This is a genomic window from Paenibacillus sp. J22P15 (assembly GCF_056269345.1).
The window spans coordinates 403,079-633,764 of record NZ_JBWDNT010000001.1; the positions used below are offsets into that span (position 1 = coordinate 403,079).

The window sequence follows — 230,686 nt, forward strand, 5'->3', positions numbered from 1 at the left end:
CAAGGAAACCGAAACTTTTATTTGCCGGTAGCAACTGCTTCTCATTCGAACGACTCGGATTGGTCTAGATTAGAGAAGCTTCCTGAAGGTACCGTAGCGGAGATGTATGTTTCTTTGGATCAGTATTATAAACCGGAACAAGTAGATGAGCTATTCAGCGGAACAAACCTGAAAATAGTGTGGCATACGGTAGATACGGGTCAACAGCGAGCGGGAGTTGACGAATCGGCTGTAAGAGAGCCAATCGGTTATCCTGCATACTCCTTATACCATCACCAAGGTGGACAATTAACTACAGATAACTTCATAGAAACACTTGAGCTGCTACTGAAGTATAAATCGATAACGAGATCGATCGTGTCTACTAAAAAGATAAGTGAATCTCTCGCCTACGTGCAAGAAAATGGAATACGTATTTATGGTGTAGTTATTACGGGACCATCTAAGGAACTTCTGAAATTGCGTGAAGCCTCCTTCGTGAAGCAGATTAGTCTCGGTGAGGTTCGTTTGTGGAACTGATATATTAATTAAGCGTGATGCATTGAGAAGTAAATAAAAACCGTTATACCCGATTTAGTTTGCATAATCGGATATAACGGTTTTTTGAAATTTAATAAAATTAGTTGTTAAATGAAGCTTTTTCCTCGCTGCGGCTGCTAGTTGACGAGCGAATGTGGACGATGTAAGGTGTTAAGGAGACAGCAAGAATGGTGCCAGCGAGTGATTTGAGCGCATCACCAATGATAAATGGGTAAAATCCAGCCACCAGCGCTTTCTGAAACGAAAAGTCCAAAATATACATCATCCAAGGAATGCCTGTAACATAGGCGCTGAGCGAGCTAAATAGCTCAAATATAATGAAAAAGACGATAAAAGCCGCGGCTTTGTTGCTTTTGGAACTAGAGCTGCGCAGGTAAGCTCCTACGGCTAGGCTGACTAAAAGTGCACAGAACGGGAAGGCGAATATAAAGCCGCCAGTATGTCCTGTTAGATGAGCAATACCGCCTTGTCCGCTGAATAACGGTAAACCAATGGCTGCAAGTACGATAACGATGAATATGCTTAGGAAGGCATTGCGCGGCGTCAGAAACAACCCTGATAATATAACAGCTAGAGTCTGAAGCGTTATGGGGACGAACGAGCCCCCTAACTTAATCGTCAAAGTGCTCATAACGATAAATAAAGCTGCGAATAAGGCAATGAAAACGAGCGATCGAATGTTATTGGTTTGCATAGTGTAGCATGTCTCCTTTATGTACTTGCGATTTTAATGTTAACCATATATATTTTAACAAGGTTAACAAACCGAATTGTAGCATAGCGAATCGTTTTGGGGAAGAGGTTAGGTGAAATTTTTTGAATCATATCTATCAGGTAGAATTGAAGCATGTAACGGTTACACCGCCAGCTTTGAGAGAAGGACAAAAACGGGAGCCAATCATTAAAGATGTTTCTATTGCCATACATAAAGGGGAATGGATCTCGCTGCTAGGCTGCAACGGAAGCGGGAAAAGCACAGTTGCAAAAGTTGCCGCAGGATTTCGAGTAGCTGGATGCACCGGACAAGTCATACGGAACATGCAGACAGCCGCAAATGGCAAGCCTATTCCGATTGTTATGCAGCAGCCGGATGCAGCGATGATTGGAGCAACGCCATTGGAAGATCTTATTATTATGCTTGAGCAAAATGAGCAGGAAGCTGCAACTATTCAATTTGAAGCTGAATATGCGCTTAGTAGTGTAGGTTTGAGTGAGCATCTACATCAGCCGATAGAATCTTTGTCCGGCGGACAGAAGCAGCTGGTTGCTATAGCCGGGTGTTTGGCATTGAAAGCGCCGCTGCTCGTTCTTGACGAGGTGACAGCTATGCTGGACCCCGAGGCAGCGAGCTCTGTTCTGGAGCAAGCTAGAATTGTTCAGCAATCGGGAATCACGGTTCTCTGGATTACGCAGAAGCTGGAAGAGCTGCGAGCGGACGATCGGATCATAGCGATGAATTCTGGCTCAATTGTGTATGACGGAGGTACTGATGCATGGTTCGCAAGGTCTTCCGCAGGAGCGCAGGACAGTTTTTGTGAGCAGCTTGGTTTGGAAGCTCCTTATTCCGCGCAGGTTGCATGGGAGTTGGAGGAACAAGGTGTTAAGCTTGTTCCTTTTCCATTTACAGCTAGTATGCTGGCAGAGGCGGTGAACCGATATGCACGCTGATTGGCAGCTAAGCGGCGTTAGTGTTATCGCTGAGGGCACAAATAAGAAACAACTGCTGAGAGATGTTCATATGACCTTCAAGGCAGGAGAAATCACGCTATTGATCGGACGGAACGGAGCTGGAAAGTCGACGCTGCTCGAGACGATGGCAGGCATTCGTTCGATCGCAGGAGGAAGTATTTCGCTTGGAAGTGATTCGCTCTGGGTAGAAAAAAACAGTAAAAGCAGGCTAAACAAAGAGGTGCTGCTAAAGCTTGGCATAGCGATGCAAAGTGCTGAGTCGCAGTGGTTTGCCTCTAGTGTCAGGGAGGAACTAGAGTATTCTCTTAAGCCTTATCAATTGGATTCTATAAGTATGAAGATGAGAATTGAGCAGGCGCTTGCGAAGGCAGGATTACCTGAGCAGATGCTGGAGCGTGACCCTTGGACGCTCAGCGGCGGTCAGCAGCGACGGCTGTCGCTCGCCTGCTTGCTGGCGTGTGAGCCGGATTGGCTGCTGCTGGATGAGCCGACAGCGGGGCTCGACACTGGCGGTATTCGCCGCTTGTGCGCGGTGCTTGAAGCGCACAGGGCGGCGGGGCGCGGAGTGGTCGTGGCAACGCACGACCTCGACGCGCTGCTGCCGCTGGCGGACGCGGTCGCCGTGGTCAGCGGCGGCACAGTTCGCGCAGCGGCAAAAGCGGCGGCGACCGAGCATGCCGCCGCTGCGCCGCAGGCGCTGCGCGTGCTGGATGCGCTGCGCATTGAAGCGGCTATGCCGCTGGAGCAGTTGTCGGCGCGAGAAGACGGGGCGCCGTGGCCAGCGCCGCATGAGGTTGCAGCGGCGATCACATTGGAGCTGAAGAACCGAGCTAGTGTTAGGGAAGCTGAAGCTGATGGCATGCATAACGGAGCTGAAAGCAGTAACGTACCATTTCACAGCCTGCAACGCATTCCGAGAGAAGATGAACAAGCATCGGACATCAAAAAGAAAATTAGCTCTACAGCAACAGCAGCAGTTAGAGAACCGAAGCTGCTCCGTTCAGATTTCTTTGATCCGCGTGCACTTGTGCTCGTTTATTTATTTCTAGCAGCAAGCATTTTTTCACAAAAAACAGCATTAGAGCTGTCAATCGCCGCAATAGCAACACTTTTGCTGTTAATGCCTTTTCGTACAATTATATGGCCTTGGAGAAGAGTTATTCGCGCGTATGGAATTATGATTATCATTTTTTGCATGATAGGAGGAATAGGCTTTTCGCCGCTCTCCTTCGAATTGGAGAAGGTTTGGCCAATTGCGATAAGGCTCGGAAAACTGATGCTAATTATGCTCTTAGGTATGCCGATGCTCAAGCTAATGACACCTATAAGGCTGCAGCGATCCATTGAGCAGACGTTTGGCTTTCTCGAGCGGGCAAAAGTGCCGATTCATTCATTTGCAATTATCGTAACGCTTATTTTTCGGTTTATTCCATTGTTAACAGGGGAGTGGGAGCGGTTTGCGAAGCTGTCACATGCGAGAGGGAAGGCTGTTTCGCCTCTAAAAACAGTGCCGTTCAACAGACTGCTTCCTATTATGATTCCTTATGTGCGTTCGATTCTTCGTTTAGCGGAGCAAATGGCGGATGCACTGGAAGCACGCGGATTTGGATATACGAAGCGAAAGCCAACATACAGCTTTCGCCTTCGTTTCACCCGAGCGGATGCTTGTCTATTCAGTATTGCTGGAACGACAGGTGTACTCCTGTTTCTCGCTTCTTTCTTGCTGTAAAAGCGGGAGCACCTGTGAAATCCATAATCCATCTTCATCAGCAAGCAGCGTTTGCCATCCAAGCATCGCTGCTTGTTTTAAGTTTTTTGACTGATCGTCAACGAATAATACAAGGGAGTCTGGCGTTAGATGTTCAGTTACTTTGTTGTAAATAGCCGGATGAGGTTTTTTTGACGCTGCTTCACTTGAGATCGTAATGCTCTTCAAATAAGGTTGGATCGGTTTAACAATGGGGGCAACCCAAGCCGGCAGATGGTTGCTTAACAGATGAATATGAGCGATTTCACTCCAATTAGCGATCTCCGCCAACGCAGGAAGCGGCTGCAAACTGCTCGCAATATAGGTTTTGGCTCGATCTTGACTGAGCGAGGGCGTGTATGCCAGCACCCAATTCCAGAATTGCTCTTCCGTTAAATGACCCGTCCAGAGATGATTACTAATATGCTGCTTATATTCAGAATAAAGTTTTTCTTCAGAGATGGTCGCTTCAGCAGCAAGCAGCTGCCACAGAAGGGGCGATAGGTTCGTCGCAAGAACGCCACCGATATCGAGTACAAGCTGAGGTTTTATCACCCGCTCACCTCTTCAGTACGATTCTTGTGAGATACGACCGTAGATTCACGCTTAGCCCAAACGATTACAAGCGCGAATGCCAAAGCACCAAGCATCGATCCAAACACGAACCCGCCGTTCAAGCCCCAGCTTTCATTCAACCAGCCAGCTAAGAACGGTCCTGAGAACATGCCAATGGCATATAAGGCTTGATACAAGCCCATGGCTGTAGCGCGGCCAGGAAGTTCAACATCACGGATAGCAAGGCCGAGCAGAAGCGGCAAATGCAATCCTTGCGCAAAACCATTAACCGCTTGAGTGACAACAAGAAAGCCGAACGAATTCGCAAACACCATTGCCGCCGTACAAATCGTGCTCAAAATAAAGCCAGCTCCAATCGTTCCCCAATAACCGAATTTAGGAGTAAACCATCTTGCTGTGACGAGTGAGGCAAAAGCATGAGGGAGCATAAAAGCGAGAACGAGCAAAGTCAGCTTAAGTCCGTCCGCTCCCATTTCTTCTGCTTTAAGCGGTGTAAATCCGAACATGGTTATAAAGAGGATGCCATGAGCAAGTACGGAGAGCAGAGAAACCTGCAGCAATGTTTTTGTACGCATAACATTTTTGATCATCGCAAAGGACATACCCGGCTGATCCTTCTGCACCGCGTTAGGCTCTTTCAGCATGAATGCAAGCAGCAGCCCAAGGAGGGCAATGCCAGCACCTACAATAAAAGGAGCATTAGCACTTAATCCGTCAGTAAGCCAGCCGCTGAATAGCATGCCAATCATTTGTCCAGATACTGTCATTACACTGATATTTCCCATTGCTTTGCTTGTCTGTCCAGCTCCAAAAAAACTAGCGTACATCACAGTGAACGCAACCCATGTAGAAGCGCAAACGCCCGCCATAAGTCTGCCAGCAAGCGGCCAAACCCATGAATCTGGAATAAGAAACAGCAGGCAGCTTAAACAAGCGGTCAGCATGCCTAGCAGGATAAACGGCTTGCGTTTCCCGAAGCGATCCGACAATATGCCAAGCGGAAATCTTACGAACATTTGAACGAAACCATAGCTGCCAAGTACGATTCCGATAAAAGGCAAGGATAATCCTCGATCACTAAGGAAAGGAGATAAGGTAGGAACGTATACGTACATAGAAGTCCAATATAAAATGGTAATAGTCGTAAAAAGTAAGCGTTGTGCCCCGGAAATCTGATTCATTGATGTTGAAGCCTCCTCTTGGTCTCACTTTATCGCATGATTAGTTCTGTTGTCACTGACTATTTTCAGCGTTATTTTGAAAACTTTATTCAAATAAAAGCGTATTAAGCATGGAATATAATTTTTTACCAGTATCAACCAAATAAATAAAGAGGTGTATGCTGATGCAAACCGAACAACATCAAGCAAAACGATGGATCAAAGAAGTAAGAGAATGGGTAGTCTCATTTGGCATTGCGATAGTTGTTGCACTATTGTTCCAGAACTATGTCTATGCACAATCAGAGGTACATAATGTTTCCATGCAAAATACACTTGTTGCAGGTCAGCGGTTAATCGAGGACAAATGGTCATATCGGCTTCATGAACCGCGTCACGGCGATATTGTTATTATTAAAGGACCAGAGAGCGAATTGCGTTTAATTAAACGTGTTATTGGTTTGCCAGGCGATGTCATTGATATCAAGGATGGGGAAGTGTATTTAAACGGTCAAAAAATCGATGAGCAGTATGTTAAAGGACAAACCGTCGCTGGCATTGTGACCAACCCGTTTAAAGTGGAAGAAGGGCAGCTGTTCGTTATGGGTGACAATCGCGAGCATAGCATGGATAGCCGCGAGATTGGTCCGATCGCTAGATCCAGTATTGAAGGGAAAGCTGTATTTCGGATATGGCCGTTGACTGAGTTTGGTACGCTAAGCACTGAATAGTTAATGTTATTAATTAGAAATGGCATTAAATAAATGTCGCATACTTTCATCAAACGTAATACTTTTGTAAGAATTGGTTATAAATTCGTTTAGAAATTGCCTTTATGATAAAATATAGAGTCAACAATATAGCAGCAGCGAGGCGTGAACGAAATTGTCTATTCGAGTGAAGCTGTATATGTCGTACTTGGCGATGATTTTTGTACCGATCATATTAATGAGTGCTTTTATGATCTTTATTTTTCATGCGCTAGGAGTCGAAGACGTTCGTCAGTATTACGAAAATGAGAACAGAGAGCCTTATCTTCAAGCACTCGTATATGGCGAATTGTCATATGTTCTGCATAATGATTCTGGCGAGCTCGAGAAGAAGGAGTATGTGGCCGAAATTCAGGATAAGCTGGGGGAGCTATGGGCGGGGCTGCTAATATCAAGGAATGGTGAAATAACTTCGATCTCGCCTTTCTTAAAGCAATCTGCAGAACATGCCAATTGGCAGCAATTATTAGATGAGCCGCCAGCGAAAGTCGCGTTTAACTCATTTCGCTTCGAAACGAGCACTGTTGATTTTAGTTATCCAGATGGAGCCGCTGGCCGGGCGGTACTGTTTAGACGTAATGACACGGTTCCTATTTATTGGAGACCCGTCGGTACGACATTTAGCTTAGCCTTTATTGGATTAACGAGCTTATTGCTTACTTACTTTGTTTCACGAAGCATTATTCGTCCCATTAAGAAGCTGGAAGCAGCAGCGCTTCAAATTAAAGATGGGGATTTGACGCATAAGGTAGAAGCGACGACAAAGGGTGAAATTGGACAGCTTAGCATCGCTTTTGAGGAAATGAGGGTGAGACTAAAGCAGTCGATCGATCAAAGCTTGCAACTTGAAGAAAATCGTAAGATGCTGCTTTCTCATATCTCGCACGATTTGAAAACACCAATATCAGCAATTAAAGGCTATATTGAAGGGATCATGGATGGAATTGCTAACACGGATGAGAAGCGGAAGCGTTATATGGAGACAATCTATCGCAAAGCAACAGATATGGACCAATTAATTGACGAACTCTTCTTGTTTTCTAAGCTTGATCTCCAGACGGTAGCATTTGATTTTAAAGTCATGGATATCAATCGTTATTTGGAGTATTTTTTGGATGAGCAGCGATTTGATCTGGAGAAATCAAGGGTAGCATTGCTGTATATCGAGCAAGGAGCAGAAACGCTCATGATTGCAGCTGACCCTGACAAACTCAGCCGGGTACTCACCAACATATTAAATAATTGCGTCAAATATATGGGACAGCAATCCAGCCTAGACAAACATCAAATCGTTGTCAAATTGAAGGAACAGGAGCAATACGCTCTAATCGAAATTGAAGACACGGGTCCTGGTATTGAAGAGGTTGATTTGCCATTTATTTTCGATCGTTTCTATCGTGCGGAACAATCACGCAACCTAGAAACCGGCGGGAGCGGGCTCGGACTTGCGATCGTCAAACAAATTATTGAAGGGCATGGCGGTACAGTGTGGGCTGAGAATGCAGAACATGGCGGTGCTCGGTTCTGTCTAAAGCTTCCTAAGGCTGTATCCGCCAAAACGGTGAGTGGTCATGAAGAGCATACTAATCATTGAAGATGAGAAAGCCATTGCCGAGCTAGAACGTGATTATTTGGAAAGTTACGGCTTTACGGTGCACATTGAAGGGAGGGGGGATATTGGGCTGGCGAAGGCTCTTGAAGGGAAGTATGATCTGATTATTTTGGATGTAATGCTGCCTAAAGTTGACGGCTTTGAGATTTGTCGGCAGATCAGACAGAAGATCAATATTCCTGTACTTATGGTGACAGCCAAGAAGGAAGATATCGATAAAATAAGAGGTCTGGGCCTAGGTGCTGACGACTATATGACCAAGCCCTTCAGTCCAAGCGAGCTAGTTGCACGGGTAAAAGCGCATTTGGCTCGTTATGAGCGATTGACAGCTGATAAAGGGGAGCGAAGTGATCAAATACGCATTCGTGGTTTGTTTATCGATAAGCCGTCCCGAAGAGTCATGATACACGAGCAAGAAGCTTTGCTGACCTCAAAGGAATATGAGTTGTTGCTGCTGCTTGCAGCACATCCCAATCGTGTTTTTGAGAAAGAAGAGCTGTTCGAGAGGATATGGGGACTTGATTCAAACGGTGACGCAGCTACGGTGACGGTTCATATTCGGAGGCTGCGCGAGAAAATTGAGCATGATCCATCAAAACCTCAATATATAGAGACTATTTGGGGAGTTGGCTATCGTTTTAAAGTATAGAAAGAAGATGAGGAGTGGAAGAGATTGAAGAGCATTATCCGTTTTTCACTGAATAACAAATTTGCACTATGGATTTTGACTTTGCTTGTTTTGTTTGCCGGTCTTTATTCTGGAATGAATATGAAAATGGAAACATTGCCTGATATTACGGTGCCAATCGTTAGTGTAACTACCGTATTACCTGGCGCTGCGCCTGAAGAGATTATGGAGAAAATTACGAAGCCGATCGAGCAGAGAACTCGTAATTTGAAGGGCGTTAATGTCGTTAGCTCGACATCCTATGAGAATGCCTCCTCCGTCGTTATTGAGTATACATATGAGACGGATATGGATAAAGCCGAAGCAGAAGTGAAAAATATTCTTTCTGAGCTTAAGCTTCCAGATGGAGCACAGGACCCATCTGTTTCCCGTATTAGCATGAATGCTTTCCCTGTTCTATCGCTTAGTATTGCTAATGATGCGATGAACTTGGAACAGCTTACTAAAGAAGTAGAAAATAATGTTTTACCCCGCTTTCAAGGTATCGAAGGCGTAGCGAGTATTCAAATATCCGGTCAAAACGTAAAAGAAGGCGAATTAGCCTTCAAGACGGATAAGCTGAAACAAATCGGATTGACCGAGGATATGGTTAAAGGCATTATCCAGGCTTCTGCCTTATCCGTACCGCTAGGTATTTATGAATTTGGCAACACAGAGAAGGCGCTTGTCGTCGACGGAAATATTACAACTGAGGATGATTTGAAAAATTTAATAATCGTCCCGGGCGTAAAGCTTAGCGATGTTGCGGATATAAGCATTGTTGGTAAAGCTGAGTCGATCTCGCGCACAAACGGCAAAGATGCGATTGGTTTTAACATTATAAAATCAGCCGATTCCAATACGGTTGATGTTGTTAACAATGTGAAAGCAGAAATTAAAGAGCTTGAAAGCAAAAACGAAGGTTTATCTTTTGTGACAACACTAGATCAAGGTAAGCCGATCGAGGATTCTGTTCACACGATGCTTAGCAAAGCGGTAATCGGCGCTTTATTCGCTGTTATTATCATTATGATTTTCTTGCGTGATATTCGTTCTACGATTATTGCTGTCGTATCAATTCCATTGTCCATACTAATTGCACTTCTTATTTTGAGCATGATGGACATTACACTGAATATTATGACGCTTGGTGCGATGACCGTAGCAATTGGACGGGTAATCGATGACTCCATTGTCGTTATCGAGAATGTATATCGAAGAATGGCTCTTCCTACAGAGAAGATGAAGGGCAAGGAACTGATTTTTGACGCTACGAGGGAAATGTTCGTGCCAATTTTGGCATCTACCATCGTAACGATTGCCGTGTTCCTGCCACTAGGTCTTGTGTCCGGCATGATCGGTGAAATCTTCTTGCCATTTGCATTGACGATCGTATTTGCTCTATTAGCATCACTTCTTGTTGCGATTACAGTTGTTCCTATGCTGGCACATATGATGTTCCGTAAAGGTCTGAAGGCTGGAAAAGCAAATCATGACAAGCCGGGTCGTTTGGCTGAATGGTATAAAGGGGTTCTGCGTTGGACGCTTGACCATAAGTTTGTTACTTTTGGACTCGCGGTTCTTCTGTTAATTGGAAGCTTATTCCTCCTCCCAGTGATTGGTACCAGCTTCATAGCTGGCGAAGAGGAGAAAATGATGGTTGTTTCCTATAATCCTGCACCTGGTGAAACACGTCAAGACGTAGAGAAGATGGCTCTTGAAGCGGAGAAGCAATTACTGGAACGTGAAGGTATTTCGGTCGTGCAATATGCTGTTGGCGGCCAAAATCCATTTAGTCCAGGAGCATCAAAGCAAGCGTTGTTTAACTTAAGCTATAATGATGATTTTGCAGATTTCACTGCCGAGAAAGAAAAAGTTGTCCCGCTTCTGCATGAGTTAGGCGGCAAAGGCGAATGGAAGCAGATGGACTTCACCGGTGGCGGATTAGGCGGATCGGGCGTATCCATGCTTGTATTTGGTCCAGATATGAAGTCGCTTCAGCCTATTGTAGATGATCTTATGACGAAGCTTGCCGATCATAAAGATTTGAAAAATATCGATTCAAGCTTGTCCGAAACATATGAGGAGTACCGCCTTGTAGCTAATCAAGAGAAGCTTAGCCAAAACGGCTTAACAGCGGGACAAATTGCGATGGCACTTAGTCCAGTGCGTGAGCGCCCAGTTCTAACGACAATCGAAGTAGATGGCGAGCAATTTAATGTTTATGTGAAGGTTGAGTCAAAAACCTATACAAATAAATCAGACCTCGAAAATGTTAAGCTGACTTCACAGCTAGGTACAGAAGTGGCGTTGAAAGATGTTGTCACGATCGAAGAGGGTGAATCACCTAATACGATTACGAGACGCGATGACCGTATTTATGCTGAAGTATCAGCAGATGTGACAGCAGCTGACATAGGTAAGGTATCCGCTGATCTACAGAAGATGATCGATGAGACTGATCTTCCTGCTGGTATCGATATCGATATGGGCGGTGTATCAGAGCAAATCAACGAATCGTTCACGCAGCTTGGGCTGGCAATGCTAGCAGCTATTGCTGTTGTCTATCTGGTGCTTGTCATTACATTTGGAGGAGCACTTACGCCTTTCGCTATTCTATTCTCATTGCCTTTCACCGTTATCGGTGCATTAGTAGCTCTGCTTATTGCAGGGGAAACGCTTAGCGTAACTGCAATGATTGGTGCACTAATGTTGATTGGAATAGTGGTAACGAACGCGATTGTACTCGTTGACCGTGTCATTCAGAAGGAGAAGGAAGGTCTTACTGTTAGGGAATCATTAATCGAAGCAGCAGGTACACGTCTTCGCCCAATCTTGATGACGGCGATTGCAACGGTTGGAGCGCTTCTCCCGCTAGCATTTGGATTTGAATCTGGCGGTATGATCTCCAAAGGTATGGCGGTTACAGTAATTGGCGGATTAACGAGTTCTACACTGCTTACGCTTATTATTGTTCCGATCGTATACGAGTTTTTACACCGTAAGCGCAAAACTAATATTGTCAAAGAAGCTTAACTAGAACATGCTTAATTGATCGAATAAGGAGGCTGTCAACAGGTCGATGACCTGGAGACAGCTTCTTTTTTTATTCGCTTTAGACTCTTTAAAATTGTCAACTAGGTGAATGGATTAGTAACACTAGCGGAGCTTTCTTCATACGTATATGTCATGAACGATTATCGGCATGGAACTCGTTTGGGTTGTTCGAATTTGAAATTCCTAATTTTGGGATTGCCGATAATAATCACATGAACATACAACGGAGGCTACTAAAATGAATGAATTTAAAAACGATCTTCAAAATCTAAATATGGATGCATTTAAAGCGAGCGGTATAACGCCAAATGCAGGTCAAGGCCAGGTTGACCCTAATAATTCACGGTTATGCATTGGTTTCTGCATCGGCTTTTGTATCGGTTTTTGTGCATGCGGGGGCTGTGGCGGCTGTGGCGGATGCGGAGGTTGTGGTAGATGCGGGGGCTGTGCGAGGTGTGGAGGTTGCGCTAGATGTGCTGGCTGTGCCCGTTGCCATTAGTTCACCAATGATGAGCATATAAATAGAAGGTTCAAGACGCTCCTGTAGGCCATTCAGCTCACAGGGGCGTTCTTTCTATGCAAGTGCTGGTATGACGGACAAATAGCCATACATACCTTTATAGAGAAATCAAGTTATGACCAGTCAGACTTCATAATAAGGAGGTATGAAATTTGGATCCTTCTATGCGCCTTAAAGTGAGAGGAGATACTTTTTTTCTCCCAAGCTCGGACGGAAGTGTCTATTTTCGAAACAATATTGGTTCGTTTCGGATGGAAGGCAGTACGATTGATCAATGGATTGAGAAATTAATACCGGTATTTAATGGAGAACACACCATGCATGATTTAACGGATGGATTAACGGATCAATACCGTGCACATGTGTATGAGATCGCGGAAGTGTTGTATAAGAACGGCTATGTTCAGGATGTGAGCAGGGATCAGCCACACCAGCTGCATGATGGAATTGTTAAAAAGTATGCCTCTCAAATTGAATTTTTGGACAGTTTTGATGGCTCAGGCGCTTACCGCTTTCAGAAATATCGTCAGTCCAGCGTGCTCGTTGTTGGGTCTGGCTCTTTTTTGATTTCACTGGTGAAGTCATTATTAGAGTCTGGATTGCCTCAATTCCACATGTTGATTAAAAATCCTGAAACGACGAATCGCAAGAGAATTTTGGAGCTATCTGAACATTATCGCAAGTTCGATCAGGAAGTCAGGGTGGACGAGATCAGCCTGCAGAATAAGGTCGGAGTGGATTGGAATAAGGTGGTACAGCCATTTGACGCAATACTTTTCGTGTCTGATCAGGATGCATTATCCGAAATAAGATTGCTTGATGAAATTTGTCGAAAAGAAAACAAGGCGCTGCTGCCAGCCGTTATGCTGGAACAAGCAGGTATAGCGGTTCCACTCTCATATCCAAGTTTGGAGGGGGATTGGGAATCGGCATGGCGCAGAATCCATCATTCTGCTCTGTATATAGATCCACAAGTGAGTACAGCTTCCTCGACTACAGAATCGCTGCTGGCAAACATTATCGTCTTCGAATGGCTAAAATCCGCTGCTGAAGTATCGAAATCGGAGAAGAACAATAAATTGTTTCTGTTGAATCTGGAGACGCTGGAAGGGAAGTGGCATTCCTTTCTTCCACATCCTTTAGCAGGTGCTCAAGTCATCTCAGAGAGGACAGTTGATTTAGAACTTCTGTTCCAGGAGGATTCGGTGAATAAGGATTCGAGTGGCTTGCTTCCTTACTTTAGCCGTTTAACATCGAATGAAACAGGTATTTTCCATACTTGGGAGGAAGGGGAGCTGCGGCAGCTGCCGTTGTCTCAGTGCCGTGTGCAGTCAGTAGATCCACGATCAGAAGGTCCGGCGATACTGCTTGGAGAAATCGTATGTAACGGTATTAGACACGAAGAGGCAAGGCGGGAGGCCGGGCTAGTTGGGATCGAGGCTTATGTATCACGCATGGCGGAACTGCTCTGTGTAGGGGCAGGTGAGACGATTGAGGAAGGCATTTGCCGCGGACTGCAAAAGTGTTTGTCAGAAGAGAGGATAAGAAGGTATGAAGCTAATGCACCTTCTATAACGGAGCTGCATCTTAGTCATGTGGAGGATGATCGCTGCCGCTATTTCATAAATGCGTTGACAACGCTGCGAGGAGCTCCGTCATTTGGCATGAGTGAGGATGTATTAGGTTTCCCTGTTATGTGGGTAAAGACAAACGATTGCTGGTATGACGCTGTTGATCTTAATCGAACAAGGGCGCTGCGAAGAGCATTACAGCATGCTTTACTGGATGTTCAAAATAAAGAAGCTAATTTTACGACGAACACCTATCGATGCTCTTTTGTAAAACAAAGTCATGCGAAGTCAGAGGATGTCATGATTCCGACAAACGATCCATTTCAGCATAGAGAGGTTTTGCAGATAGCGCTACAGCAATTAAAAAGCAACCGAAAGAGTATTTTTGTATATGACTTGACCTCTGAACCTTTTTTGAAAGAGGAGCTGGCGGGAGCATACGGCATTTCGCTTCGAGAGGAGGATGAGGAGTGAGTGCAATAGTTGCGGTTATTGGTGAGGGTGAGCTCGCAGACTTTGTATGTGATTTATTATCAGAAAAATATTTGCTTATAAGAGTGAAGGATTTGGCAGCTGGTGTTCCAGAAGCGTCTGAACTTGCACTTGTGTTGAATGATGGTTATGACCCCGCCTCTCATCTCATGGCGGAGGAAATGTTCTCTCACACTGGTACTCCGTGGCTTCGCGGGTTTGTATCATTCGGTGAAGGGGTAATCGGGCCGTTAGTTATGCCAGGAAAGGCAGGATGCTCGCAATGCGCTGATCTGAGGCGCTTAATGGCTGGGAATGACCGCAAGGAATCGTGGGAGCTGCAGCATTTGCTGATGCATGGCGAGATCTATCCGGATATTTGGACTTCGAGCAGCGGACTATTGCATATGGCTCATCTTGTTGCAGCAGAGGCCAAAAAGGTTCTTACAGGTTCCAGTGCTCAAACTGTTAATCACATCATGCTGATCCATTTGCAAACACTCAATAGCTCAGTTCATTTTTATTTGCCGGATCCTCTTTGTCCGGTATGCGGTCAAATACCTGATGATTCTGCTATAGCTTCGCGAATAGAGCTCCAGCCAAGCCCGAAAATCAGCGAAAACAGTTATCGCACTCGTTCAATGGTAGAGCTGAAAGCGATATTGGCTGATGATTATATGGACATTCGGACGGGCTTTTTGAACGGGAAAATGATCGACCTGATGTCGCCATTTGCGGACTCAAGCATAAATTTACCGATGTTCTCGGGGGATGAAGGCTGTGCAGGGAGAACACATTGTTATGCTGACAGTGAAATGACTGCTATTTTGGAAGGTCTGGAGCGTTATTGCGGTATGTCGCCGCGTGGAAAAAGGTCGGTGGTTCATGACAGCTATGATCATTTGAAGGAGATAGCTCTTGATCCCGAACGGGTTGGTGTACATGAGAGGCAGCTTTATGAGCGGCCTGACTTTCCGTTCCGTCCATTTGATGCCAGCAGGCCAATCGATTGGGTATGGGGTTATTCCTTCCTCCAGGAGCGGCCTATTCTCGTACCGGAGCTGCTCGCTTATTACAGCTCGGGCTGCGGACATGGCTTTGTCTATGAAACCTCAAATGGCTGTGCATTAGGCGGAAGCTTGGAGGAGGCTATTTTTTACGGAATTTTGGAAGTAATTGAACGAGATTCTTTTCTAATGACATGGTATGCGCAGCTGCCGTTAGTTCCTATTGACCCGTATTCCTCTGGCGATCTTGAATTGAATTTAATGGTGGAGCGATTACGGGATGTCGTCAATTATGATGTGTATATATTCAATTCGACTATGGAGCACGGCATTCCGAGTGTCTGGGTACTTGCTAAGAACAGAGGGGATTCCGGCGTAAATATGATTTGTGCGGGTGGAGCTCATCCTGATCCGGTACGTGCGGCGAAAGGTGCGATCCACGAGGTAGCAGGGATGCTGCTGGCATTAGATGAAAAATTAGAGGAGAACCGGGCGCACTATGAACAAATGCTGCATGATCCTTTTCTAGTTAAGCAAATGGATGATCATTCGATGTTGTACAGTTTGAAGGAAGCGGAGGAACGACTGCACTTTTTACTTCAAAATGATCGTCCACTTCGTACGTTTGAAGAGGAATTCAAACCAAAAACAAAGTTTGTGGATTTGACGGATGAGCTAAAGGTTTTTCTTCAAAAATTCCGCGAGCTCAAATTAGAAGTGATCGTTGTAAATCAGACGACGCCTGAAACGCTGAGAAACGGGCTTCATTGTGTAAAGGTGCTCATTCCCGGCATGCTTCCGATGACGTTTGGACATCATCTTGTCCGCTTGACAGGGCTGGAGAGAGTCAACCGAATTCCAGCAGAACTTGGATATACGAAGGAGCCGCTTCAACCCGAACAAATTAATTCTAATCCACATCCGTTTCCATAAGTTTTTCCTGTCGTTATTTAATGCGGCTTCCATAGAGGAAGGACTTAGGAGGAGGAGAGATGACTCTAAAAGCATTTTTGCACCAATTGCAATACGACCCAGACAAAACCAAACCTAAAGATGTGGAAATCGATTGGGAGGATGCCCCGCTTCCTTATAAACTTTATCGGAATTTACCTATGTTTTCACTCCCTGCTGACGTTCCGCTTACATTAGAGCGGAAGCGGGATCGCTCGAAGCCAAATCTTCGAGCGATAGGTCATTTTCTCTGGTATACGTTTGGGCTCGCACAACTTAGCCAATCAGTCTTGGAACAAAATACAGGGGAAGATTGGGATAGCGCCATGCAGCTGTGCAGACGTTTTGTACCCTCAGGAGGAGGTTTATATCCGAGCGAGCTTTATCTTTATTTGAAGCTGGAGGATATGCCTTGCGGGATCTATCATTATGATGTGGCCCATCATCGTTTGATTTTGCTGCGTGAAGGTCAGTTTGATCTTTATTTGAGCAAGGCTCTTGGCAATCGCTGCGACTTAGCAGGCTGCTTCGGAGCCGCATTCGTATCAACGATGTTTTGGAAAAACTATTATAAATACAACAATTTTTCATATCGATTACAGGGGCTGGACGCAGGTCTGCTTATAGGTCAGCTGCTTGAGGTTGCGAAGCGTTATGACTTTGAGACGGGGGTGTACTTTCAGTTTCTCGACCGTGCTATTAATCATTTGCTTGGGCTTTCGGAGAGTGAAGAGAGTGCATATGCCGTGATTCCCCTTGCGACAGATTCTAATTTAGAGTGGTTTCATCATGATGTGGAAGCTGATAAGCTCACGTCGGCAGCTGAATTATGCAAAAGTATCGCTGCAGTTAGGCATGAGCATTACATGCGTTCTAGAAAGGTTACGGAATATCCACTGCTCATCGAGCTGAATGAAGCATCTATTATCGATTCGGCGCAAGCGTTTAAGCAGCTAAGACCAGATGTTAATAAAGCTTTGCTTTCAAGAGATAATTATATACTGCCTCAAGTGAATAGGCTCTCCTATGATTTGGCTTCGGTTTGCAGACAGCGTTATTCACCGGAAAATGAATTTGTTTTGCAAACGGTAAGTGAAACAAAACTATCGATGCTTTTACAAGAGATTATGGAATCCTTTAAGTATCGAAATGATTTGGATGGTTCATGCACGAGCAAGGCGTCTCGCTTAACGTTGTATGGCTGCTTTTATGGTGTTGAAGGCATTCGTGATGGAGCATATCGCTATGATGACACAGCACATGCTTTGCAGCTTGCTCGTGCCGGAGATCAAAGGTCATGGCTTCAACAAGGAATGTCATTGGATAATGTGAATTTATTTCAGGTACCGCTTTGCTTTCATGTGACGGGTGATTTCGGCCATCTCCAAACTGAGTTTGGCTATCGTGGATATCGAATTCAACAAATGGAGGCAGGGATGCTCGTGCAGCGTCTTCTGCTCGCCGCAGGCGCATCTGAGATGGGGGGACGACCGCTGCTAGGATTCGATGCTGCTTTCATTAATGAGCTTTACGGAAGCGTTTCGGCTGGACTTACGAGTCTGATTCAAATTCCGGTCGGACCGTGTCGATCACGCTCTCGGCTCGAGGGAGGTTTGGGGCAATAATGTTTTATAAGATGGGGCTTCCCTTGCCCACAATCTGCTGAAGAAATTAGCGATCGATAAAAAACCAAATACGGCCATGCGGGCTTAGACCTGCAGGGCCGTTTTCGTGATAGTTCAAGCCAATTCAATCGTAATTAACTTAAAAAATTTAACCCTTTTTGAGACGGCCTCATGTATTGACGTTTTAACCGTAAGTCTGTTCGGCTGCCGGCTTCTGCTGCTGTTGCTGTTGCTGCACATCGGCAGGTTGGCACGTAACAGGAAAACAGACATGATGAGGGTGATGATGCATCGGGTGCATCATCATTGGATGCATCATTGGATGGAACCAAGCATGATGATAGTCTAGCGTACTCATCTCCCATCCATCATGTGGGTGATGATGATCATGGAACATATGGTCATCCCACATGTCATGCATCATTGGATGGAGGTCATCCATCATGTGATGAAAGTGATGCATACTATGGAAGTCATGCATTTCATGATAGTCATGCATAGGATAGAAATCGTGCATCATCGGAAAGTGATGCATTTGACTCAAATCAACGCAGCAATGATATGGAGCTTTTGCAGGTTGAGTATTCTCAGTTTGAGTACCCAATACGGGTTGGTTAGGGCTCATTTGCATCTGTTGGTAATACTCGGGCATAACAGCCGCTTGTTGCATATAAGATTGATTACGTATCATGGTGTGCCTCCTTTTAATCATACTTTACAATATGCTTCGAACAAAAAAGGGGCACTTATCCCTATAAATTGGGCGAAAACCTAAACAAATAAGAATAGGACGAAACGAAGCGGGTGACGCTAGTTGTATCACAATCTACGAACTAGGTGGTCGCCAACATGATCAGAAATATTGTAATCAAAGCTGTGTTCCTCCTGCTGAGCTTTACACATTCGGAAATGACCGCAACGGAAGAAGCTTTCCAGTATGCGGAGCCATCCTACGCGAAGTGGGGAAAGCAAGCTATGCAAGAAACGTCAAAGACTTATGGGGATGCTTCTATCGTTGATTACAAATATGAAGGTAGGAAAACCCTTTCGAATGGAGAATCCGAGGAGAGCTTTGTACTTCTGTTAAATAAAGATGCAAAAAAATTTAGCGTTCGAGTTACCTTTAGGGTCAGTACGGAAACGGATAAGCTTATCGCTGTTAAGATGAAAGAGCTGGAGAATTGAAAATTTTTGAATCATGCTGGACGTTCAACCGTAGGTAATATAAGAAAATGTACTGATTAAACGCTTCTGAATGAAGCGAAAGGAGCATAACCATGTTAATTTCAACAACACCAACAATTGAAGGACGCCCTATTCAAGATTATGTAGGAATCGTTACAGGCGAGGCTATTATGGGAGCAAATGTTGTTCGTGATTTTTTTGCATCCATCACAGATATCGTCGGCGGCCGCTCGGGTGCTTATGAGAGCAAACTAAAGGAAGCTCGTGACATTGCAATTGAGGAGATGAAAAATCAGGCAGCAAGGCTTGGAGCAAATGCTGTCGTTGCAATTGACATTGATTATGAGGTAATCCGTGAAGGAATGCTGATGGTTGCAGTTAGCGGAACGGCCGTTCGTTTGTAAGTAAATATTATTTTTCAGAAAACGATGAATTGTAGATTCTCATAAGCGATGCTTATGGAGTCGAATTTCGTCGTTTTTTTTAATTTGTCCAATTAGCTAAGCGCTTTCAGCGCTTTTATTTGCTCGATATGTCGTTGCTCGTGTAAATAGAGCAGTTCAACCCATTGACTCCTTGAAGTATTCTATTTTCCAAAATTGCAATATTAAAAATTTTTGGATATATATGCAACAATTTCATTGTTAAATTCGTTAAAATAAGGATATCCACAAATTGGAATAACAAGTAGAGAGAGGGGTCAAATGGTGAACCGATTTATAATTAATAGAACTCGGACAACAGCGTTAGCAATTATTTTCTGTTTGGTCGCTGCTGCTTTCTTTGGAGTGGCTGGAAAGGTACAAGCAGCTCCATCGGATAGTGGAATTGAGCTCGAAACGAGTGTCGGTATTCAAGGCTTCATGAAACAAAACGAATGGTATCCCGTTAGACTTACACTTAAAAACAATACGGCGGCAGATTTAAAAGGTGAGGTTGTCATTTCGATCTTTGGCCCAAGCACGCGCTCAAGTAGTGACATCGTCATAGCTGCTGAGCTGCCTAAGGGAACCTCTATACAATTATCAGCATCCATTTCAGGTGAAGTGCTTAATAAAAATAATAATAAAATTCGATTTTATAAGGATTCCTATCAATCGGGCAAGATCATACCGATAATTGGCAAAGATTATGTAGATGTAAAACAGATATCGAGCTATACGATAGGCGTTATTTCTCGTGATCCAGATACTTTAAATTTCATGCCGACGTTAAATCAACGAGGCTATGATATAACGGTCATACCCATAGATGTGAACGAGCTGCCGAATGATCCTGCTTTGCTTAGAGTACTCAATACGCTTGTTATAAATGATGTCGCTACCTCAGATTGGAGCGAACCCCAAATCAAGGCTATCAGTGATTGGGTGCAGCAGGGCGGAACGCTTATGTTGTCCGGAGGAGCTGGCTATAGCAAAACAGCAGAAGCTTTTAAAAAAATAGCTCCGTTTGAAGCGACTGGCACATCCGATATAACCAGTGCGAAAGCGCTTGCCAGCTACAGCGGTACGCCACTAGATATTAAGACGCCAATTGTTGTCTCCACCGGTCGTATTAAAGAAAGCAGGTCAGAGCTAGTCGAGGCTGATATGACTCTAGTCGCATCGCGTCAGCATGGTTTCGGAAATGTGATGTATGTCGCCTTCGATCCTTCACTAGAGCCTTTGTCCACATGGGCTGGAAGTGCGATGCTATGGGCAAAGCTGCTGCAAAATACGTTGACACCTTTGCAGCCTGGTATGGTGCAGATGGCGGATAATATGTTTTGGAATATTCAAAATATAATCGACGAGTTTCCTTCGATTAAGCCACCTAATTTTCAGCTTTTGATGATTATGTTTATCGGTTACATGATTATTGTTGCCCCTGTGCTTTATATTATTTTAGCTAAAACGGATCGCAGAGAATGGTCATGGTGGCTTATACCCGTCTTTTCTGTCATTACAGGATTTGCAATCTTTTTCTTTGGGGCTGAAGATAAACGCAATCTATCTGCCCATACGATTGAGATCATCGAGCTGACAGGACAAGGGAATGCGGTGCGATTTGGTGCTACTGCAGTGTTCGTACCGAATGGAGGTACGTTGACAGCTGCATTTGATGAAAAAATAAATCTCATTCCTTATATGAACAATAATCAAAACAACACTCTTTCATCGGATGGCAATACTCAAATCATTTCAGGAAATCAATCTACTAAAGCGGTGTGGCGTTCTGTTCCTTATTGGTCAACACGCAAGGTATGGATGGATAAACGGATGATGAGCAGTGAAACCGGGCAGTTAACCATTGCTTACAAGCAAAGCAAGCTTGGTATTGAAGCTACAGCCTCGAATCATACGAAGACGGATCTAACGAATGTAACCTTATTGATCAATGGACAAGCACAGCTTATTGGTGATTTGAAGCAAGGAGATAGCGGGCAGACGACGATAACGAATAATTCTATGTATTTTTCTGGTTATTACCCATATGGACAGATGATGTTTCCATATCCTACAAATAGTAGGGTAGACAACTTTCGTCGCGAGCGACAACTTGTTGATGACTATGTGAATTCGGGTAAAGGCGGTATTAATGCTATTGATCCTATGTTGGTTGGTTTTAGCATGGATGATGAGCAGAATTACAAGGTAAACGGCGAGTCGATAAAAACAGATAATTTAAAGCTATGGGTTCAAAAAGTGGATACTTCCTTTGTGGATGGAAACCGTGTAATTGTGCCGATTGGTCTCGTTAATCCGATCACCACTAAGAATGCGCTAAAGGAACTCATAGATCATGGAAATGGAAACTATACGCTTAATGAAGGTGAGCTTATATTTGAATATGTTCTGCCAAATAGTGTAGAGGTCATTTACGACAAGCTCGATATTATTACTGATGGTTCGGCTGCGTCCTCAAATTTGAAATTGACCGTATGGAATGAGAAAACAAGCACATGGACTGATATGAGTGAAGCACTCGCAGCGCCGAACGATTATATGATCAACAAACAAATTTTGCGGATGAAGTATACGATTAGTGGTTCTACAGATACGCGCTTACCGCAGATTGCTTTGGAAGGAGAGCTGCAGAAATGAGGAGTAAAAGCAGTGAAGTAGAAGTGATCAATGTTGAAGTGGTTAAGAAGGCTCCGTTAGAAACAGAAATGAATGAGCAGCTCGAAGTGCCGATGATCGAAATCAAGCAGCTTACCAAAACGTTTGGCACCTTTCAAGCGCTTAAATCCATTGATTTAACGATTTCGAAAGGAACGGTATTTGGATTTGTTGGACCGAATGGAGCAGGTAAATCAACGACGATGTCCATTCTGGCAACGTTAATGATACCGACTTCAGGCATAGCTAAAGTTGATGGCTTTGATGTGACCTTACATCCGCATGAGGTTCGTAAGCGTATTGGCTACATGCCGGATTTTTTTGGTGTATACGACCAGTTTAAAACGGTAGAATATTTACATTTTTATGGAGCCAGCTATGGTATTCCGAAGGCGGAGCGGGAACTGCTGATATCACAGCTGCTGGAGCTGGTCAATTTAACTGACAAGAAAGATGCATACGTGGATACACTGTCTCGCGGGATGAAGCAGCGGCTTTGCCTGGCTCGCTGCCTCGTTCATGATCCTGAGCTGCTAATTCTTGATGAGCCGGCTTCTGGCCTTGATCCGCGTGCACGAATTGAAATGCGGGAAATATTACGGGAATTAAAGGCTATGGGCAAGACGATCATTATTTCATCTCATATTTTACCTGAGCTAGCAGAAATGGTGGATGAAATTGGTGTAATTGAACATGGAGAAATGATTGCGATCGGAAATGTCGCAGAAATTCAGAATAGATTGCGAGTAAAACGGTTTTTGCATGTAAGGCTGCAAGATCGAGAAGCAGAGGCGGAGGAGTTCTTGCGTGAGCGCCCTTATGTAAACCGGCTCTTGCGAGATGAGCATGGGATTCAGATCCATTTCAGCGGTCAAGACGCAGAGCAGTCAGAGCTGCTTCATGAGCTGGTAGCTGAGGGATTTCGACTTATCTCATTTAGCGAAGCGCAAACGAATCTTGAGGATGTCTTTTTGGAAATTACGAAAGGAGGCGACGGTCTCGAATGAAGGAGCAAGCTGTAGCTAGACCGGATAGAATAACCTGGCGTAATAAGCTTATTAATCCTGTATTGAACAAAGAATTCAAGCTGAGAATGAGAACTCCTCGTACGATGTGGACGTTGTTCTCCTACTTATTTGCAATCGGGTTAATGGCGTTATGCGCGATTTATTTAATGCAAGTGTCATCTCGCGGCGGTCATTCATTTAATCCGGAGGAGAGCAAAATATTATTTTATTTTCTGAGTATGGCACAGCTAGGATTAATTGCTTTCATGGCTCCAGGTCTTACTTCAGGTGTCATAAGCGGAGAACGCGAGAAGCAGACGCTCAATTTGTTGTTAACGACGCAGCAAAGCTCTGCAACCATCGTGCTTAGCAAGCTAGTATCATCTTTGAGTTTTATGGTGTTGATTGTTATCAGTACGATTCCTGTGTATAGCATGGTTTTTTTGTATGGCGGTATTTCGCCTAAACAACTCATTCTAGTATTTTTGTTTTATTTGTTCATCATGTTCGTACTAGGCTCCTTCGGAATATTATTCTCATCGCTGTTCAAACGAACGATGATCGCTGTCATTGTGACGTATGGTGTAACATTATTTATTTTTGCCGGAACAGCATTAATATTTTTTGTGCTTGTAGGGGTAACCGATCAAATGAATCACTCTAATTCGACTTCGTTTAGCTGGATTGGTCATGTTATTGCATGGAATCCAGCTGCTGCTTTGTACAGTATTCTTGACCCATCCATTTCGGAGCAAGCGTTTACGGTAAATATGGGCAACCCGCCGGGCAAGCATGCGCCGCTCCAATTGTGGCAGGAGTTTGTCATAATTTATACGCTGCTCTCCGTTCTTGCTTTATGGCTCGGAATCCGTGGACTCCGTCCTCGTTTGAAATGAAAATGATGCTTGTGAAGAAAGGTTTTGCTGCGCAAATAATGCTTACGAAGTTAGGTTTTGCTACGCAAAACCTTTAGGAGGACAGTAATGCAAAAGAAATCATTGATTGAGCTGCTTCGGCCCGTTAGACGCAGGTTGACGATGTTTAAGGTGAGCAGATATGTGCTGCTTGGTTTGCTTGGTGGCAGTGCTGCTGGCCTTTTGCTGCTTGGTGCAAGCAGGCTCTGGCCTATTCTGCATGTTAGGTTATTATTGCTCATCGTTGTTGTTGCAGGATTAGTGATTGGTGCGGCAGTTGGTGTGTGGAAGCGTGCTTCATTAAGAGAAGCAGCTCGAACGATGGATCGATTGGCTACTGAGGACGCGATTTCAACCGCTCTCGATGGGTTGCAGCGTGAAGGTGCCGAGTTCCATCCTATTATCATGATACAACGAGAAGAAGCAACAGAAGCCGCCGAGAAATATGTGAGCGGACTTCGTTCTTCACTGCCGTGGCCAGCATGGCGCAGCTGGCGGTTGCTCGTTTACACCGCATTTGCAATCTGGCTTGTGCTCGGAGTATTGCTTGTCATGCCCAATCGGCTTGATGAGCGGGCGGAAGCACTTTCAGAGGCGAAGGAACGACTTGAAGAACTGGAGAAAGAAGCGGAGAAGCTCGCCGAGCTTGTCGAAGCCGCGGAGCTGCCGAAGGATGCACAGGAGGAGCTGCTTAAGCCGCTGGAGGAGCTCCGCAGCAAGCTGGATGCGGAGAGCGGTGACGCGGCAGAAGCGTTAGAGCAGCTGGAGGCTGTAATTAACGAGCTTGAGATAGCTGCCGAGGCAGCGAAAGAAGCCGCGAAGCGAATGGAAGCTGCGGCGAATGCGATGAGCAAAGAGCCTAACTTGCGGCAGCTCGGTCAAGCCTTGCAAGACCGAGACGCCGCAGGCATGCAGCAAGCGATCGACGATATGCGATCGCAACTGCAGCGCTTGTCGCCAGCGGAGCGCGAAGCGCTGGCGAGTGCACTTGAGCGGCTGGCTGCAGAGCAGCCGCAGGAAGAGAGCGCCGCTGAGCTTGCGGCGGCGCTTGAACAGGCGGCGCAGCAAGCGCGCGCCGCAGGTGATACCGGGGCGGACGGCGAAGCCGCCCCGGATGGCGACGGCGCCGGCGATGGTCTCGCCGCGCTGGAGAAAGCGCTCGCCCGCGAATTATCGCAGGGCGAGCTGGAGCAATTGGCCCGGTCTATGGCGGGCCAGCTCGGGCAAAGCGGGCAGCAGCTGGCACAGCAGCTTGCCGCGCAAGGCGCAGCGGTGCCGCCGGGATGGGCAGGTGCCGCCGCAGGTATGGGCGGATCAGCAGGCTCCGCCTCCGGCACCTCGGGATCGGCAGCTGGAGCTAGCGCCAGCTCGGGGGCAAGCTCGGGGGCAAGCTCAGGTTCAGGTTCTGAACCTGGCAATTCCTCTAGCTCTGGCTCTGGTTCCGGCACTGGCTCCGGATCTGGCTCCGGCTCTGGTTCTGGCACTGGCTCTGGCACTGGCACTGGCTCTGGCTCCGGTTCTAGCACTGGCACTGGCTCTGGATCTGGATCTGGATCTGGCTCTGGTTCCGGCTCTGGTTCTGGCACTGGCTCTGGCTCTGGATCTGGCTCTGGCTCCGGATCTGGCTCTGGCTCTGGATCTGGTCCCGGAGCAGGAGTGGGTATTGGAAGCAGGAACTTAATTACAACGCCTAGGAGTATGGAAGGCTCCGGTAATGTGCAGCAGGATGGCGGTCCATCTACGGGAGGCCAGACAGAAACGGGAGGTCAATCTCCGATGGTAGATGGAATGACACGCCCCTATGAGGATGTATATAACGAGTATGCCACAGAGGCTAAGCAGTCTCTTGGACGATCACAGCTGCCAGACAGTATGCAGGAGAAGGTAAAGCAATATTTTGATCAAATACAACCGAACCGATAATGGAGTTGATCCGATATGATAGAAACCAAAGCACAGCTAGAAGAAGCTGCAGCGAGGATCGCTGCATTGAAAGAGGAAATTGGCCGGGTCATCGTTGGTCAGCAATCGGTTATAGAGCAGCTGCTATGGTGTTTACTCGCTGGCGGTCACGCGCTGCTTGAAGGAATTCCCGGCCTTGGCAAAACGATGCTAGTCCGCACTGTTGCGGATAGCATAGCTTTGCAGTTTTCACGTATACAATTTACGCCCGATTTAATGCCTTCGGACATTACAGGCACTACCTTAATCGATTTCGGCGCGCAAGGCAGCGCAGCACATCGATTTCAACCGGGGCCGATCTTTGGAAACTTAGTGCTTGCTGATGAAATCAATCGCGCAACGCCAAAGACACAAAGCGCATTGCTCGAAGCTATGCAGGAAGGAACGGTAACGGCAGGCGGGGAGACGCATCGTTTGCCGAAACCTTTTTTTGTATTGGCAACACAAAATCCAATCGAGCAAGAAGGTACCTATCCGCTGCCTGAAGCGCAGCTTGATCGTTTTTTGTTGAAAATCGGAGTGGATTATCCAACTCGTGAGGAGTTAAAGCAAATTGTATTGCGCACGACATCAACCTCTCAGCCGCAAGTTTCCGTCGTGATGTCTGCTGATGAGCTAACTGACTTGCAAATGGCAGCGAAACAGATTCTTGTTTCAGACGATGTGCTGGATTTGGCGGTGAAGGTCATTATGATGTCGCATCCTAACGAAGCGGATGCACCAGAAGATATTAAACGATATGTTCGATTCGGAGCAGGCCCGCGTGCGCTTCAAGCAATCATTTCTGTTAGTAAGGTAAGAGCATTAACTGCCGGAAGATTACATATCTCGTGGAATGACATTAGGCAAACTGCCCTGCCAGTACTTCGTCATCGCATCGTACTCAGCTATGAAGCGCAAGCTATGGGGTTATCTAGTGATCGGATGTCAGAAGCTATATTGCTGGCAGTAGAGTCCGAACGATGAAAGAGAGCAACGTCTTTGAAAGTTCAGCTCAAACTGCAAGTTTTCAATCTGATGCGCTAACGGCAGAGCAAGCATTAAAGCTGTTATTTCCGAATGTTTCTTTACTCTCCGAGCTTGATCGAATGAGCATTCGCGCTGGCAATCGAATCAAAGGGATGCTGGCAGGCAAAAGGCGCTCCAGCTCACTCGGCGGCTCACAAGAGTTCGCAGATTACCGTCCTTATTCACCTGGCGATGACATCCGCCGGATAGATTGGAATGTATATGGTCGAACGGGTAAAGCATATATGCGGCAGTATTGGGATGAGCAGGAGCTGCAAGTAAGCCTATATGTGGATGTATCTCGTTCAATGGCATTTGGAAATATGGATTCTAACAAGCTTCAATACGCATTAAGACTTGCTGCATGTTTAGGATATATCGCGCTTTGCGGTGATGATCGCATATCAGTACGATTATTTCAAGATCGAATGATTAACGAACTCCAGCCGCTGCATGGCCGAATATCATCACCTAAGCTGTTTCAGTTTCTAGCTAGTGCAGTGCAACAACTAACACCAGATAAGATAGTTAGGCAAATTGAGGAGTCTGATATTGTAAGTATGGCTGCTCCCTTCAAGTCTGCCGCAGCTTTGCCGAGGCGTTCAGGTTCCACTTGGGTGCTCACTGATGCGATGTTTGAGCAGGGAGTGGAAGAGGCGATTGTTTCATTCATTGCTGCCGGCCAACAGGTCGTGTTGGTACATCTGTTATCGCCAGAAGAACTGGAACCAAATTTGAGCGGAGAGCTTAAATTGATTGATAGCGAACTTGGGACAGGCAAGGAGGTAGCAATAGGCTACAAGCTGCTGAAGGAATATAAAGGCGCCGTCGCCAGCTTCCAAAATGATCTTAAGCGGATATGTGCGGAACGCGGAGCTTCTTATGTTTTTGTTAATACAGGTGTACCGTTAGAAGAAACCGTTAGACATACTTTATTGTTCTCACAAGTACTGAATAGCTGATCTATCGTTTGGGCTGCTCCTCGAGTATGAATAGACCAGATAGGAGGAGAATGGATGTCGTTTTTGTCCATTGCATCTGCTTGGTTTGCAGCTGCGTTGCCGGTTATCGCTGCCATGTATATTTTGAAGCGAACCTATGAGAACAAAGAAATATCCAGTCATATGTTATGGCGACGAGTGCTGCAGGAGCAAGAAGCGAATCGACCATGGCAAAAGCTCCGAAGCCGCTGGCTTTTGCTCTTGCAGCTGCTAGCGGCGTTAATACTTATACTTGCGTTAATGGAGCCTATTATGACAAAGCAAGCTGAGCCAACCGGTCATGTCGTTGTGCTCATCGACCGTTCAGCAAGTATGAGTGCAAACGTACAAGGCAGTGATGCTGCTTCGAAAACGCGTCTAGAATCCGCCATTCAAGAAGCAGAGGGTTGGCTGCAGAAACAAGCAAGAGATAGACTCATTACACTCGTAGCAACGGGCGCACAACCAGAAGTGCTAATTAATCGTCAAAGCAACAAGGAACAGATTAAGCGGCAACTCGAAGCGATAACGCCATTTTATGGAATATCTGATCAAACAGCGGCACTATCATTAGCAGACTCTTTGCTGCAAGGTGATCCAACTGGAGAGATTGTTGTTTTTACAGATGGTCTTTGGTCTGACAACACCGAATCTAATAAGCTGAAGCTGCAAGCTCCAATGAAGCGTTTTGTTATTGATCAGGATTCAGCGGATAGCAGCAATTTATCTATTCTATATTTCGGTATTAAAGCAAACTCGAATGATAGCGGTAAGAATACGGCCATCATTACAATTCGAAATGACAGCAAACAAGATCAACAGGCGAAGCTGAATGTTTACGCTAGTTCTGGTGACGAAGGTGAGGAAAGTCAGGTTCTGGCGGCAGAAACAAGCGTAAGCGTGCCCGCTGGAGAGTGGGAAAGCGTGGAGGTAACTGATCTTTCAGCAGCCCTTTATTATAAAGCCCAAATCGTGCAGCGAGCAGACACTGCTCTAATCGATAATACAGCTTATCAATTTCCGACGATAACCCATGTAAGACTAGCTCTTCTCGTATCCGAAGGAAATTTATTTTTAGAGAAAGCGCTGCAGCTTGCAGGTGTAAAGGTGGTCAAAATAAGTCCAGACAGTGCTGTTCTAACAGGGGAGCAGGCTGAAAAAATAGATTGGATCATTATAGACGGTTTGAACGAGCGATTGCTCGCAGATTCAGAGTGGAACAAGCTGCTGGAAACAAAACCGCTATGGTTAATCGATCATCCTGACCAATCGGATAATTCAGCAATCGTCCCGACTACAACAAAAGTAGAGAAGAAGGAGCATTCACTTACAGCCTATCTTACGTTTGCAGATACCCATATTGGAAGACTTGCAAGTCCAAGTCCAGATGAGCTGAGCTGGGGAGACGCTGTGCTTAGCTATGGTGGGATTCCAGCAATCTATGCAGGGATGGAAGATGGCAAGCCGAAGCTTCGCTTTACGTTTAATTTTCAAGATACGGACCTGCCGCTTCGTCCTGAATTTCCAATCCTAATCGTTCAGGCATCGCAGTGGATGAGCGGAGGCTCGCAGATTGAGCTAGGTTCTATCGTTGCAGAGCAGCCTCTGGAAATTGCATTGCATTCGGACACTGTTAAGGCTGTTTGGGAGTCGGTTGAGCTTGCAGCTGGAGTATCAACGGCTGAGCAAACGCTGCTGCAGCAGTCTACTGAGCTGGATATGGAAGCAGTTGGATTATACAATGCACCTCCAATCCCAGGATTATATCGGCTCGTAGAAAGCAATAAGGATCAAACCGTCGTTAGCAGTCGATTATTAGCTGTAACCGTGGATAATGAGGAGCTCTTAAGGGAGGTCTCGGGATCAGTAACGGAAGGTTTGCTCACTCCGGATGCTTCCAATCAAGAAGCGCTAAGCTCTGACACTGCAGCTGAACGTGAGAAGCAGGTTTCGCTGCAGCTGTACGCAGCCATATTGCTACTACTAATTATGGCAGCGGAATGGGAGGTGTATCGTCGTGGGCTTTCAAGCTAACTTCCCTTGGGCACTTATATTGTTGCTTCCTTGGATATTGTATATATTTTGGATGTCCAAAATGACTCTTCGTCTTCGCGGTCGACGCAAGGTGATAGCGATCGCTACGAGATCGTTGATTGTTTTAATCTTGATTACGATTGTGGCGCAAGTGCAGCCTTTTATCGTGCGAGAGCAGCGTAATGTTGTATTTGTCGCTGACAGATCAGACAGCATGAGGGCTGATATACCCATTGGTGAATGGATAAGTGAAGCATGGTCTTCCAAGGAGTCAGAGGATCGCGGCGGAATCATCTCCTCTGGCTTAAACGCAGCAGTAGAACGTACGGTTTCACAGCATGATTTGGAAAATGATCATGCGTTTTCATTCCGAGCAAACGTGAATTCAAACTTTACCGATTTATCGCAAGGGCTGCAGCTGGCTGCAGCGATGCTGCAAAAGGAGGGTGGCGGGCGGATCGTTCTACTCTCTGATGGAGCAGAAAATACAGGCAATGTGCGAAAGCAAGCTAGTATACTCAAAAACGCCGGTATTCCCGTTGATGTCGTTCAAATCAAATCTTCGGTCGTAACGGATACTTCTATTGACGAATTGAACGTTCCAACATCACTTAAACAAGGTGAGACGTTTACCTTTGAAATTGCAATTAATAGCACAATAGCTGCTCCTGCACAGCTCCGATTATATGCTGATGATGCAGAACTGTCCTTGTCTGATATTCAGCTCGAAAGAGGAGAAAATCGATTCGCTCTGCAAAGTGTTGCACTTGAACCTGGTTTTCATCGCTTTAGAGCTGAAATATATGCCGCAGGTGATGAACAGCAGGCGAATAATACGGCTCACGCTTTCAGTCGCGTAAGTGGTCCTCCTGCTATCTTGATTGTGGAAGGTGTACCGGGATCCTCGTCGAACATTGAAGCTGCACTTCAAGCTTCTCTGATTCGTTATGAGACGATTATCCCTGAGCAATTGTCAGTGGAGCTTACCGAATATGCAGCATATGACAGCATTATTTTGAACAATGTTTCAGCAACTCGAATAGCCGAGAAGCCCATAGAATGGATAGCCAAAGCCGTGAGTGATTACGGGATTGGTCTAATGATGCTGGGCGGAGATGATAGCTTTGGGCTCGGAGGTTATTTCAAAACTCCAGTTGAGCGTGCTCTGCCTGTGTATATGGATTTGCAAGGAAAAAAACAAATCCCATCATTAGGGCTTGTACTTGTCATTGACCGTTCAGGAAGTATGTCCGATGGAAAGCTCGAGCTTGCGAAAGAAGCTGCTATGCGAACCATTGAGCTTCTGCGCGATGAAGATACGGTTGGCGTCGTAGCATTTGATTCTGCGCCATGGTGGGTTGTAGAACCGACGGAGCTTTCCGATCGTGAGGCGGTGCTTGCAAAAATTCAAGGCATTCAGCCGGAGGGCGGCACTGAAATATTTTCCGCGCTGAATTCAGGTTATGAGGGCTTGAAAAATCTAGATGCGCAGCGGAAGCATATGATCTTGCTGACAGATGGTCAATCATCAATGAATGCCAATTACAATAGAATTACCGATGCGATGAACGAGCAAAAGATGACATTATCGACTGTTGCTGTAGGAGACGGAGCAGATCAGCAGTTACTCAAGCAGCTTGCGGAGAATGCCAAAGGTAGATTTTACTTTACGAAAGACGAAAGCACACTGCCTGCGATTTTCAGTCGGGAGACGGTGATGATGTCAAGAACCTACATAGTGGAGCAAACGTTTACGCCGAATATTGGACAAGCAGGGGATTGGTCCTCCCTTTGGCGTAAAGGGCTGCCAGCAATAAACGCCTACATTGCTACTACCCCTAAAGAAACGGCTGAAATTGCACTAAGGACAGCTGATGGAGATCCGCTGCTTGCTCGCTGGTCCTATGGCTCTGGAAGAACGGTGGCATGGACAAGTGATTTAACTGGGAAGTGGTCGAGTAATTGGGTACAATGGTCAGACCTTCCTAAAGTGTTCGTGGAATGGGTGAAATGGACATTTCCACAATTTGAGAGTGCTCCTTATTCGATTTCGACACAAATGGATGGCAATGAAGCAAAGCTAACGGTTCGTTCGCAAGCTCAAGGAGAAGGTGCTGATAGCAAACTTTCAGTTGGAATCCAGAACGAAGCGGGCAATAACGAGCTGAAACGTTTGATGCCTGTAGCTCCTGGTGAATTTGAAACGAAGCTATTGGTTTCGGAACCGGGGGTTTATTTGGCACAGATTGGTTCTGCGTATGATGGATCTTCGGTTCAAAATGGAAGTACGACGGGATTTGTTATCCCATACTCTCCCGAATATCGAATAGCCAACGAGGATGGTCTAGCACTGTTGGAACAGGTTGCTGCGGCAACGAACGGCAGGGTACTAGATCCCTCTGATCCAAAGCAAGCCTTTCAATTTGTTCCTGCCAAAGCACGACAACTTTATGATTGGACTCGCGAGCTGCTAATTCTAGCCTTATTATTATGGCTGCTCGATATTGCCATTCGCAGGCTGTCCATCTCATGGGAGCATACGTTTAAGCTGATCATCCAACCAATTCGTACGAGAACGATGTCGGCATTGCACAAAAATCAAAATCTATCAGAGAGCGCAGCATCCAGCTCCTTGTCCCGTTTAAAGAAGCGAAGCTCAGAAGCCAATCGTTTCTATGGTCAGGGAGATCGTGAATCGAGTAATCAACAAGATGTGGAGCAGCCAGTAAAAGCATCTGATTATCGAACCCAATCTAGAGAGAACGGGCAAGCACCGAAGGATAATCTCAGTGTTCCAAGAAAATTGGAAAAAGAGGCAGTAGAGCAGCAGAGTGAACGTGCGAATGGAGCAACGATCAACCGTTTGCTTGCAGCAAAAAACAAAAATAAGCGGTAACAAAGTTAATAACATAAAGGAGCTGCCCCATTGAAAAACGTTAAAAAAGACAAGCGAATAGATAGCATTCGTCTTCTTGTTCAAGAAATGATCTCGTCTATGGATAACTCGGCCAAGAAGCAGGAGGCAGCTATTCACTTAAACGGTGTTTCTAACTTTTCCTCCATGCTGGCGATAAGGAGGGGACAAGATCAGGATCTCGCCGCAATTGCTGGAGTACTTCACCGATTTTATTACTACAAAACCGGCATTAGTGAATTTGGCGGTCCTAACAGCGCTGAGTCAGTGAGACCACTAATTAGGGATTTGAACATTTTTTCTAAAGAAGAGCAGCGTACCATTTTAAGAGCGATCTTCTATCATGAAGACATGTGCAGTATACACGGTCCTTATGATGAAATTATAAAGGACGCTTATGTGCTCCAATGTTTTTTTCAGAAACCGGGTATTGAGTTTGATCAACAAACAACCAGCAGGCTGGAGAATGTACTTCGTGAGCTGATGATCCCATTACAACTTACGGCTAAACTGGATTGCAGCGATGATGTTCCGAAACAAGAGCGTTCAGATACGAGAAATCGTTTAGCTGATATAGCGGAGTTACTTGCACTTGAGGACATCATTGGAGTTCCTAGTGATAAACGCTATCTTGAAATCTGTCAATTTTGGCCGGACACTGCAATTTATAAAGAATTACAAAACAGCTGGTGCGCTGCATTTGTATATTATTGCTGCTGGAAAGCTGGTATTAAGCTGCCTATTCGTTACCCGAACGGTATTTGTCGTTTTGCTGGTGTAACTGCTTGGCTTGAATGGGCACAGCTTCCTGAAATCAGCTTTTTCTATAAGGATGGACAGGATGGGTTTTCACCGCAGCGGGGTGATATCGTTATTTACGATAAGCTGCTGTCTGATGTGCCTCATGATCATATCGGCTTTGTTTTAAGTGTTGAGGAGAAAAGAATACTGGTAGCCGAAGGAAACCGAGATAATCAAAATTACTCCGATGTATTTTACAGGGAGAGGCAGCACTTTATCTTAGGGTATATACGAATTGACAACGACTATCGGTATGATTGGAACGGCGATTATAATCCGATTCTTTAACAATGTAATGATGAGGGTCCGGTACGGGCCAGATAGACATGGACAACCCTTAGCGTTACAATGCTTGTAAAAGAATTTTTAATTTACATAGCTTGAAGGGATGGATAACATGTATTCTGAAATGACAACAGCCGAGCTAGAGGTCCAGTTGAAAGAAGGAAAAGCCTTAAATCTTGTAGACGTACGTGAGTCGGATGAATGGCAAGAAGGCCATATTAAAGAAGCGCGCAGCATTCCGCTGTCTGAGCTGCAAGAGCGTATGGACGAGCTTCAGCAAGGTGATGACGAAATCATCATCATCTGCCGCAGCGGTGGACGCAGCGGTAAAGCTTGTGATTTTCTGCAGGCTCAAGGCTATAAAGTGGTTAACGTAGCTGGCGGTATGCTCCAATGGCCAGGCGAAGTTGCAACTGGCGAATAATATAATTTTAATGAGAATAATTCTATTTTCTAAAAAAAGCCCTCTGAGGGCTTTTTTTTATAGCAGCTGGTGTGATGAGAAACGAGGTAATAGCAGCTTACGCGAAAATGGGCTGGGATCATGCTTTACACGAATGGGGTCGTTCTAACATATACTGCGATGACGTATTTCATGGAATGCTTATGGTATTTGCGTCCTTTGGGATATATTTTTGGAGCGATTTGAGGTATCCTTATAATCACATTGGATTTAAGACAAAATACTTCAGGCATCATCGTCAATGAAGTGAAGGATTGGGTGATTTGAATGATCGTAATTAAGACTAGTGAAGAAATAGCGAAAATGAAAAAAGCAGGTGAAGTTCTAGCTGCTTGTCATCGGGAGCTGCGGACGTTCATTCGTGCTGGCATAACTACTTTGGAAATCGACCAATTTGTCGAGACCTTTTTGAAAAATAATGGTGCTACCCCGGAACAAAAAGGGTATCACGGCTATCCATTTGCAACCTGCGCATCGGTTAACGATGTGATTTGTCATGGTTTTCCAAGTGAAAATAAATTAGTCGACGGAGACATCGTAACCATTGATATGGTGGTCAACCTAGATGGATGGTTAGCGGATTCCGCATGGTCATATGCTGTTGGTAATGTATCAGAAACATCGCAAAAGCTGCTTGATGTTACAAAAGAATCGATGTATAAAGGGATTGAACAAGCGGTAGTAGGCAACCGAATCGGCGACATCTCTCACGCTATTCAAGCTTACGCAGAAGCTCAAGGCTTCTCGGTCGTAAGAGATTTTATTGGTCACGGTATTGGGCAGAAAATGCATGAAGAGCCACAGGTTCCTCATTATGGACCGCCGAATAGAGGGACGCGCTTAAAGGCTGGTATGGTGCTAACAATTGAGCCAATGCTGAACACAGGAAAGTACCACAGTAAAATTGATCAAGATGGTTGGACGGCAAGAACGGTTGATGGCGGCTTGTCTGCTCAATACGAGCATACGCTTGCGATTACAGATGATGGACCGATCATTTTGACGGCGCAATAGACTTCTTTTGTTGAATAGACTGCCGTCATTGACGGCAGTCATTTTTATAAACAGTAATTCAAGGAGTATAACTTTTTGGGGATATTAAGTGTCTTAATACATATCAGAGCGGAGTGAGCACGAAGTGGAAATCAGAACAGAAGGAATTAATGATAACGCAGAAGTTTTCCAACTAAATTACTTGGCATTTGACAACAGAGAAGATGAATCAAAATTGGTGGAAAAAATTAGATTGTCTGATTCTTTTGTGCCAGAGCTGTCTGTTGTAGCTGAAGAAAATGATCAAATCGTTGGACATGCTTTATTCAGTAAAGCTGTGGTTGTGGATGCAGAAACCAAGCATGATGTTATTGTTCTTGCTCCTATTGCAGTACTGCCAAGTCAACAGAAGAAAGGAATAGGCGGTCTATTGATCCGAGAGGGACTAAAAAGAAGCGCGGAGCTGGGTTACGACTATGTTTTTTTAATCGGGCATCCCACGTATTATCCTAAATACGGATTTAAACCAGCAAGAGCTTTAGGATTTGATCTCAAACAATTTGATGTACCTGACAATGTCTTCATGGTCTATGAACTAACGCAAGGAAACCGATACAATGTGAAAGGTGAACTGAAGTATCCAGATCTGTTTTTGGAATAAGCTCAAAGTAATTTAGGACGGATAGTTGCAGCGAGCGGGGTCAGTGGTAGCCGGTACGGATGTCTTAGATGAAGCGGGCCCAAGAAATGGTTTGCCGAACCGAAGAACGAACCGAAGTAAGCAAATCCGATCATAGACCGTTACAATATGAGGGTTCAAGCCATATTTAGGTTTGGCACTTAGAGTGGTACCACGGGATCTTCACAGCTCTCGTCTCTTAATTTAGAGATGGGGGCTTTTTTGTGTTTTTAATTAAGGCGGAATTAGAATGATTTATGAACTAGACAGCAAGGGATATGAGAACACAACGTCGAATAAGAAAAATATATTGGTCGCTTCGTGCCTGTTTACTGTAAATGAGACAAACAATAATCTTCGACGAAAAAATAAATATGCGTATATACAATAACCAATTATGTTTGGGGAGGAAATGATGAAAAATAAAAAATTGATGACTCTGATAGGTCTTTTCTTTATTGTGATATATCTAGCATTCAATATTTGGATGTTAACCAATGTCAAAGCAACATTGAGAACAATATATCTTCATCCAGAGAAGGACAATCAAATAGTGCATAACCAAGTGACTGAATCAGCATTAAATAAGTTTCATAGAAAAGAAATATACCCATCAAGTTTATCAAGGCAGGATGATATAATAGTTTACTCAACGAATATGGGATTTGGATTACACTTTTTCTACTCAGCTACCATTTGGATTAAATATACATACAAAGGATTAGACAAAAACACTATGGAAGTCAAATATGGTTCATCAAGAGTTCCAATGCAATTAAAGGTAAAACTGAAAAATGGAAGCTGGAGAATAACTGACAAATATGAAAAACCATAAAATATAAACAGGTAACGAGAGCAGAATAATCAACATAGAGCAGGTCGCCAATTTGGAGTTGGTTGTCATTAAGTTCATAGTATACATGGTCGCTTTTATATTGTAATGAAATAGTAGTTTTAACCACCACGAAATGACATCTGATAAACAGTATGTAAAACGGAGATTTTAATGTGAGTAATCGTCTGAGGTGAGATAGATGAAACCATTTAGAAAACGTCTAAAAGAGTAACAGTGAATGGTTTTCAATTTCATTGTGTAATTAACGAGTTCTTTAAAAATGAGGATGTTTCCTTTCGAGTGTATCCATATAACACCAAAACATCCTTTTTTGAAGTATACTTCTCATGGGAAAGAATCTAAAACAGGGCGATTTTCTTAGAAAATTAATAGAAATACCAGATTGAAAATAATAAACGATAAAGATGGTTGAATAAGAGGTGATGTATCTAAGTGGGATTTATAGAAACAGGAATAAAACTATTTGTGTTTATTATATTTATTTCACTATTCTTTAGTTTGGTACGATTCCTAGTCCAAAAGTATCTTGGTGATTTCTTTCAAGAATTTGTTAAAACAATAATAAAAATATTCAGTATACTTAAAGGAATTATTCGGAAAACGAGATGACTCTTGATATGATGATCAAGAAAAAAGGGAGCAATTGCAGCTTGACAGCGCTATCCACATCCTGTATAAATATTTTAAACAATATGAGATGAAAATAACAACATTAGTGATTGGGACAGTAATCTAGGACGGATAGTTGCAGAGAGCCGGGGCAGTGGAAGCCGGTACGGATGTCTTAGACGAAGCGGGCCCAAGAAATGGTTTGCCGAACCGAAGAACGAACTGTAGTAGGCAAATCCGGTCATAGACCGTTACAAAAACGAGGGGTCAAGCCATATTTAGGCTTGGCACTTAGAGTGGTACCACGGGATCTTCACGGCTCTCGTCTCTTATTTTAGAGACGGGGGCCTTTTTGTATTTTTAACTAAAGGAGGAATTAGAATGATTCATGAGCTTATCATTGAAGCTATTGAGGAAGTTACGCAGGGAATGTTGGAAGAGGGACATACATTACGACCGGTAAATCTTAAAATAGCGGTGGAGCATCCCGTTAACCTAGCGCATGGTGATTACAGCAGCAATATTGCGATGCAGCTCGCCAAGGTGTTAAAACGAGCACCCTCTCTTATTGCTGGCGAGTTCAAAGAAAAGCTGCTAGAGCATCCAACGCTTGCCTCATCCATTAACAACATTGAAATTGCATCTCCCGGCTTTCTAAACTTTTATGTGAATTGGCCTTGTTGGGCAGAAATGACGGTTAAGCCTGCCGCACAGAAGTTGACGGTAAACAAAAAAGTGCTCGTTGAGCATACATCCATCAATCCAAACAAATCGGCACATATCGGCCACTTGCGTAATTCCTGTGTTGGCGATACGATTGCGCGCATGCTGAGAAAAACGGGACATCAGGTTGAGGTTCATAACTACATCGATGATCTAGGCAACCAATTAGCCGATACCGTAGTAGGTATTCTTCAGACGAAGACGGTGCAGCCATATGATCGTTTTGGGGATTTTTGCTGGGATACGTATTCTAGCATTAATAAAGCTTACAAAGAGCAGCCTGAATTGCTTGAGCAGCGTACGAAGGTACTTGGCGAGCTGGAGGAAGGACATTCCAATGTGGCGTGGATAGGCTTGCTCGTTGCCGAACGCATCGTTCGCGAGCATGTGGAGGAAATGAAGCAATTTGGCATTATGTATGATGTACTTGTTTGGGAGAGCAGTATTGTGCGAGAAGGCTTCTGGGCTCGTGCGTTTGAGCTTCTGCAGTCTACGGGAATATTCCGCATGGAGACGGAAGGTAAGCTGAAGGGCTGCTATGTGCTGAAGAATCCTGATGATAAGGGTGAAGCAGAGGAGCAATCGGAGTTCCAAGCAGATAAAGTACTCGTTCGCTCGAATGGTATTTTGACGTATACAGCCAAGGACATCGCTTATCATCTGTGGAAGTTCGGATTGCTCGATAACGATTTCCGTTACCAGAAATTTGCGGATCGTTTGTGGTCCACTCATTCGAGCGGTGTGAAGAGAAAAATCGGTCATGCTGACATGGTCATTAACGTTATCGATCAGAGGCAGGAATACCCGCAAGCGATGGTTAAGCAAGCTTTGCTCGCTTTAGGCTTTCAAGAGCAGGCTGAGCAGCTTAAGCATGTCAGTTATGGCGTTGTAGCGTTAAGCCCAAATACAGCTAAAGGTTTGGGTATAGATATATCAGATGGCAAGCATGCTTACGCAATGTCAGGCAGACAAGGAATTGGCATCAAAATTGCAGATTTTCTAGTGAGGATGGAGCAAATCATTGACGCGAAGCGTTCACGTAAAGGCGGCTTAGCAAGTCGTACGATTGCAGCTGCAGCGATTCGTTATTACCTGCTTCGTTTTCATCTGCAGACGGAGGTTGTATTCGATCTTGATCAAGCGACAGAGATATCCGGCAACACAGGTGTTTATTTGATGTATACGTATGCCCGCTCCAGCAGTATTTTGAAGAGAGCAGGTTTATCTGAATTCGACCCTCTTGCTTTATCGGATATTACCGAGCTGGAGCTGCAGGAGCATTCTCTGTTAAGGCAGCTGGCCTATTGGCCGGAAACGCTGCAAACGGCGGTTAAAGAACTGGCTCCTAATCAGATTTGCACGTATGTTTATGAGCTATCTGCGTTATTTAATCATTTCTATGCGACCTGCCCGATTTTAAAAGCGGAAGGATCAGTGAGAAGTTTACGTATATGGCTCACAGAGCGTTATAAGCAAACCATGCAGGAGTCGCTCGATATACTGGGAATACCTGCACCGAATAAAATGTAGCTGTAGGTTCCATTCATGCAATTCGATTGCCCGTCATATAGTTTAACGCAGAGGTACAGGCATCTAAAGGCGATGAACGAGGGGCGGGTGCAGCGATTGGGGCATGAAGAGCATAATGAGGAATTCGATAGCAACCTAACGATAGATTTTGCGGTGCAAGGAATGAGCTGCTCAGCTTGTGCGGCAAGGATCGAGAAGGCAGTCGGCAAAATGGCTGGTGTTCAGATGGCTGCCGTCAGCTTTCCGCTTCGAACCGCATGGGTACAGTTTAAGCCTGAGCAGCTCGGAGCGAAGCAAATTGCTGAGCGCGTCAAGCAATTAGGCTTTGAAGCTCTTCTAAATGAGACGGCCAAGGAAGGCTTGCATAAAGAGCATCGAACGCTAAAGCTCCGACTTACAGCATCAGTTATTCTTACTGTGCCATTATTGACGGGTATGGTGCAGCATCTTCCTCTGTTGAAGCCGCTGCTTGATTTCTTGCCAGCTTGGCTGATGCTTCCTTGGCTGCAGCTCTTGCTCGCTACCATTGTTCAATTTGTAATTGGCTTGCCGTTTTATTTCGGCGCTTATCATGCCGTGCGTGAGCGAAGCGCTAATATGGATGTACTCGTTGTAATAGGAACGACAGCAGCCTATTTATACAGCCATTATGTCGTTTTTCAAAACGGTTTGTTTCGTCCTCTTATCGAGGTATCGGCACATGCGCCGCCCTTATATTTTGAAACCTCTGCCGTCGTCATTACTGCAGTGCTGCTGGGGAAATTTATTGAGGTTTCGGCTTCACTGCGAGCTCAGCGCGGCTCGGACGGTTATGGCAAGCTGCAAAGCCAGACGGCTGCAGTTGAACGGGCAGGTAAAGTCATACAGATACAGACGGAATTTGTACGAGCGGGTGATATTGTCATCGTACAGGCAGAAGAGATTATTCCAGTAGATGGCATCGTAATCGAGGGACAATCAGCGACAAATGAAGCGATGCTCTCGGGTGAAAGCCTGCCGATATCGAAGCGAGAAGGAGATCAGGTGTGGGCAGGAACGTTGAACGAAAGTGCACCGCTTCGTATTCGAACGAAAGCAGCCGGTCACGATACGATGCTGAACAGAATTCAAGAGCTTGTTCGACAAGCCCAGCGGTCGAAGTCGGCTATACAACGCAATGTTGATGCGGCTGCAAGCTGGTTTGTTCCGGTCATGCTGCTCATCGCGCTAGCAACGGTTGTCATGTGGGGTTTAATTCTGGAACCTGGAAACTGGAGTCAAGCATTTATGTGCGGCATTGCTGTTTTACTAGCTGCATGTCCCTGTGCGCTTGGTTTAGCTGCACCGATCTCCCTTGTTATTGCTGCAAGCCGATTGGCCAAACAAGGGATTATTACGAAGGAAGCAGGCGCTCTGGAGCGCTTAGCGAGTATTCAAACGATTATTTTCGATAAAACGGGTACGTTAACCGAAGGAAAACCGCATATTAGTGCATGGCACACTGTGAAGGAGAACCGTTCCTCACTGCTGCGACTAGCTGCTGCTGCAGAAGCAGAAGCTGCACATCCTCTCTCTAAAGCAATCTTAAATGAAGCAAGCAAGCTGGGATTAATCATTCCATCCTCTAGCAACCATGTGTTTACGCCGGGCGGAGGCGTAGAAGCGGTTGTAGAAGATAAACGCTTCGCTATTGGGAATGCCCGATTTGCCACTGAGCGCAATTGGCCAATGAACACTGAGGTTGTTGCTTTTGCGAAGCGACGTGAGGAATTAGGAGAAACAGTGCTATATCTAGCACTGGAGGGGGAAAATGCGGGAGCCATAGCATTTAGCGATCAGGTGAAGGAAAATGCCAAAGAAACGGTAAAAGAGCTGCGGAAGCTTGGCGTTTCGGCTGTTCTTGCAACCGGCGATCACAAGGCGCCAGCGCTAGCTGCGGCCAAAGCAGCAGGTATTACAACCGTTCATGCGGCTATGCTGCCTGAGAGCAAGCTTGCGCTTGTCGAGAAATTACAGCAGCAAGGCAAACGAGTCGCAATGGCAGGGGATGGCTGGAATGATGCGCCGGCATTAGCCGCAGCGGATGTAGGCTTGGCGATGGGTGAGGGCACAGACGCTGCACTGAGCGCAGGTCATATGACCTTGCTTTTCTCACGCTTGCATGCAATACCCGAGGCAATTAGAATAAGCCGCTTAACGATACGAAATGTTAGACAAAATCTGTCATTCGCTTTCATTTATAACGTGATCGTCATTCCGTTTGCGGCATTTGGATTGCTTGAGCCTTGGATGGCAGGCACAGCTATGGCGCTTAGTTCAGTATCTGTCGTCGGCAATGCGCTGCGGCTTAATGGCCAGCTTCAGAGCCTGAGCCGAGCCGGTACTCATCCATGACACTGACCTCACAAATGATTGGCTTTATCATTCTAACCGGATTGTTAAGCGCACCTCATTGCATTGGAATGTGCGGCGGCATTGTGTCAACCGTTTCGTTGAATTCCTCGGCCACGATCCGCAAATCGATGCTTCTATATAATACAGGACGTATCCTATCCTATTCATTACTAGGAGCTGTGATGGGGACGGTTGGTTCTTTTGTAGATGTGGCAGGCAAGTTTGCAGGTGTTCAAGGACTGGCTTCTATCATCGGCGGCTGTTTCTTGCTGCTCTGGCTTTGGCGCAGGTTCCAGCTGCCGTTTATGAATCGTTTGTCGAGCTTCCTTCATAAAAGACTGACTGACGGGGCGAAGCGCTCTGCGAATCAGGAAACGATGCACTTGCTCGCTACAGGAATTGCTTTCGGATTTTTGCCTTGCGGCTTGACCTATGCAATGCAAATGACAGCAGCCTCCACAGGATCAGGGATTGAAGGAGCAGCTGTCATGGCTATATTTGGATTATCGACGTTTCCGGCATTAGCAGCGGCCGCATCAATCGCTGCCTTCGCCAATAGAAAATGGCGGCGATTCATGCGCAAAGCAAGCGTAGTTACAGCAATTGCCGTTGGCGTTTTAGCGATTTTGCGAGGGCTAGCCGCAAATGGAGTTATCCCTACGATTAATCCATGGCTTTGGTAAGCTTGCTAGTGAATCGCCCGCAGCAGCCTAACGAGTGTATACGTATGATCGGTCGTCTTTAATGTTACAGTCGCTTTCCAGGTGCCTGCCATCAGAGGCACACCTTCACCTGCATATATCCCCGGTGATGCTTCTGTCATTTTAAAGTCATAATCGCCGCATACCATATCGATCATTTCAAGCTTGACTGCTAACTCCGCTCCTTGCATAGGAGCACCCGCGAGATCAGTTAGCTCGATTTTAAAATGGTTGTTGTGAAGCACTTTGGCTGGATAAGCATCAATGGACCAAACGGCATTTCCTCTCTCGAAAGAATGCTCTGTTATAGGGGGCGACATATCCTCGCCTTTACGGAGCAACGTAAGGGCTAACCCTATCACAAATGCAATCACCAAAAAAATGAGGATGAATTTCAGAAGAGATGAGTTCGGTTTAGGCTGTATCTTCATAGTGGAATAAACCTCCTTTACGAGTAGCGACCTCTTTTTGCCAAACTAGTGAAAGCAAGAAGTCTCATTACGTTACCTATGCAGCCAAATGGCGGAGCAGAACGCCAATGGATGACAGGGGAATGGCGGGGAGTGATTGGACAAATGTAGACGGAGGGTGTATATTTACAACTGAATATTTTATCATCAAACGTTTAGGTAAAGACATTTAGTAAACTTGTTTGCCGGATGAGATGATGTTGGAGAAGCCATTCGCTTAACCTATTTTGAATGAGCGTATAATAGCATTTCTGGCATAAAGGTCAGGGTGCTATTTTTTTTATACGATTAATGATACAGGGGGAATATGGACAAATGATTAGGTTGAACCGAAGTGTGATGAAAATGCTTTTTGGCTTGCTTTTGACGATGATGCTCGTATTTACGGGAGCATGCAGCGCGAGTAATAATGCGGATAACAAGCCAAACCAAACGACGAATAATTCAGGTCAGACTGCAACGAATGAGCCGTCATCAACGGAGAAATCCACGATCTATCCGATCACCTTGAAAGATGATACAGGAATGGAGATGACAATCGAGAAGCAACCAACGAAGATCGTTTCACTAGCGCCAAGTGAAACGGAAGCCATATATGCAATAGGCGCTGGAGATCAAGTGGTTGGCGTTGACGAGGCGAGCAATTTCCCAGCGGAAGCCGCTTCCAAAGCAAAGGTTGGAGATATGACGACAAATATTGAAGCTGTTGTTGCTCTTGCTCCCGATCTTGTAATCGCCTCAACAAGCATGAATGGAGAAGCGATCACAAGACTTCGAGAGTTGAAAATTACAGTTTATGCTACGGACCCGCTTACCTATGATGCAGTTATTGCCAAAATTATAAATTTAGGTCATATCATGAATAAACCATCCGAAGCGGCTAAGGTTGCTGACCATATGCTTACCGTAAAGCAGCAAGTAACGGATGCAGTTAAAGGTGCCGAATTGAAAAAGGTATACTTAGAATTTTCACCGGACTGGACCGTCGGCTCGGGTACCTTCCTTGATGAGCTGCTCACACTTGCCGGAGGCAAGAACGTTGCAGGAGCATCACCAGGATGGTATGAGGTGAGCGCGGAGGAAATTGTTACTCAAAATCCTGAGATTATTATATACCCTGAGTTGAAGGAGGAGCCGAATCCAATCGTTACTAGCATAGCAAGCCGTCCCGGCTGGAATGTCATTGATGCGGTGAAAAACAAGCAAATGTATGCCGTAACAGGGGACCCTCTTGTACGTGTGGGACCAAGACTCGCAGATGGTTTGCTAGAGATTGCGAAAATCATTCACCCGGATCTCGTAAAATAATGATGAATTATAAATTAGTGTGGTATGGAGGAGCAGCTATGCTCCTTCTTGCTGTTTCTATTGTTGTAAGTTTATCTATTGGTTCAGCTGGTATTTCTATTCGAGATGTGTGGGGTATTCTGACTCATCAGCTGCCATGGCTTTCTGAGAAGCCGGTTCCCTATACAGCTGCCGAGATTGCGATTGTCACACAGGTACGTCTATCGCGTATTTTGCTCGCTGTCCTAGTGGGTGCATGCCTTGCACTTGCAGGTACCGGCTTTCAAGGGGTTCTTCGAAACCCGCTAGCTGATCCTTATACACTTGGGGTAGCTTCAGGAAGTTCTGTGGGCGCAGCTTTTATTATTTTATTCGGATTGCAGACGGCGCTTGGCATGTGGACGATACCGCTAGTTGCTTTCGGTACAGGTACCGTAACGCTGCTTGGTGTTTTTTGGTTGTCACGCAATAATGGTGTCATACATATTGAAACGCTTATTTTGTCAGGTGTTATTATTCAATCTTTTTTTGGTGCTTTCGTATCCTTTATGGTTTCCATGTCGGAGGGAGTCGTTAATCAGATCTTGTTCTGGTTAATGGGCTCGCTAGCGTTGCGGAGCTGGGACCATGTACTTATGCTAATTCCTTTTCTAGCGCTTGGAATGCCGCTGATGCTCGCATACGGGCAATCACTTAATTTATTTGTACTGGGAGAGCGGCAAGCAGCTCATCTTGGTGTTCGCGTCGAACGAACGAAGCTGATCGTCTTAATCAGTGCAACACTTCTTACAGCTGCGGCTGTATCCGTTTCTGGTGTCATTGGATTCGTAGGTCTTGTCGTTCCTCATCTTATCCGTTTGCTCGTTGGTCCGGACTACCGATTGATCACCCCTTTATCTGCTATCGGGGGAGGAATCTTTGTTCTATGGGCTGATACGTTTGCGAGAATAGCATTGACACCTAAGGAAATACCACTTGGCGTCGTCACAGCGCTGCTAGGTGCGCCTTTCTTCGCTTACTTGCTGCACAGACGGAAGCTGAAGCAAGGAGGATCATTATGATCGAAGTGCGTAGCATTGTGCAAAAAGTACAAGGGAGAACTGTGCTTAATAAGCTGTCCTGCTCCTTTCAAAGAGGGCGTATGTACGGTGTTATTGGGCCTAATGGAGTCGGAAAATCAACACTGCTGAATGTACTATCAGGAGTTGATAAGCCTAAGCACGGTGATGTATGGTTAGACGGACGCAGCATAGCTGCCTATCCGCGAAAAAAAATCGCGCAAAAAATGGCGGTTTTACAGCAAAGCGGGTTGCCTCAAGTAGGTTTCTCTGTAAGAGAGGTCGTCAGTATGGGAAGATACCCTTTCCAAAACTGGCTAGGCAGTGATGAGCACGATTTCGAAACGATAATCGATGAAGCGTTAACGGCGATGGGACTTCAAGAGCTGGCGCATCGCAAAATGGATCAGCTAAGCGGCGGGGAACGCCAACGAGTGGCGCTTGCAAAGGTGATGGCGCAGGAGCCTTCGATTATATTGCTGGATGAGCCAACTACTTATTTGGACATTGGTTTTCAAATTCAGCTGTTGGATACGGTTAGAGCTTGGCAGCGCAGCCGTGAATTGACGGTTATTGCCGTTCTGCATGATCTTAACTTAGCTTCGCTTTATTGTGATGAGCTTGTTGTTCTTCATGAAGGGAAGGTTGCGGCAGCTGGAACACCGCGGGATGTATTGACTCCCTCGCTGATTGAGCAGGTGTATCAAGCCGCAACCACAATCATCGCACATCCAGTTACGGGTGTACCACAAATTTTACTACAGCCGAATGATTCACTATAAACGGTAAATATAAGTTTGAAGGAGTTTTTGAATTGGAAAAAAATTTATACGTTCAACTAACAGCTGCGATTGAAAAAATCAAACCATTTAATGAAGAGGCTGCAGCATTAGCCATGCTGCATTCCGATTCCTTAACGAAGCCGCCAGGAAGCCTTGGCAAGCTAGAAGCTATGGCAGTACAGCTAGCAGGCATCTCTGGTGAGCTGTGGCCAGATTTATCGCGCAAATCCGTTATCGTTATGGCAGGAGATCATGGTGTATGTGATGAGGGTGTAAGCGCATTTCCACAGGCAGTGACGCCTCAGATGGTGCTAAACTTCCTGAGTGGCGGCGCAGCTGTCAACGTGCTTGCAAATCAAGCGGGTGCAGATGTTATTTGTGTAGATATTGGCGTAAATGCGGATTTGGAGCATGAGCGGCTTGTCAGCCGTAAAGTTGTACGCGGTACGGCTAATATGGCCAAGCAGCCTGCTATGACTCGCGAAGAAGCACTTCAAGCTATTCTAGTCGGCATCGAGGTTGTGAATGAGCAGGTACAGCTCGGCTGCCGCTTATTTGCAACAGGTGAAATGGGCATTGGCAATACGACGGCAAGCGCAGCATTAACGACGGTACTTACAGGATTATCCCCTGAACAATCGGTTGGCAGAGGAACTGGTATCAATGATGCAAGCTGGATAAATAAAGTGGATGTTGTGAAGCGCGCGATAGCGGTTAACGAGCTTGATGGACCAGATGCTGATCCAATCGATGTGCTTGCTAAGGTAGGCGGAGCAGAGATCGCTGGACTTGTCGGCGTCATCATTGGAGCTGCGGCGAATGGTTGTCCGGTTGTTATCGATGGTTATATTTCATCAGCAGCAGCTCTAGTTGCTTCACGAATAGCAGAGCAGACGCTTCCATTTATGATTGCATCTCATCTCTCGCAAGAGCAGGGGCACTTAAAGCTGTTGGAATCGATTGGTTTGCTGCCGATGATGCAGCTTGAGATGCGTCTAGGGGAAGGTACTGGAGCGGTATTATGCTTTCATTTTATTGACGCTGCGCTCCATCTCATGAAAGAGATGGCGACGTTTGAGAGTGCAGGCGTATCCAAAGGTTAGGTGAGCGAAGATGGCAGTTTTGGTGACGGGCGGAGCAAGAAGCGGGAAGAGCAGCTTCGCTGAGCAATATGCGATGAGGGTTGCAGCACGGGGGTTATATATTGCAACCTGCCAACCGTATGATACAGAAATGCAAGCGCGAATTGGGAAGCATCGCATGGATCGTGAGGATTCAGGCTTTCGCTGGGAAACCATTGAGGACCCGTATGAAGCAGCGAATCAGCTTAGCCGTTTGAAAGAGCAATTGACTCGTGAAGCACAGGCTGGACAACAGCCAGCTGTCGTGCTGCTTGATTGTTTAACTTTATGGCTGACGAACTGGCTGATGCGTATGGAGCAAGAAGCGTTGGATGCTACACATTTGGAACTTGAAAAAAATAGATTGCTTGATGCGATAAGTAGTTATCCTTATCCCTTAATCATCGTAACAAACGAGGTGGGCGATGGGATTGTTCCCGCGTATCCACTAGGTCGATTGTTCCGTGACGAAGCAGGAAGACTTAATCAACAGGTCGCTGCAATATGCGAGCGTGTTTTTCTAGTAACAGCAGGTATTCCTGTTGATTTGAAATCGATAGCGTTTAGCTGGGATCAATTATGATTATATATTCCTTCAAGGAGCTGCTGCTCCTTGCAGCGGCAGCGATTGTTATTGATTGGATCGTAGGCGATCCGAAATGGCCTACCCATCCGGTCATTTGGATTGGCAGGCTCATTCGATGGCTTGAGCGATTACTTGCCCCGGAGCGTTGGAAGGAGCGGCCAGCTGCTGTTCGGGCTTTAGGTGTTATATTGACCGCGGTGACACTGCTCATCAGCTGCTGCTCGATGTGGCTGCTTGTTTGGGCAGCAGATGCCGTACATCCATGGCTGGGGTATGCGGTTAGCGCATGGTTTATTTCGACGACGTTGGCTGTGAAGGGATTAAAAGAAGCGGCAATGCTCGTATATGTACCATTAGTGGCAGGCAGGCTCGATGAAGCAAGGAAATTTGTAGGTTATATTGTTGGTCGCGATACTGCACAGCTTGATGAGCGCGAAGCTTCGAGGGCTGCTATTGAGACGGTTGCTGAGAATACGGTAGATGCACTTGTTTCGCCGTTATTGTTCGCTCTAATCGGAGGCGCTCCGCTTGCCATGCTGTATCGCGCAGCAAATACGCTCGATTCAATGGTTGGTTACCGAAATGAAAAATATAAATATTTTGGTTGGTGCTCGGCTCGGACCGATGACGTATTGAACTATATTCCAGCAAGACTTACAGGCGCAATGCTTACGTTTTCTTCGTTGTTTGACCGGCGGATGAAGGCGAAGCGGGCTTGGCGGGCTATTTTTGTATTCGCCCACCTTCATCCTAGTCCAAACAGCGGCATACCGGAATCTGCGGTTGCAGGCGCACTTGGTATAGAACTTGGTGGAATAAATTCGTATTTTGGTGTAAAGAGCGAGCGGGCAAGAATGGGATGGCCTACTCGTCCATTGCAATCGGATGATATTTTACTCAGCGTTCGTTTGTTGTACGGGGTTAGCTTCATATTATTTGCGGGGGTGATTGCCGTATGGTTCGTCGTGAAGTAAAACTTCATATTCAAGCGCTTATCGCTGCCTTTCAATTTCTGACGAGATTTCCGATTCCGATCTCCGTGCCATTTCAAGGCGCTGTCCTATCAAGAAGTGTAATCTACTTTCCAGCAGCAGGTGCTCTCATAGGAGTTTGTTTATTTGGTTTCACATGGTTATTAGCCTTATTCGTCCCACCTTGGCCGAGCGCTGTGTTGGTGCTCACCCTTTGGACGGCACTTAGCGGCGGACTTCATTTAGACGGTTGGATGGATACAGCAGACGGGGTGCTTAGTCACCGCTCTCGAGAGCGTATGCTCGAGATTATGAAGGATAGCAGAGTCGGGGCGATGGGCGTACTTGCAGCTGTATTGCTGCTGCTCTTCAAAGCTTCTTTGTTAGCTTATATGCTGGAAGACGGTCAAGCGGAGCTTTACGGAGCGCTGCTTGTTATTGCGCCGATTTGGAGCCGAGCGTGGATGGGAGCGGCCATTGCAGGCTGGCCCAATGCCCGCCTTGGGGAAGGTATTGCCGTATTATTTAATGAGGTTAAATGGTTGCAGGCAATAATTGGGTTTATTATGGCAGCAATCATTTCAAGCATTGTTTTTTGGATCGTTGGCATAGGTACAAACGTAGCACTAATAGTGCTGCTTACTATAGGAATGATAACTCTTTGCTGCGGCGGGATTCTAGCAGTATGGTTAAATCGGAAGCTTGGCGGATTAACAGGAGATACTTACGGAGCGATGAACGAAGCGGTCGAGGCAGCGCTGCTGTTTGGTGCTGTCATTTGGATTTACGCGCAATAGAAAAGGAGTTGGCGTTTTAAATGTTAGAAAGATATGGACATGGCGGCGATTTACGGACAGCGGAGGAAGCCTTCGGTATACCTGCACATCAATTTGTTGATTTCAGCTCGAATATGAATCCGTTAGGACCGCCGTTAAGTGTAAAGCAAGCGCTCCTATCTTATGCAGAGCACATAGATCAATACCCTGATCCTGCAGTACGCGGGCTAAGAAGGAAGCTAGCCGAGCTTCATCAAATCGATGAACAATCGATAGTCGTTGGCAATGGCGCGGCGGAACTGATCGATCTGATCGCTCGTATGCTTCAGCCCAAATTGACGACGCTGGCGATCCCGTGCTTTGATGAATATGGTGACGCTATTCGGAAAACTGGTGGAGCCATCTATGAAATCAAGCTCTCACCAGAAAATCAATTTAGCTTATGCTTGGATTCTGATCATTTATGCGAAGCAGCAGCTAGGGGGTCTTTAGTTATGCTCGGTTCACCAAATAATCCGACGGGTCAGCTCGTAGATCCAGATCTTATTCGCTCGCTTCTTGGAAAAGGTGCCTACGTTGTTGTCGATGAAGCGTTTATGGATTTTGTGCCGGAGGAGTCGCGTTACAGCCTCATTCAAGAGGCGACCGAGCATGAACAGCTGTTCGTTATCCGCTCGATGACCAAGTTTTATTCCATACCGGGTATTAGGCTCGGGTATATTGTCGGTATGCCTAGAACGATAAGCGGCTTGAGAAGGCTGCAAGTTCCTTGGAGCGTGAATTCTTTAGCACAGCTGATCGGGGAAGCAGTACTGGATGAAACAGATTTTGTCGACCGGACATTGGCATGGCTGGAGCAGGAAAAACCGTGGTTGATCGCGGAGCTTCAAGCCATCGGCTTTGAGGTAAACCCGAGTGCAGCCAACTATTTGCTCATTCGCATTCCAAGAGATGCAGGCTTAAGCGCCAGCATGCTTCAGCTTGAGATGGGGAAGCAAGGTATACTTATACGTGATGCATCGAGATTTCCCGGTCTGGATCATACATATATCCGGGTTGCCATTAAGCTTCGTCAGCAAAATGAACAGCTGCTCTCAGCCTTCAAAAACGTTTTGAATAGGAAAGAAAATCGTGCCAACTTATGAGCTTGAGCCAAAGGAGGGAACGAAATGCCACAGCCCTTTCGCACAGGCAAGCATTATGAATCACAGCTATGGAGCGGCGTTCGACTAGAATTACTTGAGGATCGAATCGAAGTAATCAGTCAGGAACAATTACATGCACTGAGCAGCGCCATTCATCCTGGAGGTTTTTCCTACACCAATCGCATCGTGAATTGGAAAGTTCCGCTCACCTATCAGTGCGAAGATCCCGTAAGTGACATTATTAAACAGTGCGGCGCATGGGGCAGCGACCTGAATACGACGATCGGCTTGATCACAGCAGCGAAGCTGACTCATGCATCGATAACCGAGTTTGAGGGTGATCGCTTTAAGCTGCTTTGTTGTACGACCGTCGGGACACGAAATGCGGCAAGAGCAGGCATGCCGCGCAGCACTTTTTCTGCTTATTCAGCCGGAACGATTAATATTGTTATTCTAATTGATGGGCAAATGACCGAATCAGCTATCGTTAATGCGGTCATTACCGCAACGGAAGCCAAAGCGGCCGCCCTTCAGCAGTTAGGTATTGTTGAGTTCGAAACAGGAAATTGTGCTACAGGAACGACAACAGACGCGATTGTTATTGCGGTTAGTCAAGAGGCGAGTTGGAATGCAGTACATGCCTATGCTGGAGCGGCGACGACAATAGGTTGTGCAATCGGAGAGGCAGTCTATGAGACGGTTATGGAAGCGACTCGAACGCAGCATGAGGACTGAGAATAATAATTTTGTATCCATTACAGCAGTTGCGAAATCGTGTAAAATGATGAAGTTGAACAATCGGTCGTATTTCCGATTACGCGCCGTTTAGAATGGAGGTTTCCCTTTGATTCGGATTGTTGGTTATACAAAAGAAAAACAATGGTTGACGGATTTAACGATGGAAGATCTGGGCAAGCCAGAGCTGGATTGGTATTGGGTTGACTTTCATAATCCGAAGGAAGAGGAATGCAGACTGCTCGATACTTTTTTTCACTTTCATCCACTGGCTATCGAGGATTGCTACCATCTGCTTCAGCGGCCCAAAATAGATCATTATGATGATATTCATTTTTTTGTGCTGCATGAGATTGAGCGTAAGACATTGACCGTAAATGAAATCAATATGTTCATAGGTCCTCGTTTTATTGTAACGTTTCACTACGAGCGATCACCAGAGATTGAAGAAGCGCGGACAAAGCTATTATCTAGTACGAAGATCGGTGAGAAAGGCCAGCTATTTGCAGCATATCTTGTAATAGACAAGTTGGTCGATCAATATTTCCCTGCCGTCCATGAACTGGAGGACCAGCTTCTGGATATAGAAATCGGGAGCGGAGACGAGCAAAGCCAGACAGCTATGAGTGATATTTTCAATATACGGTCTCGTTTGCTTCGATTACGTAAGACGATCGTACCAATGCGTGATTTATTGTATCGCTTGACGAATTCGGATCGTATTGATGGGCTGAAGCCCTATTTGGCCTTTTATCATGATATTTACGATCATCTGCTCAAGCTGACCGAAATGATGGATTCAAGCAGAGAGATGACAGCTGATTTACGAGACAGCTACATTTCATTCAATTCCAATCGAATGAATTCGATTATGAAGACACTTACCGTCATTACGACGATTTTTATGCCGCTAACGTTTCTAGCAGGAATTTATGGTATGAACTTTCAGAATATGCCTGAGCTAGAATGGAGCTGGGGTTATTTCGCTGTCATTACGGTTATGCTCGTCATTGGACTTGGAATGTATGCCTGGTTCCGGAGCAAGGGCTGGTTTAAATGAAATGAATAAGGTGGTTTTTAAGCAATGGAAATGAAAGAGCCTGCTCGGATGAGCAAAAAGCGGATGTTTACGATAGCGGGTATTATGGCAGGAATTATGCTTGTACTCGTTCTTATGCTTTATTTGATGATTATTGCACTCGAAAATCGTAATGCTGTTAATATTACAAAATCTGGTCAAGCTCTTCATTATACTTATCATTCACAGACATCGGCAAACGGAGTGAAGCTGCACGTACTCCAGACGAAGCCAGCCTATGTAACACTGGAGACGATAAATACAAATGTGACTCTTTCAGGTAAGGTAGGCATTAACGGTGGTTTTTTCTACGGCAATCAGCTGCTAAGCATAGGAGTCGTGAATAGCTTTCCGGTTAACAAGGAAATTGGCAATTTTGGAACAGGAAGCGAGAATGTAAAGTATGCGAGAGGTACACTCGTTTGGGATGGAACTTCCGATGCTCTAAGCGTACAGGTTGCAAGCAAAGCTTCTGAGATTAAAGTGAAGGATCATACGCATTTCTGGGCACAAGGCGGTATTAGCATGAGTTTAGGCGATGATGCTCGTTGGATTGAGCAGTCGGTTAAGGAGAATGCACCGTTCCCAGAGGATGATCGTTTGCGTTCAGCAGCAGTATACGATAAAGCGGGCTCATTATATTTAGTCGTAAGCGAAACGAAAAGTTCGCTTGCTGTGTTTAGGGAAGCGATTGTTTCGAGCATTGGCAATGGGAATCTGGTAGACGGCATCTTTCTTGATGGCGACGGCTCGTCACAGTTATTTAGCAGCGAGGCTGCCTTGCCTGGGGACAACCGCCCCGTTGTACAAATGCTTCGGATCGTTAAATGAGCAGTTTTAGGATGAAGGAGCAATCAGCATGATTCAACAGCAATTGCCGATTGATAATGTATTGCCTCAGCTGCTGGCTGCCTTGCGCAGCGATGTGAATGCAGTTTTGGTAGCAGAGCCGGGGGCAGGGAAAACGACGCGAGTACCGCTTGCTCTGCTTGACCAACCCTGGTTGGCAGGCCGAAAAATAATTATGCTGGAGCCGCGCAGACTGGCAGCACGGTCCGCCGCTCAGTTTATGGCCAAGTCGCTCGGTGAGCTGGTGGGTGAAACGGTTGGTTACCGGGTCAGAATGGATTCGCGGGTAAGCGCACGAACCCGCATCGAGGTCGTAACGGAAGGCGTACTAACTCGCATGCTGCAGGAGGACCCTGGACTTGAGCAGATCGGGGCGATATTGTTCGATGAGTTTCATGAACGTCACTTGCATGGGGATCTTGGTCTGACGCTTTGCTTGCAGTCGCAGCAATTGCTGCGCGAGGAATTACGTCTCGTCATCATGTCAGCTACGCTTGCTGCAGACCCTATTGCTGAGCTGCTTGGCGGCGCATCGATCATTCGCAGTGAAGGTCGCGTATTTCCTGTGGAGACACATTACATGCCAGCAAAACTTACCGGACCGATTGAGCCTCACATGGCGCGAGTTATTTTGGAAGCTCTTCGCAAGCATGATGGAGATGTGTTAGCCTTCTTGCCGGGCGTTGCAGAGATACGGCGCACAGCAAGGCGGCTTATGGAGAACGGAATCTCTTCACATGTTCGCATTGAGGAGCTGCATGGCAGCTTGCCGCTGGAGAAGCAGGATGCTGCAGTTGCACCATGCGTCTCTGGGGAACGCAAGGTTGTACTAGCGACTTCCATTGCAGAATCGAGCTTGACGGTTGAGGGAATTAAGGTGGTTGTCGACAGCGGTCTTATGCGTGTCCCTCGGTTCTCACCAAGAACGGGAATGTCTCGGCTTGAGACGATGCCTGTCTCGGCCGCATCTGCTGATCAGCGTCGTGGAAGAGCAGGACGTTTGGCACCAGGAACCTGTTATCGGCTGTGGACGGAACAAGAGCATGTTTATTTCCCACAACAAAACACACCGGAGCTGCTTGAAGCGGATTTGGCTTCACTTGCTTTAGAACTTATCCTTTGGGGAATTAAAGATCCGCTTGAGCTTGAATGGTTGACACCGCCGCCCGCTGCAGCATATGAACAAGCCATATTGCTGCTAAGACAGCTGAACGCAATAGATGTGGACGGAAAACCAACAGCAGCGGGTGTGAGAATGGCGCAGTTTGGTTTGCATCCGCGGCTGGGAGCAATGATCTTGCAGGCTTCCGAGCTCGGATCGACAAGACTTGCATGTGATGCCGCAGCGTTGTTAAGCGACCGTGATTTGCTGCCGCAGGAGCGTAATGTAGATATTCAGCTTCGTCATGATCTGCTCTATAGACTGGCAGGTCGAAATCGCAACAATGTAATAGACGGAAGTTCCGACCATCCTAGCAGCGGGGCAGCACGCCGGATTATCGCACAAGCAGATCAGTGGGAGCGGCTCATAACCAAGCACAATGGAGCTGAAGAAAAAAGGCAACCTATTCCGATTGGCGTCTTGCTTGCACTTGCTTATCCTGATCGTATTGCTCAAAGACGCAGCGATGGTCGATACTTATTAGCAAACGGTAGAGGAGCGCTGCTGCCTGAGCTTCAACCGTTGTCAGCTTTACCTTATATTGTTGCTTGCGAGCTGGATGATGCTGGCTCAGAAAGTAGAATCCGTCTAGCAGCTGAGCTTCGTCCAAATGATATTGAACATTACTTAAGCAGTTATATGACAACGGAGGAAGCTGTAGAGTGGGATGCTCAAGCACAAGCCGTGCGTGCTAGGAAGCGGATGCGGATTGGGTCTATCGTAATGAAGGAATCCATTTTGCAGCAACCTGATGAACAACAAGTCGCTGCTAGTTTGATAGCAGCCATTCAGGAAGCAGGCTTTGTGATGCTGCCAATGAATAAGCAGGCGCAGCAGCTAAAGGCCAGAATGAAGCTAATGGCGCTCGCGGGTAATGATTGGCCGGATGCTTCTGATGAGGCGCTGCTGGGTACACTTGATGACTGGCTGAAGCCGCATATTTTCGGAATGAAGAGCCGCACTGATTTGCAGAAGCTGTCCATGCTGCAATTGCTTGAAGGCATGCTTAGCTGGAAGCAGAGGCAAGAGCTGGACGAGCAGGTTCCAACCCATATCGTCGTGCCCAGCGGCTCACGCATTCCGGTAGATTATAGTGATCCGGAGTCACCTGTGCTCGCCGTTCGATTACAGGAATTGTTCGGTATGAAGGATACTCCGCGATTAGCGAGGGGAAGGCTGCCGGTTACACTGCATCTTTTGTCTCCTTCACAGCGGCCTGTTCAAGTCACGCGAGATCTAAGCAGCTTCTGGGAGAATGCTTATTTCGAAGTGAAGAAGGATTTGAAAGGACGATACCCAAAGCATTATTGGCCGGATGACCCCTATACAGCTATGCCGACGAATCGAGCGAAGCCGAGACATACGTAATCGTCTCGGCGGTTTCTGTTCTAGGTACAATCATTGCCTTAGTTTGAGTTTGAGAGGAAGTGAGCAAAGGTTATGCTCTTATATATTTTGATTATTTATTTGCTATTCATTAACAGCTATTCGTTTGTATTAATGGGCATAGATAAGAAAAGCGCCAAAAAGCAGCGCAGACGAGTACCTGAAAAACGTTTGTTTATGTTAAGCGCGATTGGCGGAGCAGGCGGAACTTGGCTGGCAATGAAAAAGTGGCGCCATAAGACGAAGCATCGCTCTTTTACATTAGGTGTTCCCGCTCTGTTTGTACTAAATATATTGCTTATTCTGGGGGCTGTCTGGCTTATCGGAATTACCGCAAACTCTTGATTGCTTTGAGAAGCGTTCCTATGGTATATTGGGGCTTCTCTTTTTTTTCGCACACCACAAACTTAGGAGGTAACTGACATGACCGTTCAAAGTGCCTATCAAGAAGAGCAGGATCGATTAACGGAGTCATTAAAGGATATTATGACTCAGCTTCAAGCTATCGGTCCACGCTACAAAGGCGATGATTTCACGGAGCAAATGCTCGATTTGCAGCAAGAAGAAAACAGACTTAGACTTGAAATATCAAAGCGTGAGCCGTATTTCGGACGAATTGATTTTCAAGAATTGCCAGCGGGTGAGCAGAAACCGCTATACATTGGCAAAGCCGGCGTGGCAAAGCAGGGCAGCAATGAGCTGCTTGTCATCGATTGGCGTGCGCCAGCAGCAAGCGTATTTTATTCTTTTACAGGCGGCGAAGCACCAGCTTCCTATGACTCGCCTGATGGGGTAATCGAAGGTTATGTTCATTTGAAAAGAAACTTCATGATCCGTCAGGGAGAATTGATTCGACTGGTTGATAGTTATGTGCGCGGCCAGGAAGAAGGCTCTGTGACAGATGAGTTTCTATTATATCGCCTAGGCGAGAACAAGGATAATAAGCTGCGCGACATCGTTTCTACGATTCAAGGTGAGCAGGACCGTATTATTCGTGCCGACCGTAATAAGGCATTATTTATTCAAGGAGTTGCAGGGAGCGGTAAAACAACCGTTGCATTGCATCGACTTGCCTTTTTGCTTTATCAATACGCCGACCGTATGCGAGCTGAACGCATGATTATTTTTGCGCCAAACCGAATGTTCCTTGATTACATATCCGGTGTTTTGCCAGAACTTGGCGTAGGCGATATTCAGCAAACGACTTTTAGCGACTGGTCTTTAGAGCTGCTTGAAAACACGATTACCGTCAGCGAACCATCTGATACAATGTCCTATTGGTTCGAGGAACGTAGAACCGCTTCCGAAATTGAACATTCTTCCGGCAGATTTAAAGGCAATCTTGCTTTTCGAGCAATCATAGACGATCGCATCGCAGATTTTGAACAGAAAATTGTACCAACAACGTCGTTTGTGCCGATTGATGGCTTTGAGCTATCTCCAGAGCAAATGCGTGAATGGTATGATACAGACTATGGCGAAGAGACGCTCATGAAGAAGCGCGATCGATTGGTTAGCCGTATTCGCCGCTGGATGGAATCAGAGATGAAGATGAAGCGGGTCGTGGACAAAAAGGTAAGAGCGAAAGCGCTCACGAAGTTTAATAGCTATACGAAAAAAATTCCTTCCTATACCTCGTTGCAGCTATATGCTTCCTTATTCAGCGGCAAGCAGCTTGTAAGCAGTATTCCTAAGCCGATTTCAAAAGCAACTGCCGAACGGTTGAAAAAAGGGATAGCAGCCGCAGAGGATTTGGCACCGCTAGCCTATATCCAGCTTCAGCTATATGGATTGCCGAAACAGTTCTTCGATCACATTGTCATTGATGAAGCGCAGGATTACTCACCATTCCAGTTGGAAGTTCTCCGTTTATGTCAAAGAACGGCCTCGATGACGGTGCTTGGCGATTTGCAGCAAGGGATTCATGCCTACGCAGGCGTTCAAAGCTGGACGGAGCTAACGGCTTTGTTCGATGAAGAGCTGATTGGCTTTTATGAGCTCAATCGAAGCTACCGTTCAACGATGGAAATTATTGAATTCGCCAACAAAATTTTAGGAAGCATGGTTGGTGAAGTTAAGCCTGCTGTGCCAGTATTCCGAAGCGGCGATGCTGTGCTTGCGTTATCGGTTGAAAATGAGCAATGGCTTGAATCGATTGCAGCAACTATTCGTGAATGGCAGTCGAAGGCTGAATACGAAACGATTTCCGTCATTGGGCGTACGGCGCTTGAATGCGAAGAAATTCACAGTTATTTAGTACAGCAAGGTATGGATGCCTCGCTAGTGCAGAGCAAGCAGCCTGCCTATGGCGGAGGTTTATCCGTGGTACCTGTCTATTTATCAAAAGGTTTGGAATTTGATGCGGTTCTAGTGGCAGATGCGAGTGAGGAAGCTTATTCAACGCTCGACGCCAAGCTGCTGTACGTCGGATGTACTCGTGCGCTGCATAAGCTCAAGCTGTTTTATCGCGGGAATCTCACATCGCTGCTGGGCGACGAAGCCTGATTTCGATATAATAGGCAGCAACATAACTTCTAACCGGAGGCTTTGAAATGAACTGGGATGAATGGCTGCCGCCAGTATGGCTATCTTTAAAAGTTTCGATTGTTGCAAGTATTATCGTTGCCATTATAGGAATGCTGGTTGCGCGTTTCATGACTCGGCATTCTTTTAAAGGCAAAAGCATAGTGGAAACTCTATTTATGCTGCCTCTGGTCCTTCCGCCAACTGTTGTTGGATTCATTCTGCTTATTATGCTGGGACGAGGGAGCTGGATAGGAAAAGCATATGAATGGTTGTTTGAACAGCCTATCGTTTTCTCTTGGATCGCCGCGGTTATCGCGGCGGTCATTGTTGCGTTTCCGCTCGTTTACCAGACGATAAAGGTTGGCTTTCTTTCCGTTGATCGTCATTTGGAGGATTCTGCTCGCTCAGCAGGTGGAAGCGAATTTCAGGTGCTGCGTTACATAACATTGCCTTTGGCTAAGCGATCACTGACAACAGCATACCTGCTCGGATTTGCTAGAAGTTTAGGTGAATTTGGCGCTACTTTGATGATAGCAGGCAATATTCCCGGTCGCACACAAACCGTTCCTACTGCTATATACATCGCTGTAGAGACAGGGGAGCTGGGTATGGCATGGGCCTGGACAATCGCTATTATTGCTTTTTCTTTCACTATGCTGCTGTTTACGGGACGTAAATTAGAACAATAATGTGAAAGACGAATCCGAATCCGGCTTGCCAGCGTATTACATGCGGAGAGGGAGAGTGCGCTACGATGTCAACAGTAATGGATACGCATCAATCATTAAACGATGCTTTACTTGAGATAGAGAAATGGGAGAAAGACCAGAAGGATATATTTTTTTGGGAGAAGCTAGGCCGTCTGCCGTTTATGCTGCTCGACAAAATAACGCCAAAGTTTATTCAAGAGAAAATCGGGGTAGCTGTGGATGAAATAGGCAGCTATATTCAACATGGCGGCAAATATCTTATTTCGGAACGTTCAGTTACTGAGCGCTTGCAGCGAAATGCTGTCCAAGGAGAGGTGTTTCTTGTAGATGATCCGGAAGTAACAATGGATCAAGTGGCAGCGATGCCGCTTTCCATTATGAAGATTACTGCTGAGCAATTAGCATCTAGCCGTTCTACGATGGCAACTCTGCAAGGGGCAACGACGGGAATAGGCGGTATTTTCACCTTAGCGATCGATATACCGGCAATTCTTGGTTTGTCTCTAAAGATCATTCAGGAAATCGCGGTTTGTTATGGTTTCGATCCGAAGAGCAAGGAAGAGCGTGTATTTGCCGTCAAGGTGATGCAATTTGCTTCATCGGATATCGTTGGAAAAAGAGCGATACTGGAGGAACTAAGCGCGTATGACCAAGCGGGTCGCAGCAAACAAATGCTTTCGCAATTGCAGGGATGGCGTGAGGTTGTAGCTGTCTATCGTGATAATTTTGGCTGGAAGAAGCTGTTTCAAATGATTCCAATAGCAGGAATGCTATTTGGTGCTTTTATAAACCGGGGTATGATGAACGATGTTGCAGATGCTGCAGCAATGCTCTATAGAAAACGCAGAGTAATGATAAAGCTGGAGGAAAAAGAGGCGAAAGCATAATGACGACTAGCAGCATAAGAAATATTATCGCCGAGCAAGCAATTGCTTTCCTAGGAGAAGCCTATTATGAACTGGGAAAGAGTGAAGAGGAAGCCAAGCGCAGAATCATTGAAGTTCAGAAACAAATAGATGAGACGGGCTATTACACGCATACCTATGAGGAACTGAGGCATGGTGCGAAGATGGCGTGGCGTAATAATAACCGTTGTATCGGTCGTTTATTTTGGCAGACGCTTGAAGTATTTGACGCGCGCGATGCAGAGGATGAGCATGATGCGGCTAATCGGATATTCCAGCATATGAGCTATGCAACAAATGGGGGGCGGATTAGGCCTGCGATTACAATCTTTCCGGCTGAACATGAATCAAACCACATTAGAATTTGGAATCATCAGCTCGTGCGTTATGCTGGCTATCGCTATGGTGAAGAAATTATGGGTGATTCAGCCTCAACTGCCTTTACGGATGAATGTCAAAAGCTAGGCTGGAGGGGTGAAGGAACGAAATTCGATATTTTGCCTCTGGTCATTCAGAAGGGCGAGCAATCGCCTAAGTGGTTTGCGCTGCCTAAGGAGAATGTGCTCGAGGTAATATTATCGCATCCTGAGAATGAGGAATTCGAACAGCTCGGTCTTAGGTGGTATGCGGTCCCGTTTATTTCGGACATGGAGCTCGAAATCGGCGGAATCTCCTACAAGGCTGCACCATTTAACGGCTGGTATATGGGAACAGAAATTGGAGCGAGAAACCTATCGGACACGAGTCGCTATAATCAGCTGCCTAATGTAGCGAAGCTTTTTCAATTTGACATGTCGACGAATACTTCCTTATGGAAGGACCGTGCTTTAACGGAGCTTAATATAGCTGTGCTCCATTCGTTCAAGAAGCAGGGTGTCAGTATCGTTGATCATCATACGGCATCTGAGCAATTTCTACGTTTTGAGAAGCAGGAGCAGGAACAGGGTAGAGCAGTGACCGGGCGCTGGTCTTGGCTTATTCCTCCTATGTCCCCGGCCTCAACGGGCATTTGGCATCGCAGCTTTGATGATACGGAACTAACGCCTGCTTACCGTGCACAGGCTGCACCATACTAAAATTTAGTTGCAAAAATAGAGGATGGTAAGTTCATGAGATGGGCTAACCATTCTTTTTTTATATGAACATTATGTCATCGAGAACAAAAATCCAAAGCTCCTGTCATTCAAGGTAGGTTCTCTCAGCTGATGTCGCGAAGGGGCGAGATATGCTATTCTAAAGAGATGACAACAGCTTGCTTGGAGGAATTATAAACGTGGATTTTAATATGAAATATTTATCCTTTTTCGTTATTCATACCGATGGTGAAGAAAGTGCGACTTCATCAGGTAAACGTTTTAAGCATTATCAAACATTAGAAGAAGACACCTACGAGGATAGTGAAATCCAGAGGTTTTTGGATGATGAGTTCAAACGAATTGTCAAAAGAAAAGTAGAGCGCAATCCAAACTCCGCAGGAGCGCCTACCAAAGTTGGTCGGTTTATGGTCGAGCCTGGTTATGAGCTCGGCAGCAATCAGAACTATAATTTATTTCAGCGACTGCGCGACGCGGATTCAAAGGAGCGCTTTGTCGGCATCGCTGATGAGCTCGTTCGGATCTATATGGATACGAGCGCAGTAAGGGGCGGTGCGTTTATCATTGCGCTCTCTACGCTAAATACTTTTTTTGATGAACCTTTTTTATTTTTGCTAAAATGTGATTTTGAACCGAAGATTGCTCGGATTTCTGATGAGAAAAACCTGATCTCGCAAGTAGAGATGGCAATCTCCTCCCGAAGCATCAAATCGATTCAATATCCGCATATGCCAGAGGAAGGTATGCTTGAGCACTGGGAGCTGAAAATACATCAGGCTTCACATGCCCGTTACTATGAGGATTTCTTGAAATACGTATCGTATGAGAAACCTTTGCCTGAGGTAATGGGTGAGCAGGTAGTAGAAATGGTCCATCAATATATAGCGGATAAGTGGCAGGAGGATGAAAGCTCTGAACGCCGAGAGGAAGAGAATGCAGTTGAGTTATGGGCGGCAAGCGAAAAGCGTGAACTTCAGGAGTGGTGGACGCCTGAGCAGGTAGAAGTTGCGGCAGCAGCTTTAGTTGAGCAAAAGCCTGATTTGCCGTTTACGTTTAAACTTGGCGGTGTTACAGTGAAGGGGCTGCTCGCAGACTTTGGCGACAGCATTCATTTTGCCAAGCATAATGGCCGTTACGTAGTCGTTATTGAAGGGGATTCCTTTCAATTCGATAAAGGCATGTCCCCGGTGGAGCTTGTACAGCCGCTTGATCTGGTAGACGTTATGCCTCGTATCGGAAGCAAACAGCCTGCTGAAGATGCAGATTCTGGGTACAGCTATACGCCGCAAGGCGAGGGGACAGGATCTAATGATGATGTTCCATGGTAAGAGAGCGAACAGGTATGAAATCTAACTTTGAAGGAGAGGATATTTAAGTGGACAACTTATTTTTTATAGAAATAGGCATGGGATGCGATCTTCACGGTCAAAATATTACAAAGGCATCGGTGCGTGCGGTACAAAATGCGATTCACCATAACTCGATGCCGGGACTGCGGTCAGTACTGCCAGGCGGAACGCTCGATAACATGAAGGTGCGGGTTAGACTTGCGCTTCCTTGTGATCATGAGCTTCTTGATGTTGAGCAGGTGAAAGCAGTGCTGCCTTATGGCCAAGTGACTGTTGAACTGATGGATGGCGGTATGTTGACGACCAGCGGTGTAGTGCTGCCTGATAAAGATGATAAGAACGATTTGATATATATCGTGAATGCATCGGTTGAAGTAGGCTACTAGAAGCATCCCACTTGCATAAAGGGAGAAGACGATGGTTTTAAAGCTAGCAATATTCGTGTTATTACTTGTATTTACCGCTTTCTTTGTCGCGACGGAGTTTGCTATTATTCGTATGCGTTCAAGCAGGGTTAATCAAATGGTCGCGGAAGGCATGAAAAACGCTAAAGCTGTAGAACAGGTTACGAATAAGCTGGACGGTTATTTATCGGCTTGCCAGCTGGGCATTACGATAACTGCGCTAGGACTCGGATGGATAGGTGAGCCAACGGTTGAACTCATTTTGCACCCGTTATTCGATCGTTTCCATATTGAAGGCGAGCTAAGCTCTGTTCTGTCGTTTGTCATTTCATTTATCATCGTGACCTACATGCATGTCGTACTTGGGGAGCTTGCTCCAAAAACATTAGCGATCATTAAATCGGAAGAAGTCAGCCAATTGACAGCTCCGATTATCATTGTTTTCTATAAGGTCATGTACCCGTTCATTTGGCTGCTTAATGGTTCTGCGAATTTTTTGGTAAGGATGCTGGGTTTGAAGCCTGCAAGTGAGCATGAAGCTCATTCCGAGGAAGAAATCCGCATTATTTTGTCAGAGAGCTATGAGAGCGGTAAGATCAATAAAAGCGAGTATGGCTATGTGAACCGGATATTTGCCTTTGATGAACGGCTTGCTAGGGAGATTATGGTGCCTCGGACGGATATGATCTGTTTGTATGTCGATCAGTCTCGCGAAGAGAATCTGGAAATTATAAAGAAGGAACAATACACAAGATTTCCAGTTGCCAAAGGAAGCAAGGATAACATCATTGGTATCCTCAATACAAAACAATTTTTTCTGCGTTATGATACAGATCGGGACATTTCATTCAATTCACTGCTGCAGCCCGTCATGTCGGTTCCAGAAGTGATGCCGATCAATAAGCTGCTTCGAAAAATGCAGCAGGAACGCGTCCATATTACAATTTTGTTAGATGAATATGGAGGAACAGCAGGGCTAATTACGATTGAAGACATTATAGAAGAAATCGTCGGGGAAATTCGTGATGAGTTTGATGAGGATGAAGTGAAAGAAATTGAAATGATTGAGCAGCAGCGCTACTTGGTGAACGGAAAAGCACTAATTAGCGATTGGAACGAAATAGCTGGAACGGATCTAGTTAGTGAAGAGGTTGATTCAATAGGAGGCTGGCTGTTTAATCAGAAGCCGGAGCTGCCCGTTGGAGAGCCATGGATCTATGATAATATGACGTTCATTATTCGGGAGCGTGACGATAATCGTATCCGAAAAATTGAAATTATTACGGATTTGATCGAAAATGAGATGGGCACGTACGGACATGCATAGAATTGTATAAAGCAAATAAGAAATCAGTCTAATTCAAGGAGGAGATTGGACGTTGGGCGATTTGATTAATGCGATTATTATGGGTATCGTAGAAGGGCTTACCGAGTTTTTACCTGTATCATCTACAGGTCACTTGATCTTAACAGCAGAGCTGCTAAATTTCACGGGGGATCGGGCAAAAACCTTTGAGGTAGTCATACAGTTTGGTGCGGTGCTGGCTGTCCTTGTGTTGTACCGACAGCGATTTGCAAGTTTACTTAATTTTAAAATAGGCAAAAACTCAGGCTTAAATGCATTACATATTTTTCTAGCGATGCTTCCTGCCGGTGTATTCGCGGTTTTGCTGCATTCGTTGATTAAACAATATTTGTTTAGACCAGAGACGGTGCTAATTGGATTAATTGCAGGCGGGATCTTGATGATTATCGCTGATCGGGTGAAAAAGAAGCCTATTGCAGAGGAGCTTGACGATATCTCGTATAAGCAGGCTTTTGCCATCGGATGTTTTCAGGTTCTTGCATTATGGCCAGGCTTCTCACGTTCGGGGTCAACGATCTCAGGCGGTATGTTATTCGGTACGAGCCAGAAGGCGGCAGCAGAGTTTACTTTCCTAGTTTCCGTGCCGATCATGGCAGGAGCAAGCGGAATCGACTTGATCAAAAGCCGTGAGTTTCTGTCGATGGCGGATTTGCCTTTATTTTTGATTGGCTTTATCGCTGCATTTATCGTAGCGATGATTGCGGTTGTAACGTTTATCAATATGATGAAAAAAATTAAGCTTTCATGGTTTGCTTACTATCGTTTTGCGTTAGCAGCACTTTTTTATTTTATTATTTTATAAAATGATAGGTGTTACCGTGGATGTGCCATTAACCTGTTTTTGGAAAAAGAACAATGGTTTTCGACATGAACGTCGAGAATGATTTTCAACTGCATACATAGATAGGAAAAGATAGGGAAATTAGGCTTGGATGAACTATCATTAATTTATATCCAAACGATCACTTTTTCTAATATAGCTGAGGAAATCAGGGCAAATTGCCCTGATTTCTTTGTTTTGTGGGTTAAAAACGATCTTTTGCTTGAAAATGTAAATTTAAGTATTAGAATTGATCGTTGAAGGATTTGTCTAATTATGTTAGGTTAATTATTATTGAAGTCCTTCTGAAGCACTATTATTTTAACTGACTATTAAAAATAAAAAATTGATTTTATGTTTATGAGAGGTGGATATTGTTGCAACTTCAGGTAACGAACAGTCCTTTTAATCAAGAGCAAGTTGAACTTCTGAATCGCCTTTTGCCGTCGCTAACGGAATCTCAGCAAATTTGGCTTACAGGCTATTTGTTCGCTCGTCAAGCATCAGCGGTACCCGCAGCAGTTGGGTCCAGTGTGCAAGCTATTTCCGAAGGGGCAGCTGTGGCGGAGACCGTCTCCATAAGCAGCCAGCCATCCGTTTCACGAGAGGTTACTGTACTGTTTGGATCCCAGACCGGCAATTGCCAACGGGTTGCAACAGGCTTATCTCGTAAGCTGGAAGAACAGGGGCTGCAAGTAACACTAGCTCCAATGAATAAATTCAAAACTAACAATTTGAAAAAAGTTGAAAACTTGATTTTGGTTGTAAGTACTCATGGTGAAGGGGAACCGCCGGATAATGCGCGGAGCTTCCATGAATTCCTTTATAGCAAGAGAGCGCCACAGTTAGAAAGTCTTCGTTTTTCCGTTTTGGCATTAGGAGACACTTCGTATGAATTCTTCTGTCAAACAGGCAAGGATTTTGACCAACGTCTCGAAGAGCTAGGCGCACAGCGTCTTAGTCCGCGTGTGGATTGTGATCTTGATTATGATGAGTCAGTTGCCGGCTGGTCGGCACAAGTTATCAGTTCATTGAATGAACGATTGAATGCTGGATCGACAGTATCCGCTGTTGTAACAGAATCAAGCAACGATACAGTAGCTGAACAATCTGTCTATTCGCGTAACAATCCGTTTAAGGCGGAAGTGCTTGCGAATATTAATTTGAACGGCCGCGGTTCTGATCGGGAAACAAGACATTTGGAACTGTCTCTTGAAGGCTCTAATTTACAATATGAACCGGGTGATAGTCTCGGTATTTATCCGGAAAATCATCCAGATCTAGTAAAAGCAATCATTACGCATATGGGCTGGAAAGCTGATGAAATCGTTCCGATCAATAAGAACGGCGAGCAGGGCTCATTGCAAGATGCGCTTCTAAAGCATTATGAGATTACATCATTAACGAAACCTTTGTTGACGCAAGCAGCAGAGTTATCTTCTAGCACAGGCTTGCGTGAGCTATTAGCGCCAGGACAAGAGCAAGAGCTTCGAAACTATATCAACGGACGTGATCTGCTTGATTTAGTACATGATTTTGGACCTTGGAGAGGAACAGCTGCCGAGTTCGTAGCTATTTTGCGGAAGCTGCCAGCGCGACTTTATTCGATTGCCAGCAGTTTCAAAGCGAATGAGGATGAGGTTCATCTTACAGTGAGAGCTGTACGTTATGAAGCGCATGGTCGTGATCGTTATGGTGTATGCTCCGTTCATTGTGCTGAGCGTGTACAACCGGGAGACACCCTTCCGATCTACATTCAACAAAATCCGAATTTCAAACTGCCTGCTGATTCCGATACTCCAGTTATTATGATTGGTCCGGGTACAGGCGTGGCTCCATTCCGTGCATTCCTTGAGGAACGCGATGAGCTTGGTGCAGAAGGTAAAGCGTGGCTATTTTATGGCGATCGTCATTTTGTTACAGATTTCTTGTACCAAACCGATTGGCAGAGAATGCTTAAGGATGGTGTCCTAACTAAGCTCGATGTAGCATTCTCCCGTGATACGGATGAGAAGGTTTATGTACAGCATCGTTTGCTTCAGAAGGGCCGTGAATTATTCGAATGGCTTCAAGCTGGCGCATATGTTTATATTTGCGGCGACGAGAAGCATATGGCTCATGATGTGCACAACGCCTTGTTGACCATCATTGAACAAGAAGGCGGACTCAGTGCAGAGCAAGCAGCAGCTTATTTGAATGATATGCAGGATCAGCAGCGTTATCAACGCGACGTGTATTAATAGATCGTAATAAAACAACATGAGTACGTGAATGATTGCGAGAGGAGATAGCAACAATGGCGAAAGAGCAATTGGTTAAACCGATCGGTGGTCCGCCAAGCGAGGTTGAGCATATTAAGATTAATAGCAACTACCTGCGCGGCGCACTAGTTGAAACGATGAACAATCCGATTACAGGCGGTTTGCCTGAGGATGACAATCGGTTGTTGAAATTTCATGGGAGTTATATGCAGGATGACAGGGATTTGCGTAACGAGCGTGAAAAGCAGAAGTTAGAGCCTGCGTTCCAATTCATGATCCGGGTAGTTCTGCCAAGCGGTGTAGCAAGCTCTGAACAATGGCTTGCAATGGATGGATTAGCGCATAAGTATGGCAACGGAACATTGCGTTTGACGACACGTCAAACATTTCAAATGCACGGCATTTTGAAATGGAATCTAAAGCCGACACTTCAAAAAATAAATAGTGAGCTGATGACTACACTAGCAGCTTGCGGTGACGTGAATCGTAACGTAATGTGCAGCCCGAATCCTTTTCAATCCGATCTTCATGAGGAAGTAAGCTACTGGGCACGTCAGGTTAACGACCATCTGGCTCCGCGTACTAAAGCTTATCATGAGATCTGGTTGGACGGTGAGAAGGTAGTTGACGGTACACAAGAAGGTACAGAAGTTGAGCCTATTTATGGACCTGTGTACTTGCCACGTAAGTTTAAGATCGGCTTTGCTATCCCACCATATAACGATGTAGATGTTTTTTCCCAAGATATCGGATACATTGCGGTTATTGAAGATGGGAAGCTGAAAGGCTTTAACATTTCAGTGGGCGGCGGTATGGGTATGTCGCACGGTGATACAACAACCTATCCTCAGCTTGGTAAAGTTATCGGCTTCTGCCCGCCAGAGCGTATTGTCGCATTGGCAGAGAAGACCGTAATGATTCAACGGGATTATGGAAACCGCTCAATTCGCAAGAACGCACGGTTTAAATATACGATTGATCGTCATGGTATTGAATGGTTCAAAACTGAGCTTCAAAATCGGCTTGGCTGGCAGCTCGAACCGGTACGCGCTTATCAATTCGAAAATAACGGGGATCGTTATGGCTGGTTGAAGGGCAGCAACGGCAAATGGAATTTGACGTTGTATATCCAGAGCGGACGTATTGAGGACCAAGAAAATTACGAGCTGATGACTGGTTTGCGTGAAATTGCTAAGGTTCATACAGGCGACTTCCGTATTACGCCGAATCAGAATCTTATCATTGGTAATGTAAGCAGTCAGAAAAAACGCAAAATTACTGAAATAGCAGAGCAATACGGACTGACAGACGGTGCGCATCATTCTGCTTTGCGCAGAAGCTCATTATCCTGTGTTTCTTTGCCGACATGCGGACTTGCAATGGCAGAAGCGGAACGTTACCTGCCTTCTCTGATCGACAAGCTTGAGCCAATTATTAATGAAGCTGGTTTACGTGATAAGGAGATTAATATTCGGATGACGGGCTGCCCGAACGGCTGCGCAAGACCGGCACTTGGAGAGATCTCATTTATCGGCAAATCAGTCGGCAAATATAATATGTATATGGGCGCGGGCTTTGCTGGAGAGCGTCTAAACAAAATATACCGTGAAAATATCGACGAAACCGAGATTATTGATACATTAAAACCGATTATTAACCAGTATGCCAAAGAACGGGAAACTGGTGAGCACTTCGGAGATTTTGTTATCCGGGCTGGTTATGTGAAGGCCGTTAATGACGGTCAGGAGTTTCATAACTGATCTCAATATTTTCTATGAATAAGTGAAAGAAGACCAGAATTTGGTCTTCTTTTTTGTTAACTTTTTAATTGATATATTGGAGGTAATGAGGTTGATTTATGAAGTAACGTTAGAGGAATATAATCCAGAATGGGTAGAACAATTTGAGCACGAAAAAGAAAAAATTCAGGCAGCTTTGAGTGATAAAGCTGTTATTATTGAACATATCGGCAGTACCTCTATTAAGGGACTATCCGCTAAACCAATCATTGATATTGCACTTGGGGTCAAAGCACTTAGACAGGCAGATTTGTTCATTGAACCGCTAGAACTTATCGGATATGAATATGTTCCAAAGGATGATTTTCCAACTCGACGTTTCTTTAGGAAAGGTGAATGGAGAAAGGGGACTCATCATCTGCATGTATATGAGGTATGCAGTGATGAATGGATAAGCAACCTGTTATTTCGTAATTTTTTGAGGGAGCATCCGGAAACAACCCGCCAATATTCTGAGTTAAAAGAAGAACTGGCGAGGCTATATACTGATGATAGAACGACATATACTAATTTAAAAGCTCCGTTTATTCAGTCGGTTATTGAAGCTGCGAGAAAAATTCAACTTAAAGAGAGGTAAGATTATGCCAAATACAGTTCGTTTAATTAAACCTTCCATCAAATACCGAACGGAGTATATATCTTTTTATGAGGATTGGATCACAAGTGGGGAGGATATGGTTCCGTGGGTAATTGAAAAAGATCCTGAAGAGTTTAATGAAATCTCGTTGTATGTGATAAAGGGAACATGGGCTCAGAAAAAACAATTTTAAAAAATGGTGGAATTTTTGAATCAGAATTTGTTGAGGAAAACGGGAATACGATTAGAAGATTTTGGATTGATATAACGTGATGTATATATGGTTTTAACATTTACAAATCATCAGCATGTTTCCATCGGGATCTTTAAAATTAAAAAAGTGTCCATGTTCAATGCCGGTAATGATCTCAATTCCTCGTTCATTCATAAATTGAAAAGCGATATTGATATCATCTGTATTGAAATGAAACATCGGTGTTCGCGCATAAGAGTCTTCGGTGAAAATCTTACTGTCTAAAACAATATTTTGACCGTTGTTATCTATTGGGATACAGCATAAATGCCCTGCAATAATATCATATGTAGGCTCAATTTCTAGTAATGAACAGTACCATTCACGTGCTTTTTCAATATCTCTAACGGGTATAAAGATAGCACCAACTTTATTCGAAATAATACTCATGTAAATCACTCTCCTTTTTATGAGTATTTTACCATAATTAGAGATGGTGTAATCATAAATAACGGATTCTGTGTCCGCTCGGTGTCCAAATTGTGTTGTTAGCTTATTGGCAGCTGGTATACAATCTAGAAATAAAGAGGCATTCCGACATTCTCGGAATCGCCTCTCATCGGGTTAATATAACTATTCTTGATCACGCAGCAGCTTCTTATCGAGTACAAAGGTGCCGAACGGGACAAAGGATGCAATAAAAGCAACTGCTGCCTTGAAAAACGACCAGCGGTGTTTGATCCATACATGAAATACAGCAAGAATATAAAGTACAAATAATAATCCATGCAGCCCGCCAATGACGGTTACAGGCTCTGGAATATCGGCCCAATATTTGAGGGGCATAGCTATGAACAACAATAGTATGAAAGATAATCCTTCAATGAAACCAACCACCCGCAGTCGTCCTATTGCGGTTTTAAGCATTTGAAAACCTCCAGTTAATGTGATTTCGAGCGTGGTTCTAAGCCAGCCCATAGTAGTTCTACGATTTCGGACGCAGCTTGTTCCACTGTTTTTTCAGAATTAATGATTTCTTTGCGATTTCGCACCGTCAGCATTGCCGTAAATACATGTGCAAGCAGCAGAGAATCGCCCTTGACGATCTCATCTTCATCCATCGCTTTCTGAAAAACAGTCGCAACTAATTCGTGGATCGCTTGCTCACTTGCCCGTATTTGTGTGACTTGCTCCTCCGATAACCCGCTTGAAGCTTCACGCATCATCGTCTCAAATTCAACATGAGCATTGTTCATGTGACGCACAGCTACCATTTGCAGTCTTTCTTTGAGTGATCCTGTACCATGGATGAATTTTGCGGTTTGATCATAAGCCATTTTTAGTACAAATTGCAGGGATTGCGTAAACAACACACTTTTATTATTAAAATAATAATAAACGCTGGCTTTGGTAATTCCGCAAGCCTGTGCGACACTCTCTAATGACACTTTTTCGAAACCTTGCTCCATAAAAAGAAAAGCAGCCGTACGCAAAATTTGCTGCATCGTCTGATCTGAACCCGTGCCCTTGGGCCGGCCTGGTTTGCGTTTTATTTGCTCATCGCTCATCGACTTGCCCTCCATTCATAAAGTTGTTAAAAATATAAGTTGATTAATTAACCTTCGGGTATATATAATTAATCCATAACTTGAGTTAATTTTAAACTATATACGTGAGTATGTGAAATGGAGGATATGGCAAATGATCGAAAAATTAGCTGGAATGATCGCCGGACCGCGTACAAGATGGATAACTGTCGTAGTATGGGTGCTATTAGCTGCACTTCTTACTGTATTTCTTCCTGCCGTGGGCGACAATGAAGAGAGCAATGCTCCAAACCTTGAAGTGGACAGTCCATCCGTTATTGCAGATCAGTTAATAAAAGAAAAGTTCCCAAGTTCATCTGGAATACCGGCATTAGTCGTCTGGCATCGTGAGGGCGGCTTAACGGAAGAGGATTTTGCTCTAATTCAATTAACAACTCAAAAATTGGTCGATAAGCCTTTAGAAGAGCAAGGAGAGGTAGTACCACTGCATCAAATGCCTCTCCCTGCATTGCAAAAATTTGCATCCGAGGATGGAACGACACTCGTTCAGCCAATTTCATTCGGAGAGCATACTGAAACTGAAGTTTTGAAAGAAAATATTGAGGCGATCAAAGCGATTATCGAAGAGGCTTCTGGAAAAGATCCTTTTACCGTCCCCGTTAACGATGCTGCTGAATTAAGTGTTCGAGTAAGCGGACCGGTCGGAATTTCGGTAGATGCTACTGACTTGTTTAAAGGAGCAGACGTATCGCTGCTGATCGCAACAGTACTTATCGTATTGATTTTATTACTTATCATCTATCGTTCGCCAATACTCGCAATTATACCACTTGTCGGAGTAGGTTTTGCTTATGCCGTAACAAGTCCATTGCTGGGTTGGATGGCTGGTGAAGACTGGATTACAGTGGATGCACAAGCCATATCAATAATGACAGTTCTTCTATTTGGAGCAGGAACGGATTATTGTTTATTCTTTATCTCGCATTTCCGTCAAGAGCTCACTCGTGAAAGCGACAAAATGAAAGCTCTGAAACGTTCATTTAAAGATGCTTCAGGAGCGATTGCAATGAGCGGCTTTACCGTCGTGTTGTCATTGCTGGCGTTGCTTGCAGCTAAGTATGGTGCATATGATCGTTTCGCTGTCCCATTCAGCTTGTCCATTCTTATTATGGGGATTGCGAGCTTAACATTAGTTCCTGCATTACTTTCCATCATCGGAAGAGCTTCCTTCTTTCCCTTTATACCGCGCACAGAATCGATGGAGCAGGCACGGGCAAGTAAGAAAGGTAAAACCTATCACAGACCAAATCCTGAGAAGAAGCTTGGTTCGAAAATTGGCAGTTTAGTCATCGCAAAACCTTGGATGGTTGTCATCTCGTCAGTGCTGATTCTAGGTATCTTAGCCAGCTTCTCAAGCCATATTAAATTCACATATGATTTATTGTCATCTTTCCCTAAAGATATGCCATCAAGAGAAGGTTTTGAAGTCATTTCCAAAACGTTTACACCTGGGGATTTAGCTCCGATTACAGTCGTAGCTCAAACGGATGGCAAAACAACAGACTTAGCTGAGAAGCTGGCTGGCATACCTCTGGTGGATCATGTTAAGGAAGCACAGCAAAGCGCAGTCGATCCGAATTTACTATCCTATTCCGTTATCTTGAATACGAATCCGTACTCACAAGAAGCAATGGATACCATCCCATTACTTCATAAAGCGACTGAAACGGCACTTAATAATGCAAACGTGGAAGATGCAGCTCAGAAGGTTTGGATTGGCGGACAGACAGCAACACAATATGATTCGAAGGTGTTAACGGATCGCGATAATAATGTAATCATCCCATTAGTTATCGGACTTATTATGATTTTGTTGCTAGCTTATCTAAGATCGATTACAGCAACGCTATATCTAGTGGGTACTGTATTGTTGTCATATGCCGCAGCACTGGGACTAGGCTGGATTATCCTGCATTACATTATGGGGGTTGATGCTATCCAAGGTGCGATACCGTTGTATGCATTCGTTTTCCTCATTGCGCTCGGTGAAGATTATAATATATTCATGATTTCGAGCATTTGGCAAAAACGTAAAACGATGCCTTTGAAGAAAGCGATCAAAGAAGGTGTTAGTGAAACAGGCGGTGTCATTACATCTGCGGGACTTATCCTTGCAGCAACGTTCGCGGTGCTTGCATCTCTACCCATTCAAGTGCTTGTCCAGTTTGGACTGATCACTGCAATTGGAGTATTAATGGATACATTTATCGTTCGTCCATTCCTCGTACCTGCGATTACAACCTTGCTTGGGAAGAAAGCTTTCTGGCCAGCTAAAGTTGAGCTCATTGAGGAGCCAAAGCAAACCTCAAAAGGTTAACAAAAAATAAAAGCTGTTTCAATCGTTGCTTTGGCTGGAACTGACCCCATAACGTGAGACAAATCAAAACACCTTTAAGTTGAAATTACGAGTGTTGTAAAATACTTGTACAACTTGGAGGTGTTTTTTAATGGGGACAAGGGTCAATTACCCAGTAGAGGTGAAGGCGCCAGCTGCATCCCTAATAAACCCGAGGACGACGCTACATCGTACCCGTGTCGTTGTTTTAGTTCACTGTTCTTCGCTTCGATTTTATAACGTTCCTTCGCCTTTGCTTTAAAGTAGTCGCTTTCCTGAAACTCAGCCTGTTAATCGAAGCAATTCTACGATTCAAGTTTGTAGCACTCCAAAATTCAAGGTATAGACCGAAATAATCCTAAACACTTAGTTAGCCCACACTCCATAAGTCGATACTTCATATGATTAATTGTCGTTAAAGAATTGCTCTTATAGGGGTCCGGCCAACAAAACGCGGGGTTCGTACGTTAAGCTGGTTAGTCCATTATGATCGAATCATTGTGCAACACAATTGTTAGCGTACGTTTTTCGCGTTCTGCTGGCTATATCTCATAGAAAGGATGTGTTCATTATGGGTGTAAGACCTATTCCTTGTCCAACTATTTGTTCAGCCTTTAGGGCTGTCAACAATACAGCTAATCAACCTGTTACTGCAAATAATCCTGTAGCTCCAGTACTATATCCAGATGAAATATTTGATTTAAACAATGAATATGATAATGATCCTATTTCACCCACCTTTTCTAAATTCATTCCAAAGCAGGACGGAGTCTATTCGGTTATTGCAAGTGTCATATTTTTTTCTGATCTCGTGGAGTCACCCGATATGCCCCAAGATTATAGAGTGCTTATAGCTATCCGGGTAAACGGCTCAATTGAAGTTTTTGATAACGATTTTTGGGGTTCAACACTTGCTAACGTAATTGGTAATACGGTGAGTGTTTCTGCTATCCTTCAGTTAAAAGCTGGAGAAGAGGTGGATGTCCATGTCGAGAGTACCGTCAATGGTAGTATCGTTTTCATTCCGTCTGCAACACACTTTGAAGCAGCTAGATTCCCATCACCAATAAGTAGTACCCCAAGTAGTTTTTCCCAAACTTCTAAAACTTCGAAAACTTCGAATCGAAGTGATAAACGTTAAAATGTAATGACTAGCGATTCGACGGAATCCCAATATTGAAAAGTTAAACGTAGCATACAAAAAAGGCCCTACAAACAAGCCATTTCATTTTCTGGAACTGACCCCATAACGTGAGACAAATCAAAACACCTTTAAGTTGAAATTACGAGTGTTATAAAATACTTGTACACTTGGAGGTGTTTTTTACGTGTTGTACAAGGGTCAGTTACCCAGTAGTGGTGAAAATAAAGGCAATCGAATTGCGATACCCTTAAGTGCGAAACGTTCTATCTCGACCGATTGACCTGCACAACGACGGCAATCGTTGAACAGACGGTCACAGACTACATAGATTATTATAACAACATTCGTATTCAAGGTCAGTTCCGCTGCGGTTGAGACAGTTTTTTAGGTTTCTATTATTGCAACATTTTTCCAGTTAGTTACGTCTTATCTTAAAGGGCAAAAAGCCTAATATAGAGAGACGGTTAGGAGAGAGATCATGTTTATTAAAAAGCAGTGGGTGGGTTTAGGACTAGTTTTCGTTTTATTGGCATTTAACTTACTATCTTTCCCTACAAGTGTAAAGGCGTGCAAATGTGCAAACGCTGGAACTGTTCAAGAAAAAATAAATAAGAGTGATGCGGTGTTTGAAGGTACAGTAACCTCCGTGAAAGCTTCTTCATTAACATTATTTCGTTCTTCCGAGAAAGCAGTGAAAGCAAGCTTCCAAGTAGATCAAGTGTGGAAAGGACATGTTGCTCCAACAATTGAAGTAGAAACGACTGATAGTGAGTCGGGCTGCGGCTATCCATTTAAAGAAGGTGAGCGATACGTAGTTTATGCAGCAGCAACAGGTAAATCACTAATAACAACCTGTAGTGGAGCGGTGCTGCATGACGATGCAAATGAACATATCGAGCTGCTAGGTGCGGGCTCCTTGCCGCCGCAGCCTAGCAGTTCGGATAAGCAAGCTGAGGGCTCGTTTTCGCTAATTTGGTATATTGCATTTGGGGCAATTGCTGCAATTGCGCTTGTATTCTTTATTTACCGAAAACGAAAATTTTCTAGATCAAGAACATTGCAACGATAGTGGTTACAACGAGACCAATGAGTACGGGTTTTAAATTACGACGAGCGAGCTCGAAAGGGTCAACACCGCAAATAGCAGCTGCAGGAATAAGCGCCCATGGTATGATTGTGCCGCCGCCAACCCATATGGCAGCAACCTGACCAAGGGCAGTTAAAGTAGCGATGCCTGAGCCAATCGCATGGCCAAATAGCTGAGCGATGGAACCTGCCAGTGATATGCCGGAGAAGCCGGACCCGTCAAGCCCGGTAACCGCACCTACTACCGATAACGTAATCGAACCGACCACACCATTCACGGGAACAACATGTGCGAGTGCAATACCTAAATCATTAACGATACCGTGAGAAGCTTCAGGCAGCTTCTCACCAAACATAGCTAGAAAACCAGAATCGCCCAGATAGAAAAATGCTGCTATCGGTATAACTGGGCCGAATACTTTAAAGCCGAATAAGAAACCTTCAATAAGATAGCTGGTCGTCTTCTCGAAGCCTTTGCCTCTGTGCGTCAGCATTGTGATCAATAGCATGATGAGAATAGCGGTTCCGCCTATAAGTGCAGTCGCATCGCCGCCTTGAAGATCCAGCATGAACATAGCAGCAACATCCAGAGCGAATAACAAAGGAATAATAGCTGCAAGCCAGCGCTTTGTACCAAGTGAAAGTGCATTACGATCAGAAGCCGCTTCAGCATAAGATGAGGGTACATAATCTTTAGCGGAGAGGACCAGACCATTACGCCAGGTTCCTAATTTCTGATCGCGGCGCATCATCCAGAAAGCAACAACTGTCGTGACTGCACCCATGACGATGACAAGCGGAATGCTTGCTTGCATAACCTCGCTGACAGGAATTCCAGCTGCATCTGCTGTGAGCTTGGGAGCACCTTGAATGATATAATCACCTGACAACGCGATGCCATGCCCAAATAGGTTCATGGCTACGGCTGCTCCGAGCGCTGGCAAGCCGACACGAAGTGCCACTGGCAGCAAGACCGCTCCGATGAGGGCAACCGCTGGTGAAGGCCAGAAAAAGAATGAGGTTACCATCATAATTAAGCCTATTCCCCAAAATGCAAGTGCTGGCGTTCTTAGAAAGCGAGTAAACGGAGATATCATAATTTCGTTTATACCGGTTCGAATCAATACCCGACTCATAGCGACGATGATGGATATAATTAGAATCGTTCCTATCAATTCTTTTATTGCGTAAATAAAGCTGTTGAATATACCGCTTACAGAACCGCTCGCCGATGTAGTTGCAAGTATGCCGATGCCTAAAATTCCCGCAATACAGATCAGCGTAGTATCGCGGCGCATCAGCATAAATCCAATAATGGCAATAACGAATGACAAATAAACCCAGTGAAGCGCCGATAAATGAATATCCATCTCGATCATCTCCTTGTGACATACACGAAACCAGCGGGAGCTAATATCGTATAACAATGTATGCATGATCACGGATAGGCGTTCATCTCGGTGCCATGATGATCATTACAAGGAGGTAGCTTATGATTAAGCGGAGTGTTTCGTTATTATTACTCTCAATAATGCTTCTGACGGCTGGCTGTGGTATTATGGATGAAGTAGGTCAAACGGTAAATTTTGCAACGGAGACTACGGGTTATATTCAAACGTTGACGGATTTCGGACAAGATATGAATACACTCGCAGAGCAAGCGTTGACGGATTTGGATAAAAGGACTGATTTAAAGGAGAGGCTGCTTGCACTTAAGGAGCAGGTCATCCAATATGGAGAGCTTCAGGTTCCAGATTACGCGAAAGAACTTCATCAATCGATTGCGGATTATAATGCAACGTTGCAACAGGGAATTGATCAAGCTCTTACTAATATTGAGCAGGGCAGAGCTGTTTTTGAATCAACGGGTATTCCAGATACGATTAACAAAATTAACGAGCTATTAAATCAAATCAATCAGCTCGCACCGTAATGTACGAATAGAAGGGAAGAACAGAATTGATTAACATCAATGTAATACAAGCGACGATGACTTACTCGAAGGAAGACGGTTATGTAGGCAATATTCATTTCGGAGTAGAAGGTCATAAGAATGAGTATGAAATAGCACTTCACAGCAAGAGAGGCAAAGAGTGGGGCTACGGATTGTTCTTCCTTCATGAATCAGGCAAAGAGGAAGAACTTCTTGCTCTAGAGGATATGTTAGAAGAGGACGACGAGTTATTTGATTTCTTCATTGAAACAGCCAAGGAAAAGCTGGTAAAGGAAGAGAATCAAGAAGTGCAAGAATAACAGTTTATTAGAAAAGCTCATGCAATCACACGTATTAGGTGTGTATGCATGAGCTTTTTTCGTTAATGTCCACTTGATTAAGTTAAGCCTGAATTTCGAATAATTAATGTACTTTCTTCGTTCAAACCGATAAAGGATACCTTCTTATCCAGCTGTTCATATTTGCTTTTCACTTTCGCAATAGAGGTCACGGCTGTTTGATCCCATACATGAGAGCTGCTGAAGTCAAGTGTTACATGTGAAGGATCATTGGTGTAATCAAAAAGTGAGACGAAACGGCTAGTTGTACCGAAGAACAACTGACCGGATACTTTGTAAGTGTGAGTCTGCGAATGGTTGATTTCAGTTGAAACAGTAATTTTCGCCATTTTTGCAACAAACACAAAAGCGCTGAGAACAACGCCGGCAAATACACCTTTAGATAAATCATGAGTAAAAAATACAATGACGACAGTAAAGATCATGATTAGAGCATCGGAGCGCGGAACCTTATGAATGTGAAAAATAGATTTCCAATCGAATGTACTGATGGACACCATAATCATCACACCAACTAATGCAGCCATCGGAATTTTATTTACGACATCACTTAAGGTCATGATGAGCAATAGAAGGACAGAACCTGCTACTAAAGTAGATAGTCTAGTGCGGCCACCTGACTTCACGTTAATAATGGATTGACCGATCAATGCACAGCCTGCCATACCGCCGAAGAAGCCTGTGACGATGTTTGCGATACCTTGACCGCGTACTTCTTTGTTTTTGTTGCTCGTCGTATCAGTCATTTCATCCAAAACTGAGGCAGTTAAGAGTGACTCCAAAATTCCGACAATGGCGAGTGAGAAGGAATATGGCAAAATGATCCACAGCGTTTTGAGCGAGAATAACGTTTCTGGAATGTGAAACATGGGCAGCGTGCTTTCAATTAATCCTCTATCGCCTACCGTCTTGAGATCAGCACCTATCACTACAGCGATAAGGGATACGATGATAATAGCGGCTAGCGGTGAAGGAATGACCTTTGTGAATCTGGGTAGTGTATAGATAATGACTAATGTTAGTGCAACGAGTGCATACATGACCCAAGTAGCTCCAACAAAGTGCACAAGCTGAGCAGTGAAGACGAGAATCCCTAGTGAATTAACAAATCCGAGCATGACGGATTGCGGTACAAATTGAATGAGCTGTCCTAGCTTCAATACACCCATGATGTATTGCAAGACACCTGCCAAAATAGTAGCAGCGAATAAATACTCGACGCCGTGGTCTTTGACTAGAGAGACCAGCAGCAATGCCATCGCGCCAGTTGCAGCTGAGATCATACCGGGTCTTCCGCCAACGATGGAAATAATGACTGCAATGCAGAAGGACGCATACAGTCCGACCATTGGTCCAACACCCACCATTAATGAAAAAGAGATGGATTCCGGAATAAGCGCTAGTGCAACTGTAATGCCAGCCAAGATGTCGGCTCGAACATTCGAGAACCAGGATTTTTTGATGATTGCAAGCAAAGCAAATAAACCTCCTATTAAAAACTAAGTTGACTTTCCACTTTCAGAAAAGTCGGAGCCGATACACACTGAGCGTTATTATACAACAGTTAGCGAGATTACATCTCTTTTTGACCTTACGATAAAGCGGTTACATTTACTTAAATCACGTCATTACTCCTGTTATCTTGTTTTTCGGCAGCATGCTGAAAAATAAAATAACCATCGCATTATGCGATGGTTATTGAGGTGCATTTGGTCACATTGGACGTTCCATTTGTTCTTTTTTGGCTTCCTTATTTTGTTTTGTTTTAACATACCTGTAAGCAAGATAAGCAAAGACTACGACAATAAGCGCATAAATAATCCAATTGCCATATTGATTGATATTTTTGGATAAATCCTGTACCTTATCCCCAACGAATGATCCAATAATAAAGTAGATGAGTGTCCATACAAATGCAGATGGATAGGCGAAGAGGGCAAATCGCTTATAGGGCATGCGATTCATTCCCATTACATAAGGTGTGGCATGTCTTAAGAAGGGAAGGAATATGCTAAAACAGATTGCATATCCGCCATACTGCTCACCGAGCTGCTCGGACTTAGCTACGAACTTGCTAATGTTTTTTTTGCTGCTAAACCAGTGGGATAGCTTGCTGCCCGCAAATCTCCCGATGCTATATCCGAATGTCATGGCTGAGCATATACCAAGACAGGTCATTATAAAAGCAGGTATCGGCAATAGAACACCAGATTCCGCTAAGGCGCCGCCAGTCATGACGACCGCTTCATTAGGGATGGGCAATCCAATTAAACCGAGACATAAGAGAAGAAATAAAGCATAATATCCAATGGAATCTATTATTTCCAATAATAAGTCATACATTTCTCAACATCCTTACTTTCCAAAAAATAGAATTTTAAATAAATCACTTCAAACATGTTAACACATCTGAGTGCGAATGGATACTTGTCATACGCACGACTACCGGAAAGGATTCAAATTTAACCATTTCGTAACTAATTGCTTTTGACAAACAGTTACAATAAGGAGTAGGTTTTATGTGTATGAAGGGGCGGCTAATCTCATGTTTGATTTCCAGCAAAAGGTGGAGGCATTACGACGATACGAACCACTATGTTATACAATATGCGTCACAATGCTTATAGAAGAACAAGCTGCATGCAAAACTGCTGAAAAGGTATTGTGCCAGCTTTTTGGTGAACGTGATTTTTGGATGACAGCTGAATCCGACCGTTCACAATACATATTGCGAGTATGTACGAATCTTTGCTTGCAAAAGAGAGATTTTCGTTTATCGAAAACGTCATAATTTCAAATAAATACGTTGATATTTCATGCTTACAGCGATCATAATAGAAAGATCGTGTGAATGAGTTAGATAGTAAAGACTATTCACGGAAAGGATGAACAATGAACGCTGAACAGACTCGCAAAAAAGTTACCATTGCATTGTTCGTCGCCACATTTCTTGCAGCAATTGAGGGGACGATCGTTAGTACGGCTATGCCGAGCATTACAGGGGAGCTGCAAGGTATTCAACATTACAGTTGGATCATTTCGATTTATTTGCTTGCAACCGTCATCACAACTCCAGTGTATGGCAAATTATCTGATCTCTACGGTCGCAAGAAAATATTCATTATTGGCGCATTGATTTTCCTCGCAGGCTCCATGCTCTCTGGCATTGCTCAAACGATGAACCAGCTAATCGTTTTTCGTGCACTTCAAGGTCTAGGAGCAGGAGCGCTTACGACAATCCCTTATACGATCATTGGTGATCTATATTCGTTCGAGAAGCGAGCTAAGGTACAAGGCTGGATGTCGAGCATATGGGGTATTGCAGGTATATCCGGCCCGTTAGTTGGCGGCTTGCTCGTCGATTATGTTTCGTGGCGGGCTATATTTTATATGAATCTTCCGTTTGGTATTGTAGCTATTTATTTGCTTTCAACATCGCTAAAAGAAACGTTGGAGAAGAAGAAAAGGCATATCGACTACCCTGGCATCATCACCTTTACAATCGCTATGTTCAGCTTACTGTACGCAATGACTCTTCTTCGTGATACGGAGAGTGGAACTAGCTCATCATGGACGATAGGCTTTTTATTCGGAATAGCCGTAATATTTTTCATCATATTTGCTCGAATTGAAAGACGTTCTCCTGAACCGATCATTCCCTTCCAGTTATTTCGGAATCCGATTATAAGTATGGCGAATTTAAGCAGTTTTTTATTATGTGTAATCAATGTCGTCGTTATATTCTATTTACCATTATGGATTCAAGGTGTTTACGGTAAACCTGCTACGTATTCGGGTCTTGCTATGATACCACTCTCGATTGCATGGCCGCTTGGGTCAATATTGGCTGGGAATTGGATAGCAAAAAAAGGATTGCGTTACATCAGCGTTGCTGGTGCATGCTTCTTATTAGTTAGCAGCATAGGCTTCGCGTTCATGACAGCTTTAACCTCAATTGCATTATTTATCATTTATACATTTTTGGCAGGTCTTTCGTTCGGTTTATCACTAACCTCAATAACGGTTGCTGTATCCTCAGCTGTTGGCTGGGAACTTCGTGGTTCAGCGGTCGCCAGCAACAATTTCATTCGTACACTTGGCCAGACCATCGGGATTACTATTTTTGGTTTGCTGCTCCATACAGGGCATGCGGATTTGATTGACTCCACCGTACTAGCGGGAAGCTTACATACAATATTTGTTTGGGTAGCTCTTTTGTCGGTACTTGTTTTGTTTGTTTCCATTGGCATGCCTAAACTAAAGCAAGCTGATCAGCAGCAAAGAAACGCTTCTTAGAAAGGTTGATTAAGCTGATGAACCACATAAATTTGGCTGCTTATAACGAGCAGCTTGCTGAGTGGAAGATGAAGTCGGTCATCGTTCTAAAGGGAGAAACGCTACTAGGTGAATGGTATGAGAGCGGACAAGATTCAATGGGTTCGCTCTATTCCTGTACCAAAAGCGTTTTGTCCGCATTGATCGGTATCGCGATTGAAAACCGATTTTTGGAAAGTGTAGACCAGCCTATCACCGATTACTTGGAGCATCCAGCAGAAATCAACGATGCGCTTAGCCAAATTTCGATTAAGCATCTGCTGACAATGACACCTGGTTTCGATTGGCCTGATTTTGACAAGCCGTATAAAGCGTTAAAGGCTTCGAAGGATCCTATCCAATTTGTATTTAATCAACCGCTGATATCCGAGCCGGGGACGGCATTTGCTTATAATTCAGGTGGATCTCATCTACTGTCGGCGATTTTGACTAATGCAACGGGGATGTCGGCGCTCTCGTTCGCCAGAGATTATATATTCGGACCACTTGGCTTTCATAGTGCACAATGGATGGAACGAGCCGGCGTCAATGAAGGCGGGACCGGGCTGTCTTTGTATGGGAGAGATCTTGCAAGAATAGGCAGTTTGTTCGCTCAAAATGGTTATTATAATAATCAACGATTGTTATCTACAGCCTGGGTAGAAGAATCCACGAAGCTGCATCATCGCGGTCTGATGCAATATGAACCGCCAATTTACGGGGGGTACGGCTATCATTGGTGGCATTCGCCCGAAAGTCATAATGGACAATGTGATTGTTATTTTGCTTTTGGCCATGGGGGTCAATATTTGTTGGTCGTACCGCAGCATGAGCTGGTTATCGTTATTCGAAAAAAAGTTACGAAGCGGAATGATGCAATCTGGTCTAGGAAGCTCATTTTTGAGCATATTATTCCAGCGTGTTTAGAAACCGATAAGCCATTAAATGTTTGAGAGTGAATGAATATACCGAAAGGGGAATTGGCGATGACGTTAAAACATGAACAATCGGCAGCAATGAGGACGTTATTGTCACAGCTGCCCAAGGTCGATTTGCATGTGCATCTAGACGGGAGCATAAAGCCGGCTACGTTAAGAGAACTGGCTAAGGAGCAAGGAAACCGCTTGACACTGGATTCAGAGTCGGAGCTGCTTTCACATATGCAGGTGGGAGAAAACTGTGAGAGCTTGAAGGAGTATTTAGACAAATTCAGCTTTGTGTTGCCGTATTTGCAGACAGGAGCAGCAATTGAGAGAGTAGCATACGAACTTGTTGAGCAAGCGGCTATTGAAAACGTAAGCTATATTGAGGTGCGCTTTGCTCCACAGCTGCATCGCGAGCAAGGTTTATCCAATCATGATGTTATTGTGCATGTGCTTGATGGCTTGAAACGCGGTGAGGAAGCATTCGGAACCGTTGCTAGAGCAATCATTATTTGTATGAGACATCATTCCTATGAATTGAATAAGGACGTTGTCCAGGAGGCAGCGCGTTTTTATAAAAAAGGTGTCGTTGCCGTTGATTTGGCTGGTGACGAGGCGGGTTTTCCCGCTAACTTATTTTTGCAGCTGTTTGCGGAGGCTCAGCAGCTAGGCTTACCGATTACGATCCATGCGGGTGAAGCGGCAGGTGCGGAAAACGTTCGTGTAGCGATCATGGGCTTAGGGGCTGTGCGAATCGGTCATGGTGTAAGGATGCTGGAGGACTCTGATGTCGTTGCACTTGTGAAAGAGCGTCAAATTCCACTGGAGATGTGCCCGCTCAGCAACATTCAGACGAAAGCAGTTTCGGATTGGGAGTCGTATCCATTACGCCGTTATTTGGAGGACGGTATCATGGTTACGGTGAACACCGATAATAGGACGGTCTCCAATACGACGATCGTGAAAGAATACGAGCTATTGGTTGAGCATTGCGGTTTAACATTAAATGATATCGCAAAAATCACAATGAATGGCGCAAAGGCTGCTTTCTTGGAGGAAACTGAGAAAAGTTTACTGATTGCAAAGCTAGAAAGAGAATGGTTAGCAATGGGGCTTCTTATTTAGAAGCTTGTTGATTCAACTTTTAAGTAAGAAGGCTTCACGTCTAAAATAGACGTGAAGCCTTTATTGTTTTAGTTCCTAAATCCTTGAATTTATTGAAAATCTTTCTTCTGATCGGTGACAGATAGCCATTACTCGATATCCCAACCATTTACTACTAAATCCTGTGCACGTTGAACTTTGTAATCCCTTACATCATGAACTAAGATGGAAAAAGTTATAAAAAGTGTGTTCGGGAGGGATTCACATTAGTCCAGTTAAACGATATTTACTATGGGCAAAACCTTATTGGTGGTCGATAGGACTTATCATTTTGTTAGGGATGATTCAATTTGTTGCACCTCTGTCTACTCCGATTTATACACAGATTTTGCTTGACGATGTATTGGCTGGTAAAGGGGATTGGAGTCTTTATCAAATTGTAAGTATTATGGCTCTTATTTTATTATTTGGTGTCATTATCAGCTTTCTAAGAAATTACTTCTCAGCCATTTTAGGCAATCGTATGATGAAGGATTTACGGGAACAGTTGTATCATCATTTGCAAAAGATGCCGGTTAGTTTCTATGATCAGCGGCAGGTGGGCGGGATTTCTTCTAGAGTGATCCATGATATTGGCGGGGCTCAAAACTTAATCGGCGGAGGCATCATCAATCTCGTACTCGATTTGTTCATGGTATTATTTGCAGGTTTTCTATTATTTCGCATGAATGTTTACTTAGCGTCACTATCGCTCATCATATTGCCTTTCTACTATTTGTCCTTTACGAATATGAATGTGCATATCCGCCTTGCATGGCGATCAGTTCATCGACAAATGGAGCGAATTTCGGGAACACTTGTAGAACGTATGGCAGGAATTCGTATCGTTCAGGCTTTCAATGGCGAGAGGCAGGAGCGGGTTCGATTCGGCAAGCAGGCGAAGCAGCATTACAGCCATACGGTGTATGCCCATTTATTCTCGAACATACTTGGCAGGCTTAGTGAGACGTTTGCACACATCGGAGTTATCATTATTTGGCTTGGCGGGGGTGCCTTAGTGCTTGCCGGTAAAATGACAGCAGGTGAAATCATTGCGTTTCAATTGCTGCTCGGTAATCTTTATGGGCCGATACAACGATTCGCTGACGTCAATGTCACGATTCAAAACTCGATTACGAATATCGAGCGAGTATTTGAAATGCTTGACGAGAAACCAGCGATTAAGGAAACGGATGCTGCGCTGCCTATGCCAACTTGCACAGGACATGTGGTGTTTGTCGATGTCTCGTATAACTATAAAACACGCAATGTGACTCCTCAGCAAACGGCTGCAGGTATAGAAGACACAGACATCATCGAACGTGAAAAAGCATCAAAACGCTTCTACTGGAAGCCGACGAATATACATCCGTTTCCTCCTGAAGTAACGATCGAAGAAAGACAAGGAATTAAGGATATTACATTTGAAGCACGTTCTGGCGAAGTAATTGCGCTAGTTGGACCAAGCGGCGCCGGTAAATCGACATTGATCAACTTAATTCCTCGCTTTTATGAACCAGTCGAGGGTGCGGTGTTTATTGACGGCAACGATGTGCGCGATTATAACTTGGATGATCTGCGTAAGCATATCGCTTTGGTATTGCAGGAGAATATTCTCTTCTCCGGTACGATCAGAGATAATCTAGTGTATGGTCGGCCCGATGCGACTGAAGAGGAGGTAATTGCCGCAGCAAAAGCGGCGAATGCCCATGATTTCATTATCGCGTTTAAGGATGGTTATGAAGCTGTGATCGGTGAAAGAGGTATGCGGTTATCAGGCGGACAGAAGCAAAGGCTGGCTATTGCTAGAGCCATTCTAAAGGATCCGAAGATTCTGATTCTAGATGAAGCGACATCTGCTCTGGACTCTGAATCGGAAGCAATGGTAACTGAGGCGTTGGAGCGTCTTATGGTAGGAAGGACGACGTTCGTTATCGCCCACCGACTAGCCACTGTAGTACGTGCAAACCAGATACTGGTCATCGATGATGGGAAAATTGTACAACGAGGGAGCCATCGTGCACTGCTTCGCGAAGGCGGCCTTTATCGTAAATTGTACGAACAGCAATTAAAGGCGATGAAGCCGGAGGAAATGACGGGTTTGGCTCAATAGTGTGACGCAAGAAGGGGCTATTCCAAAAGTCATCAAAGATGACGATGGGATAGCCCCTTTCTATTCAGAACAAAACTAGATCTATTAACTACTTGGAAGCGGATGCAAGGTATACGACTGGGAAGTGCTCACCAGACATAATATCACCCTCATTGACTGTTACATAAGGGACCATAGGATGGTTGTTCGATGGTGCATAAGTCGTATGACCCGGCATATAATGAACGGCGATTGCTCTGCGTTTCAGATCAGAACGATTGTGGGGGCTTCCATGCCAAGTGAGGCTGTGATGGTAACCGACCTGCCCTTTCTTAATTTCGAATGGCTGAGCTTCCACTACCGCACCTTCCGGCAGTAATTCAGGTTTTTTATGATATGGTTTGAAATCAGGTGTGCTTGCCAAATATTTCTGCTGATTTCCCCACCTGTGACTGCCAGGAACCATCCACATGCAGCCATTCTCGATGACAGCATCGTCGAGTGCAACCCAAGCGCTGACAAGATCAGCGGGCTGGATAACGGGCCATAATGGATGATCTTGATGCCATGGCGTAGGGCCGCCTGTTACAGGCGGTTTATATTGAATCTGATCATGCCATACACGAACGGTATCGGTTTTGCATAATTGGGCAATCTCTTCACAAATAACGGGATGTCCGGCATGCTGCAAATAGGCATCGCTTGCCATCCAGATGTTAACGATTTGGATCACCTTTTCACTGACGCTCATTTTCATTCCTTTATATAGATTGTCAGCTTCATCACTTCGCATATTATGGTTCAGGACCGGTTTCTTGACCGCTTTCCCCTCCATAACCAAATCGAGCTCTTCACGTAAACGCTCTACCTCAGCGTCGTTTAAAATGACATCGCCTTTCAAAAAACCATTTTTCTCGAACTCGGCTAACTGTGCAGTATTCAACATGGTCTTGCACCTCTTCTCAAGCTTGATTATGATTTGTTCATAGACTAATCATAATCACATCGTGGATAATTGTATTTTCCTAAATCAATGAATCATTTGTGTTTTTCTTATATTAAGGAGAGTAGGAGCCCATATGTCTATCATCGAGTTGGAGAAATTAGCGCCAACGGTCAACTTTGCAGTCAGGCAAACGGCGGAAGCGGGCGAGAATTGGGGAATAAGAGTTATTCCAGACTATCAAATCATGCACGTGATGACGGGCTGTGCCGAGTTGTACATAAATAACCAATCCTATACGATCCGTGCTGGGGAATGTGTTTACTATGGCCCGGATTGTCAGACCTATTTATCTGTAAGCGAGAAGACGGACTTCTTCAGCATTCATTTTAACTGGCAGCAGTCTTCACCCGAGCCCATTCATCCTGGACTTGGAATACGATATTCAGACAAGTGGCCGCCTATTGGTTTATCTAATAACCCCATTCTCGCCAGTGGAGCTTCAGGGCAGCTTATTATGCCGACATTATTTGATGTTCCTGGGTTGGAAGCGACATGGACAAGGATGGTTAAGGAATATAAGTGGGAGCAGCCCGGTTATGCAATGGCACTTCGTGCCTTGATGATGCAGGCCATCACTCAGATCTATCGGCATCTGCTCGAAGGGAGTGTCCACAACAACGCGAATAGCAAAATAGATGCGGCAATGTTAGCGATGCAGATGAAGTCAGACTATAACTGGTCGGTAGCAGAGCTGGCCTCATTATGCGGCTATCATCCCATTCATTTCTCTAAGCTGTTCAAAGAAGAGGTTGGTCTCACGCCTAAACATTTCATTATTAGAGAGCGGATCAAGAAAGCAAAGCAGGCTCTTCTACTTGGCGAGAAAATGGAATCGCTTTCGATAAGGCTCGGTTTCAAAAGTATCCATTATTTCAGTCATCAATTTAAAGAATTTACCGGTCTAACACCGTCCCAGTATCGTATGCAGGGCGAGCTGAAGAGGAAATCCAAGTTCAATAAGGAAGAATGACGTTTCATAATGATACTTATGTTGCTATACTGATTGGATATCATTTTTACGTTTAGATTAAAGGTGGAGATAAAATGGTTGAGGCGTTCAGTCGTGCGCAAGAATTATTCACTGCCAACTACGGCAATTATTTTCAAATGCATCGCAATGGGACATTAGAGGAGTATAAAACCTACGATATATCCAAGGAAACAGAAGTTGGATGGTACGAGGCGATGATTGCTAATAACGTTAGTGAGCTATCGATTAGAGATTGGGACGCTGTTCTTCGATTACTGATGATTGCTAAAAACTATCCTGTTAGCACGATTTTGGACCAAGTCATTTCCTTTGCTAATCGGCATGTCATGTCCTCAGATAGCATTGTAAAGCTGATGTATGCGGAGAATATCATTGAAATCATTAAGCTGGTAAAAAATAAATCGGATATCGAGCTGCTTCACAAAGCCTATAAATCAGCTGCGCAACTACTTGATGATGTCATGTCGAGTCCTTTAATTATCGATCCAGGTCATGATTTGCAATCATTAAACTTAAAGGATAAAAAATCCTTGAATAATAGAGCAGCTCAAAATATTGAATCCATTAAGCAATTGCTCGCTGAGGATCAAGGAGAGTAGGGTATGAATGAGAGAGTAGCCAGAATAAGAGATGAAGAGAAAAAATATCATGAAGCGTGCTATGACGATTACAAATTGTTTGAGGAAGGCTCATGGCTGCATAAGCCAGTGTTGACTGTTATGAACAACCTTGCTTTATTTCATCAAGCTGCTCCTCTCTCTGTGCTCGATTTGGGCTGCGGTGTCGGAAGAAACAGTATTCCGATCGCGAAGGTTATACAGGAGCAACATAATCAAGGAAAGGTAGTCTGTGTAGATTTATTAAAATCTGCGTTAGATAAGCTTATGCTATATGGTGAGCAATATAGAGTACTTGAGCTGTTACATCCAATTGCTTGCGATATTGGTGAATATGTCATTCCTACTAATGAATTTGATTTTATTGTTGCGGTATCCTCGCTTGAACATGTGAAATCAGAAAAGGTACTGGAAGACGTCTTAAATCAAATGAATGTTGGAACGAAAGAACTAGGCATTAATTGCATCATTATTGGCACCAACATAGAAGAGGTCGATAAGGAAAGTGGGGAAAGCTTAGAGCCTCTTATCGAGATCAATATGGAAACAATAGCGATGGAGCAGTTGCTGCGAAATGCTTATACAGGCTGGGATGTTCTGGACACACATGTCAAAAATCTTGAATTTACGATCGTTAGAAACGAACGGGAAATTTTATTGAAAAGCAATTGTTTGACTTTTGTTGTTCGGAAGAGTTGTTAAAGAGTCAACAGAGACGAAAAGTAACTAATTCGGAAATAGAAGTTGAATATCGTAAAGCGAATCGTTACTATAGAACAATGCTCGATCAAGGCGAACGTGGAGTAAATCGCTTAATTGAAAAGTTTGATTTAACAAATAGGAGGAACATCATGTCTAACTTAATGAATGACAAAGTAATCGTAATTATGGGTGTAGCCAATGAACGCAGCATTGCATGGGGAGTGGCAAAGTCGCTGCACAATCAAGGGGCAAAGCTTATTTTCACCTATCGGAAGGAAAGATCATTAGAAAAACTTAAAAAACTTCTGGAGCAGCATCAAATTGAAGCGTTGCAGGCCGTCACTTGTGACGTGCTCGATGATAACAGTGTAGTCGAGGCTTTCAAAGCGATAGAGCAGCAAACAGGCGTAATTCATGGTGTTGTGCATTCGGTTGCTTTTGCCGAGAAGGACGAGCTGCAAGGGGAGTATGTGGATACGACCAGAGACGGTTATCTCCTAGCACAAAACTCAAGCTCGTACTCCTTGGTAGCAGTGGCCCGCGAAGCGAAGAAGCTTATGACAGAGGGCGGAAGCATTGTCACTCAAACGTATATTGGCGCAGAACGTGTAGTGAAAAACTATAATGTGATGGGCGTAGCGAAAGCAGCGCTTGAAGCTAGCGTGATGTATCTCGCTGAGGATCTGGGCAAATACGGTATTCGCGTGAATGCGGTGTCTGCTGGGCCGATCCGTACGCTTGCCGCTAAAGGCGTATCGGGCTTCAATGACATTATGTCCACGATCGAAGAACGGGCTCCTCTTCGCCGCAATATCGATCAAGACGAGGTTGGCGATGCTACGATGTTTTTACTCAGCCAATTGTCAAGAGGTATTACAGGCGAAGTGCTCCACGTTGATGCAGGTTATCATATTCTTGCTTTGTAATTTTAAAGCTAAAACAAAGGCTCAGATCTTATATAGAGGTCTGAGCCTTAATTTGTTGAATCCACTATTTCGCCTTTAAGGCGGCTTTAATCTGATTATTGACTGCTTTCACATCAATGGATGGAATTGCTTCATCTGAAAGCTTATATTTTTCTTTTAATCGCAAAATACGATGTACGCTGTTATCTATACTTTCCCTTGAAATGACGCCATCGCGAGCGGCATTCTTCAACGATTTGAGGACAGAAACTTGTGTATCATAGCCATGTCCAATAAGGATAATATCGGTTCCGGCTTGTACCGATGTGACTGCGGCTTCTCCAACTTTAAAATGATCTGTAATACCGCCCATCGTCATATCATCTGTAATGACGACACCCTCATAGCCAAGATCCTCACGCAGCAAATCCGAGATTACTGTTTTTGAAAGGGAAGCTGGGTACGATTTATCGATTTTCGGGATCAATAAATGTGCAATCATAATCGCATCCGCCTCTTGTGCAATAGCTTCAACGAAAGGAAGCAGTTCGAATGCTTTAAGCTCATTTAATGATTTATTTACGACAGGCAAATCAAGATGAGAGTCAACTGACGTATCGCCATGGCCTGGAAAATGCTTGACCACCGCAGCAACTTGCTTGGATTGAAGAGCTTTCATCGTTTGAATGCCGTGTTTTGTGACTGCTGCTATGTCTGTGCCGTAGGAGCGATTGCCGATAACCGGATTTTTCGGATTGCTGTTAATATCGAGTACAGGTGCAAAATCCATATTAAAGCCTAGAGAACTCACTACTACCCCAAGCGCTTGTCCAATTTGATAAGTGTAATCGGCATTGCCTGCTTTCCCAACATCGGCTGCAGGTGGAAGCTTGGTGAATTCCGCGGGCATACGATTCACTTTACCGCCTTCTTGATCAAGACTTAGCCAAAGAGGTGTTTGGTTTTCTTGATTTTGTGCCTTCAGCTGATTAAGTAAGGTTAAAATTTGTGAAGCATCTTTCATATTATCTTTATATAAAATAAACCCGCCAACATGGTAAGTTTCAATCAGCTCTTTGGCAGGTTTCTTTAAAGCAGTGCCTTCTATGCCGACGATCACCATTTGGCCTATTTTTTCATCCAGCGTCATGTTAGCTATTCGTGCTCGGAGCGGATCACCTTGTTCAGCGGGTTCGACTGTCGGCTTGTCATCAGGCGTATTCGAGGGCTGCACGCTTGGACTTATCGCTGGGCTAGGAGCAGGAACTGTATTTCTAGATGTGTTATTCGTGCTGCAACTTGAACAAAGGATTAAAAGTGTAACGATTGTAATAGCTTTTCTGATTATCATAATTACCTCCTTCGTTGTGGATCAACTTAATGAAATCCCATATTTAATCGAATACTCATATTTTTTCCATCATAAGCTTTATAGGTTAGGAATGCTACCTGACCTATTCGAAGTTAAGGAGGACGATGATGGAAGAGCAGTCTCGTGATTCAAAAAGCTACAGTTACGTCCCACAGCCCATAAGACAAAGTGATGGAGCGGGCAATGTTGACAAAGGTCCTCGTGATATTATGCGCGATATTGAAAATCCTAATATGCTCGTTCCGCCAATAACGGATTCGGGACTGCTTCCGAATTTGAAGTTTTCTTTCTCCGATACTCATATGCAGTTGAATCAAGGAGGCTGGTCTCGCGAGATTACAGTTCGGGATTTGCCGATCGCAACTACACTTGCTGGCGTCAATATGAGTCTTACAGCTGGCGGTGTGCGCGAAATGCATTGGCATCAACAAGCGGAATGGGCATATATGCTGCTGGGTCATGCGCGAATTACTTCCGTTGACCAAGCGGGACGTAATTTTATTGCTGACGTCGGCGAGGGAGATCTTTGGTATTTTCCAGCAGGTATCCCTCACTCCATTCAGGGGCTGGAGGGAGGTTGTGAATTTCTGCTTGTTTTTGATGATGGAAGCTTCTCCGATCTGAGTACACTGTCGATCTCAGACTGGTTTGCACATACACCTAAGGAAGTGCTGTCTGCTAATTTTGGTGTTCCGGAAAGTGCGTTTCAGCACATTCCTTCCGGTCAGGTTTATATTTATCAAGATAAGGTGCCAGGTTCCATCGAGAGTCAAAAGGTACAATCGCCAAATGGGGAGATTCCTGTCAGCTTTAAACATCGTTTACTTGCTCAACCTCCCCTTATAACGTCAGGCGGTAACGTTCGGATTGTGGACTCCTCGAACTTTCCAATCTCCAAAACGATTGCTGCCGCCTTAGTTGAGATATTACCCGGTGGAATGCGGGAGCTTCATTGGCATCCGAACAATGATGAGTGGCAATATTATATTGCAGGTAAGGGGCGGATGACTGTATTTGCCGGAAACGGGGTTGCTCGTACATTTGACTACCGAGCGGGCGACGTCGGTTATGTACCTTTTGCCTATGGACATTACATTCAAAATACAGGCAGCGATTCACTTTGGTTTTTGGAGATGTTCAAAAGCGATCGCTTTGTGGATGTCTCGTTAAACCAATGGATGGCATTAACTCCGCATGAGCTAGTTCAGACGAATTTGAATGTAGGGCCAGAGCTGCTTGATGCGCTTCGAAAAGAGAAGCAGCCCGTCGTCAAATACCCAGGCTTTTCATATCAACCCAAATAAAATAGCTCACTAAACAAAGAAGATTTCACGAAAAGTCCTTTTGGGCTTTAGGAGAAATCTTCTTTATTTATTTAATCTGTTCTCTTCCAAAACAGCAATGTGTTAAAGTATACCTATGATCATAGGATCAGTTGGAGGAGAACGTCGATGGAGATCGAAAACATGCTCAAATATAATATTTGCTTCATAAAACGCGGGAATGAAATTTTATTACTAAATCGAGAGAAATCCAGTTGGATGGGCTGCTGGAATGGAATAGGCGGCAAGCTTGATCCGCAGGAATCACCGCGAGAATCTATGATTAGAGAAATGGAAGAAGAAACAGGGATTAGCCAATATGATTTGCAATTTAAAGGTTTGATTACGTGGAAAGGTGATGATTTTAATTTTGGCGGTATGTATGCTTATATCGCTGAAGTTCCAAGTAACTTCAATTATGCCACGCCGAAGAAAACAGATGAGGGAATTTTGGATTGGAAAAAAATCGATTGGATTATGGACAAGGACAATGTCGGTATCGTATCGAATATTCCTTTAGTGCTCCCTATGATGCTGAAGGATGACAATTGCTATGACCATAATTGCAGGTATAAACACGGGAATTTAATAGAATTAAATCATAACAAAATAGCATCAAGCATCGAATGGGATGATTTTGAACGAGAGCAATATTTGCAGAAGTGTGTGACAAAACAAGAAGCGTTTAGATAAGGGATTAAATGTAGAGAGGATGAGTCGATTGATTAAAGCGCTGGTCTTTGATTTTGACGGTCTTATTATTGATACAGAAACACCTTCCTATTATGCTTTTCGTCAGGTTTATGAGGAGTATGGGTTAGATCTGCCCGTAGAGCTGTATGCCAAATGTGTAGGGACATCCTTGGATCATTTTAATCCATATACCTATATTGCTGAATGTGTTGCAGAGCCTATTGACTTACAGGTTGTAAAATCTAAATTTAATCTATTATACACTGAGCGTCTTAAGTCAGCAGTGATTCGTCCAGGTGTCATCGACTATTTAGAGGATGCGAAGCAACTAGGTCTCAAAATCGGTCTGGCATCCAGTTCGATGCTTGCATGGATTGAGCCGTATTTGGTTAAGCATCAATTAGCCGATTATTTTGACAGCTTTAGTACGGCGGATGAAGTAGAAAAGGTTAAGCCAGAGCCGGACTTGTATTTGCTATCCATACAAAAGCTTGGCGTTGAAGCAACAGAAGCGATTTCATTCGAGGATTCGCTAAATGGATATTTAGCAGCTAAAGCAGCTGGTTTGCATACAGTCATTGTTCCTAACGAGCTAACGAAGGATTTTGCTTTCATTGATTATGATTTACTTATCTCGTCTATGGCTGATAGAAGCTTAGCGAAGGTTATTGAAACGATAGAACGCAAGCCACAGCTTTTCATTTAAACTAGAATCTACAGAATTGAGGAGTAAAATTGAAATTCAGACCTTGTATTGATTTGCATGATGGTAAAGTGAAACAAATTGTTGGTGAAACACTGAACACCGAGATTATAGAAAACTTTGTATCCAAACAAGATTCTGCTTATTATGCTGAGCTATTTAAGAAGGATGCGTTAACGGGCGGTCACGTCATTATGCTTGGCAGCGGTAATGAAGCAGCAGCCGTTCGTGCTCTGGCGCAATATCCTGGTGGATTGCAAATTGGCGGGGGGATTACTGCAGATAATGCAGCTTATTATTTGGAGAAGGGTGCATCGCATATTATTGTAACATCGTACATTTTCAAAGATGGTCAGCTCAATGAAGATCATCTTGCCAAAATCGTCGCTGAAGTCGGTAAAGACCGATTAGTGATCGATCTTAGCTGCAAGGAGAAGGATGGTCAATGGTTTGTCGTAACGAATCAATGGAAACAATTCAGTGAATTCGCAGTGAACCAACAAAACATCGCTTACCTTGAGCAATATTGCAACGAGTTTCTTGTACATGCAGTCGATGTAGAAGGCAAACAAAGCGGCATTCAGCAAAGTCTCGTTAGCTCATTAGCGGATTGGGTAAGTATACCAACGACTTATGCCGGCGGGGCAAGATCAATTGCCGATATGGATCAATTTAATAAGCTTTCAAACGGTAAGCTGGATATTACGATAGGAAGCGCGCTTGATATTTTTGGCGGACAATTGTCGTATGAAGAAGTGGTTGCTTACAGTAATCGAGCATAGATTGATCTTATTGGAGGAAGGTAGAAAATGAGACCAGATCATTATAAGCTCATGTACGATTTTGTAAAATGGGCTGGTGCGCAATCCTATATAGATGGCATCGCATTGGTGGGGCCATGCGCAGATGATGAGAATGAGGAGGATACGAACTTGAGCTTCCTCATCGTTTCGGATAAGAAGCAGAAAACAATAGAAGCCATTCTCCATCAATTTCAGCATGATGCAATTGAGCAAGCAACGAATGAGGAATGGCGCTTGTTTAGCTCCCTGAAAATCGAGTATGGAAGCGGGCTCGAGGCGGATTTTGGCGTTGCTGATACAGAATGGCTTCAGATGCCTTTGGATCAGGTGCTGGGCAATGAGTTAATGAAAGGCTTTAAAGTGATTTGGGAGCGTGAAGCGTTGTTCGATGGTATTATGAATGCAATTGCTAATCATGCGATGGAAAATTAAATTAATAAGTAGTTTTATAGAACAACAAACAAGCCATTTTTTGCAAATGGCTTGTTTGTTGTTTTTTTTATGATCAAAATGAGAATGAAACGAGGTGACAGGGTATCGTTTTGTGAAAAAACCATCTACCCCACAATCTCTTTAAGTTATATAATCATGGAAATAAAGGAGGCGACTATGGAGCAGATGAAGACAGTACTGTTAGATCAACGGGATTTAGACAGTGAACAGTTGGCATGGTTGTGCGTAAAGCCGATTTTGGAAGGGGTCCGAGGGAGAGCGGCGTCTGTTAAAGCAGAGGCATATATTCAATTAAATGAAGGACAACAGGCGTTATATATCTTTTTTGCATTTCATAATCATACTAATACAATAGCTGAATTTTATTGGTTCGCGTCCTATTTTATAAGTGAGCTAAAGGGCTGGCCAACACTTACTAAAGGACTTCAGTTTTTTGAAGAGGAACAACTATTACTAACGTGCAAAGAGATCGAAAAGCTCATAGAAGCGTATAACAAACAGGCAGATGGATCTTGGCGGCAAGCGCTAGCTTCTGATATTGAACAGGATGAGGAGCTGCTAGTGAAGGTAACTGCTTTATATGAACGTTATCAGCCACTAGCTAAACAAAGTATTCAGCGTATGAATCAGCATATAAGAAATCACAAAGAACATTTTCTTGAACAGAGTAAGTAACAAGCGAGAATAGAAGGAGTTGCTGCCATAATGATTCACTATCAAAATAATAAAGATTTGTCAGCGCTAGACCTATCACAAGTATTTTTAAATTCGGGAATCAAAAGACCGTATCACGATTTAAAGCGTCTACAAAAAATGATTGATCATGCAGATATTATCATTAGTGCTTGGGACGATAATAAATTAATCGGAGTAGCTCGTGCGATAACAGACTATTCGTATTGCTGCTACCTTTCTGATTTAGCTGTCGATCATGATTACCAAAGGTTAGGAATTGGCAAGGAGCTGGTAGAACGATTAAGACAAACGCTTGGTTCGGAGGTTTCACTCGTCTTGCTATCTGCCCCAACAGCAGTACAATATTATCCTCGAATCGGCTTTACACAAACGGATAGAGGTTATGTCATCGCTAGAGAAAAATAAAGGCATCATGAACAGCTGCCACGAAGAGCAATTGTCCTCTCTTTCCGCGGGAGAGGACAAAGCGATACACCGCTTGCGAATGATGATTTAGTGTTCCTCTATCCGATCTATCAGCTGCAAGTTGACTTTTGATAATGATAATTGTTATCATAAATTAAATCGTGAAGTGAGCGTCATATTCGCTTCATGCCAATTTACCATCCTACAGGGGGAACAATAGTGATTAATCGCAACAAGAGATTCATTCTACTACTTATGAGTTTGACCGTAATGACTCTATCGTTAGCAGCATGCGGCGGAAACAATACTGCTAATAATGAACCTGCACCTTCAGAAGCCGGAGCAGAAAGAAAACTAACCGATGGACTAGGCCACGAAGTAACTATACCTGCTAATCCAGAGCGTATCATTGCATCATACCTAGAAGATCACTTGGTAGCCTTAGGTATTAAACCAGTAGCGCAATGGTCCGTTCCAAATGGCATACAAGATTACTTGCATGAAGCACTTGCTGATGTGCCTACAATATCGTATGATCTTCCATTCGAAGCGGTAACAAGCTTTGAACCAGATCTAATTATTATGGCAAATGATTCGAGTATTGAAGGTGATAAGTTCGCGCAATACTCGAAAATTGCTCCAACCTTTACCATTGGAGATACAATGATTGCTGATTGGCGTGTTACTTTGTTGAAAATCGGTGAAGTTGTAGGAAAGAGTGAAGAAGCTCAAAAAGCATTAGATAATTATGATGCTAAAGCGAAAGAAGCTAAAGAAAAATTACAAAATGCAGCAGCTGGTGAATCGGCAGCAGCCCTTTGGTTTGTAGCAGGTTCCTTTTATGTCGTAAGTGAAAAACTTTCAAGCGGTGATCTTCTTTATAATCAACTAGGATTGGCAGTTCCAGCGGTTGTAAAAGAAATTTCTGCATCAGGGACTGGCAACTGGAATCCGATCTCACTTGAAAAATTAGCTGAGCTAGACGCCGATCACTTGTTCCTCGTTAACAGCGGAACAGAAACGGATTCTAAAGCATTAAGCGATCCGATTTGGAAAAATATACCTGCTGTGAAAAACGGCAATATTTATGAATACTCTGGTACATCAAGCTGGTTGTATGCGGGTACGATTGCTTACTCGCAAGTTATTGATGATGTATTGGAAAGCATTGTGAAATAAGATTGACGAAGATAAACAGAGGGCTGTACCAACATGCGATTAAAGCATAAGGTACGGTCCTTTTTCCTATGCCTAGACTTCCGTACCATTCAGAATCCATGTATAATCGTGGAAGATACGATACTGGACAAGGATGTGTTAACTGATGACTTTTCATATGAAGCCAATAATTCCGATTCTTCGAATATTTGATGAAGCAAAGGCACGAGATTTTTATTTTGATTTTTTGGAATTTAAATGTGATTGGGAGCATCGTTTTGAGCCAGACATGCCTCTTTATATGCAAATATCGAATGGCGACTGCGTTATCCATCTATCGGAGCACTATGGCGATTGTTCGCCTGGTTCTGCCATTCGTATCGAAGTAGATAATGCCAAAGCGCTGCAGGAGCATTTATTAAGTAAAACATATAAGTTTGCAAGACCAGGCTTTTGTAAGGAATGGAATGAAGTGAGCATTACCGATCCGTTCGGCAATCGGCTTCATTTCTATACTCAGAAGACGGAAGATAATTAGCATCGTGTGCTGCACGATCGTTAGTAAAGGAGGTCAGTTTTATGGATTACATGATTTTAAATATAGCGAGAGAATTAGCAATTGCTGCAGCTTATGAAGCGGGTCGACTTACTCGGGAAAGGTTCGGGACATTAGATCACTATGAAGAGAAAGGTGATCATGGTGATATCGTAACGGAAGTCGATCATTTGGCAGAGAATATTATTTTGAATAAAATTCGGCAAGTGTTCCCTGACCACAAGATTCGATCAGAGGAGTTCGGGGAAAATGACCAGATAAGCGAGTGGATGTGGTTAGTCGATCCGCTAGATGGGACGAATAATTTTGCTGTTGGGCTGCCATTGTTTGGCATTTCGATTACGCTGGCGTATCATCGCAATCCAGTATTAGCTGTTATTTATGAGCCGATGACGGATCGTATGTACGTCGCAAGCTCAGGAGAAGGCAGTCTGTGTAACACTAAGCTATTGCACATAGAAGAGGCTAAAGCGTTTACTAAAGCGAGAGTTGGCTGGATACAAGGACATGCTGTGCAAAATGAACCGCGTGCCGTTAAACTCAGACATTACATAGACGTTAATACGAAGCGCATGATGCGCTTATGGGCACCAACTCTACAATGGACGATGCTTGCAAGAGGAGATATGGATGCAATCATTGTCTACAACTCTGAAGGTGAGGATTTGTATTCTGGCATTCTGATGGTAAAGGAAGCGGGCGGTGTTATCATTGATTATGAAGGAAATCCATTTACAGGCATGAATGAGCAGCCCTATTTAATTGCTTGCCGCCCTGAACATCAGTCTTATTTTATTAACCTTGTGAAAGAAGGATTGGCTTAGTATTTTGAATGATCACGTTATTCATAACAAGGATGGAATGATCCTTATTTGAACAAATTAAGGAAAAAAGGTTTAAGACATTGATCGGCCTGTTAAGGAGAGACATCATGGTAGAAGCACTCATAGGAAGCTTTATCTCGGCAATGGCTACCGTGCTGGGCGCGGTTCCGCTGCTCTTTGTTAAAAGTCTTTCCGAGAAATGGAAGGACGTACTTATTGCTTTTACCGCTGGCATAATGGTATCTGCATCAACCTTTGGTCTATTACCGCAAGCGCTTAAGGAATCTGGATTAATCCCGTTGACACTTGGACTGCTTATTGGCGTCATCACGCTTGACCTAATAGAAAAGAATCTCCCCCATATTGATATTGAGCAAAAGAGAGGGATATCTTCCTTCGACAACAAGTCGTTGCTCGTTATATTTGCATTAATCCTTCATAATATCCCGGAAGGCTTAAGCACAGGCTTTAGTTATGCAAGTACGAATGCTGGGCTTGGCCCGATGGTGGCCATTGCAATTGGTGCTCAGAACATGCCTGAAGGGCTTGTTCTGGCTATATTCCTCATGCATTCAAAGGTAAGCAAAATTAAGCTTATGCTCATCGTTACACTGACTGGACTCATGGAAGTCGTATCTGCGATTGCAGGCTATTTCGCGGCAAGTTACGTGGAAGGTATTATTGGTTATGGACTTGCGTTTGCCTCAGGCGCGATGTTGTTCATTGTCTACAAGGAGCTTATTCCTGAATCGCATGGACATGGCTTTGAGCGATCAGCTACCTATTCCTTTATTATTGGGTTGTTGGTAATGATTTATATTAGTCACTTCTTTGGATAATCTTTATAAATTTGTTTTTTTATTTCGAATGGATGCATTTTCTTACTCGTTTTAATGGTTTTTTCGGATTTATTCGTTTACAATGGACGTTAGAAAAAAAGGAGGTATCATAATATGTCGAAGATTAACAGGATGCTGCTAGATGTAGATACAGGCATAGATGATGCTTTAGCTATTTTATATGCTTTACTTAGTCCTGAGATTAGAGTAGAGGGCATCACAACTGGATTTGGGAATATCGATGTCGAACAAGCAACAGAAAACACATTGCGTGTCATTCAAGTTGCAAATTGCGGATATGAGGTTCCTGTAGCCGTTGGTGCCGCAGGCCCGCTTAAACGCGTGTTCCCGGGCTCCGTTCCTCATGTACATGGACATAATGGAATAGGGGATGCGACTCTGCCACCGTCTCCACAGAGGCCTGTAGATGAAACCGCTGCAGAGTTCATCGTTAAGAAGGTAAATGAGAGTCCTGGCGAGCTTATTCTTGTCACTGTTGGAAGACTTACGAATTTGGCTCATGCGTTGCAACTTGATCCTTCTATTGTAACGAAGTTCAAGAAGGTCGTTATTATGGGCGGAAACGTATTCGTACCTGGCAACATTACTCCGGTAAGCGAAGCTAATCTGTATGGAGATCCAGAAGCGGCAGCTCTTGTATTTGAATCGGTACTTCCGATTACAATTGTAGGCTTAGATGTGACGCAGCAGACTAGACTCACGAGAGAGCATATGAAGCAATTATCCAGTGAAATTGCAGATGACAAGCGAAACATCTTACAGTTCTTGGATGTCGCTTTAGAGCGTTACTTTGAGTTCTACAAGTTCTCCAATGACTTTGATGGTGAATGCCCGATGCATGATCCGTTAGCTGTACTTGTGGCTGTAAATCCGTCACTCGTCAAAATAGAAACAATGAATGCGATAATTGACTGTGGGGATGGCTTAACAGCTGGGATGATTATTACTGATCGAAGAGTACGCTCGATCGTAGGCCGTCCCGTTGATTTCTGCTTAGAAGTAGAACAGGATCTAGCCATATCACAACTATTATCGGTGTTTAAATAGGAGTAAAGTTTGAAGACCGCTTCAGCAGATGTAACTGCTGTAGTGGTCTTTTTTATGAGATTGAACTTATTGGGGTGAATGATGTATAAAAATGCTCGGATTCACGGGTATAGAACACTTGTTCTGGTCACAAAATAAGAGAAATGATATGTTATTTGTATATTCGAATAATATTTTCTAGATAATAGGTGTGAGCAGCAGCTTTTTCCTTATCATTTGTACGAATTGGTCAAAAAAACAAGGTTTTTAGTCATATTATGCCTGTTTTCAATGATGAGAACGTGTGTTCGTTTATTGGGGTGGCGAGTAATTCCTTGTCGTTTCATTGAAGAAAAAAGAGACAATTGAACAATTGAACCGTATAAAATAGACAAGGCAGCCCGCATAAATGGGACTGCCTTAGCTGGAGATTAGCAGCTTTTGTCCTTTTTCTTCGGAATAGCTTCATCGTTTCGGCTGCGTTTGTCACCAAATTGGTCGAGTCGAGAAGGGCTTGCAGCAGGACCATCGTTATCGGGCTTACTGTTTCTACCTGTCAATATCATCACCTCCAGCAAGCTTAGGGTGAGCAGGATAGGTCCATTTCATACCTGTATGAAGGATGAAGATCAGAATAAACGTCTGTGGATTCAACCATAATATCGTAGATGTAATTTTTTCTAAAAGTGTTCATTTATTCGGAATATGGAGTGTGTAACGCATTGAATTTTACTTTTATTTTTACACGTGCATTTGTGATAAGTTTATTGGCTGCGATTGGGTTTATATGGATTTCTATTTGGATTGGGGATCAGAATATTTCTAGTTTTGATCGGAACATTATTAGTTACATTCAAGGAATGGAATCGGCCGCTCTTACGGCCATTATGAAGTTTTTTTCATGGATTGGATCAGCACTTGTCGTCTCAATTCTTGGTGTCATGATGTTAGTTGTATTAGCTAAATTACAATATCGAAGGGAATTATTGTTGTACATTGGTATTTTGCTTGGATCAACTATTTTGAATACAGTATTGAAGCAGATCTTTCAGAGAATCCGGCCAACAATAAATCAAATCGTTGAAGTACATGGGTATAGCTTTCCGAGTGGGCACTCCATGGCGGCTTTCACTTTTTATGGAATAATGACATTTTTATTATGGAAGCATATACCAAGCGTTTACTTGCGTATTGTTCTGATTGCTTTTGGTGCCATCATGATTCTTTCTATTGGGATTAGTCGAATCTATCTTGGGGTTCATTATCCAAGCGATATCGTTGGCGGATATTTGGCTAGCACCACTTGGTTAGCAGCGTCGATTGGTTTGTATCAGCATATGCTAGAGAGACGAAGTCGTAAGCCGAAACGATAGATTGACTGTTTTTGACATGAACAGCAGTTATCAGATATAGTGGACGTCAATTACGCGGTATGAGGAGATATTATGAATTGGGTAGCTGTTCAGCATTATTATAAAGTGAAGCGTGAAATGACAAGTCTAGAACAAAAAACCGTTGTAGATGAACGTAGTATGTATTTGTATAAGGAGCGAATTGTTACGAAATACCGTGAATTCCCCATAGGAGAAGTACTTGATCTATCCTATAAACCGATAGGTGGAGCTGGTGGGATTTTTTATTTGCATACTCTGCAAGGGGTTTTCTCGTATACGGTATCTACAGATCCTGAGTTGTTCATTAGAGCATACAAAGGGTTAATTGATTCATTGTAAAAAGAGTAATTATTAAATTTATTTGAGATGAACCAACTTCAGAATCAAAGAATATGATCCGAATGCCGATAAGCTATTTGTCAAGTATTCGGCTTATTAACTATAAAGAGTATCATGAGTCATTTTGAATCAATATGTTATTAATAAAAATTAGGTATTGACATGCCAATAGAAAATTGGGATTATTAAATCATACACGATATATGCTTTATCTGTTGTGAAATATGAATGCAGATTTTATATCACACATGCAATATGATTCTATGTTAGCAATTGGAGACAAGGTTATGAGAACTAAATTAAATCGGACAAATTTAACAGAAGAAATCTATCGAATCGTCAAGGAGGATATCCTATCACACAAATTACCAGCTGGGGAAAAGATCAATATCGATCAATTGGCGCGGAACTTGGAAGTAAGTAATATTCCAATTCGTGAAGCACTATCTAGGCTGCAATCTGAAGGTTACTTACATATTGTTCCTTTTAAAGGGATGTTCGTTAATTTACTTAGCCTTCAAGAATTGAAAGAAATTTACGAAATAAGGCTTAACCTTGAGCCGCTTGCAGTGGAAAAGGCGACTATGGCAATACCGGAGCAAAAACTCAAGCAGCTTAATGAACATATGATTGCTTTGCGCGATAACCAACTAAAGAGTTCGAATAGCAGCCTTGAACTAATTAGTGAAATGAATATTTCCATCCATGGAACGATACTAGATTATTGCGATAATAAAAGTTTGCATAATCTTATCAAAGGCTATATCGAACAGATTCAAAGATATTTATCTTATATCCGAATTAATCTGGATGTAGATGACACAGCTTTGGAGTGGAAAGAGCATAGTGAAGTATTATTTCGATTAATAGAGAGAGATGCCCAAGGAGCTTCTATTGCGATGGCTACTCATATTCGAAATTCACAAGAAAGGACCATTTCACACTTTATTAATACAGGAGGGTAATCAATGCAGCTGCAGGGAAAAGTTGCAATTGTTACAGGTGGTGGATCGGGGATTGGAGAAGCGACCGCCAAATTATTTGCTAGTGAGGGTGCTAAAGTAATCATTGCAGACTGGAATGAGGCTGAATCCAGCCGAGTCGTGAATGAAATCCATTCCGTTCATTCCGAAGATCATATTGCCTATGCAGTGAAAACAGATGTTTCTTCAGAGATAGAAGTGAAACAATTAGTGGAACAGACTTTAATTAAGTTTGGCAAGATTGATATTCTTTTCAATAATGCTGCTGTCGTATTGCCCAAATACTTAGAAGATATCACTGAATCAGAATGGATGCGTACTTTAGATATCAACTTGAAAAGTGTATACCTAATGATTAAATTTTGTATTCCTTCAATTAAAGAAAATCGTGGCACCATTGTAAATATGGCTTCGTTAAGCGGATTGTTAGGTCAGAAGCAAAATCCAGTGTACTCTGCATCAAAAGGCGCTATTATTGCGATGACTAAAGCATTGGCATTGGATTATGCAATCGACGGCGTCCGAGTCAACTGCATTTGTCCAGCCGGGGTAATGACTCCATTATTAGAGGAATGGATCGGACAACAGCCAAATCCAGCAACGACAGTACAAGATTTGATCGATATGCATCCTTTGGGAAGATGTGCTTCAACGGAAGAGATTGCAAGAGCTGCATTGTATTTAGCTAGTGATCTATCGGGTTTTGTTACGGGTGTAGCACTTCCTGTTGATGGAGGAGCAGCACTAGGTTATTAATGTTTCAAAGTGGAAGCGATGTCATCAATGCTTATGACATTATTACCTCCACTTCAAAATAATCGTGTATGATATATTAAATATTTTAACTAGGGAGATGGAACTAATGAAAATTACTAAAGTAGAGAGTTTTGTATTACATGTACCGATTACACCGCCGATTACGGATGCGATTAATGTTGCTACGCATTGGGGACTTGCGGGTTTACGAATTTTTACGGATGAGGGATTTGTCGGTTATGGATATACAGGAACCTGTTCGCATGGCGACGATATGATCGTCGACACGATTGATCGCTATTATGCACCTTTATTAATTGGCAAAGATCCGTTTATGGTGAAAGAGATTTGGGATGAGTTGCGTTTCGGTAAAATGCATTGGATTGGCCGTGCGGGTGTTACGCATATGGCATTGGCCGCAGTAGATATTGCATTATGGGATATTATGTCTAAAGCTTCTAATAAACCGTTGTGGCAGTATCTTGGGGGACATAAATCAAAACAAATCAAGGCTTACAATACTAACGGCGGTTGGTTGAACTGGTCGAAAGAACGTTTGATCAAAGATGTTACTGAAATTGTTGAGCAAGGCTTTACAGGAGTTAAAATTAAAGTGGGAAAATCAGATCCAAATGAAGATTATGATCGGTGTAAAGCTGTTCGTAAGGCGATAGGAGATCAAACGATCTTCATGATCGATGTAAACCAACAATGGAATATTAATACAGCTATGACATGGGGTAAGAAATTGGAAGAGTTTGATTTGTTCTGGTTAGAGGAACCGTTAAACCCAGATGATATTATGGGACATAAGAAGCTGGCTGATGCATTGAATGTACCTATTGCGTTAGGTGAACATGTGTATACGAAATACGCTTTCCGCGACTATATCCATCAAGGGGCAATAGAATATTGCCAAGTGGATGTCACGCGCGTTGGTGGGATCACTGAATGGCTACAAGTAGCAGGATTGGCTGCTTCATATGACATTCCGATTTGTCCGCATGTCGGTGATATGGGGCAAATTCATCAGCATTTGGTCGCATCAACACAAGGTGCAATCATGCTAGAGTACATTCCATGGATTCGTCATATTTTTGTTGAACCAGCTACTATAGTTAATGGTCATTATATATTGCCTCAAATGCCAGGTGCTTCGACGGAGATTATACCTAAGTATTTTGAAGAGTATCGCGTGAGATAAGACTAAGTGGTGGTAGTAAGTAATTGACCCTAAGGTTGTCGATATGTAATGCAAATGATTGAATGTGCAATGTAAGAACTTCGTTATCGATATTACAAACAACCCCGTAGCTCGCTGCGGGGTTATCTTTATTGAAAACATTGCAAGCGACTATAAATTGTCCATGTTTAGTATAAAATTTTTACATACTTTTGCGGGATGGGTTTAACTATACTATCTATATAACGTTATTTTAATCGAATTGGCGGACATAGAATCGAGCGTAGATAGCACGGCAACGACTTAGCGACTAATCAAAGAAGATTTTTTTTATGATATAATCGAAGGATAACAAACTCGAATTCAGTATTCGAGTTTGTTATCCTTTCTTATCACATGTTGATGGTAATTATTATGATCAGAGGTGCTACAATATCAGAAAATTATCTATACGCTCACAGCTGTTGTTTCTTGCTGGATGTACTATTGCGGTCGTGTTATTTATTATATTTTTTACTTATTCGATGATGGCTGGAATGGTTTCTCGCAATCATGATGAATATGTGAAGCAAACGGTTATGGAGATTAAACAAACAGTTGAAATAAATAAAGAAAACATTTATAGATTGATGCAAAATATTTCTTTCAATGAAGATGTCCAAAACTATCTGATTGATTCTACATATACTAGTAAATACGAATTATATAAAAGAGTGGATGCTTTTTTAGCTAACGAAAAAGATCTATTGATTGGAATTGTTGATATAGCAATTAAGGGGAACGACGGTTCATGGTTTGATATTCATGGCGCCAGCAAGTACATCTCTTTGCGAGATGATACGATACCAGCCAAAGCAAATGCATATTATGTGGGTATGCAAGATTTTGGCAATGAGTATGCTTCTGAGAAAAATATGATATATGCTACTAAAATTCACTTTCTAGAACAAGGCGAATTGTTTAATCAAGATATTGGGACACTTTATTTCATTCTTGATACGAAAGCGCTTGCAGGAGAGCGGAGATATTCTTCCAATCAGACAAACGCACAAGTCTATCTACTTGAAAAAGATCATAAAGTGATTGCTAGTAACTCTGAAGTGGAGATAGGAGTTCCTATGCCTAACATAATTAATGAGTTCGAACTTTCAAAAAATTCAACGATTACTTGGGAAAATAAACGGTATGATGTTCAAGTAGAACAATTGCCAGCTATAGAAGGCAGTATCTTGAGTATGACTCCTAACGATAAGTTGCTTAGTGAATTAACTGAGATTCGTAAACTTGAAATTATTATACTTATATCTGGACTATTAATATTAGCTATTCCTTTTATGATTATTGTAAATAACATTTTATTTCCCGTAAAAAAACTAATACGGTTTATGGCATTATTAAAACGAGGAGATATATATAAATTAAAGCAAAGAATCTCACTTGAAGGTTATACAGAAATTAGCCTAATGGCAACTCAGTTTAACAGTATGCTAGATGAAATTGAACGATTAACACAAAATTTAATAGATACAAATTCGAGATTATATGGAATTGAATTGGAAAAGGAAAAGGCTGAGCTTGCATTTCTTAGAAGCCAAATTAATCCTCACTTTTTATATAATACATTAGAAGTCATATCAGGAATTGCCGTTGTAGAGGGTCAAACTAAAATAAAAACGATGACTCGTGCGTTATCTAATATGTTTCGTTATAGTATTAAAGGTTCAAATGAAGTACCTCTCAAAAATGAGATAAAAATGATTGAATCGTTTGTTAATATCCAGCAAATCCGTTTTGATAATCGTTTTTTTGTTAACTATGATTTTACAGAAGAGGCTCTATTATATGTCGTTCCGAAAATGTTTCTCCAACCGTTAGTTGAGAATGCCATTTATCACGGGTTTGAACCAAAGTTGAAACTAGGGCAATTAAATATAGCTGGTTTTGTTAATGAACAAGGGAAGCTAATCATTACGGTAGAGGATGATGGTGTTGGCATTGATCCAAACCAGCTACAAGAAATTCAATCCTCTCTTTCTTTATCACCGCTCGTAATATCTGATACAGGGGCAAGGAAAAGTATCGGCATAGCTAATGTAAACAACCGCATTAAATTAATGTATGGAGAAGATTGTGGTATGGAAATCCAGAGTGCTCTGGAGCTCGGCACTAAAATTCAATTAACGATCGATTCGAGTGGGAGTGGAAAGGATGTATAAAGTACTCATTGTCGATGATGAAAGTTGGATTGTGGAAAGTATGAAAGATATTATAGATTGGAATTCTTATGGGTTTGAAGTGGTAGGGCAGGCTTATAATGGTTTGGAAGCTCTGGAAGCTATAGAGAAATATAAACCTGAAATTGTATTTACAGATGTTCGCATGCCAGAAATGGGCGGATTGGAACTCATTCGGAAAGGGAAAGAATTACCATACAATGTACAATTTGTGGTCGTAAGCGGTTATTCGGAGTTTACCTATGCACAGGAGGCAATACTGTTAGGTGCTGTTGCTTATTGCTTAAAGCCATTTGATGAGAATGAACTTATAGAAGCAATGATGAAGGTGAAGAATACATTAGGGCTTACAGAGAACTCTAATCCATTGAGTCTAATTCATTTGCTGGATGATAATAACGCAGAAAATCAGATCAAATTGCATAATGAATTACGCAAATGTGGGTTGTTAGAGCTATGCACAGATGAAATTGTAAGTATAGTTTCTATTGGAGCAGGTGAACTTCCTGCTGTAACAGAACGTGTCATTAAATTGAAAACGGGGACAAATAAAACTGCTTATATTCTAAGTAAGCGAGATGCACATAATCTGATGAATACATACAAAGAACTGCTACCCAGCAATATAAAGGGGGTCGGTGTTAGTACTCCCACCAAAAATAGTGAGGAAATTAAACAGTGCATTGATGGTGCTGATTTACTTGCTTATCAATATTTCATTACAAATAAAAATGGTTTATCTGTAGAACAATCATATAATCAACAACCATTAAATGAACAGCTTCAGCGGTTAGATGATGCTATTCATGATAAAGATCATGCAGCAGTGAATCGGATTTTCGGTCAAATTGCTTCCTTATTTAAAGAAGGGAAGCTATCGATTCAGCATGCTCTTCAAGTTTATAATTTAACAACTTCATTTCTATTTAAGTTAGGACAAACGGAGTATATGTTATATAACTATGAACAATTGACCCAATATTACGATAATGTGTTTATGATGGTAGATGAATTAAAAGCGCTTACGGTGCGGCAGCTTCAAAGCTCAAATGTAATGAATAAAGATACTAAAAATGAAAGTTTGAATGCCATTCTTCAGTTTGTGAATCAGAACTTTTACGAGGAAATTACTCTACAAAGTTTAGGAGAAAAGTATTATTTGAACCCGAGCTATATTAGTCAATTATTTAGAAAAGGAGTAGGGATGACCTTTACCGAATATTTAGCCAAGCTGCGCATAAATTATGCTTGTGAATTGTTAGAAAAGGGCAGCAGCTCCATCAACGATATTGCAGATAAAACTGGCTATCATGATTATTTCTATTTCACTCGAGTGTTCAAAAAAATGATAGGAAAGACGCCGACTCAATATAGAAATCATTAACTAGCTTTGCTAGGGGAGGCAATGCATGTATATTCCGAAAAATTCGGTTGCGATTATAATAACTTTTATGTTGCTCATGTCCATTCTAACAGGTTGTTTGAATGCGGAAGAAAATCGTAATACTGTTGTTTTACCAACGATATCAAATAATAGTGCTGTGGAAGATGCTAGAAAAGAACATTTTGAAATATCTATTTCTTGGTGGGGCATTAGCGACGCATTTGCCAAACAGGATGACATGCTAAAGAAACTGGAACAAGATTTTAATATTACGTTTAAGCCTATGCAAATCAGTTGGAATGATTATATACAAAAGTCTGCTGTGTGGGCTGTTTCTGATCAACTTCCAGATATTATTACACATTCGTTGGTCAATGACTATCCAGTTGTTTTTACAAATTGGATTAATGAGCAATTAATACGACCATTGCCAGATGATCTGAGTAAATACAAACATGTGCAAAAAGTGACCGAAGTGAAAGATGTTCAAAGTGTATACAAAAATGGAAAATTATACGCCTTACCACGACTGACTTATTGGGATAATGATATGTGGGCATTAGATCGAGGGATATGGGTGCGCAAAGACTGGATGGAGAAACTTGGGATTGAAGATCCGAAAAACTTCGAAGAATTTGCAGCAATGATTAAAGCATTTGCGGAAGACGACCCCGACGGTAATCAAAAAGACGATACTATTGGCCTAGTAATGAATAATATGCACTTCTTCATGCAAGTATTTGTACCGACATTCCCTCAGATTGGAAACAATTCGTGGGTCATGGAAGATGGCAGATGGATCCCGCCTTTCGCATCGAAGAAAATGTATGAAGTAGTGACTCAGGCGCGCAAATTATTTGCTGAAGGAGGATTGGATAAAGAATTTGCCGTCCAAAAAGATGGCGATTCATTGCAAAAATTTGTACAGGGTAAGGCCGGTGCTTTTGCGATGGGAATTCGCGGGCAGGTGTGGAATAATATAAATCCTAGTGAAGATTTTTATGATGTTATAAAGCCGCTGCATCTCTGGCCTGCAAAGGATGGTAATATCTACCGTTTTACAACAACGACATTTTGGTCAGAAAGTATGTTTAGCGCGCATGTAGATGACAAGAAAATGGAACGGATATTAGAGCTATATGACTATCTGCTGTCTCCAGAAGGTAGAGTATTATTTGACTATGGCATTGAAGGAAAAGATTATAAAATGGAAAACGATAAGATTATCATTACTCGTCCACTGGCTAAGGATGCAACGGGTTTCGACAGTCTTGCAGATCAATATCCATCTAGAGAGGTGTTCATGCAGCTTGCAGCTTGGGGGCAGGAGCGCGCTTATGAGGAAAATGAAGCTAATCAGATAAACTTTAGAGAGGATATGTTTAAACTGATGATTGATGAATTGGATTGGCAACTCGACTATGCGAAGCCTATCCCTAGTGCTTGGGACATATTCACAATGTCTACTCCCAATAAAGATAAGTTCGATACGCGTTTATTTCATGATGAATTAATAAAAGTAATGATTGGTGAAGATGATCCTATTCGAATGTGGGATCGTGTTATGGATAAGTTAAATCGTATGGGATTACAGGATGCCATAAATGAAGTAAATGAATCGATGGAGAACTTGTAATGGCATAGAACTTAATTGTAAAACGAATACCCTCGCAGCCTACTGCGGGGGTATTCGTGATCTTTGACCGAGGGAACTATGCCGCAGTACATACTAGAAATTGTCCATATTTGATATGAATTCTGTACATACTTTTTTAGTGAAACAGTATTTATACTGACTATTAACCGCTTTATTCAGCATGAATTACGGAACATTTTGAAAGCGTGTTCACTATTTTGTGAGAGGAGCGCATTAAGGAACATAGTGAGTGGAAATATCGGGTATTGGAAAATAAGTATTTATCTAAGGAGGGGGACATAAGTATGAACAAATATGGAATACGTATTTGGAAACGTGGTCTATGTGTAGCTCTGTCAGCGATGATTGTGTTAACCGGAGTACCAATTACTGCAAAAGCAGCAGAAGGAAAAATCTATAGCAAGGGTGACTTGATATACAGCAATAATCTTGATAATCTCGATGGGTTAGTTCAGATTAACCAAAGTTCGGGAAATAAAGGTAGATTTGAAGCGACTCAAATCGATGAAAGAGATGTACTGAAAATTAAAACTGATATTGGGAATAGTGGAGACCTATTCATAGTGGATACTAATTCCACGACTATTCCAAATCATGCGATTGCTGAGTTCGATATGAAAATTGTAGAGGTATCCAATGGAGTTGGCGGGCTTAGCGGAAAAGGCGGATTTGTATTTGGTGCAAACTATAATGAAGAAACTAAAATATCTAGCGAATACGCCTGGGTGGCACGGCAAGATGGCAACTCGATGAGAGTTAGATATAAGCCAGGTGGCGATATTATGCCGTCTTCCAATTTGATCACTCCTGGAAAATGGCAGAAGTGGCGAATAGAATATAATGAGAGCAACCTAAGAGTATATATCGATAATAAACTTCAATATGATGGAAATTCACCTAGCAGCATTGCTGCGAAAGCAGGATTAGTTGGTTTTATGGCTTGGTCTGAAGCGGAAACGTACGTAGATAATCTACAGGTCTATGAGTTGAAAATAGATGCTGGATTTGAAGGTAGTGATGAAGTATCTGCAGATAGTCATGTTTTGGAAAACAATAAATTGAAGGTTACTGTTGACAAGACTTTCCCACAAGCTCTTTCCTACGAATTAAAGGAAACAGCAGGTTTACTATACGGCGGATACCCCAATGCGGAACACAAGATGAATATAAATGGGGAAATCTACAATGTGGGGGAAGTTAACTTTTTGGATAATGGGGATGGAAGTGTTGACTATACATTGTCTATACCAGACTTTAATGGTGGACTTACTGTACAGTATCACTTTGCGTTAGAAGGCAATGAGTTGGTAAAGTCGATTACTGAAATCTCAGGATTAGGAGAACCAAAAGTGCTTTCTATTCTCCTAGATACACCTGTGTTAAGAGCAAAAAGCACACAGGAAAATGCGAATATTGCATTTGAAAAAGAAGCAGGCCCCGATCGTTTTAATAACTATGTCGGCGATGTATTGGATGACGTCATAGGAACAGTTGCATCGCAATCTGATTACATTGAGTATACATCGTGGGCATTTCTATCTACACCGAAAATTGTAGGATCTGTCTACAATAATCTAATCGATATTCCGTTGCAAGCGAAGGTGACAACGATTAACGGGGTCAAGCAAGCAGCGCTTTATGAAAGAGATTATAACTATCGTTTAAGCTATAAAGCTAACAGTACAGCTGGTTTGTTGCCCGAAGCTAGTATATCTACTGATCGCATGTTTGAAAGTAGAATATACATTGGTGCCGACACTAACGGAAATAATACAGTGGACTGGCAAGACGGTGCATTGTGGGTAAGAGACCAATTGCCTAAGCGACCTAAAAATCTTGAAGATTTCTATGCATCAGGGGGAGCGTGGCAGCAGACACATGGTACATTTCCTGATAATCGAACAACTGCGACCGTTTCCACGCATTATTCTATATTCGCACCGCAAATGAGGCAAGTATTCTATCAAACAGAAGGATCACCGCAATCATTTGAGGTAGCAGGATGGCAGCAGCATGGACATGACTGGCGTTGGGGAGATTGGAAACAACCAGCTAACCCAGGCGCTGGCGGCATGGAAGCTATGCTGAGTGCACGCAATGAAATGTTAAAGTATGGCGGGGATTTATCTTTCCATGTCAATCATGAGATTACTGTTCCTGAAGCTGATTCATATGATGAGAATGTGATTGCGAGAAAGTCGAATGGATCATTACAGTCTGTCGGCGGTGTTTTTGGTCAAAGTGGTTTCCGCCAAAAATCATACTTTATGGATTTTATGGCTGGTCATACAGAAGATCGTATAAATAATTTTGTTCAAGAAGATTTCTGGGCGCCTACGGTCATCTATAATGATCAGATGTGGGATAATATTAGTCCATATAATGGTGTTTACGGAGTACATGAATCTTTTGCGAAAAGCAAAATCGTGGAAACTTTTGGCGAGAATGGAACGAATATAGCAACAGAGGGATACCAACCTACGAACATAAGAAATGGTTTATCAATGGTTAAATATCGAAGTAATAATAATTCTAGAATCGATGACTTTGTTACAGCAGGTCTATTGACTTTCCAATTCTCCGCTCCTAAAGTAGCCGATTTATTTGGCGGACATATAACGGGTGACTACAGATCGGGTAATTTGAATGCAAAAGATAATACTTTTGCCAATGCAATGATAGAAGATAACTATATTTACGCATATCTATCCGCTTATATGAGACAAAAACCTGCAATGGAGTACATCGATAACTCCGATATGACAGCAGTAAGATGGGGCGATAACCTCATCGCAAAGTTGGATAAGAAAAATGGTAACAAATTCATGGTTACGGAAGGAAATGTAACGATAGCAGACGGCACGGACAGATTTATACCTGATCTAGCAGGTGAGAAAAAGATTTATGTATATAGCAAAAATGGCATAAATCGTGATTGGGTGCTACCAGCATCATGGGCAGGCGTAACGAAGGTTGATCGATATGAGCTTACTGAATCGGGTAAAGCCTATATTGATCGAATTGATGTCGTAGATAGCAAGGTTAATCTGTATACACCAGCAACGATTCCATACATTATTGTACCAGCAGCAGACCAGGAGATTGCTGTAGGTTCTGTGAACAATGCAATCGGAAAAATCGCAACAGCGAGCAGTCAATCAGGCACGGATATTGCAAGCAACGCAATAGATAACAATAAGGATTCAGTTTGGACGGCAAATGGTGGGGACGGTTCTTCATTAGAAATCGATTTAGGTCGTGAATCCGAAGTGAATCGGATAGAAATCATGGAACAAGGTAAAAAAATTAGTGCCTATAAGCTTCAATATAAGGACGGGGACAACTGGATTGATATCAAGGCAGGAACAACGATAGGCAATGATATGCGAACTATATTCCCAAATATCCGTACGGAGAAAATTAGATTATTGATAACCGGTACAGATAATAATCCACAAATCGCTGAATTCAAGCTATTTGCAGATGCGAATCTATCGATGACAGCTAAAGCATCGTCGAGTTCAGGGAATTGGGAAAATATTGTAGCCAAAGACGATAAAGGTGTTGATGTTACCTACAGACTTGATGCTAGAGATTTAAGAGCTAAAGATGGATCAATGGAAACGTACTGGAGACCATCAGAGACTGCGAATACATGGTTAGAAATGTCGTTTTCAAGAAAGTCACCTGTTAATCGTGCAGTGATTCATGAGATTGGTGATCAAGTAACAGGTTTCAAATTACAAGTGTTTGACGGTTCTGGGTGGAGTGATGCCTATACGGGAACAACAATTGGAGAAACTTTGGAAGTTAATTTCCCAACAGAGACGACAGATAAAGTGAGATTATTCATTACTTCTTCGACTGGAACACCAAAGATCAGTGAGTTCCAACTATTTGGGGTTGACAGTATTGTTAAGAATGAAGTACCCCAGTTGAATTTGGCGTTAAATAAAACTGCAACGCAAAGCAGCGTATACACGGCTTCATTAAGTCCTGCAGTTGCGTCTCGGGCAGTAGACGGGAATACGAGTGGGAACTGGAATGTTCAATCTATTGCGGCAACTAATGGGACTGAAGATAACCCTTGGTGGCAAGTTGATCTAGGCAATGAATATGATATTGGTGAAATCAGGTTATTCGGTAGAGACGGAAATTGGACCAGACTTGCCTATTCTGATGTTAGCATATTGGATAAGGACGGAAATGTAGTGTGGAGTTACTATCAAGAAACTCAACCCAAGCCAAGCGTATCGATTAAGGTTAAAGGTGAAGAAGAAATAACTGTAAAGGGACAATTTGTAAAAATTCAGCAAAGAAAGATTGCAGGACGTAATAATGAGCAGTTAGAAATTGCTGAAGTTGAGGTGTATGCACCGAAAGAAGATATAGGTGAGGATAAATCTGAGCTACAAAAGCTATATGATGATAGTCTTGCAAAGGAAAATGATAATTATACAGATGAATCTTGGGAAGCGTTTGTAGCAGCAATCCATGCAGCAAAGATTGTGCTTGATAATCCGAACGCAACATATGACGATGTGAGACTTGCTAGCCGAACATTATTCTATGCGAGAGAGCAATTAAAAGAAAAAGAGGAACAACCATCGGACAACTATACCATAACGGCTACGGGGGCAGCTAGCGTCATTGCGGGCCAATCCTTTGATGTGACCTACGCATTGAGTAATGTAACGGAAAGTGTGTATGCGTTGGATCAGACTATCCATTATGACCCGACCCAAGTAGAATTCCTGTCTGTGGATGCTCTGAAAAGTGGATTTTCGGTCTTCGGACAAAAAGAGGGACTAGGTCAAGTCCGAGTCCTAATGGCAAGTGCCGGAGCAGGAAGTGCGATAACGGATACGACTAATTTGTTGAAGGTGCACTTCAAGGCCAAAGAGGCGGGCCAAAACGTAACGAGCTCCATCTTCTTAACCGACGTAGCGGTTGCCGGTGCAAACGGAATTGATACGACTGTGAACAATGGTAAAGCGTACATGATTCAAATTATTGTCGTGGATAAAGCTGCGTTACAAGCGCTAATTACCCACGCGCAAGCATTGCATGATGCAGCAGTAGAAGGAGCTGAAATCGGCAAGTATCCTGCGGGTTCGAAAGCGATCTTGCAAGCGGCAATTGATAGCGCAAAGGCAGTAGCGGATCAAAGTAGTACTACCCAGGAGCAAGTGGATCAAGCGATCGATCAATTACAAGCAGCGTTGCAAGCATTTACTGCTTCAATAAATGTACCGGCTGCTGGTGACCTGAATGGTGACGGTAAATTCAGCATTGGTGATCTCGGTCTCATCGCAGCTAGTTATGGCAAAACATCTGCTGATCCGGACTGGGATATATATAAACAAGCGGATATGAACATTGACGGTAAAATAGACATTGTTGATCTTGCAGCTATTGCTAGATTGATACTAGGTTAATTGCGAATTGGGGGAGGGCACAAAGCCATCCCCTTATTTTTTTGTTTATTTTAGAACGAGCTTACACCAAATAAAACTGAAATAGCTAAAAATAGTCCATGTTTTGTATAAATGTATTGCATACCCGCTGTGTAATACATTTATTATACTTAGTTCAGAGTCAAGCGATGATCGAACAAAAAGAAAGATATGATTTGTTTGATTACTTGATTACTAAGTTACAGGGGGAATATATCCATGAAGAAAACAAAAAACAAAATTGGAAAGTTATTATTACCAATGTTGGTTGCGCTTACATTAATGGCGGGATGTGGTACATCTAACAATAACGGGGCACCAAATGCAACTGCCACACCTGCACCAGAAGCTACTACAAATGAAGGGGATTCAGGAAGTGAACTTTCTGGGAAAGTCGTTTTTTGGTCCATGTGGAGTGAAACAGAGCCTCAAGCGAAAGTTATTGAAACAGCAGTTGCAGATTTCAAGGCTGCTAATCCCAAGGTTGAAGTTGATTTGAAATTTACTGGCCGTGATATTAATAAGCTAATTAAACCTGCTCTAGAGAGCGGTGAGAACATTGATATCTTCGAACAGGATCCAGGTTCTGCGCTTGCAAATCTAAAGGATCATGTACTTAAACTAGATGACTTACTTACTCAACCAGCGGTTGGAATGGAAGGAAAGTCAGTTAAGGATTCCTTGCAGCCTTCTTTAATGGAATGGTCTAAATCCCTATCGAAAAAAGTGGATTTAGAAGAAGGTTACTATGCAATTCCGCAACAACCTTTCGCAGTATTATTCTTCTACAATAAAGAATTGTTTGAAAAAGCAGGAATAACAGCGGTTCCTCAGACATGGGAACAATTTCTAGCAGCTTCTGAACTACTTAAACAATCTGGTGTTGAACCGATTACATTTGATGATGCATACCGTGACCAATTTATTGGTGGTTACCTAAGCAGCGCGATGGGCAGTGATTGGGTAGATGCACTTGTTAAGGACGAAACAGGTGAAATGTGGAAAGACCCTATCGTTGTTCAATTTGCGAAAGATATCGAGAATTTGAAAGATAAAGGTTATTTCTCTAGTAAGATTGCAGGTAATAAATATCCAGCAGGTCAACAAGATGTTGCTTTAGGCAAAGTTGCAATGTACTTAAATGGTACATGGTTGCCAAATGAAGTATTAGGCACTTCTGGACCAGACTTCAAATGGGGTTCCTTCCAGTTCCCGATCATTCCAAATGGTAATGATAAAGGTGGACATCAAGGACTCTCATTCGGTGCACAAGGGTTGCTTATTAATAAAGAAAGTGATAATGTTCCAGCAGCTTTTGAGCTTGTGAAATATTTAGTTAGTAAAAAAGCACAAGAAGGAATGGCTGCTGAAGCATTAGCAATTCCAGCTACTATTGATACAACATGGCCAGCAGCTTTAGCTGAAGCTGAAGTGGCATTTGATAACGCGAAGGTGAATATGCCTTGGGGCTTCGGTATCGGTAATGGCGGCGATTTCTCAAACGCTACAGTCTATCCTGTATTTATGGAATTGGTGACAGGTAAAATTACTGCCGATCAATATGTCGTTAAGATGGCAGAAGAAGCAAAAAAATTCTACGGCACGAAATAAAACATTAACAACAAATAATCTGGGTGTGGCAGAGATTTCGAATGTTGCACCCAGATTTATTTTCAAAACAAGACGATTAGACTATGCATTCGAAGAAGCATTTCGAAACATAGAAGCTACACTGTTAGTACGAAAAGTTGTGGGAGGTAAATTATGAAGCTTAATAAATCTATAATCGCCCTGTTTCTATTGCCAGCAGTTATTATATATCTTGCAATTTTTCTATATCCAACACTGCGGGCTGTTCTTATGAGTTTTTATGATGTTCCTAATATTTCAAGTAAATTTTCCGAATGGAGTTTTCTCGGAATTGAAAATTATATTAATCTATTTCGTAGCCCTTACTTTATAAGTTCAATTTGGAATGTGATCGGTATTTGGATTATTGGCGGAGTCATAATATTCGCTTTTGCCTTTATTTATGCCGTAATTTTATCATCAGGAGTTCGCGGGAAAGCCTTCTGGAGATCGCTAATATTTTTGCCAAATACAGTTTCAGCCGTCGTTTTATCAGTCGTATGGTTGCAATACATTTATAGTTCTTCTGATTTTGGTTTTTTAACGTCAATATTTCGGTCATTGGGCTTGAACTCATTAGCCGCTATTCAATGGACAGATAGTGAGCATTTATACATGTCTATGATATTAGCTTTTAGTTTCGGTTCGATCGGTTATTTCATGTTAATTCTTAGTGCTGGAATAGATAGAATACCGAATGACTACTATGAAGCTGCTTTGCTCGATGGGGCAAATAGTTTAGTGAAATTTTTCAAGATTACATTACCACTGTTACAAGATGTATTTAGAATAACAATTGTTTTGTGGACGATAACGGCTTGTAATTTCTTTGTATGGTCGGCGACATTTGGTCTTGATAGTCCAAGTACAGTTACACCTGCTTATTATATGTACCAAAAGGTGTTCGGAAGCCAGACTACTGTATATGTAGAAGAATCATTTAATGTTGGTTCAGGTGCATCTGTTGGTATATTAATCACGATAACGATTCTTATTGCTTCGGTAATTATTAACCGCTTTTTCAAAAATGATAGTTTAGAATATTAAATTAGGATGTGAGGATATGCTTAATAAAGCTCTGAAAAAAGAGGTTCGTTTTATCCCTTCATATATCATGCTAATTGTTTGGCTATTATTCACCATCGTTTTGTTCGGATGGGCTATATTAGCGTCACTAAGTACAACGCGAGAAATATTTACCAATGATTTGCTTGCAAGCGGATTTAATTTTTCTAACTATATTGATTTGTTCACGAAACATAATATGGGTCGATATTTTTTCAATAGCGTTTTTTATACAGTTGTATCCTGTATAGGTATTTTAGTCATAGCAGCACCTGCCGCATATATTGTAGGCCGAGTGAAATTTAGAGGACGCCAGATCGTCAATTTGATGTTCTTGTCTGCACTTGCAATACCAGGTGTTTTGACTGCAATTCCTTTATTTTCACTCTTTGTTCAATTGAAGCTTACTGGTTCTATTTTTTCACTTATTCTTATTTATATTTGTACAAATGTACCATTTGGTGTGTTTTTGCTTTCAGGGTTTTTCTCATCGATTCCTAAGGAATTTGAAGAATCAGCTGCAATGGATGGATGTGGCCCTATCAAAACATTCGTCTCTATTATAATACCGGTTGCTATGCCAGGGATGATTACACTTACTATTTTGAATGTATTAGCAATTTGGAATGAGTATTTTTATGCATTGATTTTTTCTAACGATCCGAACACTCGTACCATTGCCCTTGCACTTCAATCGATCGTTCAAGGATTTACCAATACAGGAAACTATGCAGGTATTTTTGCTGCTTGTATGATAGTATTCATTCCAACTTTCATTTTATTTATCTTTGTATCTAATAAAATTGTAGCAGGGATAACGGTAGGATCAGTGAAAGGTTAGTAATACGGAGAGGTAGTGCAAACAATGAAGATTTGTACGTCAATATTAAATATTGAAGGTACACATTTGGCAGGGGAGAACCCTTTGCCGATGTTTCGAAATAAAAACCATCAATAAATGCTTAAAAGCTGTCTTCTTGCCAGAGTACGGCGGACGACTGTACTCACTTATTGATAAGAAATCAGGTAAAGATATACTTTACAAAACCCCATTATTTCGGCCTGCTAATTTAGCTATCTTAAATGCATGGTTTTCAGGCGGAGTAGAGTGGAATATAGGACAGGTTGGTCATACATTTTCGACATGTTAATGGAATGGATATGCCTGCCCATACAACATGGGATTTCACGCAAGTTATGGGAGTTACCATCGTGGATGGTACAGGATGAATGGATGGAATTGTTAAATAAAAGTTTATTAAAAAAGGAAAATCAAACCTGGACGGCGTATTTACATTATGGAGTTATGCTTTACGAAAAAGGGTTGGAAGCTGAAGCTTTGGAGGCATGGGATTTATATGAGTCATTACCAGAACAATTCGCTCAAAGTGATCGAATACAAATCATTTTAGGTGTAGCAGCGATTGAGTTAGATAAGGAGCTATTTATGGAAAACATGACATATGAGGTGTACATTGATGAACAATAATCGAAAAATGCCAACTGAACAGCATAATCTATTATTTCACGAACCGATTGATCGTTGGGATGAGGCTCTCCCATTGGGGAATGGCTTAATGGGTTGCCTAGTTTGGGGAAATGGTGACCCTATCCGTCTTAGTTTGGATCGCGGAGATTTATGGGATACGAGATTGGCTCCTGAGGTCTTGGACACCGATTTTACGTATCGCAGACTGAACGAGCTAATTAGAGAAAAAAATCAACCTGAAATTTTGAGAAAATTTAGCGATTTTTTTAGCATCTATCCAAACCCTACGAAATTGCCCGCGGGACGTATTGAATTATACTGCGGCTCTCCTGCTGAACATATGACAAGTAGCTTAAATATAAAGGATGCGACAGCTAATATCGAGTGGGTGGTAGATGGAGAAACATATCAATTAGAAACATTTCTCCATGCAGAAAGTGAGCTAGGATATATTCGCTTAATAGGAAATAAATCAAGTCAAGTTCATCTGCAGCTTGTTCCTCCAGATTACTCTGGTGAGTTCCAAGGAAGAGCAGACCAAAGCTCTACCCTAGATTTACAGCTTGCTTCGCTCGGTTATCCGAAAGCGAAATTTGACAGTTCCGGAGAGGCGACTTGGTTTCATCAGAAAACGAATCACGGGTTGGAGTATGCTATCGTAGTAGAAAAAAAGCAGATAAGTACAAGTGAAATGGAATGGGTATACACGATATCAGCTAATGTGGAAGGTGAGAATTGGCTTGAACAGGCTATACGTAAAGTAAGGGAAGCAACTGAAAATGGCTTTACTGAAGCCTATTCATCGCATGCGACATGGTGGGAGAACTATTGGCAGAAAAGCGCCATGACATTATCTGAACTGGAGTTTGAAAAACAGTGGTATATGTCGAACTACTTATTGGGGGCTTGCTCGCGTAAAGGTGCTCCTCCGATGCCGCTTCAGGGCGTATGGACAGCCGATGAAGGATTACTGCCTCCTTGGAAGGGCGACTACCATCATGATCTAAATACAGAATTAAGCTATTGGCATTATTTGAAAGCGAATCACTTAGAAGAGGGTGAAAGTTTTCTTGATTTTCTATGGGAGTTAAGACCAGCAGCTCGCGACTTTGCTATGTCTTATTTCGAATCTCCAGGCATTAACTTGCCGTCCGTCATGACGATTGATGGAAAGCCATTAGGTGGCTGGCCGATGTACTCGCTTAGCCCAACGAATCAAATCTGGTTATGTCAAGCATTTGATCATTATTGGCTGTATACAGGCAATCGAGACTTTCTTGAAAACAAAGCCTATATTTATTTCCAAGAGACAGCAGATTGCATAATATCACTTCTTCATCCGGGTGAGGACGGCAAGCTGCGTTTATCTATTTCTAGTTCGCCGGAGATTCATGATGATGACTTAAGTGCATGGCTGACGCCGAATAGTAATTATGATTTGTCATTACTCAGATATTTATTTGCCCGTTTGGAACAAATGGCGGGACTACTAGATAAGGCAGATGAGCAGACGAAGTGGGCTAATATATTGAACAATTTGGACGAGCTAGCTGTTAATGAAACTGGGTTAATGATTAGCCCCGACGAAAACTTAACGGAAAGTCATCGACATCACTCGCATGCGATGTCGATCTATCCTCTGAAGACGATTATATATGAAAGATCAAATATGGAAAAGAAAATCATTGACGATACAATTTTTCATCTAGAAACGTTGGGGAAAGCATATTGGGTCGGCTACTCTTTTGCATGGATGGCGGCATTATATACTAGACAAGGAAACGGAGTAGCTGCTCGCTATCATCTGCAACAATTTTGGGAGCATACTTGTTCACCGAACGGCTTCCATCTGAATGGCGATTACAAAAAAACAGGATTAACCCAATTTCACTATCGTCCGTTTACGTTGGAAGGAAATATGGCTGCTGCTGATGCGCTGCAAGAAATGCTACTGCAAACCAACGTGGGTATTATTCGAGTCTTTCCAGCAATACCGAGCGCTTGGCAGAAGAATGGAGCAGAATTTCAAAGATTCCGCGGGGAAATGGGCGTCCTTGTCTCCGCTAAAATTATTGCAGGGAACCTTGAATACGTTGAGCTTTATGCGGAATTATCAGGCGTTGTTAAACTAGAAAATCAATTTGGATCTGATAGATTAACATTAGAAACAGATGGGGTAGGTACGGAAATGAATTGTCCAGTGGGATCCGTTATTACGATTGAACTCCAGAAAGATGAGACCTGTCGAATAGTGAGCAGGAGGAAATAAGATGATACATCATGATGCCTCGAGAAATATTTGGGTATTAGAAGGAGATCATATTGCTTATGTAATAGGGTTAAGTGAGCTAGGCACCATCAATCATATTTATTGTGGAGAAAAGCTACCTTATCTATCAGATTATGCTAGTGCTAATAGTATAGCGGCATTTCCCTATACTGTTGGAAGTGAGATAAGTGAAGAAGAGTATATGGGCTGGGGGAAAGCAAAATTTACGGAACCCAGCTTGAAAGTCACATTTCATGATCATGTTAGAGATGTCCAATTGGCTTTTGTTGATTTTGAAATATCGGAGAATATGCTCTTATTGATATTGAAGGATACATGCTATTCTTTAGAGGTGAGGCTATATTATAAGGTGATCGCCGATTGTGATCTCATTGAACGGTATAGCGAGATTTTCAATTACGGTGAGACGAATATCACTTTAGAGCAAGCATTGACTGGCTCCTTCTATGTGCCGAGGGAACGAGATTATCGTTTAACTTATCTAACAGGACGATGGCCTGCTGATACACAATTAGATAGGGTGATGTTGCCAGACACGAAGCTTGTTCTTGAAAGCCGAAGGGGTACGACGAGTCACTTTGCAAATCCCTTTTTTATGCTAGATCGAGGTGGTAAAGCGGATGAAAATGATGGAGAAGTATATTTTGGCGCGTTAGCATTTAGTGGAAACTGGAAAATCGTGATTGAAAAAGATAAATTTAATATGGTGAAAATTAGCGCTGGTGTAAATGATTTTGATTTTGCTTGGAATTTGAAGCCAGGTGATTGTTTTAGTGCACCTAAGTATATTGTCGGATATGTCAACAAAGGGTTTGGAGCAGCTAGCCGCAATCTTCACAATTATCAGCGAAACTACGTGCTGCCAGTAGAGAACAGATATAATCTGCGTAAAGTGCTTTACAATTCATGGGATGCTACTTGGTTTGATGTCAATGAAGAACAACAGATTAAGCTGGCGGAAATTGCCTCGGGGCTAGGTGTAGAATTGTTTGTTGTCGATGATGGCTGGTTTGGATCTCGCAATTCGGATAAAGCAGGATTAGGGGATTGGTTCGTTAATTCAGCAAAATTTCCCAATGGGTTACAGCGCATGATTAGTAAAGTGAATGATTTGGGGATGGATTTCGGATTATGGATCGAACCAGAAGGGGTAAATCCCGATAGTGACCTTTACCGTGCCCATCCGGATTGGGTCTATCATTTTCCTACGAGAGAACGAACTGAAATAAGAAATCAACTCATCTTAAATCTAGCTAGAGCAGATGTGAGGCAATATCTCTATGATTGTATTGATCGTCTTCTTTCGGAATATCCGATTGCTTTCATTAAGTGGGATATGAATCGAAATTTCAGTGAACCAGGTTTTCCTTCCGCACTGCCAGAAGAACAAAGGGAAATATGGGTACGACACGCTTTAGGTGTTTACGAAATCGTAGAAAAGCTTAAGCTTAAGCATCCAATGGTCATCTTCCAATCTTGCTCTGGTGGTGGTGGTCGCGTTGATATGGGAATTTTGCAATATTTTGATCAAGTGTGGCCGAGCGATAATACGGATGCGTTTGACAGATTACGAATTCAAGAAGGCTTTTCCTATGCTTATTGTGCCAAAATTATGGAAGCATGGGTTTCAGATGAAGTGAACTGGGTAAATAACAGAAAGCTTTCATTGGCGTATCGATTTCATAGTGCAATGATGGGCAATTTGGGTATTGGAGCTAACTTGTTGGAGTGGAGCGACGCTGAAAGTGAAGAAGCGAAACAATGGATCCAACTATATAAAGAAATTAGACCAATTGTTCAGCATGGTAACCAGTACAGACTTCTTTCTGTTAGAGAAAGTAATTTGGCATCCGTGATGTATGTAGATGCCAGCCAAGTAGAAGCGGTTATGTTTGCCTTTTTACATTCGAATAACTTTGCTAATGAGCTTCCTCGAATTCGTTTGCAGGGGCTCGATGACAAGACACTTTATCAAGTAGAAGGTATAGAACAAGCTCTAAGTGGAATGGTGTTAATGAAAATCGGTATTAAGATCGAACTCAAAGGGGATTTTCAAAGTACGGTTATCCGCATTCACAAGGCGGTTCAGTGAGAGGGAAAGTTACTGTCAAGGATAAGGATGGTGGGATTGTGCAAACTCCAGAAGTGAAAATAGACTCGGAGCAATATATCATATGTATGACGGAATTCGGGGCGAAGCCTGATTCAGGGGAAGATACGGTAAAAGCAATGCAGCGTGCAGTTGAGGCGATAGCGCAAATAGAGGGCCCAGTATTGCTTAACTTCCCGAGTGGACGATATGATTTTTATCCAGAACATGCAGCTAAAGTGCCTTTTTATATATCTAATACAACGAGTGAAGAAGAAAATGCCGATGTTGTGAAAACAATCGGTATTTTCTTGCAAGACATGAACAATGTCATTGTAGAAGGCAACGGATCATTATTCGTATTTCATGGCAAACAAACGATGATCGTATTGGATCGTTGTGAGAATGTCGAAATTTGTAATATAAATACCGATTATGAGCAGCCTACTATGGCGGAAATGACTGTAGAGGTTGTTGGAAGCAACTATATGGATATTAAAGTTCACCCTACTTCACGCTATGAGATTGATAACGGAAAATTGAATTGGATTGGTGAAGGATGGCGCTTCCATAAAGGGCCTATGCAACAATATGATCCGCTTACAAATACAACTTGCCGTATCGAAAATGTGGTGGAAATGGCTACTCATGTTGTAGAATTGGACCCTTTTTTGTTGCGGTTTTATTACAAATCTGCACCAGCAATAGTCCCTGGAAGAATACTGCAAATGCGTGACGGTATCCGTGATCAAGTTGGGGTGTTCATTCACAAAAGTCTAAACACGAAATGGAATAATGTAGGCATGCATTATATGCATGGATTAGGGATCGTATGCCAATATAGCAGCAACCTGACTTTTGACAATATAAATATGTCACCACGCCCAGAAACTGGGCGAACAGCTGCAGCTTTTGCTGATTTCATGCATTTTTCAGGCTGTAGCGGAAAAGTAGCAATCTTCAATAGTCATTTTGAAGGGGCACATGATGATGCGATCAATGTCCATGGCACTCATTTGCGTATTATTGAACAACCAGCTCCGAATCAAGTGCTAGTAAGGTTTATGCATGGACAAAGCTATGGGTTCGATGCCTTTTTCCCAGGTGATGCGATTGATTTCGTTCGTGCGAGCACGTTAATTCCATATGCTGGTAATACGGTGAAGGCAGTAGAATTAATAAATCTAAGAGATATACTACTAACTTTAGAGCAGCCTATACAAGATTTAATCGCAATAAATGATGTGATCGAGAACGTGACTTGGACACCGGAAGTTGAGATTAGGAATAATTATTTTGCTCGCATTCCGACACGCGGAGTACTTGTATCTACTAGACGAAGAATTATGATCGAGGACAATGTTTTTGAACGAATGCAGATGAGTGCAATTTTAATTGCGGATGATGCAGAAAGCTGGTATGAGTCCGGCATGGTGAAGGATGTAACCATTCGCGGCAACCAATTTATTGAATGCGGCGATTGTCAAAATCCTGTCATTTACATCGCACCTGAGAATAACGAGGTAAGTGTGGAATTTCCTGTTCACAGCAACATTCATATCGAAAGTAATATCATTCAATTAAAAGATTCTTCGATCCTTTCTGCTAAAAGTACACATCATTTAAGCTTTAACAATAATGAAATCTCTGCAGCAAAAAATCACAATATAAATGAAACTCCTATTATTAAACTAATGGCATGCAGTGAAGTGACTATTGTCGGTAATAGATTTATAGGGGAAGGGATCAACAAGAACTTATTAGTTGAGTCGATGCCATTGGAGAATGTAAAGGAATTGACAGATATGAGATTAAATGGAGTATAAAAAACGCCGGTAACCTTAAACAGGTGACCGGCGTTTTCATATTAGCGTTTCGGCATTTTGCTCTCATCCATGTACAGCAGGTTCCAGCGGTGACCGTCCAGGTCGGCAAATCCTGCACCGTACATCCAGCCGTCAATTTCACTCGGCTTGCCAAAGATGCTTCCACCGGCAAACTCTACTTTTTGAATAAAGGCATCTACTTCTTCTCTGCTATCAGCGCCAATGGAAAATATTACTTCTGCGCTATGGGAAGTATCTGCGGTTTTTGAACCTGTAAATTTCTCAAACGCCGCATCCGGGAACAGCATAATCGTTGTTTGGCCTATGGCAAGCTTGGCTCTCTCGTTACCAACGCTCACCGCATGGAATCCAATCTCATTGAAAAAAGCAGTTGACCTCTCAACATCTTTGACCGGCAAGTTAATCCAAATCTCCTGTGACATGGCTGTACCCTCCTAGAATATATTCTCAACTACTCCTACTATACTCTACTTCTGGCAGCAGAAGCGAATCTTATAAAGTCTGCAGCCGAAATTGGTCAAGATTGAGCCCCTAAAAGTAAAACGAGAGGGATTTAATAAAGCAAGGCCACCTCTTATTATAGTGGTAGTGATGAAAGCGCTATCAAATAGCGGTTTCGTTTAGAAAATGATCAAGGGGGCTGTAGTTTCGCAAATATAAGGAATGGGGTTGAAAAAGAACTCAGTTAAAAAGGAGATGTTGTCAGATTGAGAAAAGTAACTTCTATATTGCTTGTGGTTGCCCTGCTCGTGCTCATGTTCCCGGCGGGCCACACCGCAGCTCAGCCGATTGTGGAGGGATTGGATCCCAGCCTAGTGCTTAGAGTGGACAATCAACAAATATCGGCGAACAACTATACGAATCTGAACGACAAAATCAATGCGCTTAAAGTGTTGGAAGAAGGCACGATCATCGTCAGATTCCGCCACACTGGTTCTTCGGTCATGTCTCTGTTCTCGCTAAGCAACAGCACATTGCCGGACGGACATTTCCACCTTTATATAACACCGTCTGCCATCGGCATCGAGAACCGTTACGCGGAGCCCGGAAAGACGAAGGTGAATACGCATGTCAAAACGGATTCCATTGTCCTGAAGGATAATGAAGTTCATACCGTGGCCATGGTTATGGACAAAGCGGCTGGGTATAAATTTTTCCTTGATGGCAAATTGGTCAAGCAGGACACTGCTAGCGAGCGGAAGTTTTTGAGCCAAATATACGCGCCGAACAGCGCGCAACTGGGACGCACGGAAAGAACGGCCGGTTCGAACCAGTATCCGTTTTCCGGTGACATCGACTTTGCCGAGGTTTACGGTAAGCCGCTGACCGATCAAGCTTTGATTGACGCCACGGCGATCACCAAGACAGAGCCTATCGTCAATCCGATGCCGGATGGGGCTGAAATTACGGAGCCTTCGCACATTTTTACGCCAGGTTTCATGGGATCGAACAATTACCGAATTCCTGCGATGCTTTATACGAAAGACGGGACATTGATCGCCGGAATTGACCGCAGGGTTCCTCATGGCGGCGATTCCCCCAACAATATCGATGCCGTCATCAGAAGAAGCTTCGACAATGGCAATACGTGGGAAACAAACGGCATCGTCGTTAACGATTATCCCGATCAAGCTTCAAACATTGACCAGGAGCTGCTGCAGGACCGCGAAACGGGCCGCATTTTCTCATTGGTAGACGGTTTCCCGCATGGCGGCGGGCTGATCGGCGGCTTCGGCAACAACGCCTTCAAAGGCACTGGGTTCAGAACGATCGACGGTAAAAAATATTTGTATTTGACTGACACTTCGGGCAGCGAGTATACGATCAGAGAAGAAGGTAAGGTGTACAACGCTGCAGGGACGCTCACCGACTATACGGTCGATATTAAAAGAAACCTGTATAAAAGCGGCGTCAAGGTTGGGAACGTTTTCGGCCAAAACTCACCCTTAAAAGCGCATAAAACCTCTTATCTGGAGCTGTATTACAGCGATGACGAAGGGGCGACGTGGACAGGTCCGATCGACTTGAACGATGATGCCAAAGAGGAGTGGATGATTTTTCTCGGTACGGGACCGGGTACAGGCATTCAGCTGACACAAGGCGCTAATAAAGGCAGACTCGTGTTTCCCGTCTATTTTTTGAACGATAACAATAAGCAGGCGAGCGCCATCATTTACAGTGACGACCACGGCCAGACGTGGCATCGCGGCGAATCCCCGAATGAGGGACGGGATGTCGGCGGCGGCGTAACGATTCAAGAAAAAAACTTCACAAGTTCATCCCATGAAATTACCGAATCGCAAGTTATCGAAATGCCGGATGGACAGCTCAAGCTATTCATGAGAAACTATTCCGGCTATGCGCAAATTGCCACCAGCTTTGACGGAGGCCAAACTTGGGATGCCCAGGTCGTTACCGAGCGGGGGCTTGTCGCTGCGTATTGCCAAATGACGGCCATTCGCTACAATGGACTGATTGACGGCAAAGAGGCGGTCATATTCGCCAGCCCGGGCAATTCGTCAAGCCGGATTAACGGAACGGTCAAGGTCGGACTCATTCAAGAGAACGGTACGCATCCGAACGGCCGAACGAACTATACATTCGACTGGAAATACTCGCAGGTCGTTAAAGAAGGCCATTATGCTTATTCCAGCCTCGCCAACTTGGCGAACGGCGATATCGGGCTATTTTATGAAGGGACCGACAATACGAACATGAGCTTTATTAAATTTAATGTCGAATATCTCAAATGGCAGCGCGAAGGATCGAAGCCTATGCCGAAGCAGCTGTCCATCGCAGTCGACACGTCTAAACCGGACGGCTATACAGCAGGCGAGAAGCTGCGGATCAAAACCGTATTCGACAAATATGTGATGCTGAGCGGCGACAGAAGCCTCAGGGGCACAATCGGCGGCAAAGACATTACGTTCCAATTGGCAAGCCAAAACAAAGAAGGAACGGAGTTTGTGTTCGAAGGATCGTTCCCGGAGCTGGCCGTAGGCTCTTATCCACTCGCTGCCGCATTTGCGCAAAACTTGAACATCTATAACGTTTATGGACAAACGCTGCTTTCGCAGGCAGACGAAAACAAGCTGAAGGGTACGGTAACGGCTGCTGAAAATGCGGAAGCATTAACACGAGTGTTGAGCTACCCGATTAGCCAAACGTATCCGAATGATAACGGCATGAACGGCTCACTCGTTCATACTGATATTAGCGCGGATGTCGATCCGATTAAAGGGTTGTCTTCGGGAGCAATCATCGCCAAGTTCAAAACGACAGACGCTTCTGGTATCAATACGATATTTGCGCTGTCCGACAGCACCAAAGTGAAATATAATACCCATTCCACGCTGGCGGTCAAAAACGGCAAGCTGTTCTTTTCGGTAACGAGCAGCAACGTAAGCCCAATTGCCAGCGATCAGCAAGTACCGCTGACAGAGCCAATCAATGACGGGCTATGGCACATTGTCGCGGTTGTGACCAATGACAGCGGCACGGCCATCTACCTCGATGGAAAAAAACAGCTAAAACATGCGAACAAAATCTTTTTCAATCATTTAACCGGAGCGAATCGTGCAAACATCGGCAGATCGATCGCTTCTAACTCGACAGCAGGTCACGATTATTACCAAGCAGGCGATATCGACTATGTAGATTTTTATAGCGGTACGATGACCGAAGTACAGGCATTGGCGGCGACAGCGGTCATGAAGCCTGTCATTGCTCAAACTGTAAATAGCACGTTTAACGGCACGAGCGATGTCGTCGATCTAACCAGCGAAATAACGAAAGTGAAGGACTTGCGGCAGGGTACGCTGTTTGCCAAATTCAAGCTCACAGACGGCGGCAACGCGAGAAGCATAATGAGCCTATCCAATTCCGCTGCAGACGCCTCCAACATGACCGTAGCGATAAATAGCGGCAAGCTGTATTTCGAAGCGAGAGAGACGGCTGCCTTTGCGGCAAACGGCACTTATATCGCACGCTTTACGAGCACGAACAGCGTCAATTATAACGACGGTGTCTGGCATAAGGTTGCGGTAAGCATCGACGGCACATCAACGGAGTTCTATGTGGACGGCCAAAAGATTGGAACGGCCGCAGGGTTCAACTTCTCCAGCGCGATTCCGAGCCTGAATTCGCTGCTAGTCGGTGCCAACCGGGATAACAAGAGCACTCCTGAGTGGTATTACAAAGGGGATATCGAGCGAATTGAAGTGTATGACGTCAAGCTCGGCGATAATGACTTATCCGCACTTACCGCCAACGCGGACATTCCGCCGGAGAATCCGGACCTGAACAAGATTAAGGCGTATATTCAAACGACGAGTGAGCCTGCCACTTTCGTATTTACGGGCGACGACGTTACGTATGCTGCCGGACAGGCCGGTGGGTACAGAACTTACACGCAGCATTTCGAGGAAAGAATACGCTGGGAAATTACCAGCGGCGCAGGGACAGCCGGTGCGATCAGACGGAACAACTTTGTGTTTAACACAGGGATGTCAGGCAGCACTGCAGCTGAACTTATGACTGACTTTAACCAGCGCGTGCGAGATTTACAGCCGAAGACTGTGTTTGTCATGCTCGGCATGGGGGACGCTGCTAAAGAGACTCCGATTGCCGAGTTCAAAACAAGAGTTAGCACGTTAGTCGATCAAATTAAACAATATGGCACAGTGCCTGTGCTGCAAACCGCTATTTATCCGACGGATTCGACTTTTGCTGCGAAGATTACACCGTATGTCGAGGCGGTTAAAGCTGTTGCTCTAGAAAAGAATATCGTGCTTGCCAACCATTTCGATACATGGAAAGCATACACCGACTTGTCTAGCTTGACTGCACCGGGCGGAAAGCTCCCGAACGAGCTCGGTCACCTGCGGCTGGCCAAAGAGCTGATGACGCTTGTGGGTGTAGGCGGCAGCGGATATACATGGGGAATTACGGGCTTCACGGATGTGAAGGAGCCTGCCCAGCAGTATGTGGATAAGAATATCGTCTTCACGGAGACTGACGGGCATTTGCGAGTTAATGTTGCCGAGACGCTGCAAGGAGTGGCCAAAGTGACGAAAGCGGTCGTCACTTTAGAGACCGGAGACGGGCAGAGCCGGTATAGCAGAGAAACTGCCGATTTAACAGGTGTCGTCGATATGGGCAGCATCGAGCCAGGTAAGCCTTATGTATTGACAGTTAAAGCGCAAGTTTCCGCTGAAAACAAAGTTGTGCATGTCAATCCGACGTATATTCACGTGGTAAAGCCTGCCGAGTCCGGCATGCCGGCTGAAATCGCAGCGCTTGTAAACGGCAGCAAGCCGTTAACGTGGCTCTTTAGCGGGGACAGCATTACACACGGCGCTTTGCATACGAAAGGGTATAAGTCTTTTGTTGAACTTTTCGGCGAGCGGATCAGAGGGGAGCTGGCAGCGGGCAATCCGGTAAGAGCGAGTGATTTCGTCTTGAACACCGGGGTTTCGAGCATGACTTCCCGCGATCTCCTTGCCAACTTTGACCGTTGGATTACTGGAAACAAGCCCGATGTCGTGTTTTTAGCTTTTGGCATGAATGATACCAGCCTCGTGCCGCTCGCCGAGTATGAAGAGAATCTTCGGATAGCCGTCAGCAGAGTCAAAACCATTGGGGCGATTCCCGTTCTTCAAACGATTAACACGGTGAAGCCTGCCGATGGGGTTCGATATGCCAATCTTCCGGCTTATATGGATGTGATTCGAAAATTGGCCCGAGAGGAGCAGGTATTGCTTGTCGACCATTACCAATATTGGACGGAAGCGGAAGCTAAAGAAAGTCACCTTAAATCTATCTGGTTAAATGACAATATTCATCCGAATTATATCGGTTCGACGCATATGGCGTACGCCATATTCAAGATGCTTGGCATGAACGATCCAAACAGTGCCATTTCCAATCTGCGTTATACAGCAGCTCCGGCTGTTGAAGCATTAAATGCAGCGCCTGAGGCGACTGTTACCGATGCGAATACGATTGCGATTTCGGTGCCGTCCATCGTTGCCGCCGCCGGCGGCGCTAATGCGGTGGAGAAAGTTTCAGCCTCAATTGCACTTGGAGCGCAGGGCATTGCTGTAACGGAGACGCGCAATTTGCAAGGTTCACTTCTCTTTAGCGGTCTTCCGCAAGCATCCGGGTATACGATTCAAGTCAAAGTGAAGGTGAAAGGGCAAAATAAACTGTTTACGCTGAATGATGCCTATGTAGCCATTAACGCTCCGGTCACAGGCGTGCTGCTGGATAAGTTGGAGCTTGCGCTGCAGGAAGGTGCGACAGCCGAGCTTACCGCTACGGTCCAACCGGCTAATGCTGCGAACAAAAACGTTAGCTGGTCAAGCAGCGACATCACAGTAGCCAAAGTGGACGTTGCAGCAGGTAAAGCCATTATTACGGCGCTGAAGGCGGGCACTGCCGAAATTACTGTAACAACTGCCGAGGGGAACCTGACGGCTAAAGCGATCGTAACGGTAACAAACAGGCCCGCAGTGAATGCCACTGTATGGACAGGACCGGAATCCGTACTCGCCGGCCAGACGTTTGCATTGAAGCTCGGCTTGTCAGGCGTCACGCAAGCTGTGTACGGCCAGGATTTGAAGGTCGAGTTTGATCCGGCGGTGATGGAATTCGTATCCGCTCAAGCAGCGCGAGACGGCATCAGTCTAGTGAAGACAGTTGCGGACCCATCCGGCAAGCTGCGGTTCATTGTGGCAAGCCAAGGCGCGGACCATGCCATTACTGGCAGCGCCGACGTGCTTGAGCTGATCTTCAAGGCGAAAGCGGCGGCACAGCAAACAACGGTCCGTATTGCAGTTACTGCAGCTGTGCTTGGCGATGCGGAAGGTCATGAGACGCAAGCGGCCGTTTCCGTCATAGACGTTGTGGTGAAGACGTTGCCAGCAGGCATTCCGGGTGACGTGAACGAAGACGGCAAAGTGTCGATCGGCGACTTGGCGATGATTGCGGCGCACTACGGCAAAGATGAGGGAAGCCCGGATTGGGAAGCTGTGAAGCAGGCAGACGTCACCGGTGACAACCACATTAATCTCGACGACCTGGTCATGGTAGCCAAAATGCTGATTGAATAAGTCAAGATTGGACCCCAAAACGAGAGGGATTCTATAAACGGAAGGGAGCAACAAGTTACTATATGGCAATATCCTTGTGAGGATTAAAGTAATCTGAACTTCAAAAACATCATCCGTAAGTTTTTGGTTTAAAACCCTAGCTTTAAGGGATTTCTCCAAAACTTACGGATAACAAAAAATTGAGGAAAATTAAGTTTATTCAAAATTACGGAGCTTGGTTCTTTTACGCTCTTATTAGGAGGGATACAATCTGGATTAGAATGTGAAAACAAGGTCGTTCTCAATTGTGAAATAAAATAGATAAAACGGATATTAATAGCATCGAAAAAACGAAGGGAGTAGAGGAATATCTGGAATAATGAAATAGCCGTAGCTTCAGACTCGTCAGAAAATTCTAACAAAATATGTTAGAGGGAAGAGTGAGTTCATCCGCACGAATCTATACTGTGAATAAATGAAACTGTAAATAATTGAAAAAAATTAAAATGGCTAACCAAATTGAAGTGTAGATATAATTCGATAATTTGGGATTGATGCTTTGCGTAATCAAAAGACAATAACACATGCTTCTAAATATAAGAATTAATGGACTATACAACATTAAAAATTAAGAAGCAAAGAGAGTTTGTAAAAAAAGTATGTAATTCATTATTTTTTGACGAACGAAAACCTCTTGATCATTTTAGTAAATACTTAAAATATTGCGATGAGTGCTTGAAATATCATTTTCATAGTATTTTTCAACAATTGTGAGTTATTGATCAATTGAATAATATGATCGATAGATTAAATTGGGTTAATGAATTCGAAATAAAAAAGACATTTTTATTTGGAAAGATATTAATCGATGAGAATGGGGATTTATATTAGCGATATGGGCACAAAGGAAGTACTTGTGAAAGTGCAAATGTTTTTGTATCATCGAACATGAGTTTAAAGAACTTGAGGTTAATGGTATTTCCTTTACGGCTATACTTCTTCACAAAACTCGTATTTTGTACATATGTCAATAAAGCGGAAACATCTCTTTAATAACCTAATATTCTGTACCACTAACCGAATCCTACCTTCATTTATCATATAACAAACGCTGATCATCAACAATCTGAAGATCAATCTCTTTTCGTTTTAAATTCTTTTTGATTTTTTCTTGCATAAATCAGTGACATCTCAGATGTTACATTGGCTATGAGTTGATGAATCTGTTCAAGAACATAAAAATTATTACTTATAGGTTTCATTTTCCAAAATAATAACTTTTTGCTCATTTGTGGACTTCCCTATTTGTTTCGTATTTTCAACCAACCGAAAAATATTATCACAACATTGTTTTGCACCTATAACTAATAACGGTACACCTATAAAATCAATTTTTAATCCTCTTGAGAAAAAACCCCCAATTGACATGACGAACGGAACTGTTGGTGACGTATTAGAGAATATTATTTTTTCATGAAAATGATGTTTGCTTTGTAGTAATACGCTTAAGTTTTTTAATGCGGGAACAACAAATTTGGAGGATCTCCGTCCTATTGTATATACCGAATCTCCATTTTCATCTATCCCGTGAAAAATGATTTTTCCCGAATCTTCTTTAGTTAATTTATTGAAATAGTTAACATTTAATATTTCTTCTTTAGTTAGTTTTCGTTCTGATTGCGTAATTTCTTTTAAATGATAGGCAGCTGCCAGAGCAGTTGTATGAGTCCCACCATAGTCATTATAGATATAAATCATGATATCATCCCTTATATTTTTATCTATAGCTATTATGGTCATTCATTCCAGCTTCTAATCGGTTGATTATCTTTAGCTCATAATTTACGAAACTTTGATTTCGAAAGGTGTTGATTCGATTTCAAAGTCAAACTCTTTGCCCTCATGTTTAATTCTGAATTTTGCTTTTGATACGATTTCATAGCTTCCTGCTTGTAACGTGAGCTCATTATATTTTGGGAAAACATGCTCCTCTCCATCGTAACTATAAGAGTCATTCGGCTTCAATGTAACCACGAATCCGATGGCATTAACAGATCGCTCCTTTACATCTTGCAGGACAAGTTCACCTTTCTTATCATAAACGTCATAAGTGAACATATCCGCACCATGCTCTACTTTCCAAGAACTGTTGGAATTATTGACCAACGAACCATTAACGATAAAAAGTTTATCGGCTTGTACATCTTTAAGCGTATCTACTTTAATACTGAACATCTTAGCTTTTGGCATCGTCTCAGTGTTATTTTGACATCCAACAATTGTAATTATTATGACTAATAAACTAACTAAAACAGAATGTTTCATAAAAGCAACCTCCTTCGTATGTTTTAGAACGAAATCAATGTTTAATAAGTTGCTTAGCTTAATAACATGAGTAGGCAAAAAATGAAAAAAAACCTCCCCGCAGTCAGCCTGCAGAGAGGTCTCCCTCCGAAAGTTTCCCGTTAGTTAAACGGAATATTTTGCGATGATGTTACATTTCGTTTGCTTCGTGACCATATAACGACTGGAATAAGTAAAAGTGCAAGTCCACCGCCAGCAAGCGAAAGGGTTGCATAACTTGAATGTGATACAACCATACCGGACAGTGCTCCACCCGAGGCCCCAGCTAGTGCAATTAACACATCAATGGTTCCCTGAGTTTTTGCACGCGTTGTTGGATCAGTTGCATCTACAATGATTGCGGTACCGCTGATTAAGCCGAAATTCCAGCCGAGCCCCAACAATGAAAGAGCAACGATGAGTACCAGCATCGAATCTGGAGGAGCTATCGCCGCCACAATACCTGCTAGCAGTAGAACCGCCCCTGAAGCAATTGACATGGCATAACGACCAATCTTATCAACTAAAAAGCCTGTTATAAGTGAGGGGAAATACATCGAACCTATATGGATACCTATAACTAATCCTACGTCTCCTAGGCTATGACCATGATGTTTCATGTGTATCGGCGTCATTGTCATAATCGCAACCATGACTATTTGCGTCAAAACCATTACCGCTGCCCCTACAACCAAACCTCTGTTGTAATTAAGGCCTGATTCCTTATTTTCGACTGCCAGTGGACGCTGTGCGGTTTTCGTGGCTAGCCCTCTAGCGACAAGCAAAGGATCAGGACGGAGAAAGATCAACAAGACTAAACCCGCCAAGATGAATGCCGTGGCAGCTAAAAGAAACGGACCCGTAAGGGCTGGAAGACCGATTGCAGTGGCAAACCAGCCCGTAATTTCAACCGAATTTGGACCAGCAACAGCGCCGAATGTAGTCGAAACCATCGCAATACTAATAGCTTTGGCCCGCTGGTTCGGCGTTGCCAAATCTGTTCCTGCATATCGCGCTTGCAAGTTCGCTGCCGTTCCTGCTCCATAGATAAGCAGCGATACGAACAACAGCGCCACACTATTCACTTGCGCGGCCGCTATGACACCGATCGCTCCAAGTCCTCCGGTTATAAATCCTCCGGAAAGTCCCAACCGGCGCCCATACCGTTGTGACAGTCGTCCCACCAATAAAGAAGCAATAGCAGAGCCAAGCGTAAGCAATGCGGTGGGAATGCCTGCATAGCTTTCTGAGCCTAACATATCCTGCGCAAGCAGTGCGCCTACCGTAACCCCGGCAGCAAGTCCTGCACCTCCAAAAATTTGCGAAAGAACAACTACAAATAAGGATCTTTTATATAGCTTCCGTTGCATGTCTGCAGAATCGACATAAGCACGATTACTTCTGTCGGTTGTACTCTGGGGTTCCTGCGTCATCGCTTAGAACCACCTTTCTAGTTGTTAATAATTCCAATTTTCATACTAGATGATTTCCTTTTTCAATGACACTTTAGAATCCTCCATATATAGCTTCCAATCATGTACGCCTTCTTCTAAACGAGTAGCTTTTATCCCTTTGCTTTTCAATATTTCAACCGCTTGAGCAGACATTAGACAATAGGGTCCGCGGCAATATGCCACTATTTCCTTATCTGCGGGAAATGACGTTAGGTGCTTCTCTAGTTCTTCGATAGGTATAGAGATTGCCCCTGGGATATGACCTATTGCGTATTCGCCTTCTGGTCGTACATCCAGTAATAAAACTTCTCCTCTATCCATTCGCAATCGGAGCTCTTCCATAGCCATTGGTTCCATACTTACATGATGATGCAAAATTTCAGATTTCAGTCTCTGAATCTCTACTAACTGATTTTCACTTAGACGGTGCAAGGACACCATGAATTCAGCGACAGATAGTTCAGCAATATCGTAAATCACAAAGTTTCCTCTTTTATGGGAACGAACCAATCTTGATTCATGCAAGGTTTGCAAATGCTGCGATACATTTGCTACACTCATTCCGGTTATTTTAGCGAGTTGTTCTACAGCTTTGGGGCCTTGAGCAAGTAAATCGATCAGTTCTAATCGTTTCGGACTTGAGAGGCACTTACCAATGCGAGCAAACTCCTGATAAAGTTGATCTTTCCATTTGCGCTCTAAAATCATAATAAACCCACCTTAACTATTCAATTGTTTTATTGAATAGTTATATGTTAAAGCCCCCATAATTTAGTGTCAAGAACTATCATTCATGTTCAGTTGATACCACGCTAACCTGTCTTGACATTGCTCCTTGCCAAGAATATGTACCGATAAGTGTTATTGAACTGCTGTTGTCCTCTCTTATAATAAATATTAAAAAGAGATTGATCTTCAACAATGAAGATCAATCTCTTCCCCCCTTAAGCAGTCGGTTTAGTTATTAAACCTGTCTACTTAAAGGGGAGCATTTCATGGATTTGTCAGCCTTAACCTTTGCCTTACCTATTCCAAAATTTTTTAAAAACAGCTAATTGATGATCCTTCGTTAACTGAATATCTAATTCCACTACGTTAGCACCATTATCAAATACTGCCTTCATAGAAGGAATTGTATTTTCTAAATAAGGGTGCTCAGGTAGATAAATGATTTCAGCTGTATTCGTATCATACTCTACCTTTGAATATCAAAGGTTTGAGCCAACCCTCTATGAGCTTATATTTTCTTATGAAGAAATGGGTCCCTCAAATTGTAATTAGTCTCTTTTAGTTCATTTAGAAAATTTCGGAGCCTTTCAATATTCTCCAATCCAACAATTTGAATACTGCCTGTTTCATTAACAATGGAGATATTTTTTCTTCCATTTTTATTAAAAAACTCAATTTTCTCATTAGTAATTTCCTTTATCGTCATAAGACATCTCCTTTATGAATTAGTCTTTCCCCTGGCTCTGTTTGGTTTTAATATTTTTATAGTGTTGTATTCACTGCTTTTTTTCTTCTACGAACATGAACCCTCGTCATTAGGATCCCACAAAGGGTACAAATAATAAGTAAAATAGAAGCCGCCCAAGTTGTTGATTTATCTCCTAAAAAAGAGATTAACGAAAAACCAAATAATGGACCTGCTGCAGCGCCTAAATCACTGGCCATTGAATAACCGGAAATCACCCTGTGACGATTATTACCAGTTGAATATTGGAATATTTTAGCGTCGTTTATCGTCATAAGTACAGTAGATAACAGTAGCAATAGGATAGTTATACTCAGCCAAATCACAATATTCATCTTTAAAGGAAACAAGATTAACAAACTACTTGCTGCAATAGTTGAAATAATGATAATTCTATTTCCAGATGTACTTCGATCATTTAACTTTCCGATCCATGGCGCAAGGAGTGGATCTAAACTTAGTTTTACTGTTATTAATATACCTGTAATAGTGGCAGCTCCAATTACTTGCAAGAAAGGGATCCAAGTATAGTTTTGCTTACCAACCCAATAACTCATTGTTGATTTTAGGAAACCCTGAAAAATTAGTGAAAGTATTAGTCCCATCACCATAAGTGAAATCAATTCCAAATTGAAAACACTTCGTTTTTCATCCGACTGCCTAGCAGTTACGGGCGATCCATCTAACCTTCCTACTATTAATAAGGTTAGAAATGCTAAAACACCAAAAATAATAAGAATAATATCTGACCCGTAGAAGGTTGAAACAAAGCCTCCCACTAGCATCCCCACTAAAGCACCTATTCCAGAAATACTATTATAAATACCGGACAGCCTACCACCGTTTTCAGATTTTTCTTCGATAGCTGCAACTACTTGTAACTGTCCACCTTGTTTAAGTAAAGCCCAAGCAATTCCCCATATGCATCTAGCGATGAGAAGCAACCAGAATCCATTTAACATTCCATAAGAAAATGTAGAAATTACCGTGAGAAGAATGGCAATAATAAGACCTGTTTTAATTTGATACTTGGAATAAAACCAGCCAATATAAGGGTGAATAGGAATTCGAACAAACCGATTAATCGAAAGTAATATACCTACTTGCCATAAAGAATGAATGCCAAACTGCTCCCCAAAAATAGGAAGTACGACATAAAGCATCGTATCTCCGAGCAAACATACAGCTGTGATAGCAGCAACGAGTTTTACTTTTGTCTCAGGGTTTAACTTAATTGGATTTATCATCGAACGAACCACAGCACGATGAATGAGATACATCTAAAGATGCTTTCCTTCCTGCTTCAGTAAGACGCTCTGAGGCTGCAACATACATATTAATTCCTCCTCGTATATTTAACGGTTTGAACTTCCTCTTGTTGTCCGTTTTAGTTGTTTCACTACATATTTAGCATCAGAACCTACACCACGAATTGTAGCTGATGCAAAGGATCGTTGACCGGATAAACCTAGATAAAATAATCCAGATACGGTGCTGCTTACACCTCCCTTTTGAATGGCATAACCACGATCATCCAGTGCGCCTTCAACTCTATTTAGATACGGAACGATTGGTTTAAAACCGGTCGCGAAGATGATGCTGTCTATTTTCTCTTTCGTCCCGTCCGACCAAATAACCCCATTAGAATACATTCGTTTGAACATGTGCTTCTGTTCAAGCTCGCGGTTCTGTAATTTTTTTTTGAATCCCCCTACATCAATAGCCCCATCAGGACTACCAACAGTCACTCCAAAGCGCCAAAAAGGAAAACTATCATACCCAATGCCCCTCATCCAAAAATGAATATCTCTCCCTAGAAATTTTTGAGGTATTAATTGAACAGGTTGTAGAACCGCAAGAGTAGTGACAGTAGCCAAATCATTGATCTCATCTCCTATTTGTACAGCTGAATTTCCTCTACCTACTACGATAACTCGTTGATTACGGAAGGAATCGGGATTCCGGTACTCTGATGAATGAATGATTCTTCCATTAAAATCTTTACTTCCTTCCAGCTCTGGAATGAAAGGCTGATTAAATGAACCTGTAGCGCAAATAATGTTTTGGGATCTGTATACCTCACCGTCTGTTGAGTGCACGTAGAAAAGCTCGTTTTTTTCCACTCGATCCACTCGAACATTAAACTGAATCGGAAAGTTATTGTGCTTGGCATACATTTTTAAATAGGAGATCACTTCATCCCTTGTCGGGTATGCATCACCTTGCAATGGAAACGGCATCTCTGGCAAGGAGGAATAGTTCGCTGGCGAAAATAACCTCAGGTTATCATAGTATTGTGGCCAAGATCCAGTTGGTTCGGCATTCGCTTCTAAAATGATATAATGTAGTCCATTTTTCTTCAAATGATATCCTGCTGCAAGACCTGCTTGCCCTGCGCCAATGACAATTACATCGTATACTTCGCTCATAATATCTCCTTAGTTAATAAATTTATTTGCATTTTGCAAGTATAAGTTTAAAAGTTATGGCGTAATCACATTACTCCATAGGTGTGCAGCACATTTTTGATTTTAGCATGCTTGTGTTTAGTAATTGCAGAGATCGGATGACGGTATCCTTCTCAAACTCATTCATGAATGAAAAGACCTCGTCTAAATAATCGTTCATCATTTTTTCAATAGAGCCCGCCACAAACTTCCCTTCTGTTGTCAGCGATAGTAGGTACACTCTGCCATCTTCAGGAGAAGCAGTTTTCTTTACTAAGTTAATCTTTATCAATGATTGAATCTGTCGACTAAAGGTCGTAATATCCACACCAAGAGTCTCTGCTACCTTTTGCATAGAAGACAGGTTCTGTCGACCAATTTCATAAAGGATATGACTTTGTATGAGTGAAATATCAAGTCCACTTATCTGGCAACAGTTTTTGTTCAAAAGGCCAAATTGTCTTGCTAGCATTTGAAGTAGTTCATGCGTGTTGTTCATTGTTCATTCCCCCTGTAATATTTATAAATCGTTTACTTGCATTTTGCAAGTTAATATTTCGTTTCTTAATATATTCGTAAATACTTATATAAGTATTTACTTATATTATTAGTTGAGTATAATAAACATTGAAAGGTATGATCCTATTTGATGCCCTCACTTCAGCTTACTTGTTCTATCTCCATAACATAAACAAAGGAGGGATTTCATGATTCAAACTATTGACAGTCTTAACGAGACACTGAAGCTATTGTCAGACAAGACTCGTCTTACTATTCTTGCTCTACTTAAAGAGCAAGAAATGTGTGTTTGTGATATCGTAACGATTCTTGAAACAACACAACCTAATGTAAGCCAGCACTTGAGAAAATTAAAGGTTGGCGGTTTGCTTAACGAAACAAGGCGTGCACAATGGATTTATTATTCATTGAATATGAATGATAAACCTTATCTGCAAGGGATATTAGATGTGCTCCCATCTATGAAAGAAGAACTCAAGAAGCTGAGCCCCGATTGCTGCAAATAATGACCATATTTCCAGTGTAGATGTTAGGAAAAAAGTTTTTAGGAGGAATCATGTTAGTTATCGCATCTCTTATTTTTCTTATTACCTTGATCTTTGTGATTTGGCAACCTAAAGGATTAAATATCGGCTATTCGGCTGTTGGTGGCGCATTACTCGCCCTACTCGTTGGTGTTGTTGATTTTAATGACGTGTGGGACGTAACCGGCATAGTCTGGAACGCGACATTAGCTTTTGTCGCTGTTATCCTAATCTCTCTTATCCTAGATGAGATAGGGTTCTTCGAATGGTCAGCACTCCATATGGCTCGCTTCGCAAAAGGCAACGGATACCTCATGTTTTTCTTCGTCGTATTGCTTGGTGCTGCTGTAGCTGCATTTTTTGCAAATGACGGGGCTGCACTTATTCTTACGCCGATTGTTCTCGCCATGGTCAGAGCATTGAAATTTGATGATCGTATGATCCTACCATTTATTATGGCAAGCGGATTTATATCAGATACAGCTTCTTTACCTCTTGTTGTAAGCAATTTGGTCAATATTGTATCATCTGATTTCTTTGGCATCGGATTTGCCGAGTATGCGAGTCGGATGATTATCCCGAATTTCTTTGCGGTAGGGGCTAGTATACTTGTTCTATTCCTACTTTTTAGAAAAAGCATTCCTAAGCATTATGATCTGAGTCAACTCAAAGAACCACGTGCGGCGATAAAAGATATGCGTTTGTTTAAGTTATCATGGGTGGTACTAGCTGTTTTATTAGTGGCTTATCTCGCAAGTGAATTCGTTAACATTCCTGTTTCAATCGTCGCTGGTATGGCAGCAATTGTCTTTATTATCGCGGCTCGTAAAAGCCCAGCTATCCATACTGGCGCTGTTATCAAAGGCGCACCATGGTCAGTTGTCGTTTTCTCTATCGGCATGTATGTCGTCGTTTATGGGCTTCGTAATGTCGGTCTTACGGATGAACTAGGGAAAGTGTTTCAATGGACAGCCGATCAAGGCTTATTTATGGCAACGATTGGTACGGGATTCATCGCTGCCATCCTCTCTTCCATTATGAACAACATGCCTACGGTCATGATCGATGCCTTGGCTATCCAAGGAACGAACACGAATGGTGTATTAAGAGAGGCATTGATATATGCCAATGTGATTGGTTCTGATTTAGGTCCTAAAATTACACCAATTGGTTCTCTAGCAACCTTACTTTGGCTGCATGTGCTGTCCAAAAAAGGTGTAAAAATTACATGGGGCTATTACTTTAAAATTGGAATTGTACTAACCCTTCCCGTTCTGTTTATAACGTTAGTTGGCCTTTACTTATGGCTTAGCATCATCCACTAAATGAATTTTAAAGGAGATAATAAAAATGGAAAAGAAACTGGTTTATTTCTTGTGTACGGGTAACTCTTGCCGGAGTCAAATGGCGGATGGCTTTCTTAATGCCCTCGGCAGTGAACAATACGAAGTGAAAAGCGCAGGTCTCGAAGCACACGGACTTAACCCTAGAGCCGTTCAAGTGATGAAAGAAGCAGGCTTAGATATTAGTCAAAATTCTTCTAATGTCATCGATTCTGAAATATTAAATCGTGCTACCTATGTTATTACCCTTTGTGGCCATGCCGATGAACACTGTCCTGTCATTTCCAATCCTAATGTGGTGAAATGGCATTGGGGCTTTGATGACCCTGCCAAAGCTACAGGCACGGAAGAAGAAATCATGGAGCAATTCCGTAACGTTCGCGATGCAATCAAGGCTCGTATCGAGAAGTTTGTGAAAGAAGGACAATAAGATGTCCACCATCAAAAGAATGCATGTTGCGGTCAACTGTACTGATTTGGAAAAGTCACTTGCTTTCTATCGTCCATTTTTCGGAACAGAGCCAACGAAGGTAAAAGAAAATTATGCGAAATTCGAATTAGATAACCCAGCACTTCACTTCTCATTAAACGTGCGCACCTTTGAAAAGAACGGCGTGCTAAATCACCTTGGATTCCAAGTAGATAATACCGAAGACGTATTGGCAATAGGTGAACGTTTAAGACAGGCAGATCTTCTGCTAATAGATGAAATGAATACTACGTGCTGCTATGCTGTACAAGACAAAGTATGGGTGTACGATCCAGATGGTAACGCATGGGAGATATTTTATACCAAAGAAGATTCGGAATTCGAATCTGCGGGTGATCAACGAGATCTCTCGTTGTGCTGCGCACCTCCTTCAGCTCCTGTTCAAGTGGAGTTTACATCTTTTAAGAAACAATTATTTTAAAGTCTGAGGAGATTACAAATATGAATAAAACTTATCATGAATTAATACCTGGTCGTATATATATGGGCAGTGCCAATGACGTACAGAATATGGTGGATAATGAAGGCGTTGAAGTCGTCGTTGATTTAAGAGCAGAATCCGAAAAATGTGCGGCTGTTGGTGAAGGACTGAATTGGATTAAGGTACCATTAGGTGATGAAGCGAATGAACCGCAAGAAAAATTGCTTTACACAGCTATTAAAGCAGTTGTAGAGAGCTATAATGAAGGCAAAAAGGTCGCGTTTCATTGCGGAGGCGGCAAAGGCCGTACAGGAACCGTTGCTTACGGGACTCTCCTTGATCTAGGATTAGCCAGTTCTATTGAAGATGCTGAGCAGCAAGCCCAAAGTATTCGCTCAATATTAAATATTAAGCCAGCGCAGCGAGAATCTTTAGAAGCCATTTATTCATAACAATAAGGAACGTTTGCTTGGCATGTTGCCGGTTAACGTTCCTTTTTTTTATTTGCTTTTTTTGAACTATTTTAGGGTTTTAACAAGTAACTCTACGAGCTAAATAAACTTGTTTCTTTGATGTTACCGATACCCTTATTTCTCTCCCATATACTAAAAATTAATTAAGTAACTTTGCTTATATAAAAAAACACAACACAAAACTGTCTTTCAAACAGTTTTGTGTCGTGTTTTTTCGTAGCAACCTATTATGGGTTATCGAGCAATAATTACCCGTTAATTCAAAAAATCACGAATTCGCGTGTCCTAATGTTCTCCTACTATATGCCTTGCCAAGAATCCGTCCAGGATCTCTGCCATTGACTCGTTTTTCAACGGTCCTTTCAGCTCGTTCCTAACCAGCAGCAAAGCAGCAGCAGGAGGCATATGAATCGTCCGTAGCGCTTCGATCAAAGTATTCTCTTCGTCACTTAGTCGTTTTATGTAATGCAACTCGATCGGTTCAGGTGTTATCACCAATTTCACTCTCTTTCAGGGGGGGGTGTGTCTCTCCAAGCAAACGGCGTCATCAAATAAAATTCCCCCGTTATCCAAAAGAAGGCAGCTAGTATTTTTATTATTGGCAAATTTGATCACGATTAACCAACGCGCGTCGCGTATGCAAAAGGTGCTCCACTTTTTATATTGAGGGAAAATTCCTGTAAAACGAATGTCAGCTTTCATATAGCAGTACTTGCTTTTTCAGCATCCGACAATGATCTTGATAGATAATCTGAAATTTTCAAATGAAAAAATGAATATTCCATCTTAGTTTGAGTCAATCTATTCAGGTCAGAAAAATCCAAGATATTCAACAGGAGGAATTAAATTGAACCAGTTTCAGTCAAACAATCAGATTTCGCAACAACTTGCTCATGCTGAACAACTTATCCAACAGTTGGTGAATCAAACCCAGCAAGCATCAGGTCAATATCAACAATTGCTAAATCAGGAACTCAATAATGCAAAAGCACTTGAACAAATTGCACAACGTGAACAGCAAGCTGCTCAAATCATACAAACTGCTCTACAAGGCCATCAAACAGCTCTTCAGCAATTACAACAAATTTCAAACATTTGCAATCAAGTGTCTCAGTCCTCACATTCACAAATTCCTGCGTTTTCAAATATGAACCATCAACAACCACAGGGCTTTAACAACTATTCGCATTAATAATGAAATGAGGAAATAAATTGTATTTCTACCATGATGCAATATTTCTTCCAGAGCAGCAATTTTCGCGGAAAAGCATCACAGTAACGTGATTTAATCCGCGGTGTGTTTCTTGAAGAAATTAGTCACGTTGAACTCGTACAACATACGATTAACCAATTATTGAATGGCTCAAGTGAGGAGCAGCCTGGTAATGCGGGTGTGAACTCTGCTCCTCTCGATCAAGCTGTAATGCGTGCAAATCCAGTCCAGGACTTTACGATATGAACGCTTAGTCTGTAGAATGCAAGCTGCTTCCAGATAGGAAAAACCCTGTTAAATAGCAGGGTTTTTCCTTTTCCTAATGGCAATTTACCAATGACTGTGGAGGTTTGTTGATAATGAATGATTAAACGTGGGGTATCCGAATATCGATTTCTATCAGGACTTGAAAATGTCTTTTTCCAAAACCATTCATTTTTCATTTCTGCTTTTATTACCAGTTCAAATGCTTGGTTGAATGGAGCTGAATCCCAACCTTAACAATGAATACGACTTGTACTGTAAGCATCCTTGATTTTAACTGTTCTCTTGTTTTCCGATTAGTCGTTTTGCATAACAATGTCTGATTTTCCCTCCATACATCGGGCGTGTAAACTGAAGAGTGAAACCAGCACCTACTAAATTGTTAATGCTTGCGTGATTTTCGGGATGTACCGTTGAATACAAGTAATGACATCCTTTTTCTTTAGCACGATGCTCCCTCAGCTCATGGAAGGTTCTTTGTAAACCTTTCCCCCGAACGGTTTCATGTACAACAGTTGAATCCAATACCGCAACAAAGGGCAAATCTCGATCTGACACTCCAAATTCAGGACCAAGGTTACCTTCACTTACTCCTGGAAATGCCAACACTGAATAGGCGGCTAATTTTCCTTCTTTAAATGTGCCGTAAACCTCTCCCTTTCCATTAAAGAGTCCCATGAAGTAATCCTCGTCATCCATCGCAAAAAGTTCCTGGTCAGGTAGACGTGAGATGACGTCCTTCATAAGTGCTAGGACTTCAGAAAGTTCTTGAATGTACAAACGTCGTATTTCAAATGGGAAATCCTCTTTGACGTGCATATTTAACATCCCCTCCCAAATTTGTCATATCGGATTTTGAATCCATATTAGATAATCTCAAAAGAGTCTATCCCGTAGCATTATGCTGACCTTGGATAGACTCTTCTTCTCACTTATTTAAAGCGAACCTTTCGTTAATAACGAATGCTTCATAAAGACACATTTTACCTTTTGTTTCTGATGAATATGAAGTGCGTCAAAAAACTCATCATCTTTTAAAAGGTCAATTAGAGCATTAGTAGCGGCTTGCATAGCTAGAGCTTCATTTTCGAGCAAATAATAAGCAACTTGATAACCGTAAGCTTCGTATTGCTTCAATACGTCTGCCTTCCGTCTCACCTCTTGTTGTTTAGTCACTTTCATATCGACCGCCACGCTAGATGCTCTCCTGCTTTAAAGCATCTATAATATTTTCTTTTTTCACTTTGGAGCTGGAGTATAGCATGGCTGAAGTCACAATAACAAAGACAGCAACAATAACATAAATAATACTTGTCCATGGAAGTACGAACTGATAGCTAAAGCTGTTCATCAATGATTTGTGAATGAGGTACATCACGGCTACACTGATGGGCAGTCCGTATAGCAATGACTTTATACCATAAAAAATACTTTCGTAGTTTATCATTTTATTAAAGCCTTTTGGTGTCATACCTACAGATTTCAGCATGGCAAATTCCCGTTTTCGCAGTGATATACTCGTCGAGATCGTATTAAATATATTCGCAACCGATATCGCCGTGATGAGCAGGATAAAACCATAAGTGAACACTGACATTAATATAATCATCTGTTCTTCCCGCTGTCTACCTTGAAACACATTGTAAACATTCATATGGTTCTCTTTCATCTCTTCTATTTCCTGCTGCGTAGCCATTGGATCTGCACTTTTCAGGTATAGAGTTGAATAGCTATGAGGATTATTCATATCCTCAATAAGTTGATCCATGACTTGCTCAGATCCGATGATAGTTATATCTCCTAATCCCCCTGAATTAACCCCCATTGGAAACTGGTCAGTTAATTGAGCGATTTTCACTTTTTTAAGCTTCGTCTCTACTCCTGCTTCGCCTTCTTTAACGAACAAATCTAAGCGATCACCAATCTTTTTATGAACAACCTTCGTTTCAACATACTTCCCGGCCACTTCATCCTCATATGGGATTGTATCAATTACAATGACTGACAAGTTTTTCGGATCAGGATCAATAAGCTGATTGTAATCTGCACCTACCTGCTCGGCATAAGCTTGAAGGTTTTTGTGATCTAATGCATGGAAAGAAATATAGTACTGATATTTCCCGTTCTTTAAGAGAGTGGGATCTACTTTTACCTGTTCTTGCAACTCCTTAGCGATCTCTGCCTCAGGAATCCATGCGTTCATTGATATTTGTTTCAAGACACTATATTCCGTTATATCATCCAGAGAAGTTATTGCGTTTAATACTCGATCACTTATTTCCCCACTCCCAGTTGATACTTGAATATCAAAATTCACACCACTCTGTGACAGCTCAAGCGATTTCTTTAAATTATCAGTGAAATAAGAAACGGCTAAAAAGAGAACGATGCTAATGACGAGTGAAAATACAGTTGCTTGATACCTTCGTTTGTTTCTTTTTAAATTTTTCAAGCCAATTTCCGCTTCGATCCCGAATAGCTTACGAATGAACTTCGATGTCTTCACTGCCTTACCCGTAAGCTTAATATCTATGGACTGCCTAATGGCATCAATAGCAGAGATCTTAGATGCTCGCATTGCCGGGATATAAGTGGATATGAAAATCGTCAATATGGAAACCGCACAGGCAATCAGAATGGAATAGGGGGTAACGACTAAGGTTAGCTTTTCAGTTACTCCCATCGCTCCTTGGATTGTTGAGTTAATGAACGAGAACGTTATACCAATCCCGATAAGACCACAAGCGATTCCAATTGGGATACTAATCGCACCAATAATAGCTCCCTCAAAAAAAACAGAGTTTCTCTTCTGTCTTTTCGTAGCCCCGACACTCGATAGCATGCCTAAATGGCGAGACCTCTCTGAGACCGAGATAGCAAAAGCATTATAAATTAATGAGACTGACCCAACAATAATAACTCCTATAATAATGGCGCATAATGAAAATAGAGTTGCTTGCAATCCATCATTGTTCGTTATACCGTAGTAACGTAGCAAGTTATTATTATAATAAATGGACTCTACATCTATATTATTTTCCTTCGCTAATCTTTCCGCATGCGAGTACAAGGATTGTTTTACTTTCTTTAGTATTACAGATGCATCTACGGTTTCGTTAGTTCCAATCAGGCTTTCATCCACATAGGTTAAGACCGTATAGCCGGGCGCCCATGTTGACTCCCATGTTGGACGCTTTATGAATCCTACAACCGTATAACTTGCAGTTATTTTGTTTTCTAATGTTTCATCAATTGATTCATTGTCCGTACGTAATCCAGTATACTGATCAAGTAGTTGCTCTTCTCCCAAACTATTTTTGTAAATCCGTTGACCGACATCAAGTGTCAATCGATCACCTATCTTGTATTCTACTTTAGCATTTGAGGCAATTTCCTCTGACAAAACGACCTCATCATCGGCTTGAGGAAAACGTCCCTCACTAAGTTCAATCGGAAAATGTTTAAAGCCTTGATCATTAAACTCTTTGATGAATAGATAAGGCTTGTTTGCATTTTGAGCCCCTGCTAATGGAGCGTACCCGCGATCTCTTGTGATAACAACACTTTTTGTTTCTTCATCGTTCTGGATCGCTACAAGCTGATCTTTATTTACAGCTGTATAAAGAACGTGCCATTCTCCATCGTCGGCAATCGACTGCTTTTTCATTAAGTCCAAAAAAGATACGCCAAGCGTTGCTACAGCTGTTACCATTGCGACTGAAATGATGACGCCAATCATGGTAACGAGTGTACGTCTCTTATTTTGCTTCAAATGTCTGATCGTTAGTTTATTTACAATGTTCATGGACGAACCACCTCATCCTTGGCGATCCTCCCATCTTCAATCACAATCACTCGGTCTGCTTGCAGAGCAATTCGCTCGTCATGGGTAATGACAATTAGCGTCTGATTGAAGGTTTTATTGAACATTTTTAGTAAATCGATAATTTCACCGCTATTTTTACTGTCTAAATTACCAGTTGGCTCATCCGCCAGCATAATAGCAGGATTGCTAATAAGCGCTCTACCGATTGATACTCTTTGCTGTTGGCCGCCGGAAAGCTGATTGGGAAGATGGCCTAAGCGGCTTTGTAGATTTAACGTCTTCACGATATCATCAAATTGCTTTTTATCTACCTTATGTTCATCAAGCAGCATCGGCAGCGTAATATTTTCTTCGACGGTTAGAACCGGAATAAGGTTATAAAATTGATAGATAAGACCGATTTGTCTACGTCTAAAGATCGCCAGCTGTGTTTCATTCAATTTATAAATATCCGTATTTTCAATGAGCACCTTGCCGCTTGTTGGTCTGTCCACACCGCCTAGCATATGAAGGAGCGTTGATTTCCCCGAGCCTGACGGACCAATAATGGCTACAAACTCACCTTTTTTCACTGAAAATGAAACATCATCAAGCGCCTTTACTGCCGTTTCACCTTTGCCGTATATTTTAGACAGATGATCAATTTTTAATATTTCCACTTTAAAACCTCCATTAATTAGCTGTTGGTTTTAGTATATCTGTCTAAAATGACTATCAAGTGACTCAAAAATGACAGTTTAGTCACTTAACCTTATACGATTTGTTTATAAAACTTAATTCGGAACTGTGTTCCGCTTGCTGGAAAGCTTTGAACCTCGATATGTCCGTTTTGGCTAGTTATAATACTGTGAGCCATCGCAAGACCAATCCCGATACTGCCTTCACTGGCATTTTTCCCTTTATAGAAACGCTTGAATATATAAGGAAGATCTGCTTTCGGAATTCCCTTGCCATTATCAGCAATGATCATTTCCGTATACAGTGCATTTTCTGAAAAAGAAATGGCGATCATTCCGCCTTCTTGCGTGTGCTCTACACCATTTTTAAAAATATTGATCAAGGCTTCAGCTGTCCAATTTAAATCACCTACAAAAGAAACAGATTCTTCACCCGATATCGTCACCGTTAGATGCTTAACTTCTATGGGGATTTGAACAGACTCTAATGCTTTATGGATAAGCATTTCTACCGAAATTTGATCTTTTTTGAAAGGTACTGTACCAGCATCAATTTTTGAAAGCTTTAATAAAGAAGATACAAGCCATTCAATCCGTTCAAGCTGAATCCGAATATTCCGTGTGAATTCTGTTCTTTTAACTATCGGCAAATCAGCGTCGCTTAATAAATCTGCCATCATCATCATGGAGGTAAGCGGGGTTTTGAGCTGATGAGAAATATCCGAAATAGCATCGGTAAGCTTGAGTTTATCTTGTTGAAGGATAGAGCTATGTTCGGACAATCTGAGAGTCACCTTATAAATATCGTTTTTCAAAATACTAAGCTCACCCTCTTGATTATCACGAACATCGAGCGCAAAATCTCCTCCGCTAATTTGTCGTAAGTATCCTGAAAGCCTTTCGATCTCACGATATCTCCAGCTCGTATGTAATAAGCTGCATCCAATTAAGAGTATAGAAGTAATGAAAACGAGTGCCGCAGCAGCAAGTGAAATAAAAGCAGCAGCAGCTAATGCCGCTAGACTAATTAAGCACATCACAATGCATTGGATTCTGATCTCTCTATTACGCAGCATGCTAATCACCAACCTTATATCCTAAGCCGCGTACTGTTTTGATAATCTTCGGATTTTGCGGATTATCCTCTAGCTTCTCCCGCAGCCTTTTGATGTAAACCGTTAATGTATTATCATTCACAAAGTCGCCAGCAACATCCCAAATCCTCTCCAGCAGCTGATTTCTTGAGAGAACCTGTCCGATATGGTTAGCGAAAATAAGTAGTAAGCGATACTCTAAAGCAGTCACTGGAATTTCATCGTTTTGTTTGTAAACCTTACCTTCGAGCGTATTAATTCGGACATTTTCGATTTCAATTATCGCTTTCGTTTGTGCTTGCTTATGGTATCTGCGCAGCACTGATTTGATCCGCGAGAGAAGCTCGCGAATACGAAAGGGCTTCGTAATGTAATCATCTGCGCCCATATCTAGACCCATTACAACATTGACCTCATCATCAATTGCCGTTAAGAAAATAACCGGTATATCGCTGTGCTCCTTCACTATCTTGCATAATTCATAACCACTCCCATCAGGAAGTGATAAATCAAATAAGCATAGAGCGAATTGATCAAGCTCGTCTGCTAACACCTTTTTTGCTGATGCAGAATCATAACAAATTACAGTAGTGAATTGATCCTGCTGCAATGAATATTCAAGTCCTGATGCGATCGTTTTATCATCTTCCACGAGCAATATTTTCATATGATGATCATCCTGCCTTTATTTTACTTTGAGAAAACGAATGAAGACATTTATTGTATCATATTTGATACACTGCCCTGTTGATAGATTATTTTGCAAACAGAAAAAAGATCGTGCTCCTGCCTAATGCAGAAACGCGACCCGTTTGATTGTATTTTTTAGATTTATCAAGAGCTTTCTTTTGTTTCTCATCAAAAATTGGCTACCCGATAGCCTTTCACTCCATTATGAGAAAACTCTTTTAGACTGCTTTTACATTCAATGAAATATGGAAGAACCGACTCTATCTCACTTTCAAGAAAGACGTACATCATAAAATGCTTAAGCAGAAAATGATCGAGCAATAAGAAAAAAGCCTCAACTTCAGCTTCAGTCGTTTCTTTCCCCCGCTTGAATCCAATCCCCAATAGCTCTACGACTCCAAACGGTGGAATAGTATCCCAAAAATCAAAATCCTTATCTTCTATATCGTCTACGACGCTTTGCTCCATGGATGCAAGCATTGACGATTTTTCCTGCTTCAAATCGCGCAGGCTAAACTTCACCGTCAGTTCAATACTTTCGCAATTAACTTCAATATCAGCGTGGTTGGAATTACGTCCAGGATGAACCGTTATTCGATGGTTATCTACGCAACGCTTTATTTCCAGATTTGCATCCTCCCATGCCTCCAGTACAAATTCTTTCTCCTCCAAAAACAAATAAACCCTTGTTGCCATTTTTACCTCCACTTAAATGGGTATAATGAGACTTCCAAACCATCCATCACATTATCATTCATAAGTATGTACGTACAATTACAAACGAAAAAAATTAGGGATTGTTGCAATATACGGAAATCGGTACATATTCTTGTCATCCGCTAAACTTCATGACCTATAAAAAGTGGGAAAGGTTGCTGTATAATGTCTAATAAAGAAAAAACTGCAAAACGATTAAAAAACTCCACCCAATACTGGGCGGAGTTCTAAGTATAATTTTATTCTATTATCTATCCACTACAAAACTCTACGCGCACTGACGTAATGGCTTGACCACCAACCGGAGCTTAAGCTGTTAATGGCAATCCCATCTACAGACGGCGTATTATGAATAAACTTCCCAGCGCCCATATAAATGCCAACATGATTAATAGCTTTGTTATTGCTGCCAATCGTATCAAAGAAGACCAGATCGCCTTTGCGAAGATTGCTCTTGCTTACTGCAGTCCCTTGGCTTTTCTGAACTTTCGTTCCCCACTTTAAATCTACCCCAACCTTGTCGAAGATGAATTCCGTGAAGGACGAGCAGTCAAATATAAGTTTGCTTGGATTTCTCGTACCGAAGTCGTAGCTCACTCGACCTTTGTAGCTCTGGGCTAGACTGATGACCTTATCGGCCTTCGAGCTCGGAGTAGCTTGACCACTGCCGCTGCTGCCGCTTTTATAATTCGTATATTTCGAATTAGCCGATATATACCCGGTTTTCTTATCTTTAGTGCTTACCTTTAACCAATAGTTGTTGACCTTGGAGATGACGTTAATACTCTCACCTTTGGAGAGCATACGAATCGCCTTTCCGCTGGTGCTCGGCTGGGATCTTAGATATACCCCGTTCATAACTTTAGTCTCATAGGTCACGGCTGCTTCAACTTTAGATGTAAAAGGTGTTGGTGCTATCCCTAAAGCGCTAAACCCGATTATCGCACTCATCCCGACAATAACAAACTTCTTTCTCAGTAATTCTAGCTGCATTTATTTGTTGCCTCCCATCGTTTGGTTAGTCACTAATATAGCAGGAATTAAACTACCTAAATAATTCCTATGAGAACAAAAACCTAGCAGTAATAGGAGAATGAACCTTATTATTAAAAAATAATGAGATTTGATTAATCTTTTCGAACCATAAGACTTCTAAATAAGCAGAAAAGACAGCTCTAGCATGAGCTGCCTTCCGCCCTAAAAAAATGGCCCCGATTGATTTTAAGTCATCGGGACCATTCTAGGTTATATTTTGTATTTATACCTCTATTTTTTATATTTCCCTGCTGCCTTATCTACATTCTCTGCAGCTCTAAATTTAACGATATTGCTTATTAACTCGTAGGGCATCGGCTTATCCAAAGGAAATTGGACAGACCCTTTCGCCCATTTATATATTGATAATTGTTGCCGAAAGGCATGAATTCCGCTTGGAGCCGGATAGAAACCGATATGTTTTTTGTAAGCTGCATAATGTACCAAATTACCATGCAGCACAAACGTAGGCATTTGATAACTGATCTTCTCCGTTGCTTCCGGAGCCGCCTCTTTGATCACTTTCCTTACCTTCTCCAGTAGTTCCTGGACCTCCGGAGGGAAAACCGAGATATAATCATCAATCGTATCATACGTGATTTTGTTTCCTTCCATGGCTGCTCCCCTCCCTTTGAGGCCCGTGTTATTTGCGGCGTTTCTGGGTAAGTCTAGAATAGAAAACGATTGCAGTGATAAGCATGCTAATAAAACCAATATTTTCTGCCGGTCCCTGTTCCATTCCGAACACCATGCAAAGATTCGTAACCAAGCTCTTTACAAGCAGCGCCATTACAATCAGCAATAGTGGACGCATAAAATTATATTTTTTCAACTGATCTAACACTCCTGACTGCAACCGATATTAGACGGACTCCCATTAAACCGACACTTGAAATCGCTTTTACGGGAGCAATCCCGGCAAGTATACCAGTTTCCCGCCCGTTCGTCCAACCTTTCAGCATATATTTTTTTATAACATCATCGCCTGTCCATACCTTGCCAGAAACGCTTCCTTTTCTTTATAATCCGCACCCCATGTTTTGATAATGTCTTGCTGTCCAGGAGAGCACAGGACATCTTAACTTTCTTTTTAGTAATAAACGGTATTTCCAATGCCGCCGGTAACCGAAATGACATCGCCGCTAATCGATGCCGACAAAGGTGAAGCCAGGAAGGTAACGACATTAGCAATTTCTTCTGCTGTAATCAAGCGACCAAGTGTATTCATTGCCGCTAACTGGCGTAAAGCATCTTCATCAGTAACCTTTTCTCTAAATACTTCCGTACTTACAATACCTGGATAAACAGCATTGACGGTAATTCCGTGCTTCCCTAATTCCAATGATGCGGATTTTGTTAAATGGACAACAGATGCATTACGCGGACCGGAACTAAAATAATTGCCGCCTATTCTGGCAGCCAAACCGCTTATATTAATGATACGTCCCCAATTATTTTTTATCATATAAGGTGCTACAGCACGGATACTGCGAAAATAGCCCAAGTACTTTTCTTCAAAATCTTTCAGAATTAATTCATCTTTAATGCTGTAAAAATCCTCTGGCACTTGACCGCCAACACGGGCCCCGCTATTGATTAGAATATCAATACTCCCCATCGCCTTAGCTGAATTTTCAACTAAATTTAGAATAGAGTCAGGATTCATGGTATCTGCCACAATCGGATAGATATTTCTTTTTGTTTCCTGAGCCAATTCCTCTGCAGCGATTTTTAGCGAGGATTCGTTTCTTGAACATATCGTACAGTCTACACCTTCCAGAGCCATTTGGCGGGCAATCGCTTTACCAATGCCACGGCTTCCTCCTACAATAAGTGCTTTTTTTCCAGATAACTTTAAGTCCATAGCTGCAGCCTCCTGATTTAAATTGACATGATAGGTAAGAAAGTCGAAAGTGATTTTTACGATTATTAACTCATTTCTTCATTTAATTCTAACTATAATAATACTTAATATACTTTCAGCGGACAACAGGGCGCTACCTGCTCCGATCAAAGCATAGGCCGTCACGATGAGACCCACCGTGGCAGGACTTCGGATCATCCCTTTTGATTCAACAATGATGGCACGCCAAAAAATTCGCGTGGTTCAATCGGACTGGGAATAAAGTCCAATTTTTAGCAATCTCTTCTTTTCATGATTCAATGACCGGATTATCGAGTATGATTTGGAAAGAGGATTTGCCGACTTTCACGGGGAAAGCTCTGTAAGGAGGGATTGATACGGATACGATATGGCGGATCCGAAGCGGTGTCAGAGACTACGCGGAAGCTATTTACCAATTCGTACGAGAAATACCGAAGCGTTATCCGTGGCTCAAAACCGTCTATGCGATATGGTGTTGGCTGTCGCTGCTTTTGTTCATCGTGGGTTTGTTCTTTTTTCGCGATTCGCGGACGATGCTGGTGCAGTATCTGTGGTCGTTCTACGTGATGCTGCAGTTCTGGCTGTTATGCCGGAGTAAAACCTTTACTTGGAAGAAGACCGCCATGTTTATGCTGCTTGGTATCGTTCTCGTGATCCCGGTTACGGCATGGACGCTTATGGCGTCACACGGCTTGATCGGCGGTCAGACGTCGGACACCTGGTCGGTCGCGGTGGTCACCCCCATCGTGGAAGAGTTATGGAAGCTGCTTCCTCTGGGCCTGTATCTTTTCTTCTCGCGCCGAGCATCGTCGATGAGCCTGAGCGACTATACGCTGGCGGGGGCGGCTTCGGGCGTCGGCTTCCAGCTCATGGAAGAGTTGAGCCGCAGATGGCTCAACTCCGGGATCATAGGTCGGACGTACGGTTACAGCACGACAATGCTGGGAGGAGAGACGATCCACTGGGATTTCTGGACGCTATTTCCCGGTCGGTTCGAAGAAAGTTTTCTCCCGACCCTCATGACGGTCAGCCATCCCGTTCACACAGCGATGGTCGCTCTCGGAGTCGGGATAGCCGTGCGCTTCCGCAAGCGGCTGACAAACGCAATCTATTCCCTGCCTGCGCTGCTGCTCGCCTGGTCGATCCTGGACCATGCCGCTTATAACGGACAATACTCTTTGCCGGACTGGGTCATGATGATCCACGAATGGACCGGGAGCGGCTATCAAACGAAGGACGTTTTTCTGCTGATGCTAGTCCTGGGGTTAGTTCTGGATTACATCGCGCTCAATCGGATAAAGATCCAGCTCCCGATGATGACAGGCGAACGGTTCATAGATCCGCTCACCGAGCTGTGGCATATGTCGGCGGCCATCTTCCGGAGGAGGGAGAGATTCGCCAGCGTCATGGCTTGGACGAGGGACCGCCGGGAAATGGGATTTTCTTTGCTGTACGGCAATACTGAGGCCGTTTCCGTCCAAGAAGATCTGCGCAGCCGGATGCAGCATCATTACCGGATGGCGGCAGGTCTGACCGCGCTGTTGATCGGGGCAGGCCTGCTTGCGGGCTTCGCGGCCTATTGGCTGGCACCCGTGCAACCTGACGACGCCGCCTGCTTCTCCTGCATGTTCGACTCGCTGCAAAATTGGTGGGACCGCCTCAGCTTCGGGGAAAAGGGAGCCATCATCCTCGGAGCGTTCGCCCTCTCCCTGCTGTTCGTTGGCTTCTGGCCGGCGCTCGGCATCGCGCTAACCGCGGCGAGCATCCCAGCCAGTGGACACGAGATCGCGAAGAACATCCGGGATCCGAAGCGCCTGCTCACGCCGGAGAACGCCATTGCGGCTTTGATCGGCCTTGCACTCAGCCGCGTGCCATTCGGACGTCTGGCGGAGAAAGGCGGGAAGCGTCTCAAGGACTGGCTGGATAAGCTGCTCAGGCGCCGGACCAAGCCTGATCCGGACGTCCCCCGCAAGCCGAATGGGGATAGGCCGGGAGAGAAACAAGGTTCTGATGAGCAAGAGCAGGCCCCGCCGAAAGACTCGGACGATTACGTGCACTGGAGTAAGGCGAAGTACAAAGGCGTTGAACTGTACGACAGCCGCAACGGCGCGCTAGGAGAGTTCGACGGCGTTGACATTGAGAACGGCATTTTCTATGAAGCTAAGTCGGCCGAAGGTTTGAATCGCATTCATCCCAAAACCGGCAAGCCGCAGCAGACGCCGCAGCAGTTTACGGATAAACAGCTCTACCAGAAAACGCGGACGCGGATCAACAACCTGATGGAAAAGGCGGTCGGTACGCGGACAACGCCGGACGGAACATCCGAAATTCCGACCTTGGAGGAAATCAAAGGAATCCGCAACTTCCAGTTCCAGCTTGACGGAGACTCTCCGGAGCTGCGTGCCGCGGCAGAGAACAGCCTGAACCGCTTGCGACAGGAATTCCCGAATTACACATTTACGATAAGATTTGGAGTGAAGTAAAGATGTCGATTAGCGCTATTATCATCGATCCCGAAGATGAATTCGAACGCTCGTTCATGCTGCCGGTTGCGACGGAGGCCTTCTATAAAAAGTACTGGGAACCGGCGGCTGAGGAGCTGGGTCTCCAGTGGACCGCATTGTTCCAAGGGGGTACGGATGTGGAAAGAGAAGATGTGCCCTCGATCCTGGAAGAAATCTACCTGTTGAAGGACTGGGTAGCCTCTAAGATGAGCGGCGACGCACAGGAGCATATGCTGCGCAGGCTGGAGCTGCTGGAGAAAGAGCTGCCGGGTGCGTTTCGGCGCGGGGGCACGGTAGTTTATATCGGGTGACGCATGGCCGCGTTCGGTTTTATCCGCAAATAATATGAGCAGGCCACCTCTGAGCCTGCTCTATAACTGTGATACTATTGTTTTTAGCTCAATTAAGTCATCTATGTCTATATCTGCCCGAGAAAGTTCGTCGTCTTGTGCAAAATCAATACAGTACCACTACCTTTTGGAGAAAGCATAGACTTAATGAAATGCCAATTTACCAGAAATTCGAGTAAACGGCAGCGCCTTCGACAAATAATTATCGTTATTAAGGAACGTCCATAATTTTCCACTAGAATGAGCGATTTTATTTTGATATCTTCATAGAAGAATTTTCTTCAACCAAGAGAGGAACATCAAAATGAAAAACGTTTATTTTCGCAGCTCGATCTTCTTACTTCTATCTATGCTTCTGATTTATCCTCTTCATACCGTACAAGTGAAAGCTGCTGAACTCACTCCATTGGAAAACTACTTTCCGACAGACATTGAAGAACACTGGGCTTATTACGAGCTCGACAATTTTGTGAACGCAGATTTGTTACGAGGTTATATGGATCAAGAAGGAAATGTAACGGTAAATCCAAACCGTCCCATCAGCCGCGCGGAGTTTGTTTCGATTTTGATTCGCGCATTAGGTTTGACAAGCGATGTGCCTGGAACAACTTTTACTGACGTCGAGCAAGGGAAATGGTACTCCGATTCGATTCGCATTGCCAGCTCCTTAGGTATCGTTAATGGGACTAGTGAAACAAAATTTAGTCCAAATCAACTTATAAAACGCGGCGAGATTGCTACAATGGTCGTTAGAGCCTTTTCTTCATCTGTACAATTTGAAGGAGAAATGAAGCAATTTGAAGATGTACCCGAATATTACGCTAAACCATCCATTATAAAGGCAAGTCAGGCTGGTATTGTACGAGGAGCCAGTGAAACGGAATTCAAACCTTTCGCCAATGCGAAACGAGCTGAAGCTGTAGTCATGTTGCAGCGTGCGTTAGATTTGCAAAATAGTGCATTACCTGAAGATGATCTGCTCTTAACTACAGTTTTAGATTCAGAGGAAAAGGAAAACCAAGTAATCAAAGCGAAAACATACGATCAATTGGATGCTGTATATGCGCAATTTTATACCGGCTATTATTTTGCGTTTAGCCATTCAGTTTCTGAAGAACTAATTGCCCTCGCAAACCATGGTTATGACATTGAAATGGAGAAAATCAGTGAACAGAGGCTTAATGTCATTGATAAAACAGATCGATTCGCCGTGATTGAGTCGACAGGCGGGAGCTACAAAGCAACAACTACTAAAGATAACGAACAAACCACAGAAACAATAACAACCGACGGCATTTACTTATTGAAGAAAATGAACGACAACAGTTGGAAAATTTACATGTATTATCAGAATGAGCAGCAATAATCAAGTTCTATCTTTCGATAGATTTCAAATGAAAAAAAAGTGTGAGCTGCTAAAGCTCACACTTTTTTTGTATCTATTTTTTCTCGAATATGATTACGGTTTTGGGATTCGCCATATATTCTACGGTCGATTCCAGTAGTTCAGACACAAAACGTACGGGTACAAACGTACTGCCTTTCTTCAACAGCAAAGGTGAATCAAAAGAAACTGTTTGTCCATTCACGATTGCTTTCTTCTCATTTACTACCCAGCGGATTGTCGTGTTGTTTTTGTGGATCGTTACCTCTTTTTTGCTTTGGTTCCACGATACTTTAGAACCAAGCCGTTCAGACACAAATCGAATCGGGACATAAGTACGGCTCGACGATATAAATGGTGCTGTGCTGAGCTTAAAAGTACTTTCCCCTACGTAAGCGTTCGTGCTGCCGATTACTAATCGTTGGGCTTTCAGCTGATTAAGAGGGTGTCCTTCCCCAGCAAGTTTGTTGAGAAGATAGGACGTTCTGGTTGTACTTCCCAGGTCCAAGTAGTTATGGCTTAATTGCAAACCATATCTTAGTGCTCCTGTATCATAATGAGTATCGAACTTATGGTTTCTAATTGGCTCCAAATTCCATACTCGGTTATCAGATAAGTACAAGTTGTTTATTTGCAAAAGTGGTTTCAAAGGCTCCAGATTATAAATCAAATTAGACGTGAGATTCAAGATACCCAGGTTCGTCAGCTTTTTCAAAGGGCCAAGTTCCTTGATTTGATTGTTCTCCGCATAAAGAGAATTCAATAGAGTCATCCCTTCAAGTGCGCCAATATCCGAAATTCGATTGCTCCCGATGTTAAGATTCATCATGCTTTTGGACAGTGGCTTAAGCGGACTCAGGTCCGTAATCCGATTGTTCGTGAGATCCAAATTGTTAAGTTTGATCAATTTACTTAAGGGCCCAATATTCTCAATCTGATTCCCGTTCATTTTTAGCCATGTTAGTTGTGTAGCCGTCGATAAGGCCTGTATATTCGAAATTTGATTATCATTCACTTCGAACGTATGCAATCGCGGAAATCTCTTAACGACCTCAATTGACGCTATTTTGTTCGAGTTCATTTGTAAACTTCCCATATCCGTCATCGAGGATAAAGCCTCGATTGAAACGATCTGATTCCGCGAAATATCGAGACCCCGAATCTTAGTCAACGATTTGAGCGGTTCAATATCATTAATTTCATTATTAGATAAATCAAGATGAGTCAAATTAGAAGCGTATTGTAAGCCATTCAGGCTTTTAATTTTTCGATTTGAAAGATTAACTACGGTTAAGGATTCCATATCTTTCTGCATAACGGCTTCATTTTCATTCTTTTTTAAAATTTGTTTGATAGCTTGCGCCAATTGCTCGTCCTGAAAGCTTACTTCCGATGAAGCCTGCTCCATAGATGCCTGTCCAGGCAAGCTAAGACAAATGACGAGAACCAACAGTAGCCCTGATAAAACTTTACTAAAAACCTTACTCATAATGATTTCTATCCCCTCTACGGTGTCTATACATTGTGTGACGCTCTTAACCGGTAAAAGGTTGCGGTCCATTTTTTACCATGTTCACAATAAACCCAGTACCGGTACAGTACTGGGTCGTGTTTCTTCATTTAAAAACGCTTTTTGTACACCATCATGGCAAAGAAATAGGCTACAAACAAGATCCCGACGCACCATGCAAGTGCAGTCCATAAATCATTGCCCACCGGCTGACCTGACAGCAACGCCCGAATGGCTTCGACGATCGAGGTTACCGGCTGATTTTCAGCAAAGGCACGAACGACCGAAGGCATCGACTCGGTCGGCACAAATGCCGAGCTAATAAACGGAAGGAAGATGATCGGGTAGGAAAAAGCGCTTGCGCCATCCACTGATTTTGCCGACAATCCTGCAATGGCAGCGACCCAGGTTAAGGCCAGTGTAAACAGCAGGAGTATGCCAGCTACCGCAAGCCATTCTAATATCCCTGCCGACGAACGAAAACCCATAACGAGCGCTACGAGAATGATAACGACAACCGAGATGGCATTGGATACCAGCGAGGTCAGCACATGCCCCCAAAGTAAGGTAGAACGCGAAATCGGCATGGAGTGAAACCGTTCGAATATACCTCGCTGCACATCGGTAAACAGGCGGAAAGCTGTATAGGATATACCGCTTGCAATCGCAATCAGCAGAATACCTGGCAACAGGTAGTTCACGTAGTTTTCCGTACCGGTTTGGATTGCGCCGCCAAACACATAGACGAATAGCAGCATCATCGCAATCGGAGTGATGCAGACCGTGAAGATGGTGTCCATACTGCGGGAAATATGGCGCATGGAACGTCCGAGCATTACACCCAAATCGTTAAAAAAATGTTTTTTTACCGTCTCCATTTATGCTCCCTCCTTCTTGCCGATAATGGAGAGGAATATCTCTTCCAAAGTCGGCTGTTTCTCCACATACTCCACCTTTGTTGATGGGAACAACTTTTTCAGCTCCGAAAGCGTGCCGCTGGCGATAATCTTACCCTCGTGCAGAATGGCAATTCGATCGGCAAGCTGCTCAGCCTCCTCCAAATACTGCGTGGTTAGGAATACCGTAGTGCCGCTGTCTGCAAGCTCCTTTACGATCTTCCAAACTTCGATGCGCGCCTCAGGGTCTAGACCTGTGGTGGGCTCATCGAGGAAAATAATCTGCGGTTTTCCCACAAGGCTCAAGGCGATGTCGAGCCTCCTGCGCATACCGCCCGAATAGGTAGACACCCTGCGATCGGCGGCTTCTGTCAATCCGAAGCGTTTAAGCAAGTCGTCAGCAACCTGACGCGGATTTTTGAGGTATCGTAGCTTGGCAATCATGATCAGATTTTCCCGTCCAGTCAAAATTTCGTCCACGGCGGCAAATTGCCCGGTCAGACTGATCGCCTGGCGTACATTCTCGGGTTTTGACGCAACATCGAATCCGTTTACGGTGGCGGTTCCGCTGTCTTGTTTGAGCAGCGTGGTGAGGATTTTGACAACCGTTGTCTTACCCGCCCCGTTGGAGCCGAGCAGGGCGAAAATACTGCCCTTTTCCACCTCGAAATCAACGCCCTTTAGGACGTGATGCTGCTTGTAGGATTTTTGGAGTCCAATGACTTGAATCGAATTATTTATCATAACTTCTCCCTCCTTATCGAACAGTAACCTTGGACAAATCGGCCCCCATGCCTTTAAGCGCAGCATAGGTCAGCTTATCCATGACTGCCTCGTCAAAGCAGATGGTTTTGATGGAACGGTAATATTTATTTGTCAACGAAAAATAAGCTTGAAAAGACACATTCTTGAGTGTTGCGCCCCTGAACGAGACTCCGTTTAATGCCGACTTGTCAAATTTAACGCCGATAAAGGTTTGCCCGTCAAGACGCAGCCCGCTCAGGTCGGAATTTACAAAGTTTACGCCGTCAAAGATACAACCTTCAAAGATTGTTTTTCTAAGGTCGATCTTGGTTAGCGTGACCTCGGTTAGTTTTACGCCTGTGAATTTTGCTCCGTCCATTCCCGAAGTACTGAAGTTGGTTCGTACAAGGATCGACTCATTGAAGCTTGCATCCGAAAGGTCTAAGGAGGAAAGGCTGCAGTCAGTCAGATTCGCACCATCAAAATTGGCTTCACGTACGTCGCTGGTTTTAAACGAACTGCCGGTCAAGTCTGCGCCTGCAAAGTCGGAACCGCGTAACGCGCTCGATGTAAAATTTCCTTTATGCGCAATAACACCCGCAAAGTCGCTCATTGGCAGGTTGCTCGCGCTAAAGTTTGTTACCACCTGCCGCTCCAGCGAGCGGGAGAGGTTAGCGACCTCTTGTACTGTTTGCTCGATGTCACCAATGCTATCGATGGTTATCTCGAAAGCTGTTTCATCATCTTTACCCTCTTCTTTGAGTTCACGGAACCGCTCCTGCAGGTCGAAGAGCAGATCCATTTTTAATTCCTCGACGCTTTTCACCCCATCGTACGGTGCGAATACACCATTTAAATAGTTGGTCAATTTGTCATTCATAGACATGCACTCTCCTTATAATAAATTTTTAAGCACACTCTTTGCGTACTCCCAGTTGTTTTTGTTGCGGGCGTAAGTCTCCCTGCCCTTCTCGGTTATTCTAAAATATTTGCGCCGGCCGCCTTGCGATTCGTCACCCCAATACCACTCGATATCACCCTCCGCCTCAAGTCGCCGAACACTGGAATACATTGTAGCTTCTTTTAGTTCATACTCACCGCCTGAGCGCTCCGCAATCAACTTGACAATTTCGTACCCATAACGATCTGCTTCGGATAAGAGTCGCAATATCATCGTATCGGTATGTCCGCGCAGCAGGTCGGATGTAATTTTGTTCTCGCTCATTTCATCACCTCACAACTGTATAATACGATACACTACTATGACTGTCAAGGTACTATTTTAATCAAAATACTAAGAAAAAGCCTTTGCCGAGAAGGTACGTCCTGATCATGAAGTTGCATTGGTTGTGAATAAAGTTATGCCAGTCCTTCTTCGACAACAAAAAAACCGCTGTTTACGCGGTTTCCAATGAATATATGTTTTTGTCCTCTGACAAACTTTACAAAATAAAAATTTTTTGAATACGATTCTCATATTTGGTTAAATTATGTCAATGATACTGAGGGTTAAGGAGAGGAAAGCAGTTTGGTTACATTTTATACTTTAGTAGTTATGAGTATTGGAATGGCAATAATCACTTTTATTGACTCTACAATGCTTCACACTACATTCCTAAAAGCATTAATGAATATCTTAGAATTTAAAAGACCAGCGGAGAGAATAATTGTATTAGTAACGGTTGGAACCAGCCTTATTTACTCCATTATTATTGATTATCGATTAAAGAATAATAAAAAAACATTATAGCCATCTAAGGAGCTAAGTACTGTGAAAACGAACCTTGTGGAAAAAATATCTTTGTCGCAGCTATTCGTTCTTCTACTCAGCTTCCAAATAGGTAATACAATTGTCGTCGGTATTGCAAATGAAGCAAAACAGGATGCGTGGATCGCTGTCATGCTCGCATCATTTATAGGAATTGGATTAATACAATTTTATAATTTCATTTTATTAAAAATGCCCAATAAAAACTTGTTTGAAATATTAGAGGCATGTTTTGGAAGGAAATCATCGATATTTTTATCATTGTGTTATATTGAATACTTTATTTATATTGCGTCCCGTAGTTTACGTGATTTTTGCGAAATGATTAAAATAGTTATTTTCCCAAATACGCCAATGGAGGTAATTTCGATAACCTTCATGTTAGTCATTTCTTATATTCTTTACATGGGAATAGAGGTTTTAGGGAGGAGTACCGAAATTATTTTACCATTTAGTATATTTTTTTTGGTTTTAATTATGTTCTTTCTGTTTATTAGCGGAAGTCTTCATTTTGTGAATTTACAGCCTATTCTTGCTGACGGTTTTAAACCAATAATAACGGCTATTTTTCCGGGCCTTCTGACTTTTCCAAATGGTGAACTAATTGTATATATGATTATCGGGGCTTATGTCAGTCAATTAATTCATGCAAAAAAAATAGGGACTATTTCTATTGCCTTAGCAGGGTTATTACTAACTTGTTTTGCTGTAATTAGAATTAGTGTCTTGGGATTTGAAATGAGTGAACGTGCTGTATTTCCTCTAGTGAATGCAGCACGAGAAATATCAGTTGCTCATTTTATAGAGCGGTTGGATGCATTCGTTGTTTTTGCGATGATGATGGGAATATACGTGAAAGTAAGTATATTTTTCTACTGCGCCCTACGGGGGTTAGAACACATTACAAAATTTCAATACCGATTCTTCGTTATTCCTATAGCTATGCAAATATCATTGTTTACAATATTAATTGCTGCTAACACCACTGAACACTTTCAAAAAGGCTTGAAGATCGTACCTTTCATTCATATCCCTTTCCAATTTCTAATCCCTTTTTTAATTTTTTTGTATATCATCTGGAGAAGTCGAGAAAAAAGGAGTGAGCCTTAAAAATGTTAATTAACAAAAAATTGAAAACCAAAATAAAAAATAAAGACATAAATGGCCAATGGAGTATTCCTCAAGAAAGCCAAAATAGAATGATAGAAGTAGATTTAGACAATAATCGAAAACGTTATCAAGAAATTTTCGGTTCCACATCTGATTTTTATACAGAGTCTATTTATTTTAATGGACGAGACGCACAACTTTGCTATCTTACATCAATGATTGATTCACAATCTATAACAGATAAAATTGTGCATATACTTTCCATTGCTTCTGTAAATAATTCACCTATGGAAAATGTTAATGAGCTTAACGATTTTTGTAAGGAGAAATTAGCAGGAACGCAATTTCAGTTGTTAGAATATGAATCTCAAGTAATAGAAAGTATTCTTACTGGTCATGTTATTTTTTTTATAAAAGACTTTGCCAAAGTAATTTCTATAGGAATGACTTCAACTTCATCACGCTCTATTGAAGAGCCTAGTACACAAGGAATTATTCGCGGTCCAAAAGATGGTTTTACCGAATCATGCGAAACAAATTTGAGCTTAATTCGGCGCAGAATAAAAAACCCTTCGCTTCGTTTCGAAAAACACATTTTAGGCTCAGATACCTCTACAACTACTTACTTGTGCTACATAGATGGAATTGTGAATCGTGGAATTCTAGAAGAAATAATCAAAAGAATTAGTGACATTAAAACCAATGCCCTATTTGATTCAGGAACACTTGAAGAATTAATTGCAGATAAAACGATCACACCTTTCCCTCTTATTTATAATTCTGAAAGACCAGATACGATCTCAGCAAATTTAGTGGAAGGAAAAATTGCTATTATTGTGGACGGAAGCCCATTCGTGCTTCTACTTCCAACTGTGCTTAATGATTTTTTCCAAGTATCTGAAGATTATTATCATCCTTTTATGATGAGTTCGTTTGCTCGAATGATTAGATATATATCCTTCATTATCTCTCTCCTGTTTCCTTCTATATATTTAGCTATTGCCACGTATCATATTGAAATAATTCCGACAACATTATTGGTAAGTCTTACATCACAAAGAGAAAATATTCCTTTTCCGGCTCTAATCGAAATAATTATGATGGAAATTACTTTTGAGATATTACGGGAGGCCGGTGCTCGTATGCCTAAAGCTGTAGGTCCTACCGTATCTATTGTTGGAGGGTTGGTTATCGGTCAAGCTGTTATTGAAGCTGGAATTGTTTCGACTACAACAGTGATAATTATTGCTTTATCGACCATCTCAAGCTTTGTCTCCCCTATTTATAGTTTTGCTGTATCGACTCGTTTATTGAGGTTTATTCTAATCCTGTTTGCTTCCTTATTAGGTCTTTACGGCGTGGCAATAGGTTTGATTCTTTTGATCGGACATTTGTGCAGCCTTCGTTCTTTCGGAATTCCCTACATGGCTCCGTTTGCGCCTTTTATAATTGAAGACCAAAAAGATGTTATTTTTCGATTTCCTATCTTTTCGTTAAAAAAGAGAACAAGTTTTCTTAAAACTAAAAAACAACTTAAACAACCTAATATTAAGTCCCCTACGCCCCCAATGGAGGAAGATTCTGAATGATAACAAGAATAATTAGTTTGTTTCTAACTTTGCTTATTATTATCACAATCGCAAGTGGTTGTTGGGACCGAAAAGAGCTTAATGAAGCATCACTTATTAGAGGTATTGCGATAGATAAAGGCAAGAATAAAAAATATAAACTAACAGCCGAATCGGTCATTGCAACAGAATTAAATCCGAAGACAGGTGGTAAGGCTACCCCTTCTATCGTATTTAGTGTAGAGGGCGATATGATAGCAGAACTTGTAAATAAATTGAATATTAGCTTCACTAGAACATCAATTTACTCTCATGTGCAAATTATAGTCATCAGTGAAGAGATTGCTAAAGAGGGTTTACTTGAATTTATCGACTTTATGGACAGAGATCGAGAAATACGAAATGAATATAATCTAATAATTGCGAAAGGCAGTTCAGCATCCGATGTATTAAAGGTTTCTTATCCTCTGCAAAAATCTTCTTCTTTCAAACTAAATACACAACTTGATACCATGTTCCAAGATTATGGCGGAACGCCCAATAGTAAACTTAAGGATTTTATTTCAGCTATGATTTCAAAAGGAAGAGAACCTACGGTGTCCTCTGTATCCATACAAGGTGATGTTGAAAAAGGAAAAAGAAAAAGTAATATGGAGACTACTGAGCCCGATGCTATGGTGTTAATGAGCGGAATAGCCGTTTTCAAGGCAATGAAGCTTAAAGGCTTTCTTGACGTTGATGATACTAGATATTATTTGTGGACACAAAACAGAATTAATTCAACCTCTATCACAGCTCCTTGTGAAAAAAATAAGTTCATCACAGTTCGTATTTTTTATTCTCGCACAAAAGTAACGGCTCACTACAAAAATGATAAGCCAATGATAAAGATTTTTGTTACATTAGATGGAAAATTAGAAGGTACACAATGTAGAGACGACATGAGGAAATTAGAAACAAACGAAAGATTTCAAAAACTGATTGAAAAACAGGTGGAAAATGGAATAAAAAGTATCATTAAAAACGTTCAAAAGAAATATGAATCCGATATATTTGGTTTCGGAGAAGTCATGAATAGGCAGGATTACAAAAGCTTCAAAGAAATCAAAGAGACTTGGAATGAGGAGTTCGTGAAGGCGGAAATTGAAGTGAATGTAAGCATGAAAATAAGATCCCCAGGATTGGAAACAAATACATTTTTAAATGATAACAACTAGTGGTAAGACTTCATAAGAGAGCCAGGTTCGGCTCTCTCGTATTACTTTCATTCCGTCGTTCCCAGTATAACCGGCTTAAATAAGGATGACTGCTTGCTAGATCCAATGCCGCTTCCCCATTCAACATAGCCCCGTCGTCCATTGCCGTCGTTCTCATTCACGACGATAGACAGGCTGAGCAAGCCGTCACTGGTCGTAATAGGAGCCAACTCAGTCCATGGAAGCGCCAACTGGTAAATGGTATCCTTCGCCGTCTCATCTCTTGTGATTTGCAGGTTAGGATTATCGATCGGTCCTGCTTCGAATCCTTGAGGCGCCATCCATCTGTAGAGCTCAGGACCTTGTGTGGTTAAAGCCATGCCATATTCATACCATTGCAAATTCTCGCCCGGCATTCCCGCAGACACGGCAAACTGTATACTGTCGCCTCCCCATATCGCATCTCCGCTATTCAGCTGTGACCACACATTGTCGTGGACGCGTGCATACATATACAGATTTTCCTCATCGTAGGTCGCCCATATTTTCCCGCTAAAATCATCAACGCCGCTGCTCGACGGAATTCTGGAATTAACATCAGTGATCAGATCGATCCCTGCTAATCCGTCTACATCATTAATCTGTTCAAGAGTACGATAGGGCATCAGCACTCTCCCTTCAGGAGCAGCTACTTTAAACGTACCTTCAGTCTGCAGCACCGCACCATCCTCCAAATAGATGAGGAAGCTATACGGCAGCAAAGTACCGACAGGCTGCCCGGTGAGCGGAAAGTCTACGGCAAGGTCTGAGTTTGATGGAATTGGCTCGTGATATTGCTCCGAACCAGTTGAGCCTCCGATATTCCAGTCGATCTGCGTCAACGTACGCCCGGTTTCTCTAGCATTGTTGATTAATACCTCGATAACATCCTCACCATTTCTCAGTACGTGCTTGGCTGAGCCGCCTTCTGCATGGCGTACCTTAACGGCAGTGAATATACCCGCTGTTGCCTTGCAATCGGCTGAGATCTCGGCTGAGACTCTCCAGCTCCCGATCTGATCCGCTTCTGGGAATTGAACGGAATAGTCACCTGGACCATCGATTTCAATCTCTTTGGTTACGCCGCGAAAGCTAATCGAGGCAGTCCCTTCGTCTTTAGGCGCCGATCGATCAACCTGAAGCACAACGGTAACCGCATCTCCTTGATAGACCGGATTGGTTTGAAGTGAATAAGGACTAGCCGCTTTAATATTTTCAAGGTTTCCTTGAATAAACAGCGGTTCACCGGACAAAGTCAAATACACTTTATCATTAGTCGGAGTATACGTATTTGTTCTGCCCATCATATCAGTTACTGTCAATGGATCTTCGGTAGATAACGTGACATTCTGCTCGGTTAGCGCCCATAGAACATGAATGTCTTGATTGTTTTTGTTGAATGTATAGCGATAAATGCCGTTTTTCTCCTTCTGACTGACGGGGGATGCACCGGTTAATTGTCTTGTAAGGGTTGACAATGCGACGTATGCCGGTTTAGGCGTATAAGCTCCAAGCGCATCGCCCATATTGTGGACAATGCCGAAATTATGCTCGTTATACAGCTTATCCGTGCCTGAATCCATCAGATTGTACCAGAAGATTTTCTCAACGCCTGCCGCGATACTAAGGACATAGCTGCGTATCAAATAGGATGCTTGCGTATTCTCATCTACGCCTGTTGGATTCAGATGGGTAGGCCACCCGATTTCCGAGAACCAGAGCGGAATGGTTTGACCGTTATTATAATCGCGTACTAGCTCGTTCAAGTGATCGATTTCTTCCAGCAGCCCTTCCGGTGTTTCCGGATACCGGTAGGGATGTACCGATAGTGTATCCATATAGTCCAGCCCGCCAAGCTCGAACAAATCCTCCAGCCAATCGAGCGGGACATCTGCCGTTACGCCGCCTACCACCGTAAGATCCGGCCGTACCGATTTTATAGCTTCATAGCCTTCCTTGAGCAGATTAAAGTAGATGTCTGATCGGGAAGCAGCAGGTCCGTTGCCGCCAAAATATGGGAGATTAAACTCGTTCCAGATCTCGCCCGATTTCAGCTGTGTGCCAAATTTATTCAGCATGGCTTTAACGTAATTCCCATAAGCGACATGCGCAGCTTCCGTATAAGGCGTTTTTCCAGCATCGTAATATTTATTGCTTAGTCCGAAGACTAGTAACGGATCAATACCGAAATCCCGGAATGATTGCAGAGGAAGCGTCGTTTTGGGATTAAACGTGTATTGGTTCTGGCTCAGCTCGACCTCGGACCAATAGAAGGAATCCCTTACGTTTTTGAGTCCTGCATGCTTGAGCAGCGGAGTCATCTCCCTGTTCCAGTTAATTCCAAAATGCGTCTGAATTCCAAATGGCGAAGCGGTTACAGCTGACAGATCAAATGCTGAAAGCGCAGCAAATGTCGTTTCTGTGCTTTTGATAACATTACCGGATGAAGAGGCTGTCAATGACAAACGGTAGTAGCCGTCCTCTGGCACGGTTACATTGAGACGCTGTTTGCCGCCTGTTACGGCAGAGGTTCCTGATACGACCGGCTCACCCCATGCATTAAAGGCGCTCCAATCCAGCGTATCTCCGGTCGTTAAGACGTCAAACGCGGCAGTACGACTGCCGGAGAATACATTGCCTATCTGAACCTGGGCAACAGCCAGCTCTGGGGGATTCACGGTCGCACGAATATCGTCGAACCAGATATCGCCTGTAGTTTTGCCAGCTTTCATAGATTGGCTCGTTAATTTAAAGTTTATTTTTTTGAGCGGACCATACCAGACGCCATCATTTTTGCCGCCCCATTTCGTATAATTGGTTCCCGAGGTGAATGAGCTGACGGTCACCTGCTGCCAATCGGTAGTAGGCTGCAGAATAATCGTCTGCTGATGATTCTGATTGGAATTGTCGAGCAGGATGAGATCGAAACGTGCCATATCACTCGTTTTGACCCAGAAGGATAGCTGCTGCGCATCGACTGGCAGTACTCGTTTGAACAAGTATTTCTCAAGCATGACATAGCTGTAGCGATAAGATGAGCTGCTTCCGAAATTGAGCTGGAGCTTGCCTGAAGAACTCCCGGACTGTGCGTTTGCAGCATCTCTCGTAAACTCTCCATTGCCAAGTGAGCCGCTGCTGCCGATCAGAAAATCCCATGTTTCATCCGCACTTTCAAAATCCCCTACGACTAGCTCTGTTGCTTGCGGGTCGGCAAATGCATGAGTACTGGAGTTCACCGGTCCTATCGCAGTGAACGTGCTGAAGAGCAGGGAAAGAAAAAGGATTCTTGATAACGCTTTCAACAACAAGCTCATCTGAATTCCACCTTTCTTTTTTTAGAATAAAGAGCAAAAATAGACGTGTACAAACTATCCTTCGTATGCTGAAGGAATTCTGTACATGTCCATTTTTGCGAATAAACATCGACTATTGGTTTGAGACGTTCCCGACTATGTCGGCTGTCTTTAATTTATATACCCTAGCTCCTTGAGCTGTGACTCAGCTGCCTTAACAAGCGTCTGATTGCCAAAAGCGGAATCGAGCGTTTCCAGGAATTTGCCGAACTCGCTCATCGGTCGTTTGCCATATGCAAACTTGGTCACTTCCTCCTGCGCATATTTGTCCGCGTCCGCACCATTGAAGCCTTCAGGGATAGAAATAAAGGAATTATATACCTCGATGCGCGGCTGATTGATGCCCGTTTCGATATCCTTGCTTTGATTGGCGAATTTCACCTTCAAATATTCAAGCTCCGGTCTTCCTACCAGCTGATAAGGCCAAATATAGGCCGCTTCTTTACCCATAAGATCTGTGGCGACGACCTTATCGCCCTCCACGTTGTAGTGGGTGCCCTCGAGTCCATATTGTACCAGCTTAAGTCCCTCGTCTGAGCCAATGTAATTGATCGCCTTCAGCACAGCCTGAAGCTTCTCAGGATTTTTCTCCAGCGCCTTAGGTAATGTGACGTAGCCGCTCGTTTTTCCAATATCTACATTGCCAGCGAACGATAGGCCGCCCGGACCGGTCAACGCATTTAATTGAATCCACTCCGCATTCGGATTTGCCGCTTTAATGCTCGCAAGCTTGTCATCCTTAGCCATTTGGGACCAGTCGGTAAAGACTATGCCGGCAAAGCCCTGGTAGATACGATCAAAGTTTTTGTTCACCAGAAGATCTGGATCGACGACGCCTGCGTCAAAAAACGTCTTCACGAACGATAGCGCTTCAGCAGAGCGTGGATCATAAAGGCCGTTAATCAGCTTGCCGTCTTCAATGGAGAACGTATTCCAAAGACCGGTTGATCCAAAAGCACTGAAGATGCCTTGGAAATTTCCGACCACACCAGCGCCGCCGATGCCGGATACGCCATACGTATCTTTCTGTCCATTGTTATCAGGATCTTGCTCACGGAAAGCGATCGCGGTTTGCAGCAGCTCATCCACCGATTGTGGTACGCTCAGCTTCAGCTTATCCAGCCAATCCTTTCGCACCCAGAAATTCGAAGCGGTTGGGTTGGGTTCTTTGACGATAGCAAATGTTTTCCCGTCTACGGTGCCTTTTTTGAGATTTTTTTCACCAACGAAGGCAGCAGCGTTCGACAATTGATCCATGTATGGCGTCAAATCGAGCAGCAGATTGTTTTTGACGTATTGATCGAACAGTCCTTTGTCCGGAAGCTCCATCACATCGGGGAAATTGGCGGCAGCGACGCGTGTGTTCAATTGATTGATGAAGTCGTCCTTATTCGCTGCTAGCGTCAACGAAAGCTCGACATTGACGCTGCCCAATATCTGCTCCTTCACGAAATCGACTTCCGGAAAGGTAACCCCTTGACCAACTTTAAACACTTCCACTTTGGCTGTCTTCGGCGCTTCAGTTGGCTTCGCTGTGCTCTCAGGCGTATTGGTGCTCACACTGTTCGTTGGTGGCTGGTTGCCTCCTGAGCAAGCGGTCACCAAAAGTGACAGCACGGCAGCAGCAGCGGCGGTTTTCATCCATTTGGTTTTCTTCAAATTCTCGTCCCCCCGTCATCTCGAAAATATATTTCGTATGCGATTGCTCGCGCATTACCCTTTAATCGAGCCCAGCAGCATGCCCTTCGTCAAATGCTTCTGAAAAAACGGATATACGAGGACAATCGGCAGACTTGCCGAGACGACCGCAGCCATCTGAAGCGTGGCCGTTGGCAGCGTCACTTCTACGTTAGTCTCCACCTGCGTGGCGGAAATAAGAATGTTGCGAACGACAAGCTGCAGCGGGTACAAATCGTGGTTCTGAATATACAAGACGCCAAGGAAAAACTGATTCCAGTGTCCTACCATATAGAAAAGTCCGATAGTCACAATGGATGGAATCGAAAGCGGTATGACCAGGTTCAGCAGCATGGTGCCTTCTCCCGCACCATCTATCCGCGCTGATTCGAACAGCTCCTCGGGTAAGCCTTCCAGAAACGTCTTCATAACGAGAATGTTGAACGCCCAGATTAGACTGGGAATAATCATCGCCCACATTGTGTTGAGCAAAAACGTAGATTTAACAACCAAATACGTTGGAATTAAGCCTCCGCTGAACAGCATCGTGAACACTACGAACAATAGCAGCGGTGTCCTCCAAGGCAGCTTCTTTCGGCTCAATGGATAAGCCATCAGCAGCGTAAGGGCAAGGTTCAGGGCGGTTCCTGCCGTGGAGAGAAATAATGTAACACCAAAAGCTTTTGGAATAATGGGACGGTCAAACAGCTGCTTGTACGCATCAAAGGTGATCGATTTCGGCAGCAGCACAAAACCTCCGTTGCGCATGACCTCCGAATAAGGAGTGAGGGATACGCTTATGACATACATAAAAGGAAGCAGCGTCGCTAACCCGACCGCGAGCAGTGCCGCGTAGATGAACCAATCAAAGGCTGTGAAACGCCGGTTTACCATATGCCTCCGCCTCCCCACCTTTTGGCCAGATGATTGGAGAAGAGCACCAGAAACATCCCGATTAACGATTTGAACAAACCAACAGCCGTTGCCAGACCGAAGCTAAGCTGCTCAAGGCCAGTGCGGTAGACCCACGTGTCGATAATATCTGCAACCTGATATACCTGAATATTGTACATCACGTATACTTGCTCGAAGCCTGCATCCAGCATATGCCCCAAGCGCAGAATGAGGAGCAGTACGATGACATTGCGAATACCCGGTAATGTAATATGCCATATTTGTCTCAGTCTTCCTGCTCCATCTACTCTGCTGGCCTCGTATAATGTAGGATCAATGGCCGACATCGCAGCGAGATAGATGATTGCGCCCCAGCCGATATTCTGCCAAATATCCGTCCCGACGAGCACGCTTCTAAACCAGTCATTAGAGGTAAGGAACGGGATTGTTTCCCCTGTCAGTTGGAGAATAAACCGGTTAACGACTCCGCTGCTCTCCGATAACATCGCCAAGCTGATGCCATATATAATTACCCAGGAGAAAAAGTGAGGCATGTAGCTGAGTGTCTGCACCCATCTCTTATACCACATGATCCTGCATTCATTTAACAGAATGGCCATTACGATCGGCGGCAGCATGCCGAGCACCAGCTTATACAAGCTGATGAGGAGTGTGTTGGCCATCAGTTGACTGAAATAGGGCGACTTGAAAAAAAAATGAAAATGCTTATACCATGGATCCGCCCAAGGACTGCTCATAATACCTGCTGCCAGATCGTAATCCTTAAAGGCCAGCACGGCTCCGTACATCGGCAGGTATCGGTAGATGAAAAACCAAATCAGACCCGGAAGCAGCATAATATAGAGCGCCTTCATCTGCCATGCCATTCTCATACGCTGCTCGTTCACTCCATCACCTCCTGATGTTCGATAAGTCCACTATATCAGGGAAATGGAAGGCTGTTTATAAACGGAGTTATGGAATTGATTGCACATTTTTAAGATTTACCAAAAAATCTGACTTCGCTTCAGTACGCTGTTTTGTGATTACCCATCGGTCCTGCGGAATTCTCCCGGCGTGAATCCATACTCGCGCTTGAACAGCCGAATAAAGTAATAATCCGAGTTCAAGCCTACTTTTTCGGCGATGAGGTTGAGCGGAAGATCCGTTCCCTTCAATAAAATTTTTGAGTGCTCCAAACGGACTTTCTGGACGAAGCGATTAAAGTTTTCACCTGCTTTTTTCTTGAACAATGCACTGAAATAATGCTCTTCCATCGCGACATGCGCAGCCATACCCTTAAGTGTAATCTCCTCGGCATAATGCAGTTGTATGTATTGCAATACGCGATTAACCTGGAGATGATCAGTCGAGTAGGATTGGTGTTTCGTATGCTGCTCCAGCTCTTCTACGAGATTTTTTTGGAGCTTATCCGTCATAAGCTGCTGAGACACTTTCTTCAGTGAAGCTCTCAGCTTCTCGATATCCATTGATAATTTAAGAATATAACTGCTGGCACCATATTCCAGAGCCTGCTGGGCATATTCGAAATCACTTACGCAGGTGAGCATAATAAACTTGGCTGTGCTGCCATCTGCCCTAGCCTGCTTGAGCAGATGAATACCATCCATTCGCGGCATGACGATATCTGTAATGACCAGGTCTGGTTGCTTCTCGCGAATCAGCTCCAATGCCGGAATGCCGTCAGCGGCCACTCCAACTAGCTTGAAGCCCTCCTGTTCCCAGGGGATCAGACGAATAATGGTGTCCCGTACAAAGTCTTCATCCTCTACAACAATGACAGACCATTCGATCTTAATCACCTTCCTTTTGATAAGGCATGGACAACAGTAAAGGCATGGTGAGAACAACCTTGGTGCCCCCTGCATTCGTTTCTATGACAAGCTGAGCATTCGATTTAAACAACAAGCCCATTCTTTCCTTCAGGTTGCGCAGGCCGATGCCCTTTCTCTTCCGCATGATCTGAAGTTTCGCAGCCTCCTCCATCCCAATGCCATTGTCTATCACGTGAAGGAGCAGCTGTTGACCGTCTCTTTTGGCATAAATATGAATGCTGCCCTTCCCCTCCATCGGTGCGATGCCATGCTGAATCGCATTTTCAACGAGCGGTTGGAGACTAAACTTCGGAACTAATGCATATTCGACCTCAGGGTCCACGGTAACCTCGTAAGTCATTTTGTCCAGATAGCGGTATTGCTGCAGTTTGAGATAGGAATGGGCTAGCTCTAGCTCGTCCTTCATATGTACAAGATCAACATCCATCCTCAGGCTTGCTTCCAGCAAATGGCCTAAATGAATGCAGATGTCGGCAATTTCCCGCTGTTCCCTGGCCAGAGCCATCCATTTCATCGTATTTAATGTGTTAAGCAGCAAATGTGGATTCATCTGGGAGAGAAGCACCTGAAACTGGGCGGCCTCCTTCTGACGCTCCTCCGCCTTTAGCCGCTCAATAAGACTGTCCATATTAAGAGTCATCGTGTTAAACGTTTTCGCCAGAAACAGTACCTCCCCATCCATCCCCCGCTCATCAAGCTGTACTTTAAATTGCTTATCGATCAATTGACCCATCTTGCGCTGCAGCAGCGCAAGCGGTCTCGTCGTCCGCAGCAGGATTAGATAGGTAACTAGCGTAAAGAAGCTGCTGAACAGCAGAAACTGCAGCATGGCATTTGCTCTCAGCTCATGCATGTCGCCTAGAAACAGCCCCATTGGAAATTGGCAGACGATGTACCATTGCAGAAGGGGATCATAGATATAATTAATGAGCACGGAGGCATCCGCATCTAAATAAGGGGTGGCGGTGGATAACTCTCCGTTAGTTATTTTAAACTGAATCGCTTGAGGGATGGGGAAATAAGGTTTGGTCTCAGCGAGTACGTGGCCATCCTTCATCACTGCAAAATTTTGCAGCGCGCCTACCGAGCTTGAGTTCGATGAAAACCAGCTCCCTAGCAAAAAGCGAATCCGATAATAGCCGGCAAGACTGCCGTCTTCCGTGCGCAGCGTGTTCATATACACGAGATTGGCTTGCCCGCCGATGAAAACCGTGCTCCATTGCAGCAGGCTGGCCGTTGACGGATCCAGTATTTCTTGACAAGAAGGCGAAGTCTGTTCATCTTGAGTACTATACAAGCATTCACCTTGGGTATTGAACAGCTCGCCATGAATCCACTCGCCATAGGTTAATCGGTCCTCTCGAATGAGCGTAATTCTATTCAAGAACAAAGCGGCGGCCTGTTCTCTTTCAGCGGGTTTATCCGATTGCCGCAAGGCTGAGATCGCTTCATCATCCTGCTCCCATCCGAAGGTCGCATGAAAGATCTGACTTCTCACATCTAGCAGCGTTGTCTTCAGCAGATTGAGCTGTTGCAAACTTTGGAAAGAAGTATTCTCCACAAAGGTGTTCTCCAGCCGGGTCTGATTGTTCATCTGAATCAGGAACAACGGGACAAGAATAATGACAAGAAAAGATAAAAAAAGCTTGGATTTAATCGATTGCGGTTTAACGTTTTGCCATAGCTTTTGAAGCATATTCTCTCCTCCAGCGAATGTCATCTCTTTCATATGTATCTATTCCAATCATTCTATGAACATACCAAATGCCAAAGATGTGCGTTAGTAGTATGTTATGAAGAACTTATACAAATTTAATATTCTTCATTGAGTACAAAATACCCCTTTTCTTTTGGAACATTATCCTTTAAGATAAAATCAAATTCGATGGTTACACGTGTAACCGAAACGGAGGATGAGCATGAAAACCCAATCATTTGCGTATGAGGTTGTCGTGTGTGGCGGCGGCCTGGCAGGATTCTGCGCGGCGGTGAGCTCCGCTAGACAAGGCGCTAGCACATGCCTGATTCAAGATCGTCCGGTGTTCGGGGGGAACAGCTCCTCGGAAATTAGAGTAACGCCGCATGGCGCGGCTGCCTTTCACGCCTATGCACGTGAAACCGGTATAATCTCCGAGCTCCTGGCTGCCGAACGTGCGGTTAATCATGAGAAAATTCGCGAGAACGGGTGGACGAACAGCGTCTGGGACCTGGTAATGTATGATATGGCCGTGAACACTCCGAATTTGACCTTCCATCTCAATACGTCCGTAACAAGCGTTCAGCACAGCGATGAAACCATTCAATCGGTCACAGCCGTTGTGGCGAATGCGGAAACGGTCTTAGTCATTGCGGGACATATTTTTATCGATTGCACGGGAGATGGCATCATAGCGGATATGGCGGGATGTGAGTCAAGATGGGGCTCTGAGGGCCGCGAGGAATTTAACGAACCACATGCCCCTCCTGTAGCTAGCAGCGATACGATGGGCAACTCCATTCATTTTCGAGCGAAGGATATGGGCCGCCCCGTTCCTTATAAAGCGCCGGATTGGGCGATCAAGCATGAGGATCCTGATTATTTCGCCAAGCAAGGCCGAGTCTTCTACGATACCGAAGCCGGTTACTGGTGGATTGAAATTGGTATTCCATGGAATACGATTTATGACAACGAGACCATCCGTCATGAGCTGACCAAACATACGCTAGGAATATGGGACTGGATGAAAAATCGTGATCCGGAGCTTAAGCAGAAAACGGCTAATCTAGCGCTTGACTGGATCGGTCAGGTGCCCGGTAAAAGGGAAAGCCGTAGAATTATGGGACAATATCTGATGACTGAGCATGATGTCCAGCAGAAAACTGTATTCGATGATGAAATTGCTTTTGGCGGATGGTTTGTCGATCTCCACACTCCTGGCGGGTTGCTTGCGCCAACTGCGGAGCTTGCCAGCGCGGAGGGCTACAATCTGACTAGTGAATATGCCCAGAAGAGCTATTGCGGTCCATACGGCATTCCATTCCGGATTATGGTAGCCAAGGATATTCGGAACCTGATGATGGCTGGCCGCAATGTGAGCGTCACTCATGCCGCGCTTGGTACGGTACGCGTGATGGGGACAACAGCCTTGTTAGGGCAAGCCGCGGGGACAGCAGCCGCTTATTCCCTTGCTCATGACATTGCACCTTCGGAGTTGACCCAAATTGGAATAAAGGATATTCAGCAGCGTATCATGAAGGATGGATGCTTCCTGCCGAATTACCATAACGAAGACAGTGACGATCATGCACGAAGCGCCAAAGTCACGGCCAGCAGCACTGCGCTGATTCATGGGGCTGGCCCGGATAGCAAGGATTTTACTTATGGCTTTAGAAGTGCAGAAGCACAGGCTTATCGCTATGGATTGAACGAGCCGCTCTATCAAACCCGCGGGCAATGGATTGCTGTACAGACCGATCACATAGACAGCCTTTCTGTTTGCTTAAGCAATCGCACCAACGAAAATCAGGTGATTCATGCTTCGATTGTTCCTGTTGAGCATATATGGGATTACCGGGCAGACACAGGTGAAATCTACGCTCAGACGGAGCTGATAATACCAGCTAACAGTGACAAAGCCTGGATCGAATGGTTTGTTGATCTGCAATTGCCCAAATCGGGAGGCTTCATCAGACTTCAGCTTTCACAAAATGAACAGGTGGAGTGGCATTCGGCAGGCACGACAATTCCAGGACATATTGCTGCATTTGATATGGGCGGTGGAAAAATGAGACGTTACCATACGGACGGAGGATCACAAAGCTACCGCATCTCCCCGCCGCAATACTGCTTTACCGGTGAACAAGTGATCAGCGGTGTAACAAGACCACATAAGTCGACGAATGTGTGGGTTTCCGATCCTTCCGAGCCCCTGCCGCAATGGCTTAGACTAGACTGGGCGGACAGCCATGGGATTCGTGAGATTCAGCTTACCTTCCCGGGCCATCTTATGCGAGAATATCATCAATATCCCCCCTTCTACCGCGATCCGCAATGCCCGAAGGACTTTGATATCGAGGCGCAAATCGAAGGAAATTGGCGTCAAATCGCAACAGTGAAAGACAATTATCAGCAGCGAGTTCGTCTTACTCTTGCGGACGCTGTTGTTACCGATTCGCTGCGCATCGTAGTAAGGGCTACGAATGGCAGCCCATCAGCGGCAATCATTGAGGTTCGGTGCTATTCATAATAAAAAGAGCTGCTCTGGATGATTGAAGTCCAGTGCAGCTCTTGTTTTATTTCAGGGAATCACGCGATATCCATTCGCTGGCGATAATAACCTCAGATATCGTTTTCTTGTTCTCTATTAACTCAAGCATAATGGCAAATCCAAGGTGGCCAAGCTCTCTTCTTGGCACGCTTAAGGTAGCAAGCGGAGGGTTAGAATGGGATGCCATCAAGATGTCTTCGCTGCCGAGAATAGATAATTGATCGGGGACAGCGACACTCGCAGTCCTGCACGCTGAAATCGCTCCAATTGCCATCAAATCGCTCGCGCAGACAAGTGCCGTGAACGGAATGTCTTGATGATCACGTAAAAAGGTCAGAAGCGCAGCTTCCGCTGCCTCAAGTCTTCCTCTTCCGATTAGATAATCTTCAGGACGCCAGACGAGCTGCTCAAGCTTCATAGCTTGTTGAAAACATATGTACCGATGCTCGTGGTAGTGTGCAGTATCACCATTTCCGAAGAAACCGATTCGCCTATGTCCACGTTTGACCAGCTCAGAAATGATCGTTCGGTAACTGCCTATCCAGTCTACATCTATAACGGGATAGATGCTGCTATCTATTCTTCCGGGGGACAGCAGATATAGAAAAGGCAGACCGCAGCTTCGAAGCTGCATTTGTCTTTCCTCATCGAGCGCTTGTCCAAGTACAATCAAGCCATCAACACGATCTTGAAGACTAGCAATCACAGACCCCTTCATACTCGTCTGATAGCTCTGAAAAACAAGAATATAACCGGCTTCCCGCGCACTCTGTTCCAAATGCAATAAGATGCCTGCTTCAAATGGATTGCCTAAATAGCTGACCAAAACCGCGATTTGCATCGTTTTCTTGGTTTTCAGAGATCTTGCCAGCAGATTAGGCTTGTAATGAAGCTGCTCCATCGCGCTCAGTACCTTGCGCCGTGTATCTTCACTCACCTTGGCTTTACCGTTTATGACATAAGATACGGTAGCCTCCGAAACCCCTGCTAATTTCGCCACATCGATTCGCTTTACGATAATACCGCCTGCCCTTAGTGGAAGGGGTTACCTTCCAGCCGATTGAATTAGCCGTAAATGGCCCGATCCATCGTATATTATAGCATATAAGTACAACCCCCAAATCAAAATCATATGATTTGGGGGTTGACAGAGGCTCTTACTTGACGTGTTCAGACATTACAATATTTCGATATACCCTTCTGTTCCATGCACGCGAATTCGTTGCCCATCTTTTATAAGTTTAGTAGCACTTTCCACTCCAACTACAGCTGGTAAGCCATATTCTCGTGCGATAACTGCTCCATGAGTCATCAGTCCACCAACTTCGGTGACTAGACCTTTAATGGATACAAACAATGGTGTCCAGCCAGGGTCAGTAAAGGTGGTGACTAATATATCTCCATCCTCTAGATCAGCATCTTCCATACTTAATATGACACGTGCTCTTCCCTCAATCATTCCGGAAGAAACAGGCAGACCTACAATAGCGTCAGCTGGAAGATTATCTCGTTCGTATTTACCCGTAATGATTTCACCATCAGACGTGATTACACGTGGTGGAGTTAGTTTGTTAAAAAATTTGTAATCGTCTTTTCGTTTGTTGATGATCTGATAATCCAGTTTATTCGTGCGTACGACTTCGTGAAGTTCTTCAAAAGTGAGATCGTATATATCTTCTTTTTCATGAATAACGCCGGCTTTTACGAGTTGTTTGGCTTCTTTCAGTAATGCCTGCTTATATACGAAGTATCGATTAATCATGCCGTATTTTGGATATTCGCGATAACCTATGAAATTCCGGATTAGGCTGATCACTCGTTTTGTTTCTTTGGCTTTTTGTTCACCATCCGGTAATTGCTTCAATCGATCTAATAACTCTTGTTCTTTTTCCAAAGCTTCCTGTCGCCCTTGCTCAAATTTCAGTTTGCCAGCATTAGGCTCAAAGTTTTTGATGTTACCAAGAATCATCGGGACAAGTGTAATTGGTTTTTCACTCCAACGAGTTTTCGTCATATCGATTTCACCGGCACATCGCATTCCGTATTTATGGAGATAAGCATAGATAGCATCTAGGGTTTGCTGTCCACCATTAAACTTAACGAGTTCATCCAGAAAGTTATCATCTTTTACATGTTGTAAATAATCAATTACTTCTGGGTAAGGACGAACCACATCTGCGACATCCAATAGCGCCAGACCCATTTCCGAAGTAATATTGTTTGGTACAGATTTAGTAAGCGTATCTGCTACGTTTTTTTCACCTAACCAGTCGTTCATTTTTTCATTGATCCATGACGAAGCATCCATAGCAGTCATAAACACAGCCGAACTTTGTGGGTCAAATAAAATCTTCTTTAATTGCTGGAGATCTTCTAGAATAAAATCAAATAAATCTGATCCTGATTTCGTTTGGATGGATAGTTTTAACTCTTCTATCGATGTTTGACTACGCTTAATCAACTCAGAAACAATTGTCGGATCGTTTTCGATCTGTGCTTGAAAATCCGAAGACGATATCTCTTCATTGCTTTTACTGGGACTAGGTATTTTTTTACCATCATCGGGTGACGATTTTATAAAATCTTCTCGCTCTACAACAGTCATGAGTGCGTCTTTTAAGAGCGGATCGTGTTGTCCCATCGTATTTAATAACCCTTTTCTGCTGTCAGGTGAAGCCAGCATACGTGTGACATCAACAAACAACCTTCCACCAGCTTTACGCATAGGTGCAGGAGTCGTTAACAGGAAAAAAGACAACCCCAGTGGTTTCATGGGGTCGGTCATCATTTGTTGATGACCAACAGATACATAGACGTGATTTTCTTGATCATTCGCTTCAGGGATCGGGTATAAAGTAGTGATTGGCCGACTCTGAACAATATAAAAAGTATCGTGGGCCAAACACCACTCGATGTCTTGCGGGCAGCCAAAATAAACTTCGATCTGTCTTCCGATGTGTGCTAGTTGTAAAATTTGTGGTTCAGTAAGTGTTTGAGTCTTTTGCTGATCAGGATCGATCTCCTTTGTCTCTGTTCCGCCTTCTGTTAGTCCATAGATAGCCAATTTTTTGGTTGATATCCTCTTATTGACGATTTCCCCTTCCTGTACTTTATAACAATCGGCAGATACCAAGCCAGAGACCAGTGCTTCTCCAAGTCCAAAACTGGCATCAATTGATAGCACCTTGCGGTTTGAGGTAACTGGATCAGCGGTAAATAAAATACCTGAAGCCTTTGGGAAAACCATCCTTTGAATGATAACGGATAAATACACTTGACGATGATCAAATTCATTTTGCATACGGTAGATGACAGCGCGATCCGTAAATAGAGATGCCCAACATTTGCTGATATGCTGCAAGATGGCATCGACGCCGATGATATTTAAATAGGTGTCTTGTTGACCAGCAAAAGATGCATGTGGTAAATCTTCAGCAGTCGCACTAGAACGCACTGCATAAGCATGTTCAACACCAAACTGAGAGAGATGGTGGGTAACTTCTTTCACAACATCGGAAGGAATTTCCACTTCCATAATGAGTTGTCGAATCTTCCTGCTGATTACACCAATTTGATCTCGATCTACTGCTTTTAGCATTGTAAGTTGATCCAACAACGCATGATACGTTTCGTTTTGTTCGATGGCTTGTTGATATCCGACTGTTGTAACACAAAATCCTTCTGGTACTTGTATTCCTTCAATTTTTGATAATTCTCCTAAATTTAATCCTTTTCCGCCAACGAGTAAAAGCTGTGTTTTTTCCATTTCCTGAAAGCCGAGAACCAAAGAACGCATTCAATATCACTCCTAACCATTAAATTGAGAAAACATTTGACAAGTGTTTACCGGCGTGGTATGATTAAATTGTAAGATGAAACAACTATGTCTAAGTAATGTGACTAGTGGTGATCTGATTATATCATCGTGCCTGTTTATATGCAATATTAAAGAACCTGATAAAACTACTCAGGTTCTTTTTTTGATTCCCCGCTATTATTAGTCACATCAAAAATCATGCTTAGAGCCGAGCTCCGTCACTGCATAGTTAGACTGAAAATATATGATTATCTTTATAGTTTTTTCATACATTTAACAATTAAAAAATTTATTGGCGGTTTATTTTTCATGTGCTTACTTGGCTCGTCAATTTCTGAAAACTCCACCAGTCCATACTTCTCAAATTCCTGTTTTATAGAGTCAGAATCATAAAAAAACATTTTTACGCCTTCCATTATCTCGAAATAGTCTTTACCCAATTGTTTGCCCTTTCCAAACATTGGGGCTTTTTTTGATACGGTTGTAAAAATCATATATCCATTGGGCTTTAACAGATCATAGCAATCTTTAATAAACTTTTCTCTCTCACTATTATTCAATAAGTGAATAAGTGCATAGCAAAATATACCGTCATAGCGTTTGTTATCAAAAGGCATGTCAGTTACTGAACCATGAAAAATACTAATATCAAGCCCGTTTTGCCTCGCTAAATCAATCGCTGTTTTTGAAATTTCGATACCTGTTACATTTATTCCATTGTCTATAAAAACCTTTGCATTTCTGCCATATCCAATACCTGGTACCAGTATGTCTTTAACATTCCTTTCAAGGAAAAAGTCCTTTGTCACGATTGCGGATTCTGTAGGTTCAAATCCCCACATCGTTTGTTTTTCAATAAAACTTGATTCCCAGAATTCCGTCATATTTCTATCTCCTTTATGTCTTATTATAAATTGGAAACCGGTAACGGAAGATTATTACAAGAAAGAAGACTGTCGGTAAATTTCGCCGACAGTCCTTCTCTTACAAGCAGTATACTCCTAATCCAATTCGCTGGACAGTTCCTTGAGCGATTTGACTTTACCATGGGGATGCTGGTCTTGCTTTCGTGACTTCCAGGCAGCTTCTTTCCTTCTCTTCTGGTGAGCCATATCAGAAATCCTCCTTTGGAAATTGAGATGTATACCACTTCCTTATACTGTCATACCTCGTCTCTGTTTATTCATGAAATTATTTCGATTAGACTGACCCAGGAATCAAGACGGCAAGGATTTTTTCTTTGATTCGGCATCCAGCTTAAGCCACTGTAAAAAATCGAGCTGGTTCTCTTCAGATACACCGTGGTCGGTCGGATATAGTTTGAAAGTAAAGCACTCCGTTTGTTTTTTTAAATAGACAGCTGTCTCGTGTCCGATACGAACCGGGAACACGGAATCAAATTCGCCATGTGAGACAAAAACTGAAACGTTTTTAACACTCCGAAGTGAATACTCCGTTTTCACAAACTCAGGGATATATCCATTCAACGCCACGATTCCCTTTAACTGTTCTCCCATCGAAAGCGAAAGCGTGATGGACAGGATTGCACCTTGGCTAAAGCCGAGCAAATAACGTTTGTCAGGATCGATCGGATACTTCTCCGTCGCATAATGTATGAATGCTTCGAGATCTTTAACCGCTTGGTCAAACATATCGCGAATTGGGTTTCCTAGGCTTTTCAAATCATAATACTGATATCCCCCACCAAGCGGTAAATTACCGCGAATCCCAATGATGATGAAATCTTCAACCAGTGGAGCGACCAAACCGAACATATTTTGCTCATTCGATCCTTTACCGTGTAAGGTGAAAATCGTCGGATATTTCTTTCCTTGCACGAGATTAGCCGGTAAGTGAAAGTCATATTGATAATTTGGATTCATCTTAGTTTCCTCCACGCTGAAAGTTATTCACTTCGCTTGCTCATAATAAAATGGTCAACAGAGAACGGTGATCGTTCGGCAACAACCAGATACAACGAGACTAAAATGAATACGAGGTCCAACTCATAGCCGGCCGTTTGACCGTTGCCAAGGAGTCCACTTGAAAATTTCGCAGTCATGATTGCACCGATGAGCATGATGACAAACAATCCTGATACATAGCGAGTAAACAACCCCAAAATTAGCATAATACCGCCGACAAGTTCAAGTACCGCAACAGCATAAGCTAAAAATCCCGGGACCCCTATTGAGCTGAACCATGCTTCTACATTGCTAAGTCCCATTTGAAACTTATCTACACCGTGAAAGATAAATATGATGCCCAGCACCACTCGCATAATAATGGAAACAACAGCTGTTCTAGTCATTCGTTTCTCTCCTCCAGAAATATTAGTAATAGAAATATAAATTCTATATGAGTAATTTATCGCATGTTACATTGACTTGTCAACACCGAAATTGATAATATAAAATTAATTTTGGTATTACAAATATTTTGGAGGTATGGCCAGATGGATATTGGTATTACTATACGAGCGATCCGGAAGCGAAAAAATATCACCATCGCTCAAATATGCGAGACAACCGGCCTGTCCCAAGGCTTTATGAGTCAGGTTGAAACGAATAAAACCTCACCGTCCATCTCAACGTTAGAAAACATAGCCCAAGCTCTGAATGTTCCACTAGCCTACTTGCTTTTGAAAAAAGAAGAGCGAATGCGAATTGTTAGGAAAGACGAACGGACAATTACAACAAGCGGTTCAGAAAATCTAAAAGTGGAACATTTGAGTTCCACAAAGAATGTACGGATGATGATCGTAGAGATTCCTCCTAATGGTATGACTGGAGATGTCCCTCATGCGCATGAAGGCGAGGAGGTTCATGTGGTCATTAAAGGGAGAATATACGCGGAACAAGGGGAAGATGGGGCTGAATTTGGTGAAGGAGATTCCTTTAGTTGGAATGCTTGTACGCCCCATTTAGTAAAAAATATTGGTACAGATACGGCAATTGTACTGATCTCCATTTATACTGAGAATGAGAACGGACAGGAACTCATCTAAACCAAAAGCCCTCAATCGAGCCAGATAGGCCGAATGCGGGCTTTTTAATACTTTATAAAAACTAATACGCAGTTAATTCGTGTCACTATTTGAATTTAGGGAAAGCTTCAGACTTTGAAACGTGTATCATCTCCGGCGGGAATTTAGTTTTAAAGTACTTTTCAACACGGGCATGGATATCTCTGTGGTACCATTCGGACAACCCATTGTTTTCAAATAACTGGGGCATCCCCAGTCGCTCTGATCGCTTCCCCATTGAACCATCCCCGATATTGAGCGTATCGATCCAAATCCGATCTACAATACCTTCGAGCACATTGGGGAAATCACGGGTGAACGGAAGTACAGGCGAAATTGAGGCCTGAGTAGCTATTCCGGCTTGATGCAACTCCCTTAATGCGTTTAACCGTAATTGGATTCCTGGCGCATACGGAGCAAATAACTGCTTCATATCTTCTCGATCCGTTTCAATGGTCATGGACACCAGCACTTCGCACTTTGATTTCAAGTGAACAAGCAAGTCAAGATCCCTCGTAATGAGGGGGCTCCGTGTCTGAATTTGAAGCAAGTCAGGCGGACATTCAATCATAGCTTCTATAATACGCCGCGTAATTTCAGCCTTTCGCTCTATCGGCTGGTAAGGGTCCGTTGCCGAGGACATGAAGATATTTACAGGCTTATTTTTACGACGAAGTTTAATCACTTCTGTCCTGTAATTTTCCGCAGCGTTTGTTTTGATGTCAACCCATTCTCCCCAAGGTATATCTTTGAATTTCTGAATCGGCATTTCTCTTACATAGCAATAGCTGCAAGAGAACGCGCAGCCGCTATACGGGTTCAAGGAATGGGTAAATCCAATATCTAAATAGCCTTTCGCTTCGCTGAGTATGTTCTTGGATACGATATCTCTTATGTTAATGGCCACTTAATATGCTCCTCCTCCCTTAGAAGTCGGGGATCGAAAACTTGCAGCTATTCCCGATATTCTTCAGTTTCGCTCCATTGCTCTTTCTTGTATACACTTTAATAAGATGATGTCCCTAAAGTAGTGGTAACTGATGAACCTGTGCTTTAAAGGCACATTGGCGGAATAAGCAGCATTATAGATCTAGTTTCTAGATCTATTTGTGTAGAATAGGTCGTTTTCAGGGAAATAAGTCTATTTTCTAGACTTATTTCTGATAATCCGGCGCTTTAGAGGCACATTGGCGGAATAGACAGCACAATAGATCTAGTTTCTAGATCTATTTGTGTAGAATAGGTCGTTTTCAGGGAAATAAGTCTATTTTCTAGACTTATTTCTGATAATCCGGCGCTTTAGAGGCACTTTGGCGGAATAAGCAGCATTATAGATCTAGTTTCTAGATCTATTTGTGTAGAATAGGTCGTTTTCAGGGAAATAAGTCTATTTTCTAGACTTATTACTGACCATAGACTTCATACCGGCGTCACCATTTCACCAAGGTTGTTTTTGATACCCCATATTTATGCACAGCGGCCATAAGGCCAAGTTCACCACATTCGATCTCTTTGATAATGGTAAATTTCTCCGATGCGCAATATTTAACGTTAGACATGAAAATGCTCCCCTCAAAGTAGCAGGTTTTTATTATTTCACCTGTCTACTATTTGGGGAGCATATCACTCTTGGGACAGCCCCTTATACACAAAATAATAGAAATAGCTTATTATCGGCTTCCTAGGGACCAGCCGGATTGCTTTATAAGGTTTGTAACAAGTTCATCGTCGAATTCGATTCCGAAGCCCGGCGTGCTTGGAATATGAATCTCTCCGTTTTCGATTCGATACCCAGACACATCCATTCCTTCGATTGTAATGTCGTCGTATTCCACAAATTCGAAGTTGCGCACCACGGCTGACAAATGTCCCGACGCATAAATGCCATAAGCATTGCCGTAACAATGAGGCGCTGACCGCAAACCAAGCGTATCCAACTTCTCGCCTAATTCCAGCCAATGCGTGAAGCCAGGCCAGATGATATCGTACTGAAGCACATCGACACGGCCTCGAGTAGCCCATTCAATAAGATGTGGTGAGGCAAGCCCTTCCCCATCCGCGATAAGTACATTCTGCCCACGTTGCCGGAGCCATTCCTTCAGGTCCTCGTACAAGGCATCATCCTCATGGAACGCTTCTTCCAGCCAATACAGATTCACATCCGCCAAAGCCGCCAAGACCTCTTTGGTTAAGTTCAAATTATATGCATTATTTGCATCGATCATGATCTTGCCATTGGGACCTGCCACTTCCGATATCCCTTGTACGATCGCGATGTCTCGCTTTGTCCCTTCCCAGAGTGGCATATGGCGTCCGCCTCGTCCAACTTTAATCTTAAAATGACGATGACCATTCGCATATCCTTGCATCGCTTCTTCTTTCATGAACGCGACAGCGGTTCCCTCATCGGGCAGGTGCAAATCGTCGAAGTATAGAGAGGTATCATAGCATGGGACAATCAAGGGTGCTCCCCTTTCAAAGTGGGCACCCGACACCAAGTCATACACGGGTTTGCGTTGTCTCTTGCCTAACCAATCGAATATTGGATATTCCAATTGCAAACGATACGCTTCGCGCAATCTGCCCTGGTCGTCGAATAAGTCAAGTAATCGGCGACCTATTATGTCTTCGGCCCATTCCTTCGTCATATGAATCGAACTGCCGTAACCTGTTTGTCCATCGATCGTAATTCTGGCTATATCCACTGCGCAGCTTTTGCCATGAATTCCGATTCTGCCATTGGCCCCCGCGCTTCTGGCTCGTTCACCCTTTAATTTGGCGAATTCGATTTTTTCCACTTTCCAATCAGATTGTATACCCGTAATGTTCATAGGTTCCTCCATAACCGCCTCGATGGCTGCATGTCCCGATTTTATTCGTAAGTAGAATACCAAATTATAGAATTATACTGTTAGTGGACAAGAACATTCTTCATCAATTGGAAGGTAGCTTCGTCCTTGTGACTCTCTATTTCATTCTTTACTTTATCTGTGTTGATCAAATAGAATGGGATTACCGTCAGGGTCTTCAATTGTAAAACTTGCAGGCCCTTCGGTTGTTTCATCTGCTTCAGTCAGTATTTTAATACCTTTTGCTTTAAGCTGTTTTTGAATATCTCGAATGTCCGTAAACGAATTAAGATTTTCGCCATTTTCATTCCATCCTGGATTATAGGTCAGAATATTCTTTTCAAACATTCCTTGGAATAGGCCAATTATACAACTTTCATTCTTCATAATGAGCCAATTCTGGGTAATATCACCTCCCAATACTTGGAATCCGAGATTTTCGTAAAATAATTTTGATTTGTTAATATCCTTTACACTTAAACTTACAGAGAATGCTCCTAGTTTCATATTTCCTCCAATAAAAATTATTTTTGAATAGATGCTACACCTGCAGAGTCGCGGTAATAGGATAGTGATCCGATGGGTATTTGCCGCCGTACATGCCTTTGTCGACGTTCGCTGAAACGATCTGAATATTCGGCGTAACGAAAATATAATCGATCGGTTCACCTTCTTCGCCGCCCATGAAATCATGAAAAGTGCAGCCTGGATGCACATCAAGGTAGGTATATGTATGGCGCAGACCTGCTTGTTTCAGAGTCTGGATCGTTTTGGTTTCTGGTTCACAATTGAAATCGCCTGTTAGGATCACGGATGATCCGCTGGTTATATTCATCTTGTCCAAGATGAGCATAGCTCCTTTTATCCTGGCTTCCTCGCTTATGTGATCCAGATGCGTATTAAGAATCAGATACTCCTGCCCGTCGATTTGCCGAAGCCTAACCCATGTGCAAATACGCGGACAAGCGCTGTTCCAGCTTATATAGCCAAGCTGTTCCGGTCGTTCGGACAATCCGAAGGTGCCGCTTTCGACTGGTTTCAGCTTTTCTTTATGGAAGAAGATCGCGCAATACTCGCCCTCTTCGCCGCCAAGCCTGCCCTCCCCGATCCATTCATACTCGGGAAGCAGCGAATTCAAGCTCTCCAGCATGGGCAAGCTTCCTTCTTGCGTGCATACAACGGCTGCTCCAGACGCTTTAATCACTTCTGCGGCTGCTTCTATACGGTTAGGCCAGGCATTTTCCCCGTCCTCCGCGACATGGATACGAAGATTAAATGACATAATCGATAATTCCACAATGATCCCTCCTAACATGAATATAAGATAAGCATATGGCGAGTTGATGGTATAATCAACCCTTAATTAATCCCTAATGCTTGTAGTTTTTGCAACCTGAAATAATAACCTTCCTTGCAAATAAGCTCTTCATGAGAGCCAATCTCAACCAATCTTCCTTTATCCATCACAATAATATAATCAGCCTCTTTGATCGTCGAAAGTCTATGTGCTACAACTACAATCGTTTTATGTCCTTTTAAACTTTCAATTGTTTCTTGTATATATTGCTCTGAAATAGAATCAATCGAAGAAGTAATCTCATCAAATAACAAAATCGGAGCATCCTTCAAAAGAGCACGTGCGATCGAAATTTTTTGGCGCTGCCCTCCCGACAATTTCACACCTGATTCTCCTACCTGTGTACGATAGCCGTCTTGTAAATTTTCAACAAACTCAGCAACGCCAGCCTTCAAAGCTGAATTGTATACATCTTCCTCAGAAGCCATACTGCGGCCTAATAAAATATTTTCGAAAATAGTTCCTTCAAACAAGGGACATTCTTGCGGAACATAGGCTGTCATATTCCTTACCTCATCTGGGGAAGTGCAGGAAATTTCATTTCCCAATACGGTTAAACTACCTTCATATTCATACAATCCCATCATAAGCTTTAGCAGCGTGCTTTTACCGCTTCCACTCTCCCCAACAACAGCAAGCATCTTTCCTCTTGGCAAAGAAAACGATATTTTATCCAAAACAGTAGTATCATTATATCCAAATGAAAGTTGGTTAAAGCTTATAACACGATCTGCATTAAAAACTGATTTAGCGTTTACATGTTCTTGATCCTCTTGAGGTAAGTCAACAAGCTCCAAAACACGAACGCCTCCCGTTAAGTTATTTTGCATATTAGCTATCATGAACCCTATGCTGGCAAGCGGATTTACCAGCATGCTGCCCATACTTTGCAATATGGGAATCTGCTCAATTGTAATTATTTCTGCCTTCCACAAAAGAAATCCTATGCCAATACTAAAGAGAACAACAAAGCTAGCTTGAATCTGACCTAACGTATTTTGAAATGCCGTTAGTTTCACCGCAGACATTTTCTTTCCTTGCAAAGTTATGCAATCCTTCTCATATCTATCGAGTAAAATAGCTTTTTCACCATAAAATCTTAACAACTCTGCATTGGAAAGCAAATCAGTCATACCCATAACTGATTTAGCAACGTGTTTTCTTGCAATTTTATACCTCACTCTAGCAGGAGCGATAAATTTTATATTTATCCATAGCATCACTAAGCCAAATATAAGCAGAACTACACCGCTAATCCAACTTACGGTGAAAATAGTTACGATCGAGGCTACTAGAGTAAATATTAAAGATAGCCCACTTTGCACAGTGCTCTTGAAAACCTCTGAAGCAGCATTAACGTCGCCATCTAATCTTACAAGCGCATCTCCTGAATGTTTGTTTAATAAATTACTTAGTTTGGACTTAATAATACTGTTAAACGCCGTTAGCCGTATGTTTTTGGTCGCAAGCGTAGCGTCTTTATTGCTTATGCCATTGCCGATAGCAACAATAACAAGTAACAGTAAATACAAGATAGCATATAAGATAATGTCTGATACAGCCTTTTGATAATTCCCATTTGTAACTGCGCCAAGCACGGACCCAAGCATCAATGCCATTAATATATTTTCACCATAACTAGAAATAGCTACAACAATGGAACTGGTAAAATAACTCCTTTTCCACGCTAAAATATATTTAAATAAACGCTTCAATTCCGTTATTGACTCCATTGTATTATTTCCGCACCCTCCTTTAATTCTTGAAGTTTAAGTATTTTCATATATTGACCTTCTTGTTTGATCAGCTCATCATGAGAGCCGCTCTGTACAATTTTCCCCTCATGAAGAACATAAATTCTGTCTGCATTTTTGATAGTAGCCATTCGATGTGCAATAGTTAGTGACGTGTTCCCTTTTGTCAAAATACGCAGGCATTCTTGAATTGATATTTCTGAAACAGCATCCAATGCGGATGTAGGCTCGTCCAATAGGATCAACTCGGCATCCTTGAGCAATGCACGTAAAATGGTAATTCTCTGTTTTTCGCCGCCGGAAAATTGAAATCCGCCTTCCCCGACATTCCCATCTAAACCTCGTTCTTCTAACAAAGCTTGCAAACCTGCTAGCTTACACAATGCCACAAGCTTTTCATCCTCTATTTTCATTTGGCCTGTTATCAGATTATCTCTTAAAGTCCCAGGGAAAAGATGGTTTTTTTGACTGACTAATGCAATATTCCGGCGCATCGTTTCTTTGTCCCAGTCATCTAATGAAGTTCCCATAATTTCAACACTGCCGATATTAGGACTTACAAATCCGCAAATCAGTTTTATTAGAGTAGATTTTCCAGACCCGCTGGCGCCAACCAAAGCAACCGATTCACCTTCACGAATTTCCAATGAAACGCCATTTAAAATTTCTTTTTCACCAGGATAAGCAAAATGAACATTATCTATTTTTACAATGCAAGGTCCCTTTTTATGAGGTGTTGTTTCATTCCCGTGTTCTTCTTCAGGTAAGTCTAAAAAGCTATATATACGCTCACAAGCTACCTGCGCCTTCCTTAAATAAGTGACAATATCCGGTGTATCTTGAAGCCATGAGAAAAACCCTCCACCTATAGCGACCAGAGAAAGTAATTCGCCTTGTGTCAGGGTACCCTCAGAGATTCTCCACACTCCCAGAGCAACCATTACAATTAGTGGTAAAAATCCAATTGCTTTACCTGCCGCTGCAACATAAGCAATTGTCTTTTCATTTTTGATCGCTGCATCCGTTGTTTGTTGTATTGCTTTTTCATAGTGATTAAATATCAGATTCTCTAGTCGAAAAGATTTTATCAGCGTAATAAAATGAATCCCTTCTTTTGCTCTCTGTTGAGATACTGCCAGTTGGCTTATATAAATTTTTTCATTGATTTGGACTTGTTTTGTCATAAGAATACTAAAAGGAAGAACCAATAAAGATATTGAAATAAAAACAATCGTAATATTAAAATCCACAGACAGCATAAACGCTGTAACTCCAATAAGTTGAACAAATAGAGTTGTTACCATAGAAAGACCATAGTAGGTAAAACCATTAAGTGTATCCATTTCTGAACCTAAGTGAGATATGATTTCTCCGCTATCATGTGTTTCCAAATAAGGCATACTTAGCTTAGTCGTTTTTTTACCTATAGCTAAACGCAGTCTTAGAAGAACTTCTTCAGACATACGCCCTTTAGTATAGGTTGATATACCATGAAATGGTGACGCTAAAAAGGTAGAGCCCAGCAATAATATGAATGACATCATAAATGAATCATTTTGAAAAATAATATCATCTGCAACCTTACCAATCATTTTTCTCATATAAAAATCCAAAAGCAAATAAACAATTGTGGCTATAATGCTTGTTATGTACCATGGCCAACTTTTGAGTACATCTTTCATAAGAGAGGTAACATAGTTAGTATTGATTTTTTGAAGGTTCAATAAGATCACCCGTATTCATCGTCTTTGACTGTTCATATTTGTGGAAATTATTTAGAAGGTTTAACTCGAGAAGTAGATTAAAAAGAAATCACCGTAATTGGGAATTGGAGTTGGAGAATACTCATGAATATAATATTATTGTTACAATATAAAATTGAATATTCTAAATGTATAAAACGAGGTTAGCTTCCTTAATTTTACTGTATCACATTCGAAAAATGATGTGTATTTTATAATAACGACACAACCACTGCAATAAAACGACAATTACTCGTTCCTCCAAAACACGCATAATGAGTTCATAATAAAATGGAAACAGTTTTAAAAATATCATCAATAAGAATACAAAAAGAACCGCAGCCTAACGACGAGGCGCGGTTCTTTCATCTTTTATATCATCAACATTAATCCACTTTCTTTGGTTTAATATGCTTCTCCTGCACCTTTAACGGTATAGCAAGTGTATGCTGCTCTGACCCGTCCTTTGCGCTTCTTTCAAAAAGCACCAACACCATTTGAGGCTGAACGGCATAATCAAATTTGACATCGATCAAAAATTTTCCCCACTCAGGGGCTCCCGCGTCAGTTTGAGCATGACCCTCTGCTAATATTTGATGACCGTCCTCCAGGCTCCAACTGAACGCTCCCTCAAATACACGAGCTTCACCTTCTACGACAAACTCATTTCCTAACTCTTCATTGGGTTCTGGCGTGTATACGCGAAACGCTTCATTTTCTGATTTAATAGTTGGTGTAATCTCGCCAGACTTCCCATTAATGCGTACTACGACAGGCTGATCGATATGTTGGAAATGAACAAGGACTACGTTCCAAAATTCATTTGCTGCATCCTTCTCAGCTTTTTTCACTGCCCATGGGCCAGCGAGCTCCGTCTGCGCCTCCAGAGCGATGCGTACCGCTTCCGACCTATTGATACTTAGTTGTTCTTGATCATCTGTCAAGAGAATCAGCTTCGCTGCATGAGCTCTTCCAGGGAAAGATTCCATTAATGGTCCATCATACCACGCTTCAACTTGAGCTCCAACGACAAAATCCGCGTTCGTTATAGCCGTACCATCACTATTAAGCAGCTCCGATTTTTCTGTTATTGTAAGTGAATAGGCTTCGATATATGAATCATCGCCTTTATCAATATACGCAGTCACTAATATGGTATTACCGTCAATGGAGACAATTTCAGCTTTCTCTGAGGTTATTTTCTGCTGCTGTTCTTCCTGCACAGGTGTTTCCACATCTTCAGGCTTACTCCCATTATTTATTTCCGCTTCGCGTGCGCATGCGGCCATAAGAATCACTGTACATACCATAAAAAGATAAAGTGCCATTTTTCGCATTGTCATTTATCTCAACTCCTTTCCTTTTGTAGACGTGGAGAATACATCAATTGTTTCACGTTGATTTGTTTGGTTTTAACCTGTCACACACATTTGTGCAGTATCCCACACTTATTCAATAATTATTGGTTGTTACGTCTTCGTTTAAACAAAACTGTCTCTAACTTCGACGCAAACGACTACCGATCGTCGAGGCTCCGACATTAATAATAGTTCATAAACAATATGAAGCAGCTGCCATGGCAAACTGCTCCTTATATGAGAACTAATATTCTCCATTAGTCGAGTGATGTGTTCAATATTATCTTTTCCTTAACTTAGCTATTCCAAGATCGATAACATATCCAAATATGAACCAAAATGCTACATTCATTAGATAGAGAGTCGTAAATGAAGGATGAGGCCGAATGCGGTAATATTCTGTTATCCAAAAAGGTGGACTTGTAATAAATAATAATAGATTTTTATCATCTTTTCCCATTATGTTATAGATGACTACGATAACAGCAAATAGGGTCAACCAAAAGCAGAATTTCTTGAGTATATTCAAAATTAGCCTCCAGTGATAGGGATTAGTCTCACCAACTGCCTTACAACCAAATTGTAAATAAAACTTATGTTGTAGACCAGTACCAACTTTATATAGTACTCTAATCCATATCGATTACCTGCGATGTTTCCTAAAAAAGCTCCCTAATAGCACAGTTTTTAGTTGTTTCACCATCATTTCTTCCTCCGGCAGGCACTTCCCACTGGTTTCTCCATGTATTAAAACAAATAAGATACCTTCCTTCGAATCTAACCACAGCGTATGAACCTGCCAACGGTTGCAGCTGAGAGAATTATCTAAGCTTCAAGCCTTAAAGACTTATATTTCCACATTCGATACAGTCCTGCAACTAGAATGATAAAAGCAATAACTTCAATAATTCTAGGAATGTAATTCAATAATGAGAACATCTCTCCAAATGTCATTCCCATCGGTAATGTTGTATTGTTCGCAGTATAAGAATCAACGATTCGATTAATTATGATAGGAGCAATAAAATCATAAATCTTTAGTAAGATGATAATAAGAAAGAAATAAAAGCCTGGTTTGAAGTGATTTTTCCAGCACAGTATAAGTCCAAAAATCAATAATAATAAGTAGAAAATCAAAATCAAACTTACAAAAAAATTAAAAACCTCCACCGAATTACACCCCTTTGAATTTCGAATATTAAATACACTTAACCATACGGTAAATATGTATATTTATATTGCTCATTAATTTGTACTATTCTTGGTGGATATTCAACGGAAAATTTCAATCTTAATAATCAAGAAGGTTCTCAATAAAAAAAAGAAGTATGACAGCAGTCTGTCATACTTCTTCATAAAACTTGAGCGAATTTTGAAGTTGTCTTTGTTTAAAGGCACTAAATGGATGGTATGATTCGAATTTCCTTATCCAAATTGGCAAGCATCATGTAATTGCGATTGAAAGTAAAGATACGTTTTATCTGATAATAGGACATGATTACAGCAGTGAATGCTTCGCTGAGAGAAAAACGGAGCTCGGGTCTGTCGATAAGCAGTCTTCGCGATTCTCTGTCAAATTCGGGGCTGCTTGAGATGACCTCCAGCTTGCCGTTACTCACTGCCTTATCAATTGCATTCAGAAAATATTCCGCCTGCTGATAGCTGTATTCATTGCGAAGCCATTCGTGAAGATCAAATATTATGGAGTTGGTCGTCACGTAATTACGTTCAAGATCATGCAAATCCAGAAACAGGGAACGGGCTTTCATATAGCAGGGGTCTTCAGGGTTCATTAAAGCAGCTAAAGCTGTTTCATCCAGAAAAATTGTATGCTGAATGTTCAAGTGGTTATCCATATGTCAGCACTCCTTAATCTTCTAGTTTGCAAATACCATCTAAATACAAAAGTGGGTTATCTTCCTTTTGATCCACTGAGATGGCGGGTATTTCGTTTGGGGCGCTTGCCAGGTATTGGACAATGATCCCATTGACGAGTGCTTGCACGGTTGTATGCTGCTTATTGGCGATTGCTTTCAGCTCAACATGATATTGCGGATTGAGTTCTATAGTGCTATCTACTTTTTCTTCACTTCTTGAGGAAATGAATTCGGAAGCGGTAGACTTCGCTTTTTCGATGAAGCGTTTGTAATTATTCACCATCTTGATTCACTCCTTATGTATAACTGTTATAAAGATTCGTCGAATTATGTCGGTTTGAGGGGGTGATGTCGGGTGGAGAGAGTGTGAAAAGTAAGCAAAAGAAAAGACCGCCGTCGGCGGTCAGGGTTAATGAAACATCTTATCATAACGGACTATCTTAGTTTGAAGACGATAGTACCAGCTGTGGATATACTTTGCCTTGCGATAATAGCTTTTCGTGTTTACCCTGCTCTGAGACTTGTCCCTTATCCAGCACATAAATGACATCCGCATTAATTACTGTAGAGAGCCTATGCGCGACGACAATTGTCGTTTTCCCCTTGCGGATCTCATCCAGTTGCTGCTGTACTTGACGCTCAGTTTCCAAATCTAAAGCAGAAGTGGCTTCATCCAAAATGAGAATTTCGCTGTCCGCTAGTAATGCGCGGGCCAACGCGATCCGTTGCCGTTGACCGCCTGACAATTGAATTCCCCGCTCTCCAACCTGTGTATCGTAGCCTTCGGACAACGATTCAATAAAATCATGAATTTGCATTTTTCTGCAAATCTCTTTCATTCCATCTTCGGATACTTGACGCCCCATCAACAAATTTGTTCGAATTGTATCCGGAAATAAATAGGCTTCCTGAAAAACAATGATCACGCGCTCCATCCAATTGTCACGGCGAAAGAGCGATAATGGTACACCATTAACTGCAATATGACCAACATCCGGTTCATAGAAACGGATAAGCAGTTGGGCAATCGTAGACTTTCCCCCACCACTCGTTCCAACAAATGCAACTTTCTTTCCTATTGGTATGTCGATACCGATCCCCTGAAGGACAGGAATCCCATCCGCATCATATTGAAAACCGATGTTTTCAAACGATAGACTATGAATCGGATCAGATAATGACCTCGATCCTTCTGAATCCGTACCTCCGTCCATCACTTCCCGAACACGTTCCACAGCTGCCATACTGCCGGCAAGCCCCATAAAAAATTTATATACTTTTTCATAGGAATCCATCAGCTGGGAAGAAAACTGAAACAAAACGACAAACCACCCAATCGAAAGATTTCCCTCAATAACCATATAACCTCCATACCCTACTACTGCCAAACGGATACTCCAAAGCATAATCAGTGAAAACAAAGCCTGCTGATTCATGCATTTCACTTGTTTCATGATGTTGGAGAAATGGATGGACAACCTTTCCCGGAAACGGTTGATCTCCCAATCTTGACGGTGAAATGCGATCACTTCTCTGGAGGATGCTATCCCCTCTTCGATCGCTACGAGAATGTCAGAATTGCTGTCTGCAACCTCTTTACTTACTTTTTTCAGTTTAGGAGCGAAATATTTCCCTAGACCAATATAAATAATGCTGACTCCCATAACCACAAGCAAAAGCAGAGGACTTGCGATACCAATAATAATCGATAGAATAACGGCACCGCATATTTCCATAACACCGCTAGGAAGCTGGCTTCCAACTAATCCTGCGGACTGGATAATATCCTCTGTAAGATTTGTAACATACTTGCCTGTGCGTTCTTTCCGAAATAGGTTCACCGGCATCCGATGCAAATAATGGAGCATATCCTTAACTAGCAGCTGTTGAAGCTTAAACTCCGCCTTATTACGCACTAAAGCTGCATAAAGATGCAATACGTTATAAGCGACGGCGAGTCCGGCAAGCCCAGCCAACAAGGGAACGAGCAAATCAAAATTCTGTTTCACAAATAAGTCGTCAATGATAAACTTTTGGATTCCAATCACACCTAAATTGGATACCATTTCTAGAATAAATAATAGCGTAGTAAAGGCCATATATCCTTTGACTTTACTTGCATACTTCCAAATCCACATTCGATTACTCACAAGCCGACTGCTCCTCTCCTATAGCTAACCTGTAGAAAGCTCCTTGGCGATTAATGAGGTTATCATATGTACCTTCCTCTGCAATGCCACCATTTTCCACGACTATAATTCTATCGAAATCTTTTATTGTAGATAAGCGGTGAGCGATAGCAATGGTCGTTCTTCCTACTAGCAATTGATTCAGCGCATGTTGAACTTCCCATTCACTTAAGTTATCTAGGGCTGAAGTTGCTTCATCTAACAAAACGATCCGAGGGTTTTTGATGAACATACGAGCATTGGAAATACGCTGCCGTTGCCCGCCAGATAACCGCACGCCTCGCTCACCAACAAAAGTGTTATATCCTTGTGGGAATTGTTGAATAAAATCATGGGCATAGGCAGCCTTAGCAGCAGCTTCTACCTCTTCGTCCGTAGCATCTGGAAATCCGAATCGAATGTTTTCTTTAATGGATGTTCCAAACAAATAAGTCTCCTGAAAAACAAAACCCATAGCTTCGCGAACTTGATTGAGAGGCAATTGATTGAGCGGCACACCGTCTAAACGGATTTCTCCTTGTACCGGATCGTAGAAACGCCCGATCAACTTTAGTAGTGTCGATTTTCCATTACCGCTTGTACCGACAATAGCAACTTTTTCTCCAGATCGTATATCCAATGAAAAGTTGTTAATGAGAGTGGACTGGGCCTGATAATGAAATGAAACTTGTTGAAAACAAATCTCGCCCCGTATCACAGGAAGCTGAACAGTTCTTTCACTTTCCTGCACAGCTGGTTCCTTTTCCATGAAAGTAAATAGCTTTTCGACCTGATTCATTAATACCTTTTGCTCGGAGGTCATCGTCACAATGAAAGTAATGTCTTGGATCATTCGAAAATAAAAAAACATAAATGCGACCAATGCGCCTGTGCTTACCTCGCCCTGACTTAACAAATAGGCTCCGTAGGCAAATACAGCCACAGCGCCGAATTGTACGGAAACACGACGTACTAGTCCTCTCGTATAACTCATGAAGTGCAGACGGTTTATTTTCACATGCATTTCATTTTGCTTTGTTAGGCACTGATCCGTATCCCAATCCTTGCTACGATACACCCTTAATTCCAGCAACGCCGAGACCGTATCATAAATCTTTTTATGAAATGCCGTTCTCTTAATTTGAGTTTCCCGTCCTAACTGTGCAGCCCGCTTTTCAAAGTAAGGACCAATCAAGTAGTAAGATAGAAAACAGGGGATGACAACTAAAGTTAAGGTGAAATGAATCGAAACCATAAGTACTGTAGATACCAAGAAAGTAACTCCCGTTATCACCATCCCGGGAAAATAGCGATAATAAATTTGCTGCACTGCGGAAACTTCCGAATTGAACAAAGACAACGTTTCTCCAACCGGATTTTGTTCGTAGTAGGAAAATCCAAGCTTTCTTAGATGACTGAACAAAGTTAATTGCAAATCCCTCGCCGCTTTTTCTTGAACAATGCGTTGTAATCGGTTTCTAACTAAAGTGAAAATGACCATTAGGATGACTATTCCTGAGAGAATCCCAAGCATGCTCAGAAACTCTTTCAAAGTTCCGCTAGGGAGCAATGTATCGATAAAATATTGTATAAACTTAGGTATTGAAAGTTCTACGCCAACAATGGATAAGCTTAAGAAAATAAACCCTGAAATCATCCATCGATAAGGCTTTAAGAAGCGAATGATCCACAAGTAAGAGTGTATTGATGATCTTTGTTTTCGCTTATTTACGTCTCTGTTTATAGTATTTGCTGTAGTTTGGATCGTAAGTCCCCCCTAATTTTTAATCGTTTTGTTGTTCATTTATAATTGAATCCCCTTTTCAGGATCCTCTGAAGTATAAGTATTCTATATCATCCAGATAATCCCTACTTTTTGTTGTATTTTATCAAACATTGGCACATCATTTCTATTCACACAGGTTGCTCTGGAATCTCGAAATTTTCCATTTTATGCTTTTGAAGATGCGCCTTGTCGGAATTTTTCAACCGCATACCTATAGTCGTTAGGTCAGACTTGTATTTCTATACCGACTCAATTCTAATTTTCATGGGAGCCGGAGACATCAACAATATCAAGAACAATTATTTCAACAATAACATACACAAATGGCACCCAAGCGGGTGCCATTATCTTCTTAAAAATGTTTTTGTATAGACTATAATATATCTTGTAATTTCTCTATAACTTCAATAGCACATTGTTCTATATCCTTATTTGAGCAATCAAGAGTTTTATCACTATACTTAATGTATAGAGGAAGCCTTTCCTCGAAAACGTCCTTAAGACTATTTCCTTTTTTTATTACAATGCCTCTCGTTGTTATGTTTATTAGTCTCCTTTGAATTTCCCTTCATGTTGTTGTATAGCTATATCTGTATCCACGTTTTGCAAGCAACACACCTATAGTGCTTTTACCAGCTCCAGACATACCTATAAGAACTATATTCATATTCATCCTCACTTTTGAAATTAAACCATTTTTCATTTAATTAATTCGGACAAAATGCGCATTATCTGATCGGAGTTAACGGAGAATTAGCAGAAATTTTATCTGCCACAACTGTGAAGTATGCAGGTACATATGGATGTTGCGAATTTGGTTCCTCTTCGAGAACTCTTAAGTACATTCCTTCATTGGCTAGCGCGGATAAAATTTCCCCAAGTGTCCACCTTCTTAAGATTACCTTTGGTAAGTTCATACGTTCATCTTCTGGTAGAATCCCGTGATAAGCGATAGTATCTTCAACGAGTGTAGATTGGAAGTAGTTAGCTTCTGACTTAAAGGCTATGGTACTGTCTGTAACGTCTAACAATTTACTAGAAAAAGGGTGGAAATCTGTTAAAATAAAACGACCATTTGTTTTTAACATTCGCGTAACAACTGAAAAAATCAAGTGTAAATCTGAAAAGTAGTGCAAAATCCCGAATTCCATAAGGACTATATCAAAATCCCTTATGTCCTCCTCATTAGGAATGTTTAGGACATCTGCATTTATGTATTCCACTTTAACACCGGCTGCTTTTGAAACTTCTAAAGCGTACCGTCTGTTCTCCTTAGATATATCTACAATGGTTACTTCGGCACCAAGTATCGCTAAAGGTATTGCTTTCCTTCCAGTGGAGCCAAGAAGATTAATTATTCTTTGCCCTCTTGGCTCTCCTATGTACTGTAACCAGCGTCGAAGTGGATATTTAGGGTCTTTTTTTAATTTTTCTGCCTGTTCAGACGGAGTTCCAAAGTGAATTGTCCAAGCATCATACGCTTTGGTATTCCAAGCCAGTTTATTCGTTTCGGTTTGTTTTTCTTGCATTAATACACCTCCATTAACTTTGGAATATGTATGGAATCATTATCCACAGATGCACAATATTATCATAAATTCGATTAAACGAAAAGTAGTTATTTTGAACATTACTGCCTGTTAGTTTATTAAAATGAGCAGGCACCTCAGTGCCTGCTCATCTTAGTGTACTATTCAACTAAAGTGTTTCGTTAGCTCAATAGCAAATTAATTACAATCTCAACTTGTTATTTCTCCCAAAGCTCGATCAGTCGGCCTTCAGGATCTTCAATCCAAATAAACTTTCCAAATTCACTAATCTCTTCTTTCTTTGCAAGAGGTACACCAATATGTTCAAGATGCTTAATAGTCTCGTGTAGACTATGTACTTGGAAATTTAACATAACTTGTTGCTCTGTTGGAAAATAACTGTCATTCTCGGTAAAGAAAGAAAAGATAGTCTCATTTCCTAATTGGGGTTTTATCACAGTCCCATTCCAATTTTCTATTTCAATCTTCAACACTTCACTGTACCATTTTTTTATAACTTCAAGATTCTTAGTTCTCCAAAATATGCCTCCGAAACCTTTTATCATCGTATCTAACTCCTGTCAGTTTAGTATTGCTGCTTCTTAATTCCTGCCCATTTTTCTCCCACCATACTCCTTTTCGATTTTGTTCTAAATACATGACGATGGGAACAGGCAATATGTTTCCAAATTATAACTATACTAAACGCTGGCTATTCCAGTAAACTGCCCACTATATTCTTCTCTTTTTGCTCATATGTTTCCTTCAGTCGCTTTATATCCGCCTTAGGGGGTAGACCAAACATACGAGAATATTCACGACTGAACTGGGATGCACTTTCATAACCAACCCGATATGCAACTTCAGTGGAATCTGCTGACTTCATTAGCAATAGGTTCCGGGCTTCTTGCAACCGAAGCTGTTTTTGAAATTGAAGGGGGCTCATGGCAGTGATTTCTTTGAAGTGTCTGTGGAACGAAGAAATGCTCATACTAGCGACATCAGCAAGTTCTTCAATTTTTAATGGTTGATTATAATGTCGGATAATTTGATCGATTGCCCCCTTGATACGGTAGTTGTTGCTTCCTTCCATTGCAATTTGTGCAAGTGTAGCTCCATATTGCCCTTGAAGGAGTCTATAAATGATCTCTTTCTTATGGATAGGAGCAAGAAATGGAATATCTTGAGGAGCATCGAGCAATTGAACCAATCGGAGCACAGCATCCAAAATAGAAAATTCGATCTTAGCGACAAACATGGCTCGTGAAGCATTATCCTTTAAATTCACATGAGTTTTAGCGTCTTGTAAAACCTCTAAAATTTCATTTTGGCTAAAATCAAGTTTTAAGCTCAAATATGGAGCTTCAGGTGATGCCTTTATAACCTGCCCTATCACCGGAAGGTTCATGGATGTTATTAGGTAATTGGATGGTCCATACTCTAGACGTTCCTCAGCTAGATAGACTTCCTTTAACCCATGTGTCACAAAACAAAAGGAAGGACTAAATACTTTGTAGGCTGGCTCATCTACCTTGTCTGAACGAATAAGAAACAGAGAAGGAATCGTTGTCTGACATACACCCGATTGTTTGCAATGACGCTTAATCAGTTCTGTGAGGTTATCCTGTTGGGTCATTATTTCTTCAAACATAGGCCACTCCTTGATGCTGTAATTTGTTTTATTATACCCATTAGTTTGCTAATAAGGAATGGCAGTGAGAGGATTAGGCAATCATTTAAGACAAATTAGATATCAGATTTATTTTCAGGAATGCATAATAGAGTCATAAGCTTAAACAGTGCTTTTGTACAGCTCAAGATTATGAATAAGCTCAAAACGAGTTACGAATAATTTTAACAATCTGGAGGGTTTTTGATGCAAAAGGTAATTTTGAACAATGGTGTTGAGATGCCTATACTCGGCTTTGGTGTATTTCAGATTGCAGAACAAAATGAGTGTGAGCAAAGCGTTTATGATGCTATTACGGCAGGCTATCGGCTGATTGATACAGCTGCGTCTTATTTGAATGAAGAAGCAGTTGGCAGAGCGATTAAACGGAGTGGCGTAGCAAGAGAGGAATTATTTATCACTACGAAACTTTGGGTTCAGGATGCTGGTTATGAACGCACAATAAAAGCATTCGAAAAATCACTGGAAAGATTGCAATTGGATTATTTGGACTTGTATTTAATTCATCAGCCATTTGGCGATGTGCACGGCTCATGGCGTGCCATGGAGGAATTAAATCGTGAAGGTAAGATTAGGGCGATTGGCGTAAGCAATTTCCAATCGGATCGTCTGATTGATTTGATTATTCATAATGAAGTAGTTCCTGCCGTAAACCAAGTTGAAACGCACCCTTTCAACCAGCAAATCGAAAGTGAAAAGTTCATGAAAGAGTACAATGTGCAGATCCAATCCTGGGCCCCTTTTGCTGAAGGGAAAAATAATTTGTTCCAGAATGAGGTATTGGTATCCATAGCTGAAAAATATAATAAATCTGTTGCTCAGGTAGTTTTACGTTGGTTGACATTAAGAGAAGTCGTTGTGATTCCAAAGTCTGTTCACAAAGAAAGAATTATCGAGAACTTCGATATCTTTGATTTTGAATTAAGACAAGAGGATTTGGATTCGATTAGCACGTTAGATACAAAACAAAGCCTATTCTTTTCACATCGCGATCCTGAGATGGTGAAATGGATTGGTACCCGTAAACTTGATATTTAAACGAAGCATTATTCGAGTTCTTGATTTTTACGGATGTTGCCAACTACCCATTTGGCAGCATCTAAGAGGTCCATTGCAACAAAATCTGGTGATGCTTGTTCATACCACTTGTGACGGTATTTTTCCAAAGACTGCTTACCCCAGCCTGTCTCTACAAGAATTCTTTTGGCTCCTACTGTGGCTGCTGCAAGCATATCTGTAGAACCCACGTCACCAATTACAGCACATTGAGTAAGATCTAGTTCATACTCAGTTGCAGCTTTTTGAAGCATGCCAGGTCGTGGTTTATGACACTCACAGCCATCCTCAGGCTCGTGTGGACATATATATGCCGCATCGAATCCATAACTTTCAAATTCTTTTTGAAATTCTAATTCTGTCGCTAAGCCTTTAGTAATGTTGTGTTGATTTGTAAGGGCAAATATTTTAATTCCATGATCTTTTAATAACTTCAGTGCTGTTAATGAAGACGGGAATAGCTCAAAATCTCGAGGATGAATGAAGTGACCATTCCCACCTAAAGTTCCATCACGGTCAACAAAAACAGCTTTAATTATCAATAAAAGATCCCCCTTGTAATATATTGCATAAATTCAGTAATTCTCTATGTAATTGAAATTATCCTGCCAATCAGCTCATAAGAAGAAATAAGGCAACCGATCAAGTCGCCGGCTGCCTTTAGATGTAATTAACACCTTACATATTTGCGTTTGAAACCAATTTGGCCTTTATCTACTGCTTTTTGAATGTTCTCGGAAGCGAGTAAAAACTTGCTTTTAGCCTTGTCCCGATTAACTTCTACTGGTCCAACAACCTTTGCGGTATCGACCGCCTTATCATGAAGCGGCAAATAGGATACCGCGACTGTGTAAATAAAATTATTCATAGCATATTTTGTTCGTTCGGGAGAATCGTGAATCGTATTTTTCACAATTTCAAGCATATTGGAAAGTTTACTTCCGGAAAATTCAACGTCTGGTCGATTACCCAAAAGCCAGCAGTAACAACTCCAGCCCGCTGACATTTTCAGCTCTTCGCCGCTTGTGATCCATTTATCAGCAACTTCTTGAGCAATATCTGTTTCTGCTAAGGTTACTGCCACTACATAATCGGAAAGCATATAAAAATAAGCCAAATCTATCCAACGCATAAAATCATCTTCAGTCATTGCTTTTGGGTCTGCAATTACGCCAGCAAAGTACATGGCGTCGTAATTCCCGGTTAAATAAAGTTGCTCAGCTAGAGGTTGGTTTTTTTTGATTTTCTTGGCAATGGGCTTCATTTGACCTGTAGCCACACCAAAAAGTGGTTCGTGTGCACCATTGGACATGTATATTTTCTTGGTTCGTTCCTTGCTGAGAGCTTCAAGCTCCTGCATAACCATTTCGAAATTCAAGTTTAACACTTCCTTATTATAAAGAATTTCATCAATTTTATCATAATCACATACCGACCAGCTATAGTGTAGTGGTTGTATTAATCTTAACTTTTACACTTCAGCACCGCTGTCATCGAAACGATTCCGTTTTAAATAATAATATATTAAATGGTCTCTTAGTTCCTCTGCTCTTTCAAATCCTAATTTATTCAATAATTTAATGGATTTTTCATTTTCAGGTTCCACAGTTGCATCAATCATAGTTAATCCCATTTTAGTAAATCCAAAATTGATGACTTCTTTTAAGGCTTCACTCATCAGTCCCTTGCCCCAGTATGGTTTAGCCAGATCAAACCCGATCTCTGCGATAAAATCATCATTCGTTCTTCTTAAACAATGGAATCCGCATGTTCCGCTGAAATCATCATTCATTTTGTCATACAAGCCCCATCTACAGCCCGAATCCTCTATATGAAATCTAATAATTTCTTCTGCTTCCTGTATATCTATACATGGTTCAATATCCATAAACCGTGTAATAAACTCATCTGAGAAATGTTTGAGCACTAATCCGGCGTCTTGTAAAGTCAGAATCCTCAGATTCAGTCTTTCAGTTATTAATGAAGGAAACTCAATTTTTTGATTATTCGACACGGTCCCAAACCTCTCATATTCGTAACTTTGATAATGGTCCTTACTCTATTCACCAATGTTTTTCCATGGCTTCTTCACTTCGAAAAAAGCCATTTCTTGAATAAAACTGAACACTTTCGTTACTTGGCCATAGGACAAGTAATCATCCATTAATCTTTTATTTTTTTTGCAAGAAAGACAATTCTATTGACTTCGGAAAAACCATTTTTCTTGTAGAACGTTTCTGCTGGAACATTTCTATCTGTTAGTAATGTTATAGTTTTTATATCTTTTACTATTAATTCTCTTTCTAGACTTTGAAACATTTTCGAACCAATACCTTGACCTTGAAACTTAGGGTGAACACACATTTCATTTACATAGAACTCATCATTCTCCCACCATTTCTTATGGTATCCACAAATAAAACCAATAATTTCCTCTTCCTCAACCGCTACTATACCCATAAACCCTGGCGTATTTATATAATCCAATAAATATTCTTTTGCTTTATGATCCAACCATTGATCATTCCAAGGTTCTCCATTAAAAACTTCGAGAAATAAGGTTGTACATTTATCTAGATCTTCAATTTCAAATAGTCTAATCACTTAATGACACCCCATCGTATATATATTATCGTTGCATATCATTATATCAACGGAAGTATGTATTAGGAAATAATATACAAAAAAAGCAAGCCCCTGAAATCAGTGGACTTGCTTTTTAGTACTGTTATTCTAATGATAATAAATAGATTTACTTTGCCTGAATATACCCTTCCGCTTTAAGCAGTTCGGCGATCAAAACAGCACCGCCTGCTGCTCCACGTAATGTATTATGTGATAGTCCTACAAATTTATAATCAAATAATGAATCAGCACGCAATCTGCCCGCCGAAACTCCCATTCCGCGTTCAATATCACGATCAAGTCCCGTCTGTGGTCTATTCTCTTCTTCAAAATAAGTTATAAACTGCTTAGGTGCGCTTGGAAGGTCAAGCTCCTGCGGACGTCCTTTGAATTTCAGCCAGCGATCGAGAATTTCTTCTTTCGATGGTTTTTTCTCGAATGATACAAATACAGTAGCCAAATGTCCATCCAATACAGGAACGCGAATACACTGGGTTGTAATTAATGGCGCACTTGCTTTAATAATTTCATTATTTGCAATACTGCCCCAAATGCGAAGTGGCTCCTGCTCACTTTTCTCTTCTTCACCACCGATATACGGAATTACATTATCTAACATTTCCGGCCAATCGGTAAAGTTTTTGCCAGCACCAGATATCGCCTGATATGTCGATGCCACAACTTTTGTTGGGTTAAAATCTAGCAGTGCATGAAGTGCCGGCACATAGCTCTGAATGGAACAGTTAGGCTTAACCGCAATAAAACCAGTAGATGTTCCAAGGCGCTTTCTTTGTGCAGCAATGACTTCAAGATGCCCAGGGTTAATCTCCGGAATGACCATAGGTACATCAGATGTCCAGCGATGAGCTGAATTATTGGAAACAACAGGCGTACCCGTTTTTGCGTATGCCTCTTCCAACGCTTGAATTTCATTTTTTTTCATATCCACTGCACAAAAAATAAAATCGACCTCTGAAGCAACTTCCTCCACCTTCGAAGCATCCTGAACGACAATGTTTTTCACATCTTCAGGAATGGGGCCCGACAGCTTCCATCTGTTTTGTACAGATTCTTCATATGTTTTACCTGCGGAACTGGCACTAGCCGCAATTACGGTTACTTCAAACCAGGGATGCTGATCCAGCAACTGAACAAATCGCTGTCCCACCATACCCGTTCCTCCAACAATACCAACCTTTAATTTTTGTGTCATTCTATATTCAATTCCTTTCAACTTGGATGATCTTACTTAAATAACTATTCAAACAGTTTGATTTGATTAACTTTATTTTGAATGTAAGCTGCTTTTTCTTGGCCCCAATAAAAAAAATCCCACCCCCAAGACTTTGGTCAGTCTTAGGGACGAGATTGATATACCCGTGGTACCACCCTAGATTCGCTAATATGTCGCCATATCAGCCTCTTCAAGTACGGCATCATCATGCAATGCTTATACTCTAGCTCTGTAACAGGAGCTCCTGGCACACCATCCCATGTATCTTGTGTTCCGATGTGCTGCTCAGAGTCTTTTTTCAACAAAAGAACGTTTACTCCTTTTCAGCTAACGGAGCTCTCTGTGAAACCATTCATTTATTTACTCATCTCTTCAACGCAATTGAATATTGAAATTATAATATCAAATAACGCTGGTGAGGTAAACAATAATTTTTAAATCCCGAAAAAAATAATCATTTCAAGCAACTTTTCTGGTTTAGACATATAACAATATCTGTCATTTATTAATGTAATCAACTTGTTAATATTTCTACTCTTCTTCTAAAATGAGCTTCTGTGTTTAGGTACAATCATGTTTCTTCGATCAAATTCCGAAAAATCTCACAGCAGTTGCCGTCGTAGCCTTTGCAACCTCTTCCTCTGGTTTCCCTAAACATCGGGCTACCGTTTGAAGAATGTGAGGCAAAAATGAAGGCTCATTCCGTCCATCAGCCGGTTTTTCCTTCAAATCCCTCGGAGTCAGAAATGGCGCATCCGTCTCAATCATAAGCAGGTCCAGCGGAATCATTCGGACAAGCTCCCTCAGATGTTTGCCTCTGCGTTCATCGCAGATCCAGCCAGTAATACCGATGTGGAACCCCATTTCAAGATATACCTTAAGCTCAGCTGACGTCCCAGTAAAACAGTGTACAACAGCTTTTTTGACCTCATGCTCCTTAAGAATCGCTGAAAAATCTGCAAATGCCTCCCGTTCATGTAGAAACAGCGGCATTTTCAACTCAAGCGCTAAACGGATTTGTTCGATGAACCATTTACGTTGTACGTCCCGTGGTGAGAAATCTCGGTTATAATCCAGACCACATTCCCCTATGGCCACCACTTGCGGACTGGCTGCTAATTCTTTTAATTTGGACATCGTCACTTCGTTGCAGTTCTTAGCATCATGGGGATGAACGCCCGCGGTACTGTAGAGTTTTCCCGAATAACGGCGAGCATAGCGAGCTGCTTCTAAACTGTTTTTTAGACTCGTTCCTGTAAGGATAAGGGAAGTAACGTTGTTTGCGACTGCCCTCTCGACAACCTGCTCACGATCCTGCTGGAACGAACGATGCATTAAATTAACACCGATATCTATGATTCGACTATTTATCATTTTGGATCTCCTTTACTTGTGAATTCCATATAGAGCTTCTCTTAATTGCATTATAACTAATCTGAAACCCCAGGGGCTGGGAAAGATTGATTAAAATTAAACACTCCTGTTTAAAGCGAAAAAAAGACAAAAAGACACCCTGTAGGGTGTCTAGAGATGGAACTTAATATAAGAAGTTGAATCTTTTTATTGAGTGGCTCTTTATTCCAGATTTCTTATGATTTGGGGCATTGCTTCATAAAAGAAATGAACCAATTTGTTCATTTGTTCCACAAAATCATCACTACCCGGTGCGCCTATATTAACTGCTGTTTTTTGACCGTTATATACTTCATTGAATAATGGGATTTCACTAATATCACTATTGGCTCTTATCCCAGAGGAAGCAACCTTTATTGCTGTATTATGATTTCTACGGAGAAAATCCTTCATACAAAATTCGGCTATTACGCTACGAGTGAAATTATCGGTACATACAAACATAATATTCATGCTGCAGCCCCCGCGACTATGTTTTTTTACACTTCACTGGCGAATTTGGCACCTAGGCTACGCAGCCACCGAACCATATCAACTGCGGAGCTGCGTTGCGCTGCGTCCAGTGGGGTCAATCCGTCCCAAACTGAAATCCAGTTCAGATTTGCACCTCGGTCGAGAAGGTACTCTGCAGAGTGCCGCTGTCCACCGTGGCACGCGCACCAGAAGGCGACTGTGATTTTGTCCAGAGGAGCGGAGAATCCTGCTCCCCAAGGGTATCGCTCTGAAAGTACGGCACCTGCGAAGTATCGCTCAATTGCATCCATATGTCCTAGCGCAGCCGCATGCCATAGTGCGAACTGAGCTCCTCTTTCAACCAATCTATGCGCTGCCCGCCATTGTGCGAACGCCACTGCGTCGTCTAGCGGTGTTCCGCCGGCGATCACTGCACCTGGCGCTTCGATGTCGGCACCAGCATCTAGAAGCGCGTCAAGCACATCTATGTCATCGCAGCTGGACGCCCAATGCAGCGGTGTCTCGGTATGCGTTCCAGTGAACTGAGCATTTACCTCCGCACCGAACTTGACTAACGTATTCACAGTAGCTGCACCGTTAGGAAAGTGACCGGGCCAGTCGGTTACCACATGAAGCAGAGTTCGAGACATTCCGGAACTTTGGCCTTCGTTATTATTGTCACTTCCGATAATTCTTGCCTTAGCCAAGCCTGAATTTTCTTCAAGCATTCGCTTCAATAATGGGATATTGCCAGTGTGAATGGCATTAACAACGGTTACTGCCAGCGTCTCGTTATCATAAATAAAGTCCATGAACAGAGCTCCTCTCATACATATGATCAAGTCCGTTGCAATAATAATTCGTTGTGCTTCTTAAGTCTCCTGCCGGTTAGCTAAATGCGCAGCAATACATTGATAATAAACCAAAAAAAGCCGCAGCTATGCGACTTTTCAGGAATACAATTCAATGGAGTGAGTGACTATTTATTATTTTGTTCCTCATCTCTGCGTATAGTTGAATTTTTCTCAGAGCTCGAATGTTCAATATTTAAGTCAATATGAATATCTTTGATCTCGATATTGTTTAACAAGTTCTGCTCTACGGGAGAGGCTTTCTTCCATCTCTCGTAATGATAACGAAATAAATTATGTTCGAAATTATAGACATCCGTCTCTCTTTTCAGTCCTGCTTGAAATGTGTCCCGAATTTCTTGTTCAATAACATCAGCCGAATTCTGAGTTAATTGTTTCAGATTGGTTAATTGATTATTGATTCGATTTACCATATAGGCGTTCGCTTTCATATCCAAATTGTAATGGAGATTCCCCCCTGTTTTGACCAATTTTAACTTGGTTTTTGGTTTATTGATGACGATTTGAACAGCGGGCTCTTTCGCATTCGGAACGGGAATGCCAGCTCGTATCGCTCCCTTTTGAATCCAACGCAGCCCGTTCAACTCTTTTATTGGAATAAAGCTTTTAAATACATCATTTTTAATGAATATTGCCCCATTTACAGTCAATTTAGGTTCGGGTTTATTTTTTTCAGACCAACTTTTTTTGTTTATAGTGAGTGATGGAATGCAAGAAGTAAACCCTGGTTCATTTATCTGTCCAATTAATCTGTGGAGTCTGATCGGATGAATGATTGATGTCTGAGAGTACGTCCCTTGCGGTTCATGTAGGATGGTACTCAGTGGAGACTGTCCAAAAAAGCCGCCTGTGGAGAGAATTTCCTTAACTGATCCTCTCGTACTATATACCCAAGGTGTCAGACGAAATTCATAATATCTAATGACACTATCATAAACATCTCCTATTCCTTTTTTTAACGTCGATTCGCTAATCACAATAGAGGTCACATGACCCCAATAAATTCTTTCTTGCGCCGTTTGATAAAGCTCAAATAGTGACTCTTCAAAAGTATCCCCTATGCCCTCACCTACCCAAGTCTTTGAAGGTTCTTTATGACCGTCGCTCGTTTTAGCAACAGACTGAAAATCAAGAAATTGAATATAACCATGATACTTACCATCCTTATAATCGACTCCTATTGCAGAAGCATAGCTTAACTTTTCGATTTCTTTAACGTCTGTAGAACAGCCTGATGCAAGTAATAATCCAACCGTTACAATTAGGATGCATCGAATGCTGTATATCACCTCTTTCACCTCTTTCGTTTATTTAACATGGACGACGAGAAACGTGTTCTACGAAATGGATCTAGGACGAACGCTGACAGCCACTCTTTAAATCGCAAAGAAGAAATCGGTTCAAGATACGAAAGTCCGAAGGATTCGAGTCGGCAGAGATAGATCATAATTAAGAACATGCTTAGGAAGAAGCCGTATATGCCAAGGTACGAGGATATCAGCAAAATGAAAATTCTGACTAGGCTGACAGTACCAGACAACGATTGATTAACTAAGCAAAAAGTTGCTACGGTTGATAGAGCTACGATAACGAGTATTGTCGGAGATGCAAGGCCGGCTCGGATGAGCGAGTCTCCGATAATCAACCCGCCAACGATTCCAATCGTCTGTCCGACAGCTTTCGGTAACCGAACACCTGCTTCCCGCAGTAATTCGAATTGAAATATGAGAAGGAACGCTTCAAGAAAAGAAGTGAGCGGGACCCCCTCTCGAGAAATGACTACTGTTGTCATCAGAAAAAATGGAATCTGATCAATATTTACTGATGCAATGGCTATCCAGAAACCCGGTAAAAAAATACCTATTACCAGACCGATAATCCGAAGAATCCGTTGAAATATGACAAAATGAAAAGGGAAATGGACATCTTCAGGTGACTTTACTAATTCAAGAAAATTGCAAGGTCCTATTAGAGCCATGGGCGATCCATCTACAATGATTGCGAATCTTCCTCGCATCAACGTTTCAATGATAAAATCGGGCCGGCCGATATAATCAATCAATGGGAACAACGAGAAAGTTCGATCTGACAACCACTGCTCTAGCTGTCCGCTGCTTACAATGCTTTCTGTTTGAAAAGTTTCTAAACGCTTACGTACTTCGGAGATTACCTTCGGGTTCGCTTTATGGTCCAAATAAAGCAAGGCTATTTGCGTCTTGCTTAAGCTCCCAATGACGAATTGCTCGCTAAATAATAATCCCGTTTGCATTCGCTTCCGTATAAGAGATATATTTGTAAATAAATCTTCAGTAAAAGCATCTTTTGGACCCTTTATTGAAATTTCAGTATTGGACTCCTGTAATGACCGCTGGGGAACTTTGGAAACTTCAACTGCCCAGAAGTTCGAAGCTCCTTCTCGATAAATGATCAATTTACCCGTAAATAAGCTAGTAATCATTTCTCCGAACGTACGATTAATTTCGAACAACGGCATTTCTTCTGAATATTGCGGTACTACATTATCCAGATTGTTAGTTAGACGGTTTATATAGTGAATAGACCTAGTAAAGTAGGTATTCATTTCGGTCTTCTCAATCATGCCCTCGCAATAAAAGGCTGTCATGTGATCGGAGACCTCCATTTGTGGAAGTGTCGGAAACTGGACATCGGAATGCTTTGCAAATGCGGCTTTCAGTTGTTCTTTTAACAAGCTTCCATCGCGTAACCATGCGTCCTCTTCTACAAATAACTTCGATTCTTCAGATGACTTATTCATTTCTTGCTCCTTTCCATTGGGGTACAAATGTAATCAGAAATAGAAGCGTGGTTAGTGTAACTCCGAACCAGAGTGAATAGGTATAAAAGTAGTCATGAATCCACTTCTGCATCACGATATCACTTATCCTTAGTAGCGAAGGCAGGGATAGAAGAGCCGAAATGATGAGCATTACCGTCTGGCGAATTTTTGGTGTGCTGACACCGGCAAGTTCACACATGAGATGAACGATAAGTGATGTTCTTATAACGCTGCCCGCCATTAATTGAAATGCGGCAAAAAAATCCACATGAGAAATACTAGTTCCGATCATCACCAGCCTCCATTGTTCAAAAGCGGGAAATCGTAAATTTTCAGCTTGAAAGGGACCAAACGAAGCTATGGCACCAATAGTTGGACCCATAATTAGCCCTACCAACAAAGACAATAAAATAAAGATGGTTCCGTAATTCAAAGGTTTTTTCAGCTTGTGCTGGATCAAAAGCAAAATCAGCAAATCCATGCTTCCCCCAAAGACCACCACACTGCCCATAAGTTCAGAAGCAACCCCTTCCTTCAATAGAGGGTAGAGCATGCTATAATCTTTGACACTCTTGGTCATCAAAGAAACTCCGATTCCCAACATCCATACGACGGGTAATAACATTGTAGACATATAAACTAATGTCTTAATTGACCCTTTAGCCGCTATATACGATAAACCTATAAAACTTAGAGTAATGACAAGATCATGTGTATCGGGAAGAAAGTAGATTTTCACATTCTTTGTCGTATCGAAGACGATCATGATTCCTGCGACCAATAAATAAAGAAATATGCTTCCACTTATGAACCATAATCCGAATTTCCCAATACGTTTTTTAAGCCAAACAGAAAAAGGTGCCGTATTCATTGACTTCAAAACGAGATAAAGAATCACACTCCAACCAATTAACGCTAAGTAAGCGATCAAAATACTGAACCAAGCATCGCGTTCCGCTGTTTGGAGAAGATGTGGGATAATCAATACATGATTGGAAATTCCAAGCGATAGAAGCATCAAAAAAATGATTTGTATTCTAGATATCGATGCCTCCATGATTGTCCTCTCCTCATCTGTATCTTAGAGTATTTTTACATATGGTATACTTTCCCTTAGGCTATCCGTTTATTCATCTAGATAATGTATTAAGTCAGATACTCTACCCGAACTTTAATAAAAAAAGCACCATGTCATTGGCGGTTGCTATCGATATATAATTGATTCATAGTACTAGAATGATCCCATTTGATTTTTGCCCCAAGAGCTTCTCCAATAAATTGGAATGGCACCATTGTCCGTCCAAAATTCAATACGGAGTCCGCAAAAAAAAGAGGATGTCCCTACAGCAGAGGTAACTGATAATCCAGCGCTTTAGAGGCACATTGGTGGAATGGCCAGCATGATAGATCTAATTTCTAGATCTATTAGTGTAGAATTGGTCGTTTTCAGGGAAATAGGTCTAGTTTCTAGACCTATTACTGATAATGCGGCGCTTTAGAGGCATTGTGGTGGAATGGCCGGCATGATAGATCTAATTTCTAGATCTATTAGTGTAGAATTGGTCGTTTTCAGGGAAATAGGTCTAGTTTCTAGATTTATTACTGATAATCCGGTCTTTTAGAGGCGCATTGGCGGAATGAGTAGCATGATGGGGCAGTCCCAAAAGTCATCAAAGATGACGATGGGATAGCTCCTTTCTATTCAGAACAAATGTGGTTCCCAAATTCACTACGCAGTCGAATGTTCTTCCGATCGCTGTTGTTCGCGGATTCCTGGAATGAATTAGACGAGGAAGGAATCCGCGAACAAAGGCGACCGCTGGCGCTTCTCCAGAATCATTCGACCTGCTCCGTTTGGTTAAACCTTGAAAATTTTAAAAGCAAAAGAAACCTGTCCTTGTTAGAATGGAAGTACCACCAACCATTACTAAATAAAGAGAGGCTTCATATGTTCATCGAATATACCTGCTGAAGAAATTAGCGATCGATAAAAATCCAAAAACGGCCTTGCGGGCTTAGACCTGCAGGGCCGTTTTCGTGATCGTTCAAGGCGACTCAATCGTAATTAACTTAATAAGTTTACCACTTTTGAGACGGCCCCTTCTATATTTAACTAATTACAGACTAGCTCTTTTTCACTTAGACCTAGTGTTTTAGCTGTTGAAGAATGAATTTCGTTAAGAAGCTTTGGATTATCTAAAAGCGACTTTCCATAGGAAGGAATCATTTCTTTAATTTTCGGTTCCCACTCTTTCACATGTTGCGGGAAGCATTTTTTAATGACTTCAATCATAACGTGAACAGCAGTAGAAGCCCCTGGAGAAGCACCTAGCAATGCTGCAATCGAGCCATCAGCTGCACTAATAACTTCCGTACCAAATTGAAGTGTACCTTTGCCGCCAGCTTCAGTATCTTTGATAACCTGTACTCGTTGACCGGCCACAACCAAATGCCAATCCTCGATTTTTGCGCTCGGGATAAACTCTCGTAACTCTTCCATACGTTTTTCTTTCGATAACAGTACTTGTTCGATTAGATACTTTGTTAATGACATATTTTTTGCGCCTGCGGACAACATAGTTATGAGATTATCCGGTTTTACAGATGTTATCAAATCAAACATGGAACCTGTTTTTAGAAACTTTGGTGAGAAGCCGGCAAATGGTCCAAATAGCAACGATTTTTTATTGTCGATAAATCTTGTATCAAGATGCGGTACTGACATTGGAGGAGCTCCAACCTTAGCCTTGCCATATACTTTTGCATGATGCTGTGCGACTACATCCGGATTGTTGCACACCATAAATATTCCGCTTACTGGGAATCCGCCAATATGCTTTCCTTCAGGAATACCGGATTTTTGCAATAAATGCAGGCTTCCACCGCCGCCTCCGATAAAGACGAATTTTGCATGATGGCGTTCCACGTTGCCGCTGTCGTTTTTAATTTTCAATTCCCACGAGCCGTCACTATTACGTTTCATATTATCAACGCTATGTTTGTATTTGATATCGACTTTTTTACTCTTTAAGTGGTCAAACAAAATACGCGTTAAAGCACCAAAGTTGACATCAGTTCCAGTGTCAATTTTGGTTGCCGCAATCGCTTCATTTGCTGGACGATCTTTTAATATAAGTGGAATCCACTCCATCAGTTTTGCAGGGTCATCAGAAAATTCCATCCCTTTAAACAGGGGATTGCTTGACATGGCTTCATAACGTTTCTTCAAAAACGCTACGTTTTTTTCCCCTTGCACCATACTCATATGAGGCAATGGCATAATAAAGTCCTGCGGATTACGTATCAGCTTGCTGTTAACAAGATAAGACCAGAACTGCATGGATAGCTGAAACTGTTCATTAATTTTGATAGCTTTGCTAATATCTATAGATCCGTCTGGTTTCTCGTCAGTGTAGTTAAGCTCGCACAATGCAGCATGTCCTGTTCCTGCATTATTCCATTCGTTAGAGCTCTCTTCTCCTGCACTTTCGAGCTTCTCAAACACCTTAATATTCCATTGGGGTACTAATTCCTTTAAAAATGTTCCTAAAGTCGCACTCATGATTCCGGCACCAATTAAGATGACGTCTGTTTTATTTTCTCGGTTGCTCATTTTTCCCATCCTTATACCCTGAAATTTGCAGAAGGAATGAAGGCGCTCCTGATTGGAGCGACCTAGTCACAGACCTTTTCTGTTTAAATTAGAACGATTCCATAGTGTATTGCAATTTTTTTGTCGAATAAAACGTCTACTATTATCTGATAATTATAAGCTATTTAAAAGCTGGTGAAAAGTGAGAAGTTCGTTAACAAGTTCCCGTTAATTGTGAGCCTAGCGTATTCGCTTTATTAACGTCTATTTTGCCTATTTATTTTATTTTTTCTTTCAACATATAATCATACACCTTCTTAATGCATTCTTCCAGTGTATATGCAGATTCTCCTTGAATTGAAGGTGATTAGGAAAGTAGATTTCTTCATTTCTTTGTTGCACCTACCAAATAAAAAAACAATTTCCGGTTTCGTATCCAGGAAATTGTTTTATATGCCTAACTCTTAGTAACAGTCATATGCAGCCAAGCAAGATGCCGCCAACAGCTCCAGATATGACGATGATCCAAGGCGGGAGCTTCCAATAAGTAAGCATGATAAATAATATGACGGCTAATACAAAATCTCTCGTTTCCAAGATCGCAGACGTCCATAGTGGATCATACAGTGCAGCAAGCAATAAACCGACTACTGCTGCGTTGATCCCATTCAATGCACCTTGAATCTTAGGGTTGTTTCTAATAGCATTCCAGAATGGGAGTACTCCGGCAACGAGAAGAAATGCTGGTAAAAATATTGCAATGGTTGCAACGATTGCTCCAGTAATGCCGCCAGCCAAAGTTCCGAGATAACTAGAAAATGTAAACAGTGGACCAGGTACTGCCTGTGCAGCGCCATAACCTGCCAGAAAATCCGACTCGCTTACCCATCCAGCAGTTAACACCTCGCGTTCTAGAAGCGGCAATACAACATGGCCCCCGCCAAATACCAATGAACCTGTACGGTAAAAGCTGTCGAACATGGCCAACCACTTGATATCAGACCATTGACTTAGAATCGGCAGCACAATAAGTAGTACGAAAAATAAAGCGAGGCAGACAATAGCAAGGGGCCGGCTTATCGTAATATGTAAAGCTGGCTTCCTCTCTTCTGCAGTCTTACGATATATCCATAACCCAATTAGTCCAGCTGCTACAATGATAAGTACTTGACTATATGCGGTTTGCCATAATAAAGAAACGACTGCAGCAATTACCGCTATCGTAACTCTTTCGCGATCAGGCGTTAGTTTTTGCCCCATACCCTGAATGGCATGAGCAACGATGGCTACAGCTACGATTTTCATTCCTTGAATCCAGCCTGTACTTCCTATGTCATTGCCCTGAACCATCAAAGCAAAGGCTATTAACGCGATGATTGATGGTAGCGTGAAGCCTAACCAAGCAACAAGTCCACCTAACAATCCTGCTCTAACAATTCCTACGCCAATCCCAACTTGACTACTTGCTGGTCCAGGTAGAAATTGACAAAGCGCAACAAGGTCTGCATAGCTTCGTTCATCCATCCATTTACGGCGACGTATATACTCATTATGAAAATAACCCAAATGTGCAATAGGCCCTCCAAATGAGGTGAGTCCCAGTTTCGTAGATACACGAAATAATTCTAGTAGGTTGGTGATCTTCGCTTTCATATGGATTACTTGCTCCTTAAATCTTATGTGATGTAACTGATTTCATTGTAAGCTCATCCTTATTGTCGTTACAACACATTAACAAACTCTTAATAATTTACGATTTCATATAAAATAAAAAAAACCGCAAATCATGCGGCTAAATTACTTCGAACTTCATCGTTTGTTGTGCTTTGTGTACTAAGCCAATCTTTTAAATCCTCGTTCGATACTGGCGTGGGGAACAACCCGCATATCTCATGAACAGTCTGCTGAAAAAAGAGGGGTCTTCGTATCCTACCATCGTTGCGACGGATATAATTTTTTCATCTGATTCAAGCAGTATTCGCTTGGCGTTCTTGATTCGAATTTCATGTAGAACATCAAAAACGCTCATATTGAATTCTTCCCTCATCATACGGTTTAACTGCCTAGTGCTGACGTTGAATAGTTTGGAGAGTGATTGCAATGTAACCTTTTTATCGAAATTCCGTTCCAAATAACCATAGATACGCCTAGCGCCAATCTCGCGGTCCAACTGTCGCGGGGACGTATATGGATTGCTTCTTTGAAGTTGTATTAAGCTGTAATGACGAGATAGCTGAATAAGCAGTTGGATCATGTGAAGCCTAATCAGAGTCGCATGACCCAAACCATGGTGCATGATTTCGCTAATCATGCTCTCAAGCAGCATTAATATTAATGCTGCATCCTGTCCATGCAAAGTGAGGTGATGGTTGAAACGTACGTCGTGCTTCAGAAACGGGTGAACGTAAAAATAATCCATGGACCCCGTGATTTCAAGCTCATTGAGCAAAGCATCAGAAATCAACGAAGGCATAAATAAACAGTTAATAATTTCCATTCTCGCCCCTGGCTCCACGTTATAAGAATGTGTTTCTCCAGGGTTGATGATGAACACGTCTCCTGCGTTTATTTCGTAATTCGTGCCATTGAATACATGAATTCCACTGCCATGTACAACATAGACGAGCTCGACAAATTCATGTCCATGCTCGGGGACCGCCCCTTGCTCCGTCCGTGTGATCCAGAAAGGGAATTCATCCTTCATGAATCCCTTGCTTCCGAGTATTTCCTGCACCCGTACTTCACCTCTGTCTTATTAATCCATCGAACATTAGCTATGGTTTTGGACTGCTAAGTCATATAATTCGCGATTCGGCTCCCGTAACCATTCTTCCCAGCTCATACCAGCGGTCGACAATATCTGTTCGATTCGTCTCTTAAACGGTAAACCGACTTCATTTAGCTGACGTTCCATCGGATCTTCTCTTCCTGCCAGCTTGCGTGCAACCCACTCATTTAGTTCGTGCTCGAACTGGTCAGCCAAATCGGGCATTGTATCGGCTAAATTCATCAGTTCATCGGGATCTGCTTTCAAATCGTATAATTCACGTACTGGTCGATTAAATGGTCCTGAATCATAGGTTCGAATAAATTTGAAGTCGGCTGTACGTATTCCGCGGGCAGCCTGCCAAGCGCATTCGCTGAGGTATATTCTATCGTGTGTGCTGTCTGTTTTTCCATGAATCGAATCCCATAGACTTACACCATCAAGACCTTCAGGGAAAGTGATTTTGGCCCTGTCAATCCCTTCGGGAGCCTCATTATGTATTGCCTCTAATATCGTAGGAAGCAAATCAACCTGTTGTACGAGCCCTGAAACACGCCGTCCCGCTGAAATTCGACCTGGCCAACGAATAATTAGTGGAACATGAACGGTAGGCTCATACAATCCGCAATGATCCCAGTAAATGTCATGCTCCGTAAGACTTTCACCATGATCACCTAATAGAATGAGGAGTGTATCCTCTTGAATACCAAGCTTCTCCAAATGATCATCCAAATCCTTTAAACGATCGTCTAAATATTTTATTTCTGCATCATATAGTGCATCGATATATTGGCTGTCTGTAATCGGACCTACTAAATCATAATGATGGTGCTTAAAGAAAGGATATGCCGAGTGATTATAGGCCCCTTCCATACTTTTGTTCTCTGGATCATAGGGATCACGTCCCGGTTCGTAAAATTCAGGAATGTAAGAAGACGGCGGCAGATATGGCGTGTGTGCGTCCCAGTAATGTAAAAAAAGAAAGAACGATTCGTCCTTATGCTGCTCAATCCATGGCATCGCCAGATCGTTGACGGTTTTCCCATCGATCCAGCGATTGCCGCCAACACTATTCATATAGTAACGATATCCTCTTGCAAACCATTCTTTCAGTTGGTACATATTATCGACTGCCGAAGTTGTAAATCCTGCTGAACGCAGGATGGTTGGCAGCCATTCTATCGACTTTGGCAAATGTGTAAGCTCCGATCCATGTGATACGACACCAGTTGTGAGCCCTGTTTTTCCTGTGAAAATACCGGTATGTGCAACCTCTGTCGGAATATCCGCAGCGTAAGCTTTTTCAAATAATACCCCTTGTTTAGAAATCTTGTCCATATGAGGGCTCGTTTGTTTGGCATATCCGTATCCGCTTAAACGGGACGCTCGCAACGTATCCAGTGATGCGAGAATAATCTTCATATTGTAATATATCCTCCCAAGGAGCACCCTTCAAGAACCATTCTCTTGTTGTCAAACCAGGATTGAATGATATCGCTATTTTCTTCAACGGAGTAAGTTGAGGTACATATCGTAATATCGGGATTTGCCGGCTCATCGAACGGATCTGAGATTCCTGTGAATTTCTGCAACTCACCACTGCGCGCCTTCGCATACAGCCCCTTGACATCACGCTGCTCACATTCACTTAGCGAACAATTTACATATATCTCAACATAACCAGGGAGTTCGTTGCTTAGGTACTCCCTCATTTCACTATAAGGCGTAATTGCCGACACTAGTACATCCACACCATTACGTGCTAATAAATTTGCAACATAAGCGATTCGACGAATGTTCTCGAATCGGTCTTCCTTGCTGAAACCGAGCCCTTTGCATATCGTTTGGCGAAGCTCGTCTCCATCCAGCAGCTCGACTCGGCGTCCTTGCCGGACCATCTTGGACGCAACATATTTTGCAGTAGTCGTCTTTCCGGCCCCCGATAATCCAATAAACCATAATACGGACCCTTGTCGTGTGTCCATGTTTGTATTCCTCCTAAGAGTCAAAGTTAAGAAAAAACATCAATGGGAACTCCACCATTCTGATGTGACAGTATAGCAGCCTCAATGACTTCTTGAGCCGCCAGTGCATCGTGACCCGATGCTTCAATTTCATCAGGTGCAGCTCCAGCCTTAATCTGTGCGATGAAACGATTAATTCTATGCGTAAATGTATCGTTGAATCCCTGCATCCCGCCGAACAACGGATTGCGTAAAACCGTCAGTTCATCGGATTGATGGGGATAATAGGTCATGCTCTCGTACAAATTGTCGATGACGAGCCGACCCTCATGGCCGGCTACCTCGCAATACTCTATCGGATGACGCATCGACATGTCATAGCTGCCTGTCAAATGTCCCACAGCCCCTGAAGCGAATTCCATATTAATAGAAACTGTCGACCAAGAGCTCCTTCCCGGAGCCTTGGTCATGAAGGACTGCACTCTCTTCACATCTCCTCCAAAGTAACGCATGACGTCGATGGAGTGAGGATGGAGAGCCCGCATTTGCAGCCACTCCATATCGTCCCTTGAATTTTGTATAGTCAGCCGCATATTTAGGAATAGCAAAGATCCAAGCTTCCCGTTCTCCACCAATTCCTTTGCCTTAAATGCCGCGGGCGTAAAACGATGGTTCAAATTGCAGCCGAATCTGATCCCTTTCTCACGTGCAGAGCTGACCATATCGCGGGCTTCTGTTATTTGGTTCGATATTGGCTTTTCAACAAGCACATCCTTGCCTGCCTCAATAGCGATCATAACAGGTTCATAGTGATGGCTTCCATTCTCGATACCGGCCGTAGCCACAACAACAATATCAACCGGCACCGCAAGAAGCAGCTGCTTTAGATCAGTAAAGTAAGGAACACTATACTCTCGACCTGCAGCCTCAGCCCTGTCCTGCAGCAAATCACATACCGCGGCAAGCTGCGTATCGGGATGCTGCTGGTACGCTCGGCAGTGAATTTTTCCGATATGATTAACACCTACAACAGCAACTTTAATCATTAGAACCTCCCTTACCTCCAGCGAGGCATCAACCTCTTCTATTTTTTCTTTTCTTTCTCTTGAAGCGAGCGAGCGTTCACGATAGATCCGATATGAAGGGAATCGTACGCTTCCTGGGAAGAGGTAAACGGCTTACCTTTGCCATGCCAATTCAGGTTGGTATAAATTGGATTGACTCGACCCACTTCCTTCTCGCGACGGGCAATATATTCATTCATCCGCTTTGTGAGCATAGTTACGACATCAGGTTCTTGATCTGCAACGTTTACGTTTTCTTCGGGGTCCTGTATCAAATTATATAATTCTACTTCCGGCTTAAAATGAAAGTCAGGTTCAAGTGCACAAATGAGCTTCCACTCCTGTGTACGCCAGCCATGTTTACGCATCCATGTGCATTCAGTGATGTAGAATTCACTAATATGTTTTATATTTTCATCGGTCATCATTTTAGTCAAGCTTCGTCCGTCGAATGCAATATCTTTATTCACATCAAGCAGTTCAAGTATAGTTGGCATAATATCGGATATGAGAGTCACGTCGGACACTCTTTTTCCCGAAGGCACACGACCGGGGAATTTGATAATAAGCGGAACGACAAGCGTGCTGTCATACAATCCATGATGGTCGAAATAACATTCATGCTCATACAACGTCTCACCATGGTCGGATGTGATCACAATAAGAGTTTCCTCTTCAATACCAAGCGCACTCAGCTTGACGAGCAAGCTTTGAATGCAAGCATCCATGTAGGCGATCGCCCCGTCGTATTGGGCCGTTACATAATGATGATCTGTGACGTCTTCAGGAATCCATGATTTCAGAAAATCAGCAAAAGGCTTAAACGAATAGACCGGCTCCATAGAATTATTGGAAGCATCTTTCTCATCAGCACCATAGAAGATTCGTTCATACGGCTCTGGCGGTAAATATGGCGAGTGTGGATCCATGTGGCGCAGAAATAATAAGAAAGGTTTTTCCTCAGCAGCAAGTCGATCAAGCTCAGGAAGGGCTACAACATTAAGATTCTGTGCCTTAGGTGTGCGGCCTGTTTCGTCTGGCACCCAGGATTCATAATCAAGATAGCTCTGGAAGCCTCGGGAGGATGGATTCCCCGTAAATCCAATACAAGTTGTATTGTAGCCTTCCTCAGCTAACACCTCTGCCAAAGTTTGAAGGTGTTCCCCTAGGGGACCCTCATGCCTTAGAGCGACCACGTCAGTTGCAAAAACGTCTTTCCCAGTCAGCATTGAAGCATAGGCAGGTGTTGTCGGAATGCTGGGGCTAAAATGTTTCTCAAATAAGACACCTTCACTAGCAACCTTATCTAAATGAGGTGTAGTTAGCTTAGAATAGCCATAAGAGCTCATATGATCACTGCGCAAACTATCAATTCCAAAAATGATAACATTAGGTTTTTTATTGGACATGATCGATTTCCTCCTAGCGAGCGTTTAGTTTTTTTAGACAAGCGTTTAAATATCCGTATGATTCCGCAGCGACAATAGAGACTTGATCAAGTGAGTGATCTGCTCCTGCACCGATTACTTCTAATACAACTGGACCATCATACTTGCCATCAACCAGTGCTTTGCAGTAGCCGAATAGATCAATCTCACCACGGCCACAAGCCTGCATTTCAATCGGTCCAGGACCTTGCTCTCTGCCTTTGCAATCGCGTATATGTATATGCTTCACTCGGTTCAATACGGCAGGCAAAGCTACCTCTGCATTTTCACCAGCTCTGTGGATGTGGCTAGGATCCATATCAATTCCGAATGATTGAGATGATATTTCCGACATTGCTCTAAGTGTCGTCTCCGTATTATAGATAGCGCTTCCAACATGAGCCTTAACACACAGCTTAATGTCATAGGAAGCAGCCCTTTCTGACATTCGAGCTAACGTTTCGATGGAAGACTTCAGGTCTTCTTCAACGCCAAGCTTACCGCCAGGCCCAACATTAATGATCGGGATTCCTATTTCTGCTGCTGCCTCGAAAGCATGAAGCAATCGTTCTTCATCTAAAGATGCAACTTCCGTAGATAAAAATACAAGACCATTCTCCTTAACGATACTTTGGAGCTCGTTCTTCTGCGCTCTCCAGCGGCTCAAATCTAAATGCTCACACATGCCTTGTATAGCTGCGATTTCAATCCCGTCAAATCCGCAACGTGCGATTTGCTTTGCTGCTTCGGCAAAGCTAAATTGTTTAAACAACACTGAGTTAACACCAAGCTTGATCATGTAAGGTGAACCTCCTAAATTTTTTTGGTATTACATCATAAACAGTGGATCACCATGCAGCGGCGGAAGCGGATGCGGTCTTACAAGTTCTCCGCCACGCTCATACGATTCCTGAACCGCATGCACGTATTCCAATACGGCTAAAGCATCTCTACCGCTTGCGCGCAGTTGATCCTGAGATACTTTGTTTGAGACATCCTCCAGAAAGGCATGAAGTCTGTTGTTAAATGTTCTGTTGAAATCTTGCGTTCCGAAGTCAGTAACCTCAGCCTGGATCGGAG

The 230,686-nt window shown here is 42.8% G+C and carries 201 protein-coding genes, 4 pseudogenes and 2 other annotated features (2 of these 207 cut by a window edge); of the genes and pseudogenes, 114 read left to right on the forward strand and 91 right to left on the reverse strand.

Going from position 1 to position 230,686, the window contains the following annotated elements; all coding sequences use genetic code 11:
• Positions 1-519, forward strand: partial view of an anti-sigma factor gene (locus AC0YN6_RS01940; protein ID WP_475744703.1) — the 3' portion only. Its footprint begins 558 nt before the window's first position; only the last 519 of its 1,077 coding nucleotides appear in the window; its start codon lies off the left edge, out of view; its stop codon occupies positions 517-519.
• A gap of 100 nt (positions 520-619) precedes the next feature.
• On the opposite strand, the gene AC0YN6_RS01945 is transcribed toward AC0YN6_RS01940, so the two are convergent.
• Entirely contained in the window at positions 620-1,234 is a 615-nt protein-coding gene (locus tag AC0YN6_RS01945) for a biotin transporter BioY (protein ID WP_475744705.1), read from the reverse strand.
• Positions 1,235-1,356: 122 nt separating this feature from the next.
• Between AC0YN6_RS01945 and AC0YN6_RS01950 the strand changes: the two genes are divergently transcribed.
• Both AC0YN6_RS01950 and AC0YN6_RS01955 read left to right on the forward strand, forming a co-directional pair.
• Complete coding sequence (locus AC0YN6_RS01950; protein WP_475744707.1) at positions 1,357-2,208, forward strand: ATP-binding cassette domain-containing protein; 852 nt, start codon at positions 1,357-1,359, stop codon at positions 2,206-2,208.
• A complete protein-coding gene (locus AC0YN6_RS01955; RefSeq protein WP_475744708.1) occupies positions 2,198-3,958 on the forward strand; it encodes an ATP-binding cassette domain-containing protein in 1,761 nt (586 codons plus the stop codon). Before AC0YN6_RS01950 ends, AC0YN6_RS01955 begins: the two co-directional genes overlap by 11 nt.
• Here the strand turns inward: AC0YN6_RS01955 and AC0YN6_RS01960 are convergent.
• Together AC0YN6_RS01960 and AC0YN6_RS01965 are read right to left on the reverse strand one after the other, a co-directional pair.
• Positions 3,899-4,531: an HAD family hydrolase gene (locus AC0YN6_RS01960; protein WP_475744709.1), complete on the reverse strand. Its 633-nt coding sequence runs from the start codon at positions 4,529-4,531 to the stop codon at positions 3,899-3,901. The genes AC0YN6_RS01955 and AC0YN6_RS01960 overlap by 60 nt on opposite strands.
• Positions 4,528-5,733 (reverse strand): MFS transporter, encoded by a 1,206-nt coding sequence (locus tag AC0YN6_RS01965; protein ID WP_475744710.1) that lies wholly within the window; start codon positions 5,731-5,733, stop codon positions 4,528-4,530. The genes AC0YN6_RS01960 and AC0YN6_RS01965 overlap by 4 nt, the downstream gene beginning before the upstream one ends.
• 164 nt (positions 5,734-5,897) lie before the next feature.
• Between AC0YN6_RS01965 and lepB the strand changes: the two genes are divergently transcribed.
• From lepB to AC0YN6_RS02005, 8 genes are all read left to right on the forward strand, one after another.
• Positions 5,898-6,443 (forward strand): signal peptidase I, encoded by a 546-nt coding sequence (gene lepB / locus AC0YN6_RS01970; RefSeq protein WP_475744711.1) that lies wholly within the window; start codon positions 5,898-5,900, stop codon positions 6,441-6,443.
• Positions 6,444-6,597: 154 nt separating this feature from the next.
• A complete protein-coding gene (locus AC0YN6_RS01975) occupies positions 6,598-8,076 on the forward strand; it encodes a sensor histidine kinase (protein WP_475744712.1) in 1,479 nt (492 codons plus the stop codon).
• Positions 8,054-8,743: a response regulator transcription factor gene (locus tag AC0YN6_RS01980; protein WP_475744714.1), complete on the forward strand. Its 690-nt coding sequence runs from the start codon at positions 8,054-8,056 to the stop codon at positions 8,741-8,743. Before AC0YN6_RS01975 ends, AC0YN6_RS01980 begins: the two co-directional genes overlap by 23 nt.
• A gap of 24 nt (positions 8,744-8,767) precedes the next feature.
• Positions 8,768-11,797: an efflux RND transporter permease subunit gene (locus tag AC0YN6_RS01985; protein ID WP_475744716.1), complete on the forward strand. Its 3,030-nt coding sequence runs from the start codon at positions 8,768-8,770 to the stop codon at positions 11,795-11,797.
• Positions 11,798-12,144: 347 nt separating this feature from the next.
• The gene (locus AC0YN6_RS01990; protein WP_475744718.1) at positions 12,145-12,339 is read left to right on the forward strand and encodes a hypothetical protein; all 195 of its coding nucleotides are present in this window, start codon (positions 12,145-12,147) and stop codon (positions 12,337-12,339) included.
• Positions 12,340-12,502: 163 nt separating this feature from the next.
• Entirely contained in the window at positions 12,503-14,383 is a 1,881-nt protein-coding gene (locus AC0YN6_RS01995) for a putative thiazole-containing bacteriocin maturation protein (protein ID WP_475745508.1), read from the forward strand.
• Entirely contained in the window at positions 14,380-16,320 is a 1,941-nt protein-coding gene (locus tag AC0YN6_RS02000; RefSeq protein WP_475744720.1) for a TOMM precursor leader peptide-binding protein, read from the forward strand. The genes AC0YN6_RS01995 and AC0YN6_RS02000 overlap by 4 nt, the downstream gene beginning before the upstream one ends.
• A gap of 59 nt (positions 16,321-16,379) precedes the next feature.
• Entirely contained in the window at positions 16,380-17,963 is a 1,584-nt protein-coding gene (locus AC0YN6_RS02005; RefSeq protein WP_475744722.1) for a SagB family peptide dehydrogenase, read from the forward strand.
• A gap of 184 nt (positions 17,964-18,147) precedes the next feature.
• Here AC0YN6_RS02005 and AC0YN6_RS02010 read toward each other — a convergent pair whose 3' ends face one another.
• Positions 18,148-18,654 carry a hypothetical protein gene (locus AC0YN6_RS02010; RefSeq protein ID WP_475744723.1) on the reverse strand — a complete coding sequence of 169 codons (507 nt, stop codon included), beginning with the start codon at positions 18,652-18,654 and terminating at the stop codon, positions 18,148-18,150.
• 158 nt (positions 18,655-18,812) lie between these two features.
• On the opposite strand from AC0YN6_RS02010, the gene AC0YN6_RS02015 reads away from it, so the two are divergent.
• From AC0YN6_RS02015 to AC0YN6_RS02100, 18 genes are all read left to right on the forward strand, one after another.
• A complete protein-coding gene (locus AC0YN6_RS02015) occupies positions 18,813-19,148 on the forward strand; it encodes a DUF3889 domain-containing protein (RefSeq protein ID WP_475744725.1) in 336 nt (111 codons plus the stop codon).
• Between the two features lie 92 nt (positions 19,149-19,240).
• Positions 19,241-19,552: a YbjQ family protein gene (locus AC0YN6_RS02020; RefSeq protein ID WP_475744727.1), complete on the forward strand. Its 312-nt coding sequence runs from the start codon at positions 19,241-19,243 to the stop codon at positions 19,550-19,552.
• A 300-nt stretch (positions 19,553-19,852) separates the two neighbouring features.
• Complete coding sequence (locus AC0YN6_RS02025; RefSeq protein ID WP_475744729.1) at positions 19,853-22,231, forward strand: hypothetical protein; 2,379 nt, start codon at positions 19,853-19,855, stop codon at positions 22,229-22,231.
• Positions 22,232-22,323: 92 nt separating this feature from the next.
• Positions 22,324-23,256: an ABC transporter ATP-binding protein gene (locus tag AC0YN6_RS02030; protein WP_475745509.1), complete on the forward strand. Its 933-nt coding sequence runs from the start codon at positions 22,324-22,326 to the stop codon at positions 23,254-23,256.
• The gene (locus AC0YN6_RS02035) at positions 23,253-24,152 is read left to right on the forward strand and encodes an ABC transporter permease (RefSeq protein WP_475744731.1); all 900 of its coding nucleotides are present in this window, start codon (positions 23,253-23,255) and stop codon (positions 24,150-24,152) included. The genes AC0YN6_RS02030 and AC0YN6_RS02035 overlap by 4 nt, the downstream gene beginning before the upstream one ends.
• Positions 24,153-24,239: 87 nt before the next feature.
• A complete protein-coding gene (locus AC0YN6_RS02040) occupies positions 24,240-26,093 on the forward strand; it encodes a hypothetical protein (protein ID WP_475744732.1) in 1,854 nt (617 codons plus the stop codon).
• Between the two features lie 15 nt (positions 26,094-26,108).
• The gene (locus tag AC0YN6_RS02045; protein ID WP_475744733.1) at positions 26,109-27,098 is read left to right on the forward strand and encodes an AAA family ATPase; all 990 of its coding nucleotides are present in this window, start codon (positions 26,109-26,111) and stop codon (positions 27,096-27,098) included.
• Complete coding sequence (locus AC0YN6_RS02050; RefSeq protein WP_475744734.1) at positions 27,095-28,102, forward strand: DUF58 domain-containing protein; 1,008 nt, start codon at positions 27,095-27,097, stop codon at positions 28,100-28,102. The genes AC0YN6_RS02045 and AC0YN6_RS02050 overlap by 4 nt, the downstream gene beginning before the upstream one ends.
• Before the next feature lie 54 nt (positions 28,103-28,156).
• On the forward strand, positions 28,157-30,154 hold the full coding sequence (locus AC0YN6_RS02055; RefSeq protein WP_475744735.1) for a vWA domain-containing protein: 1,998 nt from the start codon (positions 28,157-28,159) through the stop codon (positions 30,152-30,154).
• Positions 30,138-33,050, forward strand: coding sequence for a VWA domain-containing protein (locus AC0YN6_RS02060; RefSeq protein WP_475744737.1), 2,913 nt, complete (start codon positions 30,138-30,140; stop codon positions 33,048-33,050). Before AC0YN6_RS02055 ends, AC0YN6_RS02060 begins: the two co-directional genes overlap by 17 nt.
• A gap of 30 nt (positions 33,051-33,080) precedes the next feature.
• A complete protein-coding gene (locus AC0YN6_RS02065) occupies positions 33,081-34,157 on the forward strand; it encodes a CHAP domain-containing protein (protein ID WP_475744738.1) in 1,077 nt (358 codons plus the stop codon).
• 109 nt (positions 34,158-34,266) lie between these two features.
• Positions 34,267-34,578 (forward strand): rhodanese-like domain-containing protein, encoded by a 312-nt coding sequence (locus AC0YN6_RS02070; protein ID WP_475744740.1) that lies wholly within the window; start codon positions 34,267-34,269, stop codon positions 34,576-34,578.
• A gap of 306 nt (positions 34,579-34,884) precedes the next feature.
• Positions 34,885-35,631 carry a type I methionyl aminopeptidase gene (map, locus tag AC0YN6_RS02075; RefSeq protein WP_475744741.1) on the forward strand — a complete coding sequence of 249 codons (747 nt, stop codon included), beginning with the start codon at positions 34,885-34,887 and terminating at the stop codon, positions 35,629-35,631.
• Positions 35,632-35,755: 124 nt separating this feature from the next.
• On the forward strand, positions 35,756-36,271 hold the full coding sequence (locus AC0YN6_RS02080) for a GNAT family N-acetyltransferase (protein ID WP_475744742.1): 516 nt from the start codon (positions 35,756-35,758) through the stop codon (positions 36,269-36,271).
• Positions 36,272-36,701: 430 nt separating this feature from the next.
• Complete coding sequence (locus tag AC0YN6_RS02085) at positions 36,702-37,124, forward strand: hypothetical protein (protein WP_475744744.1); 423 nt, start codon at positions 36,702-36,704, stop codon at positions 37,122-37,124.
• Positions 37,125-37,851: 727 nt separating this feature from the next.
• Positions 37,852-38,087: a binding site (T-box leader), on the forward strand.
• 48 nt (positions 38,088-38,135) lie between these two features.
• The gene (locus tag AC0YN6_RS02090) at positions 38,136-40,007 is read left to right on the forward strand and encodes an arginine--tRNA ligase (RefSeq protein ID WP_475744746.1); all 1,872 of its coding nucleotides are present in this window, start codon (positions 38,136-38,138) and stop codon (positions 40,005-40,007) included.
• 96 nt (positions 40,008-40,103) lie between these two features.
• A complete protein-coding gene (locus AC0YN6_RS02095; protein ID WP_475744747.1) occupies positions 40,104-42,380 on the forward strand; it encodes a heavy metal translocating P-type ATPase in 2,277 nt (758 codons plus the stop codon).
• Entirely contained in the window at positions 42,377-43,063 is a 687-nt protein-coding gene (locus tag AC0YN6_RS02100) for a sulfite exporter TauE/SafE family protein (protein ID WP_475744749.1), read from the forward strand. Before AC0YN6_RS02095 ends, AC0YN6_RS02100 begins: the two co-directional genes overlap by 4 nt.
• Positions 43,064-43,068: 5 nt before the next feature.
• On the opposite strand, the gene AC0YN6_RS02105 is transcribed toward AC0YN6_RS02100, so the two are convergent.
• Entirely contained in the window at positions 43,069-43,512 is a 444-nt protein-coding gene (locus AC0YN6_RS02105) for a FixH family protein (protein WP_475744750.1), read from the reverse strand.
• Between the two features lie 354 nt (positions 43,513-43,866).
• Between AC0YN6_RS02105 and AC0YN6_RS02110 the strand changes: the two genes are divergently transcribed.
• From AC0YN6_RS02110 to AC0YN6_RS02230, 25 genes and pseudogenes are all read left to right on the forward strand, one after another.
• On the forward strand, positions 43,867-44,859 hold the full coding sequence (locus AC0YN6_RS02110; protein ID WP_475744752.1) for an ABC transporter substrate-binding protein: 993 nt from the start codon (positions 43,867-43,869) through the stop codon (positions 44,857-44,859).
• 2 nt (positions 44,860-44,861) lie between these two features.
• Positions 44,862-45,899 (forward strand): FecCD family ABC transporter permease, encoded by a 1,038-nt coding sequence (locus tag AC0YN6_RS02115; protein WP_475745510.1) that lies wholly within the window; start codon positions 44,862-44,864, stop codon positions 45,897-45,899.
• Positions 45,896-46,678, forward strand: coding sequence for a heme ABC transporter ATP-binding protein (locus AC0YN6_RS02120; protein ID WP_475744753.1), 783 nt, complete (start codon positions 45,896-45,898; stop codon positions 46,676-46,678). The genes AC0YN6_RS02115 and AC0YN6_RS02120 overlap by 4 nt, the downstream gene beginning before the upstream one ends.
• A gap of 32 nt (positions 46,679-46,710) precedes the next feature.
• Entirely contained in the window at positions 46,711-47,781 is a 1,071-nt protein-coding gene (cobT, locus tag AC0YN6_RS02125; protein WP_475744755.1) for a nicotinate-nucleotide--dimethylbenzimidazole phosphoribosyltransferase, read from the forward strand.
• A gap of 10 nt (positions 47,782-47,791) precedes the next feature.
• The gene (gene cobU, locus AC0YN6_RS02130) at positions 47,792-48,382 is read left to right on the forward strand and encodes a bifunctional adenosylcobinamide kinase/adenosylcobinamide-phosphate guanylyltransferase (protein ID WP_475744757.1); all 591 of its coding nucleotides are present in this window, start codon (positions 47,792-47,794) and stop codon (positions 48,380-48,382) included.
• Positions 48,379-49,359, forward strand: coding sequence for an adenosylcobinamide-phosphate synthase CbiB (gene cbiB / locus AC0YN6_RS02135; RefSeq protein WP_475744759.1), 981 nt, complete (start codon positions 48,379-48,381; stop codon positions 49,357-49,359). The genes cobU and cbiB overlap by 4 nt, the downstream gene beginning before the upstream one ends.
• A complete protein-coding gene (gene cobS / locus AC0YN6_RS02140; protein ID WP_475744761.1) occupies positions 49,341-50,153 on the forward strand; it encodes an adenosylcobinamide-GDP ribazoletransferase in 813 nt (270 codons plus the stop codon). The genes cbiB and cobS overlap by 19 nt, the downstream gene beginning before the upstream one ends.
• A 20-nt stretch (positions 50,154-50,173) precedes the next feature.
• Positions 50,174-51,277 (forward strand): threonine-phosphate decarboxylase CobD, encoded by a 1,104-nt coding sequence (gene cobD / locus AC0YN6_RS02145; RefSeq protein ID WP_475744762.1) that lies wholly within the window; start codon positions 50,174-50,176, stop codon positions 51,275-51,277.
• Positions 51,278-51,301: 24 nt separating this feature from the next.
• Positions 51,302-52,012 (forward strand): adenosylcobinamide amidohydrolase, encoded by a 711-nt coding sequence (locus AC0YN6_RS02150; RefSeq protein ID WP_475744764.1) that lies wholly within the window; start codon positions 51,302-51,304, stop codon positions 52,010-52,012.
• Positions 52,013-52,121: 109 nt separating this feature from the next.
• Entirely contained in the window at positions 52,122-53,072 is a 951-nt protein-coding gene (gene corA, locus AC0YN6_RS02155) for a magnesium/cobalt transporter CorA (RefSeq protein ID WP_475744765.1), read from the forward strand.
• Between the two features lie 24 nt (positions 53,073-53,096).
• A complete protein-coding gene (locus tag AC0YN6_RS02160; protein WP_475744766.1) occupies positions 53,097-53,921 on the forward strand; it encodes a hypothetical protein in 825 nt (274 codons plus the stop codon).
• Positions 53,922-53,949: 28 nt separating this feature from the next.
• The gene (hrpB, locus tag AC0YN6_RS02165) at positions 53,950-56,469 is read left to right on the forward strand and encodes an ATP-dependent helicase HrpB (protein ID WP_475744768.1); all 2,520 of its coding nucleotides are present in this window, start codon (positions 53,950-53,952) and stop codon (positions 56,467-56,469) included.
• 72 nt (positions 56,470-56,541) lie between these two features.
• On the forward strand, positions 56,542-56,832 hold the full coding sequence (locus tag AC0YN6_RS02170) for a DUF1294 domain-containing protein (RefSeq protein WP_475744769.1): 291 nt from the start codon (positions 56,542-56,544) through the stop codon (positions 56,830-56,832).
• 78 nt (positions 56,833-56,910) lie between these two features.
• Positions 56,911-58,992, forward strand: a complete 2,082-nt coding sequence (locus AC0YN6_RS02175) for a HelD family protein (protein ID WP_475744770.1) — start codon at positions 56,911-56,913, stop codon at positions 58,990-58,992.
• A 47-nt stretch (positions 58,993-59,039) separates the two neighbouring features.
• Positions 59,040-59,702, forward strand: a complete 663-nt coding sequence (gene modB / locus AC0YN6_RS02180) for a molybdate ABC transporter permease subunit (RefSeq protein ID WP_475744771.1) — start codon at positions 59,040-59,042, stop codon at positions 59,700-59,702.
• Positions 59,703-59,767: 65 nt separating this feature from the next.
• On the forward strand, positions 59,768-60,610 hold the full coding sequence (locus AC0YN6_RS02185; RefSeq protein WP_475744773.1) for an EcsC family protein: 843 nt from the start codon (positions 59,768-59,770) through the stop codon (positions 60,608-60,610).
• A complete protein-coding gene (locus AC0YN6_RS02190; RefSeq protein ID WP_475744774.1) occupies positions 60,610-61,704 on the forward strand; it encodes a nitric oxide synthase oxygenase in 1,095 nt (364 codons plus the stop codon). Before AC0YN6_RS02185 ends, AC0YN6_RS02190 begins: the two co-directional genes overlap by 1 nt.
• Positions 61,705-61,901: 197 nt before the next feature.
• Positions 61,902-63,050, forward strand: a complete 1,149-nt coding sequence (locus AC0YN6_RS02195) for a DUF3900 domain-containing protein (RefSeq protein WP_475744776.1) — start codon at positions 61,902-61,904, stop codon at positions 63,048-63,050.
• 47 nt (positions 63,051-63,097) lie between these two features.
• Complete coding sequence (locus tag AC0YN6_RS02200) at positions 63,098-63,457, forward strand: Lin0512 family protein (RefSeq protein ID WP_475744778.1); 360 nt, start codon at positions 63,098-63,100, stop codon at positions 63,455-63,457.
• A gap of 31 nt (positions 63,458-63,488) precedes the next feature.
• Complete coding sequence (locus tag AC0YN6_RS02205; RefSeq protein ID WP_475744780.1) at positions 63,489-64,802, forward strand: hemolysin family protein; 1,314 nt, start codon at positions 63,489-63,491, stop codon at positions 64,800-64,802.
• Between the two features lie 52 nt (positions 64,803-64,854).
• A complete protein-coding gene (gene bacA / locus AC0YN6_RS02210) occupies positions 64,855-65,643 on the forward strand; it encodes an undecaprenyl-diphosphate phosphatase (RefSeq protein ID WP_475744782.1) in 789 nt (262 codons plus the stop codon).
• Positions 65,644-66,038: 395 nt separating this feature from the next.
• On the forward strand, positions 66,039-67,901 hold the full coding sequence (locus AC0YN6_RS02215) for an assimilatory sulfite reductase (NADPH) flavoprotein subunit (protein WP_475744783.1): 1,863 nt from the start codon (positions 66,039-66,041) through the stop codon (positions 67,899-67,901).
• A gap of 56 nt (positions 67,902-67,957) precedes the next feature.
• Positions 67,958-69,682: an assimilatory sulfite reductase (NADPH) hemoprotein subunit gene (gene cysI, locus AC0YN6_RS02220; RefSeq protein ID WP_475744784.1), complete on the forward strand. Its 1,725-nt coding sequence runs from the start codon at positions 67,958-67,960 to the stop codon at positions 69,680-69,682.
• Positions 69,683-69,773: 91 nt separating this feature from the next.
• Positions 69,774-70,298, forward strand: coding sequence for a GrpB family protein (locus tag AC0YN6_RS02225; protein ID WP_475744786.1), 525 nt, complete (start codon positions 69,774-69,776; stop codon positions 70,296-70,298).
• Positions 70,299-70,302: 4 nt separating this feature from the next.
• Positions 70,303-70,571, forward strand: a pseudogene (locus AC0YN6_RS02230) (hypothetical protein).
• Positions 70,572-70,584: 13 nt separating this feature from the next.
• On the opposite strand, the gene AC0YN6_RS02235 reads toward AC0YN6_RS02230, so the two are convergent.
• The 3 genes from AC0YN6_RS02235 to AC0YN6_RS02245 form a co-directional block, all read right to left on the reverse strand.
• Positions 70,585-70,941: a VOC family protein gene (locus AC0YN6_RS02235; RefSeq protein WP_475744788.1), complete on the reverse strand. Its 357-nt coding sequence runs from the start codon at positions 70,939-70,941 to the stop codon at positions 70,585-70,587.
• Between the two features lie 183 nt (positions 70,942-71,124).
• Positions 71,125-71,418, reverse strand: a complete 294-nt coding sequence (locus AC0YN6_RS02240) for a DUF3817 domain-containing protein (RefSeq protein WP_475744790.1) — start codon at positions 71,416-71,418, stop codon at positions 71,125-71,127.
• 14 nt (positions 71,419-71,432) lie between these two features.
• On the reverse strand, positions 71,433-72,059 hold the full coding sequence (locus AC0YN6_RS02245; protein ID WP_475744792.1) for a TetR/AcrR family transcriptional regulator: 627 nt from the start codon (positions 72,057-72,059) through the stop codon (positions 71,433-71,435).
• A 133-nt stretch (positions 72,060-72,192) separates the two neighbouring features.
• On the opposite strand from AC0YN6_RS02245, the gene AC0YN6_RS02250 reads away from it, so the two are divergent.
• From AC0YN6_RS02250 to AC0YN6_RS02265, 4 genes and pseudogenes are all read left to right on the forward strand, one after another.
• On the forward strand, positions 72,193-74,415 hold the full coding sequence (locus tag AC0YN6_RS02250) for an MMPL family transporter (RefSeq protein WP_475744794.1): 2,223 nt from the start codon (positions 72,193-72,195) through the stop codon (positions 74,413-74,415).
• 589 nt (positions 74,416-75,004) lie between these two features.
• A complete protein-coding gene (locus tag AC0YN6_RS02255) occupies positions 75,005-75,574 on the forward strand; it encodes a hypothetical protein (RefSeq protein ID WP_475744796.1) in 570 nt (189 codons plus the stop codon).
• A gap of 258 nt (positions 75,575-75,832) precedes the next feature.
• Positions 75,833-75,952 (forward strand): annotated as a pseudogene (locus tag AC0YN6_RS02260) (IS3 family transposase); the annotation flags it as partial.
• Positions 75,953-76,055: 103 nt separating this feature from the next.
• Positions 76,056-76,646 carry a hypothetical protein gene (locus AC0YN6_RS02265; protein ID WP_475744798.1) on the forward strand — a complete coding sequence of 197 codons (591 nt, stop codon included), beginning with the start codon at positions 76,056-76,058 and terminating at the stop codon, positions 76,644-76,646.
• On the opposite strand, the gene AC0YN6_RS02270 is transcribed toward AC0YN6_RS02265, so the two are convergent.
• Entirely contained in the window at positions 76,621-78,033 is a 1,413-nt protein-coding gene (locus tag AC0YN6_RS02270) for a hypothetical protein (RefSeq protein ID WP_475744800.1), read from the reverse strand. The genes AC0YN6_RS02265 and AC0YN6_RS02270 overlap by 26 nt on opposite strands.
• Positions 78,034-78,155: 122 nt before the next feature.
• Here AC0YN6_RS02270 and AC0YN6_RS02275 point away from each other — a divergent pair, with 122 nt between their 5' ends.
• Together AC0YN6_RS02275 and AC0YN6_RS02280 are read left to right on the forward strand one after the other, a co-directional pair.
• On the forward strand, positions 78,156-78,596 hold the full coding sequence (locus AC0YN6_RS02275) for a DUF6376 family protein (protein WP_475744801.1): 441 nt from the start codon (positions 78,156-78,158) through the stop codon (positions 78,594-78,596).
• A gap of 26 nt (positions 78,597-78,622) precedes the next feature.
• Entirely contained in the window at positions 78,623-78,916 is a 294-nt protein-coding gene (locus tag AC0YN6_RS02280; protein ID WP_475744803.1) for a hypothetical protein, read from the forward strand.
• A 77-nt stretch (positions 78,917-78,993) separates the two neighbouring features.
• On the opposite strand, the gene AC0YN6_RS02285 is transcribed toward AC0YN6_RS02280, so the two are convergent.
• Positions 78,994-80,430: a SulP family inorganic anion transporter gene (locus AC0YN6_RS02285; protein ID WP_475744804.1), complete on the reverse strand. Its 1,437-nt coding sequence runs from the start codon at positions 80,428-80,430 to the stop codon at positions 78,994-78,996.
• A gap of 238 nt (positions 80,431-80,668) precedes the next feature.
• Positions 80,669-81,298 (reverse strand): DedA family protein, encoded by a 630-nt coding sequence (locus AC0YN6_RS02290; protein WP_475744806.1) that lies wholly within the window; start codon positions 81,296-81,298, stop codon positions 80,669-80,671.
• Between the two features lie 549 nt (positions 81,299-81,847).
• On the opposite strand from AC0YN6_RS02290, the gene AC0YN6_RS02295 reads away from it, so the two are divergent.
• From AC0YN6_RS02295 to AC0YN6_RS02310, 4 genes are all read left to right on the forward strand, one after another.
• Positions 81,848-83,251, forward strand: coding sequence for an MDR family MFS transporter (locus AC0YN6_RS02295; protein WP_475744808.1), 1,404 nt, complete (start codon positions 81,848-81,850; stop codon positions 83,249-83,251).
• 17 nt (positions 83,252-83,268) lie between these two features.
• Positions 83,269-84,222, forward strand: coding sequence for a serine hydrolase domain-containing protein (locus tag AC0YN6_RS02300; RefSeq protein WP_475744810.1), 954 nt, complete (start codon positions 83,269-83,271; stop codon positions 84,220-84,222).
• Positions 84,223-84,255: 33 nt separating this feature from the next.
• Positions 84,256-85,317, forward strand: a complete 1,062-nt coding sequence (add, locus tag AC0YN6_RS02305; RefSeq protein WP_475744811.1) for an adenosine deaminase — start codon at positions 84,256-84,258, stop codon at positions 85,315-85,317.
• A gap of 310 nt (positions 85,318-85,627) precedes the next feature.
• On the forward strand, positions 85,628-87,448 hold the full coding sequence (locus AC0YN6_RS02310) for an ABC transporter ATP-binding protein (protein WP_475744813.1): 1,821 nt from the start codon (positions 85,628-85,630) through the stop codon (positions 87,446-87,448).
• 88 nt (positions 87,449-87,536) lie between these two features.
• Here AC0YN6_RS02310 and AC0YN6_RS02315 read toward each other — a convergent pair whose 3' ends face one another.
• Entirely contained in the window at positions 87,537-88,373 is an 837-nt protein-coding gene (locus AC0YN6_RS02315; RefSeq protein WP_475744814.1) for a phytanoyl-CoA dioxygenase family protein, read from the reverse strand.
• A 133-nt stretch (positions 88,374-88,506) separates the two neighbouring features.
• Here AC0YN6_RS02315 and AC0YN6_RS02320 point away from each other — a divergent pair, with 133 nt between their 5' ends.
• The 4 genes from AC0YN6_RS02320 (at position 88,507) to fabI (ending at position 91,669) form a co-directional block, all read left to right on the forward strand.
• The gene (locus AC0YN6_RS02320) at positions 88,507-89,403 is read left to right on the forward strand and encodes an AraC family transcriptional regulator (RefSeq protein WP_475744816.1); all 897 of its coding nucleotides are present in this window, start codon (positions 88,507-88,509) and stop codon (positions 89,401-89,403) included.
• Between the two features lie 74 nt (positions 89,404-89,477).
• Positions 89,478-90,023: a hypothetical protein gene (locus AC0YN6_RS02325; RefSeq protein ID WP_475744817.1), complete on the forward strand. Its 546-nt coding sequence runs from the start codon at positions 89,478-89,480 to the stop codon at positions 90,021-90,023.
• Between the two features lie 3 nt (positions 90,024-90,026).
• Entirely contained in the window at positions 90,027-90,743 is a 717-nt protein-coding gene (locus AC0YN6_RS02330; protein WP_475744819.1) for a class I SAM-dependent methyltransferase, read from the forward strand.
• A gap of 149 nt (positions 90,744-90,892) precedes the next feature.
• The gene (gene fabI / locus AC0YN6_RS02335; protein ID WP_475744821.1) at positions 90,893-91,669 is read left to right on the forward strand and encodes an enoyl-ACP reductase FabI; all 777 of its coding nucleotides are present in this window, start codon (positions 90,893-90,895) and stop codon (positions 91,667-91,669) included.
• A gap of 64 nt (positions 91,670-91,733) precedes the next feature.
• Here the strand turns inward: fabI and nagZ are convergent, their stop codons facing one another.
• Positions 91,734-92,999, reverse strand: a complete 1,266-nt coding sequence (gene nagZ, locus AC0YN6_RS02340; RefSeq protein WP_475744822.1) for a beta-N-acetylhexosaminidase — start codon at positions 92,997-92,999, stop codon at positions 91,734-91,736.
• 125 nt (positions 93,000-93,124) lie between these two features.
• On the opposite strand from nagZ, the gene AC0YN6_RS02345 reads away from it, so the two are divergent.
• The 12 genes from AC0YN6_RS02345 (at position 93,125) to AC0YN6_RS02400 (ending at position 102,540) form a co-directional block, all read left to right on the forward strand.
• Complete coding sequence (locus tag AC0YN6_RS02345) at positions 93,125-94,324, forward strand: oxalate decarboxylase family bicupin (RefSeq protein ID WP_475744824.1); 1,200 nt, start codon at positions 93,125-93,127, stop codon at positions 94,322-94,324.
• Between the two features lie 147 nt (positions 94,325-94,471).
• On the forward strand, positions 94,472-95,035 hold the full coding sequence (locus AC0YN6_RS02350; RefSeq protein WP_475744825.1) for an NUDIX hydrolase: 564 nt from the start codon (positions 94,472-94,474) through the stop codon (positions 95,033-95,035).
• Between the two features lie 28 nt (positions 95,036-95,063).
• On the forward strand, positions 95,064-95,741 hold the full coding sequence (locus AC0YN6_RS02355) for an HAD family hydrolase (RefSeq protein ID WP_475744827.1): 678 nt from the start codon (positions 95,064-95,066) through the stop codon (positions 95,739-95,741).
• A 29-nt stretch (positions 95,742-95,770) separates the two neighbouring features.
• Positions 95,771-96,520, forward strand: coding sequence for a phosphoribosylformimino-5-aminoimidazole carboxamide ribotide isomerase (gene hisA / locus AC0YN6_RS02360; RefSeq protein ID WP_475744829.1), 750 nt, complete (start codon positions 95,771-95,773; stop codon positions 96,518-96,520).
• A 27-nt stretch (positions 96,521-96,547) separates the two neighbouring features.
• Positions 96,548-96,973: a hypothetical protein gene (locus AC0YN6_RS02365; RefSeq protein ID WP_475744830.1), complete on the forward strand. Its 426-nt coding sequence runs from the start codon at positions 96,548-96,550 to the stop codon at positions 96,971-96,973.
• 177 nt (positions 96,974-97,150) lie between these two features.
• Positions 97,151-97,669, forward strand: coding sequence for a hypothetical protein (locus AC0YN6_RS02370; RefSeq protein WP_475744832.1), 519 nt, complete (start codon positions 97,151-97,153; stop codon positions 97,667-97,669).
• 30 nt (positions 97,670-97,699) lie between these two features.
• Positions 97,700-98,095, forward strand: a complete 396-nt coding sequence (locus AC0YN6_RS02375) for a GNAT family N-acetyltransferase (protein WP_475744834.1) — start codon at positions 97,700-97,702, stop codon at positions 98,093-98,095.
• 219 nt (positions 98,096-98,314) lie between these two features.
• On the forward strand, positions 98,315-99,274 hold the full coding sequence (locus AC0YN6_RS02380) for an iron-hydroxamate ABC transporter substrate-binding protein (protein WP_475744836.1): 960 nt from the start codon (positions 98,315-98,317) through the stop codon (positions 99,272-99,274).
• Between the two features lie 145 nt (positions 99,275-99,419).
• Complete coding sequence (locus AC0YN6_RS02385) at positions 99,420-99,791, forward strand: glyoxalase superfamily protein (protein WP_475744837.1); 372 nt, start codon at positions 99,420-99,422, stop codon at positions 99,789-99,791.
• Positions 99,792-99,832: 41 nt separating this feature from the next.
• Positions 99,833-100,633, forward strand: a complete 801-nt coding sequence (locus tag AC0YN6_RS02390; protein ID WP_475744839.1) for an inositol monophosphatase family protein — start codon at positions 99,833-99,835, stop codon at positions 100,631-100,633.
• A 107-nt stretch (positions 100,634-100,740) separates the two neighbouring features.
• Positions 100,741-101,472, forward strand: a complete 732-nt coding sequence (locus AC0YN6_RS02395) for a ZIP family metal transporter (RefSeq protein WP_475744841.1) — start codon at positions 100,741-100,743, stop codon at positions 101,470-101,472.
• A gap of 114 nt (positions 101,473-101,586) precedes the next feature.
• Entirely contained in the window at positions 101,587-102,540 is a 954-nt protein-coding gene (locus AC0YN6_RS02400; RefSeq protein WP_475744842.1) for a nucleoside hydrolase, read from the forward strand.
• 410 nt (positions 102,541-102,950) lie between these two features.
• On the opposite strand, the gene AC0YN6_RS02405 is transcribed toward AC0YN6_RS02400, so the two are convergent.
• Entirely contained in the window at positions 102,951-103,079 is a 129-nt protein-coding gene (locus AC0YN6_RS02405; protein WP_475745537.1) for a hypothetical protein, read from the reverse strand.
• Positions 103,080-103,241: 162 nt separating this feature from the next.
• Here AC0YN6_RS02405 and AC0YN6_RS02410 point away from each other — a divergent pair, with 162 nt between their 5' ends.
• The 17 genes from AC0YN6_RS02410 to AC0YN6_RS02490 all read left to right on the forward strand — a co-directional run bounded on the left by AC0YN6_RS02410 (position 103,242) and on the right by AC0YN6_RS02490 (position 128,293).
• Entirely contained in the window at positions 103,242-103,892 is a 651-nt protein-coding gene (locus tag AC0YN6_RS02410) for a phosphatase PAP2 family protein (protein WP_475744843.1), read from the forward strand.
• 72 nt (positions 103,893-103,964) lie between these two features.
• Complete coding sequence (locus tag AC0YN6_RS02415) at positions 103,965-104,252, forward strand: hypothetical protein (protein WP_475744844.1); 288 nt, start codon at positions 103,965-103,967, stop codon at positions 104,250-104,252.
• 287 nt (positions 104,253-104,539) lie between these two features.
• The gene (locus AC0YN6_RS02420) at positions 104,540-105,217 is read left to right on the forward strand and encodes a GntR family transcriptional regulator (RefSeq protein ID WP_475744846.1); all 678 of its coding nucleotides are present in this window, start codon (positions 104,540-104,542) and stop codon (positions 105,215-105,217) included.
• 3 nt (positions 105,218-105,220) lie between these two features.
• Entirely contained in the window at positions 105,221-105,991 is a 771-nt protein-coding gene (locus tag AC0YN6_RS02425) for an SDR family NAD(P)-dependent oxidoreductase (protein WP_475744847.1), read from the forward strand.
• A 106-nt stretch (positions 105,992-106,097) separates the two neighbouring features.
• A complete protein-coding gene (locus tag AC0YN6_RS02430) occupies positions 106,098-107,195 on the forward strand; it encodes a mandelate racemase/muconate lactonizing enzyme family protein (protein WP_475744848.1) in 1,098 nt (365 codons plus the stop codon).
• A 557-nt stretch (positions 107,196-107,752) separates the two neighbouring features.
• Positions 107,753-109,390 (forward strand): sensor histidine kinase, encoded by a 1,638-nt coding sequence (locus tag AC0YN6_RS02435; RefSeq protein ID WP_475744849.1) that lies wholly within the window; start codon positions 107,753-107,755, stop codon positions 109,388-109,390.
• Positions 109,383-110,792: a response regulator transcription factor gene (locus AC0YN6_RS02440; RefSeq protein WP_475744851.1), complete on the forward strand. Its 1,410-nt coding sequence runs from the start codon at positions 109,383-109,385 to the stop codon at positions 110,790-110,792. Before AC0YN6_RS02435 ends, AC0YN6_RS02440 begins: the two co-directional genes overlap by 8 nt.
• 25 nt (positions 110,793-110,817) lie before the next feature.
• Positions 110,818-112,428 (forward strand): extracellular solute-binding protein, encoded by a 1,611-nt coding sequence (locus tag AC0YN6_RS02445; RefSeq protein ID WP_475744853.1) that lies wholly within the window; start codon positions 110,818-110,820, stop codon positions 112,426-112,428.
• 305 nt (positions 112,429-112,733) lie between these two features.
• A complete protein-coding gene (locus AC0YN6_RS02450) occupies positions 112,734-117,887 on the forward strand; it encodes a discoidin domain-containing protein (RefSeq protein ID WP_475744855.1) in 5,154 nt (1,717 codons plus the stop codon).
• 237 nt (positions 117,888-118,124) lie between these two features.
• Positions 118,125-119,516 carry an ABC transporter substrate-binding protein gene (locus tag AC0YN6_RS02455; RefSeq protein WP_475744856.1) on the forward strand — a complete coding sequence of 464 codons (1,392 nt, stop codon included), beginning with the start codon at positions 118,125-118,127 and terminating at the stop codon, positions 119,514-119,516.
• 153 nt (positions 119,517-119,669) lie between these two features.
• Positions 119,670-120,581, forward strand: coding sequence for a carbohydrate ABC transporter permease (locus tag AC0YN6_RS02460; RefSeq protein WP_475744857.1), 912 nt, complete (start codon positions 119,670-119,672; stop codon positions 120,579-120,581).
• A 16-nt stretch (positions 120,582-120,597) separates the two neighbouring features.
• A complete protein-coding gene (locus AC0YN6_RS02465; RefSeq protein ID WP_475744859.1) occupies positions 120,598-121,440 on the forward strand; it encodes a carbohydrate ABC transporter permease in 843 nt (280 codons plus the stop codon).
• Between the two features lie 52 nt (positions 121,441-121,492).
• Positions 121,493-121,750, forward strand: a complete 258-nt coding sequence (locus AC0YN6_RS02470; protein ID WP_475744861.1) for a DUF5107 domain-containing protein — start codon at positions 121,493-121,495, stop codon at positions 121,748-121,750.
• A gap of 65 nt (positions 121,751-121,815) precedes the next feature.
• A complete protein-coding gene (locus AC0YN6_RS02475) occupies positions 121,816-122,088 on the forward strand; it encodes a hypothetical protein (RefSeq protein ID WP_475744863.1) in 273 nt (90 codons plus the stop codon).
• The gene (locus AC0YN6_RS02480; RefSeq protein WP_475744865.1) at positions 122,078-124,357 is read left to right on the forward strand and encodes a glycosyl hydrolase family 95 catalytic domain-containing protein; all 2,280 of its coding nucleotides are present in this window, start codon (positions 122,078-122,080) and stop codon (positions 124,355-124,357) included. Before AC0YN6_RS02475 ends, AC0YN6_RS02480 begins: the two co-directional genes overlap by 11 nt.
• A gap of 1 nt (position 124,358) precedes the next feature.
• Positions 124,359-126,470 carry an alpha-galactosidase gene (locus AC0YN6_RS02485; protein ID WP_475744867.1) on the forward strand — a complete coding sequence of 704 codons (2,112 nt, stop codon included), beginning with the start codon at positions 124,359-124,361 and terminating at the stop codon, positions 126,468-126,470.
• Positions 126,467-128,293, forward strand: a complete 1,827-nt coding sequence (locus AC0YN6_RS02490; protein WP_475744869.1) for a right-handed parallel beta-helix repeat-containing protein — start codon at positions 126,467-126,469, stop codon at positions 128,291-128,293. The genes AC0YN6_RS02485 and AC0YN6_RS02490 overlap by 4 nt, the downstream gene beginning before the upstream one ends.
• A 41-nt stretch (positions 128,294-128,334) precedes the next feature.
• Here AC0YN6_RS02490 and AC0YN6_RS02495 read toward each other — a convergent pair whose 3' ends face one another.
• Positions 128,335-128,736 (reverse strand): VOC family protein, encoded by a 402-nt coding sequence (locus AC0YN6_RS02495; protein WP_475744871.1) that lies wholly within the window; start codon positions 128,734-128,736, stop codon positions 128,335-128,337.
• A gap of 285 nt (positions 128,737-129,021) precedes the next feature.
• Between AC0YN6_RS02495 and AC0YN6_RS02500 the strand changes: the two genes are divergently transcribed.
• Entirely contained in the window at positions 129,022-135,426 is a 6,405-nt protein-coding gene (locus AC0YN6_RS02500) for a sialidase domain-containing protein (protein ID WP_475744873.1), read from the forward strand.
• 1,224 nt (positions 135,427-136,650) lie between these two features.
• Here AC0YN6_RS02500 and AC0YN6_RS02505 read toward each other — a convergent pair.
• The 9 genes and pseudogenes from AC0YN6_RS02505 to AC0YN6_RS02545 form a co-directional block, all read right to left on the reverse strand.
• Positions 136,651-137,163, reverse strand: a complete 513-nt coding sequence (locus AC0YN6_RS02505) for a DUF3189 family protein (protein ID WP_475745511.1) — start codon at positions 137,161-137,163, stop codon at positions 136,651-136,653.
• Positions 137,164-137,247: 84 nt separating this feature from the next.
• A complete protein-coding gene (locus AC0YN6_RS02510) occupies positions 137,248-137,730 on the reverse strand; it encodes a hypothetical protein (RefSeq protein ID WP_475744875.1) in 483 nt (160 codons plus the stop codon).
• 140 nt (positions 137,731-137,870) lie between these two features.
• On the reverse strand, positions 137,871-139,181 hold the full coding sequence (locus AC0YN6_RS02515) for an MFS transporter (protein WP_475744877.1): 1,311 nt from the start codon (positions 139,179-139,181) through the stop codon (positions 137,871-137,873).
• A gap of 45 nt (positions 139,182-139,226) precedes the next feature.
• A complete protein-coding gene (locus AC0YN6_RS02520; protein ID WP_475744878.1) occupies positions 139,227-139,910 on the reverse strand; it encodes an ArsR/SmtB family transcription factor in 684 nt (227 codons plus the stop codon).
• A gap of 335 nt (positions 139,911-140,245) precedes the next feature.
• Positions 140,246-140,439 (reverse strand): annotated as a pseudogene (locus AC0YN6_RS02525) (glycerophosphodiester phosphodiesterase family protein); the annotation flags it as partial.
• Positions 140,440-140,637, reverse strand: a complete 198-nt coding sequence (locus tag AC0YN6_RS02530; RefSeq protein WP_475744879.1) for a hypothetical protein — start codon at positions 140,635-140,637, stop codon at positions 140,440-140,442.
• Between the two features lie 56 nt (positions 140,638-140,693).
• Positions 140,694-141,956, reverse strand: a complete 1,263-nt coding sequence (locus AC0YN6_RS02535; RefSeq protein WP_475744880.1) for an MFS transporter — start codon at positions 141,954-141,956, stop codon at positions 140,694-140,696.
• A gap of 75 nt (positions 141,957-142,031) precedes the next feature.
• Complete coding sequence (locus AC0YN6_RS02540) at positions 142,032-143,105, reverse strand: flavin-containing monooxygenase (RefSeq protein ID WP_475744882.1); 1,074 nt, start codon at positions 143,103-143,105, stop codon at positions 142,032-142,034.
• Between the two features lie 70 nt (positions 143,106-143,175).
• Positions 143,176-143,622 carry a MarR family winged helix-turn-helix transcriptional regulator gene (locus AC0YN6_RS02545; protein ID WP_475744884.1) on the reverse strand — a complete coding sequence of 149 codons (447 nt, stop codon included), beginning with the start codon at positions 143,620-143,622 and terminating at the stop codon, positions 143,176-143,178.
• A 211-nt stretch (positions 143,623-143,833) separates the two neighbouring features.
• On the opposite strand from AC0YN6_RS02545, the gene AC0YN6_RS02550 reads away from it, so the two are divergent.
• Genes AC0YN6_RS02550 through AC0YN6_RS02570 form a run of 5 tightly spaced genes read left to right on the forward strand, consistent with a single transcriptional unit; the run spans position 143,834 to position 146,872 of the window.
• Positions 143,834-144,148, forward strand: coding sequence for an ArsR/SmtB family transcription factor (locus AC0YN6_RS02550; RefSeq protein WP_475745512.1), 315 nt, complete (start codon positions 143,834-143,836; stop codon positions 144,146-144,148).
• Between the two features lie 50 nt (positions 144,149-144,198).
• Positions 144,199-145,491: an arsenic transporter gene (locus AC0YN6_RS02555; RefSeq protein WP_475744886.1), complete on the forward strand. Its 1,293-nt coding sequence runs from the start codon at positions 144,199-144,201 to the stop codon at positions 145,489-145,491.
• Between the two features lie 25 nt (positions 145,492-145,516).
• The gene (arsC, locus tag AC0YN6_RS02560) at positions 145,517-145,939 is read left to right on the forward strand and encodes an arsenate reductase (thioredoxin) (protein ID WP_475744887.1); all 423 of its coding nucleotides are present in this window, start codon (positions 145,517-145,519) and stop codon (positions 145,937-145,939) included.
• 1 nt (position 145,940) lies between these two features.
• Complete coding sequence (locus AC0YN6_RS02565) at positions 145,941-146,420, forward strand: ArsI/CadI family heavy metal resistance metalloenzyme (RefSeq protein WP_475744888.1); 480 nt, start codon at positions 145,941-145,943, stop codon at positions 146,418-146,420.
• 20 nt (positions 146,421-146,440) lie between these two features.
• Entirely contained in the window at positions 146,441-146,872 is a 432-nt protein-coding gene (locus AC0YN6_RS02570; RefSeq protein WP_475744890.1) for a protein-tyrosine phosphatase family protein, read from the forward strand.
• Positions 146,873-147,178: 306 nt separating this feature from the next.
• Here AC0YN6_RS02570 and AC0YN6_RS02575 read toward each other — a convergent pair whose 3' ends face one another.
• The gene (locus AC0YN6_RS02575; RefSeq protein ID WP_475744891.1) at positions 147,179-147,388 is read right to left on the reverse strand and encodes a hypothetical protein; all 210 of its coding nucleotides are present in this window, start codon (positions 147,386-147,388) and stop codon (positions 147,179-147,181) included.
• A gap of 352 nt (positions 147,389-147,740) precedes the next feature.
• Here AC0YN6_RS02575 and AC0YN6_RS02580 point away from each other — a divergent pair, with 352 nt between their 5' ends.
• Both AC0YN6_RS02580 and AC0YN6_RS02585 read left to right on the forward strand, forming a co-directional pair.
• A complete protein-coding gene (locus AC0YN6_RS02580; protein ID WP_475744892.1) occupies positions 147,741-148,085 on the forward strand; it encodes an AMP-dependent synthetase and ligase in 345 nt (114 codons plus the stop codon).
• A 30-nt stretch (positions 148,086-148,115) separates the two neighbouring features.
• Positions 148,116-148,331: pseudogene (locus AC0YN6_RS02585) on the forward strand (manganese catalase family protein); the annotation flags it as partial.
• Positions 148,332-148,643: 312 nt separating this feature from the next.
• Here the strand turns inward: AC0YN6_RS02585 and AC0YN6_RS02590 are convergent.
• From AC0YN6_RS02590 to AC0YN6_RS02640, 11 genes are all read right to left on the reverse strand, one after another.
• On the reverse strand, positions 148,644-149,189 hold the full coding sequence (locus AC0YN6_RS02590) for an N-acetyltransferase family protein (protein WP_475744894.1): 546 nt from the start codon (positions 149,187-149,189) through the stop codon (positions 148,644-148,646).
• A 117-nt stretch (positions 149,190-149,306) separates the two neighbouring features.
• Positions 149,307-149,564, reverse strand: a complete 258-nt coding sequence (locus AC0YN6_RS02595; RefSeq protein WP_475744896.1) for a hypothetical protein — start codon at positions 149,562-149,564, stop codon at positions 149,307-149,309.
• A 1-nt stretch (position 149,565) separates the two neighbouring features.
• Positions 149,566-152,175 carry an ABC transporter permease gene (locus AC0YN6_RS02600; protein WP_475744897.1) on the reverse strand — a complete coding sequence of 870 codons (2,610 nt, stop codon included), beginning with the start codon at positions 152,173-152,175 and terminating at the stop codon, positions 149,566-149,568.
• Positions 152,172-152,855 (reverse strand): ABC transporter ATP-binding protein, encoded by a 684-nt coding sequence (locus AC0YN6_RS02605; RefSeq protein ID WP_054027620.1) that lies wholly within the window; start codon positions 152,853-152,855, stop codon positions 152,172-152,174. The genes AC0YN6_RS02600 and AC0YN6_RS02605 overlap by 4 nt, the downstream gene beginning before the upstream one ends.
• Before the next feature lie 92 nt (positions 152,856-152,947).
• The gene (locus AC0YN6_RS02610) at positions 152,948-153,949 is read right to left on the reverse strand and encodes a sensor histidine kinase (RefSeq protein ID WP_475744898.1); all 1,002 of its coding nucleotides are present in this window, start codon (positions 153,947-153,949) and stop codon (positions 152,948-152,950) included.
• A gap of 1 nt (position 153,950) precedes the next feature.
• On the reverse strand, positions 153,951-154,634 hold the full coding sequence (locus AC0YN6_RS02615; protein WP_475744900.1) for a response regulator transcription factor: 684 nt from the start codon (positions 154,632-154,634) through the stop codon (positions 153,951-153,953).
• A 191-nt stretch (positions 154,635-154,825) separates the two neighbouring features.
• The gene (locus AC0YN6_RS02620) at positions 154,826-155,353 is read right to left on the reverse strand and encodes a hypothetical protein (protein ID WP_475744901.1); all 528 of its coding nucleotides are present in this window, start codon (positions 155,351-155,353) and stop codon (positions 154,826-154,828) included.
• A 279-nt stretch (positions 155,354-155,632) separates the two neighbouring features.
• Positions 155,633-156,367, reverse strand: coding sequence for a C40 family peptidase (locus AC0YN6_RS02625; RefSeq protein WP_475744902.1), 735 nt, complete (start codon positions 156,365-156,367; stop codon positions 155,633-155,635).
• Positions 156,368-156,640: 273 nt separating this feature from the next.
• Positions 156,641-157,024 (reverse strand): iron chaperone, encoded by a 384-nt coding sequence (locus AC0YN6_RS02630; RefSeq protein ID WP_475744904.1) that lies wholly within the window; start codon positions 157,022-157,024, stop codon positions 156,641-156,643.
• A 28-nt stretch (positions 157,025-157,052) separates the two neighbouring features.
• A complete protein-coding gene (locus AC0YN6_RS02635) occupies positions 157,053-157,241 on the reverse strand; it encodes a hypothetical protein (protein ID WP_475744905.1) in 189 nt (62 codons plus the stop codon).
• A 258-nt stretch (positions 157,242-157,499) separates the two neighbouring features.
• Positions 157,500-158,273: an SDR family NAD(P)-dependent oxidoreductase gene (locus AC0YN6_RS02640; protein ID WP_475744907.1), complete on the reverse strand. Its 774-nt coding sequence runs from the start codon at positions 158,271-158,273 to the stop codon at positions 157,500-157,502.
• Between the two features lie 521 nt (positions 158,274-158,794).
• Here AC0YN6_RS02640 and AC0YN6_RS02645 point away from each other — a divergent pair.
• The 3 genes from AC0YN6_RS02645 (at position 158,795) to AC0YN6_RS02655 (ending at position 162,514) form a co-directional block, all read left to right on the forward strand.
• Positions 158,795-160,777: a PrsW family intramembrane metalloprotease gene (locus AC0YN6_RS02645; protein WP_475745513.1), complete on the forward strand. Its 1,983-nt coding sequence runs from the start codon at positions 158,795-158,797 to the stop codon at positions 160,775-160,777.
• Between the two features lie 2 nt (positions 160,778-160,779).
• Positions 160,780-161,109: a hypothetical protein gene (locus AC0YN6_RS02650; protein WP_475744908.1), complete on the forward strand. Its 330-nt coding sequence runs from the start codon at positions 160,780-160,782 to the stop codon at positions 161,107-161,109.
• A 343-nt stretch (positions 161,110-161,452) separates the two neighbouring features.
• On the forward strand, positions 161,453-162,514 hold the full coding sequence (locus AC0YN6_RS02655; RefSeq protein ID WP_475744910.1) for an S-layer homology domain-containing protein: 1,062 nt from the start codon (positions 161,453-161,455) through the stop codon (positions 162,512-162,514).
• A gap of 73 nt (positions 162,515-162,587) precedes the next feature.
• Here AC0YN6_RS02655 and AC0YN6_RS02660 read toward each other — a convergent pair whose 3' ends face one another.
• The 5 genes from AC0YN6_RS02660 to AC0YN6_RS02680 form a co-directional block, all read right to left on the reverse strand.
• On the reverse strand, positions 162,588-164,021 hold the full coding sequence (locus tag AC0YN6_RS02660; RefSeq protein WP_475744912.1) for a leucine-rich repeat domain-containing protein: 1,434 nt from the start codon (positions 164,019-164,021) through the stop codon (positions 162,588-162,590).
• A gap of 131 nt (positions 164,022-164,152) precedes the next feature.
• Entirely contained in the window at positions 164,153-164,920 is a 768-nt protein-coding gene (locus tag AC0YN6_RS02665) for an ABC transporter permease (RefSeq protein ID WP_475744913.1), read from the reverse strand.
• Positions 164,921-165,682, reverse strand: coding sequence for an ABC transporter ATP-binding protein (locus tag AC0YN6_RS02670; protein ID WP_475744915.1), 762 nt, complete (start codon positions 165,680-165,682; stop codon positions 164,921-164,923). It abuts the gene before it with no gap.
• Between the two features lie 13 nt (positions 165,683-165,695).
• Positions 165,696-166,562, reverse strand: a complete 867-nt coding sequence (locus AC0YN6_RS02675; protein ID WP_475744917.1) for a pentapeptide repeat-containing protein — start codon at positions 166,560-166,562, stop codon at positions 165,696-165,698.
• Between the two features lie 15 nt (positions 166,563-166,577).
• The gene (locus tag AC0YN6_RS02680) at positions 166,578-166,907 is read right to left on the reverse strand and encodes a PadR family transcriptional regulator (RefSeq protein ID WP_475744918.1); all 330 of its coding nucleotides are present in this window, start codon (positions 166,905-166,907) and stop codon (positions 166,578-166,580) included.
• A gap of 546 nt (positions 166,908-167,453) precedes the next feature.
• On the opposite strand from AC0YN6_RS02680, the gene AC0YN6_RS02685 reads away from it, so the two are divergent.
• From AC0YN6_RS02685 to AC0YN6_RS02695, 3 genes are read left to right on the forward strand one after another with little or no spacing between them, the layout of a single operon-like run.
• Positions 167,454-168,560, forward strand: coding sequence for a GerAB/ArcD/ProY family transporter (locus AC0YN6_RS02685; protein WP_475744919.1), 1,107 nt, complete (start codon positions 167,454-167,456; stop codon positions 168,558-168,560).
• A 2-nt stretch (positions 168,561-168,562) separates the two neighbouring features.
• Positions 168,563-170,149 carry a spore germination protein gene (locus AC0YN6_RS02690; protein ID WP_475744920.1) on the forward strand — a complete coding sequence of 529 codons (1,587 nt, stop codon included), beginning with the start codon at positions 168,563-168,565 and terminating at the stop codon, positions 170,147-170,149.
• Complete coding sequence (locus AC0YN6_RS02695) at positions 170,146-171,345, forward strand: Ger(x)C family spore germination protein (protein WP_475744922.1); 1,200 nt, start codon at positions 170,146-170,148, stop codon at positions 171,343-171,345. Before AC0YN6_RS02690 ends, AC0YN6_RS02695 begins: the two co-directional genes overlap by 4 nt.
• Positions 171,346-171,392: 47 nt before the next feature.
• Here the strand turns inward: AC0YN6_RS02695 and AC0YN6_RS02700 are convergent, their stop codons facing one another.
• The 6 genes from AC0YN6_RS02700 to AC0YN6_RS02725 form a co-directional block, all read right to left on the reverse strand.
• Complete coding sequence (locus AC0YN6_RS02700; protein WP_475744923.1) at positions 171,393-174,677, reverse strand: sugar-binding protein; 3,285 nt, start codon at positions 174,675-174,677, stop codon at positions 171,393-171,395.
• 150 nt (positions 174,678-174,827) lie between these two features.
• Complete coding sequence (locus AC0YN6_RS02705) at positions 174,828-176,375, reverse strand: type 2 periplasmic-binding domain-containing protein (protein ID WP_475744925.1); 1,548 nt, start codon at positions 176,373-176,375, stop codon at positions 174,828-174,830.
• Between the two features lie 54 nt (positions 176,376-176,429).
• Entirely contained in the window at positions 176,430-177,287 is an 858-nt protein-coding gene (locus tag AC0YN6_RS02710) for a carbohydrate ABC transporter permease (protein WP_475744926.1), read from the reverse strand.
• Positions 177,281-178,180, reverse strand: a complete 900-nt coding sequence (locus AC0YN6_RS02715; protein ID WP_475745514.1) for an ABC transporter permease — start codon at positions 178,178-178,180, stop codon at positions 177,281-177,283. Before AC0YN6_RS02715 ends, AC0YN6_RS02710 begins: the two co-directional genes overlap by 7 nt.
• A gap of 153 nt (positions 178,181-178,333) precedes the next feature.
• Positions 178,334-179,110: a response regulator transcription factor gene (locus AC0YN6_RS02720; RefSeq protein WP_475744928.1), complete on the reverse strand. Its 777-nt coding sequence runs from the start codon at positions 179,108-179,110 to the stop codon at positions 178,334-178,336.
• Positions 179,103-180,839 (reverse strand): sensor histidine kinase, encoded by a 1,737-nt coding sequence (locus AC0YN6_RS02725; RefSeq protein WP_475744929.1) that lies wholly within the window; start codon positions 180,837-180,839, stop codon positions 179,103-179,105. Before AC0YN6_RS02725 ends, AC0YN6_RS02720 begins: the two co-directional genes overlap by 8 nt.
• Before the next feature lie 223 nt (positions 180,840-181,062).
• Here AC0YN6_RS02725 and AC0YN6_RS02730 point away from each other — a divergent pair, with 223 nt between their 5' ends.
• Positions 181,063-183,369 carry an FAD-dependent oxidoreductase gene (locus tag AC0YN6_RS02730; RefSeq protein ID WP_475744931.1) on the forward strand — a complete coding sequence of 769 codons (2,307 nt, stop codon included), beginning with the start codon at positions 181,063-181,065 and terminating at the stop codon, positions 183,367-183,369.
• A 46-nt stretch (positions 183,370-183,415) separates the two neighbouring features.
• Here AC0YN6_RS02730 and AC0YN6_RS02735 read toward each other — a convergent pair whose 3' ends face one another.
• From AC0YN6_RS02735 to AC0YN6_RS02760, 6 genes are all read right to left on the reverse strand, one after another.
• Positions 183,416-184,390, reverse strand: coding sequence for a LacI family DNA-binding transcriptional regulator (locus AC0YN6_RS02735; protein WP_475744933.1), 975 nt, complete (start codon positions 184,388-184,390; stop codon positions 183,416-183,418).
• Between the two features lie 177 nt (positions 184,391-184,567).
• Positions 184,568-187,186, reverse strand: a complete 2,619-nt coding sequence (ppsA, locus tag AC0YN6_RS02740; RefSeq protein ID WP_475744935.1) for a phosphoenolpyruvate synthase — start codon at positions 187,184-187,186, stop codon at positions 184,568-184,570.
• A gap of 275 nt (positions 187,187-187,461) precedes the next feature.
• Positions 187,462-188,091, reverse strand: a complete 630-nt coding sequence (locus AC0YN6_RS02745) for a class I SAM-dependent methyltransferase (RefSeq protein ID WP_475744936.1) — start codon at positions 188,089-188,091, stop codon at positions 187,462-187,464.
• Positions 188,092-188,208: 117 nt separating this feature from the next.
• Positions 188,209-188,319 carry a DUF6254 family protein gene (locus AC0YN6_RS02750; protein ID WP_475744938.1) on the reverse strand — a complete coding sequence of 37 codons (111 nt, stop codon included), beginning with the start codon at positions 188,317-188,319 and terminating at the stop codon, positions 188,209-188,211.
• A 105-nt stretch (positions 188,320-188,424) separates the two neighbouring features.
• Positions 188,425-189,090, reverse strand: a complete 666-nt coding sequence (locus tag AC0YN6_RS02755; protein ID WP_475744939.1) for an alpha/beta hydrolase — start codon at positions 189,088-189,090, stop codon at positions 188,425-188,427.
• A 23-nt stretch (positions 189,091-189,113) separates the two neighbouring features.
• Positions 189,114-189,518: a DoxX family protein gene (locus tag AC0YN6_RS02760; RefSeq protein ID WP_475744940.1), complete on the reverse strand. Its 405-nt coding sequence runs from the start codon at positions 189,516-189,518 to the stop codon at positions 189,114-189,116.
• Positions 189,519-189,662: 144 nt separating this feature from the next.
• Here AC0YN6_RS02760 and AC0YN6_RS02765 point away from each other — a divergent pair, with 144 nt between their 5' ends.
• A complete protein-coding gene (locus AC0YN6_RS02765) occupies positions 189,663-190,214 on the forward strand; it encodes a helix-turn-helix domain-containing protein (protein WP_475744942.1) in 552 nt (183 codons plus the stop codon).
• Between the two features lie 85 nt (positions 190,215-190,299).
• Here AC0YN6_RS02765 and AC0YN6_RS02770 read toward each other — a convergent pair whose 3' ends face one another.
• The 17 genes from AC0YN6_RS02770 to AC0YN6_RS02850 form a co-directional block, all read right to left on the reverse strand.
• Positions 190,300-191,139, reverse strand: coding sequence for an SPL family radical SAM protein (locus AC0YN6_RS02770; protein WP_475744944.1), 840 nt, complete (start codon positions 191,137-191,139; stop codon positions 190,300-190,302).
• A 523-nt stretch (positions 191,140-191,662) separates the two neighbouring features.
• Positions 191,663-191,791, reverse strand: coding sequence for a hypothetical protein (locus AC0YN6_RS02775; RefSeq protein WP_475744946.1), 129 nt, complete (start codon positions 191,789-191,791; stop codon positions 191,663-191,665).
• Between the two features lie 111 nt (positions 191,792-191,902).
• Complete coding sequence (locus tag AC0YN6_RS02780; RefSeq protein WP_475744948.1) at positions 191,903-193,063, reverse strand: enolase C-terminal domain-like protein; 1,161 nt, start codon at positions 193,061-193,063, stop codon at positions 191,903-191,905.
• A 153-nt stretch (positions 193,064-193,216) separates the two neighbouring features.
• Complete coding sequence (locus AC0YN6_RS02785; RefSeq protein WP_475744950.1) at positions 193,217-193,588, reverse strand: VOC family protein; 372 nt, start codon at positions 193,586-193,588, stop codon at positions 193,217-193,219.
• Positions 193,589-193,622: 34 nt separating this feature from the next.
• The gene (locus tag AC0YN6_RS02790; protein WP_475744952.1) at positions 193,623-194,378 is read right to left on the reverse strand and encodes an endonuclease/exonuclease/phosphatase family protein; all 756 of its coding nucleotides are present in this window, start codon (positions 194,376-194,378) and stop codon (positions 193,623-193,625) included.
• Positions 194,379-194,440: 62 nt separating this feature from the next.
• Positions 194,441-196,153 (reverse strand): ABC transporter ATP-binding protein, encoded by a 1,713-nt coding sequence (locus tag AC0YN6_RS02795; protein WP_475744954.1) that lies wholly within the window; start codon positions 196,151-196,153, stop codon positions 194,441-194,443.
• 5 nt (positions 196,154-196,158) lie between these two features.
• Positions 196,159-197,916, reverse strand: coding sequence for an ABC transporter ATP-binding protein (locus tag AC0YN6_RS02800; protein ID WP_475744955.1), 1,758 nt, complete (start codon positions 197,914-197,916; stop codon positions 196,159-196,161).
• 404 nt (positions 197,917-198,320) lie between these two features.
• On the reverse strand, positions 198,321-199,277 hold the full coding sequence (locus AC0YN6_RS02805; protein ID WP_475744957.1) for a Gmad2 immunoglobulin-like domain-containing protein: 957 nt from the start codon (positions 199,275-199,277) through the stop codon (positions 198,321-198,323).
• Positions 199,278-199,951: 674 nt separating this feature from the next.
• Complete coding sequence (locus AC0YN6_RS02810) at positions 199,952-200,077, reverse strand: NUDIX domain-containing protein (protein WP_475744958.1); 126 nt, start codon at positions 200,075-200,077, stop codon at positions 199,952-199,954.
• Between the two features lie 40 nt (positions 200,078-200,117).
• On the reverse strand, positions 200,118-200,462 hold the full coding sequence (locus AC0YN6_RS02815; RefSeq protein ID WP_475744959.1) for a hypothetical protein: 345 nt from the start codon (positions 200,460-200,462) through the stop codon (positions 200,118-200,120).
• A 227-nt stretch (positions 200,463-200,689) separates the two neighbouring features.
• Complete coding sequence (locus AC0YN6_RS02820; protein WP_475744960.1) at positions 200,690-201,148, reverse strand: type II toxin-antitoxin system VapC family toxin; 459 nt, start codon at positions 201,146-201,148, stop codon at positions 200,690-200,692.
• A 13-nt stretch (positions 201,149-201,161) separates the two neighbouring features.
• On the reverse strand, positions 201,162-201,452 hold the full coding sequence (locus AC0YN6_RS02825; RefSeq protein WP_475744962.1) for a hypothetical protein: 291 nt from the start codon (positions 201,450-201,452) through the stop codon (positions 201,162-201,164).
• A 157-nt stretch (positions 201,453-201,609) separates the two neighbouring features.
• Entirely contained in the window at positions 201,610-203,319 is a 1,710-nt protein-coding gene (locus tag AC0YN6_RS02830) for an ABC transporter ATP-binding protein (RefSeq protein ID WP_475744964.1), read from the reverse strand.
• Positions 203,312-204,994, reverse strand: coding sequence for an ABC transporter ATP-binding protein (locus AC0YN6_RS02835; protein ID WP_475744965.1), 1,683 nt, complete (start codon positions 204,992-204,994; stop codon positions 203,312-203,314). Before AC0YN6_RS02835 ends, AC0YN6_RS02830 begins: the two co-directional genes overlap by 8 nt.
• Before the next feature lie 857 nt (positions 204,995-205,851).
• Positions 205,852-206,652, reverse strand: coding sequence for a class I SAM-dependent methyltransferase (locus AC0YN6_RS02840; protein ID WP_475744967.1), 801 nt, complete (start codon positions 206,650-206,652; stop codon positions 205,852-205,854).
• Positions 206,653-206,870: 218 nt separating this feature from the next.
• Positions 206,871-207,218: a VOC family protein gene (locus AC0YN6_RS02845; protein WP_475744969.1), complete on the reverse strand. Its 348-nt coding sequence runs from the start codon at positions 207,216-207,218 to the stop codon at positions 206,871-206,873.
• 146 nt (positions 207,219-207,364) lie between these two features.
• Positions 207,365-208,303 (reverse strand): AraC family transcriptional regulator, encoded by a 939-nt coding sequence (locus AC0YN6_RS02850; protein ID WP_475744970.1) that lies wholly within the window; start codon positions 208,301-208,303, stop codon positions 207,365-207,367.
• A 225-nt stretch (positions 208,304-208,528) separates the two neighbouring features.
• Between AC0YN6_RS02850 and AC0YN6_RS02855 the strand changes: the two genes are divergently transcribed.
• Positions 208,529-209,380 (forward strand): aldo/keto reductase, encoded by an 852-nt coding sequence (locus AC0YN6_RS02855; protein WP_475744971.1) that lies wholly within the window; start codon positions 208,529-208,531, stop codon positions 209,378-209,380.
• Positions 209,381-209,388: 8 nt separating this feature from the next.
• Here AC0YN6_RS02855 and AC0YN6_RS02860 read toward each other — a convergent pair whose 3' ends face one another.
• From AC0YN6_RS02860 to AC0YN6_RS02960, 21 genes are all read right to left on the reverse strand, one after another.
• A complete protein-coding gene (locus AC0YN6_RS02860) occupies positions 209,389-209,940 on the reverse strand; it encodes an HAD-IIIA family hydrolase (RefSeq protein WP_475744972.1) in 552 nt (183 codons plus the stop codon).
• A gap of 128 nt (positions 209,941-210,068) precedes the next feature.
• Positions 210,069-210,776, reverse strand: coding sequence for a DNA alkylation repair protein (locus AC0YN6_RS02865; RefSeq protein ID WP_475744973.1), 708 nt, complete (start codon positions 210,774-210,776; stop codon positions 210,069-210,071).
• A gap of 93 nt (positions 210,777-210,869) precedes the next feature.
• Positions 210,870-211,412: a GNAT family N-acetyltransferase gene (locus AC0YN6_RS02870; RefSeq protein ID WP_475744974.1), complete on the reverse strand. Its 543-nt coding sequence runs from the start codon at positions 211,410-211,412 to the stop codon at positions 210,870-210,872.
• 149 nt (positions 211,413-211,561) lie between these two features.
• On the reverse strand, positions 211,562-212,002 hold the full coding sequence (locus AC0YN6_RS02875; protein ID WP_475744976.1) for a GNAT family N-acetyltransferase: 441 nt from the start codon (positions 212,000-212,002) through the stop codon (positions 211,562-211,564).
• Positions 212,003-212,150: 148 nt separating this feature from the next.
• A complete protein-coding gene (gene asd, locus AC0YN6_RS02880) occupies positions 212,151-213,236 on the reverse strand; it encodes an aspartate-semialdehyde dehydrogenase (protein WP_475744978.1) in 1,086 nt (361 codons plus the stop codon).
• A 142-nt stretch (positions 213,237-213,378) separates the two neighbouring features.
• Positions 213,379-213,642: a binding site (T-box leader), on the reverse strand.
• Between the two features lie 200 nt (positions 213,643-213,842).
• Positions 213,843-214,631, reverse strand: a complete 789-nt coding sequence (locus AC0YN6_RS02885; protein ID WP_475744979.1) for a TatD family hydrolase — start codon at positions 214,629-214,631, stop codon at positions 213,843-213,845.
• 201 nt (positions 214,632-214,832) lie between these two features.
• Positions 214,833-215,123, reverse strand: coding sequence for an arsenate reductase/protein-tyrosine-phosphatase family protein (locus AC0YN6_RS02890; RefSeq protein WP_475744981.1), 291 nt, complete (start codon positions 215,121-215,123; stop codon positions 214,833-214,835).
• A 26-nt stretch (positions 215,124-215,149) separates the two neighbouring features.
• Positions 215,150-215,935, reverse strand: coding sequence for an ankyrin repeat domain-containing protein (locus AC0YN6_RS02895; RefSeq protein WP_475744982.1), 786 nt, complete (start codon positions 215,933-215,935; stop codon positions 215,150-215,152).
• A 167-nt stretch (positions 215,936-216,102) separates the two neighbouring features.
• Entirely contained in the window at positions 216,103-217,284 is a 1,182-nt protein-coding gene (locus AC0YN6_RS02900) for a Ger(x)C family spore germination protein (protein WP_475744983.1), read from the reverse strand.
• A 5-nt stretch (positions 217,285-217,289) separates the two neighbouring features.
• On the reverse strand, positions 217,290-218,771 hold the full coding sequence (locus tag AC0YN6_RS02905) for a spore germination protein (RefSeq protein WP_475744985.1): 1,482 nt from the start codon (positions 218,769-218,771) through the stop codon (positions 217,290-217,292).
• Positions 218,764-219,849 (reverse strand): GerAB/ArcD/ProY family transporter, encoded by a 1,086-nt coding sequence (locus tag AC0YN6_RS02910; RefSeq protein WP_475744986.1) that lies wholly within the window; start codon positions 219,847-219,849, stop codon positions 218,764-218,766. The genes AC0YN6_RS02905 and AC0YN6_RS02910 overlap by 8 nt, the downstream gene beginning before the upstream one ends.
• A gap of 134 nt (positions 219,850-219,983) precedes the next feature.
• The gene (locus AC0YN6_RS02915; RefSeq protein ID WP_475744988.1) at positions 219,984-220,103 is read right to left on the reverse strand and encodes a stalk domain-containing protein; all 120 of its coding nucleotides are present in this window, start codon (positions 220,101-220,103) and stop codon (positions 219,984-219,986) included.
• Between the two features lie 802 nt (positions 220,104-220,905).
• Positions 220,906-222,405: a malate:quinone oxidoreductase gene (locus tag AC0YN6_RS02920; RefSeq protein ID WP_475744989.1), complete on the reverse strand. Its 1,500-nt coding sequence runs from the start codon at positions 222,403-222,405 to the stop codon at positions 220,906-220,908.
• Between the two features lie 453 nt (positions 222,406-222,858).
• Positions 222,859-224,037: a chromate transporter gene (locus AC0YN6_RS02925; RefSeq protein WP_475744991.1), complete on the reverse strand. Its 1,179-nt coding sequence runs from the start codon at positions 224,035-224,037 to the stop codon at positions 222,859-222,861.
• A gap of 193 nt (positions 224,038-224,230) precedes the next feature.
• The gene (locus AC0YN6_RS02930; RefSeq protein WP_475744993.1) at positions 224,231-225,118 is read right to left on the reverse strand and encodes a helix-turn-helix domain-containing protein; all 888 of its coding nucleotides are present in this window, start codon (positions 225,116-225,118) and stop codon (positions 224,231-224,233) included.
• A gap of 36 nt (positions 225,119-225,154) precedes the next feature.
• On the reverse strand, positions 225,155-226,573 hold the full coding sequence (locus tag AC0YN6_RS02935) for a sulfatase family protein (RefSeq protein WP_475744994.1): 1,419 nt from the start codon (positions 226,571-226,573) through the stop codon (positions 225,155-225,157).
• Positions 226,570-227,160, reverse strand: coding sequence for an adenylyl-sulfate kinase (cysC, locus tag AC0YN6_RS02940; protein WP_475744995.1), 591 nt, complete (start codon positions 227,158-227,160; stop codon positions 226,570-226,572). The genes AC0YN6_RS02935 and cysC overlap by 4 nt, the downstream gene beginning before the upstream one ends.
• A 2-nt stretch (positions 227,161-227,162) precedes the next feature.
• Positions 227,163-228,161, reverse strand: a complete 999-nt coding sequence (locus AC0YN6_RS02945) for a Gfo/Idh/MocA family protein (protein ID WP_475744997.1) — start codon at positions 228,159-228,161, stop codon at positions 227,163-227,165.
• Between the two features lie 38 nt (positions 228,162-228,199).
• Positions 228,200-229,588, reverse strand: a complete 1,389-nt coding sequence (locus AC0YN6_RS02950; RefSeq protein WP_475744998.1) for a sulfatase family protein — start codon at positions 229,586-229,588, stop codon at positions 228,200-228,202.
• 13 nt (positions 229,589-229,601) lie between these two features.
• Positions 229,602-230,405, reverse strand: a complete 804-nt coding sequence (locus tag AC0YN6_RS02955; protein ID WP_475744999.1) for a sugar phosphate isomerase/epimerase family protein — start codon at positions 230,403-230,405, stop codon at positions 229,602-229,604.
• Between the two features lie 30 nt (positions 230,406-230,435).
• Positions 230,436-230,686, reverse strand: partial view of a Gfo/Idh/MocA family protein gene (locus tag AC0YN6_RS02960; protein ID WP_475745001.1) — the 3' end only. Its footprint extends 856 nt past the window's final position; only the last 251 of its 1,107 coding nucleotides appear in the window; the start codon falls outside the window, past its right edge — the gene reads right to left on this strand; its stop codon occupies positions 230,436-230,438.

What these genes read in the sequence shown, in the direction of transcription:
- add (WP_475744811.1), top strand. Translation starts at nt 84,256, where the DNA reads ATGACGTTAAAACATGAACAATCGGCAGCAATGAGGACGTTATTGTCA.
- AC0YN6_RS02250 (WP_475744794.1), top strand. Translation starts at nt 72,193, where the DNA reads ATGATCGAAAAATTAGCTGGAATGATCGCCGGACCGCGTACAAGATGG.
- AC0YN6_RS02005 (WP_475744722.1), top strand. Translation starts at nt 16,380, where the DNA reads ATGACTCTAAAAGCATTTTTGCACCAATTGCAATACGACCCAGACAAA.
- cbiB (WP_475744759.1), top strand. Translation starts at nt 48,379, where the DNA reads ATGATTATATATTCCTTCAAGGAGCTGCTGCTCCTTGCAGCGGCAGCG.
- lepB (WP_475744711.1), top strand. Translation starts at nt 5,898, where the DNA reads ATGCAAACCGAACAACATCAAGCAAAACGATGGATCAAAGAAGTAAGA.
- AC0YN6_RS02765 (WP_475744942.1), top strand. Translation starts at nt 189,663, where the DNA reads ATGGATATTGGTATTACTATACGAGCGATCCGGAAGCGAAAAAATATC.
- AC0YN6_RS02455 (WP_475744856.1), top strand. Translation starts at nt 118,125, where the DNA reads ATGAAGAAAACAAAAAACAAAATTGGAAAGTTATTATTACCAATGTTG.
- AC0YN6_RS02270 (WP_475744800.1), bottom strand. Translation starts at nt 78,033, where the DNA reads ATGGATATTCATTTATCGGCGCTTCACTGGGTTTATTTGTCATTCGTT.
- AC0YN6_RS02670 (WP_475744915.1), bottom strand. Translation starts at nt 165,682, where the DNA reads ATGATAAATAATTCGATTCAAGTCATTGGACTCCAAAAATCCTACAAG.
- AC0YN6_RS02480 (WP_475744865.1), top strand. Translation starts at nt 122,078, where the DNA reads ATGAACAATAATCGAAAAATGCCAACTGAACAGCATAATCTATTATTT.
- AC0YN6_RS02565 (WP_475744888.1), top strand. Translation starts at nt 145,941, where the DNA reads ATGTCCACCATCAAAAGAATGCATGTTGCGGTCAACTGTACTGATTTG.
- AC0YN6_RS02370 (WP_475744832.1), top strand. Translation starts at nt 97,151, where the DNA reads ATGGAGCAGATGAAGACAGTACTGTTAGATCAACGGGATTTAGACAGT.
- AC0YN6_RS02775 (WP_475744946.1), bottom strand. Translation starts at nt 191,791, where the DNA reads ATGTCTAACGTTAAATATTGCGCATCGGAGAAATTTACCATTATCAAA.
- AC0YN6_RS02115 (WP_475745510.1), top strand. Translation starts at nt 44,862, where the DNA reads ATGAATTATAAATTAGTGTGGTATGGAGGAGCAGCTATGCTCCTTCTT.
- AC0YN6_RS02425 (WP_475744847.1), top strand. Translation starts at nt 105,221, where the DNA reads ATGCAGCTGCAGGGAAAAGTTGCAATTGTTACAGGTGGTGGATCGGGG.
- AC0YN6_RS02240 (WP_475744790.1), bottom strand. Translation starts at nt 71,418, where the DNA reads ATGCTTAAAACCGCAATAGGACGACTGCGGGTGGTTGGTTTCATTGAA.
- nagZ (WP_475744822.1), bottom strand. Translation starts at nt 92,999, where the DNA reads ATGATAATCAGAAAAGCTATTACAATCGTTACACTTTTAATCCTTTGT.
- AC0YN6_RS02610 (WP_475744898.1), bottom strand. Translation starts at nt 153,949, where the DNA reads ATGCTGCGTAATAGAGAGATCAGAATCCAATGCATTGTGATGTGCTTA.
- AC0YN6_RS02415 (WP_475744844.1), top strand. Translation starts at nt 103,965, where the DNA reads ATGAATTGGGTAGCTGTTCAGCATTATTATAAAGTGAAGCGTGAAATG.
- AC0YN6_RS02105 (WP_475744750.1), bottom strand. Translation starts at nt 43,512, where the DNA reads ATGAAGATACAGCCTAAACCGAACTCATCTCTTCTGAAATTCATCCTC.
- AC0YN6_RS02430 (WP_475744848.1), top strand. Translation starts at nt 106,098, where the DNA reads ATGAAAATTACTAAAGTAGAGAGTTTTGTATTACATGTACCGATTACA.
- AC0YN6_RS02805 (WP_475744957.1), bottom strand. Translation starts at nt 199,277, where the DNA reads ATGACAATGCGAAAAATGGCACTTTATCTTTTTATGGTATGTACAGTG.
- AC0YN6_RS02755 (WP_475744939.1), bottom strand. Translation starts at nt 189,090, where the DNA reads ATGAATCCAAATTATCAATATGACTTTCACTTACCGGCTAATCTCGTG.
- AC0YN6_RS02400 (WP_475744842.1), top strand. Translation starts at nt 101,587, where the DNA reads ATGTCGAAGATTAACAGGATGCTGCTAGATGTAGATACAGGCATAGAT.
- AC0YN6_RS02110 (WP_475744752.1), top strand. Translation starts at nt 43,867, where the DNA reads ATGATTAGGTTGAACCGAAGTGTGATGAAAATGCTTTTTGGCTTGCTT.
- AC0YN6_RS02650 (WP_475744908.1), top strand. Translation starts at nt 160,780, where the DNA reads ATGTCGATTAGCGCTATTATCATCGATCCCGAAGATGAATTCGAACGC.
- AC0YN6_RS02050 (WP_475744734.1), top strand. Translation starts at nt 27,095, where the DNA reads ATGAAAGAGAGCAACGTCTTTGAAAGTTCAGCTCAAACTGCAAGTTTT.
- AC0YN6_RS02690 (WP_475744920.1), top strand. Translation starts at nt 168,563, where the DNA reads ATGTTAATTAACAAAAAATTGAAAACCAAAATAAAAAATAAAGACATA.
- AC0YN6_RS02510 (WP_475744875.1), bottom strand. Translation starts at nt 137,730, where the DNA reads ATGAAACATTCTGTTTTAGTTAGTTTATTAGTCATAATAATTACAATT.
- AC0YN6_RS02895 (WP_475744982.1), bottom strand. Translation starts at nt 215,935, where the DNA reads ATGGACTTTATTTATGATAACGAGACGCTGGCAGTAACCGTTGTTAAT.
- AC0YN6_RS02020 (WP_475744727.1), top strand. Translation starts at nt 19,241, where the DNA reads ATGTTAATTTCAACAACACCAACAATTGAAGGACGCCCTATTCAAGAT.
- AC0YN6_RS02440 (WP_475744851.1), top strand. Translation starts at nt 109,383, where the DNA reads ATGTATAAAGTACTCATTGTCGATGATGAAAGTTGGATTGTGGAAAGT.
- AC0YN6_RS02675 (WP_475744917.1), bottom strand. Translation starts at nt 166,562, where the DNA reads ATGAATGACAAATTGACCAACTATTTAAATGGTGTATTCGCACCGTAC.
- AC0YN6_RS02590 (WP_475744894.1), bottom strand. Translation starts at nt 149,189, where the DNA reads ATGCACGTCAAAGAGGATTTCCCATTTGAAATACGACGTTTGTACATT.
- AC0YN6_RS02040 (WP_475744732.1), top strand. Translation starts at nt 24,240, where the DNA reads ATGCAAAAGAAATCATTGATTGAGCTGCTTCGGCCCGTTAGACGCAGG.
- AC0YN6_RS02395 (WP_475744841.1), top strand. Translation starts at nt 100,741, where the DNA reads ATGGTAGAAGCACTCATAGGAAGCTTTATCTCGGCAATGGCTACCGTG.
- AC0YN6_RS02150 (WP_475744764.1), top strand. Translation starts at nt 51,302, where the DNA reads ATGCCACAGCCCTTTCGCACAGGCAAGCATTATGAATCACAGCTATGG.
- AC0YN6_RS02905 (WP_475744985.1), bottom strand. Translation starts at nt 218,771, where the DNA reads ATGAATAAGTCATCTGAAGAATCGAAGTTATTTGTAGAAGAGGACGCA.
- AC0YN6_RS02540 (WP_475744882.1), bottom strand. Translation starts at nt 143,105, where the DNA reads ATGAGCGAAGTATACGATGTAATTGTCATTGGCGCAGGGCAAGCAGGT.
- AC0YN6_RS02420 (WP_475744846.1), top strand. Translation starts at nt 104,540, where the DNA reads ATGAGAACTAAATTAAATCGGACAAATTTAACAGAAGAAATCTATCGA.
- AC0YN6_RS02920 (WP_475744989.1), bottom strand. Translation starts at nt 222,405, where the DNA reads ATGAGCAACCGAGAAAATAAAACAGACGTCATCTTAATTGGTGCCGGA.
- AC0YN6_RS02955 (WP_475744999.1), bottom strand. Translation starts at nt 230,405, where the DNA reads ATGATCAAGCTTGGTGTTAACTCAGTGTTGTTTAAACAATTTAGCTTT.
- AC0YN6_RS02725 (WP_475744929.1), bottom strand. Translation starts at nt 180,839, where the DNA reads ATGCTTCAAAAGCTATGGCAAAACGTTAAACCGCAATCGATTAAATCC.
- AC0YN6_RS02520 (WP_475744878.1), bottom strand. Translation starts at nt 139,910, where the DNA reads ATGATTTTAGAGCGCAAATGGAAAGATCAACTTTATCAGGAGTTTGCT.
- hrpB (WP_475744768.1), top strand. Translation starts at nt 53,950, where the DNA reads ATGATTCAACAGCAATTGCCGATTGATAATGTATTGCCTCAGCTGCTG.
- AC0YN6_RS02070 (WP_475744740.1), top strand. Translation starts at nt 34,267, where the DNA reads ATGTATTCTGAAATGACAACAGCCGAGCTAGAGGTCCAGTTGAAAGAA.
- AC0YN6_RS02190 (WP_475744774.1), top strand. Translation starts at nt 60,610, where the DNA reads ATGACGACTAGCAGCATAAGAAATATTATCGCCGAGCAAGCAATTGCT.
- AC0YN6_RS02655 (WP_475744910.1), top strand. Translation starts at nt 161,453, where the DNA reads ATGAAAAACGTTTATTTTCGCAGCTCGATCTTCTTACTTCTATCTATG.
- AC0YN6_RS02160 (WP_475744766.1), top strand. Translation starts at nt 53,097, where the DNA reads ATGGAAATGAAAGAGCCTGCTCGGATGAGCAAAAAGCGGATGTTTACG.
- AC0YN6_RS02275 (WP_475744801.1), top strand. Translation starts at nt 78,156, where the DNA reads ATGATTAAGCGGAGTGTTTCGTTATTATTACTCTCAATAATGCTTCTG.
- AC0YN6_RS02695 (WP_475744922.1), top strand. Translation starts at nt 170,146, where the DNA reads ATGATAACAAGAATAATTAGTTTGTTTCTAACTTTGCTTATTATTATC.
- AC0YN6_RS02120 (WP_475744753.1), top strand. Translation starts at nt 45,896, where the DNA reads ATGATCGAAGTGCGTAGCATTGTGCAAAAAGTACAAGGGAGAACTGTG.
- AC0YN6_RS02185 (WP_475744773.1), top strand. Translation starts at nt 59,768, where the DNA reads ATGTCAACAGTAATGGATACGCATCAATCATTAAACGATGCTTTACTT.
- AC0YN6_RS02235 (WP_475744788.1), bottom strand. Translation starts at nt 70,941, where the DNA reads ATGAGTATTATTTCGAATAAAGTTGGTGCTATCTTTATACCCGTTAGA.
- AC0YN6_RS02780 (WP_475744948.1), bottom strand. Translation starts at nt 193,063, where the DNA reads ATGAACATTACGGGTATACAATCTGATTGGAAAGTGGAAAAAATCGAA.
- AC0YN6_RS02760 (WP_475744940.1), bottom strand. Translation starts at nt 189,518, where the DNA reads ATGACTAGAACAGCTGTTGTTTCCATTATTATGCGAGTGGTGCTGGGC.
- AC0YN6_RS01965 (WP_475744710.1), bottom strand. Translation starts at nt 5,733, where the DNA reads ATGAATCAGATTTCCGGGGCACAACGCTTACTTTTTACGACTATTACC.
- AC0YN6_RS02715 (WP_475745514.1), bottom strand. Translation starts at nt 178,180, where the DNA reads ATGAGAATGGCATGGCAGATGAAGGCGCTCTATATTATGCTGCTTCCG.
- AC0YN6_RS02390 (WP_475744839.1), top strand. Translation starts at nt 99,833, where the DNA reads ATGGATTACATGATTTTAAATATAGCGAGAGAATTAGCAATTGCTGCA.
- asd (WP_475744978.1), bottom strand. Translation starts at nt 213,236, where the DNA reads ATGACACAAAAATTAAAGGTTGGTATTGTTGGAGGAACGGGTATGGTG.
- AC0YN6_RS02545 (WP_475744884.1), bottom strand. Translation starts at nt 143,622, where the DNA reads ATGAACAACACGCATGAACTACTTCAAATGCTAGCAAGACAATTTGGC.
- AC0YN6_RS02570 (WP_475744890.1), top strand. Translation starts at nt 146,441, where the DNA reads ATGAATAAAACTTATCATGAATTAATACCTGGTCGTATATATATGGGC.
- AC0YN6_RS02495 (WP_475744871.1), bottom strand. Translation starts at nt 128,736, where the DNA reads ATGTCACAGGAGATTTGGATTAACTTGCCGGTCAAAGATGTTGAGAGG.
- AC0YN6_RS02665 (WP_475744913.1), bottom strand. Translation starts at nt 164,920, where the DNA reads ATGGAGACGGTAAAAAAACATTTTTTTAACGATTTGGGTGTAATGCTC.
- AC0YN6_RS02435 (WP_475744849.1), top strand. Translation starts at nt 107,753, where the DNA reads ATGGAGATTAAACAAACAGTTGAAATAAATAAAGAAAACATTTATAGA.
- AC0YN6_RS02615 (WP_475744900.1), bottom strand. Translation starts at nt 154,634, where the DNA reads ATGAAAATATTGCTCGTGGAAGATGATAAAACGATCGCATCAGGACTT.
- ppsA (WP_475744935.1), bottom strand. Translation starts at nt 187,186, where the DNA reads ATGCGTTCTTTGGTTCTCGGCTTTCAGGAAATGGAAAAAACACAGCTT.
- AC0YN6_RS02085 (WP_475744744.1), top strand. Translation starts at nt 36,702, where the DNA reads ATGATGAAAAATAAAAAATTGATGACTCTGATAGGTCTTTTCTTTATT.
- cobD (WP_475744762.1), top strand. Translation starts at nt 50,174, where the DNA reads ATGTTAGAAAGATATGGACATGGCGGCGATTTACGGACAGCGGAGGAA.
- AC0YN6_RS02100 (WP_475744749.1), top strand. Translation starts at nt 42,377, where the DNA reads ATGACACTGACCTCACAAATGATTGGCTTTATCATTCTAACCGGATTG.
- AC0YN6_RS01955 (WP_475744708.1), top strand. Translation starts at nt 2,198, where the DNA reads ATGCACGCTGATTGGCAGCTAAGCGGCGTTAGTGTTATCGCTGAGGGC.
- AC0YN6_RS02175 (WP_475744770.1), top strand. Translation starts at nt 56,911, where the DNA reads ATGACCGTTCAAAGTGCCTATCAAGAAGAGCAGGATCGATTAACGGAG.
- AC0YN6_RS02205 (WP_475744780.1), top strand. Translation starts at nt 63,489, where the DNA reads ATGGTTTTAAAGCTAGCAATATTCGTGTTATTACTTGTATTTACCGCT.
- AC0YN6_RS02850 (WP_475744970.1), bottom strand. Translation starts at nt 208,303, where the DNA reads ATGTTTGAAGAAATAATGACCCAACAGGATAACCTCACAGAACTGATT.
- AC0YN6_RS02625 (WP_475744902.1), bottom strand. Translation starts at nt 156,367, where the DNA reads ATGCAGCTAGAATTACTGAGAAAGAAGTTTGTTATTGTCGGGATGAGT.
- AC0YN6_RS02465 (WP_475744859.1), top strand. Translation starts at nt 120,598, where the DNA reads ATGCTTAATAAAGCTCTGAAAAAAGAGGTTCGTTTTATCCCTTCATAT.
- AC0YN6_RS02330 (WP_475744819.1), top strand. Translation starts at nt 90,027, where the DNA reads ATGAATGAGAGAGTAGCCAGAATAAGAGATGAAGAGAAAAAATATCAT.
- cysI (WP_475744784.1), top strand. Translation starts at nt 67,958, where the DNA reads ATGGCGAAAGAGCAATTGGTTAAACCGATCGGTGGTCCGCCAAGCGAG.
- arsC (WP_475744887.1), top strand. Translation starts at nt 145,517, where the DNA reads ATGGAAAAGAAACTGGTTTATTTCTTGTGTACGGGTAACTCTTGCCGG.
- fabI (WP_475744821.1), top strand. Translation starts at nt 90,893, where the DNA reads ATGTCTAACTTAATGAATGACAAAGTAATCGTAATTATGGGTGTAGCC.
- AC0YN6_RS02825 (WP_475744962.1), bottom strand. Translation starts at nt 201,452, where the DNA reads ATGGTGAATAATTACAAACGCTTCATCGAAAAAGCGAAGTCTACCGCT.
- AC0YN6_RS02680 (WP_475744918.1), bottom strand. Translation starts at nt 166,907, where the DNA reads ATGAGCGAGAACAAAATTACATCCGACCTGCTGCGCGGACATACCGAT.
- AC0YN6_RS02845 (WP_475744969.1), bottom strand. Translation starts at nt 207,218, where the DNA reads ATGATAAAAGGTTTCGGAGGCATATTTTGGAGAACTAAGAATCTTGAA.
- AC0YN6_RS02255 (WP_475744796.1), top strand. Translation starts at nt 75,005, where the DNA reads ATGGGTGTAAGACCTATTCCTTGTCCAACTATTTGTTCAGCCTTTAGG.
- AC0YN6_RS02295 (WP_475744808.1), top strand. Translation starts at nt 81,848, where the DNA reads ATGAACGCTGAACAGACTCGCAAAAAAGTTACCATTGCATTGTTCGTC.
- AC0YN6_RS02170 (WP_475744769.1), top strand. Translation starts at nt 56,542, where the DNA reads ATGCTCTTATATATTTTGATTATTTATTTGCTATTCATTAACAGCTAT.
- cobU (WP_475744757.1), top strand. Translation starts at nt 47,792, where the DNA reads ATGGCAGTTTTGGTGACGGGCGGAGCAAGAAGCGGGAAGAGCAGCTTC.
- AC0YN6_RS02945 (WP_475744997.1), bottom strand. Translation starts at nt 228,161, where the DNA reads ATGATTAAAGTTGCTGTTGTAGGTGTTAATCATATCGGAAAAATTCAC.
- AC0YN6_RS02290 (WP_475744806.1), bottom strand. Translation starts at nt 81,298, where the DNA reads ATGTATGACTTATTATTGGAAATAATAGATTCCATTGGATATTATGCT.
- AC0YN6_RS02265 (WP_475744798.1), top strand. Translation starts at nt 76,056, where the DNA reads ATGTTTATTAAAAAGCAGTGGGTGGGTTTAGGACTAGTTTTCGTTTTA.
- AC0YN6_RS02640 (WP_475744907.1), bottom strand. Translation starts at nt 158,273, where the DNA reads ATGGACTTAAAGTTATCTGGAAAAAAAGCACTTATTGTAGGAGGAAGC.
- AC0YN6_RS02630 (WP_475744904.1), bottom strand. Translation starts at nt 157,024, where the DNA reads ATGGAAGGAAACAAAATCACGTATGATACGATTGATGATTATATCTCG.
- AC0YN6_RS02785 (WP_475744950.1), bottom strand. Translation starts at nt 193,588, where the DNA reads ATGAAACTAGGAGCATTCTCTGTAAGTTTAAGTGTAAAGGATATTAAC.
- AC0YN6_RS02555 (WP_475744886.1), top strand. Translation starts at nt 144,199, where the DNA reads ATGTTAGTTATCGCATCTCTTATTTTTCTTATTACCTTGATCTTTGTG.
- AC0YN6_RS02055 (WP_475744735.1), top strand. Translation starts at nt 28,157, where the DNA reads ATGTCGTTTTTGTCCATTGCATCTGCTTGGTTTGCAGCTGCGTTGCCG.
- AC0YN6_RS02015 (WP_475744725.1), top strand. Translation starts at nt 18,813, where the DNA reads ATGATCAGAAATATTGTAATCAAAGCTGTGTTCCTCCTGCTGAGCTTT.
- AC0YN6_RS02245 (WP_475744792.1), bottom strand. Translation starts at nt 72,059, where the DNA reads ATGAGCGATGAGCAAATAAAACGCAAACCAGGCCGGCCCAAGGGCACG.
- AC0YN6_RS02090 (WP_475744746.1), top strand. Translation starts at nt 38,136, where the DNA reads ATGATTCATGAGCTTATCATTGAAGCTATTGAGGAAGTTACGCAGGGA.
- AC0YN6_RS02855 (WP_475744971.1), top strand. Translation starts at nt 208,529, where the DNA reads ATGCAAAAGGTAATTTTGAACAATGGTGTTGAGATGCCTATACTCGGC.
- AC0YN6_RS02460 (WP_475744857.1), top strand. Translation starts at nt 119,670, where the DNA reads ATGAAGCTTAATAAATCTATAATCGCCCTGTTTCTATTGCCAGCAGTT.
- modB (WP_475744771.1), top strand. Translation starts at nt 59,040, where the DNA reads ATGAACTGGGATGAATGGCTGCCGCCAGTATGGCTATCTTTAAAAGTT.
- AC0YN6_RS01995 (WP_475745508.1), top strand. Translation starts at nt 12,503, where the DNA reads ATGCGCCTTAAAGTGAGAGGAGATACTTTTTTTCTCCCAAGCTCGGAC.
- AC0YN6_RS02300 (WP_475744810.1), top strand. Translation starts at nt 83,269, where the DNA reads ATGAACCACATAAATTTGGCTGCTTATAACGAGCAGCTTGCTGAGTGG.
- AC0YN6_RS02445 (WP_475744853.1), top strand. Translation starts at nt 110,818, where the DNA reads ATGTATATTCCGAAAAATTCGGTTGCGATTATAATAACTTTTATGTTG.
- AC0YN6_RS02700 (WP_475744923.1), bottom strand. Translation starts at nt 174,677, where the DNA reads ATGAGCTTGTTGTTGAAAGCGTTATCAAGAATCCTTTTTCTTTCCCTG.
- AC0YN6_RS02320 (WP_475744816.1), top strand. Translation starts at nt 88,507, where the DNA reads ATGTCTATCATCGAGTTGGAGAAATTAGCGCCAACGGTCAACTTTGCA.
- AC0YN6_RS01980 (WP_475744714.1), top strand. Translation starts at nt 8,054, where the DNA reads ATGAAGAGCATACTAATCATTGAAGATGAGAAAGCCATTGCCGAGCTA.
- AC0YN6_RS02030 (WP_475745509.1), top strand. Translation starts at nt 22,324, where the DNA reads ATGATCGAAATCAAGCAGCTTACCAAAACGTTTGGCACCTTTCAAGCG.
- map (WP_475744741.1), top strand. Translation starts at nt 34,885, where the DNA reads ATGATCGTAATTAAGACTAGTGAAGAAATAGCGAAAATGAAAAAAGCA.
- AC0YN6_RS02910 (WP_475744986.1), bottom strand. Translation starts at nt 219,849, where the DNA reads ATGGAGGCATCGATATCTAGAATACAAATCATTTTTTTGATGCTTCTA.
- AC0YN6_RS02475 (WP_475744863.1), top strand. Translation starts at nt 121,816, where the DNA reads ATGGTACAGGATGAATGGATGGAATTGTTAAATAAAAGTTTATTAAAA.
- AC0YN6_RS02350 (WP_475744825.1), top strand. Translation starts at nt 94,472, where the DNA reads ATGGAGATCGAAAACATGCTCAAATATAATATTTGCTTCATAAAACGC.
- AC0YN6_RS02450 (WP_475744855.1), top strand. Translation starts at nt 112,734, where the DNA reads ATGAACAAATATGGAATACGTATTTGGAAACGTGGTCTATGTGTAGCT.
- AC0YN6_RS02600 (WP_475744897.1), bottom strand. Translation starts at nt 152,175, where the DNA reads ATGAACATTGTAAATAAACTAACGATCAGACATTTGAAGCAAAATAAG.
- AC0YN6_RS02530 (WP_475744879.1), bottom strand. Translation starts at nt 140,637, where the DNA reads ATGACGATAAAGGAAATTACTAATGAGAAAATTGAGTTTTTTAATAAA.
- AC0YN6_RS02750 (WP_475744938.1), bottom strand. Translation starts at nt 188,319, where the DNA reads ATGGCTCACCAGAAGAGAAGGAAAGAAGCTGCCTGGAAGTCACGAAAG.
- cobS (WP_475744761.1), top strand. Translation starts at nt 49,341, where the DNA reads ATGGTTCGTCGTGAAGTAAAACTTCATATTCAAGCGCTTATCGCTGCC.
- AC0YN6_RS02035 (WP_475744731.1), top strand. Translation starts at nt 23,253, where the DNA reads ATGAAGGAGCAAGCTGTAGCTAGACCGGATAGAATAACCTGGCGTAAT.
- AC0YN6_RS02485 (WP_475744867.1), top strand. Translation starts at nt 124,359, where the DNA reads ATGATACATCATGATGCCTCGAGAAATATTTGGGTATTAGAAGGAGAT.
- AC0YN6_RS02010 (WP_475744723.1), bottom strand. Translation starts at nt 18,654, where the DNA reads ATGATACGTAATCAATCTTATATGCAACAAGCGGCTGTTATGCCCGAG.
- AC0YN6_RS01945 (WP_475744705.1), bottom strand. Translation starts at nt 1,234, where the DNA reads ATGCAAACCAATAACATTCGATCGCTCGTTTTCATTGCCTTATTCGCA.
- AC0YN6_RS02025 (WP_475744729.1), top strand. Translation starts at nt 19,853, where the DNA reads ATGGTGAACCGATTTATAATTAATAGAACTCGGACAACAGCGTTAGCA.
- AC0YN6_RS02950 (WP_475744998.1), bottom strand. Translation starts at nt 229,588, where the DNA reads ATGTCCAATAAAAAACCTAATGTTATCATTTTTGGAATTGATAGTTTG.
- AC0YN6_RS02885 (WP_475744979.1), bottom strand. Translation starts at nt 214,631, where the DNA reads ATGATAAATAGTCGAATCATAGATATCGGTGTTAATTTAATGCATCGT.
- AC0YN6_RS02375 (WP_475744834.1), top strand. Translation starts at nt 97,700, where the DNA reads ATGATTCACTATCAAAATAATAAAGATTTGTCAGCGCTAGACCTATCA.
- AC0YN6_RS02835 (WP_475744965.1), bottom strand. Translation starts at nt 204,994, where the DNA reads ATGATTTCAGGGTTTATTTTCTTAAGCTTATCCATTGTTGGCGTAGAA.
- AC0YN6_RS02345 (WP_475744824.1), top strand. Translation starts at nt 93,125, where the DNA reads ATGATGGAAGAGCAGTCTCGTGATTCAAAAAGCTACAGTTACGTCCCA.
- AC0YN6_RS02730 (WP_475744931.1), top strand. Translation starts at nt 181,063, where the DNA reads ATGAAAACCCAATCATTTGCGTATGAGGTTGTCGTGTGTGGCGGCGGC.
- AC0YN6_RS02840 (WP_475744967.1), bottom strand. Translation starts at nt 206,652, where the DNA reads ATGCAAGAAAAACAAACCGAAACGAATAAACTGGCTTGGAATACCAAA.
- AC0YN6_RS02365 (WP_475744830.1), top strand. Translation starts at nt 96,548, where the DNA reads ATGAGACCAGATCATTATAAGCTCATGTACGATTTTGTAAAATGGGCT.
- AC0YN6_RS02935 (WP_475744994.1), bottom strand. Translation starts at nt 226,573, where the DNA reads ATGAAGATTATTCTCGCATCACTGGATACGTTGCGAGCGTCCCGTTTA.
- AC0YN6_RS02505 (WP_475745511.1), bottom strand. Translation starts at nt 137,163, where the DNA reads ATGATTTATATCTATAATGACTATGGTGGGACTCATACAACTGCTCTG.
- AC0YN6_RS02385 (WP_475744837.1), top strand. Translation starts at nt 99,420, where the DNA reads ATGACTTTTCATATGAAGCCAATAATTCCGATTCTTCGAATATTTGAT.
- AC0YN6_RS02515 (WP_475744877.1), bottom strand. Translation starts at nt 139,181, where the DNA reads ATGACGCAGGAACCCCAGAGTACAACCGACAGAAGTAATCGTGCTTAT.
- AC0YN6_RS02045 (WP_475744733.1), top strand. Translation starts at nt 26,109, where the DNA reads ATGATAGAAACCAAAGCACAGCTAGAAGAAGCTGCAGCGAGGATCGCT.
- AC0YN6_RS02745 (WP_475744936.1), bottom strand. Translation starts at nt 188,091, where the DNA reads ATGACGGAATTCTGGGAATCAAGTTTTATTGAAAAACAAACGATGTGG.
- AC0YN6_RS02315 (WP_475744814.1), bottom strand. Translation starts at nt 88,373, where the DNA reads ATGTTGAATACTGCACAGTTAGCCGAGTTCGAGAAAAATGGTTTTTTG.
- AC0YN6_RS02890 (WP_475744981.1), bottom strand. Translation starts at nt 215,123, where the DNA reads ATGAATATTATGTTTGTATGTACCGATAATTTCACTCGTAGCGTAATA.
- AC0YN6_RS02660 (WP_475744912.1), bottom strand. Translation starts at nt 164,021, where the DNA reads ATGAGTAAGGTTTTTAGTAAAGTTTTATCAGGGCTACTGTTGGTTCTC.
- AC0YN6_RS02535 (WP_475744880.1), bottom strand. Translation starts at nt 141,956, where the DNA reads ATGTATCTCATTCATCGTGCTGTGGTTCGTTCGATGATAAATCCAATT.
- AC0YN6_RS02925 (WP_475744991.1), bottom strand. Translation starts at nt 224,037, where the DNA reads ATGAAAGCGAAGATCACCAACCTACTAGAATTATTTCGTGTATCTACG.
- AC0YN6_RS02820 (WP_475744960.1), bottom strand. Translation starts at nt 201,148, where the DNA reads ATGGATAACCACTTGAACATTCAGCATACAATTTTTCTGGATGAAACA.
- AC0YN6_RS02620 (WP_475744901.1), bottom strand. Translation starts at nt 155,353, where the DNA reads ATGGCAACAAGGGTTTATTTGTTTTTGGAGGAGAAAGAATTTGTACTG.
- AC0YN6_RS02710 (WP_475744926.1), bottom strand. Translation starts at nt 177,287, where the DNA reads ATGGTAAACCGGCGTTTCACAGCCTTTGATTGGTTCATCTACGCGGCA.
- AC0YN6_RS02325 (WP_475744817.1), top strand. Translation starts at nt 89,478, where the DNA reads ATGGTTGAGGCGTTCAGTCGTGCGCAAGAATTATTCACTGCCAACTAC.